Source organism: Mycobacterium sp. 4858 (genome assembly GCF_900240975.1).
Taxonomy (GTDB): domain Bacteria; phylum Actinomycetota; class Actinomycetes; order Mycobacteriales; family Mycobacteriaceae; genus Mycobacterium.
In genome coordinates this window covers 963,344-1,194,029 of record NZ_LT968776.1, presented here as the reverse complement: position 1 = coordinate 1,194,029, position 230,686 = coordinate 963,344, and the positions used below count along the sequence as shown (strand labels likewise).

Here is a 230,686-nt window from a genome sequence, read left to right as displayed (position 1 = left end):
GGGCCGTCGCGCACCGTATAGGTGACATCGGAGTGGTTCACGTCGACGGTCACCCGGAAATCACGCCACCGAAGGCGAAACCGCAGCCGCGAGATGCCGTCGGGCAACGCGGGATCCAGCGACAGGATGCCCTCGTCGTCGCGCAGGCCGCCGAAGCCGCCCACCAGCGCCGTCCAGGCACCGGCGAGTGAGGCCATGTGCAGGCCGTCGCGGGTGTTGTGGTGCAGATCGCGCAGGTCGATCAGCCCGGCCTCGTAGGCGTAGTCGTGCGCCAGTTCCAAGTGCCCGACCTCGGCACACATCACCGCCTGGGTGCACGCGGACAGCGAGGAGTCGCGCACCATGCGCCGCTCGTAATAGTCGACGTTGCGCGCCTTCTGCTCGGGGGTGAACACGTGGCTCTGCCACTGCATCGCCAGCACCAGGTCGGCCTGCTTGATCACCTGCGCGGGGTAGAGCCGCACGTACGGGTCGTGCAGCAGCAACGGGTAGGCGTGGTTCTCCTTGAAGTCCCACTCGGCGAGGGTGGTGAACCCCTCGCACTGCTGATGGACCCCCAAGCCGGCGTCGTAGGGAATGTTGGCCGCGTCGGCCGCGTCGCGCCACGACGCCGTCTCCTCGGTGGTGACGCCCATCGCCTCCGCCGCCTCGGGGTGGCGGTTGCAGGCCTCGGCGGCGGTGCGCAGGTTGTGCGCGGCCATCAGGTTGGTGAAGACGTTGTCGCGCACGATCGCGGTGTACTCGTCGGGGCCGGTGACGCCGTCGAGGTGCCACACCCCGTGCCGGTCGTGGTGGCCGAGGGAGACCCAGAGCCGGGCGGTCTCGACGAGTACCCCCAGGCCGCAACGCTTTTCGAGCTCTTCGTCGCCGGTGACGATGCGGTAGCGCTCGAACGCCATGGCGATGTCGGCGTTGATGTGCCAGGCCGCGGTGCCGGCGGGCCAGTAGGCCGAGCACTCCTGCCCGCGGATGGTCCGCCACGGGAAGCTGGCGCCCTGGAGGCCGAGCTCGGCCGCCCGCTCCCTGGCCAGGTCCAGGGTGGACGCCCGCCACCGCAGGGCGTCGGCCACCGCGTGCGGCGCGGTGTAGGTGAGCACCGGCAGCACGTAGCTTTCGGTGTCCCAGAAGGCGTGACCGTCGTAACCGGTCCCGGTGAGGCCCTTGGCCGGGATCGCGCGGCGCTCGGCGCGCGCGCTGGCCTGCAACAGGTGAAAAAGCCCGAACCGCACCGCTTGCTGCGATTCCGGGTCGCCCTCGACCTCGACGTCGGCGCTGTCCCAGAAGTCGTCGAGGTATTTCCGCTGCGCGTCCAGCAGGCCCTGCCATCCGCTGTAGCGGGCGCTGTGGATCGCGGCGGCGGCCTGGTCGCGCAGCGCGGGGCGCGATCGCATGCTGGACCAGCCGTACGCCAGGTACTTGACGATGCGCAGCTTCTGCCCGGCGCGCAGCCCGCAGATCACTGTGGTTCGCGCCAGGTCGTCGCGGGCATCGGTGCTGAATTCGACGCGGCCGGGCACGTCGATCTCGTGGTCCATCGCGGCCGACATCATCAGGGCGCTGCTGCGGGTGCGGTGCATGAGAAGCGCCCCGGTTTCGGTGTTTTCGTGGTCGACGGCCACCAGCGGGCTCTCCAGGATGGCCGACACCCGAGGGTCGCCCGAGGTCTGCGGCTGGTCCTCGTTGGTGACCAGTTCGGACTGCACCGTCACGCGCACGAACTCGCCGACCGCCTCCACGACGTATTCGATGGCGGCCACGCCGCGCTGGGCCAGCGACACCAGCCGGGTGGACACCAGCCTGATCTCCTTGCCAGCGGGGGAGCGCCAATGCGCGCGGCGGGTCATCGTCCCGGCGCGCAGGTCGAGAGTTCGCTCATGCGAGATCAATTCGCCGTAGCGGACGTCGAACGGCTCGTCCTCGACCAGCAGGCGGATGATCTTGCCGTTGGTGACGTCGACGATGGTCTGCCCGGCTTCCGGGTAGCCGTAGCCGGCCTCGGCGTAGGGCAGCGGCCGGATCTCGTAGAAGGAGTTCAGGTAGGTGCCGGGCAGGCCGTAAGGCTCGCCCTCGTCGAGGTTGCCGCGCAGCCCGATGTGCCCGTTGGACAGGGTGAACAGGGATTCGGACTGGGCCAGCAGGTTCAGGTCGAGCCTGGTCTCGCTGACGTGCCAGGGATCGACGGGAAAGGCGTCGTCGTCGATCATGACTGCAGCAGCTCGGCGAGGTCGGTGACCACCACGTCGGCGCCGTTGCGGCGCAGATCGTCGGCCTGGCCCACTCGATCGACGCCCACCACGTAGCCGAAGTTTCCGGCGTGACCGGCCTGCACGCCGGAGATCGCGTCCTCGAACACGGCCGCGGCGTCGGCGCCGACGCCCAGCATCTCGGCCCCGCGCAGGTAGGAGTCGGGGGCCGGCTTGCCGGCGATGTGCTCGTCGCGCAGCGTGACGCCGTCCACCCGCTTCTGGATGAACCGGTCCAGACCGGTGATCTCGAGGACGTCGCGCGTGTTGGCGCTCGAGGACACCACCGCGATGCCCAGGCCGGCCGCCGAGGCCGCCTCCAGGTATCGTCGCGACCCCTCGAAAACCTCGACGCCGTCCTTGCGCAGGACCTGTTGGAACATCTCGTTCTTGCGGTTGCCCAGGCCGTAGATCGTCTCGGCGTCTCCCGGGTCGTCGGGGCTGCCGTCGGGCAGCTCGATCCCGCGGCTCTGCAGGAACGACCGGACCCCGTCCTCGCGCTTCTTGCCGTCCACGTATTTGCGGTAGTCGGCAGCCGCGTCGAAGGGGACGAATTCTTCCCCGGTGCGCTTGGCCCGCTCCGACAGGTAGTCGTCGAACATGGCCTTCCAGGCCTTGGTGTGCACGCTGGCGGTGTCGGTGAGCACACCGTCGAGGTCGAACAGGCAGGCGTGCACCTTCTCGGGCAGACCCAGCATGGGGACTCGCTTCCTGGTCTTAGGGGACTAGTCAAGCGATACCCACTCCACCATGCCGACATGTCTGTCGCCAAGCGGTCACCCGGGCGCGGCCGTGGCGACCCCCTGGATGGCTCGCAGGCGCCGGTCCGCCAGCGCGGCGGTCAGGTTCTCGACTTTGCGGTCGAAGTCGGTGACGAAGGCGTGCAAACCCAGCGGGTTGGAGGGCTGGGTCAGCAACGCCTGCATGAACTCGGCCGCCTGGTCGGTGAGGTCGTCCCAGTGCTCGACGGCGAACCCGGCGGACTCGATGACCGCGCGTAACCCGTCGGGGGTGACCAGGTGGCTGCGCTCGGGTTGATCGGCCCACGGCAGCGGATACTCCAGCTCGCCGTGATTCCCAATCGTCAAGTCCCACAGCGCAATCCGGCCTCCGGTCACCAGTACCCGGCGGGCTTCGGAGTACAGGCGGGCCTTGTCCGCGACGTTCATCTGGACGTGCTGGCTGATGGCGACGTCAAAAGTGCCGGCAGCAAAGGGGAGTTCAGTGACGTCCGCCTGCCGGACGGATATCCGGTCGCCGAGTCCGACCAGGCGGTTGAGCCAACGGCTTGTCTCGCAGTACTCGTCGGTGAGGTCCACGGCCGTCACCGTGCAACCGCACCGGTCGGCGACGTAGCGGGCGGTGCCACCGATCCCGCTGCCCGCGTCGAGCACCCGGCTTTCCCGGGTGATGCCCGCCAGATCCACCAGCCGGCTGGTGGCGAAGCGGCCCATGGTGTGGAAGTCCTCCACCAGAACCAGGTCGGCGGGCGCCAGGCGGTCGAGGTCTTTGCCCGCGGACCTCAACGCCCGTTCGATGTTGGGTCGGGACAAGCCGGTCGAGTACTGGTTTTCGATGGTGTCGTTCATGCGCTGACTCCCTGCATGTGCTCGGTCTGCCACAGGGCGGACCGCCCGGATAGCCGCGGATGCGCGGGCACCGGATGCTGTTGCAGGCGGTCGAAGCGGTCCAGTCGGTGCATCGGCACCAGCCCGGTCAACGTGAAGTCCCAGACCTGGCGCAGGAGATTCCCCGCCGTGCGCCGGGTTTCCGGGCCGGAGACGTATCGGCGCGCGATGGTCAGGAAATCCTCGGGCTCGACGCCCGCCACGTCTCGGACGTGGGTGGTCGGCCCGCCCGCCTCCCAGGTTCCCAGGGCGTGCTCGGGCAGGTAGTAGCGCAGGCTGGACTCGAAGTACCGGTCGGCGCGGAGCCGCTTGGCGTTGACGCGCACGGCGCGCATGAACATCCACGGCGGAATGTCGATGTGCCGCACGCGCCGACCCAACGCCTCACCGACGGCCTCCGCGATCTCGGCCGCCGACAGCAGCGTCGGTCCGGTCGGGCGGTACGCGCGCCCGTCGTGGCGATGCGGCTCGAGCAGCGCACCCACCGCGACCCGGGCGATATCTTCGTTGGAGGGAGGTGCGTTGCGGCCCTTACCGGTTGGGACCGGCAGGATTCCCAGCGCCGCGGCCAGCGGCAGTACCTGGAGATAGTTGTCGGCGAAGTAGCCGGGATCGACCGCGACATGGGCGGTGTCCGGCAGCAGGCCGAACAGTTTGTCCGTGAGCCAGGCGTGCCGGGTCATCAGTGACGGGTGCTCCGGGCTGGCCAGCCACTGCCCGAGCGCCACCACCGCTTCTACACCGGTGCGCCGGGCGCCGACGGCGAAGGCGACCGCGCTGTCGAGCGCATGGGGATGGTAAGGAGGATTGAAGAACAGCCGGTCCACTCCGTCCAGGGCGGCCGTAACCTGTTGAAAGTCGAACATATTCGCGACGACGACCTCGGCGCCCAGTTCTCGCAATCGGGCGCTGCGCGCGTCCTCACGATGCACGATGGCCCGTGTCGTGACGCCGTGTTCAAGAAGTTGCGCGGCGACCGCGCCGCCGATCCTGCCGGTGGCTGCGGTGACCAATACTCGGGTACTCATGCGATTTCCCTTTCCAGTTGACGGGCGGGTTCCATTTGACGGGCCGGCAACAACCAGCCGACGACGATCGCGGCGCCGAGCGCAATCCCGGCGCACACCAGTGAGCTGACCTGCAAGCCGTCCAAGAAGGCGCGGTCGACGGCGCCGCGGACGTAGGCGGCCTGTTGTACCGGTAACTGCTGGATCACCCTGTGCGCCAACGCCATCGAGTGGCGCATCGCGTCGGCGGGCAGCCCCGCCAGGGCGGGGGTGCGGAGGTGGCCCGCGTACACCGACGCGAAGATGCTGCCGGAGACGGCGACGCCGAGCGTGCCCCCGAGCTCCCGTGTGGTGTCGTTGACCGCGGAGCCGACGCCGGCCTTGTCGATGGGCAGCGACCCCATGATCGCCTCGGTGGCCGGTGAGAAGGTCATGCCGAGGCCGCCACCGAGGAGCAGCATCTGCGCGGCGATCTGGCCGTAGGGGGTGGCCGAGTCGGCCGTCGATGCCCAGGCCAGCCCCGCGGCGAACACGGTGAGTCCGGAGGCGACGACGGCGGTGGTGCCGACTCGTGCGACGAGCCGGGGGCCCGCGATGCTGGCCAGCGCGATCGAGGCGGCAACCGGCAGCAGCCGCACCCCGCTTTGAAAAGCGGTGTAGTCCTTGATGAATTGGAAGTACTGGGTGATGACGAAGATGAAGCCGAACAAGGTGAGGAAGCCGGCCGTCACGGCCAGGCTGCCGCCGGAGAACCGGCGGTTGGTGAACACCGAGACGTCCAGCATCGGATGGGGGCTGCGCCGCTCCCAGAGCGCGAAGGCGACGAGAATGGTTGTGGCCAGGGCGAAGCCGCCCGCGCTTCGCGCGTTGGTCCATCCCCAGCTGGGCGCCTCGATGACGGTGTAGACCAGCGCCGTGATGCCGGCCGCGGAAAGCAGCAGGCCCGGCAGGTCGACGCGCGGCGCCGCCGGGTCACGGGAGGTAGGCACGAACAGGACGCCGCCGGCGATGGCCAGCGCGGCGATCGGGATGTTCACCATGAAAATCGCGCCCCACCAGAAGTGCTCGAGCAGCCAGCCGCCGGTGATGGGTCCGACGGCCACCCCGACGCCGACCATGGCCGCCCACAGGCCGATCGCCTTGGCGCGTGCGGCCGGGTCGGTGAAGATGTTGGTGATCAAACCCAGCGTGGTCGGGAAGATCACCGCCGCGCCAACCCCCATGGCCGCGCGGGCCGCGATCAGCTGCTCAGCCGAATGGGTATGCGCCGCAACGGCGGAAGTGATCGCGAAGACGGCGAGGCCGCAGTTCAGCCAGCCGCGCCTGCCGAATCGGTCGGACAGGCTGCCGACCGACAGCAGCAGGCCGGACATGACCAGGGTGTACGCGTCGACGATCCATTGCAGCTGCGCGGTGTCGGCGTCCAGGTCTCGCGACAGGGTGGGCAGGGCGACGTTGACGATGGTGGCGTCGACGCTGATGACGAAGACCCCGAGGCAGATGACTGCGAGTGCGGGGATCGGGCGGTTCACGAAGAGGGGCTCGGTGCGCATGGACAAGACGCTAAAGCTACTAGACAAACAAATCAAGTATATGGTTGAAAAACATGTCTGGCGTGGTAGCTTGGCATCGTGGCACCCCGCAGGACGTACAACCAGAATTGCCCGATCGCGCTCGGTCTCGATGTCCTGGGCGAGCGCTGGACGCTGCTCATCCTGCGTGAGCTGGTCGGGGGGCCCCGCCGCTACGGTGACCTTCGTGCCGAGTTGCCCGGCATTGCAACCAATCTGCTGGCCGAGCGGCTGAAGGAGTTGCAGGACGCGGGACTCGTGGACCGCGCCGAACTGCCGGCACCGATCGGGCGCACCGTCTACAGCCTCAGCGACCTGGGGTGGCAGAAGTGCCTGCCGGTGCTGCGGAGTGTCGCCTGGCTCGGTCTGGACCGGCTGGAGCCGGTCGGCAGTGGCCCCGTTTCACCGCTGAACGGGTTTCTCGCCGGCATCCTGTTGCCATTCGACCCGGCCGGTGCCGCCGACCTGGAGTTGACCTGCCACGCCGACATCGACGGACGGGTATTCGAATTCGCCCTTCGGGGCGGTTATTTCGCAGCCCCCAAAGGCGAGCCTTCGGTGACGATCACCGCACGCGCCGCGGATCTTCTGACCGCGCGCCTCGGGGATAACGAGGCCAGGAGGAAGGCCGCGCTACGGCGCATCGACTTCACCGGCGACCCCGACGTCGTCGACGCGGTGCGGACGGCGTTTGCGCTGGACGAGGACCCGCGCTCATGGGGCAGCGCCGGCCACTAAGCTGGCTGCCGTGGAAACACCCTCGCCCCGGCCCGTGTTGGTGGTCGACTTCGGCGCCCAATATGCGCAGCTGATCGCCCGGCGCGTCCGGGAGGCGCGGGTGTTCTCCGAGGTCATCCCGCACACCGCCTCGATCGACGAGATCAAGGCCCGCGAGCCGGCGGCGCTGGTGCTGTCCGGGGGACCGTCCAGTGTGTACGAACCGGGCGCCCCGCAGCTCGATCCGGCGGTGTTCGACCTCGGTGTGCCCGTGTTCGGCATCTGCTACGGGTTCCAGGCCATGGCGCAGGCCCTGGGCGGGACCGTCGCCCACACCGGAACCAGCGAGTACGGCCGTACCGAGCTGAAAGTGGTTGGCGGCGAACTACATTCGGGGATGCCGAGCGTCCAGCCGGTGTGGATGAGCCACGGTGACGCGGTCACGGTCGCGCCGGACGGGTTCGACGTGGTCGCCAGCACCTCGGGTGCGACGGTGGCCGCCTTCGAGAACCGGGCCCGTCGCCTGGCCGGGGTGCAGTATCACCCCGAGGTCATGCACACCCCGCACGGGCAGCAGGTGCTCAGCCGCTTCCTGCACGACTTCGCCGGGCTCGGCGGGGAGTGGACACCGGCCAACATCGCCAGCGCGCTCGTCGAGCAAGTGCGCGAACAGATCGGTGACGGCCACGCCATCTGCGGGCTGTCCGGCGGCGTGGACTCGGCGGTGGCCGCCGCGCTGGTGCAGCGCGCCATCGGCGACAGGCTGACCTGTGTCTTCGTCGACCACGGGCTGCTGCGCGCCGGCGAGCGTGATCAGGTGCAGCGCGACTTCGTGGCGGCCACCGGCGCCAACCTGGTCACCGTCGACGCCGCGGACACCTTCCTGCGGGCGCTGTCGGGGGTGACCAATCCCGAGGGCAAGCGCAAGATCATCGGCCGCCAGTTCATCCGCGCGTTCGAGGGCGCGGTGCGAGACATCCTGAGTGACACCGGGTCTGAGGCCGAGTTCCTGGTGCAGGGCACGCTTTACCCGGACGTGGTGGAATCCGGCGGGGGCAGCGGGACCGCCAACATCAAGAGCCACCACAACGTCGGCGGCCTGCCCGACGACCTGAAGTTCAAGCTCGTCGAGCCGCTGCGGCTGCTGTTCAAGGACGAGGTGCGCGCGGTCGGGCGTGAGCTCGGCCTGCCGGAGGAAATCGTTGCGCGCCAGCCCTTCCCGGGCCCCGGCCTGGGCATCAGGATCGTCGGCGAGGTCACCTCGGCGCGGCTGGAGACCCTGCGTCGCGCCGACTCGATCGCGCGCGAGGAACTCACCGCCGCCGGCTTGGACAAGCTGATCTGGCAGTGCCCGGTGGTGCTGCTGGCCGACGTCCGCTCGGTCGGTGTGCAGGGCGACAACCGCACCTACGGACACCCGATCGTGCTGCGGCCGGTGTCCAGCGAGGACGCGATGACCGCCGACTGGACCCGGGTGCCCTACGAGGTGCTGGAGCGGATCTCGACCCGCATCACCAACGAGGTGGCCGAGGTCAACCGCGTGGTGCTGGACATCACCAGCAAACCACCCGGCACCATCGAGTGGGAGTAGGTTCGGCGCCCGCCGGCGAGATTGCCGCCACGGTTGTGGGGTAGCCCCGACCGCGGCCACAGCGGCAATCTCGCCGCATTTTGCGCCCCATTCACCCCATCCGTACCGATCGCATAAAGCGTCCCTTCCGTTTCTTGACGGTTGTCGGAGGGCGGGTGTTTACTCTCCCTCAGTCGAACATACTTTCGAAAATAGTCGTTGTGGGAGCGGTGCTAGGAGGCTGACATGACTGCGGCTTTCGCGCCCGATCACCGGCAGGAAACACGTGCTGAGCAGCTGGAATCGCTGCGCCGGCGGATGGCCGTGATCACCGGCAAGGCGCCTGGGCCCGCATCCGGCCCCGCCGCCCGCGCCGACGACCTGCTGCCGGAGTCGGAAGCCCAGCTGACGCTGCCGGGGTGGCTGGAGGAGTCGCTTCCCGCGCCGTTGCCCAGGGGGACGGTGGCGGTGCTCTCGGGTGCCCGGTCGCTGCTGCTGGGCATGGTGGCCGCGGTGACGGCGGCGGGCGGCAACGCGGCAATCGTCGGCCAGCCTGACCTCGGGCTGCTGGCCGCCGCGGAGATGGGTGCGGACCTCAGTCGCCTCGCCGTGATACCGGATCCCGGCAACGATCCGGTGGAGGTGGCCGCGGTGCTCGTCGACGGCATGGATCTGGTGGTCCTCGGCCTGGGCGGGCGCCGGGTGCCGCCTACCCGGGCGCGGGCGGTGGTGGCGCGGGCCCGCACCAAGGGATGCACCGTGCTGGTCACCGACGGTGACTGGCAGGGGGCGCCCACGCGACTGGAGGCCCGGGTCTGCGGCTACGAGTTCATCCCGGGAAGCCGCCCGGGATTCGGCCGGATCGGCCGGGTGCGGCTGCAGGTCAGCGGGGTGTGTGCGGGACGACGGGTGACCGCCCGGGCGCGAGCCGGGTGAATTCAAAGTGGCATCCCGGGTGTTGGCTATCTGGTGCATGGACTGGCCCGCGGTCGCGGCGGCGGCCGCCGCGGGTCTGCCCGCGACGGCTCCGGTGGCGGTCACGCTGGCCAACCGGGTGATCGCCTGCTCGGCGGCCGCCCGCGCGGCGGGGGTGCGGCGGGCCCTGCGGCGCCGGGAGGCCGCGGCCCGGTGCCCGCAGCTGCACGTCAGCGCCGCCGACGCGGACCGTGACGCCCGCTTCTTCGAAGCGGTCATCGCGGCGGTGGACGACCTGGTGCCGCGCGCCGAGGTGCTGCGGCCCGGGCTCCTGGTGCTGCCGGTGCGCGGGGCGGCCCGTTATTTCGGCTCCGAGGCCGGCGCCGCCGAGCGGCTGATCGACGCGGTGGCCGCGTCCGGCGCCGAGTGCCAGGTCGGGATCGCCGACCGGTTGTCCACCGCGGTCTTCGCCGCGCGGGCGGGCCGGGTGATCCCGCCGGGCGGTGACGCGAAGTTTCTGTCGGTGCTGTCGATCCGCCAACTCGCCACCGAGCCCAGCCTGTGCGGTCCCGGGCGCGAAGAGCTGACGGACCTGTTGTGGCGGTTGGGGATTCGCACCGTCGGTCAATTCGCCGCGTTGCCGGCCGCCGACGTGGCGTCCAGGTTCGGCGCCGACGGGGTGACCGCGCACCGGATGGCCCGCGGCGAACCCGAGCGGGGACCGTCCGGGCGGGAGCCGCCCGAGGAGCTGGAGGCCGTGCTGGACTGCGACCCGCCGATCGACCGGGTCGACGCCGCGGCCTTCGCCGGGCGCTCGCTGGCCGGCGCGCTGCATCGGACGCTGATGGCCGCCGGGGTGGGCTGCACCCGGCTGGCCATCCACGCCGTCACCGCCAACGGCGAAGAACTGGACCGGGTGTGGCGGCGCGCCGAGCCGTTGACCGAGGACGCCACCGCCGACCGGGGGCGCTGGCAATTGGACGGCTGGTTGAGCAGCCGGACCGCACGCAACCCGCGCCCGACGGCGGCCGTGACGCGGTTGCGGCTGCGGGCGGTGGAGGTGGTGTCGGCCGAGGCGCTGCAGTTGCCGCTGTGGGGTGGTTTGGGTGAAGAGGACCGGTTGCGGGCCCGCCGGGCCCTGGTGCGGGTGCAGGGCCTGCTCGGCCCGGAGGCGGTGCGGGTGCCGGTGCTGTCCGGCGGGCGCGGGCCGGCCGAACGCATCACGTTGACCCCGCTGGGCGACGAACTCCTCCCACGGGCCGACCCGGGGCTGCCGTGGCCCGGCCGGCTGCCCGAGCCATCACCGGCGGTGTTGCTCGACGACCCGGTGGAAATGCTTGATGCCCAAGGGAATCCGGTGCGGGTGACGAACCGGGGGCTGTTCTCCGCCGACCCGGTGCGGCTGACGGTGCGCGGTCGGGACGAGCGGCTGGACTGGTGGGCCGGGCCGTGGCCGGTCGACGAACGGTGGTGGGATGACCGGCCTGGGGGCGGTCAAGGGGGTGGTCGCACCGCCCGCGCGCAGGTCCTGCTGGAGGGCGAGCGGGCGTTCCTGCTGTGCTACCGCCAGCGACGCTGGTACCTCGAGGGCAGCTACGAGTAGCGGCGCTTATCCGGTGGGCCGCAACGCGTCCGGCGTCAGGTCCTTGATCGAGGGATACCCGTCGACGGCCATGATCAGGTCCGCCTCGGCCAGCAGCGAGCGCAGCACGTGCACGATGCCGTCGACCCCGCCGAGGGCCAGGCCGTAGGCGTAGGGCCGTCCGATGCCCACCGCGGTCGCCCCCATCGCCAGGGCCTTGATGATGTCGGCGCCGCTGCGCACCCCCGAGTCGAACAGCACCGGCATGCCCTCGGCCGCCTCGAGCACCCCGGGCAGGCAATCGAGGGTGGGCAGGCCGCCGTTGGCCTGCCGGCCCCCATGGTTGGAGCAGTAAATGCCATCCACGCCAATGTCTTTCGCGCGCTGAACGTCGTCGGGGTGACAGATGCCCTTGACCATCAGCGGCAGGTCGGTCTCCGACCGCAGCCACTCCAGGTCCTCCCATCGGAACGGCCCGCCGAAGATCGGCAGCTTGCGCACCGCGGCCTCGGTGGCGTCCTCGCCCCGGCTCAAGCCGGCGCGAAAGACCGGATCGCTGGTGTAATTGGCCAGGCACCCGCTGGGCACCTGCGGGTAGTTTCCTCCACTCAGGTCGCGGGGCCGCCAGCCGGTGACCCAGGTATCCAGCGTGACGGCGATGCCCTTGAAGCCGGCCGCCTCCGCGCGGTGCACCAGGCTGGTCGCCATCTTCCGGTCGGGCGGCGTGTACAGCTGGAAGAACGCCGGGGTATCGCCCAGCTCCTCGGCGAGATCCTCCATCGGGTCGGCCGTCAGGGTCCCCACGAAGAACGGGACGCCCGTGCGGACCGAGGCCCGTGCGCAGGCGATGTCCCCGTGGCCGTCCGGGTCGCACACCCCGATGACGCCGATGGGCGCCATGAAAATCGGAGACGGATACCTCATCCCGAACAACTCGATGGACATGTCGCGCTGCTCGGGGGCGATCCCCATGCGCGGATACAGGCCCCACCGCTTGAAGGCCTCGCAGTTCGCGCGCTGGGTGTGCTCGTCGCCGGCGCCGCCCGCGACATATCCGAGCACTTTCGGGGGCATCGCCGCCGCCGCCTTTTCCTCCAGCTCATCGAATCTGATCGGGTATTGCGGCTGATTGCCGTGCAGCGATTGGTCGTACAGCTCGGTTTGGTAGTCGGCGAAGGCCATGACCGTGCAGTACCCGACGCCTCGAGGGCCAAACGAATCGGTCGCCTAGGGTCGCGCCGCGCGCACCGCCTCCGCCCGGGCCATCAGCCCGGCGCCGCCGGGCAGCGCGCCCACGACTGTGCGGGCCAACCGGTCGCGCCTGCGGACGCCGTCGGACCTGGCCTTGCCGGTGCGCAGGTGGCGCCAGCCCAGGCCGGCCCACGACGCCGCAACGGCCGCGTCGGTCACCCCGCCGCGCGCCCGGCGTCGGTCGACCGCGGCCAAGCCGAGCGCGGTGGCCGAGTGCACCGCGTCGACCCAGATGCCCGCCGCCAGCACCTCCGGGCCGGGGTTGACGCCTGAGAGCAACGCCTGGCCGAGATGGCGGGCGCCCAAGATGCGGGTGACGACGAGCGCCTTGCGGTCGACTTCCACCCCGTGGATGTGATCCAGCACCTCGGACGGGGCGGCCAGCAGCACGGCGCCCCAGCCCGCGCGCAGGACTTCAATGAACCGAACCTTCATGCGATGTGGATAGCCCGCGCGCGAAGGACCCAACCCGGTCGATGAACCGGTCGAAGAAGGCCGCCGCGTCCACGTCGACGCCGATCAGCGCGTTGGGCTCCCGCCGGCCCGACCAGTCGGTGACCGTCATGGCGCGGGTCAGGGTCCCCGTCAGCTCGATGTCCACCGTCGCGGGACGGGTGGCGACGAGCCCCGGGTCGAGCGCCACGGCGGCGGCCAGCGGATCGTGCAGATGCGCCTGGTATCCGTGGCCGATCTCGTGGTAGGCCTCCAGGTAGAACCGCATCGCGTCCTCGATCACCCGGATCAACCGGTTGGACGCCGTCGAGCGGGTGCCGGGCTGGTCGTCCGCGCTCATCGGCGTCGCGCTCGATCCGGCGGCGGCCGCCAGCCTGGCCAGGTGGTCCGGCGTCATCGCCACCTTGCGGGTCAGATCCAGGCCGCACAGCACCGGAAGGCGCTCTTGCCCAACGACTTCGGGGGCCCAGGCGGCCAGCACCTCGGCCGCGGCCTCGGGGTCCACGCTGATGTTCCATTCGGCCACCGCGGTGGTGTTGCCCCGGTGATCGTAGGAACCGCCCATGACGACCAGCCGGCGCAGCAGCGTCGGCAGCGCCGGCTCGGCGCGCAGCGCCAGCGCCAGATTGGTCAGCGGGCCGGTCGCCACGCCGACGAGCTCGCCGGGGAAGGCATGGGCGGCGCGCACCCAGGCGGTTGCCGAGTCGTGACTCGTGAGCCGCCCATCGGTGGGCGGCAGGTCGGCGTAGCCCAAACCCCTGGGGCCGTGCACCTTCGACGGTAGGCGCATCGGACCGGTCAGGGTCTCGCCGGAGCCCTTGGAGACCGGGACGCCGGTGACGCCGCACAGCTGCAGCAGGCCCAGGTTGTTCTCGCAAACCTGTTGCACCGCAACGTTTCCCCCGGTGGAGGCGATGCCGACCACATCCGCGTCCGGGCTGGCGAACAGATACATCAGCGCCAGCGCATCATCGACGCCGGTGTCGACGTCGACGAAGACGGGAGCGTTCATTGGGTCCAACATACTCATTTCGGCGACTAGGCTGACACGATGCCAACGACGTCGGAGCCCCCCGAGGGGAATGATCTAATGCCGCACTTCGACGATGTGCAGGCGCACTACGACTTGTCGGACGACTTCTTCCGGCTATTCCTCGACCCGACGCAGACCTACAGCTGCGCCTACTTCGAGCGCGACGACATGACGCTGGAAGAAGCGCAGATCGCCAAGATCGATCTCGCCCTGGGCAAACTTGGGCTGCAGCCGGGCATGACGTTGCTCGACGTCGGCTGCGGTTGGGGCGCCACCATGATGCGCGCGCTGGAAAAGTACGACGTGAGCGTCATCGGCCTCACCCTGAGCCGCAACCAGGCCGAGCACGTCGAGCGACTGATCGCCCAGTCCGAGAGCCCGCGTTCGGCCCGTGTCCTGCTGCAGGGCTGGGAGCAGTTCGACGAGCCCGTCGACCGGATCGTCAGCATCGGCGCCTTCGAGCACTTCGGGCACGAGCGCTACGACGCGTTCTTCACCCTGGCGCACGATCTGTTGCCTGTCGACGGGGTCATGCTGCTGCACACCATCACCGGGCTGCACCCGACGGAGATGGCGGAACGCGGCATGCCCATCTCGTTCACGTTCGCCCGATTCATCAAATTCATTGTGACCGAGATCTTTCCGGGTGGGCGGCTACCGTCGATCCAGATGGTCCAGGAGCGCGCGACCGCGAACGGCTTCACGGTGACCCGCGTGCAGTCGCTGCAGCCGCACTACGCGAAGACCCTCGACCTCTGGGCCGCCGCGCTGCAAGCCCACAAGGACGAGGCGATCGCGGTGCAGTCCGAGGAAGTCTACGAGCGGTACATGAAGTACCTGACCGGTTGCGCCGACGCATTTCGGGTCGGATACATCGACGTCAATCAGTTCACCTTGCAGAAGTGACTACCAGCGCACCCGACCCTTACGGCCACGCCGAGGCGAACGTGATGACCAGGACGTCGCGCTGCGCGGGGCCCGAGCCGTCGATCGGCCGGATCGGGGAGACTCCGTGCAGGGTGCGGCGGTCGTCGCCCAGCATCAGCGGGCCCGGCTCGACCAGCGGCGTCGCCAGCAACTGACGCCCGTCCAGGTCGCACACCGTGCTCTCGCCGCCGATGGCGTTGCGCCGCCCGACCAGCAGCGAGCTGACCAGGGTGACGCCGTCGCGGTGCATGCCCTCGGGCGTGGGCTGGGCGCCCTCGTCGGTCGACGACCGGATCCGGAACGGATGCACCTTGACGTTCCAGTCCGCCACGTCGTCGAGCACCGCCGCCACCCGGGCCAACAACCCGATCAGCTTGTGCAGCAACCGATCCCGGGCGAACGCGTCGGTCAGCGGCTCAAAGTCGCGGTCCCTGCCGATGTAGAGGGGATTGGAGTCCTCCGGCTGCGCGAACGTGGTCCTGGGCATCGGGCGCAGCAGCCCGTCCTGAAAGGAGTACTGGCCGTATCGGCGCAGCCGCTGCACACCCAGCTCCGCCGCGTAGGGATCGGGGCCGAGCTGCTGCCAGTGCCGGGCGAACCGGGTCCACTCCTCGCGGCCGGCGCCCAGGCTCCGCGTCACGTCGAACGCGCTCATCACCGCCGCGCCCGTCGTGGCGACCAGCCGGGTCGCCGCGGCCACCGGGTCGGCGTCCGCCCGCGTCTGGGAAAGAATCCGGGTCATCGCGCCGGAATACCGCAATCGGGTGGGCCCGAAACGTTGTGCTGCCGTGTCAGTCTCGGCCGGGCAGCCGCGTCGTGACCTCTTGGACCAGCCACGCGTTGCCGTCGGGATCGGCGAAGGAGAAGTACGACTGGTAACTGGTGTGCTCGGGATCGGGCCCGGGCAGCCGCGCTTCGGCCGGGAACGGCACGCCGTGCCACATGTCGCTCGCGCCGACGCCGCGGCGGAGGAGGTCGTCGTGGGCCGCTTCGATGTCGGAGACGGTCAGCACCGCCTGGGCCGAGCCGGGCGCCGACGGGGTGATTCCGTCGCCGAACGTGACCGAGCAGGACGAGCCCGGCGGCGTGAACTGGACGACGCGGACGCCATGTCCTGGCGTGGTGTCGCCGTCAAAGCGCCACCCCAGGCTGTCGTAGAACTGTCTCGCGCGGTCAACGTCCGATACGGGGACGACGTGGACCTCGAGGTGCATGCCGACCATTGTCCCCGCGCCCGGGGGCGGGACTCAAGCGCGGTCCCGCCTACCAATGCACGCCGGGCACCAACCGCACCAGCCGCTTGACTCCCCGCGGTGTCCGGATGCCGCCGGTGACCGCGCGGACCGGCCGCCTCGGCTTGCGCGGCGCCGGGGTGGCCGCGGGTGGTTCGGTGGGCAGGCCGCGTGCGGCGGCCGAGTCGGGGTATCCCAGGTAGAGCTGGTGCAGGATGCGCCGCGACGTCCGCGGCGCGAAGTAGTGACCGACCTCGGCGAGCGTGCCCAGCGGGGTGTCGATGCGCGCGGGCTTCTCGACCAGGCCGCGGACCACCATCGCGGCCGCGTGCTCCGGGCTGATCGCGGGCACCGGGTTGAGCCGGTGCGACGGCGCGATCATCGGCGTGCGGACCAGCGGCATATGGATGTTGGTGAACGTGACGTGGTCGGACAGCGTCTCGGACCCGACCACGTCGGCGAACGCGTCCAGCGCCGCCTTGGTGGGCAGGTACGAGCTGTACTTCGGGTTGCGGGCCTGCACGCCGGCGCTCGAGACGTTGACCACGTGGCCGAAACGGCGTTCGCGCCAGTGCGGCAGCAGCGCCAGCACCATCCGCACCGCGCCGAAGTAGTTGACCGCCATCACCCGTTCGTAGTCGTGCAACCGATCGGTCGAGTTGACCACCGAGCGGCGGATGGACCGCCCGGCGTTGTTCACCAGGTAGTCGACGTGGTCGAAGCGGCCCAGGATGTCCTTGATGGTGTGCTCGACCGAGGTGGAATCGGTGACGTCACAGGTGAACGCGTGCGCGTCGCCGCCGCCCGCGCGGATGTCGGCGACCAGTTGATCCAGCGCGTCGGCGCTGCGGGCCAGCGCGAAGACCGTCGCGCCGCGCTCCGCGACCGCGATCGCCGCCGCCCGGCCGATCCCGCTGGATGCGCCGGTGATGATCACGTGCCGGCCGCGCAGCGGATCGTTACGGCGGGCGCGGTCGGGGTCGAGGTGCTCGGCCCAGTACCGCCACAGCTGTGGCGCGTAGCCGGCGAACTCCGGAACCTCGATCCCGGTGCCCGCCAGGGCTTCCCGGGTTTTGTCGCTGACGAAGGTGGGCTTGAGGTCGACGAGGTCGAAGACCTCGGCCGGGATCCCCAGCTGGGTGGCCGCCATGTTGCGCAGCACCCGGGCGCGCCCGCGCGCCTTCAGGAGCGGGGCGGCCACCGAGCCGGGCAGCGACCCGCGGGCCGGGGGCAGGCCGGCCGCCTTGGCGACGCCGCGGTAAATCCCGCGCAGCCCAACGGTTTTGGGCGCGGTCAGGTGGAACGCCTGACCGTCGCGCCCCTCGGTGTGCATGAGCGCGACGAGCGCGTCGGCGACGTAATCGACCGGCACGATGTTGGTGCGGCCGGTGTCGGGCAGCAGGATGGGCGTCAGCTTCGGCAGGACGGCCAGCGCCGACAAGACGCCGAAGAAGTAGTACGGCCCGTCGACCTTGTCCATCTCGCCGGTGCGCGAGTCGCCCACCACCACCGCCGGGCGGTAGATCCGGTAACGCAGCCCGGGCGTCGAGCGCACCAGCTGTTCGGCCTCGAACTTGGTCCGGTGGTACGGGGTCGGCAGCTGCTGGCCGACGTCGAAGTCGTCCTCGGTGTACTCGCCGGGGAAGTCGCCCGCCACCGCGATCGAGGACACGTGATGCAGCGTCGCGCCCAGGCGCCGCGCCAGCTCGATGACGGCGCGGGTCCCTTCGCCGTTGACGGCCTTCTGCTCGGCCTCGCCGGCGGTGATGTCGTAGACGGCGGCGCAGTGCACGACGTGGTCGACCGGGCCCAGCTCGGCGAGGGTCTCGTCGGTCAGGTCCAGCTCCGGTAGCCCGGCGACCAGCGGTTTGGCCCGCTCGCCCCATTCGGCCGCCAGCCGCTCGAAGCGGCCCAGCGACTGCCGGCGCACCAGCACCCACACCTGCGCGTCGGCCCGGGTCTCCAGCAGACGATCCACGACGCGGCGACCAATAAACCCGGTACCGCCGGTAACGACATACCGCATGGAGCCATCGTGGCGGGTGGTCGGGGGCCCCGTCAACCCAGTGGCGATCGCAAGCGCGGCGTGAGCCGGGCGCGGCGGGTCGCCACCGTCAACCCAGTGGCGATCGCAAGCGCGGCGTGAGCCGGGCGCGGCGGGTCGCCACCGTCAACTAGCTGTGGAAGTCGCGGATGCCGTCCCAGTCCACCAGAGTCCAGCCGGTCATCGGGTTACCCGTGATCACCACGCGCCCGATGTTGGGCAGCGGGTGACTGGTCAGCAGGGTGTCCTTGGCGTTCCTCGCGTTCATCAGCGTCCAGTACTCGATGGCGAACTTGTGCGAGAACACCACCGGATTGTGCTGGCCGCTGTTGTAGACCTTTTGGATGGCCGCGGTGAATCCGTCGTTGAACTGCTTGCCGTTGATCGACCCGGGGATGCTGTCCTGGACGTCGCCCCTGAGCCAGTCCGCCGGGGCCAGCAGGTACGTCGCGTTCTCCTGGGCAACCGGCTTGCCCTCGAACCAGCCGGCGTTGATCTCCTGGATGCCTTGCAATACCTCGATCTGCTTGCCCAGTTCGGCGGCCAACGGCGCGGCGGTCTGCTGGGTTCGGGCCATGGTCGAGGCGTAGATGCCGTCGTAGTCCTTGTGGCCCGCCTGGTGGGCGACCTGCTGGGCCTGCCCCTTGCCCTCCGGGCTCAGGCCGGGCCCCGGCACCGAGGTGTCGATGATCCCGCTGGCGTTGGCTTCGGACTCGGCGTGCCGGATGAACGTCACCGTGATGCTGCGTGCCTGCGGCGATCCGCCACAGGCGCCGACGATTACGGCCGCGGTGAGCGCCGCGACCGCCTTCGACACATTCCGGACCAACCCGCGCTTCGGCATGTCGATAGCCTGCCCTGCCGACGGCTTCGGTGGGAAGGGTTTGCGATGGTTAGGTGGAGAAAATACGTCAGAAGGAGACTCAGATGGCGATTGACCCGAGTGCCGTCGGCGCGGTGACCGAACCCATGCTGTTCGAATGGACCGACCGCGACACCATGCTCTATGCGCTCGGTGTCGGCGCCGGCATCGACGACCTGTCGTTCACCACCGAGAACAGCCACGACATCGACCAGCAGGTGCTGCCCACCTACGCGGTGATCTGCTCCCCGGCCTTCGCCGCGGCGGGCAAGATCGGGACGTTCAACCACGCCCTCCTGCTGCACGGCTCGCAGGGCATCCGGCTGCACGCGCCGCTGCCGCCCGCCGGGAAGCTGTCGGTGGTCTCGGAGGTCGCGGACATTCAGGACAAGGGCGAGGGCAAGAACGCCATCATCGTGCTGCGCGGCCGGGGTACCGACCCCGACTCGGGCGAGCTGATCGCCGAGACGTTGACCACGCTGGTCATCCGCCAGGCGGGCGGTTTCGGCGGATCGCCGGGCCAGCGCCCCATCGCCCCCGAGTTCCCGGACCGCGAGCCGGACGCCCGCGTCGCCCTGCCCACCCGCGAGGATCAGGCCCTGATCTACCGGCTGTCCGGTGACCGCAACCCGCTGCACAGCGATCCCTGGTTCGCCAAGGAGCTGGCCGGATTCCCCAAGCCGATCCTGCACGGGCTGTGCAGCTACGGGGTGGCCGGTCGCGCGCTGGTCGCCGAGCTCGGCGGCGGCGTCGCGGCCAACGTCACGTCGATCGACGCGCGGTTCACCTCACCGGTGTTCCCCGGCGAGACGCTGACCACGCTGATCTGGCGCACCGAACCGGGCAAGGCGGTCTTTCGCACCGAGGCCTCGGGCGCCGAGGGTTCCGGCCCTCGCGTGGCGCTCGACGACGGCGCGGTGGAATACGTCCAGGCCTAGCCCGACAGCCGGCCCGCCAGGCGGGCGGTGAACTCGCCGGCCTTCGCCGGGCTGTCCAGGGCGAACCGCGCCGCGGTGGCGCGGTCACCGTCGTCGTAGTGCCGCACCAGGATCGGCACCCCGCCGTCGCGGACCGCGTCGAACGCGTCCTCATCGGTGATGTCGTCGCCGAGATAGACCGGCGTCAGGGCGCCGGACTCGGCCTCGGTCAGGTGAGAGAGCACCCAGCGCAACGTCTTTCCCTTGTCCCAGTCCAGGTCCGGGCGCAGCTCGATGACCTCGCGTCCGGTGGTCACCCGGAGGCCGTCGCGACGGCCCGCCGCGCGCACGGCGGCCGCCACCTCGCCGACGCGGTCCCGCGCGGCGTTGCGGTAGTGCACGGCGACGCCAAAACGCTTGTGCTCCACCACCACACCGGGGATGGAGCCCAGCCGCTCCCGCAGCTGGGCGGCCGCGTGTTCCAGCACTGGGACGGCCGTCGCCGCCTCGTCGTTCTGGTGGTGCGCGCCGTCGGGCGCGGTCAACTCGAAACCATGGCTGCCGGCATACCAAATCCCGGGAACGCCAACACGTTTCGTCACATCGGCCAGATCGCGGCCCGACAGCACCGCGACCGGGCACCGCGCCGCCAGCTGCCGCAGCGCCTCGGTGGCCCCGGCGACCGGGACGGCGGCGTCGGGGTCGTTGACGATGTCGGAGAGTGTGCCGTCGAAGTCGAAGAACACCGCCGGCCTGCGCTCGGCCAGGTCGTCGAGCACCGTCAGCGCGTCGGGCAGCTGCGACATCCGGAGGTCCCCGGTGCGCACCGTGACCCCGCGAGCGTCGGCGACGACCGCATCCGCGCCGGCGTCTGCCAGCGCGTCACCGTGCCCGACGCCGATGACCAACGCGAACCCGCCGGCGCGCGCGGCCTTGACGACCGCTTCGTGGGTCGTGACGACCACGCCCCGCCCGGGGAGCGCGCCGACGTCGTCGGCAGCCCTCGACAGGTCCTCGGCCGAGGAGAAAACGGCGGTGGCCACGCCGATCTCATGCAACCGGCCGTCCAGCGCGGGCTCTGGCGCGTCGAACAGCACCGCGTCGTGGCGACGCGGATCGATGACGACCGACCCCGACTGTGGCATGACCCAACCTTCTCACGAGGATCGGTCCGGCCGGGAGTGGGTCAGTGCCGCGCTTGTCCCGGGAAAGGCGGGCGCGGCCCCGGTGTGCGGCCGGGGAAGGCGCGGTGGGAACGCTTGCGGCGACGATCGCCGAACAGCAGGACCGAGTCCTGGCTGAGCGCGACGAGGCGTGCCATGCCGAGCTCGATGCCGGCGGCCAATTGTTTGACGTCGAACGCGGCGCCGCGCTCGGCGGTGATACCGAACACGAGTTCGTCGCCGTAGCTGAGCACCGCGACCCCGGTGCTCAACTCGACGGCGGTCGGCGGGATGGGCAGCACGCGCTCCATCGTCTGACCCATCAGCCGCAGCCGGTGCCGCGGCCCAGGCGCGTTCGTGGTCAACGTCACGATGGGACGCTGCGGCAGTCGCGACAGCAGTTGGATCACGCCGTCGCGCACCATGTTCGGCAGGCAGTTGAGCGCCGCCTCGACGATGCCGCCGGACGGTGTGGGGTCGGTTCCCCCGGCGCCCCAGCGGGTCTGCACGGTGCGCAACCGCTGGACCGGGTCGTCGTGTTCGACGGGCAGGTACGGTGACCGGACCGGCGTCGGCACCAGGGCGCGCAGCGAGTCCGCCCGCGGTTCCTCGCCGCGGCCGAGCAGGACCGTGCGGAAGCCCTCGGCGGTGGCGGCGAGCGCGACGTCGTTGACGGTGGCACCGAACCTGCGGCAGACCCGGTCGACGTCGGCGATCGGGACGCGCACCGTGGCGTAGCGCCGCAGGACGGCGGCCCGGTCGTGTGTCCGCAAGGCGGGCCAGACCGCGCCGAGGACGGCGCCGGTCGCGGTCCAGGACATCCGCCACAGCGCGTCGGGCCAGTCGTTTCGGCGCCGTGGCGCGCGCGAAACGGGTTCGGCGGCAGGGGTGTTGGCGAAGGCGGCGGCGTCGGCGTCGTCGCACAGCCGGGTGAGCAGCTGCGCGGGCGAGTTGCCGTCCGTCAGGCGGTGATGGGTCTTCATCAGGATCGCCCAGCGGTTGCCCTTCAGGCCTTCTATCACCCAGCATTCCCACGGCGGACGGTCCGGGCGTAGGGGTCGCTCGAGGGCGTGGGCGATGGCCGCGGCCAGCTCGGCCTCGTCACCCGGCCGGGGGATCGCCACCCGGCGCACGTGGCGGCCGAGGTCGAATCCCGGGCAGTCGACCCACTCGTGGTGCGCCGGGTGGGGCCGCAGCAATTGCGTGCAGCGGGGTATCGACCGAATGCGTTCGGCCAGAAGGCATTCGAGGCGGCGGTAATCGGGTGCGCCGCCATCGACGATGGCCACCGCGCCGATCGCCAGGCCGGCGTGCTGGTCGGGATCCTGAGCCTTCAGGAGTGCCGTATCCAATACCCTCACCTGCGCCATGCTCGCCCCCGCCGGAAATTTCGCCCGGTTACCAGTGTCTGCCCTGCCCCGCTTCCGCGGTAGGCACGCGGCGTTAAGACCTTGTTTAGGAGTTGAAGATCGGTTTAACAACGGTTGGCGCAGGCGGGAGGCAATTCGAACATATTTTCGATAGACTGCGAACCGTGGGTTGGTTTAATGGCCCGCCGAGCTGGGCGGAGATGGAGCGGGTGCTCAACGGCAAGCCGCGCCATGCCGGCGTGCCGGTGGCGCCAGGGGAGGATGCCCCCCTGTCGCCCAAGCGCGGAACGTACCGGCCGCCGGACGGTACCCGGGCGGCCCGCTCGTCCGTCACTCATTCCGTTCCGTATGCCGAGCTGCACGCGCATTCGGCGTTCAGCTTTCTCGACGGGGCCGGTACGCCGGAGGAGCTGGTGGAGGAGGCCGCCCGGCTGGGGTTGCGCGCCCTGGCGCTGACCGACCACGACGGCCTGTACGGGGCGGTGCGGTTCGCCGAGGCGGCCGCCGAACTCGAGCTGCGCACCGTGTTCGGCGCGGAACTGTCGTTGGGGCCCTCGCAAAGATCCACAGCCCGCACCGAGGCCCCTGACCCGCCTGGCCCGCACCTGCTGGTGCTGGCCCGCGGCCCGGAAGGCTACCGGCGGCTGTCCCGTCAGCTGGCCGCGGCGCACCTGGCCGGCGGGGAGAAGGGCAAGCCGCGCTACGGGATCGACGCGCTGACCGAGGCCGCCGGCGGGCACTGGCACATCCTGACCGGATGCCGCAAAGGCCATGTCCGCCAAGCCCTTTCCGACGGCGGCCCGGACGCGGCGGCCCGCGCGCTGGCCGACCTGGTGGACCGGTTCGGCTCGCAAAGGGTCAGCATCGAGCTGACCCACCACGGTCAACCCCTCGACGACGAGCGCAACGCGGCGCTGGCCGGGATCGCGCCGCGCTTCGGTGTCGGCGTCGTCGCCACCACCGGTGCGCATTTCGCGGGCCCGTCGCGGCGCCGGCTGGCCATGGCGATGGGCGCCATCCGGGCGCGGCAGTCCCTGGACGCCGCCGCCGGGTGGCTGGCCCCGCTGGGGGGCTCGCACCTGCGGTCCGGCGAGGAGATGGCCCGGCTGTTCGCCTGGTGCCCCGACGCGGTGAGCGCCGCCGCCGAGCTCGGCGAACAGTGCGCGTTCGGGCTGGCGTTGATCGCCCCGCAGCTGCCGCCCTTCGACGTGCCCGGCGGGCACACCGAGGACAGCTGGCTGCGGCAGCTGACCATGACGGGCGCGCGTGACCGCTACGGGCTGCCCGACGCCGCGCCGCGCGCGTACGCCCAGATCGAACACGAGCTTAAAGTGATTGCGCAGCTGCGGTTTCCGGGCTACTTTCTGGTGGTCCACGACATCGCCCGGTTTTGCCGGGAAAACAACATCCTGTGTCAGGGCAGGGGATCGGCGGCCAACTCCTCGGTCTGTTACGCCCTGGGTGTCACCGCGGTGGACCCGGTGGCCAACGAGCTGCTGTTCGAGCGCTTCCTGTCGCCCGCCCGCGACGGGCCGCCCGACATCGACATGGACATCGAGTCCGACCAGCGCGAAAAGGTCATCCAGTACGTCTACGACAAATACGGCCGCGACTACGCCGCCCAGGTCGCCAACGTCATCACCTACCGGGGCCGGATCGCGGTGCGCGACATGGCCCGCGCCCTGGGCTTCTCGCAGGGGCAGCAGGACGCCTGGAGCAAGCAGCTCGGCCACTGGGACGGGCTGGACCCTGCCTCGCCCGACTCGGATGTTCTAGAGGGCATCCCGCCGGCGGTGGTCGAGCTGGCCAACCAGATCCGGAACCTGCCTCGGCACATGGGCATTCACTCCGGTGGCATGGTGATCTGCGACCGCCCGATCGCCGACGTGTGCCCGGTGGAGTGGGCGCGCATGGAGAACCGCAGCGTGTTGCAGTGGGACAAGGACGACTGTGCGGCAATCGGTTTGGTGAAATTCGACCTGCTCGGGCTGGGCATGCTGTCCGCGCTGCACTACGCGATCGACCTGGTGGCCGAGCACAAGGGGATCGAGGTCGACCTGGCCCGGCTCGACCTCTCCGAACCCGCGGTGTACGAGATGCTGGCCCGCGCCGATTCCGTCGGCGTGTTCCAGGTCGAGTCACGCGCGCAGATGGCCACCCTGCCGCGGCTGAAGCCGCGGATCTTCTACGACCTGGTGGTCGAGGTCGCGCTGATCCGTCCCGGGCCCATCCAGGGCGGGTCTGTGCACCCCTACATCCGGCGGCGCAACGGGCTGGACCCGGTGGTCTACGACCACCCGTCCATGGAGCCGGCACTGCGAAAGACGCTGGGGGTGCCGCTCTTTCAGGAGCAGCTGATGCAACTCGCGGTCGACTGCGCCGGGTTTTCCGCCGCCGAGGCCGACCAGCTGCGCCGCGCCATGGGCTCCAAGCGTTCGACCGAACGCATGCGGCGGCTGCGCGGGCGGTTCTACGACGGCATGCGCGCGCTGCACGGCGCGCCCGATGAGGTGATCGACCGGACCTACGAAAAGCTGGAAGCCTTCGCCAATTTCGGCTTCCCGGAAAGTCACGCGCTGAGTTTCGCGTCGCTGGTGTTCTACTCGTCGTGGTTCAAGCTGCACCACCCGGCGGCGTTCTGCGCGGCGCTGCTGCGCGCGCAGCCGATGGGTTTCTATTCGCCGCAGTCGCTGGTGGCCGACGCGCGCCGGCACGGAGTGACGGTGCACGGCCCGGACGTCAACGCCAGCCTGGCCCACGCCACGCTCGAGAACGCGGGCACCGAGGTCCGGCTCGGTCTGGGCGCCGTGCGCTACATCGGCGACGACCTCGCCGAGCGGTTGGTGCAGGAGCGAAAGGCCAACGGCCCGTTCGCTTCCCTGCTGGACCTGACGGCCCGGCTGCAACTGAGCGTGCCGCAGACCGAGGCGCTGGCGACGGCCGGCGCGCTGGGCTGCTTCGGCATGTCGCGGCGCGAGGCGCTGTGGGCGGCCGGGGCCGCGGCCACCCAACGGCCGGACCGGTTGCCCGGCGTGGGCTCGTCCTCGCACGTCCCTGCGCTGCCCGGGATGAGCGAGCTGGAGCTGGCCGCCGCCGACGTGTGGGCCACCGGCGTCTCCCCGGACAGCTACCCGACGCAGTTCCTGCGGGCCGACCTGGACGCGATGGGTGTGGTGCCCGCCGAGAGGCTGCTGGACGTGCCCGACGGTGACCGCGTGCTGATCGCCGGCGCGGTGACCCACCGGCAGCGGCCCGGGACGGCCCAGGGGGTGACGTTTCTCAACCTCGAGGATGAGACGGGAATGGTCAACGTGCTCTGCACGCCTGCGGTGTGGGCGCGGCACCGCAAGCTGGCCAACAGCGCGCCGGCGATGCTGGTGCGCGGCCAGGTCCAAAACGCCAGCGGCGCTGTCACCGTCGTCGCCGAGCGGCTGGGCCGCATCACCCTGGCCGTCGGGTCGAAGTCCCGCGACTTTCGCTAGAAATCGACATCGCCCATCCGCATGCGCCGTAAACTATCGCCTCATCGCTGCGGCTTATCCAGATTAGGGAGTCGAAATGACATTCAACCGTAGTCGCCTTGGCGCTGCGATGCTGGGTTGTGCTGCGGCGCTTGTTCTTCCAATCGCGGTTGCCAGCGCCGATCCGCCCGACCCGCACCAGCCCGACATGACGAAGGGCTACTGCCCGGGCGGTCGATGGGGTTACGGCAATTTGGCCGTGTGCGACGGCGAGAAGTACCCCGACGGGTCGTTTTGGCACCAGTGGATGAAGACCTGGATCGTCGGCCCCCAGTTCTACTACGACTGCGTCGGTGGCGACGAACCCCTCCCGGGTCCGCCACCGCCCGGTGGCTGCGGCGGGGCGATTCCGCCCGACCAGCCAACCCCGCCGCCCCCGCCCTGACCCGACCGAGCGCGACGAGACGACGGCGCTTCCGCGTCGAACGTGCACTGACTGCGCAATTTTGGCCGAATTTTCACCGAGGATGCACGCTCGGTGCCTGAGACGCCGTAGGGGCGGCCATCAACCGCCTCGGTAGTCTCCAAGCATGACCCTCAACTTGTCCGTCGACGAAGTCCTCACCACCACCCGCTCGGTCCGCAAACGCCTGGACTTCGACAAGCCGGTCGGACGCGAGGTGTTGATGGAATGCCTCGAACTCGCGCTGCAGGCGCCCACGGGCTCCAATTCGCAAGGCTGGCAATGGGTGTTCGTCGAGGACGCCGAGAAGAAGAAGGCGATCGCCGACGTGTACCTGGCCAACGCCCGCGACTACCTGAGCGCGCCGGCGCCGCAATACGGCGAGGGGGACACCCGCGGCGAGCGGATGGGCAAGGTGCGCGACTCCGCGACCTACCTCGCCGAGCACATGCACGAGGCGCCGGTGCTGTTGATCCCCTGCATCGAAGGCCGCGACGACCAGAGCCCCGTGGGTGGGGTGTCGTTCTGGGCCTCGCTGTTCCCGGCGGTCTGGAGTTTCTGCCTGGCGCTGCGCTCCCGCGGGCTGGGCTCGTGCTGGACGACGCTGCACCTGCTCCGCGACGGCGAGCAGCAGGTGGCCGACGTGCTGGGCATCCCCTACGACAAGTACAGCCAGGGCGGGTTGTTCCCGATCGCCTACACCAAGGGCACCGACTTCCGCCCCGCCAAGCGGCTGCCCGCCGAGCAGGTCACGCACTGGAACGCCTGGTAACTAGACCGCGCCCGAATAGCCGTGCTGCCGCCAGGCCTCGTAGACCGCGACGGCCGCGGCGTTCGACAGGTTCAACGAGCGGCGGCCCGCCAGCATCGGTATGCGCACCCGCTCGGTGACGTGCGGGTCGGCCAGCGTCGCGTCGTCCAGCCCGTCGGGCTCGGGCCCGAACATCAACACGTCGCCGGGGCGGTAGCCGATGTCGGAGAACCGCGTGGTCGATTGCGCGGTGAACGCGAACACCCGCGCCGGCATCAGCGCGTCCCACGCGGCCGGTAACGACGGGTGGACCGTGACCGACGCCAGGTCGTGGTAGTCCAGCCCGGCCCGCCGGAGCTGGGGCTCGGACAGGTCGAACCCCAGCGGCTCGACCAGATGCAGTTCGCAGCCAGTGGCCGCCGCCGTCCGGATGGCGTTGCCCGTGTTCGGGGGAATGCGCGGGGAGTAAAACATCAGCTTGAACACAACGCGATAATGGTCGCATGGTCGAGCAGAGCCTCTGGATGCAGAAAGTCGCTGCCGATCCAGGACATTCGCATTGGTACATCGAGCGGTTCCGGGCGATGGCCCGCGCGGGTGACGACCTGGCCGGCGAGGCCCGCTTCGTGGACGCGATGGCGCCCCGCGGCGCCCACATTCTCGACGCCGGCTGCGGCCCCGGCCGCCTGGGCGGGCACCTGGCCGCCGCCGGACACCACGTCGTCGGCGTCGACGTCGACCCGGCGCTGATCGAGGCGGCCGAGCACGACCATCCCGGCCCGCGCTGGCTGGTCGGCGACCTCGCCGAGCTCGACCTGCCCGCCCGCGGCATCCCCGAACCGTTCGACGTGATCGTGTCGGCCGGTAACGTCATGGCGTTCCTGGCCCCGAGCACGCGGGGCCGGGTGCTGAGCCGGCTGCGCGCGCACCTCGCCGACGGCGGTCGGGCGGCGATCGGCTTCGGCGCCGGCCGCGACTACGCGTTCGCCACGTTCCTCGACGACGCGGCTTCGGCCGGGTTCGCGCCCGATCTGCTGCTGTCCACCTGGGACCTGCGACCGTTCACCGATGACTCCGATTTCCTCGTCGCCGTCCTGCGGCCGGCCTGAAACCTTGACGGGCGCGTTTGCCAGAGTCGTGCGTCCGCGCGCCGGTCCACCTTGGAGAGGCCTGTCTGCTCAGTACGGATTCTGGTGGCCCGGGCCGCGGGCTGTCATACTCGTCGGATTGCCACGTTGACGCGCTCGCGCCCATCTGGCGTGGCACGGGTGGATTAAGCAGGAAGTCTCATGAGCCTCTCGTTTTCTCGAGCGCTGACCATTAGCGCAGCGGCCGGTCACGCGGCCGTGGCGACGTGACCATGTTCGCCCGCCCGGCCAACCCGGCCGAGGCGGCCGCCCCCGAATCCGCACCGCCCCGCGCCGCCGACGCGGCGCCGGGCAAACGCCCCCGGACCTGGTCGCTGAGCAACTGGCCGGTCGGGTGGAAGGTCCTGGCGATCGTGCTCGTCCCGCTGCTGCTGGCAACGGTGTTCGGGGCGCTGCGCATCGAGGCCGCGATGGCGAACTCGAGTGCCCTGCGGCTGGCTGCGGCCCGCGCCGACGTGGTGCCGGTGATCACCAAGTACATGTCGGCCCTCGATGTCGCCCTGGTGGCGGGCAGCACCGGGCGCGACGTCGAGGGGGCCAAGAAGAACTTCGAGGCCCGCAAGTACGAACTGGACACGCGGCTGCGCGACACCGACGTGAGCCCCGAAGTCCGATCGGGAGTGAACAACCTGCTCGACGGCGGCCAGATGCTGGTCACCAAGGCGACCGACAACGGCCTCGGTTTGCGCGAACGCGTGACCCTGTACGCCCCGATCCTGCTGACCGCGGAGGACGTCATCAACGCGTCGGTACGGGTCGACGACGAGAAGATCCGCGCCCAAACCCAGGGGCTGAGCCGGGCGGTCGGGGCCCGCGGGCAGATGACGATGCAGAATGTCCTCGTCACCCGCGGCGCCGACCTGCCCGAACCGCAGCTGCGGACGTCGATGATCACCCTGGCCGGAACCGAGCCGTCGACGCTGTTCGGGATGAGCGAAGTCCTCGGCGCCGGTTCGCCCGAAGCCAAGACGCTGCAGCAGCAGCTGGTGACCCGGCTGGCGATCATGTCCGACCCGGCCAGCGTGCTCGTCGACAACGCCGACCTGCTGCGCTCGATCCAGACCACCGACGAGATCGCCGACCAGGTCATCAAGGACGCCACCGCGTCGGTGACCAAGTCCGTGCACGCCCAGGCCGCCGACAAGCGCAACTCCGCCATCGTCGACACCGTCGTGGTGCTGACCGCCATCGTCATCGCGCTGGGTGTCGTGCTGCTGGTGGCGCGCGCCCTGGTGCGGCCGCTGCGCGTCCTGCGTGACGGCGCCCTCAAGGTCGCTCACACCGACCTCGAGGAGGAGATCGCGCGGGTCAAGGCGGGCGGGGCCGAGCCGACGCCGGAACCGCTGCCCGTGTACACCACCGAGGAGATCGGCCAGGTCGCCCACGCCGTCGACGAACTGCACACCCAGGCCCTGCTGCTGGCCGGCGACGAGGCGCGGCTGCGGCTGCTGGTCAACGACATGTTCGAGACCATGTCGCGGCGCAGCCGCTCGCTGGTCGACCAGCAGCTGTCGCTCATCGACCGGCTCGAGCGCAACGAGGAGGACCCCGAACGCCTGGACAGCCTGTTCCGGCTGGACCACCTCGCGGCCCGGCTGCGCCGCAACAGCGCCAACCTGCTGGTGCTGGCCGGCGCGCAGCTCGCCCGCGACCAGCGTGACCCGGTGCCGCTGGCGACGGTGCTCAACGCGGCGGTGTCCGAGGTCGAGGACTACCGCCGCGTCGAGATCGCGGGACTGCCCGACAACAGCACGCTGATCGGCGCGGCCGCGGGTGGCGCGATCCACCTGTTCGCCGAGCTGATCGACAACGCCCTGCGCTATTCGCCGCCCTCGACGCCCGTGCGGGTCTCGGCGGCCCGCGGCGGGGACGGGGGGGTCGTGGTGCGGATCGCCGACTCCGGCCTGGGCATGAACGACACCGATCGGCGCATCGCCAACATGCGGCTGCAGGCCGGGGGCGAGGTCAGCCCCGACAACGCCCGCCACATGGGCCTGTTCGTGGTCGGCCGGATCGCGGCCCGCCACGGCATCCGGGTCGGGCTGCGCGGCCCGGCGGCCAACGAGGCGGGCCCCGGCACCACCGCCGAGATCTACCTGCCGCCCGCCATCCTCGAGGGCCCCGGCCAGCCGGTCCGCGTCGCGCGGATCAGGGCCGTCTCGGCACCCAGCGCCCCGGACGTCGCCGAGGAACGGGCGCCCGAGCCGGCGGTCCGCACCGCCGCCGACGACAGCTCCGTGCCGCCGGTCACGCTCTTGCCGCGCCGCAACCCCGGTTCCAGCGGCATCACCGACGTGCCGGCCCAACCCGCCGAGCAGCAGCCCGCGCGGCCCCGGCGCGAGCTGCCCACCCCGTGGTGGGAGAGCGGGACCCCGGCCAAGCCGGCTACCCCGGTGGCCCCCGCGGAGCCGGAGCCCAAACCCGCGCGGACGGCGTCGGACACGTCGGCGTTCTTCGCCGCGCGGTCCCGGGAGGCCGACAAGCCGGCCGCGCCGGTCCCGAGCGGACCCGATCCGTCGATTCCGGCCGCCCCGCACAGCGCGGCCACCCCGGCCGACGACGACGTGATCTACCGGCGGATGCTGTCGGAGATGCTGGGCGATCCGCACGACCTGGTCAACAGTCCCGACCTGGACTGGCAGTCGGTGTGGGACCGCGGCTGGACCCTGGCCGCCGCGGCCGAGGACAAGCCCGTCGAGTCGCGCACCGCCGAGCACGGCCTGCCGGTCCGCACTCCCGGCGCCCGGCTGGTGCCCGGCGCGGCCAACGGCAACGACGCGCCCCAGCAGGACCAGCCGTCCGCCGTGCGGGAGCCCCAGCACGCGGCCGCGGGGCGCGATCCCGAGGCGGTTCGCGCGTCGTTCAGCAGCCACTTCGGCGGGGTGCGCACCGGCCGGTCGCACGCCCGTGAACAAAGATCCGATCAAGAATGACGTCACCCGGCAATTCACTGGATTGGCTGGTGACGCGGTTCGCCCGCGAGGTCCCCGGCGTGGCGCACGCCCTGCTGGTCTCCGTCGACGGGCTGCCCATCGCGGCCAGCGAGCATCTTCCGCGCGAGCGCGCCGACCAGCTGGCCGCCGTCGCCTCCGGCCTGGCCAGCCTCGCGACCGGCGCCGCGCAGCTGTTCGAGGGCGGACAGGTGCTGCAGTCGGTGGTCGAGATGCAGCACGGCTACCTGCTGCTGATGCGCGTGGGCGACGGCTCGCATCTGGCCACCCTGGCCGCGACGTCGTGCGACATCGGTCAAATCGGCTACGAGATGGCCATCCTGGTAGAACGGGTCGGGGGCGTGGTGCAGTCCACCCGCCGGTCCGGCGTCTCGTGAGCCGCGATGGAACCCGAGCCCCGGCCGACCGCGCGTAGAGGGAATCTGGTCCGCCCGTACACCCTGACGGCCGGGCGGACCGGCACCGACGTCGACCTTCCCGTGGAAGCGCCGATCCAGACGCTGCAGGCCGGCCTGGTTCACAAGTGGCTCCCCGAGGACGCGAAAGGCAAGATCATCCAGTTGTGCGTCGGCAGCCCGTCGGTCGCGGAAATCTCTGCCCGGCTGGATCTTCCGCTCGGCGTCACGCGCGTCCTGGTCGGTGATCTCGTGTTGTCCGGCTACCTTCGGGTGCACAAGACGTTGTCCGAGCGTTCGACCAGAGATGAGCGACACGAACTGATAGGAAGGACGCTGCGTGGCCTTAAGGCACTCTGAGGCGCCCCCCGAGGTGGGACAAGACGGAGCCCACGCCTCGACCAAGATCGTCATCGCGGGCGGATTCGGCGCCGGCAAGACGACGTTCGTCGGGGCGGTGTCGGAGATCATGCCGTTGCGCACCGAGGCGATGCTCACCGACGCCTCGACCTCGGTCGACGCGCTGGAGGCCACCCCGGACAAGCGGACCACCACGGTCGCGATGGACTTCGGCCGGATCACCCTGGACGAAGACCTGGTGCTCTACCTGTTCGGCACGCCGGGCCAGCGGCGGTTCTGGTTCATGTGGGACGACCTGGTTCGCGGCGCCATCGGGGCGATCGTCCTGGTGGACTGCCGGCGGCTGGAGGACAGCTTTGCCGCGGTCGACTTCTTCGAGCACCGCAACCTGCCGTTCCTGGTCGCGGTCAACGAGTTCGACGGTTCGCCTCGCTATCCCGTCGCGGAGGTGCGCGAGGCGCTGACCTTACCCGCGCACATCCCGGTGATCACGGTCGACGCCCGCGATCGCCGGTCGGCGACCGACGCGCTGATCGCGGTCAGCGAATACGCCCTGGCCAGCCTGACGGCCAATTGACGGAGTTGCGAAGCGGGTCGATCGCCACCGATTGCCACTTCCAAGGCCACGACTTCACCGACGAGGACCTCAGCGGGCTGCACACCGAACGGGTGGTGTTCGACGAGTGCAACTTCGGCGGCGTCAACCTGGCCGAGTCGCAACACCGCGGGTCGGCGTTCCGCAATTGCAGGTTTCACCGGACTTCGTTGTGGCACAGCGTGTTCACGCAGTGCAGCATGCTGGGCTCGGTCTTCCTCGAGTGCCGGATGCGGCCGATCACCTTCGACGAGGTCGACTTCACGCTGGCGGTGCTGGGCGGCAACGACCTGCGCGGCGTCGACTTGAGCGGCAGCCGGCTGCGGGAGGCCAGCCTGGTCGAGGCCGACCTGCGTAAGGCGGTGTTGCGCGGCGCCGACCTGTCCGGGGCCCGGACGACGGGCACCCGGCTGGACGACGCCGACCTGCGCGGGGCGGCCGTGGATGCCTCGTTGTGGAGAACCGCGTCGCTGGCCGGCGCCCGCGTCGACGTCGGCCAGGCGGTGGCCTTCGCGGCGGCCCACGGCCTGCGCCTGGGGGAGACCCTCGACGGCTGAGGTCAGTGCTTGAGCCGGATGCGCCACCGCACCAGGCCGGCGTAGGCGATCGACAGCGCCGCGAGCATGCCCATGTCGAACAGCCAGGCGGACGGCGTGTGCTGGAAATGGCTGTCCCGCGGATTCTGCGGGCCGGGCGCCACGGTCCACAGGTCGACCGTCGACGCCTGCGCCGCGTACCCCCACCGCGACGGCACCACCCAGGACAGCTGGTCGAGGAAGATCCGGTTGGTGACCGGCACCATCCCGCCGGACAGCACCATCTGGCCCATCAGCGACACCACCAGCAGCGGCATGATCTGCTCGTTGGAGCGCGCCAACGCCGACAGCAGCAGCCCCAGCATCGCCGCGGCCACACAGGTCGCCGCGACGGCGACGAACAGCTCGAGCGTCGCGTTACCCAGCAGCACGGCCGGGCGCGTCGGCGTGCCCTTGCCGACCACCACGATGGCCGTGGCGATCGCCGCCTGGACGACGGCGAACACGCAGAACACCGCGATCTTGGCCAGCAGGTAGGCCGTGGTGGACAGCCCGACCGCCTGCTCGCGCCGGAAGATCGGGCGCTCGCCGATGAGGTCGCGGATCGTCAGCGCGGTGCCCATGAAGGCCGCGGCCATGGTGAGCAGCGTCAGGATCGTCCCGGCCTCGCCGGCCGAGTCGCTCGTCGGGTCGGCGTACCCGAAACCGGTGTGGCCGGGAACGGTCAGCGACAGCGCGCCCATCACGAACGGCAGCAGCGCCAGGAACACGAAGTAGGCGCGGTCGGCGACCACCAGGCGCACCTGGCGGCGGGCGACTGTGGAGAACTGGTGCCGCATGCTGGTGCGCGGCGGGGCGCCGAGGTCGGCCGGCGTCTCCTTCGGCGGGGGCGGCGGTTCGTTCCGGGCCAGAAACCGGCGGTTGGCCTCGTCGGGGTCGGCGCCCACCCTGGCGAAGATCTGCGCCCAGGTGGGGGTGCCCATGGCGCCGCCGATCTCACCCGGCGCACCCCGGAACGCCGTCTTGCCGCCCGGGGCCCTCAGCAGCACCTGGTCGCACACGTCGAGGTAGGTCAGCGCGTGGGTGACCACCAACACCACCCGGCCGGCGTCGGCCAGCTGCCGCAGCATGGTCATCACCTGCAGGTCGAGCGCGGGGTCCAGGCCCGAGGTCGGCTCGTCGAGGATCAGCAGCGACGGCCCGGTGAGTAACTCGAGCGCTACCGACGCGCGCTTGCGCTGCCCGCCGGACAGCTTGTCCACCCGGGTGTCCGCGTGCTGGGTCAGCCCGAGTTCGTCGAGCACCTGCGCGACGACCTCTTCGCGGTCGGCCTTGGTGGTGTCCGGCGGCAGCCGCAGCTCGGCCGCGTAGCCGAGGGCCTGGTTGACCGTGAGCTGACGGTGCACGACGTCGTCCTGCGGGACCATCCCGATCCGGGTCCGCAGCGAGGCGTACTCGGTGTGGATGTTGTGGCCCTCGAACGTGACCAACCCGGAGGTCGGGGTGGCGTACCCGGCGATCAGCCGCGAGAGCGTGGTCTTGCCCGCACCCGACCCGCCGATCAGGGCGGTCAGCGTGCCCGGGCGGGCGGTCAACGAGATCCTCTCGAGCAGATTCTTGCCGTTGACGCTGAAGTCGACGCCGCGCACCTCCAGGCCGCCGGTGCGCGCCGCCGCCTCCTGACGGCGGACCAGGATCCCGCCGGAGAACACCAGGTCGACGTTCCCGATGGTCACCACGTCGCCCTCGGACAGCACCGCCGACGCCGCTTTGACCCCGTTGACGAAGGTTCCGTTGCTGCTGTTGGCGTCGCGGATCTCGGGGCCCGCCGGCGTCGGCGTCAGAAACGCGTGATGGCGCGAGGCCAGCACGTCGTGAATGACGATGTCGTTGTCGAGCGCGCGGCCGATCCACGCGGCGCGGCCCGGCCGGTCGGTTACCCGCTCGGATTCGGGCCCCAGGTTCTTCACCCGCGTGGTCGGGAACTCCGCCACCTGGCCGCTCACGCCGATCTGGGTGGGCTGGTTCAGCTCGGGCGGCCCAGCGGACTGCGGCACCGACCGCGTCGCCGCGTCGGGTCGCACGATCGGCACGGCGGTGGTGCGGTTCGGGCCTTGCCAGGGGCGCGGCTGCGGCGGGGCCGGTGGCCGCTGGCCGGCCGGCGGCGCGCGGTGGGCATCGACGGGCGGTGTGATGACGGGGATCGACTCCGTGGTCGGCGGGAGCATGCCCACTGTCCCGGTGTGGTGGCCGATTTCGAACGTGATCCGCGGGCCGTCGGGCTTGCCGATGTTGAGGGTCTGGCCGTCCACGATGTCGACCAGCGGGACCCGCTGGCCGTTGAGATAGATCCCGTTCAGCGAACGATTGTCCAGCGCAACCCACTTGCCGTGATCGAAGCGCAGCAGCAGGTGCGCGCGCGCGATCAGGGGGTGCGCCACCCGCAGGTCCGCGCGCAGGTCGCTGCCGACCACCACGTCGCGGCCGGCCGCGAAGCTGCCCTTCGATCGGTCGGATCGAACGGTCAGCACGGGCTCGGCGGCTTGCGTCATCGGACCGGCCGCGGGCTCAGCGTTTCAGCCTGATGTGCCACCGGACGAACCCGGTGTAGGCGACGGACAGGAATGCCAGCATGGCCATGTCGAACACGAAGATGTGTTTCGAGTGCTGCCAGATCGGGTCGTTGGTCGGGATCTGTTTGACCTTCACCAGCGACGGAAAGTCGATCGACGAGGCGCCCGCCGCGTAACCCCAGCGCGCGGGCGTCAGCCAGGCGAGCTCCTCGAGGCCGAACCGCTGGTAGACGGGAATCATGCCGCTGGAGAACACCAGCTGCGACATGATCGACACCACGAGCAGCGGCATGATCTGTTCGTTGGACTGCGCCACGGCCGACAACAACAGGCCCAGCATCGCCGACGCCACACAGGTGCCGGCGACGGTGACGAACAGTGAGAACGTGGAGTTGCCGAAGAAGGGCGGGTGCGCGGTCGGCGCCCCCTTGCCCAGCCGGACGATGATGGTCGCGATCGCCGCCTGCAGCGTCGCGAAGACGCAGAACACCGCGATCTTGGCCAGCAGGTAGGCGGAGGTGGACAGGCCGACGGCCTGCTCCCGCCGGAAGATCGGGCGCTCGCCGATCAGATCGCGGATGGTCAGCGCGGTCCCCATGAACACGGCGCCGATGTTCAACAGCACCATGATGTACTGCGGCTGCGTGGGCGCGGGGCCGAGCGGGTCGGCCGGGCATGATGTACTGCGGCTGCGTGGGCGCGGGGCCGAGCGGGTCGGCCGGGCCGAGGCCGGGGTGGGGGCCCTTCACCGTCAGCGACAACGCCCCGATGAGGAACGGCAGGACCGCCAGGAAGATCGTGTAGCCCCGGTCGGATATGACGAGTCGAACCTGGCGGCGGGCGATCGTCGACAGCTGACGCCACAGGTCGGTCTTCGGCGGCTCGCCCAGGTCGGCCGGGCTTTGCGGGGAGGGTGGCCGGGAAGACTGCTGGTTGCGCTCCTTGAACCGGCGGTTGGCCTCGTCGGGGTCGGCGCCCACCTTGGCGAAGATGTCGGCCCAGTTGCGGGTGCCCATGGCCGCCTCGACCTGGTCGGGTGGGCCGCAGAAGGCGGTCTTGCCGCCGGGCGCGATCAGCAGGATCTGGTCGCACACTTCCAGGTATGACACCGAGTGGGTCACCACCAGCACCGTGCGACCGGCGTCGGCGAGCTGGCGCAGCATCAGCATGACCTGACGGTCCAGCGCCGGGTCCAGGCCGGACGTCGGCTCGTCGAGCAGCAGCAGTGACGGCTGGGTGAGCAGTTCGAGGGCCACCGAGGCCCGCTTGCGCTGGCCGCCGGACAGCTTGTCCACCCGGGTCTCGGCGTGCTTGGTCATGTCCAGTTCCTCGAGGACCTGGGCGACGACCTGGGCCCGCTCGGCCTTGCTGGTGTCCGGCGGCAGTCGCAGCTCGGCGGCGTAGTTCAGCGCCTGGTTCACGGTCAGCTGGCGATGCACGACGTCGTCCTGCGGGACCATCCCGATCCTGCTGCGCATGGTCGCGTACTCGGCGTGGATGTCGTGGCCCTCGAAGGTCACCGAGCCCGACGTGGGGCTGGTGTAGCCCACGATCACCCGCGACAGCGTGGTCTTGCCGGCACCCGAACCGCCGATGATGGCCGTCAGCGTTCCGGGCCGGGCGGTCAGCGAGATGTGGTCGAGCAGTTGCTTGTTCTGGTCGACGGTGTAGCAGACGGAGCTGACCTCTAGGCCGCCGGTGCGGGTCGCGGCCTCGGTGCGGCGGAGCAGCTCGCCGCGGGTGAACACCAGGTCGACGTTGCCGATGGTGACCACGTCGCCCTCGGTCAGCACCGCGGACCCCACCCGCACGCCGTTGACGAAGGTCCCGTTGACGCTGTGGGCGTCGCGGATCTCGGTGCCCAGCGGCGTCTGGGTCAAGAACGCGTGATGCCGGGACGCGAGGACGTCCTGGATGACGACGTCGTTGTCAGTGGCACGTCCGATCGTCAGCGCGCCGGAAGGCTTCTGCAGCGACCCGGTTCGGGAAGGCCTCAGCGCCTGGAACATCTTGGTCGCCAGGTTCGCCACTTCGGGCGGCTTGGCGGCGCTGCGCGACATCTCGGTGTGCGGGGACACCTGAGGATGCGGCGGGAAATTCGGCGGCGGTGGCGGCGGGGGGGGCTCTTTTGGCGCCCACCGCAAACCGAATCGATGGGCATACCGGTCGCGGCGCATCCGGCCGGGGCGGCGGACCACGCCGTCCCACCCGGATGCGCCGCGACCGGTATGCCCATCGATTCGGTTTGCGGTGGGCGCCCGGCCATTCCCTGGTGGCGCCCGACCTCGAACGTCAGCTGCGGCCCGTCCGGATTCCCGATGTTGAGGCACTGGCCGTCGTGAATCTCGACCACCGGCACCCGCCGCCCGTTGACGAAAGTGCCGTTGAGGGAACCATTGTCGATCGCCAGCCAGCGGCCCTGGTCGAAGCGCAGCAACAGATGCGCGCGCGAGATCAGCGGGTGCGTGATGCGCATGTCGGCGCGCAGATCGCGCCCCACCACCACGTCGTGACCGGCGGCAAACGTGCGTTCTGACCCGTCAAAACGAACCGTCAACACGGGTGGGGCTGGTGCACTCATCGGACCAACTGTATCTCGTGAAGCCAAGGCAACCCTGAGGCCCGAATGTGCGTTGTGGGACGCCCGATCGTCCGCTCGCTAGGCCCGATCGCCCGCCAACACGTCCGGGGCGCCCGTGACGACGCAGCGCGTCCGGGTGTAGATCGTGGCCATGCACTTGTTGCAGTGGGTGCATGCCGAATGCACGCTGTGCGCGGCGCCGTCGGCCGCGATCCGGTTGATCAGGTCCGGCTCGGCCAGCAGCGCCCGGCCCATCGCGACGAAGTCGAAGCCCTCGGCCATCGCGAGGTCCATCGTGTCCCGGTTCGTGATGCCGCCGAGCAGGATCAGGGGCATCGTCAGCTCGGCGCGGAACAGCTTGGCGTGGCGCAACAAATAGGCCTCGCGGTAGGGGTACTCGCGCAGGAACTTCTTGCCCGTCATGCGCATGCCCCAACTCAGCGGCGGCTTGAACGCGGCGGCGAACTCCTTGAGCGGCGCGTCGCCGTGGAACAGGTACATCGGGTTGACCAGCGAGCTGCCCGCGGTGAGCTCGATCGCGTCCAGGCCGCCGTCGTCCTGCAGCCACTTGGCGGTGGTCAGCGATTCCTCGGTGCTGATGCCCCCGCGCACGCCGTCGGTCATGTTGAGCTTCGCGGTGACCGCGATCGGCGTCCCTTCCTTTTCCACCGCGTGGCGGACGGCCATGACGATGCCGCGGGCCACTTTCGCCCGGTTCTCCAGTGACCCGCCGAACTCGTCGTCGCGGCGGTTGATCAGCGGGGACAGGAACGAGCTCGCCAAGTAGTTGTGGCCCAAATGGATTTCCACCGCGTCGAAGCCGGCTTCGATGGCCAGGCGGACGGCATTGGCGTGTGCCTCGATGACGTCGTTGATGTCGTCGCGGGTCGCCTTCTTGGCGAACCGCATCCCGATCGGGTTGAAGAACCGCACCGGCGCCAGCGCCCTGGCCTTGTTGGTTTTTGCGTTGGCGACCGGGCCGGCGTGGCCGATCTGCGCGCAGACCGCCGCGCCCTCGGCGTGGATCGCGTCGGTGAGCCGGCGGAACCCGGGCACCGCCTCCGGGCGCATCCATATCCCGTTGCCCTCGGTGCGGCCGCCGGGGGAGACGGCGCAATAGGCGACCGTCGTCATGCCGACGCCGCCCGCGGCCGGCAGCCGGTGGTATTCGATGAGGTCGTCGGTCACCAGGGTGTCGGGCGTGCGGGCTTCGAAAGTGGCCGACTTGATGGTGCGATTGCGCAGCGTGATCGGGCCGAGCTTGGCCGGGCTGAACACGTCCGGAGGGGTAGACATATCGGGAGCCTAATGGCGATCGCAAGCGCGGCGTAGCCGGGCGTGGCGGGTCGCCATGATCGGGCACCGTGGCGATCGCAAGCGCGGCGTAGCCGGGCGTGGCGGGTCGCCATCATCGATATCTGCCAGACTGTCAGGCGTGGGCGCAATCACACTGGACGGCAAGGCCACCCGTGACGAGATCTTCGTCGACCTCAAACAACGGGTGGCCGCCCTGACCGCGTCGGGTCGCACCCCCGGGCTGGGCACCATCCTGGTCGGCGACGATCCCGGGTCGCAGGCCTACGTCCGGGGCAAGCACGCGGACTGCGCGAAGGTCGGCATCACCTCGATCCGCCGCGACCTGCCCGCCGACATCGGCACCGCGACGCTGGAAGACACGATCGACGAGCTGAACGCCAATCCCGACTGCACCGGTTACATCGTGCAGCTGCCGCTGCCCAGGCACCTGGACGAGAACGCCGCGCTCGAACGCGTCGACCCGAACAAGGACGCCGACGGGCTGCACCCGACGAACCTGGGCCGCCTGGTGCTCAGCGTTCCCGCGCCGCTGCCGTGCACCGCGCGCGGGATCGTGCACCTGCTGCGGCGCTACGACGTCGAGATCGCGGGGGCGCACGTGGTCATCATCGGCCGCGGAGTCACGGTCGGCCGCCCGCTGGGGCTGCTGTTGACCCGCCGTTCCGAGAACGCCACCGTGACGTTGTGCCACACCGGAACTCGTGATCTGCCGGCCTACACCAGGCAGGCGGACATCGTCGTGGCCGCGGTCGGCGTGCCGCACATGCTGACCGCCGACATGGTGCGTCCCGGTGCCGCGGTCGTCGACGTGGGTGTCAGCCGGACCGAGAACGGGTTGGTCGGTGACGTGCATCCCGACGTGTGGGAGGTGGCCGGCCACGTGTCGCCGAATCCCGGTGGGGTCGGCCCCTTGACGCGCGCGTTCCTGCTGAGCAACGTCGTCGAGCTGGCCGAGCGGGAATGAGCGCGCGGTCCGTCGTCAGGGCCCAGTGGCCAATCCTGTTGGTCGGGTTGACGTTCGCCACGGCGCTCGCGTTGGTGGGGGCGAACTTCTGGCGGCGCGGTTCGCTGCTGATCGGTATCGGTGTCGGCCTGGCGGCGGTGTTGCGGCTGGTGTTGTCCGACGAGCGGTCCGGCCTTCTGGTGGTGCGCAGCAAGGGAATCGATTTCATCACCACCGCGGCGGTCGCGACGGCGATGGTCTACATCGCGTGGACCATCGACCCTCTGGGTACCGGTTAGATACCGGGCGCCGCGGGGATCCGCCCCGCCATGGCGGGTATCTGGCCCGCCATCCCGGGAATCTGCCCCGCCATCCCGGGGATCTGGCCCGCCATGCCCGGCATCTGCCCTGCCATTCCCGGCAGTTGCGGCACCGCGCCGGACAGATTGCCGCTGGCCAGGTTTGCCATCTGCTCGGGGCAGTAGGTCTGTATCGCGATCGTGGTGAACATGCGCGCCATCATGGGCGACATGCCCCGCCCCGAGACGCTGGAGGCGGCCGCGGCGAAGTTGCCGCCCGGCTGGGCGAGCATCGGGCAGATGGACTGGCCCACCGACATCGCGTTTCCGGGTTCGCCGAAGTCGATGCCGGCGTGGTTGAGCGCGTCGATGAAGTTGTCGTCGGGGTTGTCCGCCCGCACCGGCGCCGCGAGCGCCGACGCCGCGGTGATCAGGCCGGCGGCCACGGCCAGCAGGCGAACGGTCAGGGGCTGATTCCGAAACGCCCAGATCCAGTTATGCGTTCGTGTCAGCGCCTTCATGCGGCCTCCCCCTCGATCGTGGAGTGCGCGCGGGGCACTCGAATCACGTTAGGAACTCTGATCTATCACTGTCACGTTTGCGACACGGTGGGATAAAGGTTCGCACAATAAGCGTTTTGCGGGTTCGCCGCGTCGCGATCCTCGATTATCGGGGCGCGCGCGACGCGGCGTCGCGCTGGGGATCGAAGCCACACTGTGATCTGACACGAGCGCTCATGCCGGGCTTTTGCGCCGGAAATGTTCGAGAATCTCCGCACATGACGACGAATCGCAGCCGTCCGCTGAGCCCCTCCGTGCAGGGGGGCATCTCGCGCCAGGCATTCCTTCGCGGCGCCGTCGGGATGTTGGCCACGGGCGCGGTTTTGGGCACCGCGCGGGCGGCCGCCGACCCCGCCGTCGGCTGGGGTGGGCTGGCGTCCGCCATCGGCGGAAGGGTTGTGCTTCCCGCCAACAGCGCTCAATTCTCCACCAGCAAAAAGGTTTTCAACTCGTTCTACGACAGCTCCAGTCCCGCAGCGGTGGTGACGGTTTCCTCCCAGGCCGACGTGCAGAAGGCGGTCGCTTTCGCGACGGCCAACAACCTCAAGATCGCCCCGCGCGGGGGTGGGCATTCCTACGTCGGTGCGTCCAGCGCGAACGGCACACTGGTGCTGGACCTGCGCGGTCTCCCGGGCGGTGCCAACTTCGACGGCAACAACGTCACCGTGAGCCCGGCGACCACCCTGTATGCGATCCATCAGGCGTTGACCGGCGCCGGCCGGGCGATACCCAGCGGCACCTGTCCGACCGTCGGCGTCGCGGGACTGGCGCTGGGCGGCGGGATAGGCCCCGACAGCCGCCGCGCCGGCCTGACCTGTGACGCGCTGCAGTCGGCGACCGTGGTCTTGCCCAGCGGCGACGTGGTGACCGCGTCCGCCAACGACAATCCGGACCTGTTCTGGGCGCTTCGCGGCGGTGGCGGCGGCAACTTCGGGGTGACGACGTCGATGACGTTCTCCACCTTCGCTACGGCCGACACCGACGTGGTGCGGCTCGACTTCCCGCCGGCGTCGTCCACGCAGGTGCTCGTCGGCTGGCAGTCCTGGCTCAGCGCGGCCGACCGGAACACTTGGGGCATCGTCGATCTCATGGTCGGCTCGGCGCCGAACTGCCACGTGCTGGCGACCTGCCCGGCGGGGGCGGGGTCGGGGGTGGCCGATGCGATCAAGTCCGCGGTCGGGGTGGCACCGACGTCGGTCTCGAACAAGACGATGAGCCGGACCGACTTGATGATGTTTCTGGCCGGCGGTAGTTCGACGCCGCCGGCGCGATCGTTCGTCGCCGGGTCGGACGTCATCGGCCCGGTCGATTCCACTGCGGCGCACGCCATCGCCACCGCGATAGGGCAGTGGCCCTCGGGCGCCGGGCAAGCATCGGTCCTCGTCGATCCGCTCGGTGGCGCCGTCGCGGACGTGGCGGCGGGCGACACCGCGTTCCCCTGGCGCAACCAGGCCGCCGTCTTGCAGTGGTACGTCGAGCCGGCCGGCAACCAGGTCAACGCCGCGAACACCTGGCTGACCTCCGCACACCAAGCGGTGCAACAGATTTCGGTCGGCGGATACGTCAACTATCTGGAGGCCAACGGCGCGCCCGCGCGGTACTTCGGCCCCAATCTGTCGCGGCTGACGACCGTGCGGCAGAAGTACGACCCGAATCGGATCATGTTCTCCGGGTTGAACTTCTGAAGCACTAGCGACCGAGCAGACGATTCCTCTGCTCGGTGTACTCCTCGTCGGAGATCAGCCCCTCGTCGCGCAGCCTGGCGAACTCGCGTATTTCGGCGGCGATCCCCGTCACCACGGTGCGCGGCTCGGCCTGCGGCGTTCCGTCTTCACCCGGGGCTGCAGCGTCCTCGGTGTTTGGCTGCCTGGCAACGGGAGTCGCGCCCAGCGGCGCGCGAGCGCGGGTGCCGACCGCGTCGCGGATGGCACGTCCGGCCGTGCCCGCCAGGGCCATCTCACCGAACGTGCTCTCGAAGCCCGGTGCCGCCGCCGGGACGGCGGCACCGGCGGGCGCGGCCGGCAACGTCAGCGCGATCGGGCGCACCGCCGGGGTGCCCGCCGCCCAGGTGGGCGGCACCGAAAGCCCACCGATCGAATCGGATTCGCCGAGCCCGGCCGACACCCTCGACACGATGCTCGGCGTCGTCATCGGAGCTGGCGGCGTCTCGGTCCGCACCACCGATAGGGGTGCGCCATTGGCATCCCAGTCGCTGACGATGTCATCGGTGTGCAAACCGGTCTGCGCGCCGATCAGGTCGATAGGCAGGGAAACCACACCCAGCGGGGACATGGGGGCGTCCACCCCGTACGCGATCGCGTCGGCGCCCACGTTGATCAGGTCCAGCGGCGTGTTCAATCCGAGCGCGGACGCTGCGGCGCCCGCCGCTCCGGACCCCGCGCTGCCCGCCCCGGTGGCGGTCGACACCGCGCTCTGGGCGGACCCGGCGGGCAGCGCGGCGGCTTGGCTCACCTGGGCCGCCTGCAGGGCCGATCCGCCGGGGCTGGTGTTCTGGTGCGGCGGGGTGAACGATGCCAGCTGCGTGGCCGCCGCCGCGGAACCCGCATAGCCGTACATCGCGGCCGCGTCCTGGGCCCACATCTCGCCGTACTCGGCTTCGGTGGCGGCGATCGCGGGGGTGTTCTGGCCCAATAGGTTTGTGGCGACCAGCATGGCCAGCCGGCTACGGTTGGCGGCCACCGCCGGCGGCGGCACCGTCGACGCAAACGCCGCCTCATAGGCCGCGGCGGCAGCCCTGGCCTGGCCGGCGGTCTGTTCGGCTTGCGCCGCCGTAGCGCTCAACCAGGCCACATACGACGTCGCGGCAGCCGTCATCGCCACCGACGAAGCGCCGAGCCACGGGCCGGAGGTGAGCCCGCTGACCACCGATTCGTAGGAGCCCGCGGCCGAATGCAGCTCGGCGGCCAGCGAATCCCACGCCTCGGCGGCGGCCAGCATCGGGCCCGCTCCCGGACCGGCGTACATCAGGCCCGAGTTGACCTCCGGCGGTAGCGTCGCGAAATCCATTACCGCCGTCCCTATTCACCCGAGCGCAGAACGCTCGGGCCGGCGGCGGGTCTGCGAACGATGGACGACAAGAGCCTCCCCCTCAATGACGTGCTGGCAAGGCGCGGCCGGGGCTGCGCCGGAGTGTTGCCGAGGGACATCCGGTCCCGGTCGGTCAACGAAAGTTGCTGCGGTGGTCAATGACTGGCTATACCGCGTGCTCCTCTGATCGGTTCCAGGTGCCGGACGTTGTCTTCATCCGGCTCCGTTCCTGCTTCCTCGCAACCACAGTCACGTTCGGTGCCCGGGCCGTCGGCGACCGGCCGCGGGGAGGGCTGCCCCTTGCGCAGCGTGGCGATGAGTTCCCGGTACGGACCGACGAGGTAGACGGTGTCCCCGGCGCTGAGCCGCGAGTCGCGGCGCGGGTGCAGCCGAACCGGGGCATCCTCCCGAGTCACCGCGATGACCCGGGTCTGCGTCGACACCTCGAACATCTGCAACCCGTCGAGTTCGCTGCCCGCCTGCACATACATCCCGCCGATCAAAAACGATCGGTTGCCGACCGAGAACGTACCCAGCACCTGCAAGCCCATAGCCGCGCCGATGAACCATGGTGCGGCCAGTTCGACTGTGGAGCGGACGTTTTCGAAGCCGAAACGCTGGGCTACCGCGGATCCCAGGTCATGGTCGTATACGCGGAGGACGAGCGGCACCTTGCCCCACCGATTGCCGGCGAATGCCGGTTGGGGGCCAAGCATCTCGCGGACCACGATGCCCGTTTCGATGTTGACCATGTCGTCGCGCGTCAGCACCGCGACCGCGCGGGCGGTGTCGACCCGGGCCGCTTCCAGTGTCGGGCGTAACGTCGCGTCCCCGAAGATGACCGGTACGTCGAGATCGGCCGCCGTCGAAAGGAACTGATTGTTCGGGTCGCGCTCGATCACCGCCACGTCGTAGCCGGCTTCGGTGAGATCGGCGACCACCCGGACCCCGAGGGCGCTCAACCCGACGACGATGATGTGGTTGCGCAGGTGGCGTGCCCGGGGGCGTGCGGACAGCGTGAGGAATCGCCGGGACAGCAGCACATCGGCGATGAAGGCGACCAGCAGGGCGGTGGTGGTCACGCCCGCCAACATCAACACCGCCGCGTAGAGCCGCAGCCACGTCGGCTGTTTGGCGAAGCTGAAGTCGCCGTACCCCGTCGTGGTGATCGTCTCGTTGGTGAAGTAGAACGCGTCGGTCCAGGACATCCCCGGGTGGGTGTAGGAGAAGTGCAGCAGGGTCGTCGAACCGATGACCAAGAGGACCAGGGCGACGATCAAGGGGTAGAACGCGGGGTTGACCTCGGCGGGCAGGGCCCGTACCGCATAGAGGACGCGGCGCAATCGCGACTGGCGCGACCGCATCCGGTCGTGGCGCGGAAGCTTGACCCCGCAGGCGGCGACCTCCTCGGTGGTGCCGATCATCGCCGTCCAGTCGCCGGCGCTGACCCGCAGATCCCGCCCCGGACACACCACGACCTCGCCCGCGTTGGCGGCGCTGTCGTTGTGCACCATCGCCACCGGCGCCAGGTCGCCGTAGATCTCTCTCAGCGACGCATCGAACGGCGCCTCGGCGCCGAAGCACACGAACTCGATCCCCGCCACCTCGAAGGGATGGGTGGTGCGCGCGAGACAGGCCTCGACGACCGCGGCGCCGGCGAGATCGGCGACGCCGAGGATCGAGTTGGGCCCTTCGTCGGCGGCGACCGCTTCACGGAGGACGTCATTGGCCACCCGGGCCACGACTCGAATCTTCGGGTTGGCCTTCCGCGCGAGCAGGGCGATCTCCAGGTTCGTCGCGTCGTCGTCTCCCGCGCACACGACGGCCGACGCTGCGGTGACCCCAGCCCGGGCGAGCTCGGTCTTGACTCGGGTGCCCGCGAGGTCGGAGTCGAGGAGCCGGGCCACGCGCGCTCCGGCTCTTTTCAGCTCATCGACGATGGTCGACGCCAGCGCGTCATCACCGCTGACGATGATGCATTGGTTCATGACGTTCCATTCCTCCGCGAACCACAGTTACCCCTCCGCTTAACCGATCTGGATGATCTGCTACTCCACGCATCCGGTGACGCAGATGCGGGAAACCCTGTGGCGCAAGAACCTTTGCCCCGCCCCGGGCATCGCGCGCCACTCCAAGGAAATGGAGATCGAACTCGATGCTAACAGACAGATTCCGGATACGACGAGCAAGAACGGCCCCGCCTGCACTGAAAGGGCGAACTCGACGGCCGGAAGCTCGTGTCTGAATCAACTGGAGCACAACAAAATCCAATTTATACAAGTCGAACTTGTGTCAATGTGTTATAAAGGTGAGAGACAAAGGGCTTCAGAACCGTTGCTGTACAACGCCGTTGAAATACCTGTGGATTCGCTGGCGAGATAGCGGATCGCCCGACGGGCCGCTGTGAGGCAAAGCACGTTATTCCACAACGGGTTTCGACAAGGGGCTCACGGGTGCTCAATCCCGCGGATTTCGCTCCATTTATTACCAATTGAAGTCGCCGTGTTAAATCCGGGTCACCCTACTGAGAGTGTCCTGGCAATTCTTCTGACAATTCGCTGTGGTTATCCCCACTGGCCAAAGAAGACGTGGCGACAAAAGCGATTGCGGCATATACGCTTTCGGCGGCTGCACGGCCCGGGGGGCGTCATCTGCACGTCAGCCTCACGTAGGGGGAAAGGGATACATTCTGTGGCAACATCTTTGGCTGAACGGCGGACCGCCCATCACAGACCGTGGTCGTCGTTCTCCGATGTCTTCAAACGCGGCCTACTCGGCAAGCCTTTGATCAACTCTCAGCTCGAGCACGAGAAGTTGTCGAACCCCGTCGCGCTCGGTGTCTTGTCGCCCGACGCGATCTCCTCCACCGCCTACGGCTCCGAGCAGATCATGATCGAGCTGTTGCCGGCGGCCGGGATGGCCGCGTTCGCCCTGTTGCTTCCCATCACCGGGGTCATTCTCTTGATCCTGGTGTTGGTCGCGGCGTCGTATCGCCAGGTCGTGATGGTCTATACGCGCTCCGGCGGATCGTACGTGGTCGCCCGCGAGAACTTCGGGCCACGAGTGGCGCAGGTGGCCGCCGCGGCGCTGTTGATCGACTACGTGGTCACGGTCGCGGTGCAGTGCGCGGCGGGGACGGTGGCGGTGGCGTCGGCGATACCGGTGCTGGGGCCCTACAGCCTGGAGATCACCGTCGGCATGGTGCTGTTGATGTGCTTTGCGAACCTGCGCGGACTGCGGGAAGCCGGAGCGCCGTTCGCGGTGCCCACTTACGCCTTCGTGGCGATGGTCTCGCTGACCATCGTTGTCGGGGTCATCCGTGAGCTGTGCGGCAACCTGCCGACGTACGATCCGCAGCACATCGCCGGAGCGGTGCCCGTCCACCAGGGCAGCGGACTGGTGATGGGGGCGACGCTGCTGGTGGTGTTGCGCGCGTTCGCCAACGGTGGTTCGTCGCTGACCGGGGTGGAAGCCATCTCCAACACCGTCACCACCTTTCGCAAGCCAGAAGGTGTCAACGCCCGCCGGGTGATGACGATCATGGCCTGCATCCTCGCGTTCCTGCTTGCGGGAGTGGCCTGGCTGACGCACGTGACGCACGCCGTCCCGTACACCGACGGATACCCCTCGATGTTGTCGGAGATCGCCCGGGCGGTCTTCGGCCACGGCCCGGCCGGAAACGTCCTGTACATCCTGGTGCAGGCGTCGACCGCGGCGATCCTCTACACCGGCGGCAACACCAGCTTCAACGGCTTCCCCGCCTTGGCCAGTTTCGTTGCGGGAGACCGCTTTCTGCCGCGTCCGTTGATGAAGCGCGGCCATCGCCTGGTCTTCTCGAATGGCATCATCGCCCTGACCGCGCTGTCGATCGCGCTGCTCGTCATCACCGGCGGCTCGGTCGATGCATTGGTGCCGTTCTACGCCATCGGCGTGTTCACCGGATTCTCGATGGCCGGGTACGGCATGACCAAACACTATCTGCGCCAGCGCGGCCCGGGCTGGCGGCGCAAGGCGGTGGTCAACATGTCCGCGGGGATCCTGTCGACGGTCGTGGTGGGGATCTTCGCGGTGGCCAAGTTCACCGAGGGCGCCTGGCTGATCGTGGTCGTCTTCCCGTTGCTCGTGCTGGCGTTGATGCGACTCAACCGGCAGTACCGTGCGGAGGCTTCCGTGCTGGAGATGTCCCGCACCGAGAGGCCGATCCTGTCCAGATACGCCCGGCACCGGGTCTTCGTCTTCGTGGATGCCGTCGACCTCGCGGAGGTCGAAGCGCTGCGATACGGAAACGGCCTGCACGCCGACGAGCTGACCGTGGTGCATTTCGTGATCGACTCTGACCATGCCGCTCGGCTGCAAAAGCGCTGGGAGGTCTTCGAACACGACACCCCGCTCCGGCTGGTCGACTGTCCCGATCGCCACCTGGGCCGAGCCGCCCATGAGCTCGTCCTGCGGGTGCTCAACGAGCATCCGGATACCAAGGCGACCGTGCTGCTGCCGCGCCGGACCTACTCGCCGCTCGTCGGCCGGCTGCTGCACGATCGCACCGCGGACAAGATCGCCCGGGCGGTCAGCCGGATTCCGGGCGCGGCCGCGCAGATCGTGCCTTATGACATCGAGTCCCGCATCGCCGAGGTCACCCGCGCGGGATGAGGCAATCCGGTCTCGAGAAAGGGATGTTGTGACGCAAACGAGTGGCGAAATACCGCTCTCCTTCACCGACAAGTGCAAGCGGCTTTTCCTCGGGCAGCCGTTGACCACCGACCAGCTGGACGGCGAGAGGCTGCCGAATCACATTGCCCTCGGGGCGCTCTCGCCGGACGCAATCTCATCGACGGCGTACGGCACCGAGCAGATCATGATCGAGCTGCTCCCGGCGGCCGGCATGGCGGCGTACGCGTTGGTGCTCCCGATCACCGGCGTCATCCTGGTGATCCTGGCCCTGGTGTGCGCCTCATACCGGGAGGTCGTAATGGCCTACACGCGGGCCGGTGGGTCCTACACTGTCGCGCGGGAGAACTTCGGTCCGCGGGTGGCACAGGTTGCTGCCGCGGCGCTGCTGATCGACTACGTGGTGACCGTGGCGGTGCAACCGGCGGCGGCGACGGTGGCGGTGGTGTCGGCGATTCCCCAGCTGCGGCCGTATCACCTGGAGATCACGTTGGCGGCGGTGGTGCTGATCTGTCTGGCCAACCTGCGCGGGTTACGACGGTCGGGGCGCACGTTCGCGATGACGACGTATGCGTTCGTCGCCATGATCACGTTGACGATAGTGACCGGCTTCGTTCGCGAAATGTTCTGGGGCTTACCGAAATACGATCCGCAGCACATCGCGGGCGCAGTGCCGGTGCATCAGGGCGGCGGCCTGGTGATGGGTGCGACGATCCTGATCGTGTTGCGCGCGTTCGCCAACGGTGGCACCTCACTGACCGGGGTGGAGGCGGTGTCGAACACCGTCAACGTCTTCCGAAAGCCACAGGGCCCCAACGCGCGTCGTGTGCTGACGTGGATGGCCTGCATCCTCGGGTTCTTGCTCGCGGGCGTGGGCTGGCTGACCCACGTCACCCACGCCGTGGCCTATCTCGACGAATACCCGTCGATGCTGTCGGAGATAGCCCGGGCGGTCTTCGGCCACGGCGTGATCGGCAACATCCTCTACTTCGGTGTGCAGGCGTCGACGGCGGCGATCCTGTTCACGGGTTGCAACACCAGCTTCAATGGCTTTCCCGCGTTGGCGAGTTTCGTTGCCGAGGACCGTTTTCTGCCCCGCCCGCTGACGAAACGCGGGCATCGCCTGGTGTTCTCCAACGGTATCTTCGTGCTGACCGCGCTGGCCATGGTGTTGCTCGTCATCACCGAGGCGAAGGTGAGTGCGCTGGTGCCATTCTTCGCGATCGGTGTCTTCACCGCCTTCGCGATGGCCGGCTACGGCATGGCCAAGCATCATCTGACCCGCCGCGAGCCGGGCTGGCGTGCCAAGCTGGCGGTCAACCTGGCGGCGGGGATCCTGTCGACGGTCGTGGTGGGGATCTTCGTGGTGGCCAAGTTCACCGAGGGTGCCTGGCTGATCGTCGTCATCTTCCCGTTGCTGGTGCTGGCCTTGATGCGGCTCAACCGGAAATACCGTGACGAGGCCTCCGTGCTGGAGATGACGCGCGCCGAGGATCTCGACCTGGCGCGGCATCCGCGCCTGCAGGTGCTGGTGTTCGTGGACACCATCGATCTGGCCGAGATCGAGGCGGTGCGGCTCGGGCATGGGCTGCACGCCGACGAGCTGACCGCGGTGCACTTCGTGATCGACGTCGATCACGCGGTGCGGCTTCGCGAGCGGTGGGATCGCTTCGAGCACGACACCCCACTGTGGTTGATCAACTGCCCCGATCGGCATTTGAGCCGGGCCGCCCACGAATTGGTGCTGCGGGTCCTCAAGGACCATCCGGACACCAGGGTGACGGTGCTGTTGCCGCGCCGGACCTATTCACCCCTGTTGGGTCGGCTGCTGCACGACCGCACCGCGGACAAGATGGCCCGGACCGTCAGCCGCGTCCGGGGGGCGACCGCGATCATCGTCCCCTACGACATCGAGTCGCGCATCGCGCGGATGGCCCCCCACGGCCTCGAGGCTCCCGCCGCGGAAGTGGTCGGCCCCGTCGGGGCGCCGGTCTCGACCCTGGTGGGCGACTGAGCGGGTCCTTTGGCCCACGGGACGGGCCCGAAGGCCCTACCGAACATGACGCCGCGGTGCGGAGACTTTGCCTAACACGGGCTCCACACCTAAGGCAGGTCAGTCATGTTCATGCAGGTGCTCAAGCGCTGGGGCGGTGCCGCCGTCGCCACCACGAGTCTGCTCACCGTGGGGACGACCGGGACGGCCGGCGCCGACTACGCCGGCGTCCCGCAGTGGTACTCACAGGCCCAAGAGCATTTGGCCAACACGGCGAATCAGATGCAGGCGGTGGTCGACGCGATCAAGGCCAACGACCTCGGCGCTCTGCACTCGGCATGTTCGGCCGTCCACGACGAACAAACGGTCGGCCTGCAGGCCCACCTGCCCACGCCGGATCCGGCGCTGACCAGGGCGCTTCAAGCCGAGATCAACGACTTCCACACGGCGACCCACATCTGCATGTCCCTGGGGCCGAACAGCACGCCGGCCGACCTGGACCGGGCGGACGCGTTCACCCAGCGGGCGATTGACGACCTCAAGACGGTCAACGACATCCTCGTCGAAGACCTCAGTTGAGCCTGCGCTTCAGTTCGTCGCGGGCGCGTTTCTCCGCCAGCAGCGTGACGAAGTCGCGGATCCGGCTGTCGCGGAACCGGGCGTGCTCCTGCCGCAGGAGGTCGCCGACGTCGTCGGTGGAGATGCGGGGAAACTCGTCGACCAGTCGTCGCTCGACATCGGCCAACAGCCTTTCTTCGCTCACCTGAACCATTTCACCCATGGTCTACAGGGTTGCCATCCGTGTCGTTTCGTAAAACGGCCCGGCTACCCGGCGAGCGTCGCCCTGATGCAGACGGTGACATAGGGCAATGCCAGCCCCGTCGAATTCGCCAGCGCCGGGTGGGTGGCCAGCAACTCACGCACCTGGTCCAGGGTTTGGGTGCGGACCTCGGTCGGCGAGGTGATGCAATAGCTGCGCGAGGCGACCAGGTCGATCAGGGCTTGCGGCGTCAGGTAGTTCGTCCACTCGACCTGGTGGCGCTCCGGCGCGGTGAACGACTCGGTCAAGTCCACGTCGAAGCGGCCCCGGTCGCCGTCGGAGCCGATGATGTCGCCCAGCTCCCGCACCCAGCCCAGCCGTTCGTCGCGGGTGTTCCACACCAGACCCAGCCGCCCGCCCGGCCGCAGCACCCGGGCCACCTCGGGAATCGCGCGCTCGGGATCCACCCAGTGCCACGCCTGCGCGACCAGCACAACGTCAACGCTGTTGTCCGGCAACGGAATGTCTTCCGCCGTGCCCAGCAGCGCCCGGGTCTCCGGCAGGGAGGTGCGCAACACCTCCAGCATGTCGGGAATCGGGTCGACCGCCACCACGTCCAGGCCGCGTTCCACCAGCCGCGTGGTCAGCTTGCCGGTGCCTGCACCCAGGTCCAGCACCTGGCGCGCGCCGCGGGGCAACAGCCAGTCGATGGCCTCCGGGGGATAGGACGGACGCCCCCGCTCGTAGGCCGCGGCCGCCGAACCGAACGACAGCGAGCGATCGTGGCGAGAGCGGGTCACCGCCGACACGTGCCTTCGGTAGCGGCCAACTCCAACGTCTCGCGGATCAGGGCGCCGACCGCCTCCGATTCCACCAGGAAGCCGTCATGACCGCAGATGGACTCGACAACGTGCAGGCCGCCGCAGCCCGGCAGCACGTCGGCGAGTTCCTGCTGCAGCCGCAGCGGGTAGAGCCGGTCGGAGGTGATGCCGCCGACCACGGCAGGCACCGGGCAACCGCGCAGGGCCTTGCGCACGCCACCGCGACCGCGGCCGACGTCGTGGCTGTTCAGCGCCTCGGTCAGGGTCACGTAGCTGCCCGCGTCGAAACGGGCCAGCAGCTTGTCGCCCTGGTGTTCCAGGTAGCTCTGCACCGCGTAGCGGCCGCCTCCGAATGGGGGGCCGGGGTCCTCGCCGGCCTGTACGTCGTTGCCGAACCGGGTGTCCAGCTCCGCTTCCCCGCGGTAAGTCAGATGGGCGAAGCGGCGGGCGATCATCAGGCCGGTATCCGGTGTGCGGCCGGTGTCGTGGTAATCGCCGCCCTGCCAGTTCGGGTCGGCCTTGATGGCCGCGATCTGCGTGGTCTGGGTGCCGATCTGGTCCGCGGTCGCGCGTGCGCCGACCGCCAGCAGCAGCCCGGCCCGCACCCGGCCAGGATGGCCGACCATCCACTCCAAAGCCCGTGCGCCGCCCATAGATCCACCAACAACCGCGGCGACCTCGTTGATTCCCAGCGCGGCCAGCGCGGCGATGTCGGCCTCCACCTGGTCGCGCACCGAAATCTTCGGAAACCTTGAGCCCCAGGGCTTTCCGTCGCGAGCCAGCGAGCTGGGCCCGGTGGAGCCGCGGCATCCGCCCAGCACGTTGGTCGCTATCGCGCACCAGCGGTCGGTGTCGATCGGCGCGCCCGGCCCGGCCACCCCGTCCCACCAGCCGCCGGTGGGATGCCCCGGGCCGGCGGGCCCGGTGATGTGCGAGTCGCCGGTCAGCGCGTGCAGCACCACCACCACGTTGTCGCGGGTCGGCGACAGCTCGCCCCAGCGCTGAACGGCGATGCAGACGTCGTCGATCACGGCGCCGCTCTCGGTGGTCAGCGAGCCGATGTGCACCAGGCCGATCTCGCCTTCGGCCGGCAGCGTCTGGGTTCCGACGTCGGAGATCGTCATCGCCGGCCCCTTAGAACGCCGCCACTGCTTGCGGGTCGGCGCCCGGGGCCTGCGCGCCCGCACCGTACTTGCGCGCGGCGGCGAAGCCGAGCTCCAGGTCGGCCAGGATGTCGTCGATGCCCTCGATCCCGACGGCCAGCCGCACCAGGCCCGGGCTGACACCGGTGCTCAGCTGCTCGGCCGGGCTGAGCTGGGCGTGGGTGGTCGAAGCCGGGTGGATCACCAGGGAGCGCACGTCGCCGATGTTGGCGACGTGGCTGTGCAGCTTCAGCGCGTTGACGAACGCCTTGCCGGCCTCGACGCCGCCGGCCAGCTCGAACGAGAGCACCGCGCCGGTTCCCTTGGGCGCCAGCTTCTTTGCCCGCTCATGCCAGGGCGAGCTGGGCAGCCCGGCGTAGTTGACCGCCAGCACGCCCTCGTGTCCCTCGAGGAATTCGGCGACCCGCTGCGCGTTGGTGACGTGGCGCTCGACGCGCAGACTCAGCGTCTCGATCCCCTGGGCCACCAGGAACGCGTTGAACGGCGACGCGGCGGAGCCGAGGTCGCGCAGCAGCTGCACCCGCGCCTTGAGCGCGTACGCCGGCGGGCCGAGCTCGGCGAACACCACGCCGTGGTAGCTCGGGTCTGGCGTGGTGAATCCGGGGAAACGGCCCTGCGTCCAGTCGAAGGTGCCGCCGTCGACGATGACCCCGGCGATCGCGGAGCCGTGCCCGCCGAGGTACTTGGTCGCGGAGTGCACCACGATGTCGGCGCCGTGGGAGAACGGCTGGATCAGGTAGGGAGTGGCGATGGTGTTGTCGACGATCAGCGGTATCCCGTTGGCGTGGGCGACACCGGCCACCCCCGGGATGTCCAGCAGATCGATCTGCGGGTTGGAGATGGTCTCGCCGAAGAACGCTTTGGTGTTCGGCCGCACGGCGGCCTGCCAGGAATCCAGGTCGTCGGGATCGTCGACGAAGCTCACCTCGATGCCCAGCTTGGCCAGCGAGTAGTGGAACAGGTTGTAGGTACCGCCGTAGAGGCGCGGGCTGGAGACGATGTGATCCCCGGCACACGCGAGGTTCAATATGGCGAATGTCTCAGCGGCCTGGCCCGAGCTCAAGAACAGCGCGGCCACGCCGCCCTCGAGGGCGGCCACGCGCTGCTCGACGACATCGGTGGTCGGGTTGCCGATCCGGGTGTAGATGTTGCCCGGAACCTCCAGCCCGAACAGCGCCGCGGCGTGCGAGGTGTCGTCGAAGACGTAGGAGGTGGTCTGGTAGATCGGCAGTGCGCGGGCGTTGGTCGCCGGGTCCGGTTGCTGACCGGCGTGTACCTGCTTGGTCTCGAAGGACCAGCGGGCGGTCGGGTCGGCGTCGTCGTTGCTGGTGGTGCTGTTGTCGGGGCTCACGTGCGGTTGCTTTCTGGCTCGAGATCTGCGAATCGGGTATCGGGGATGCCGGCGGCTGGGCGGCCGCGGGTCAACAGCGACACGCGCTACGGCACATGAGCCGATCGCAAAGAGCTAAAGATGTGCACATCACGTCTTCCCCTCTAGTCAGGGGTCCGTTATGGCGGACCCGCGCTTGCCGCGCAGCCTGTGGCTACTAGACCTGGTCATCACCCGGGGCACCCCACCGCGGTTGGAGGGTTGCCGGCCAGCAAGCCGGGGCTTGATGCTGGCGCTCATGACCAATACGGAGACTATCTTACTGTGCCGACTGGATGCCAATGGCAGGTCGACACCTGCCCAAACGCCCTTGATAACGTGGCAGCAAGAACGCTGAGCCCCCCACAGATCTGACCGATATTCGAGGTTTTCCACGCCGGGAGAGGGACCGTGAGCGCCGAACAGCCGACCGTCATCTACACACTGACCGACGAGGCGCCGTTGCTGGCGACCTACGCGTTCCTTCCGATCGTGCGCGCCTTCGCCGAGCCGGCGGGCATCGAGATCAAGACCAGTGACATCTCCGTGGCCGCACGGATCCTCGCCGAGTTCGGCGACTACCTGACCGAAGAGCAGCGGGTCGACGACAACCTGGGGGAGCTGGGCCGGCTGACGAAGCTGGCCGACACCAACATCATCAAGCTGCCCAACATCAGCGCCTCGGTGCCCCAGCTGATCGCCGCTGTCAAGGAACTGCAGGGCAAGGGCTTCAAGGTTCCGGACTTCCCACAGAGCCCGAAGACCGACGAGGAGAAGGAAATCCGCGTCCGCTACGGCAAATGCCTGGGCAGCGCGGTCAACCCGGTACTGCGGGAAGGCAATTCGGACCGTCGTGCGCCCAAGGCCGTCAAGGAATTCGCGCGCAGGCACCCGCACAGCATGGGCAAGTGGTCGCCGGCCTCGCGCACCCACGTCGCGACCATGCGGCACGGCGACTTCTACCACGGCGAGAAGTCGATGACGCTGGACCGCGCGCGCAACGTGAAGATGGTGCTCAACACCAAGAGCGGGAAGACCCTCGAGCTCAAGCCCAAGGTCGAGCTGCGCGACGGCGACGTCATCGACAGCATGTTCATGAGCAAGAAGGCCCTGGTCGAGTTCTACGAGGAACAGATGCAGGACGCCTACGAGACCGGCGTGATGTTCTCCCTGCACGTCAAGGCCACCATGATGAAGGTCTCCCACCCCATCGTCTTCGGCCACGCCGTCAAGGTCTTCTACAAGGACGCCTTCGCCAAGCACCAGGAGCTCTTCGACGAGCTCGGCGTCGACGTCAACAACGGATTGGTCGACCTGTACAGCAAGATCGAGTCGCTGCCGGCGTCGTTGCACGAGGAGATCATCCGCGACCTGCACGCCTGCCACGAGCACCGCCCCGAGCTGGCGATGGTCGATTCGGCCAAGGGCATCACCAACTTTCACTCGCCCAGCGACGTGATCGTGGACGCGTCGATGCCGGCGATGATCCGCGCCGGCGGCAAGATGTGGGGCGCCGACGGGCGGCAGAAGGACACCAAGGCCGTCAACCCCGAGTCGACGTTCTCCCGCATCTATCAAGAGATCATCAACTTCTGCAAAACCAACGGGCAGTTCGACCCGACCACGATGGGCACCGTGCCCAACGTCGGCCTGATGGCCCAGCAGGCCGAGGAGTACGGCTCGCACGACAAGACATTCGAGATTCCCGAGGACGGCGTCGCCGACATCGTCGACCTCGACACCGGCGAAGTCCTGCTGACCCAGAACGTGGAGGAGGGCGACATCTGGCGGATGCCGATCGTCACCGACGAAGCGATCCGCGACTGGGTCAAGCTGGCCGTCACGCGAGCGCGAAACTCGGGCATGACGGTGGTGTTCTGGCTGGACACCGAGCGGCCGCACGAGGTCGAGCTGCGCAACAAGGTGAAGCGGTACCTCAAGGAGCACGACACCGAGGGCCTGGAGATCCAGATCATGCCCCAGGTGTGGGCGATGAGGTACACGATCGAGCGCGCGGTGCGCGGGCAGGACACCATCGCCGCCACCGGAAACATCCTGCGCGACTACCTCACCGATCTGTTCCCCATCCTGGAGCTGGGCACCAGCGCCAAGATGCTGTCCATCGTTCCGCTGATGTCCGGTGGCGGAATGTACGAAACCGGGGCGGGCGGATCGGCGCCCAAGCACGTGCACCAACTCCTCGAGGAGAACCATCTGCGCTGGGATTCCCTCGGTGAATTCCTGGCCCTGGGCGCGTGTTTCGAAGACATCGGGATCAAGACCGGCAACGAGCGCGCCAAGCTCCTGGGCAAGACGCTGGACGCGGCGATCGGCAAGCTGCTGGAGAACAACAAGAGCCCGTCGCGCAAGGCCGGCGAACTCGACAACCGCGGCAGCCAGTTCTACCTGGCGCTGTACTGGGCGCAGGAACTCGCCGGGCAGTCCGACGACGAGGAGCTGCGCAAGCACTTCGCCGCCCTCGCCGAGTCGCTGGGCCAGAACGAGGACACCATCGTGGCCGAGCTAGCCGAGGCGCAGGGCGAGCCGGTCGACATCGGCGGCTACTACTACCCGGACAACGAGAAGACGACTGCTGTCATGCGGCCGAGCAAGACGTTCAATGAAGCGCTAGCCGCTTCGCAAAGCTCGTAAAATCAAGGGCCGCGAAGGGAAAGTCGAACTCGATATGGCAGGCGAACAGAAGATCAAGGTCAAAGGGCCGGTCGTCGAGCTCGACGGTGACGAGATGACCCGCGTCATCTGGAAGTTCATCAAGGACCTGCTGATCCTGCCGCATCTGGACATCAACCTCGAGTACTACGACCTCGGCATCGAAAACCGCGACCGCACCAACGACCAGGTGACCATCGACGCCGCGTACGCCATCAAGAAGCACGGCGTCGGGGTCAAGTGCGCCACCATCACCCCCGACGAGGCGCGCGTCTCCGAATTCAACCTGAAGAAGATGTGGCTGTCGCCCAACGGGACAATCCGGAACATCTTGGGTGGCACCATCTTTCGCGAGCCGATCGTCATCTCGAACGTGCCGCGGCTGGTGCCGGGCTGGACCAAGCCGATCGTCATCGGCCGCCACGCCTTCGGCGACCAGTACCGGGCGACCAACTTCAAGGTCGACAAGCCGGGCACCGTCTCGATCACGTTCACGCCCTCGGACGGCAGCGAGCCGATGGTCCACGAGGTGGTGTCCATTCCCGACGACGGCGGCGTCGTGATGGGGATGTACAACTTCAAGGAATCCGTCCGCGACTTCGCGCGCGCCTCGCTGGCGTACGGTCTCAACGCCAAGTGGCCGGTGTACCTGTCCACCAAGAACACCATCCTCAAGGCCTACGACGGCATGTTCAAAGACGAGTTCCAGCGCATCTACGACGAGGAGTTCAAAGACAAGTTCGAGGCCGAGGGGCTGACTTACGAGCACCGGCTGATCGACGACATGGTCGCCGCCTGCCTGAAGTGGGAGGGCGGCTACGTGTGGGCCTGCAAGAACTACGACGGCGACGTCCAGTCCGACCTGGTCGCCCAGGGCTACGGCTCGCTGGGGCTGATGACGTCGGTGCTGATGACCGCCGACGGCAAGACGGTCGAGGCCGAGGCCGCGCACGGCACCGTCACCCGGCACTTCCGCCAATACCAGGCCGGCAAGCCGACCTCGACGAACCCGATCGCCTCGATCTTCGCCTGGACGCGGGGGCTGCAGCACCGCGGCAAGCTCGACGACACCCCGGAGGTGATCGAGTTCGCGCAGACGCTGGAGGACGTGGTGGTCGCGACGGTCGAGAGCGGGAAGATGACCAAGGACCTGGCCATCCTCATCGGGCCCGAGCAGGAATGGCAGCAGAGCGAGGAGTTCCTCAACTCGATCGCCGAGAACCTGGAAAAGAAGCTGGTCAGCTAGCCGATGGGTTGGCGCCCCGGGTCGCCGAGCTGCACTCGTCGAGGAACTCGGTGATCAGTTCGGCGACGCGCTCCGGCGCCTCGAACATCGGGATGTGCCCTACGCCGTCGAGCTCGGTGACCTGGTGGTCGTCGGGCAGGTGGGTGGTGAAATGCCTGCTGAACCTGGGTGCGGGCACGATCCGGTCTTTCTCGCAGATCACCAGGTGCGCCGGGACGGCGTTCTCGGCCAGCTCCCGCAGGCCGTGCAGCAGCAGCGACTTGACCAGCAGCTGGAAATACGCAGGGCAGTGGGCGACGTCGTCGATGCAGCCGAGCAGCTGCTCCTCGGTGACCCCGTCGGGCCGCGCGCTGATCGCGTAGGTGGCCAGCTGCCGGCTGAACGGCAGGCGCATCACCTTCGGGCCGAACAGCCAGGCCAGCACCAGCAGCGGAATGCCCAGGATGAACTTGGCGATCACCTCGAACTTGGCCGGGCTCCAGCGCGTCCAACCCCCGGCCGGGGCGATGCCCATGACGCTGCGCGCCCGCCCGCGCCGCTCGAGTTCGAACGCCACCCAGCCGCCCAGCGAGTTGCCCACAATGTGGGCGGTGTCCCAGCCCAGCTCGTCCATCTGCTGTTCCACGTGGTCTGCCAGGACCGCCGAGGACAGGAACCAGGTGCCCGCGGAGGGGCCGCCGTTGTGGCCGGCCATCGTCGGGGCGAACACCTCGTAGCGCCCGGTGCCGGCCAACCGCTGGGCGACGTCCTCCCACACCGCCTGTGACAGCAGGAACGGATGCAGCAACAGCACCGGCTCCCCCGAGCCGAGGCGGATCGGTGGCCGGGTCCCCGTGTTGCTGTTGATCCTCTTGCTCCCCATACCGCCGACATTAAAGGCGGTACCGCCGGTACCGCAAGCGAGGCGCAGCGCGAGCGCCCGGCGGGCCGGGAACTCGAAGGCGAGCGCCCGGCTGGCCGGGGACTCGGCGCCAGCGGGCCGCGTGAAAAGATCGGTGCATCATGAGCACCGCTACCGGATCCCGCCGGATATTCTCCGGCGTGCAGCCCACTTCCGACTCGCTCCACCTGGGGAACGCGTTGGGTGCCATCACCCAGTGGGTGGCGCTGCAGGACGATCACGACCCCTTCTTCTGCGTGGTCGACCTGCACGCCATCACCATCCCGCAGGACCCCGAGGCGCTGCGCCGCCGGACCCTGGTGACGGCCGCCCAATACCTGGCGCTGGGCATCGACCCCGCCCGCAGCACGATCTTCGTACAGAGCCACGTGCCCGCCCACTCCCAGCTCGCCTGGGTGCTGGGCTGCTTCACCGGCTTCGGGCAGGCCTCGCGGATGACGCAGTTCAAGGACAAGTCGGCCCGCCAGGGCGGCGACTCGACCACCGTGGGCCTGTTCACCTATCCGGTGTTGCAGGCCGCCGACGTCCTGGCCTACGACGCCGAGCTGGTGCCGGTGGGCGAGGACCAGCGTCAGCATCTCGAGCTGGCGCGCGACGTGGCGCAGCGGTTCAACAGCCGGTTCCCCGACACGTTCGTGGTGCCGGACCTGCTCATCCCGAAGGTCACCGCCAAGATCTACGACCTGCAGGACCCGACGTCGAAGATGAGCAAATCCGCGGCCACCGATACCGGACTGATCAACCTGCTCGACGAGCCCGCCGTGTCGGCCAAGAAGATCCGCTCGGCCGTCACCGACAGCGAGCGCGAGATCCGCTTCGACGCCGACGCCAAGCCGGGGGTGTCGAATCTGCTGACCATCCAGTCCGCGGTCACCGGCGTCGGCATCGACAAGCTGGTGGAGGGTTACGCCGGACGGGGTTACGGCGACCTGAAGAAGGACACCGCCGATGCGGTCGTCGCGTTCGTCGGCCCGATCAAGACCCGCGTCGACGAATTGCTGGCCGACCCGGCCGAATTGGAGGCGGTACTGGCGTTCGGCGCGCAGCGGGCCGAGGACGTCGCCGGCAAGACCGTCCGGCGGGTCTACGATCGCCTCGGGTTTCTTCCGCAACGGGGATGAGTTCACCATGAGCGAGCCGGCGAAGGCGGGCGTCCTCGATCGGCTACGGGACCGGCACGCGTGGCTCGACCATGTCATCCGCGCCTACCAGCGTTTCGACGACCGCAACGGCGGGTTCTTCGCCGCCGGGCTCACCTATTACACGATCTTCGCGCTATTCCCTTTGCTGATGGTCGGTTTCGCGGCCTTCGGGTTCATCCTGGTCCGACGGCCGGAACTGTTGAGAACGATCGACGACCACATCCGGTCCCAGGTGACCGGCGCCCTGGGAGATCAGCTGCTGGACCTGATGAACTCGGCGATCCACGCGCGGGCATCGGTGGGTGTCATCGGCCTGGCCACGGCCCTCTGGGCCGGTCTGGGCTGGATGTCACATCTGCGCCAGGCGTTGACCGAGATGTGGTGGGACGACCGCATCGAGTCGCCGGGCTTCGTGCACAACAAGTTCTCCGACCTGTTGGCCATGGTGGGCACCTTCGCGGTGACCATGGCGACCATCGGCCTGACCACCCTGGGCCATGAGGCACCGATGTCGGCCTTGCTGAAATGGCTTGGCATACCGCAGCTTCTGGTGTTCGACTGGTTGTTCACAGCGCTGTCGATCGTGATCTCGACGGCGGTGTCCTGGCTGCTGTTCGCCTGGATGATCGCCCGGCTGCCCCGCGAGAAAGTCAGCGTGGCCGATTCGGCGCGCGGCGCGCTGTTGGCGGCGATCGGCTTCGAAGTGTTCAAACAGGTGGCCTCGATCTATCTGCGGGTGGTCCTGCGCAGCCCCGCGGGCGCCACCTTCGGCCCGGTGCTGGGTCTGATGGTGTTCGCTTACATCACCGCGTATCTCGTGCTCTTCTGCACGGCATGGGCGGCGACGGCATCCGGTCACCCGCGCTTCCGTCATGTCGCCCCGCCCGCGCCGGCGATCATCGCCCCGCGCGTGCAACTGGACGAGGGCATCAGCACGCGTCAGACGCTGACCGCGATGGCGTTGGGAGCCGTTGGGGCGCTGGCCCTCTCCCGCGTCACGCGATGGCTGCGCTAGCCGCCCACCCGCCAGCGGCCGGCCACCATGACCGCGGCCACCCGCAGATCACCGTCCAGCACAACAAGATCGGCGGCGTAGCCGGCGCACAGACTGCCCACCCGTTCGAGCCCGAGGGCCCGCGCAGGTGTCGCCGACGTCATCTGCGCCGCGATGGCCGGCCCCGCAGCGGCATTCACGGCGCGAAAGATTTGGTCCATGGTGGCGGTGCTGCCGGCGATCGTCGACGCCCCGCGCACCCGCGCCACGCCGGACACGATGTCGACGGTCACCGCGCCGAGGCGACACGTGCCATCGCCGCACCCGGCCGCGGCGATGGCGTCGGTGATCAGCGCGACCCGGCCGGGCCCCGCGGCCTCGATCACCGCGCGCACGACGGCCGGGTGCACGTGCACGCCGTCGGCGATCAGCTCGACGGTGACCCCCGGGTGGCGCAGCAGGGCGAGCGCCGGCCCGGGCTCGCGGTGATGCAGCGGCGGCATCGCGTTGAACAGGTGGGTGCCGACCGTCGCGCCCAGTGCGATGGCGTGTTCGGCCTGCTCAAAAGTGGCGTCCGTATGCCCCACCGCCACAACGACTCCGGCGTCGAGGAAGCGCCGGATCGCCTCGTCGGCCCCGGGCAGCTCGGGAGCCAGCGTGACCATCCGGATCGCGCCGCCGCCGGCGTCGAGCACGGCGTCGATCTCGGCGGGGTCCGGGTCGCGCAGTAGGGCGGGGTCGTGCGCCCCGCAGTGGGCCCGGCTCAGCCACGGCCCCTCCAGGTGGATGCCCGCGACGGTGCCGCGCCGGCTGGCGTCGGCGAGCGCGCGCACCCCGGAGAGCAACTCCGCGGGCGAGGCGGTCACCAGGCTGCCGAGCGTCGTGGTGGTGCCGTGCCGCAGGTGGAAATCCGCCGCACCGGCAATCCCGTCACGGTCGGTGTAGGAGTCCCCGCCGCCGCCGTGCACGTGCATGTCGACAAAGCCGGGCACCACGGTGCCGCCGGGAAATTCGGCGTCGGCCGGGCCGGGCGGGGTGCCCGCGCCGCAGGCCAGGATCCGCCCGTCGCCCGTCTCCAGCCAGCCCGGCCGGGCGACCTGCTCGTCGAGCACCATGGTGCCCGCGGCGATGACTACCATCGGCCGCCGTTCTCCCAGAAGTGCCGGATCTCCTCCAGCTGGCGCCCCTTGGTCTCCGGCGCATACCGGTATACGACGACGAACGCGATCACCGCCAGGGCGGCGAACACCGCGAAAGTGCCTGCGCCGCCCAGGGAATGCAGCATGGTGAGAAACACGGCGGCGACGATCGCGTTGGCCACCAGGTTCGAGGTGAGCATGGTGCTCGACCCGATGGACCGCAGCCGGGACGGGAAGCTCTCGCTGGCGTACACCCAGCCCAGGGAGCCGAAACCCATGGTGTAGCCGACGATGAACAACAGTATCCCGGCGAAGCCGAGTGCCGCGCCCCCAAGGCCCCGCCCGAACACCGCCATCAACACGGCGTCGGCGGCGACCATCATCGCGATGCCGGACAACAGAATTGGGCGCCGGCCCACCCGGTCGACGAGCAGCAGCGACGCGCCCACGGCGGCCAACCCGGCGACCTGGACCAGGGCCGGCAGCGCAAGCAGCGCGAAGTTGCCCGTGAAGCCCATCGCCTGGAAAATCCGTGGGCTGTAATAGATGATCGCGTTGATCCCGGTGATCTGGATCAGGAAGCCGAGCGTGATCACGAAGGCGGTGGCCCGCGAATACGGTGGGCGCAGCATCTCCGACCAGCCGCCGCTCCCTTCGCTCAGCGCGCGGCCGATCTCGGCGAGCTCCTCGTCGACCCGGGCGTCCGGCTCCACGCGAAGCAACGCCTGGCGGGCCTCGTCGGGCCGGCCCTTGAGCACGTACCACCGCGCCGTGTCGGGCGCGCGAATCAGCAACGGCAACAACAGTATTGCGGGCACGATGGCCAGTCCCAGCATCCACCGCCAGCTGTGGGTGCCGGCCAGCAGGTACCCGGTCAGGTAGCCCACGATGAGTCCGCTGACGATGGCCAGTTGATAGGCCGTCAGCAGCGAGCCGCGCACCGCCGTCGGGGCCGACTCCGCCACGTACACCGGGACCACCACCACCGCCACGCCGAGGGTCAGGCCCAGCAGGAGCCGGGCCGCCAACAGCATCGGCAGCGACACCGAGAGCGCGCCCAGCAGGGCGAACGCCGCGTACGCGACCAGCAACAGCACCACCGACTTCTTGCGCCCGATCGCGTTGGCCAGCACGCCCGCACCGAGCGCCCCGGCGATCTGGCCGAGCACCACCATCGTCGTCAGCAGTTCCTGTTGCCGCGTCGACAGGCCGAAGTCCTCGGTGACGTAGAGCTGCGCGCCGGCGATGATGGACAGGTCGTAGCCGTAGATGACGCCGATGCTGGCGGCGGTCAATCCGACCCGCAATCCCCGCCGGGCATCAGTCATCTCGGTGAGTCTAGTGTCGCGGCCCCGCGCCTATTCGGCAGAAACCCGGACCCGCCCGCGTCCCCCGGCGCCGGTGCTATCTTGGGCCGCGTGCGCCTTGGACCGCGGGATCTCTAGATCGTGCGGCTGAATCGACTTCGAGGACTGCGCTGGGCGGCAGTCGCGGCTATCGCCCTTCTGGCGCCGCTTGCTCTCACGCACTGCCCGCGCACGCTCGGAGCTTTGACCACCGTCGCTGCGATGCATCATGAATCCGCACGGGCGGCGATCCCCGTCGGTGAGCAGCTCATTGAGCACACGCGCGCCGCGTCGACGCAGCACAAGGCCACCCCCGGCGAGCTGTGCCGCGGCGGCGATTTCACCCTCGTTGCGAGTGGTTCGGCGTCCGGAACCGATGACTCACGGAGCACGCCCGCGGTCGGCGTTACCCAGGGGATCGATGTCTCCGGGAGGACCGCCAGAGCACCTCCGCCACAATCTACGCACGGTCCCCGTGTTTTCGGCGGACGTGCTCGCCTTCATCTGCTCTGCTTGCTCCGGCGCTGAGGAAGACCTCGTCGCCGGAGGGAAATGCTGCTCTCGCCACCGCGGACAGAGCTCGCCAATTCCTTCGGCCATCCATTTCCATGATCATGTTCGTTGTTTTAAAGGATGGCACATTCAATGCAAAATCAAGGCCTCGCTGTTTCGCCCACCACCCAAAGCTCGTCAGCCGCGCTCATTCTCCTTCCGCTTCGGCTTGTTGTCGGCTGGACATATTTCTCGGCATTTTGGCGCCGGGCAATTCTCGCCGACAAGCTGGACCCCAGCGCCGCCGGCTATGTCGGAGAGAAGTTCAACAATTTCCTCCCCAACGCGCTGGGCATCAAGCCGGTCATAAATTACGTTGTGCTGCACCCGGATATTTTGAAATGGTCCATGATTGCGTTCACGATGGTGGAAGCGCTCGTCGGATTGTGCCTCATGCTCGGGATATTCACCCGGGCAATGGGTGCGAGCGCCATGCTGCTGGCTTTCGGCATTCTGCTGAGCGCGGGGTGGCTGGGCACCACCTGTCTCGATGAATGGCAGATCGGAATTCTGGGTATCGCGTCCGGCGTCGCGTTCTTGCTCGGCGGTGGCGGCGAGTACTCGGTCGATGCCCTGCTGAGGCGCAAGGGCTTGAGCTTCACCCGGAGCAAGCGGTTTACCTGGCTCGCTTCGGGTGAATCGACGGTCAGCAAGCGGGCCGTCGTCATCGGGGCGGCTGCGGTGCTCGCAGTAACGCTGGTGACCAACCAGTATTTCCATGGCGGTGTCTATGGACCGCTGCACAACAAATCGATCAAACCGGTGGTCGAGATATCCGACACCAGTATCACGGACGGTGGTTTGCGGTTTACCGTCTATCGGACCGAAGGCGTGGACGTGTACGGCTCATTCCTGGTCAGTGTCGCTCTAGTCGATGACGGTAAGACGATCTTGAAAATTGCCGGGCCACAGCTGAGCCAGCTGCCCAAGAGCGACATCGTCAATTACCATGTGGCGGCGGTGAAACCGGGGACGTGCGGCCTGGTCATACCGTTGGGAGCCAAAGCCCGGATCTCGCTCAACACCGGGGCCGTCGCAATTGACAAGAATCGGAGTTACGCCCTTATCCTCACCGACGTGAGCGGCGTCCGCTGGCAAATACCGGTCACCGGAGGGTGACCTTCCGCCGGCCCCGACTCAGTGTTGGGGCCGGCGGTTCATCGAGCGTGCGACCATGATCAAACTGAACACGACGATGGCTCCGATGACGGCGACGCCCACCCGGATGGGCAACGCGTCCGCCGAGGGGAGGAGCCCCGCGGCCTGGGCGCCGCTGGCTTGCCGGTCGGCGGCGCTGTCGCGTTTGGCGGGCGCCAGCGAGGGATCGGGCTCGATCAGGTTGCCGACCTGGGTGCCCTGCGGCGTGCTGAATCCGTAGTCCAGCAGGTGGGCCGCCTGCTCCCACGGGGCGATCGGCTGCCGCGTCCCGTGCAGCAGCACCGCCATGAGCCGCCGGCCGTTGTGGTTGGCCGCACCGACGAACGTCTGGCCGGCGTCGTCGGTGTAGCCGGTCTTTCCGCCCAGCGCGCCCGGGTACTTGTAGAGCAGCTGGTTGTCGTTTTCCAACTCGTAGCCGGGGTGGTCGCCGTGGCCGGGGAAATCGAACGTCCGCGTGGCGACGATGTCGGCGAAAGTCGGGTTCTGCCAGGCGTACCGATAGAACAGGCTGATGTCGTAGGCCGAGGTGCTCATGCCCGGCCCGTCCAGGCCGGACGGCGTCGCCACCCGGGTGTCCTTGCCGCCGAGCTTGGCGGCGAGCACGTTGATCTTCTCCACCGCCTGCTGCATGCCGCCGAGTTGCATGGCCAGCGCGTGCGCGGCGTCGTTGCCGGAGTGCATCAGCAGGCCGTGCAGCAGCTGGTTGACGGTGAACACGCCGCCCTCTTCGACGCCGACCTTGGTGCCCTCGGCGGCCGCGTCCTCGGCGGTGCCGGGAACCGACTTGTTCAGGTTGAGCGCGTTGATGGACGCCATCGCGACCAAGACCTTGATGATGCTGGCGGGGCGGTGACGGCCGTGCGGGTCCTTGGCGGCGATCACGGCGCCGCTGTCCAGGTCCGCCACCAACCATGCGTCGGCGGAGACATCGGTGGGCAGCGGCGGCGTATCGGGGGCGGCGACGATCCCGCAGCTGCCCAGCGCCTCGCCGCCGACCGGCTTGGGGGGCACCGCCAGCGGGATCGGCGGGTCGCCGGCCTGGGGCACCTCCGACGAGTCCACCGCGGGCGGGGTGTTCACCTTGAACGGGCAGTTCGCGGGCGCGGCGTTGGGCTCGGCGCCGGGCTCGGCCCTTCCGACCGGCAGCGCGGCGGGGGCGGCCAGCGTCACCGGAGCGGCGATCAGGAAAACGGCCACTGCCAGGCACGATGCGGGGCGTAGGAAGTTCATTGCTTGTGCAGACTAGGCGATCGACGGGCCGATTCGGGGGAGCCGCGCTGTGACTGGTGAGACGGAAGTTGCGACATCGCCGGGCGGCGGGAACGCGGGCGAGCCACTACGCTGGGCATGCCGTCGCCGCGACGGCGCCGAATCTTCCCGCCGAACCGCGAGGGCCCCGCTATTCCCAACGATCGATTCTGGTTCCGCCGGCGGCGGGACCGCGACGCACCGCGAGCGCTGCCACAGCTGCTCAAGGAGGTCGAGAAGGCGACGCAGGTCCGCCGCTCCGGCCTCGAGGGCGTGCTCGCCGAGTTGCGGCAGCACCGTGACGCGGCGTCCGACGCCGGCCTGCGGGAGGCGCTCACCTGGCTGTGCAACTCGGTATCGCGGATGGCCGCCAGCCCGACGGCGGCGCATTCCCGGGAGGTTTTGATCGCCGCCGACGCGGTGAAGCGCGCCTAAAGCCGCCGAGAAGCCTCCCCGAGCACGTCCCGCAAAACAGATTCGATGGTGTCGAACTCCGCCTGACCGCTGATCAGCGGGGGCGCCACCTGCACGACGGGATCGCCGCGGTCGTCGGCGCGGCAGTACAGGCCCGCCTCGAACAGTGCGGGCGAGACGTAGCCGTGCAACAGCCGTTCGCACTCGGCATCGCTGAACGTTTCCTTGGTCGCCTTGTCCTTGACCAGTTCGATGCCGTAGAAATAGCCCTCGCCGCGGACGTCGCCGACGATGGGCAGGTCGTAGAGCTTCTCCAGCGTGGCGCGGAAGGCGGGCGCGTGTTGGCTGACCCGGTCGTTGAGGCCCTCGCGCTCGAAGATGTCGAGGTTGGCCAGCGCCACGGCCGTCGAAACCGGGTGTCCGCCAAAGGTATAGCCGTGCGGAAAGACGGTGGCGCCGTCGTTGAACGGCTCGAAGAGCCTCTCGCTGGCGATCATCGCGCCCAGCGGTGAATATCCCGACGTCAGGCCCTTGGCGCAGGTGATCATGTCGGGCACGTAGCCGAAGTCATCACAGGCGAACATCGATCCGATCCGGCCGAACGCGCAGATCACCTCGTCGGAGACCAGTAGCACGTCGTAGGAGTCGCAGATCTGGCGCACCCGTTCGAAATAGCCGGGGGGAGGCGGGATGGCCCCGCCCGCATTCTGCACCGGCTCCAGGAACACCGCGGCGACCGTCGCCGGGCCTTCGAACTCGATCGCCTCGGCGATCCGGTCGGCGGCCCATTGCCCGAACGCTTTCGGGTCGTCCGCGAACGGCTCCGGTGCGCGGTAGAAGTTCGTGTTGGGCACCCGGAAGCCGCCCGGGGTCACCGGTTCGAACGGTGCCTTGTATGACGGCAGGCCGGTGATCGCCAGGGCGCCCTGGGTGGTGCCGTGGTAGGCGATCGACCGCGAAATCACTTTGTGCTTACCGGGTTTGCCGGTCAGCTTGAAGTACTGCTTGGCCAGCTTCCATGCGGTCTCGACGGCCTCGGTCCCGCCGGTGGTGAAGAACACCCGGTTCAGGTCCCCCGGGGCGTAATGCGCGAGGCGCTCGGCCAGCTCGACCGCGGAGGGGTGCGCGTACCCCCACAGCGGGAAGTACGCCAGCGTGCTCGCCTGCCGCGCGGCGACCTCGGCGAGCTCGGCGCGGCCGTGGCCGACCTGCACCGTGAACAACCCGGACAGCGCGTCGAGGTAGCTCTTGCCGCGGTCGTCGAAGATGGTCACGCCGTCGCCGCGGACGATGACCGGCGGCGTGATGCCGGCGCCGTGCCGGGCGAAGTGCAGCCACAGGTGTTCTGTCATGTCGACCGTTAGCCTAACGCTCGCCGTCACCGCGCTAGGCTCGCGATATGACCGGGACCGAACAGGTCTCACAATTCGAAGCCCTGCGGCCGCACCTCATGGCGGTCGCGTACCGGCTCGTCGGCACGGTGGCCGACGCCGAGGACATCGTGCAGGACGCCTGGCTGCGCTGGGACGGACAGGACGCCGACATCACCGACCTGCGGGCCTGGCTGACCACCGTGGTGAGCCGGCTGGCGCTGGACAAGTTGCGCTCGGCCGCACACCGGCGCGAGACCTACACCGGCAACTGGCTGCCCGAGCCGGTGGTCACCGGCCTCGGCGGCGCCGATCCGTTGTCGGCCGTGGTTTCCCGCGAGGACGCCCGGTTCGCGGCGATGGTGGTGCTGGAACGCCTGTCGCCGGATCAGCGGGTCGCGTTCGTCCTGCACGACGGGTTCGCGGTGCCCTTCGCCGAGGTGGCGGGCGTGCTCGGCACCACCGAGGCCGGCGCCCGTCAGCTGGCCTCGCGGGCCCGCAAGGCGGTTGCGGCCCAGCCGCCACCCAAGCCCGACCCGTCGCACGACGAGGTGGTCGGCCGGCTGATGGCCGCCATGGCCGCCGGCGACCTGGACACCGTGGTCTCGCTGCTCCATCCCGATGTCACGTTCACCGGCGATTCGAATGGCAAGGCGCCCACGGCCGTTCAGGTCATCCACGGTCCGGACAAGGTGGTCCGGTTCATGCTGGGCCTGGCGCAGCGCTACGGACCGGCGATGTTCACCTCGTATCAGCTGGGGCTGGTCAACGGCGAACTCGGCATCTACACCGCGGGCTGTCCGGCGTCCGGCGGATACCGGGAAATGCTGCCGCGGATCACGGCGCTGACCGTGCGCGACGGAAAGGTCTGTGCGCTATGGGATATCGCCAACCCGGACAAGTTCACCGGCTCTCCGCTGCGGCCTCGCTAGCCCACGGCACGCGGCAGGCGTCGCCGGAGTTGAAGCCCTGTTCGGTGATGCCCAGCGCCGTGTTCATCCGGGCCCGCATGTTCTCCACGCCGATCTGGTACGTCAGCTCGATCACCCCGGCGTCGCCGAATCGGGCCCGCAGGTCGGCGACCTGCTCGTCGGTGACGGTGTGCGGATCGGTGGTCATCGCGTCGGCGTAACGGATGGCGGCGCGTTCGTCTTCGGTGAATGCCGTTGAGGTGGCGTAGTTGTCGATCTCTTCGAGTCGCTCGACGTCGAGGCCGTCCAGGCGCTGCAACATGGACCCGAAGTCGACGCACCAGGAGCAGCCGATGCTGCGCGCGGTCCACAGCACCGCGAGCTCGCGCACGCCGACCGGCAGCTGCGTGGACGCCCGGTCGATCATCGTCTCGTGCACGGCACCGGCGACCATCAGCTTGCGATGGTGGGCAGTCACGGTGAAGGGTTCCGGGACCTGGCCGTAGCGCCGCTTGGCGATCCGGTACATCACACGGGTCAACAGCCCGGCGCGCTCGGGGGACAGGGGTTCGATTCGGGTCTTCCGTGTCATACCCCTTAGACGAGACGGGCCGGACAACTGTGACGGCGGAATGCGCCTCGTCGGCCGCGGGAGAGCCGTAGCATGCGCCTAGCCACTCGACATCGATGATCAGTGGTTCGCGATGGGGAGCCGACGATGACCGCGCTGTTCAGCCCATGGTGGCGGGCCGATCAGTATGACTGGCTCTCGGGTTACCTCGCCTCGCGGCGCCTCAGCGGCGCCACCCGGGCCGTGATGGCATCCATTGCCGCGTCGATGGTGCTGTGCCTTCTGGCGCTGCTCGCCGGTTCCGATGGTCCGCGCGGACCGGTCCCGGTGGCGATGATGTGGCTTGCCGTCGCCGGCGGGGTGGCGGGCGTTTTGCTGTGGGTATGGCGCTGGCCCACGCGCCGGCAGTCGGTCGCCTTCGCCATGACGTGCAACACCGCCACCGCCCTGGCGTGCCTGGCGCACCCGAATCCGCTGGCCGCCCTGATCGGCTGCATCGCGTTCGCGACGTTCGGCGCCTACATGGCGTTCTTCCACACCACGGGGTTCGTGCTGTACAACTTCGCGGTCGCCGCCGCGGTCGGGTCCTGGGAGGCGTTGTCGCTGGCCCGGACCGGCCACCCCAGCCTGGCGGGGGTGGACCTGTGGCTGGTGATCGAGGTGAACATCGCCCTACCGCTGGCGATCCGGATCTTGGTGCGCGCCCTGTCGGGGGACCTGCTGACCGCGGACCGCGATCCGTTGACCGGCCTGCTCAACAGGCGCGCATTCCAGCACGAGGCGCTGGGGATGATCGTGGCGCGCCGGGGCATCGACTCCCACCTGGTGGTCATGCTGATCGACCTCGACAACTTCAAAGGCCTCAACGACAGGTGTGGTCACGCCGCCGGCGACCACGCGCTGGTCCAGGTCGCCCAGGCGCTGTTGGCCGCGGCGGACGACCAGGCGGTGGTGGCGCGAAGCGGTGGCGAGGAATTTCTCTTGGCGGGCACGTCCGCGGGCTGCAACGCCGAGTCGTTGGCCGCGCGGATGTGCCGGGCGATCGCGGCCTCGACCGCGGGGGTCACCGCCAGCATCGGCACCGCGTGCGCCCGCCTGGACGACACCGCCGTCGAACCGCAGATCCTTCTGGCCGAGTTGATCACCGCCGCCGACGCGGCGATGTACCAGGCCAAACGGTTGGGCGGCAACCGGTGTAGCCATCACGAGCTCTGTTGACCCGTGCGCATGGTCAGCGCGTGAACATCAGCGCGCGCTTGACCTCCTGGATCGCCTTGGTGATCTGGATGCCGCGCGGGCAGCACTCGGTGCAGTTGAACGTGGTGCGGCAGCGCCACACGCCGTCCACCTCGTTGAGGATGTCGAGGCGCTCGGCGGCGGCCTCGTCGCGGCTGTCGAAGATGAACCGGTGCGCGTTGACGATCGCCGCCGGGCCGTAGTAGCTGCCCTCGTGCCAGAAAACCGGGCAGCTGGTGGTGCAGGCCGCGCACAGGATGCACTTGGTGGTGTCGTCGTAGCGGGCGCGGTCGGTGGGGCTCTGAATGCGTTCCCGCGTGGGCGGATTGCCGCTGGTGACCAGGTACGGCTTGACCGCGCGGTAGGCGTCGAAGAACGGCTCCATGTCGACGATCAAATCCTTCTCCACCGGCAGGCCGCGGATCGGCTCGACCGTGATCGTGAGCTGCTTACCCGGCTTCTCGGGCAGCAGGTCGCGCATCAGCACCTTGCAGGCCAGCCGGTTGACGCCGTTGATGCGCATGGCGTCCGAACCACACACCCCGTGGGCGCAGGATCGCCGGAAGGTCAGCGTCCCGTCCAGGTAGCTCTTGATGTAGATCAGCAGGTTGAGGAGCCGGTCGCTGGGCAGGCATGGAACCCGAAAGCTTTGCCAGCCACCGGTTTTCGCGAAGGCGTCCGGGTCGTCGGGGTTGAACCGGGCGATCTTGAGGGTGACCATCACCGCCCCGTCGGGGATGGGCGGGAGCGGCGGCTCGACACGGGGTGCCTCTTCTTGCTCCAAGGCCTCGCCTGCGGTCATCAGTACTTCCGTTCCTTGGGCTCGTAGCGGGTCTGCACGACGGGCTTGAAGTCCAGCGCGATGTCGCTGAGCAGGTCGGTGCCCTGTTTGTAGGCCATGGTGTGGCGCATGTAGTTGACGTCGTCGCGGTTCGGGTAGTCCTCACGGGCGTGCCCGCCGCGGGATTCCTTGCGGTTCAGCGCGCCCACCACCGTGACCTCGGCCAGTTCCAGCAGGAAGCCCAGCTCGATGGCTTCCAGCAGGTCGCTGTTGTAGCGTTTCCCCTTGTCGTGCACGGTGATTCGGGAGTACCGCTCCTTGAGCGCGTGGATGTCGGTCAGCGCCTGCTTCAGCGTCTCCTCGGTGCGGAACACCGCGGCGTTGTTGTCCATCGACTGCTGCAGCGCGCCGCGGATGTCGGCCACCCGCTCGTTGCCGTGCTCGCTCAGGATGTCGCCCACCCAGCCGACCACCATCGCTTCCGGATTCGGTGGCATGTCGACGAAGTCGTGCCCGCGCGCGTAGTTGACCGCGGCGATGCCGGCGCGGCGGCCGAAGACGTTGATGTCCAGCAGCGAGTTGGTGCCCAGCCGGTTGGCGCCGTGCACCGACACGCACGCGCACTCGCCGGCGGCGTAGAGGCCCGGCACCGTGGAGGTGTTGTCCCGCAACACCTGCCCGGTGACGGTGGTAGGGATGCCGCCCATCACGTAGTGGCACGTCGGGTAGACCGGAACCAGCTCGTGCACCGGGTCGACGCCCAGGTAGGTGCGGGCGAACTCGGTGATGTCGGGCAGCTTGGCCTCGAGCACGTCCTCGCCGAGGTGGCGCACGTCGATGTAGACGTAGTCCTTGTGCGGGCCGGCGCCGCGGCCCTCCAAGACTTCCAGCACCATCGAGCGGGCCACGATGTCGCGCGGTGCCAGGTCGACGATGGTCGGGGCGTAACGCTCCATGAAACGCTCACCCTCGCCGTTGAGCAGGCGGCCGCCCTCGCCGCGCACGGCCTCGGAGATCAGGATGCCCAGCCCGGCCAGGCCGGTCGGGTGGAACTGATGAAACTCCATGTCCTCCAACGGAAGTCCCTTGCGGAACACGATGCCGATGCCGTCTCCGGTCAGCGTGTGCGCGTTGGAGGTGGTCTTGTACATCCGGCCCGAACCGCCGGTGGCGATCACCACGGCCTTGGCGTGGAAGACGTGGATCTGGCCGGTGGCCAGCTCGTAGGCCACCACCCCGGTGGCCACCGGCCCGCTCGGCGTCTCGGTGAGCACCAGGTCCAGCGCGTAGAACTCGTTGAAGAACTGCACGTCGTGCTTGACGCAGTTCTGGTACAGCGTCTGCAGGATCATGTGCCCGGTGCGGTCGGCGGCGTAGCACGCCCGGCGCACCGGGGCCTTGCCGTGCTCGCGGGTGTGCCCGCCGAAGCGGCGCTGGTCGATGCGGCCCTCGGGGGTGCGGTTGAACGGCATCCCCATCTTCTCCAGGTCGAGCACCGCGTCGATGGCTTCCTTGCACATGATCTCCACCGCGTCCTGGTCGGCGAGGTAGTCGCCGCCCTTGACGGTGTCAAAGGTGTGCCATTCCCAGTTGTCGTCCTCGACGTTGGCCAGCGCCGCGCACATCCCGCCCTGGGCGGCCCCGGTGTGGCTGCGGGTCGGGTACAGCTTGGTCAACACCGCGGTCCGGACCCGCGGGCCGGCTTCCACCGCCGCGCGCATGCCGGCGCCGCCGGCGCCGACGATCACGACGTCGTATCGGTGTTGCTGGATCAACCGGTCAGCCCCCTAAAATCACGAGATATTCGGGTCGAATGTCACCAGCACGTAGGTGCCCAGCACCAACGTGAACCCCATCGACAACAGCAGCAGGCTGTTGAGCCAGAACCGGGTGCTGTCCTTGCGGCTGTAGTCGTCGATGATCACCCGCAGGCCGTTGCCGCCGTGCAGCTGCGCCAGCCACAGCAGCGCCAGATCCCAGAACTGCCAGAACGGCGAGGCCCAGCGCTGCGCCACGTAGTTGAAGTCGATGCGGTAAACGCCGTCGTCCCACATCAGCATGATGAACAGGTGCCCGACGGCCAAGACGATGAGCGCGACGCCGGAGAACCGCATGAACAGCCACGCGAACTTCTCGAAATTGGGGATGCCGGCCCGGCGCCGCGGCGAGCGCGGGTTGTCCAGGCTGGCCGGCCGGTCGTGGCTGCGCTGCCGCACCGGGGCCACCTCGCCCCGGCCGAGCTGCAGGTCCGGGGAGCTCATCGCAGGTGCTCGGTGATGTGGATCCCGGTCACCACGCCGGCCGGCACCATGAGTAGCAGAAAGACGACGCCGACGATCCAGAACATCAGCTTCTGGTAGCGGGTGCCCTCGGACCAGAAGTCGATGAGGATGACCCGGATCCCGTTCAGCCCGTGGAATACCACCGCGGCCACCAGCCCGTACTCCATCAGTCCGACGACCGGGGTCTGATAGTCGTGGATCACCGCGTTGTAGGTCTGCGGGCTCACCCGCAGCATCGCGGCATCCAGCACGTGGACGAACAGGAAGAAGAAGATCGTCGCGCCGCTGATGCGGTGCAGCACCCAGGACCACATGCCCGGGTCGCCCCGATACAGCGTCCGGGGCGGTCGGCGCCTGCGCGCGGGCGCAGATTCTTTTGCCGGATCCGCGGTTGTCGCCTGTGTGGTCACCGGAGTCCTCACCGCCTTCTGACATTGGAGGGCAGTTCAGCCTAACCCGGCCGAAGGACGCCCAGCGCCAAGCAGTCCGCCAAGCGAAGCGTCGTGCCAGAGTTAGGGTGGCAGTCGCACGGGCCCGTCGGTGAGCGGGGTTTTGAACGAGGTTGGGTATGCCTGATGTCGATTGGAATACGCTGCGCCGCAAGGCAATCGGTGCCGCGGCGGGGGCCTATGCGCCGTACTCCCGATTCCCGGTGGGAGCGGCCGCGCTGGTCGACGACGGGCGCGTGGTCACCGGCTGCAATGTGGAGAACGTCTCATATGGCCTTGGTCTCTGTGCCGAATGCGGTGTGGTGTGCGCCCTGCACACCAGCGGCGGCGGCCGGCTGATCGCGCTGGCCTGTGTCGACGGGCGGGGATCCCCGCTGATGCCGTGCGGGCGGTGCCGCCAGCTGCTGCTGGAGCACGGCGGCCCCGAGCTGCTGGTCGACCATCCGGACGGTCCCCGCCGCCTCGGCGAGCTGCTGCCCGACGCGTTCACCGCCGACCTGCCGCGGGAACCCCGTTGACCGACTTGAACTTCGACGCCCCGACGGTGATCCGCACCAAGCGCGACGGCGGCCGGCTGTCCGACACCGCCATCGAGTGGGTGGTCGACGCGTACACCCATGGCCGGGTCGCCGAGGAACAGATGTCGGCGCTGCTGATGGCGATCTTCCTGCGCGGTATGGACCACGGCGAGACCGCCAGCTGGACCGCGGCGATGCTGGCGTCCGGGGAACGGCTCGACTTCAGCGACCTGGGCAAGCCCACCGTGGACAAGCACTCCACCGGGGGAGTGGGGGACAAGATCACCCTGCCGCTGGTTGCCGTGGTCGCGGCCTGCGGCGCGGCGGTGCCGCAGGCGTCGGGGCGAGGGCTCGGGCACACGGGCGGCACGCTGGACAAGCTCGAGTCCATCGCCGGGTTCACCGCCACGCTGTCCAACCGTCGGGTGCGCGACCAGCTCCGCGATGTCGGCGCGGCCATCTTCGCCGCCGGGGAATTGGCGCCGGCCGACGCCAAGCTGTACGCGCTGCGCGACGTCACCGCCACGGTCGAGTCGCTGCCGCTGATCGCCAGCTCGGTGATGAGCAAGAAGCTGGCTGAGGGCGCCGGAGCGCTGGTGCTCGACGTGAAGGTCGGCTCCGGGGCGCTGCTGAGCTCCCCGCAGCGCTGCCGCGAGCTGGCCCACACCATGGTGGAACTGGGCGCCGCGCACGGCGTGCCCACGCATGCGCTGCTGACCGACATGAACGCCCCCCTCGGCGCGACGGTCGGCAACGCCGTGGAGGTCGCCGAGTCGCTGGAGGTGCTGGCCGGCGGCGGCCCGCCCGACGTGGTGGCGCTGACGCTGCGGTTGGCCGCCGAGATGCTCGAGCTGGCCGGGCTCGACGCCCGCGACCCCGCCGACACGCTGCGCGACGGCACCGCGATGGACCGATTCCGCCGGCTGATCGGCGCCCAGGGCGGCGATTTGTCGGTTCCGTTGCCGATCGGTGCGCATTCCGACACCGTGACCGCCGCCCGGGGCGGCACAATGGGCGATATCGACGCGATGGCAGTGGGGCTGGCGGCATGGCGGCTCGGCGCGGGCAGGTCCCGTCCGGGCGAACGGGTGCAGGCCGGCGCCGGCGTCCGGATCCACCGCCGTCCCGGGGAGCCGGTTTCGGCCGGCGCGCCGCTGTTCCCCCTCTACACCGACCCCCCGGAACGCTTCGGCGCCGCGCTGGCCGAGCTGGAAGGCGGCTACAGCGTCGGCGACACACCGCCGGCTCCGCGGCCGCTGATCATCGATCGGATCGTCACGTGACCACGCCACTGGGCCTCGAGCAGATCAAGAAGGCGCCCAAGGCGCTGCTGCACGATCATCTCGACGGGGGGCTGCGCCCGTCGACCGTGGTGGAGATCGCCGAACAAACCGGCTACGACGGGTTGCCCACCACCGACGTCGACGAGCTGGCCACCTGGTTTCGCACGCAGTCGCACAGCGGCTCGCTGGAGCGCTACCTGGAGCCGTTCTCGCACACCGTGGCGGTGATGCAGACACCCGACGCGCTGCACCGCGTCGCCTACGAGTGCGTCGAGGACCTGGCCGCCGATTCGGTCGTCTACGCCGAGGTCCGGTTCGCGCCCGAGTTGCACATCGACCGGGGGCTGTCCTTCGACGCGATCGTCGACTCCGTGCTGGCCGGCTTCGCCGACGGCGAGAAGGCCTGCGCCGCCGCGGGCCGGCCGATCGTGGTGCGGCTGCTGGTCACCGCCATGCGCCACGCCGCCGTGTCCCGGGAGATCGCCGCGCTGGCTATCCGGTTCCGGGACAAGGGAGTTGTCGGTTTCGACATCGCCGGCGCCGAGGCGGGAAACCCGCCGACGCGGCACCTGGACGCCTTCGAGTACATGCGAGACCACAACGCGCGCTTCACCATTCACGCGGGCGAGGCGTTCGGCCTGCCCTCCATCCACGAGGCGATCGCGTTCTGCGGCGCCGACCGCCTGGGCCACGGGGTGCGCATCGTCGACGACATCGACGTCCTGGGTGGCGGCGAAGTGAGATTGGGAAGGCTGGCGGCCATCTTGCGGGACAAGCGAATTCCGCTCGAGCTGTGTCCCAGTTCCAACGTGCAGACCGGTGCGGTGAAAAGCATCGCCGACCATCCGTTCGACCTGCTGGCCCGCACGCGATTCCGGGTCACCGTCAACACGGACAACCGGCTGATGAGCGATACCTCGATGAGCCGCGAAATGCACCGGTTGGTACAGGCTTTCGGCTACGGGTGGAGCGACCTGGAGCGGTTCACCATCAACGCGATGAAGTCGGCATTCCTTCCGTTCGACGAGCGGTTGGCGATCATCGACGACGTCATCAAGCCGCGCTACGCCGTGTTGATCGCGGGCTGACGCCGCTCGCCCGAAAAGCGGACGAGCGGCGTAGCTTTCGGTTCAGCGGGTGAGCCGGGTGCCGGTGCGGCGACCCGTCAGCGCCTCGTAGAGGGCGATGAGGACGACGGCGGCGCCGACTCCGATGAAGAACGGAATCCACGCGATGCCACCGTTGGCGTTGTGGTATCCGAACTGGCTGGCGACCGCCGAACCGATCAGGCCGCCTACGGCGCCGATCACGACGGTCATGATCATGCCGACGTTCTGCTTGCCCGGCATCACCAGGCGGGCGACGACACCGATGATCGCCCCCACGATGATGGCGAGGATGATGGATCCGACCATTTCAGCTCCTGTCATAACGGCTCCCGGGGTGGGCGCCATCTCGACGAGGATTTCCCCGAAAAGACGGACTTCTAACACAATTGGGCCGGGGTCAGAGCAGGTCGGCGGCGAGCCCGATGGCGCGCACCGTGCCGGCCAGGTGCGTCTGCACCGCGCGCAGCGCTCGGGGGGCGTCGCCGTCACGCAGCGCCTCGGCGATCTCGCGGTGCTCGTCCAGGATCGTCCTCACCCGGTCGGGGTCGCGCAGCGCCGACTCGCCGATCATCCGCATCTGCCGATCCCGCAGCGACGCGTAGAAACCCGCCAGGATGACGTTCCCCGACTCGGCCAGCGTCACGGCGTGGAAGGCGCGGTCGGCGTCGAGGAATTCGGGCCAATCGGCGTGGTCGACGGCGGCGCGCTGCCGCTCGAGCTCGGCCGACATCCGCTCGAAAACCGCGGCGCACACGGCCGGGCCGCGGCCCACCACCTTCGTCGCGGCGAACTGCTCGAGCACCAGTCGCGCCTCCATCACCGATCGGACCTCGTCGGGTGACACGGGGACAACCAGCGCGCCGCGTTGGGGGTACAGCCGCAGCAGGCCCTCGGCCTCCAGCCGCAGGAACGCCTCGCGCACCGGCGTGCGGGACATCCCCAGCGCCGTGGCGACGTCGCCCTCGCTGATCAGCTCCCCGCCGGGGAACGCGCCGGTCAGCACCCGCGTCTTGACGTAGTCCAGCGCGCGGTCCTTGGCCGTGCCCGGCCGCGGGTCGATCGTTGCCACTGCTACCTTCCCCGTAGCTAAGTCGTATCTCAGGCAGTCGACCGTACACCAAGCGATTCCGGTCGCAGCTGGTCTTGACGCTTAGATACAAGATAGATACATTACAGATGTAAGACGTACCCGAGCTTAAGGACCCTTCGCCATGTCCACTCTGGAAACGAACCAGTCGCTGGTCCCCAACCTGGATCCGACGATTCCCGCACCGATGATCAACGTCGCCGAGTACGGCTTCGAGGGCCGCTTCGAAGACTGGGCCGACGACGCGTGCTACTTCGAATACTCCAAAGCCGCCAATCCCATCGGGTCCGGGCTCGCGCCGCAGGTTCCGATTTCCCGCTTTGACCCGGAGATCTACGTCGATCAGCCGACCGGAATCTTCCCCCTCGACCTGTCGAAAGAACTTGGCATCAACACCGGTGCGGCGACCAGCCCCGCGCTGTTGGCCAACTTCGTGCGCATTCGCAGCGGCGAGCAGATCGACGCCAGCCCCAACGCCACCTCCCAGCTGTACTACGTCCTCTACGGGCGTGGCTTCGCGGCGGTCAACGGCCACCTCGTCGGGTTCGAGAAGGGCGACTTCCTGACGCTGCCCGCCGGCACCCACACCGTGTTCTACGCCGCCGCCGAAACGGCGATGTACTGGGTGCACGACGAGCCGCTGCTGCGTTACCTCGGGGCCGAAGCGACCCAGCCGCGCTTCCGTGCGACGAAGTTCTGCCGTGCGGATGCGGTGGCCAAGCTGGAAGAGATCGCGTCGCAGCCCGGCGCCAACGAGAAGAGCCGGGTCAGCGTCCTGCTCGCCAACGCCAACCAGGAGCAGACGCTGACCATCACCCACGTGCTGTGGGCGATGTTCGGCGTGCTTCCGGCCAATCAGGTGCAGCGCCCGCACCGGCATCAATCGGTCGCCCTCGACCTGATCCTCGACGCGCCGAAAAGCGGCTGCTACACCCTGCTGGGGACCCGCCTCGACGAGCACGGCGACATAGTCAACCCCATCCGGGTCGAGTGGCAGGCGGGCGGCGCCTTCACCACGCCGCCCGGAATGTGGCACGCCCACTACAACGAGACCGATCGGCCCGCCCACCTGATTCCCATTCAGGACGCCGGTTTGCAGACCCATCTGCGCAGCCTGGACATCAAGTTCACGCAGCGCCGCGACCTCGTCGTGGGGTGACCGCCCGGTAGGCGCGGTGCAGCGCCGACGTTCGGCGCATAGTGTGGCTGGACATGAAGTTGCCCCTGCTGGGCCCCGTGTCGGTCACCGGCTTCCAGAACGCGTGGTTCTTCCTGTTCCTGCTCGCCGTTCTGCTGGTCCTGGGCATCTACGTCGTGCTGCAGTTCGCCCGCCGCCGGCGCGTGCTGCGCTTTGCCAACATGGAGGTGCTGGAGCGCGTCGCGCCTGCGCACCCCAGCCGGTGGCGGCACGTGCCGACGATCCTGCTGGCGACCTCACTGGTACTGCTGACCACCGCGATGGCCGGGCCAACCTCCGACGTGCGGATCCCGCTGAACCGGGCGGTCGTCATGCTGGTCATCGACGTGTCGGAGTCCATGGCCTCCACCGACGTCGCGCCCGACCGGCTGACCGCCGCGAAGGTGGCCGGCAAGCAATTCGCCGACGAGCTCACCCCCGCCATCAACCTGGGGCTGGTGGAGTTCGCGGCCAACGCCTCGCTGCTGGTCTCGCCGACGACCAACCGTGCGGCGGTGAAGGCGGCGATCGACAGCCTGAAGCCGGCCCCCAAGACCGCGACGGGCGAAGGGCTCTTCACCGCGCTGCAGGCCATCGCGACGGTGGGCTCGGTGATGGGCGGCGGCGAGGGCCCGCCGCCGGCCCGCATCGTGCTGGAGTCCGACGGCGCCGAGAACGTGCCGCTGGACCCCAACGCCCCGCAGGGCGCCTTCACCGCGGCCCGGGCCGCCAAGGCCGAGGGCGTGCAGATCTCCACGATCTCGTTCGGGACGCCGTACGGCACCGTCGAGTACGAGGGCGCCACCATCCCGGTGCCCGTCGACGATCAGACGCTGCAGAAGATCTGCGAGATCACCGACGGCCAGTCGTTCCACGCCGACAGCCTGGAGTCGCTGAAGAACGTCTACTCGACCCTGCAGCGCCAGATCGGCTACGAGACCGTGAAGGGCGACGCCAGCCTGGCCTGGATGCTGCTGGGCGCCGTCGCGATGGCGGGCGCCGTCCTGGCCGGCCTGTTCCTCAACCGCCGGCTGCCCTCCTGACCGGTCAGACCGGCAGCCGCCGATTGATCAGCAGCGCCAGCGCCGTCGCGATCAGCGCGGTGATGACGCCCAGCCGCAACCAGCCGGCGCTGCCCGGCCCGGGCACGGTGCGGTAGCCGATGTCCTTCTCGATGGCGTTGTAGCTCTTGGAGAGCTCGGCGAGGTTGCCGGCGGTGTAGGACTGCCCGCCGGAGAGTTTGGCGATCATCTTCATCTGGTCCGTCGCAACCGGGACGGCGACCCGCTGCCCGTCCATCTCGATCTCGCCGGTCTTGGTGCCGAACGAGATCGTCGAGATGGGCACGCCCTCGTCGCGGGCCAGCCGCGCCGCGGTGTAGGCCCCGTCATGCGGGTCGCTGGGGTTGGACGGCTTGTTCTCCTTGCCGTCGGAGAGCAGCACGATGCGGGCCGGCGGCGGGGTGTCGCCGCCCGTGATGGCGGTGGCGCTGACCGCGTGCAGGGCGGTGAAGATGGCCTCGCCGGTGGCGGTGCTGTCGGCGAAATCGAGCTTCTTGAGCGCATCGATGGTCGCCTGGTGCTGCGGGGTGGGCGGCACCAGCAGGTACGGCGTGCCCGCGAAGCCCACCAGTCCGAGGTTGATGCCCGGGGTCAGCTGGGTGGCGAACTGGGCGGCCGCCTCCTCGGCGGCCTTGAGCCGGTTGGGGGGGACGTCGGTGGCCCGCATGGACTGCGACATGTCGATGACCAGCACGACCACCGCGCGGTTGCGCGGGATGCGCATGTCGTGGGTGGGTGTGGCCAGCGCGACGGTCAGCAGGATCAGGCTGAGCAGCGACACGGCGATCGGGATGTGCCGCGTCGGCGACTGCGGCACGCTCGCCTCGGTGAACCGGCGCAGCCGGCGCCGGCGGCGGGACTGGACCAGGACGTACACCGCGAGCAAAGCCAGCGGGAGCAAACCGAACAGCAGCATGCCGGGGCGTTGAAAGCCGTACAGCGGTAACGGGCCTATCCCGGGAAGCGACACCCGCCAGTAAAGATGAGACTCACCGGCCCGTCAAACGGGGGCTACTCGCGCCTGAGCCGCCCGTCGACGAATTGCTCCAGGTTCTCCCACTCCCGCACCGCCGGGGCGTACGGCGCGGCGGGCTTGCCGACCGAGCCGGGCTCGAGCACGTAGGCCACCAGCTTGCCCAGCGGGCGGCCCGGCTCGAGCGCCTTGTCGACCGTGCCCTCCTCCGAGTAGTCGCCGATGTCGCGGAGCAGCTCGACGGCCAGCTCCAGCTGGTCGCGGTCCACGGCGTCGGGACCGTCGGCGATGTCGTCGGCAAGCCCGCTGAGCACGTAGATGTTGTCCTCGGTGACCTTGACTTCCAGCGAACCGTCGGTGGCGGCGGTGCGGATGTCGTCGTAGGTGCTCAGGTCGGCCAGGTCGTGGTCGTGCTCGTCGGCGAGGTAGCGGGCCAGCGCGCGCTCGGAGGTGAACACGCTGATGCGCCCGTTGCGGCCCAGGAAGATCGGGCGGTCGTCGAGGTAGCACCGCAGCGTGTAGAAGGTCCCCGAACTCGTCATGATCCGAATCGGGTCGATGCCCACTTGCTGCCAGAAATCCTCGTCGCTGCCCAGGATCACCGTGTCGCCGGCCGCGCGCGGTTCCTCGTCCTCCTCGTCGCCGCCCTCCGCGGATTCGTCCGCCTCCGCGTCGGCTTCCTCGTCGGCCTCGGCGGCCGCCTCGGTGTCCTCGACGTCTTCGGTGTCGGGCTCCTCGGGCTCCTCGTCGAGTTCGTCGGCGGCCTTGGCCGACAGCTTCTCGTCGACCTCGGGCGTGCTGACGATGCCCTCGACGGCGCCGAGCACGTCGTCCCAGCCGCGCCCGATGATCTCGCCGATCGCGTTCCAGCGCTTGAGGCCCGCCTTGCCGGTGAAGTGGTCGATCCCGCCCGACACCGTGCCCAGCGTCGGATTGCCGTTGAAGAACTTCAGCACCGCCGCGAGCTCGCACACCGAGCCGATGGACGAGACGAGCGCCAGCGTGCGGGCCAGCGAGGTCACCGACTCCTCGGTCGGCTTCTCCGACACCAACTCCTCGACCGTGACCAGGTCGAACTGCCTGTCCTCGGCTGGTGAGAACTTGTGCGCGTGGGCGGTGGTCAGGTCCTTCCACGCCGGGTGGTCGACCAGGTCGTTGTCGGTATCGGAGCGCACGAACGCGACCAGGTCGGCGACCGAGGAGAACACGTACAGGTCCTCGTCCTTGCCCAGGAACGCCTCCCACTCGTCGCCGGCGTCGCGCCAGCGGGGTGCCCACACGGTGTAGCGGTCACCGTCGGACAGGCTCAGGCGGATGGGCACGAGGTCAGCAGCCATGCGGCACACAATAGCGACGGCCGCCGAGGGCGCCCGGCGCGGCTAGCCCCGACCTAGCCCCAGATATCCGTGATCGGCGGTGCGCCGGCGGCGTAGCCGGTTTTGGGCAGCCCGTACATCTGCTCGATCGTGGAAAGCACGGTGTAGTGGTTGATCTGCTCGCTGTAGCTGCCGGGGCGCACGTGGGCGCCGTAGAAGATCGTCGGGATCTGGTTGCGCCTTCCGCCGTCGTCCTCGTCCCACGTCACGATCAGCAGGCTGTTGTTGGCCGCCGCCCAGTTGGCGTAGCCCGACAGCTCGCGGTTCAGCCAGGCGTCGGCCTGCGCGATGGAGCCGTCGTGCATGTTGTCGTCGTTGTTGGGGATGACGAACGACACGGTGGGCAGGCCGGCGTAGTTGCCCATCGGGAAGGCCGAGAACGGCAGGGAGTTCGCCGGCGGGACGTTGGTGAAGTTGGCCCACGGCACGTGCTTGCGCGCGTATTTCCCGGCGGTGCACGCCGGCGAGCCCACTGCGGGCAGGCCTTCGGCGAAGCCGGCGAACGTGTACCCCGCCGCCAGCAATTCGGAACCCAGGTTGGGTGCGGCGCCGGCGTTGACCGGGCACGTGTCGCTGGTCACGCCGAAGGTGTTGCCGGCGAACAGCGCCAGGTAATTCGGTTCGCTCGGGTGTGTTTCGGCGTAGGACTGGGTCATGTTGGCGCCGGCCGCGGCCAGGGCGGTGATGAAGGGCGCCGACTTGTTGCCGATGATGTTGGCCTCGGAGCGGTTCTCCTCCACCACGATCACGATGTGCGCCGGCTGCGGAAGGGCCGCTGCCGCGAGGCCTATCCGCGGAGCCGGTGGGCCGGGCGCCGGCTGCAGCAGGGCCACCGCGGCGAGGAGTCCGAGAACTCGTAATGCCCTGTCCGTCAGGCGGGTTGCAGCCGGGATTCCGCTGGGCACCACGGGAGCATAGTGGCGGTCAGGGCGCCCCGACGGCTTCGACGCGGGCCGTTTCGGCGGGGCGTTAACGAAATGCGGCCGGATCGTTATATAGGGTCGAACACCGTGGAGGTGCGCATTGTCGATCACCCGCTGGCGGTCGCCCGGCTGACGACGATGCGCGACAAACGCACCGACAGCGACGGATTCCGGGCGGCGTTGCGTGACTTGACCGCGATGTTGATCTACGAGGCCACCCGGGACGCGCCCCGCGAGACCTTCCCGGTCCACACCCCGCTGGCCGAGGCGCTGGGGGAACGGCTGGCCGAGCCGCCCCTGCTGGTGGCGGTGCTGCGGGCCGGGCTCGGCATGGTCGACCAGGCGCTTGCGCTCCTGCCCCAGGCGCGGGTCGGATTCGTCGGCGTCGCCCGCAACGAGGAAACCCACCAGGCGAGTGGGTATTTCGAGTCGCTGCCCGACCGGCTCGCCGGCGTGCCGGTGCTGGTGCTGGATCCGATGCTGGCCACCGGAGGGTCGCTGAAGTACACCGTGGGGCTGCTGCTGGAGCGCGGCGCGACCGACATCACGGTCTTGTGTGCGCTGGCCGCCCCCGAAGGCGTTGCGGCGCTTGAGAAGACGGTGCCCGACGCGCGGCTGTTCACCGTGGCGGTCGACGACGGGCTCAACGAGAACGCCTATATCGTGCCGGGTCTCGGCGACGCGGGCGACCGCCAGTACGGGCCGCGCTAGCTCACAGGTTCGCGGCCGCCGACACCACCTCGTCGCGCAACGCGCGGGCGCGCCGCCGCGCATCCTGCAGGCCGCCGCTGACCGCGCAGCGAACTTCGATGTAGCACTTCAGCTTCGGCTCGGTCCCGGAAGGCCGCACCACCAGCCTGACAGTCGTGTCACCGGCGCCCCCGGTGAAGATCAGCGCGTCGGTGATATCGGTGACGGTCGCGTCGAACCCGGCGAGCGTCGCCGGTGGCGCCGACCGCAGCCGCCGCATCAGGTCGGCGGCCTCGGCGGCGTCGGCGACGCGGCGCGACACCGCGGCGACGTCGTGCACGCCGTGCCGCCGGGCGAGGTCGTCGAGCGCGTCGGTCACCGAACGGCCCCCGTCCTTCAGCGCCGCCACCAGATCGCACACCAGCACCGCGGCGCTGATGCCGTCCTTGTCGCGCACGGCGTCCGGGTCGACGCAGTGCCCGATCGCCTCCTCGTAGGCGTACACCAGGGTGTCGCCGGGCGCGTTCGCGTCGGCGCGCGCCAGCCACTTGAACCCGGTGAGCGTCTCGACGTGGGTGGCGCCGTGGTGGTGGGCGATCGCGGCCAGCATCCGCGACGACACCACGGTGCTGGCCACCACCGCCGTTCGCGGATCGGGGATGTGCGACAGAATGTAATCGCCGAGCAGCCAACCGGTTTCGTCGCCGGACAGCATTCGCCATCCCGATTCGGTGGGGACGGCAACCGCGCAGCGGTCGGCGTCGGGATCGAGCGCGATCGCGACGTCGGCGGTGACGTCGGCCGCGAGGGCGAGCAGCGCGTCGGTGGCGCCGGGCTCCTCCGGGTTGGGGAAGGCGACGGTGGGGAAGTCCGGGTCGGGAGCGAACTGGGCTCCCACGGTGTGCACCTGCGGGAAGCCGGCGCGCTGCAGCGCCTCCACCGCCACGACGCCGCCCACCCCGTGCAGCGGGGTCAGGGCCACCCGCACCGGGCCGGTGCCGCGCCGCACGCCGGCCGCGCGCTCGACGTACTGCTCGACGACATCGGTGACGGCGGGTTGCACCGGCGCCCTGTCGATTTCGTCCGCCGGGGGAGCCGCGGCCATCGCCACCTCGATCTCGCGGTCCGTGGGGGAGACGATCTGGATGCCGCCGTCGGTGTAGACCTTGTAGCCGTTGTCGGTCGGCGGGTTGTGTGACGCGGTGATCTGTATCCCGGCGGCGGCCCCGGCGCGGCGCACGGCGAACGCAACCACCGGCGTGGGGACCGGCCCGGGCAGCAGCGTCACCGAGAATCCGTGGGCGGCAAGCACTTCGGCGGCTACCGTGGCGAAGACGGCGGAGCCGTGCCGGGAGTCGCGCCCGACGATGACCTGCGAGCCGGCCAGGCCGCGGGCGTCCAGCACCCGCGCCACCGCCCAGGTGGCCCGCGACACCACCGCCACGTTCATGGCGTCGGGGCCGCCGCGCACCGGGCCGCGCAGGCCCGCGGTGCCGAACTTCAGTGGGTGGGCGAAGCGTGCGGCGAGTTCGTCGGGCCCGCAGGCGGCGAGCTCGGCGGCCGTCGCCGGGTCGGGATCGTGCGCGACCCACTCCGCCGCGGCGATCGCGAGCCCGGCGTCGCCGGGGGCCGCGGGTCGCCGCCGTTCCTCGGGCGTCATCGCTAGAACCGGGCCACGACGTCGGCCAGCAGGGCGCCCATCCGGCTCGCCGACGCGGCGCCGGCGGCGAGCACCTCGGCGTGGCTCAGCGGCTGGCCGCCGATCCCCGCGGCCAGGTTGGTCACCAGCGACACCCCCAGCACCTCGGCGCCGGCCGCCCGGGCCGCGATGGTCTCGTGCACAGTCGACATGCCGACCAGGTCGGCGCCCAGCGTGCGCAGCATCCGCACCTCGGCGGGCGTCTCGTAGTGCGGCCCCGGCAGCCCGGCGTAGACGCCCTCGGCCAGCCCCGGGTCGACCTGGCGGGCGAGGTCGCGCAGCCGCGGCGCGTAGGCGTCGGTCAGGTCCACGAACTGCGGGCCGACCAGCGGCGAACGCGCGGTCAGGTTGAGGTGATCGCTGATCAGCACCGGCTGGCCGACCGCCATGTCGGTCCGCAGACCGCCGGCCGCGTTGGTCAGCACGACGATGCGCGCGCCGGCCGCGCAGGCCGCCCGCACCGGGTGAACGACGTGACACAGGTCGTGGCCCTCGTAGGCGTGCACGCGGCCGACCAGCACCAGCACCCGGCGCTCGCCCACACGCGTCGACATCAGCTCGCCGGTGTGCCCCACGGCCGTGGGGGGCGCGAAGCCCGGCACGTCGGCCTGGGGCAGCACGGCGGTCGGAGTGCCAAGGGCGTCCGCCGCGGGCCGCCACCCCGATCCGAGGACGACGGCGACGTCGTGCTCGGCCACGCCGGTGCGCTCCCCGATGAATTGCGCCGCCCGCCGCGCGAGGCCGGCGGGATCGGATGCGACGTCGCTCACAGTCGGGGAGCCTAGTGCGGGCCGCCGGATCGAGCGCCGCGATGGTGCCCGCCGGGATATGTGAAAATCTGCCGCATGGATCTTCGTAGGTGGCCGGTCGTCGGCCTGGCCGTCGCCGTTGCGGTGTCGGTGTTTTCGATCACGAGCGGCGCGGCGGCAACGGCGCGGGCCGACGGGTGCCCCGATGTGCAACTGATCTTCGCCCGGGGCACCGCCGAGCCGCCCGGCCTGGGGGTGGCCGGGGACGCGCTGCTGGCCGCGCTGCAGCCCGCGCTGGGCTCGCGCAGCGTCGACGCGTACGCGGTGAACTATCCGGCCAGCTACAACTTCCTGCAGACCGCCGACGCCGCGAACGACGCGCGCGACCACATCGCGCAGATGGTCGACCAGTGCCCGGGGACGAAGCTGGTGCTCGGCGGCTTCTCCCAGGGCGCCGCCGCGGTCTCGATGCTGGCCGGGGTGCCGCCGCTGGGCAACACCATCGGCAACTTCGGCTCGGCGCCCGAGCTGGATCCCGGCCTGGCCGGCAAGGTCAGGGCGGTTGCGGTGTTCGGCAATCCCGGCAATCGCTTCAACACACCGCTTTCGACGACCGGTCTGTTCGCCGGCCGCGCCATCGACATCTGCAGCCCCGGTGATCCGGTGTGCGTCGTCGGCGGCCGGGACCGGGAGGCCCACCACGACTACGGCGTGGCGCCGTACCCCGGACAGGCGGCGGGATTCATCGCCGGACTGGTGTAGCCCCGGCGCTCTTCGTCGCGGTGGGATACTGCGAGGATGCCCACCTCCGCATTGGACCACCCCTCAGGCAGGGTCGAGGATGTCGTGCGGCGACGTGGCCCCGACCTGGTTGAGCTGTCCCACGCCATCCACGCCGAGCCCGAGCTGGCGTTCGCCGAGCATCGCAGCTGCGCCAAGGCCCAGGCGCTGGTCGCCGAGCGCGGTTTCGAGATCACCGCGTCCGCCGGTGGCCTGGAGACTGCGTTTCGCGCCGACTTCGGCAGCGGCCCACTGACCGTCGGGGTCTGCGCCGAATACGACGCGCTGCCCGAGATCGGGCACGCCTGTGGCCACAACATCATCGCGGCGTCCGCGGTGGGCACCGCGCTGGCGCTGGCCGAGGTGGCCGACGAGCTGGGCCTGCGGGTGGCGCTGATCGGTACCCCCGCCGAGGAGATGGGCGGCGGCAAGGCGCTGCTGCTGGCCGCCGGGGTGTTCGACGACATCGCGGCGGCGGTGATGCTGCATCCGGGGCCCGCCGACATCGCGGCGGCCCGCTCGCTGGCACTGTCGGAGGCGACGGTGCACTACCGTGGCAAGGAATCCCACGCTGCCGTCGCGCCGCATCAGGGGATCAATGCCGCCGACGCCGTGACCGTCGCGCAGGTGGCCGTCGGGCTGTTGCGGCAGCAACTGGCCCCGGGTCAACTGGTGCACGGGATCGTCACCGACGGCGGGCAGGCGGTCAACGTCATCCCCGGGCACGCGACGCTGGAGTATGCGATGCGGGCCGTCGAATCGGATTCGCTGAGACAGCTGGAGGGCAGGATGTACGCGTGCTTCGCCGCGGGTGCGCTGGCCACCGGCTGCGAATACGAAATCGACAACCCGGCCCCCGCCTACGACGAGCTCACGCCCGACGCATGGCTGGCTGACGTCTTCCGTGAGGAGATGCGCCGGCTGGGGCGCGAGCCGGTGGCCCGCGAGTTCGAGGCGGCGCTGCCCATGGGCAGCACCGACATGGGCAACGTGACCCAGGTGCTGCCGGGGATCCACCCGGTGGTCGGGGTCGACGCCGGTGGCGCCACGGTGCACCAGCGCGCCTTCGCCACCGCCGCGGCCGGCCCCAGCGCCGACCGCGCCGTCGTCGACGGAGCGATCATGTTGGCCCGCACGGTGGTTCAGCTGGCCCAGACGCCCGCCGAGCGCGACCGCGTCATGGCCGCGCAGGAACGGCGGGCGCCCGCATGAGCCTCGCCGATGCCGCCACCTCCTGGCTGGCCGCACACCACGACAACCTGGTCGAGTGGCGCCGGCACATCCACCGCTACCCCGAGCTCGGCCGGCAGGAGTACGCCACCACCCAGTTCGTCGCCGAGCGGTTGGCCGACGCGGGGCTCAACCCCAAGGTGCTGCCCGGTGGCACCGGGCTGGTCTGCGACCTGGGCCCCGAACACGAGCCCAGGATCGCGCTGCGGGCGGACATGGACGCGCTGCCCATGGCGGAACGGACCGGCGCGCCCTACACCTCCACCATGCCCAACGTCGCGCACGCCTGCGGCCACGACGCCCACACCGCGATCCTGCTCGGCACCGCGCTCACCCTGGCGTCGGTGCCGGAGCTGCCGGTCGGGGTGCGGCTGATCTTCCAGGCCGCCGAGGAGTTGATGCCCGGCGGCGCGATCGACGCCATCGCGGCCGGCGCCATTTCCGGGGTGTCGCGGATCTTCGCCCTGCACTGCGACCCGCGGCTGGAGGTCGGCCAGATCGCGGTGCGCCACGGCCCCATCACCTCGGCGGCCGACCAGATCGAGATCACCCTGCACTCCCCGGGCGGGCACACGTCGCGCCCCCACCTGACCGCCGACCTGGTCTACGGCCTCGGCACGCTGATCACCGGGTTGCCCGGGGTGCTGTCGCGCCGCATCGACCCGCGCAACGGCACGGTGCTGGTGTGGGGCGCAGTCAACGCGGGGGTCGCCGCCAACGCCATCCCGCAGACCGGGGTGCTGGGTGGCACGGTGCGCACCGCCAGCCGGCAGACCTGGGTAGGGCTCGAGGAGATCATCCGGGAGACGGTGTCCTCGCTGCTCGCGCCGCTGGGCATCGACCACACGCTGCAGTATCGGCGCGGCGTGCCGCCGGTGGTCAACGAGGACGTCTCGACACGCATCCTCACCCACGCGATCGAGGCCATCGGCCCCGACGCGCTGGCCGACACCCGCCAGTCCGGCGGGGGCGAGGACTTCTCCTGGTACCTCGAGGAGATTCCCGGCGCGATGGCGCGCCTGGGCGTGTGGCCGGGTCAGGGGCCGCAGCTGGACCTGCACCAGCCGACGTTCGACCTCGACGAGCGCGCCCTGGCGATCGGGCTGCGCGTGATGGTCAACATCGTCGAGCAGGCCGCCGCGTTCTAGCTTTTCCACAGCGCGAGCGACCGTGTCTGTACGGCGACACGCCGCTGTGAGCGGCAATTTGCGGTCGCTCGGCAGGGTGAGTTGTCGGCGTGGCGGAGCCTGCCCACCATGGCCCGCATGCATCCAGAGCTCAGCCGGCTGCTCGACGCCCAGGGCGGCGTCGTCACGTCCGCGCAGGCTCTGACGTACCTGCCGCGTCGGGCGTTGGACCTTGAGATGCAGAAGGTTTGGCATGGCATCTACGGCCGGGGCGAACTGACCACCGCGCTGCAACTCCGTGGCCTGGATTTGGCAACCGGCACCAGCGTCGCCGCATGCATGGGTACAGCCGCCGCCGCGTACGGCTTCGACACCGAGTCGACGCCCGCGCTGCACGTGCTCGAGCCGGATGGCCGCCGACTGCGATCGTCCGACGGACTGATAGTGCACCGGCGTGACGGCGCCCCATTGACCATGGTCGGTGGACGCCCTGTCACCGCCCCCGCGTGGACGGCGATCGAGGTCGCCCGCAGTCTTCGCCGGTCCAGAGGGCTCGCAACGCTGGACGCAGCCTTGCGCAGCGGCGCCTGCATGCCTAGCGAGCTGGCGCGGGCCATCGCTGGACAGTCCGGCCGTCGCGGGATTGTGACCGTCCGCCAACTGCTGGGTCTGGCCAGCCCATTGGCGGAGTCGCCAATGGAGAGCGAGGCACGGCTGGTAATGATCGACGGCGGTTTGCCGACGCCGGTCCTTCAATACGAGGTCGTGGACCTGCCGGGCCGCGTCTGGCGGCTCGACTTCGCCTGGCCAGATCTGCGTGTCGCCGCCGAATACGACGGCGTGGATTGGCATAGCGGGCCCGATGCCTTCATCCGTGACCGCCGACGTTCCTCGGCGCTCCAGGAGATGGGCTGGGCGGTGGTCGCCATCGTGGCCGAAGACGTCAGGCGCCGGCCGTGGGAACTCATCCGCCGGCTCGAGGCACAGTTGGAGCGAGCCCGCGCCGCGTGACGTCTCGCGAGCGACCGCAAATTTCCGCTCACAACGGCGTGTCGCCGTACAGACACGGTCGCTCGCGGGAAGGGATTAGCCGGTGCCCGGGCCGACGTTGTGGGCTGGCCGTGTTCGCAGGTTGTGCACGTAATCGCTTGGGGCTCCGGCGATTTCGGCTGCATCGGCCATCACGCCCAGATACCGCGCCGACGGCAGGCCACCCTCCCAGGCGTCGAGCACATACAACCAGGCCAGCACCGGGTCGGTGCTGGTGTCCGACGAGATGCGCTCGACCCGGCACCGGATCTTCTTGTGCACGCCGAACTCCGAGCCCTCCCACCGATCGAGGTTGTTCTCGTCCGCCGGGGTCATGTCGTAGAGCACGACGAACACCTTGGAATCCGGGTCCTCGACCACGGTGGCCAGCGCGCCCTCCCAGCCGATGTCCTCGCCCCCGAACGTCAGGCGCCAGCCGTGCAGCCAGCCCGTTCCGGCCATCGGCGAATGGGGTGCGCGCTTGAGCATCTGCTCAGGATCCATGTTCGACCCGTAGGCGGCGTAGAGCGGCACGGGGAAAGCTTAGACGTCGGATGCGGGCGCGGTCTTCTCCCGAGGGCCCTCGCCGGGCTGCAGGGTCACCGGGGGCCCCGCTAGGTTGGGGCTGTGGCGACCCGCATCGTGATCCTCGGTGGAGGCCCGGCCGGTTACGAAGCGGCCCTGGTGGCCGCCACCTCCCACCCGGACACCACTCACGTCACCGTCATCGACTCCGACGGCATCGGCGGCGCGGCCGTGCTCGACGACTGCGTCCCCTCCAAGACCTTCATCGCCTCCACCTGGCTGCGCACCGAGCTGCGCCGGGCGCCGCGGCTGGGGTTCGACATCGACATCGACGACGCCAAGATCTCCCTGCCGCAGATACACGCCCGGGTCAAGCAGCTCGCCACCGAGCAGTCGGCCGACATCACCGAACAGCTGCTCGCCGTGGGCGTGCACGTGGTCGCCGGCCGCGGCGAGCTGATCGACCCCACGCCCGGGCTGGCCTGCCACCGCGTCAGGGCGACCGCCGGCGACGGCACCACCAGCGAGTTCGAGGCCGACGTCGTGCTGATCGCGACCGGCGCCAGCCCTCGGGTCCTGCCGTCGGCCCAGCCCGACGGCGAGCGGATCCTGACCTGGCGGCAGCTCTACAACCTCGAGGCGCTGCCCGAGCACCTCGTCGTCGTCGGGTCCGGCGTCACCGGCGCCGAGTTCGTGCACGCCTACACCGAGCTGGGCGTTCCGGTGACGGTGGTCGCCAGCCGCGACCGCGTGCTGCCCTACGAGGACGCCGACGCCGCGCTGGTCCTGGAGGAGGCGTTCTCCGAGCGCGGCGTTCAGTTGGTCAAGAACGCCCGGGCCCAGTCAGTCACCCGCGCGGGAGACGGCGTGCTGGTCACCCTGGCCGACGGGCGCACCGTGGAGGGCAGCCACGCCCTGATGACCATCGGATCGGTGCCCAACACCGGCGGCCTGGGCCTGGACCGCGTCGGCATCGAGCTGGGCCGCGGCGGTTACCTGACCGTGGACCGGGTGTCGCGGACCTCGGTGGCCGGCATCTACGCCGCCGGCGACTGCACCGGCCTGCTGCCGCTGGCGTCGGTCGCCGCCATGCAGGGCCGGATCGCGATGTATCACGCGCTGGGCGAGGGCGTCAGCCCCATCCGGCTGCGCACCGTGGCGGCGACGGTGTTCACCCGGCCCGAGATCGCGGCCGTCGGCGTGCCGCAAACGATGATCGACGACGGCTCGGTGTCGGCCCGCACGATCATGCTCCCGCTGCGCACCAATGCCCGGGCCAAGATGTCGGGTCTGCAGCAGGGCTTCGTGAAGATGTTCTGCCGCAAATCCACCGGCGTGGTGATCGGCGGCGTGGTGGTGGCCCCGATCGCCTCCGAACTGATCCTGCCGATCGCGGTGGCCGTCCAGAACCGCATCACCGTCAACGAGCTGGCGCAGACGCTCGCCGTTTACCCGTCGTTGTCCGGGTCGATCACCGAGGCCGCTCGTCGGCTGATGGCGCACGACGATCTGGACTAGCCTTGGTTCGACACCGTCCTACTGGCGAGTAACCGACAGGAGTTTCCCGGTGACCGATCCGATCCACGCGCCCAGCGAGCTCGGCTCGCCGGCATCCGTGCTGGGACCGCAGCACCGCGAGGTGGCCTGGGAGCGGCTCGGCACCGAGCAGTTCGACGTCGTCGTCATCGGCGGCGGCGTGGTGGGCTCCGGCTGCGCGCTGGACGCCGCCACCCGCGGGCTCAAGGTGGCGCTGGTCGAGGCGCGCGATTTCGCGTCGGGCACCTCGAGCCGCTCGTCGAAGATGTTCCACGGCGGGCTGCGCTATCTCGAACAGCTCGAGTTCGGCCTGGTGCGCGAGGCGCTCTACGAACGGGAGCTGTCGCTGACTACGCTGGCGCCCCATCTGGTCAAGCCGATGCCGTTCCTGTTCCCGCTGACCAACCGCGTGTGGGAACGGCCCTACATCGCGGCGGGCATCTTCCTCTACGACCGGATGGGCGGCGCGAAATCCGTTCCGGCGCAGAAGCATTTGACTCGTGCCGGCGCGTTGCGGTTGAGCCCCGGCTTGAAGCGGACGTCGTTGATCGGCGGAATCCGCTACTACGACACCGTCGTCGACGACGCACGGCACACCCTGACCGTCGCGCGCACGGCCGCCCACTACGGCGCGGTGGTGCGTACCTCCACCCAGGTGGTGGCGATGCTGCGCGAGGGCGACCGGGTCACCGGCGTGCGGGTCCGCGACTCCGAGGACGGGTCGATCACCGAAGTGCGCGGCCACGTCGTGGTCAATGCGACCGGCGTGTGGACCGACGAGATTCAGGCATTGTCCAAGCAGCGCGGGCGATTTCAGGTGCGCGCCTCCAAGGGCGTGCACGTGGTGGTCCCGCGCGACCGCATCGTCAGCGACGTCGCCATCATCCTGCGCACCGAGAAGTCGGTGATGTTCGTCATCCCGTGGGGCAGCCACTGGATCATCGGCACCACCGACACCGACTGGAACCTGGACCTGGCCCACCCCGCGGCCACCAAGGCCGACATCGACTACATCCTGCGGACCGTCAACACGGTGCTCGCCATCCCGCTGACCCATGCCGACATCGACGGCGTGTACGCCGGGCTGCGGCCGCTGCTGGCCGGGGAGAGCGAGGAGACCTCCAAGCTGTCCCGCGAACACGCCGTGGCGGTGCCCGCGCCGGGCCTGGTGGCCATCGCCGGCGGCAAGTACACCACCTACCGGGTGATGGCGGCCGACGCGATCGACGCCGCGGCGCAGTTCGTCCCGGCCCGGGTGGCGCCCTCGATCACCGAGAAGGTCAGCCTGCTGGGCGCCGACGGTTACTTCGCACTGGTCAATCAGGCCGAACACGTTGCGGCGCTGCAGGGTTTGCATCCGTACCGGGTGCGCCACCTGTTGGACCGCTACGGCTCGATGATCGGCGACGTGCTGGGGCTGGCGTCCGGAAACGCCGACCTGCTCACCCCGATCAAGGAGGCGCCCGGCTATCTCAAGGTGGAGGCGCTCTACGCCGTCACCGCCGAGGGGGCGCTGCACCTCGAGGACATCCTGGCCCGCCGGATGCGCATCTCCATCGAATACTCGCACCGCGGCGTCGACTGTGCGCGCGAGGTCGCCGACGTGGTCGCCCCGGTGCTCGGCTGGAGCGCGGCCGACGTGGAGCGTGAGGTGTCGAACTACTCGGCGCGGGTGGAGGCCGAGATCCTCTCGCAGGCCCAGCCCGATGACGTGTCGGCCGACGAACTGCGCGCGAGCGCCCCGGAGGCCCGCGCCGAGATCCTCGAGCCGGTGCCGCTCAATTGAGGCCCGCGCCACTGCCGGTGCGGGACGGCCTGGGCCCGGCGCGGGTGCGGCTGCGCGGGGGACCGGTGATGGCCGAGCTGACCGACCGGTTCGGCGCGCCCGCGCGGTCGAAGGTGCTGGCCGGGGAGGTCGTCGATGCGGGCGGCGCGGTGGTCGACGAGGCCACGGTGCTGCCCGCCGGATCGCACGTATTTCTGTACCGAGAGCTGCCCGATGAGGTTCCGGTGCCGTTCGACATCCCGGTGCTGCATCGCGACGCGGACATCGTCGTGGTCGACAAGCCCCACTTCCTGGCCACCATGCCCCGCGGGCGACACGTGGCGCAGACGGCGCTGGTGCGGCTGCGGCGGGAACTGGGCCTGCCGGAGCTGAGCCCCGCCCATCGGCTCGACCGGTTGACCGCCGGCGTGCTGCTGTTCACGGCGCGCCGCGAGGTACGCGGCGCATACCAGACGCTGTTTTCCCGTGGGCTGGTGCGCAAGACGTATCTGGCGCGCGCCGCCGTGGATCCGGCCGTGGCGTTGCCCCGCGTGGTGCAAAGCCGGATCATCAAGCGGCGCGGCGTTTTACAGGCCGTCTGCGAACCCGGTGCGCCCAACGCGGAGACGTTCGTCGAACTCGTTTCACCGGACGGCCTGTACCGGCTGACCCCGCGCACCGGGCGCACCCACCAGTTGCGCGTGCACATGGCCTCCCTCGGCCTGCCGATCGACGGGGATCCGTTGTACCCCAACATCATCGACGTGCCGCCCGACGACTTCAGCACGCCGCTGCGGCTGTTGGCGCAGCGCATCGAGTTCGACGACCCGGTGACCGGCGCCCGTCGCGAATTCGTCAGCCGCCGAACTCGGCCCTAGATGGTGATTCTGGCTTCGGTCGTCGCGCATGAGGCCACCGCCCTGTGGAATGTCAGCGGGGAGAATTCACTGCCCGGCGGCTACCTCGCGCCGTTCGGGGGCGGCGTCCTCGCCGCGATCGTCTTGTTGCCTACGGGGAGGAGCGCTCCGGCTGCATCAGGAAGGCGGACCGAACGCTCGGCTGAATTCTTGCCGTCAGTCTTCGGGGTTGCTGGAGCGGGTGTCGTCGGCGGAGGTGATCGCCGCGTTGATGAGCGTTTCGAGCGGCGGTATCCCACCATGTGTTTCTCTTAGCTCTGGAAAGTATCCATCTATTTCGGCCGACAGAGGCGTACGCTCCCACACGGAAGTGCCTTAATGAGCGGGGTTTGGACCCGACGATCACGCGGAGGTGGAGCGTGTCATGATGCGGTCAGATGAAGGTCCTGAAGCCAACGACGAAGAAGTTGTGTATGAGTTCGGCGGAGGTTGGGGGACAAACGAGTCCACCGACAGCCCAGTCGAAGACGAAGCCTGAAGCTTTAGCGCCCGAGGGCGCAAAACCTTCAGCCGCCGGCCAGGTGTACGAAAAGCTCGTAGGTATCCTGCTCGCAGGCGAGGAGGACCGCCGTAGGCGCGTTGAGGGACGCGGCGCCACCATCTTGACCACCAGCACGGCGATGTTGACGCTTATCTTCGGACTGACCATCTTCGTTTCCGGCAAAGACTACACATTCAAAAATCATTTTGCCGTGTGGTTTCTAACACTCGCGCTGGCAGCCTTTCTCGTCTCCGCAGTGATTGCCATATTCATCCAGGCGTATCGCTTCTCGTACTCAGTACTGAGCACTGCCACGCTTGAAAGTCTGGTCAAGGACACTAATTGGGGCAGAACCGAGGACGACGCCAGGCAGATGTGGATCGAAAGTCAAGTCGAGACAATAAAGACTCTGCGCCGGAGCAACAAAGCAAAATCTGACCTCGCCGTATGGAGCTTAGGGTTCGAAGTTCTAGCTATTACTCTGCTTGCCTTCTCTGTGGGACTCGAACTTCATACGAGACTGTGACCTGCACCAGGTTCGCTGCCGACCGGCCCTATTTGGCCTGAAGTGTATTTCGCACAGGGGGCTGCATTATTTGCTCAAGACCTTCTGGGGCTGGCAGGAGAAGCAGCTGCCCGACGCGACGTTGATCCTGACTTCCCCGGCTGGGCGCACCTATGTCACCCACCCCGGGCAGCGAGCTGTTGTTCCCGAGCCTGTGCTGGGCCACCGGGGCGCTCGCGGCCCCAGAAGTCGACCCGCTCCAGGATTACTGCGCCGAGCGCACGGCGATGATGCCGACCCGACGACGCACCCGCGCCCGGGACCGCGCCGCGCGCGTGGCCACCGAACGTCGACAGAATCGAATGGCCCGCACCGCGGTCCGGCAACCAAGCGACACCGCGCATTACCGGCCCCGCGACGCCACCACCGACGACGACCCGCCACCGTTTTGAATTGGCTCCCGCACCCCACGCTCCCGGGAGGGTTCCGGCCTCAGCCGTCGATGTGCGTCGGTGGGTCGGCGAAGGTGAAATCCGAAGGGGGATGGTCGGGGCCCATCACATCGCAGTGCCCGTCGGGCACGAGGTACGAACTGGCGCCGTTGGGAATCAACCGGGCGACTGCCACGCAACGCTGCCAGGTGCCGTCGGGCTGCACTGGTCCGTCGCACTTGCTGAGGACGGGTCCTCCGTACAGGCAGCCGGCGCTGGCCGGCGGCGACGAGACGATCGGCCCCGCGGCCATCAGCAGGACAGCGAATCCTCCGACGATGCCGCGCTTCATGATTGCCTCCCGACACCTGACGCTACCGCTTTCATAGCGGCTTTTGGGATCGGTAGCGAACCATTCGCTGTCTGCTGATTCGCGTAGTCCACATCGGAAAGGCGCGAGCCAATGTCGCACAATCGCAAAGTCGGGAAGATCATCGCCGGCGCGCTGCTGTCAGGCGGCGTGGCGGCAATAGGCCTGGGGCTGTCCGGGGGCACCGCGCAGGCGGGCCCCACAATGACGCCCCAATTCAATCGTCCACTGCCCGTGGACAACTTCACGGTTCCGCACGAATGGTGCCCGGGGCAACCGTTGCCGATGCCGGACGTCCGTTGGGACATGGGCGTCTGCCACCACTGGTACTGGGTCCCGGTCGGGGGCATGGGCAACGTCGGCCAATTCGTCTGGGAGGGGGATGCTCCGCGGCGCCCCCTTGGCCCGCCGCCGTGCTACGGAGCGCCCATCTGCCTGCCCGGCCTGTAGTGGGCATCGCGCCCGCGTGGGCGGCCCGCGATCGGGTAGCCCGCGGCGCCACGGTGACCGTCTGCGAAATCCATTCCAAGGCAGATCGGCCGCCGGAAAGGGCCCGGTCGTTTAATGCTTTGGTTACCCTAAGGTCAGGGGTATATCGTTCGTCCCAGCCGGGACTCGACGGGGAAGGATCTGGGGGGCACCCTGGGGGGTGAGTGCTCAATGTTTCCGGCGTGTTTGCAACCTGGTAAACGCAATTTTCCGGCCGCGTACTCGGCATAGACAATGTGAGGTGTGATGGACTTGTTCGCGCCCCCCGAGATCACCTCGACGCTTATCCACTCCGGGCCTGGAGCGGGTTCGCTGATCGAGGCCGCGGGCGCGTGGCAAAGTCTGGGCGTCGAGCTGGAGAACTCGGTCGCCGTGTATGCCTCGGTGTTGTCGTCGTTGATCGAGTCGTGGGACGGCTCATCCTCGATGGCGATGCTGCAGGCCGTGCAGCCCTACCTCATCTGGCTGCGCACCACCGCGCAGCAGGCCCAGCAAATGGCCACCTCGGCGGAGTCTGCCGCGGCGGCCTTCAGCGACGTTCAGTCCGCGGTGGTGCAGCCCGCAGTGGTGGCCGCCAACCGGACGCGGCTGGCGCAGCTGCTCGCCACCAACACGTTCGGGCAGAACACGGCCGCGATCGCCCAGACGGAAAACGCGTACCAGACCATGTGGGCGAACAACTCGGCGGCGATGACGCGCTATCAGGCGACCACCAGCCAGGCCACGAGCCAGCTGTCCCAGTTCAATTCGCCGCTGTCCATCACCAGCCCGAGCGGGACGGCCAGCCAGCAGTCAGCGGTGTCTAATGCAGCCCTGTTGAGCTCCGGCTCCACGAGTTCGACGGTGAGTAATGCGGCCTCGTCGCTCACTTCGACTATCAGCAGCTTCGACCCGAACTCCGGTTGGTTCAACTACTGGAGCACCTGGGGCAACCAGTTCATCTCGTCCGGCTTTCCCATCAACCTGCTCAGCTACCTGGCTCAGAACACCTCGGCCCAGGCGCTGCAGGGCGTGGGCAGCGACATCGGCCTGGGGCTCTCCGAGGGCGAGGGGGCGCTGGCGGCGTCGGTGACCAGGCTGGCCGGCGCGATCTCGGCGGCCCCGGGGGGCGCGCCAGCGGCCGCGATGGGGGTCGGGGTCTCGCTGGGCAAGCTGACGGCGCCGCCCGCGGTGGTGGGGCTGCTGCCGGCGACGCAAACGCCGGTGCAGCTGGCCTCGTCGGTGTCGCCCCTGCCGGCCGACGCCGGGCTGACCGGAATGCCGGTGATGCCGATGATGGCCCCCGCGACGAACTCGGCCGGCAGCGGGTGGCGCAAGCGCAAACAGCAGAAGTTCGAGGATCTCGAATACGGGGCGGAACTCCCGAAGAAGGTGATCCAGCGACCGCCCAGCGGCGGATGAGGGGCGACCATGGTTCCTCACGACTCCGGAAGCCGCTTTTCGCCGCCGGATAGGTCGATGGCGGCGCGAGCCCTGTATCGCGCACGCGCGACGGCACTCGTGCGCCCCGTGCCGGCGGGTGACCCGTGATCGATTTCGGCCTGCTGCCCCCCGAGATCACCTCGGCGCTGATCCATGCCGGGCCCGGCGCCTGGTCGATGATCGACGCGGCAGGCGCATGGCAAGAGCTCGGCGCCGCGTTGGAGGCGGCCGCCAGCAGCTACGCCTCGGAGTTGGCGTCGACGATGGCGACCTGGCAGGGTCCGTCCGCGCTGTCCATGGCCCAGGCGTTCGAGCCCTACCTCGCCTGGCTGCACACCACCGCGGCGCAATGCCAGGAAATCGCCGCTTCGGTGGAAATCGTCACGGCCGCATTCGAATTGACCCACTGGACGGTGGTGCACCCCTCCGTCGTGGCGGCCAACCGGGCGCGGTTGGCAACGTTGCTGGCCACCAACTTCTTCGGCATCAACGCTCCGGCCATCGCCGAGACCGAGGCCGAGTACAACGCCATGTGGGTGAACAACTCCACCGCGATGTACCGGTACGGCGCGACGTCGCTGAACGCCGTCAAGCTGTCTCAGTTCTCGCCACCGCCACAGGTCGCCAATCCCTCGGCGGTGACCACCCAGGCCACGGTCGCGCCCACAGCGAACGCGCTGACCAGCTCGTCGACCACCGGGTCCGTCATCGACGCGCTCGGCGTCACCCCCTTCAACCCCAACAAGGGCTGGTTCGGGTATTTCAGCACCTGGGGCAACCAGTTCATCGCGGGCGGGTTTCCCGTCAACCTGCTCAGCTACATCGCGCAGGTCAACGCGGCCCAGGCGCTCCAAGGCGTGGGCGCCGACATCAGCCAGGGCCTGGCCGAAGGTGGGGCCGCCCTGGCGTCGGCGGATGCCAGCTTGATGAACGCGATCGGTTCCGGGACGCTGGCCCCCCGCGGCGCGCTGGGGGTCTCCGTCCTGGTGGGCAAGCTGAGCATGCCGCCCGCGACGGTGGGGATGCTGCCCGGCGTCCAGCCGCCGGTGCAGCTGGCCTCGGCGGTGTCCCCGCTTCCGCCGGGCGCGGCGCAGCCGCCCGGCCTCCCGTTAGCTCCGATGCGGCCGCCGATGGGTGGCAAGGGTGGTCGCGGCGATGGTCGGGACTACGACGACATCGAGATCGGCGCGGAGCTTCCCGGCACCGTCATGAAGCGACCGCCGTCAGCGGGATAGCTTGGGCCCCAACGCCTGACGGCGCTCCGGCCGTGACGGGCCGGGCTCGTCCTCGGCCAGGGTGAAATAGCTCTCCTCCTCCTGCAGGAAATGCAGGCGCAGCAGGGCGTGCAGCCCGTAGAGGCACGCCAGCAGGTCGTCGACCTGGTCGGGGCCGATCGCTCCGCTGCTCTGGGCCAACGCCAGGTGCGCGCCGATCCGGTCGGAGAGTCGCTGGATCTCGGCATGGGTCCGGCTCATCGGTGCGGTCGCTTCGCTGGTGCCCAGCGGGTGGGCCAGCGCCGGATAGAGCTCCGACTCCTCGGCCCGTTCGTGCGGGATGATCCGCTCGGTGAGCACGGTGTGGGCGTGGCGCACGGCCTCCATAGCCGGCTCGTCGGCCCCGTCGGCGAGCCGGTCGGCGGCGTCGCGCAACAGGTCCACGGCGTCGCGCAGCTCGTCGTGTTCGGCGTCGAAGCGCCGCAGCAGCTGTTCGGTCGTAGCCGGCAGGTCGACCTCGATGTCGGGGTTGCCGCGCAGGGCGCGCAGCGCGTTGAGGATCACGGCGACGTCGATGCCCTCCTGCACCAGTGCGCCGACGGCCGGCGGCAGCCACCCCGCGGCGGCGACGGTCATCGCGGCCAGTGACAGGGCCATGCCGACGACCGCGCTCTGCACGGCGATGCGTCGTGACCACCGGGCGATGTCCATCGCGTCGGCGAGCCGCTCCAGTCGATCGGTGGTCAAGACGATACTGGCCGCCTCCGAGGACGCGGTGGCGCCGCGGGCACCCATCGCGACGCCGACGCTGGCCGCGGCCAACGCGGGTGCGTCGTTGACCCCGTCGCCGACCATCACGGTCACCGCGCGGTCCTTCTCGGCGCGGACGGCGGCCACCTTGTCCGCCGGGCTTTGTTCGGCGTACACCTCGTCCAGGCCCAGCACGGCCGCGACCTCGCGGGCAGGCTCGGTGCGGTCACCGGTGAGCATGACCAATCGGTTCAGCCCCGCCTCGCGCAGCCGCCGCAGGGTGCGCGGGGCGTGACGACGCAGCGGGTCGCGCAGCAGCACCGCGCCCGTGGGCCGCCCGTCGACGCAGACCCAGGCGATGGCGGCGCCGTCCAGCAGGGCGCGATTCACCACCGCGCGGGCCCATTCGGTGTTGGCGGTGTCGTGCCAGAGTTTGCCGACGTGCACCCGGTGACCGTCCAGGGTGGCGGTGACGCCGCGGCCGGGTTCCTCGACGACCTCGGTCGGAAGGGACAGCTGCAGGCCGCGGGCCCGCGCGGCGGTGACGATCGCCTCGGCCAGGACATGCGGGGACATCTGATCCACCGACGCCGCCACCCGCAGGATCTCGATCGCGTCGCGCCCGGGGGCGGCGGCCACGTCGATGACGACCGGGCACCCCATGGTCAGGGTGCCCGTCTTGTCCATCACCAAAGTGGTTGCGTGGCCGAGGTTTTCCAGAGCGCCGCCACCGCGGATCACCACACCGCGGCGCGAGGCCCGCGACAGCCCGGACACGATGGCGACCGGTGCCGCGAGCAACAGTGGGCACGGGGTCGCCACCACCAGCACCGCCACCGCCCGCACAGCGGACCCACTGGCCAGCCACGCCGCGCCGGCCACCAGCAGCGTCAACGGCAGGAACCATGCCGCGTACCGGTCGGCCAGCCGCACCACCGGCGCGTTCTCCGCGCCGGCCTCCGCGGCCAGGCGGACGATGTGGGCGTAGGTGCTGTCGGCGGCGGTGGCCGTGGCCTCCATTTCAAACGCGCTGCCCGCGTTGACCACCCCGCTGCGCACGGGTTCGCCGGCGGTTCGCTCCACCTGCAGCGGTTCGCCGGTCAGGACCGATTCGTCCAGCACCGCGACCGCACTGGAAATGCGCCCGTCGACGGGCACCACTTCTCCCGGGCCGACGAGCAGCAGATCGTCGATTGCCACGTCATCCAGCGCGATGACGTCCACTGCCGAGCCGACGCGGCGGCGGGCGAACCGTGGCGCGTGCTCCAGCAGCGCCCGCAGGTCGTGGGACGCGCGGCGTTCGGCCGCGGCCTCCAGGGCCCGCCCGTCGGCGAGCATCACCGCGATCAGCGCCCCCGCGAGATATTCGCCCACCAGCAGGGTGCCGACCAGCGACAACACCGCGATCAGGTCCACCCCGAACCGGCCCCGGCGCAGCGCGGCGATGACCCACACCACCGCGGGGATCACCGCCACCACCGTGCCCGCGATCCAACAGCCGTCGGCGATCCGCCGGGCACCGGCCAGCCAGGCGATCCCCCCGGCCGCCAGCGCGGCGGCGGTCACCGCGGCCAGGGCCGGCTCGACCCACCGGGTGGGCAGGGTCCGCCGCCCGCGTGCCCCGACGTCCATGCCAGTCAGCCTTCCCTGACATCGCGGCGATGGCTAGGGCCGGATGGACGGGGATTGAGGACTCAGGTCACTAGCAGGTGGCGGCGCGTCCCGGTCAGCATTGGTGACGTGACTGCAAGTCCTTCCGCCGGTTCCATGCCGATCCACACCATCACCGGCGACCCCGTCGCCCGCGTCCCCGCCGACGCCACGATCGCCGACGCCGCCCGGGCCATGGTGACCTGCGACGTGGGTGCGATCGCGGTCGGCGACGACCCGCGGCCCGCCGCGCTGGTGAGCGAGCGCGACATCGTGCGGGCGGTGGCGGCCGGGCGGAATCTCGCGACCGCCCCGGTCTCCGACGTGGCCAGCACCAAACTGGTGTGGTGTGACGCCGAAGCCTCGGTGGACCAGGTCGCCGCCCGGATGATGGACCGCTACATCCGCCACGTGCTGGTGGAGCGCGACGGCGCGCTGGTCGGCATCGTCTCGGCCCGCGACCTGCTGGGCGTCTACGCGGACTTCGATTCTTGAGGCCGCGAGCGGTGGCCGCGCTTCTCGGCGGCGGCCTGGCCGGGCTGACGGGCTGGGACCTGCTGCAGCGCCGCCACACCATCCTGCGCAACTTCCCGGTCATCGGACACCTGCGGTTCCTGCTGGAAGCGGTGGGCCCCGAGCTGCGCCAGTACATCGTCACCGACAACGACGCGGAACGGCCGTTCAGCCGTGACCAGCGCCGCTGGGTGTACACGTCGTCGAAGCTGGCCAACCGATACTTCGGCTTCGGCACCGACAACGACCTGGAGCGGGTGCACAACTATCCCATCGTCAAGCACGCCGCGTTCCCCGTCGCGGCGCCGGCCGGTGAGCCCGACCACCCGGACCCGGCGGTGCCACTGCCGGCGGCGAAGGTGCTCGGCGCCGCGCGCGGCCGCGCCAAGGCCTTTCGCCCGTCGTCGCTGGTCAACATCTCCGGGATGAGCTTCGGTGCCCTCGGCGGCGCGGCCGTCACCGCCCTGAACAAGGGCGCGGCGATCGCCTGCGCCCTGCACACCACCGGCGAGGGTGGGGTGTCGCCGTATCACCTCCACGGCGGCGACCTGGTCTGGCAGATCGGCACCGGCTACTTCGGCTGCCGCGACGAAGAGGGCCGGTTCAGCCTGCCCCGGCTGGTCGACCGGGTGGCGGCCACGCCGTCCATCCGCGCCATCGAGATCAAGCTCAGCCAAGGCGCCAAGCCCGGCCTGGGCGGCGTGCTGCCGGGCGCCAAGGTCACCCCCGAGATCGCCGCCATCCGCGGCGTGCCGGCCGGGGTGGACTGCCGGAGCCCGGCGGGCCACTCCGCGTTCCATGACGTCGACGGGCTGCTGGAGCTGGTGGAGACGATCGCCGCCGAGACGGGCCTGCCGGTCGGCATCAAGTCGGCGGTCGGGGAGGGGCGGTTCTGGTGCGACCTGGCGGGGCGGATGGCCCGCACCGGCACCGGTGTTGACTTCGTGACGGTCGACGGCGGCGAGGGCGGCACCGGCGCGGCCCCGCTGGTCTTCACCGACCACGTCGCCCTGCCCTTCAAGTGGGCTCTGCCGCGGGTGTACCGGGCCTTCGCCGAGCACGGGTTGCACCGCGACGTGGTCTTCATCGGGTCGGGCAAGCTGGGCATCCCGGAGAACGCGCTGCTGGCCCTGGCCACCGGCTGCGACATGGTCAATGTCGGCCGGACCGCCATGTTCTCGATCGGCTGCATCCAGGCGCAGCGCTGCCACACCGGCCGCTGCCCGTCGGGCGTGGCGACCCAGTCGCCGTGGCTGCAGCACGGCCTCGACCCGGACCTGAAATCGGTGCGCTGCGCCAACTACCTGGCCACCCTGCGGTTCGAACTGCTGCAGTTGGCCCGCACCTGCGGCTACGTCCATCCGGCGCTGGTGCCGCTGGAGGCCATCGAGCTTCTCGACGTCGACATGAAGACCGTCCGAGTCGATCAGTTGCTGGATTACCAGCCCGACTGGGGCCTGCCCGGCCCGGCCGACGCCGAGGCGATCACGGCCGTGATGTCCAGCGGCGCAGGATGAATTTGCGGATCTCGCTGACCCACAGGACCGTGCTGGCCACGGAGATGCAGACCAGCCACTGACTCAGCGAGAGCGGCGTGGTGGTGAAGGCCGTGTTGAGGACGGGCAGCTGAACGACGGCGACCTGCAGCAGCGCCGACAGCCCGATCGCCGCCCACAACCACCGGTTGGCGAAGAACCGGTGGAACGCCGACCGCGTCTCCGAGCGGGCGTTGACGGCGTTGATCAGCTGGGCGATCACCAGCACGGTGAATCCCGCGGTGCGGGCGGTGTCCAGCGACGACGGCAGGGGGCCGCCGGGGGCGTAGATGCGGATGGTGAGCAGCGTGGCCGCCGCCACCGCCGCGCCGATCACGATGATGTTGTTCCACATCCGCGCGTCGATCACCCGGTCCGAGGCCGAGCGGGGCGGCCGGCTCATGACCTCTTCGGTTTGCGGGTCGACGCCCAACGCCAGCGCCGGTGCGCCGTCGGTCAGCAGGTTGATCCACAGAATCTGCGTGGCCAGCAGCGGCAGCGCGACGGTATCGCCCTGCGCCAGGCCGACCGCCCCGGCCAGCACGACCCCGAAGAAAACCGTGAAGATTTCGCCCATGTTCGACGACAGCAGGTAGCGCAGCGACTTCTTGATGTTCGAGAAGATGCCGCGGCCCTCGCGGATGGCCTGGACGATGGTCGCGAAGTTGTCGTCGGCGAGGATCATGTTCGCCGCTTCCCTGGCGACTTCGGTGCCGGAGCGTCCCATCGCGATGCCGATGTCGGCTGACTTCAGCGCGGGCGCGTCGTTGATGCCCTCCCCGGTGACGGCCACGATTTCATGGTCGGCGTGCAGCGCGTCGATGATGCGCTGTTTGTCCGCCGGATCGACCTGCGTGTACTGCGAGTGCTGGCGCACCGTTTCCCGCAGCTGCTCGTCATCCAGCGTCGCGAGTTCTGCACCGGACACGGCCGACTCGCCGCCTTCGATACCCAGCTTCCGGGCGATGCGCGCGGCGACCCGCGGATGGTCGCCGGTGATCATCACGACCCGGACGCCGGCGCGGCGCGCCTCGGCGATCGCGGCCGCCACCTCCGGCCGGGGTGGATCGGTGATCCCCACCATGCCCAGGTACACCAGGTGCCCGTCGGACCGGCAGGCGACCGCCACGGTGTGCAGGGCGTCGAGCGCCAGCCGCTCCGCGTCGCTTCGGATCGCGGCCCGTGCCGAGTCGTCGAGTGGCGCAAGCCGATCGCCGGCCCGCAGGTGCGTGCACCGGCCGAGCACCTCGCCGGGATCGCCCGTCGTCACGTCAGTCGGCGTCGTGCGGGGCCCGTCGCCGAGCTTCTTGCGGGCGACCAGGAAGGCCGCGTCGACGGGATCGCCCCGGATCGTCCACTGGCCGTCGTGCATGTCGAGCGCGGTAGCACCGTTGGCGGCGGCGCCCCCGTCGAGCACCAGGGCGGCCTGCCGCCACAGGTCGTCGCCCTCACCCAGCGGCGCGCCGCCGTGCTCGAGGCGACCCTCGGGCCGGTACCCGGCGCCGGTGACTCTCACCTCCCCAAGCGGAGTGACGACCCGGACGATGGTCATCTCTCCGGTCGTGAGGGTGCCGGTCTTGCCCGAGCACACCACCGACGCCGAGCCCAGGGTCTCGGCGGAGGACAGCTCCTTGACGACGGCGTTCAGACCTGCCATCCGCCGCATCCCCAGGGCGAGCACCACCGACATGATGGCGGGCAGGCCCTCCGGCACGGCCGCCACGGCCAGCGAGACGCCCAGGAGCACCGCCGTCACCACGTCGTGGGCGGTGTGGATGCCGAAGACCACGAAGATCGTCGCGATCACTACCACCGCGATCACCAGCACGGCGATCCCCAGCAGCCGGCTGGCCCGGGCCACCTCACGCTGCAGCGGCGTCGGCTCGTGGTCGACCGTGCGGACCAGGCCGGCGATCTGACCGGTCTGGGTCGCCATCCCCGTCGCGGTCACCACCGCCCGCCCGGTGCCCCGGGTGACCGCGGTGCCCTTGAACACCATGTCCGCCCTGTCGCCCAGCGCCGCCGGCCCAGGCAGCGTCCGGGCATCTTTGAGCACGGGTTCGCTCAGACCGGTCAGCGCGGCCTCGGACAGCTCCAGCCCCACGGACGAGAGCAGCCTGGCGTCGGCCGCCACGGCATCGCCCTCGGCCAGCAGCAACACGTCGCCGGGCACCACGTCGCCGGCGGGAACCGTGCGCCGCGCACCGTCCCGGATGACCGTCGCCGACGTCGCGGCCATCCGGGCCAACGCGCTCACCGCCTTCTCGGCGCGGGATTCCTGCGCGTACCCCAGGAGCGCGTTCAGGACGAGGATGACCGCGATCACCACCGCGTCGACCGGCCAGCCGCCGGCTCCCTCGACCACCCAGACCGCCAGCGAGGCGACCAACGCGGCGAGCAGCAGGTAGATCAGCGGGCTGCGGAACTGCGCCAGCAGCCTTCGGTAGGCCGGCGGCGGCGGGACGCTCTCGATGTCGTTGGCGCCCACCGCGGCGAGCCGGCGGGCGGCCTCTGCCGCGGGCAACCCCGCTTCGCGATCGGTGCGCAGCCGGTCGACGACGGCGGCGGCGTCGAGGAGCGCGGGGTCGGGGTCGAGCAGTGCGGCGTCCACCGGGCGCGCTCAACCGGTCAGTGCTGGCTCGCCGGCTGCGGCGAGGCGGCTTCCCTGCGGGACTCCAGCATCCGGTTGCGGACGATGTGCTCGACGAGGATCGGTACGAAGGTCTGGACGGGGGCGTCGACGAACTGCTCGGCGGCCTCCTCGGACCAGCGCTTGATCTGGGCGGTCCGTTGCTCGTCGCCGAGCCCCTCGTGGCGGGCCAGCTTGTCGGCGACATCGGCCACGGATCGCGCCACCGTCGAATGGCTGTGTTGCGGCACCGCGTCGTCGGCGGGCATCCGGGCCTGCTCCAGCGCTTGACGGGCGACCTCCTCGCCGGCGTCGGGGCGGATGACGTGCAGCGTGAGGTGGTGGCCGTCCTCGCCGATCAGGATGACGCTGGCCGGCTCGTCGCTGGTGAACGCCAGCAGTTCGACCGTCTGGCCGCCGATCTCGGCCAGCGGCGGCGTCTCCTGCCAGCCGTTGCGGCGATAGCCCACCATCACGACCGGGCCCAGCCGCTCGGCCACCGACGCCAGCAGGCCAGGCAACTCGTCGACCAGGTTCGTGGTCCGCGGCCACCAGGCACCGTCGATGTGCTCCGACACGGACCGGTACGGCTTGAGCTGTAAGCGATTTTCCATATGCACGCCTCAATCGTCGGCGGGGCGGTCGGAACCCGACAGGGCCGGCCGCACCGAAGTGGTGGGACTTTGTGCCCTTTCGGGACCGGTCGCCGGCTCGACGCCGAGCCAGCGCCGCTGCACGCTGTGTGACGCGCGCAACATCAGGTCGGGCGCGACCGCGGACAAGGAGCTGGCCGTCGCCGCCGCCAGCAGGCCCTGACCCCAGGCCAGCGGGTCCAGCGGCGTGCAACCGAACAGCTGGCTCAGGCCCGGGGTGCTGATCACCACCGCGAGCACGCCCAACGAGCCGACCGACGTCAGCACCACCAGCGGGGCGCGCGAGTCGACCAGGGTCTGGGTGAGTTGCGCGCCGACCAGCGCGACCAGGGCGACCGTCGCCGCGCGGCCCGGCGGGCCGGTCACGCGGGCCATCGTCCAGCCCGCCGTGGCGCCGATGGTGGTCGCCGCCCCACGGATGCCGATCGCCCGCCACATCGCCGCCTCGTCGCGGTCGACGTCGGCCGTGCCGGTCTGGGGGCTGACGGCCAGGGCGGCGGCGGGCAGCGCGTCGGTCAGCATGTTGACCAACAGCATCTGGCGGGCGTTGAGCACCGAACGCCCGGTCAGGATGGTGGTCAACAGGGCGAAGCACACCTCACCGAGGTTGCCGCCCAGCAGCATCGACACCGCCGACTGCACGCGCCGCCACAGCTGCTCGCCTTCGTCGAGCGCGTCGAGCAAGGCCTCGATCCGTTCGTCGAGCAGCACCACGTCGGCGGCCGTGCGGGCCGCGTCGCTGCCCCGCGCCGCCACGCCGATGCCCACGCTGGCCGCCCGGATCGCGGCGGCGTCGTTGACGCCGTCGCCGACCATGGCGGTCACCAGCCCGGCCCGCTCGAGGGTCTGCACGACGTCGATCTTGTGTTCCGGCGTCATCCGCGCGAAGACCACCCGCGACGCCGCCGCGGCGGCCCGCCCGTCGGCGGAGAGTGCCTCCCAGTCTGCGCCGGTGATCACCTGGTCGGCGGTGACATCGAGGCCCAGTTCCTGGGCGATCACCGCCGCGGTCGCCGGGTGATCACCGGTGATCAGCCGGACGCCGATGTCGCGCGCGGCGAGTTCCTTCAACAGCCCGGGGGCAGCGGCCCGCGGGGTGTCGGCGAGCCCGAGCAGCCCGATCGGGGTGAGCCCGGAGGAGCACAGGGCCTCCAGCCGGTCGGGATCGGCCGCCGCGGCCGCCGCCTCGTCCGCGCTGAGTTGGCGCTCGGCCACCGCCAGCACCCGCAACCCCTTGGCCGCCATCTCGTCGACCTGCTGCGTCAACGGGTGGTCGTCGTGCAGCAGCGCCGACGCGAGCACCTCGGGTGAACCCTTGATGGTCAGCCGGGTGCCGACCAATGCGGCCGCGAACGGGCGGCCGGACTGGAACGGCAGGAACGCGTCCCGGGTCAGCCGCTGCGGCTCGGAGCCGTCGCCGCGCAGGGCGGGATCGCCGGCGGCCCGCTGTATCGCGTCGTCGGTGGCGTGGTCGACACGGTGGGTATGCCTGGCGTAGCTGGTGCTCAACGCCGCGTCCAGCACCGCACCGGGGGTCTGCCCCTTCATCGGGTGCACCGCCTTGACCTTCAGCCGGTTCTCGCTCAGGGTCCCGGTCTTGTCGAAGCACACCACGTCCAGCCGGGCCAGCGCCTCCACCGAGTGCGGGTTGCGGATCAGCACCGACTCGCCGGTGAGCCGGCGCGCGGCCGCCAGCTGGGCCAGCGTCGCGACCAGCGGCAACCCCTCCGGGATGGCCGCGACGATCAGCGTGACCGCGCTGGACACCGCCTCGCGCAACCCGGTGCCCCGTGCCACGCTGAGCAGGCCGACCAGGCCGCCGCTCGCCACGCTGAACGGCAGGGCCCGGCGGGTGATGTGCCGCAACTGCCGCTGCAGGCCGATCTCCTGCAGTTTCCTGGGCGCCATCGCCAGCGCCCGGCGCATCTCCGACCGCGACCCCACGGCCGTCACCACGGCCACCGCCGTGCCCGCGACCACCGTCGTGCCGGCGTAGAGCATGCAGGTCCGTTCGGCCAGCGGTGCCCCCGGCGTGGGTTCGGTCTGCTTGGCCACCGGCAGCGATTCGCCGGTCAGCGTCGACTCGTCGACCTCCACGTTCGAGGCGTGCAGCAGCCGGGCGTCGGCGGGCACCACCTCGTCGGCGTGGACCTCGATGATGTCGCCAAGCCGCAGCCGCTTGGTCGGCACCTTCTCGCGGCGCTCTTTGTCCAGCGGGCCCACCCGTCGTCGCGCCGGCGGATCCTGCACGGCCAGCAGGCGATTCAGGGTGCGTTCGGCGTGCAGCTGCTGCTCGGCCGACAAGGCGGCGTTGACCAGCAGCACGCTGCCCACCAGCACCGCGTCCAGCAGGGAGCCGAGCAGCGCGCTGGCCGCCGCGCCGGTGGCCAGCAGCGGGGTGATCGGGTCCGCCAGGTCGCCGCGCATCTCGTCGGCGAAGTCGTGGATGGTCCCCCACGACGCCGCGCTCGCGTCGTGCAGCGCGCGAAGGGGCGGCACCTGCCGCCACCACGCGGCCGCCTCCTCGCGGTCCTCCTCGGTGGGGCGGGGCAACAGCCGCTGCACCTCGGCGACCGGCAAGGCGTGCCAGTCGTGGCTGGTTTCGGGCTCCGGCAGCGGATCCCGGAGGGTCTTGACGGCCGCCCGGTACCCGAACCACAGGCTGGCCACCATGCCGACGTTGACCGAGGCCGAACTGCGCCCGGGCACACCGGGAATGAGCATCAACGCGCCCAGCGTCGACGCCGACGCGGACAACCGGACTGCCCCGTCGGTGGCCGCGCGCGCGGCGGGCAACGCGTGCAACAGGCGCCAGGCCCCCGTCAGGTCGTTCGCGATCACGTCGGCGGCCCAGGGCGGGGAATGTCGGGGCCGCAGCAGGCCGATCGTCACGTCGGACCGGTGCGCGGCGCGCATCTCCGATGTGGTCAGCAGGGCCACGGTGTTCCCCGCGGCCTTCAGCTCGGCCACGGCCGCCGCTACCGCGTGGTCGATCGACCCGCCCGGCTCGGCCGCGGGATACAACTCGTCGAAACCCTGTGCCAGGGAGCGCAATCCGTCGTCGTCGAGGGAATAGACGCGCGGTTGTGACCGCCGCGCCTCGGTGAGCACCGCCGCCGCGAGCGGGTCGCGGACGGGGCTGATGAGCGCCTCGCCGACGCTGCCGGCCCCGGCAATGTCGGCCAGCTGGTGCCAGCCGGGCTGCAGGCCGTCGTTGTCGAGCGCGGCGCGGACCGCTTCCCAGGCGTGGGCGCGGTCCGAATTCTCCACCCCGAGCACGCGACTCACCGTCAGTTCGTCGGTGTACAGCGCCCGAGGGTCGACCATGATCGCGTCGATCCGGTCGAGCGTCCGCAATACCCGGGGCCGCAGCACCAGCGCGTCGTGGCGGCCGGAGAGGCCGCGGTTCATCGTGCAGCCGAACGCTTCCCGCACGGACCGCAGGGGCTTGGGGACGGCGGCCAGCGCGGCCGCGCCGGCGGCGTCCGGGTTGCGGGTGAGCAGGCCGACCGCGGCGGCGGCGCCGATGCCGGCCAGGCCGGCGCGGTTGGCGTAGCGCTCCGCGGGCCCGTCCGGCGGGGCCGGGTTGCCGACGGGGGCCGAGACCCCGTCGTCGGCCACCGGCCGCTCGGCCAAGCCGGGCTCGTGCCGGATCCAGGCCAGCCTGCCGTTCCACGCCTCGGCGGCCAGCATGGTGCGGGTGGCGGCCTCGGCGGCCGCCGCCGTGGGTGACAGCGTCAGGGCCGCGGAGGTGGCGTTGACGATGCCGAACAACACATCGGTGCCCTCGGGCCCGAGGCGTCGCTCCAGCTCGCGGCGCAGCCGCGGCAGGTGGTCGGCCACGGTCGGGGGCACGGCCACCAAGTCGGGGAGCCGGGGCAGTCGCAGCAGGCTGCCGGTCAGCGAAAGGCCAAGGCCCACGGAGGCGGCCGTGGCCGCCACCATCCGGCCCATCAGCAGCGCGTCGTCGCCGGGCAGGCTGGCCGGCAGGGCCCTGCCCGCCCGCCGTCCGCCGCGTCGTTCCGCGGCCGCGACGCTCCGGCACAGGGCGGCCGCCGACGGCCCGTCGTCGGCCACGGTCACCACCACGCGCGCCAGCGTGCGGTTGAGGTAGGCCTGCTGCACCCCGGGCATCGCCCGGACGGCCGCCAACACATCGGTGGCGATCGCCGGGCCGTGTTCGCCGTCGAGGCCGCGCACCTCGATCCACCGCCTGGGTCCGTTGTCGCTGACGCGCCGGGCCGGGGGGCCACCCACCGCCTCGAGGACCGCGCCCGCCGCCGCGCGGGTCAGGGCGGGAACGTCGGGCGTGGCGTGCACCAGTGACCTGCCCACGCTGGCCGCGACGTGCCCGCCCAGCAGGGCGGTGCCGGCCGCGAGCTCGGTGCCGACCGCGGCGACGCGCAACGGAGCCGTCAGCAAGCCCAGGCCGGGCAGGCCGCGTCGTGTGCTCACCGTGTTCTCCGGGCTCGGGTCGATTGTCTACAGTGCCCCCGGTTCCGCAAGGGTTACAGCGGCAGCTTAACGGGCGGTAACGTGCGCGGGAAAAAGTCATTGAGGCCCTTTTCGAGGGGCTTTTGTCCCTTGTCAAAACCGCTCGCGTTGGCCACCGTTGCGCTATGCGAAGCGCTTACCACCACCAGCTGGCCGAGTTGACGGTTCAGCTCGGCGAGATGTGCGGCCTGGCCAACGACGCCATGCGGCGCGCCACTGATGCCCTGCTGGAGGCCGACCTGGACGCCGCCGAACAGGTGATCCGTGAGCACGACCGCATGGTGGAGATGCGGGCGCAAACCGAACGGGAAGCGTTCGCCCTGCTGGCGCTGCAACAACCGGTCGCCGGTGAGTTGCGGGCGATCTTCAGCGCCATCCAGATCATCGCCGACATCGAACGCATGGGTGCCTTGGCGGTGCACATCGCCAAGATCGCCCGGCGCGAACACCCGAACCGGATACTGCCCGACGACCTCCGCGCGTGCTTCGCCGACATGGCGAAGGTGGCAATCACGTTGGGCGAAAGCGCAAAACAGGTGCTGATCTCCCACGACCCGCAGCAGGCCGCCCGGCTTCGCGAACAAGACGACGCGATGGACGAGCTGTACCGCAACCTGTTCAGCGCGCTGCTGGACGAAGGCTGGCGGGACAACATTCCCGTCGCCGTGGACTGCGCCTTGCTGGGCCGTTTCTACGAGCGCTTCGCCGACCATGCCGTGGAGGTCGGCCGCCGCGTGGTCTTCATCGTCAGCGGCGATCTGCCCACGCCGGACGAGATCTCGACCTACTGAGCGGCACCGGTGGGGGCGGGCTTGGGAAGATAACGCCGTGCAGGGCACACCGGACATCCAGGGCCGTGTCTGGCGCCACGGTAAGCCGCAGGAAGACTTCACGTTCGACGACATCTCGGGATATCTGGGCGAGCCCGACACCCTGGTGTGGGTGGATTTGTGCGCCCCGGACCACGACGCGTTGTGCGGCCTGGCGGCCGAGCTCGGCCTCAACACGTGGGCGGTGGAAGACGCCGTGGCGGCGGCCGAGCGGGTGAAGGCCACCGCGTACGAGACGCACACCTTCTTCACCGTCTACGCCGTTGGGGTCGCGGAGGAGGTGACCGACGAGCCGCGGCGCATGCTGTCCATGCAGCGGATCTCGGCGTTCGTGCTGCCGCGCGGCCTGATCACGGTACGGCTGACGCAGGACTTCGACGTCAGCCAGCTCACCCGGCGCTGGGATGAGATCGGCGCCCAGCAGTACGGCGTGGGCGCGCTGGTGCACGGCTTGCTCGACGTCGTGGTCGACAGCCACTTCGCCGCGGTGGAGGCCCTGGACGACTGTGTCGAGGCCATCGAAGACGAGCTGTTCGACGGCACGCCGCGCCAGGCGAGCTTCCAGCGCAGGACATTTCAGATGCGCCGGGACCTGGTGGCGCTGCGGCGGGTGGCGCTGCCGATGCGCGAGGTCGTCAACTCGATCCAGCACCACCGCCGCGAGGTCGGCACCGCTCCGGAACTGGACCCGCTGTACGCCGACCTGTATGACCACGTGCTGCGCGTGTCGGAGTGGACGGAGTCGTTGCGGGACATGGTCACAACCATTTTCGAGACCAACCTTTCCCTGCAGGACGCCCGGCTGAACACCATCATGAAGAAGCTGACCGGATGGGCGGCCATCATCGCCGTCCCCACCGCGATCACGGGCTTCTACGGGCAGAACGTTCCCTACCCCGGCTTCGGCCATCTCGCCGGCTTCCTTGCGAGTACCACCCTGATTTCCGTGCTGATGGTGGTGATCTACGTGATGTTCAAGCGGAGGGACTGGCTATGACCGCTGACCTGCTGACCGGCTCGGAGGCCCCGAAGGCGATGCTGGTCGCCGCCGCCCCCCTCGACGAGGTGCTGCGAAGCCTGGACAGCTCGGCCGCCGGGTTGTCCAGCGCGGAGGCCGCCGCCCGGCTGACGCGTTACGGACCCAACGCGGTGCGGACCCATCGCGTCAACGCCCTTGCGGTGCTGGGTCGTCAACTGCGCAACGCGGTGCTCATCCTGCTGGCCGGCACCGCGGTCGTCTCGTACTTCCTGGGCGACAGCATGCAGGCCGTCATCATCGGCATCATCCTGGCGGCCAGCATCGGCCTGGGCTTCATCAACGAGTACCGCGCCGAGCGGGCCGCCGCCGAACTGCACGCCAGCGTGCACCACAACGCGCTGGTGCGCCGCGACGGAGAGTTCGTTTCGGTCGCCGTCAGCGAGCTGGTACCGGGCGACGTGATCCGGCTGTCGCTGGGGGAGGCGGTCCCGGCCGACGTCCGGCTGATCGACGTCACAGGCCTGGAATGCAACGAAAGCATCCTGACCGGGGAATCGACCGGATCGGAGAAGGCACCGCATCCGGTGCCGCCCGGAACCGACCTGGCCGACGCGAGCGACCTGGCCTTCATGGGCACGATCGTCAGCGCCGGTGAGGGCACCGGGGTGGTGTACGCCACCGGAAAGAACGCCGAATTCGGCCGGATCGCTTCGGGTTTGGACGAGCATCCGCCCGAAACCGGTTTCCAGGTCGGGCTGCGCCGGTTCTCCTACCTGCTGCTGCAGGTCGCCGTCGCGCTGATGGTGATCATCTTGGCCAGCAACCTGCTGCTGGCCAAGCCGATCATCGACTCGGTGCTGTTCTCGCTGGCGATCGCGGTCGGCATCACGCCGCAGCTGTTGCCGGCCGTCGTGAGCACCAGTCTGGCCACCGGCTCACGCCAGCTGGCCAAGGCGAAGGTGCTCGTCAAGCGGTTGGTCTGCATCGAGGACCTCGGCGACATCGACATCCTGATCACCGACAAGACCGGAACCTTGACGGAGGGACGGATCCGGCTGGTGGACGCCGTCGACGCCTGCGGTGCGCACAGCGACCCGGTCCGCCGGCTCGGCCTGCTGGCCACCGATGTGGACCCGGAAACCGCCGGTGCCAGCGCGAATTCGCTCGACGCCGCACTCTGGGAATCCCCCCAGGCGCAGCAATTGGTGGGCGGGGCCACGCGCCGGGTCGCGCTGCTGCCGTTCGACCACGAACGCCGCGCGACCTCGGCGCTGGTCGACGACGACGGGAACCGGGTGCTGGTGGTCAAGGGGGCGCCCGAGCAGGTGCTGGCCCAGTGCCTGGCCGTCCCGGCGGCGGTGGAGGAGACCCTGGCTGCGTTGTTCGCCGCCGGGCGCCGGGTGGTGGCCGTGGCCACCAAATCGGCGCCGGGGATGACGACGCTGTCCCGGGCGGACGAATGCGAGCTCTCGCTCGCGGGGTTCCTGGTCTTCGCCGACGAGCCCAAATCCGCCGCACGCCAATCGCTGTTGGAGCTGGCCGAGCTGGGCATCGAGCTGAAGATCGCCACCGGGGACAACCCGCGAGTGGCCGAAAAGGTCTGTGAAGAACTGGGTTTGGCCTCGAAGGGCACGATCACCGGCGCGCAGCTCGAACCCCTGGACGACGCCGCGTTCGCGTACGCCGCGCAACACCACACCATCTTCGCGCGCATCTCCCCCGAGCAGAAGGCGCGGCTGATCACCGCGCTGCGGCGCGAGGGGCGAGCCGTCGGCTTCCTGGGCGACGGGGTCAACGACGCGCTGGCGTTGCACGCCGCCGACGTGGGGATCTCGGTGGACAGCGCCACCGACGTGGCCAAGGACGCCGCCGACGTGGTGCTGCTGGAGAAGGACCTCGGTGTGTTGGCCACCGGCGTCGCCGAGGGCCGGCGCATCTTCGCCAACACCATCAAGTACGTGCTGATGGGCACGTCGAGCAACTTCGGGAACATGTTCAGCGCCGCCGCCGCATCGGCCCTGCTGCCGTTCCTGCCGATGCTGCCCAGCCAGATCCTGCTGAACAACCTGTTATACGACTCCTCGCAGCTGGCGATCCCCACAGACAGGGTCGACGCCGAGCAGCTGCACGCGCCGTCGCACTGGAACGTCGCGTTCATCCGCCGGTTCATGCTGATCTTCGGACCGATCAGCTCGCTGTTCGACTTCCTGACGTTCGGGTTGATGCTGGGCGTGCTGCACGCCGGCGCGATCGAGTTCCGCACCGGGTGGTTCGTGGAATCGCTTGCGACGCAGACGCTGATCATCTTCGCGATCCGCACCCGCAAGGTGCCGTTCTTCCGCAGCCGGCCCAGCGCGTTGCTCGCCGTCACCAGCCTCACCGTGGTCGCCGTCGGCGCCGGGCTGACGATCTCGCCGCTGGCCCGCACCCTGGGCTTCACCCCGCTGCCGTGGCAGTTCTTCGCCGTGCTGGGCGCGTTCGTCGCCAGCTACCTGGTGCTGGTGGAGCTGGCCAAGCTGCTCTTCTACAGCGAGCCGATGCACCTCGCCGGGCAGCCGCATCGCGCCCGCGGAAACGCGTTCCGCATTCGCCGCCGGGCCGCCCGCTACCACTACATCGAGCGGCGGATGCGCGGGCGGGACGGGGCTTAGTGCTCGACCTGGAGGGTCGGCAGATCCGAAAGACCCTGCTGGATTCCCCGGTCGAGCTTGTCGATCAGTGTCGTGCTGCCGGCCGGGGCCGTCTCCTGGCAGGCACAGCTGAGGGTGGTGAAGGGGCTTGGGTCGGCGTTCGCCGATGCTGCCGACCAACTTGCAGCGCCGAGAGTGAGTGCAACGCCGACCAAAAGTTTAGGAATCATTTGGCCTTCGAGTTCTCGAAATTGAATTCAGGCCAAATTTTACCGGCGCACGTGTCACGAGCCTGTCAACTAGCTGTTAACTTTCAGGCCTGGGTGCCGTACTTCGGGCAGTACGCCCGGATGCTCACCCCCACGAAGTAGCCGGCGTGGTAGCCATCGAGGTGGCTGTTGGTCATGACGTCGTTTGCCACCTGTTGCGGGGACTCACCGGATTCGAGTTCCTGGCACACCAAATGACCGGACCGGATGGCCGTTTCGGGCGATTCGTAGTTGATGCCCTTGGCGGTCAGCGCCGCGAGGAAGGCGTCGTCGGCGGCGCTGGCGTTGGCGGTCGGGGTCGCCGCCGGCACGCCCAACAGCCCCGCCGCCGGGACAACGCCGACAGCCACCAGCAACCCCAGCAGGCCGGGGTTGCGGATCTGGGTCCTCGTCATTTCTGATACTCCCGTGACATCGAAGTGCCGTTGCTCGCTGACAGCGGGGGCTGCCCGAATAGTTGCACGTTGCGGTGTCGCACGGTGCAGGATCAATCATATTGCGACCACCGCCACACCCGGCTTTGCTCCGGCCTCGGTCCCCTCGGTGCGCTGACGGGATGCCATACGTGCGTTGGTTGGCGCTGGCCGTCGTGGCAGTGTGCTTGGCGGCCTGTGGTGTGCGGCATGTGTCGGCGGCCAGCGCGCGGGATGCTTCCGGGACATTCCGTTCCGGCGGCATGGACCGAACTTACCTGCTGCATGTGCCGCCGGATAGCCCGGTCGGCCTGGTGCTGAGCCTGCACGGCGGCGGCGGGACCGGCAACGGCCAGCGCGGCCTGACCGGGTTCGACACGGTCGCCGACGCCCACGACCTGTTGGTGGTCTATCCCGACGGTTACGACAAGAGCTGGGCCGACGGGCGGGGGGCGTCGCCGGCGGATCGCCGGCACGTGGACGATGTCGGCTTCCTGGTGGGCTTGGTGGGCAAGCTGCAGAACGACTACGGCATCGCCCCGGGACACGTCTTCGTCACCGGAATGTCCAACGGCGGCTTCATGGCCAACCGGCTGGCGTGCGACCGCGCCGACGTGTTCGCCGCGGTCGCGCCCGTGGCGGGCACCCTCGGCGTGGGCGTGGCGTGCAATCCGTCGCGGCCGGTCTCGGTGTGGGAGGCGCACGGCACCGCCGACCCGCTGGTGCCGTTCAACGGCGGTGTCGTGCGCGGCCGCGGCGGGGTGAGCCACTCCATCTCCGCCGACAGCATGGTGAACAAGTGGCGCGCCGCCGACGGGTGCCAGGGCGATCCGTCGGTGCAGGCGCTGCCGGACGTCGGCGACGGCACCGTCGTGCACCGCTTCGACTCCGCGGCGTGTGCGGCGTCGACCGAGGTGATCTTTTACCGGATCGACAGCGGCGGGCACACCTGGCCGGGCGGCAGGCAATACCTGCCGAAGGCGATCATCGGGCCCACCACCCGGGCGCTCGACGGGTCGGAAGCCATCGCGGAGTTCTTCCTGGCGCACGCGCGGGACTAGTGGCGATCGCGAGCGCGGCGTAGCCGGGCGCTGCGGGTCGCCACCATCGGGCCAGCCGCGTCAGCGCTGGCAGGACGGGCACCAGTAGGTGACCCGTTCCCCCGTGCCGTCGTAGCTGATCGGGGTGCCGCAGCGCCGGCAAGCCTGCCCGGCCCGCCCGTAGACCCACAGCTGCCGGCCGGTTCGGGTGTCGCCCGTGGTGCAGCGGTTCCAGCGGAACCTGTTGAGCCACAACATGTCTCGCGCGCGGGAGACCAACCTCAGCGGGTCGGAGACCGCGCTCACCGGAGCGGTGGGCAGGTGTCCGCTGACGAAACAGAGCTCGTTGCAGTAGACATTGCCGATGCCGGCCAGCGCCCGCTGGTCGAGCAGCGCCTGGCCCAGCGGCCGGTCCGGGTCGGCCGACAGGTTGGCGGCGGCGAGCGCGGGGTCCCAGTCCTCGCCCAGCAGGTCGGGCCCCAGGTGCGCGACGGCGTCGCCGTCGCGGTCACGGTCGAGGATCTCCAGGACGCCCAGGTCCACGCCGACGGCGCGGACGGGGCCGGCTTCCAGGACGATGCGGGCGCGGTGGTCGACCCGGACCGGGCGGTCGCCGACCCGCCAGCTGCCGTCCATCTTCAGGTGCGAGTGGATGCTGGCCGGGCCCACCCGGATGAACAGGTGCTTCCCCCGGCTGAGCACCTCGTCGACCGCCTGCCCGGTGAGGTCGACGGTCGCGTAGCGCGGGACGCGGACGTCGCAGCGCGTCAGGGTGCGGCCGGCCAGGTGCTGGCGTAGCAGGGCCGCGGTGTGCCAGACGGTGTCTCCTTCGGGCATGGTGACCGCAGCCTTACCGCAGCCGCAGTCCGCGCGGTGTGCGGGCGAACCCGGCCTCGGCCAGCGCATCGGCGACCGGATTCGATCCCCCGGCGGGGGTCTGCAGCGCAGGCACCCCGTCGATGCGTTCCACCAGGATCGACGCGACGCGCCGGGAGGCGACCAGGTCTGCCAGCGCCGCGGCCGCCGCGTGGTGCGCGCCCGGGTCGTCGCTGAAGGTGAGCAGTGACCGGCCGCCGCGCTCGAGGAACCAGGCCAGGTGACCGTCCACCAGGACGACGAGCGCGCCGGCCTTGCGGCCCGGCCGGGCCCCGGCCCCGTCCGCGCCGGAGGGCGGCCACGGCAGCGCGGCGCCGTACGGGTTGGCCGGGTCGGCGGCGGCCAGCACGACGGCCCGGTATTCCGGGCGCTCGGGATCGATGCCGTCGCTGTAGCTGCGCAACCGGTCGACGGTCGACGCGACGGCGAACTGGGCGCCGCCCAGCGACTCGACGAAGTACCCGCGTTGGCACCGGCCGGCTTCCTCGAAGGTGCTCAGCACCTTGTAGAGCGTGGCGAACCCGCCGGTGACGCCCTCGGCCGCCACCGCGCCCCGGGTCAGCACGCCGTGGCGGCCCAACAGCAACTCCGCCTGGTAGTGGGCGCGCACCGTGGAGTCGGGCTCGGGGACCGGCAGGGCCGACCAACGGCCCGCCACCGTCGGGTCGGCGGGGCGGGAATGCGCGTGGGCGACGCTGTAGCGGCTCAGGCGCGGCGGCCGATGCGATCGGTGCGCCGGCGCGGATCGTTTGCGGCCGCCCGCGCCGCCGAGCACGGCGCGCACCGGCGCGAACGTGTCACCGGTGACCCGGCCGGCCCAGATCAGTTCCCACAGCGCGGCTTTCAGGTCCCCCTCGGGGATCCCGTTCTGGGCGAGCTGACGGAAGAAGTACGCGCCCCCGCCGGCCAGCGTGTCGAGGATCGCGCGGTGGGCGTCGGTGAGGTCGATGTCGGCGGGTGCGGCCAACGTCAAAGGCGCAGAAACGCCGACGTGCAGCGCGACCCCGCCGTCGCCGGCCGACATCGACCCCGCGCCCGACCAGGCCACCTCGCCGGCGGCGAGCAGCTCGTCGAGCAGGGCGGGGGAGTAGTCCCGGACCCGGGGCCCCAGGATCAGCGGTTCGATCGCCGACGCCGGCAGCCGGACACCGGCCAGCTGGTCGATCACCGACATCAGCCCGTCCAGCCCGGAGTGGGCGGACGAACCGGGGGAGACCATCCCGTGCCAGGCCGGCAGGAACCGCCCGTACGCGGCGGTGCTCACCGGCTCGACCTGCGCGCGCAGCGCGGCCAGCGAGCGGCGCCGCAAGACGCGCAACACGTCGGCGTCGCACCACTGCTCGCCGCCGGTCGCGCCGGAGATCACGGATGCCTCCACGGCGACGAAATCGCCGCGTACCAGCCGGCCTTTCGAACTGGAGGGGTCGGCCAGCCGGCCCAGCACGTCGGCCGTCACCCGCAGCCCCAGCCCGAACCGGGCGGCGGCCTCGGCCGTGGTGAACGGCGTGTGGGTGCGCGCGTAGCGGCCCAGCAGCTCGCCCAGCGGGTCGGCCACCGCCCCGGTGAAGGCGGCCGGCACGCCCAGCGGAACCGGCGCCCCCACCCCGTCGCGCAGCCGCCCGATGTCCTCGACGGCCACCCACCAGCTGCGGCCGGCGAACGACACGGTCAGCACCCGGCGTGCCGCGAGCAGGCCTTCGAGCCAGCCGCCCACCTCGGAGCCGCCGGCCCGGGCGGCGATCTCCTCCTCGGTCATCGGACCCAGCAGCCGCAGCAGGTCCGCGACCCCTTCGGCGTCGCGCGCGGCCCGGTCCTGCGTCAGGTGCTGCAGCTGGCGGCCGGTCGCGGCGATGACGTCCGGGTCGAGCAGCTCACGCAGCTCGACCCGGCCCAGCAGCTCGGCCAGTAGCGTGGTGTCCAGCGACAACGCGGCGGCGCGGCGCTCGGCCAGCGGCGCGTCGCCCTCGTACATGAACGCGCCGACGTAACCGAACAGCAGCGACGCCGCGAACGGCGACGGCCGCGGCGTCTCGACCTCGAGCACCCGCACCTTGCGCTGGGCGATGCCGGCCATCAGCGCGGTGAGGGCCGGCACGTCGTAGACGTCCTGCAGGCATTCGCGGACGGTTTCCAGCACCACCGGAAAGTCGGGATATTTGCGCGCCACCTCCAGCAGCTGCGCGGCCCGCTGGCGCTGCTGCCACAGCGGCGAGCGACGCCCGGGGTGCCGGCGCGGCAACAGCAGCGCGCGGGCCGCGCACTCGCGGAACCGCGAGGCGAACAGCGCCGAGCCGCCCACCTCGGCGGTGACGATCGGGTCGATCTCCTCGGCGTCGAAGACGAAAAGGTCGGCGCCGGGCGGGTTCTCGGTGGTGTCGGACGCGAAATCGGAGAAGGTGTCCGGCAGGCGCACCACGATGCCGTCGTCGGATGCGGTGGGCTTCTCGTCCAGCCCGTAGCGCTCCCGCAGCCGCCGGCCCACCGCCAGGGCCAGCGGCCCGTTCACCCGCAGCCCGTACGGCGAATGCAGGATCACCCGCCAGTCGCCCAGCTCGTCGCGGAACCGTTCCACCAGCAGGGTGGTGTCGGTGGGGACCACCCCGGCCGCGGTGCGCTGCTCGTCCAGCAGCGCCCACATGTTGTCGGTCGCGTAGGCGTCGAAGCCCAGGCCGGCGCACCGGGCGTCGAACGCCTCGCGGTCCAGCCCGGCCATCTCGCCGGTGAACGCGCCGAGCGCGGCGCCCAGCTCGGCCGGCCGCCCCACGCCGTCGCCGCGCCAGAACGGCAGCCGGGCCGGCTGCCCGGGCGCGGGGATCACCAGCACCCGGTCGTGGGTGATCTCGGTGATCCGCCAGCTGGTGGCGCCCAGCGAGATCACGTCCCCGGGCCGGGACTCGTACACCATCTCCTCTTCGAGTTCGCCTACCCGCGTGGGCTTTTCGGCATCCGACGCGAGGTACACGGTGAACAGCCCGCGGTCGGGGATGGCGCCTCCGGAGGTCACGGCCAGCCGCTGCGCGCCGGGCCGCGCGGTCAGCGTGCCGGTGTCGCGGTCGTAGACCAGCCGCGGACGCAACTCGGCGAACTCGGTGGACGGGTACTTGCCCGAAAGCAGGTCAAGGGTGGCCTCGTACACGCTGCGCGGCAGCGTCGCGAAGGGGGCGCTGCGGCGCACCGTGTCGAACCAGCGGTCGGCGTCCAACGGCTCGAGCGCGGCGGCCGCCACCGTCTGCTGCGCCAGGATGTCCAGCGGGTTGGCGGGCACCCGCATCGTCTCGATCTCGCCGGCGAGCATCCGCTGCACGGTCACCGCGCAGCCGATCAGGTCGGTGCGGTGCTTGGGGACCAGCACGCCCTGTGACACCTCGCCGACCTGGTGGCCGGCTCGCCCGATGCGCTGCAGGCCACTGGCCACTGACGGCGGTGCCTCCACCTGGATCACCAGATCGACCGCTCCCATGTCGATGCCCAGCTCCAGGCTCGACGTCGCCACCACCGCCTTGAGCAGCCCGCGCTTGAGGTCCTCCTCGACCAGGGCGCGCTGCTCCTTGCTGACCGAACCGTGGTGGGCGCGCGCCAGCAGCGGCTCGGCGCCGTAGGTCTGGCCGCTGCCCATGATGTGCGCGGGCGCCCCGCCGGGCACCCCGCGGTTGGCGTCCGACGCCAGTTCGATCCCGCGGCGTTCGGCGTGGATCTCGTTGAGCCGCGCGGTGAGCCGCTCGGCCAGCCGCCGCGAATTGGCGAACACGATGGTCGACCGGTGCGCCTCGATCAGGTCGACCAGCCGCGCCTCGACGTCGGGCCAGATGCTGGGGGTACCACCCGCTTGCGGGGGAGTGTGGGCCAGGTTGGCCATGTCGGGCACCGGCACCTGCACCGTCAGCTCGACGCTCTTGGGCGCCCGCGGGGCAACGATGGTCGTCGGGTGCTGCCCGGAGAGGAACCGGGCGAGCTCTTCGGGTGGGCGCACCGTCGCCGACAGGCCGATGCGCTGCGCGGGCGGGCCCTCCCGCAGATCTTGTGACAAGTCCTGGAGCCGCTCCAGCGACAGCGCCAGGTGCGCCCCGCGCTTGCCCGCGGCGATGGCGTGGATCTCGTCGACGATCACCGTCTGCACGCCGGCCAGGGTCTCGCGCGCGGCCGACGTCAGCATCAAAAACAGCGACTCCGGCGTGGTGATCAGCACGTCGGGCGGCCGCGCGATGAGCTGGCGGCGTTCGGCGGGCGGCGTGTCGCCGGAGCGGACGCCGACGCTGATGTCGGGCGGCGGCAGGCCGTGGCGCTCGGCGATGCGGGTGAGGCCCGCCAGCGGGGTGCGCAGGTTGCGCTCGACGTCGACGGCCAGGGCCTTGAGCGGTGACACGTAGAGCACGCGGGTGCCCGCCGGTCTTTCCGCCGAACCGCTGAGACCGGCCAGGGAATCCAGGGCCCACAGGAACGCGGCCAGCGTCTTGCCGGATCCGGTCGGCGCGATCACCAGCGTGTTGTCGCCGTCGGCGATGGCGTCCCAGGCCTGGGCCTGCGCGGTGGTGGGACCGGCGAACGTGCTGGTGAACCATTCGCGGGTGGTCGCGCTGAACCGGCCTAGCGGGTCACGAGTGGTCACCTGACCATGGTGCCAAGGCGCACCGACAAGCGTGCGGGCTAGCGCGGTTCGATTCGAGCCGTGGCCATCGCGTGGGACAGCTCGTCGGGAATCTCGGGCACCCGGCCGATGGCGTCGAACAGCGAGTGCGCGCATGCGTCGGCGAGGCGGTCGGCGTTGATCGTCGGATCGATGATGCGCTGGCGGCACACCTCGAAGGTGAACGCCAGCCAGCCGTGGCAGATCACCCGCAGGTCGCGCTCGACGTCCGCCTCCAGCTTGGCGCCCGAGATCTTGGCCACGAGGTCGTGGATGCGGCTCATGATGTGTTCGAGCTGGCGGTTCTTGGCTTCGTCGTCGACGCCCAGCAGGACCGGGTCGGACCGGCCCAGGCCGACGTAGGCGGCCCACGCGGCCTCCGGGTTCTGCTCGTGGTAGGCCATGTAGGCCATGACCCCCACGCGCACCTCTTCGTACATGGTCAGGCCGGTGGCGTCGTCCATGTTGGTGGTCTCGTACAGCCGGTCGGCCTCGTCCTTGACCACCGCGGCGAAGAAGGCACGCTTGTCGGGGAAGTAGTGATACATCAGCGCCCGGGACACTCCGGCGCGCTCGGCGATCTCGTCGATCCGCACCTCGTCGTAGGGTCGCTTTCCGAAGACTTCTGCCCCCAAAGCGAGCAGCTCAGCGCGTCGATCCTCGGGGGATAACCGCCTTCGGGCTGTCGGCATGTGAGAGATAGTACTCATCAGTGCTGAGACACCAATTAGTTTGTGTCTATCCGGGCTCCACGCCCCGGGCCAGCGGTGATTCACGGTTGTAATTGACGGTGTTGTCAGCGGCGCCGCGGGTCAGCGCCTCCCGCGGGTTCGGACCTTCGCCCGCCGCCGGCCGGGATCCGGTCGTTTTACCCCTTTCTCCGATGGGTATTTGTCCCCATGCGCATACCGCTGGTGCCAGCGCGATCGGGCCCCGAACTCCGTCGGACCATTCGTCGTCGCGCGGTAACTATTGCGACACAGCAAACGATGAACACAGCAATGACGCTGGGTACAACGACGTGGGGGACCTGAGGGGTACGGATGCACAAAGCGGATGAGCGGTCGGGTGGTGATCGCTTGGGACAGGAAGACGGCGAGGTCCGCGCCGCCATCCGGTTCGCGGTCCTGGCCGCGGCCGCGGCGGTCGGCTTCCTGGTCTTGGCCGCGCTGTGGGTGAGCACCTGCCCGGGCAACGCCGTGGACACGGTGGCCTGCGGCACTCCGCAGCGGACTTTGCTGGCGCTGGGTGGACCGCTGATCCTGCTGGCGGCCGGGCTGTGGGCGTTCCTGCGCACGTACCAAGTGTGGAAGGCGCAGGGCACCTGGTGGGGATGGCACGGCGCGGGCTGGTTCTTGTTCACGCTGATGGTGCTGATGGTCGCCCTCGGCGTGGCTCCGATCGCCGGTCAGGCGCTGGCCCTCTGAGGAGGGTCTCGCCAAAAGCCTTCCGGGAGATCTACCGTTGAAGGTGCAACCCGTATTGAGCTGCGCACAAGTCACGAATTTCCACTAGGAGCAGCCATGGGAGACACCTTTCATGACCCCGTCGACCATCTGAGGACCACGCGGCCGCTTGCCGGGGAATCATTGATCGACGTGTTGCACTGGCCCGGTTACCTGCTGGTGATGGGGGGCGTGGTCGGGGCAAGCGGAAGCCTCGCGGCCTTCGGCACCGGACACCATCACGAGGGCGTGACCGCCGGCGTGCTCGCCGTCATCGCCGCCGTCCTGGGACTGGTGTGGGTGGCGATAGAACACTGGCGAATCCGCCGGCTCGCGGATCGCTGGTATGCCGAACACCCCGAGGCGCACCGGCAGCGGCCCGCCAGCTAGCGGCACGCGCACCGCGCTCCGGGTGAGTGGCGAGCCATTTTTCGGGGAAGCCGATCCGGGGGGTTACCGGCACCGTCGAGTGGGTATCAGGTGTGCACCATGATGAGTGCCGGAAGGGTTGCGTCTGCGTGGTCACCCCATGGGGGACAGGATCACAAAGACACCGACATAGATGCTTACCGCCAGAACCACCAATACGGCCAGCGCGATCCCGGCTGCTACCGCCATGCGTTTGAGCCGTCGCGCCCGAACCGCTTCGGTGACCCCCGGCCCTTCCATATCGCGCCGAATACCCGGCGGCAAACGTGACTAATCGGCTCGAACGTACGGTCCACGGCGGTCTGCGGGGCGGTAGTAATGTCAGTCAAACGTTGCCGGGAGACCAGATGAACGATGCGGGATTGCGCACCACCAAACGTCAGCGCGGCCACCGCGCCGTCGAACTGCACGTCGCGGCACGCCTGGAAAACCTTGCGATGCTGCGGACACTGGTCGGTGCGATCGGCACCTTCGAGGACCTGGACTTCGACGCCGTCGCGGATCTGCGGCTCGCGGTCGACGAAGTGTGCACCCGGTTGATCCGCTGCGCCACCCCCGACGCCGTCCTGGTCGTGGTGGTGGACCCGCAGGACGACCAACTGGTGGTGGAGGCGTCCGCGGCGTGCGACACCCATGACGTGGTGGCGCCCGGCAGCTTCAGCTGGCACGTGCTGACGTCGCTGGCCGACGACGTCCAGACCTTCCATGATGGTCGTGAACCCAACCAAACCGGCAGTGTCTTCGGTATCACGCTGACGGCGCGACGGGCGGCCTCCAGCAGGTGACACCACCAGCTGCCGGCGGTTCGGTCTCGCGCCCGAACGAGTACGCCGATGTCCCGGACATGTTCCGCGAGTTGGCGACCGTGCCCGCCGACTCGATGGAATTCCAGCGTCAACGGGACAAGATCGTCGAGCGTTGCCTGCCTTTGGCCGACCACATCGCCCGCCGGTTCGAGGGACGCGGCGAACCGCGCGACGACCTCGTCCAGGTGGCGCGGGTGGGACTGGTCAACGCGGTGGTCCGGTTCGACGTGGAGACCGGCTCCGACTTCGTGTCATTCGCGGTGCCCACGATCATGGGCGAGGTTCGCCGGCACTTCCGCGACAACAGCTGGTCGGTCAAGGTGCCGCGGCGCCTGAAGGAATTGCACCTGCGCCTCGGCACCGCCACCGCCGATCTGTCGCAGCGGCTCGGCCGGGCGCCCACGGCAACCGAGCTCGCCGCCGAACTCGGCATGGACCGCGAGGAGGTCGTCGAGGGCCTGGTGGCGGGCAGCTCCTACAACACCCTGTCCATCGACAGCGGGGGTGGCAGCGACGAGGACGAAGCCCGCGCCATCGCCGACACCCTGGGCGACGTGGACACCGGCCTGGACCGCATCGAGGACCAGGAGTCGCTGCGCCCGCTGCTCGAGGCGCTACCGGAACGGGAACGAACGGTGTTGGTGCTCAGGTTCTTCGAGTCGATGACGCAGACCCAGATCGCCGAACGGGTCGGCATCTCCCAGATGCACGTCTCCCGGCTGCTGGCGAAGTCGCTAACGCGGCTGCGCGACCAATTGCAGTAGGGACAGGGGCTCTTCGCCTTCCGCCCGCAGCGGTTCGAGAAGCGGCTCGGCCATGGGCGTCGTCACGGGCAGGGTGCCGTCGGGGTCGCAGATGCGCAGCAGCCGGGACACCGCCTGGCTCGGCGCCATGGCCCAGTCCACCTGGGCGCCCGAGCACACGACGTTGATCCGGTGCAATGCCGAAAAGCCTGCCGTGCCAATGAATTTCAATCCGCGAAGGTCCAGGATCACGCGCCGTGAACGGCCCGTGCTCTGGCGGACGTAAGCCGCAAGTTGGTCGGCGTTGGCGGCGTCGAGCTCACCGTCGACCGTGATCAGGGTCCCCGACGGGTCCCAGCGCGCGGTGAACTGCGCCGCGCGGCTGTGTTGCCAAGATTGGGCCACAACCATTACTGACTCCATCCATAGAGGAGGATGTGCTGCGGACCGCGTCAAGCGTCGGCTGAAGCGAAAAGTGCAGAGAGTTCATCTTCCCCGCGCCCCGTTGACCTGATCCGCACGGCTGTGAACTCAACCTGCCCCGAACGCTACCCGGGCCGGACCGGGTCGACAACTGTTTCCCACGAATAGGGTCCGGCGGCCCTATTTGATCTCGGCGAGCACCGTGCCCTGGGTGATGGCGACGCCGGCCTCGACCGCGAGTCCGGTGATCACGCCGTCCTTGTGCGCGGTGACCGGGTTCTCCATCTTCATCGCCTCCAGGACCACCACCAGCTCGCCGACGACGACTTCCTGCCCCTCCTCGACCGCGACCTTGACCACGGTGCCCTGCATGGGCGCGGTCACCGCGTCACCGGAGGCGGCGGCGCCGCCGTGCGCCCCGCGCTTGCGCGGCTTGGGCTTCTTGCGGACGACACCGGCCTCGCCGGCGGAACCGTTCGACAGCGCCAGGTCACCGGGCAGTGAGACCTCCAGGCGGCGGCCGCCGACCTCCACAACCACCTTCTGACGCGGCCGGGCGTCCTCCTCGTCCAGGGGCTCGCCACCGGTGAAGGGCTCGATCGTGTTGTTCCACTCGGTCTCGATCCAGCGCGTGTGCACCGAGAACCTCTCGCCGTCGCCGATGAAGGCGGGGTCGGACACCACGGCGCGGTGGAACGGGATGACGGTGGCCAGCCCTTCGACGTGGAATTCAGAAAGGGCGCGCCGCGCGCGGGCCAGGGCCTCTTCGCGGGTGGCGCCGTGGACGATGAGCTTGGCCAGCATCGAGTCGAACTGGCCGCCGATCACCGAGCCGGCCTCGACGCCGGAGTCCAGCCGTACGCCGGGCCCGCTGGGGGTGTCGTAGCGGGTGACCGGGCCGGGCGCGGGCAGGAAGCCGCGGCCGGCGTCCTCTCCGTTGATCCGGAACTCGATGGCGTGACCGCGCGGCGTGGGGTCCTCGGTGAGGTCCAGCTTTTCCCCGTTGGCGATCTTGAACTGCTGCAACACCAGGTCGATGCCTGCGGTCTCCTCGGTGACCGGGTGCTCGACCTGCAGGCGGGTGTTGACCTCCAGGAACGAGATCAAGCCGTCCTGGCCGACCAGGTACTCGACCGTCCCGGCGCCGTAGTAGTGCGCCTCCTTGCAGATGCGCTTGGCCGACTCGTGGATCTCCTTGCGCTGTGCGTCGGTGAGGAACGGCGCGGGCGCCTCCTCGACCAGCTTCTGGAAGCGGCGCTGCAGCGAGCAGTCACGGGTGCCGGCCACGATGACGTTGCCGTGCTGGTCGGCGATCACCTGCGCCTCGACGTGGCGCGGCTTGTCCAGGTAACGCTCCACGAAGCACTCGCCGCGGCCGAAGGCGGCGACGGCTTCGCGGACCGCCGACTCGTACAGGTGCGGGATCTCTTCGATGGTGCGCGCGACCTTCATGCCGCGGCCGCCGCCGCCGAAGGCCGCCTTGATGGCGATCGGCACGCCGTACTCCTCGGCGAAGGCGACCACCTCGTCGGCGTCCTTGACGGGGTCGGGGGTGCCGGGCACCAGGGGAGCCTGGGCGCGGGCGGCGATGTGGCGGGCGGTGACCTTGTCACCGAGGTCGCGGATCGACTGCGGGCTGGGACCGATCCAGATCAGCCCGGCGTCGATGACCGCCTGCGCGAAATCGGCGTTCTCCGAGAGGAAGCCGTAGCCGGGGTGCACGGCGTTGGCGCCCGACTTGGCCGCCGCGTCGAGCAGCTTGCCGAAGTCGAGGTAGGACTCCGCGGAGGTCTGGCCGCCCAGGGCGAACGCCTCGTCGGCGAGGCGCACGTGCGGCGCGTCGGCGTCGGGCTCGGCGTACACCGCCACGCTGGACAGGCCCGCGTCGCGGGCCGCCCGGATCACCCGGACAGCGATCTCGCCGCGGTTGGCGACAAGCACTTTGGAGATCCTCGAGCTGGCGTGACTAGCCACTGCGCCTCCTGTTTGGCATATCTCAAGCGGACGTGTTTTCCGCCGTGGGCTTCTTTAAGAGAGTTTCTTACAACTCCCGGGAAGTCTAAGCGCCGCGCCGTCAGGCCGATCAGGCGGTGCCGGTATTTTGACCGGACTCGCGCAGCCGCCGCTTGATGCGGGCGAGCATCGCCGACATGCCGCGCAACCGCAACGGGCTGATCAGAGCGGCCAACCCGAGGTCGGTGTAGAAGTCCTCGGGGACCGCCAGAATGTCGGCCGCGGGCTGCTCGTCGAGACCGGCGGCCAGGATCGCGGCGAACCCTCGGGTGGTCGGCGCCTCGGCGGGCGCGCTGAAATGCAACCGCACCCGGTTCGGGTCGCGGGCGTCGACGTGGAGGAACAGCGGCGTCTGGCACTCGGGCACCGGCTCCATGGCCCGCTCCTCCAATTCGGCGGGCAGGGCGGGCAGTTCGTTCGCGAATTCCAGCAGCAGCGCCAGCTTGTCCTGGCCCTCGACCTCGGCGAAGTCGGACACCACCTCAGCCAGCGGGGCGGGCAGGGTCATCGGGCGGGAACATCCCCCGGCGCCTGTCCCGGCTCTTCGCCCCCGACGATCGGCGTGCGCACGGTGTTGCCCCACTCCGTCCACGATCCGTCGTAGTTGCGCACCCCGGGCTTGCCCAGCAGGTAGGTGAGCACGAACCAGGTGTGGCTGGACCGCTCACCGATGCGGCAGTACACGACGGTCTTGTCGTCGGGGGTGATGAAGTCGTAGAGCTCCTCGAGCTCCTCGCGGCTGCGGAATCGCCCGCTCTCGTCGACGGCCTTGGCCCACGGGATGGACCGGGCCGTGGGGATGTGACCGCCGCGCAGCACGCCTTCCTCGGGGTAGTCGGGCATGTGGGTGCGCTTGCCGGTGTACTCGTCGGGCGAGCGCACGTCGATCAGCGGTTGGGTGCCCAGGATGGCCAGCACGTCGTCCTTGAAGGCCCGGATGGGTTCGTCGTTGCGGGCGACGACGGGGTAGCCGGTGGAGGTTTTGGTCGGCACGTCCAGCGTCACGTCCCGGCCTTCCCGGAGCCACAGGTCGCGACCGCCGTTGAGCAGGCGCACGTCCGGGTGGCCGAACAACGTGAACACCCACAGCGCGTAGGCGGCCCACCAGTTGCTCTTGTCGCCGTAGATCACCACGGTGTCGTCGCGCGAGATGCCCTTGCGGTCCATCAACTCCGCGAACTGCTCGCCGTTGATGTAGTCGCGGACCCTGGGGTCGTTGAGGTCGGTGTGCCAGTCGATCTTGACGGCGCCCGGGACATGGCCGACGTCGTAGAGCAAGACGTCCTCGTCGGATTCGACGATCACCAGGCCGGGGGCGCCCAGGTGGGCGGAGACCCAGTCGGCCGTGACCAGCCGTTCGGGGTGTGCGTAGTCGCTCAGCGTCGGGCTCGGATCGGGGGGTAATGCCACGCAACCGAGCCTACCGTCAGGGGTGTGAGGCCACTCACGGCCGCTGCCTACCGCGACACTTAAGTCATGGCGACGACACGCCGCGGCGGGTCGCCATGATTCAAGTCTCGAGATCAGTTGGTGGTGCCCACAGCGCGCTCACCGAGAGCCCCGCCCGCTGCAACATCGACCGCAGCAGCGGCAGGCTCACGCCGATCACGTTCGACGGGTCGCCGTCGATCCCGTCGACGAACCAGCCGCCCAGCCCGTCGAGCGTGAACCCGCCGGCCACCTGCAGCGGTTCGCCGCTGGCGACGTAGGCCCGCAGGTCCGCGTCGGAGAGATCGGCGAAACGCACTGTGGTGCAGGCTGATTGCGCTTCGCGGCCGATGACGGCCCCGTCGCTCAGCCGCAGCAGGCAGTGCCCGGTGTGCAGCCGGCCGGCCCGGCCGGCCATGCCGCGCCACTGGGCCATCGCGGCGTCGGCCGAGCCGGGCTTGCCGCACAGCTCACCGTCCAGGTGCAGCATCGAATCACAGCCCAGGACAACGCAATCCGCCGCGACGGCCCCGTCCAGCTCGCCCGCCACGCGTTCGGCCTTGGCGGCCGCCAGCGCGCACACCACCTCGCCCGGCGCGGCGCCGGGCCCCAGCCCGGCGATGAGGGCGTCCTCGTCCACACCGGAAACCACGACCAGCGGATCGACGCCGGCCTGCCGCAGCACCTTCAGGCGGCCCGGCGAGGCCGACCCGAGGACCAGGCGGGTCAACGCTTCATGTGCGTCATCTGCTGCATGGTGAGCCGCTGGTAGTTCGACATCGCAAACCGCAGCCGGTCCACCGGCAGCCCCCAGCGGGTGGGCTCGGGCTCGGTGGGCGCGGGGGCACCGCCGCCCACCAGGCCGAGCGCGGTGACCAGCGCGGCCAGCTCCTCGTCGGTGGGGTGTCCCTTGACGATGTGGATGTGCGGCTCGTGCGGCTGTGCGGCCTCGTCGCTCACGGCTTCCTCGCTCACGGCTTCCTCGCTCACAGCGGGATGTTCCCGTGCTTCTTGGGGGGCAGGTGTGAGATCTTGCGTTCCAGCAGCCGCAGCGCCGTGCCGATGTAGCCGCGGGTGTGCGAGGGCGGGATCACCGCGTCGACGTAGCCCCGCTCGGCGGCGACGTACGGGTTGACCAGCGTGTCCTCGTACTCCTGCTGCAGCTCGAGCCGCAGCGCGTCGACGTCCTTGCCCTCCTTGGCCGCCTCGGCCAGCTGCTTGCGGTAGACGAAGCCGACGGCCCCGGAGGCGCCCATCACCGCGATCTGCGCGGTCGGCCAGGCGATGTTGACGTCGCAGCCCATGTCCTTGGAGCCCATGACGCAGTACGCGCCGCCGTAGGCCTTGCGGGTGATGACGGTGATCTTCGGAACCGTGGCCTCGCCGTAGGCGAACAGCAGCTTGGCGCCGCGCCGGATGATGCCGTTGTATTCCTGGCCCGTGCCCGGCAGGAAGCCCGGGACGTCCACCAGCATGATGATCGGGATGTTGAAGCAGTCGCAGGTCCGCACGAACCGCGCCGCCTTCTCCGAGGCGTTGATGTCCAGGCAGCCGGCGAACTGGGTGGGCTGGTTGGCCACGATGCCCACCGGCCGGCCCTCGATGCGGCCGAACCCGACGATGATGTTGGTGGCGTAGCCGTTCTGGATTTCCAGGAACTCGTCGTCGTCGAGGATGCGGGTGATCACCTCGTGCATGTCGTAGGGCTGGTTGGCCGAGTCCGGGATCAGCGTGTCCAGCTCGAGGTCCTCCTCGGTGAGGTTGTCCTCGATCGCGCCCTCGGGGACGGGCTCGGCGTAGCGCGGCGCGTCGGTGGCGTTGTTGGGCGGCAGGTAGCTCAGCAGGTCGCGCACCCAGTCGAAGGCGTCCTGCTCGCCGGAGGCGACGTAGTGCAGGGTGCCCGACTTGGCCATGTGGGTGTGCGCGCCGCCGAGCTCCTCCATCGTGACGTCCTCACCGGTGACGGTCTTGATGACGTCGGGCCCGGTGATGAACATCTGGCTGGTCTGGTCGACCATCACCACGAAGTCGGTCAGGGCGGGGGAGTAGACGTGCCCACCGGCCGCGGCGCCCATGATCAGCGAGATCTGCGGGATCACGCCGGAGGCCAGGATGTTGTTGCGGAAGATCTTGCTGTACAGGCCGAGCGAGACGACGCCCTCCTGGATCCGCGCCCCGGCGCCGTCGTTGATGCCGATCAGCGGGCGGCCGGTCTTGAGCGCCAGCTCCTGGACCTTGACGATCTTTTCGCCGTAGACCTCGCCGAGGCTGCCGCCGAACACCGTGGCGTCCTGGCTGAAGATGCACACGTCGCGGCCGTCGATGGTGCCGTAACCGGTGATCACACCGTCGCCGAGCGGGCGGTTGTTCTCCATGCCGAAGTTCTTGCTGCGGTGCCGCGCCAGCGCGTCGAGCTCGACGAACGAGTCCTCGTCAAGCAGCGCCAGGATACGCTCGCGGGCGGTCAGCTTGCCCTTGGCGTGCACCTTGTCGACGGCCTCTTCGCCCACCGGGTGCAGCGACTCTTCCCGGCGCTTGTGCAGCTCGGCGAGCTTGCCTGCCGTGGTGTGGATGTCGATGGTGTGCTCGGCTGCGGGCTCCGCGGTGTGGTCGGTAACGCTTGTCATGGGAGTCGAGCTTAGCGGCGCGGTAGTCTCCGCTGATGGACGCCCGCCCGGTGGGAACTGCGGACTGGGCGGCCGAATGCGATGTGCTGGTCGCGGGATCGGGCGGTGGCGGGGTCACCGGTGCCTACACCGCGGCGCGCGAGGGTCTGGACGTGTTGCTGGTGGAGGCGACGTCGAAATTCGGCGGGACCACCGCCTACTCGGGTGGGGGCGGCGTCTGGTTCCCGTGCAACCCGGTGCTCGTGCGGGCCGGTGTTGACGACACCATCGAGGACGCGCTCACCTATTACCACGCCGTGGTCGGTGACCGCACCCCCCGCGAACTGCAGGACACCTACGTCCGCGGCGGCGCCGGGCTGATCGAGTACCTGGAGGCCGACCCCCTGCTGAAGTTCGTGCCGTTGCCCTGGCCGGACTACTACGGCAAGGCGCCGAAGGCGCGGCTGGACGGCCAGCGCCACATCGCCGCGAAGCCCTGGAAGGTGGCCGCCGCCCCCGAACTGCGCGAGGCGATCCGCGGGCCGCTGGACACCGACTGGCTCGGCGCGGCACCGCCCTCCGACTACTACCTCGGGGGACGCGCGCTGATCGCGCGGTTCCTCAAGGCGATTGCGCAGTACCCGACGGCGTCGCTGCGGCGCGACACCGCCCTGGTCGAGTTGGTGATGTCCGACGGGCCAGAAGGGCGGGTGACGGGCGCGATCGTCGAGAGTCACGGTGAGCGCCGCGCGATCCGGAGCCGGCTCGGGGTGCTGCTGGCCGCCGGCGGTTTCGAGAACAACGAGGAGTTGCGGCGCAGATACGGGGTGCCGGGCGACGCACGAGACACCATGGGTGGCCCGGGAAGTCGCGGCCTGGCGCTGCAGGCCGGCATCGCCGCGGGCGCCGACACCGACCTGCTGGACCAGGCGTGGTGGTCGCCCGGCATGACGCATCCCGACGGCCGCTCGGCATTCGCGCTGTGGTTCACCGGCGGCATCTTCGTCAACCAGGACGGCAACCGGTTCGTCAACGAGTCCCGGGCCTACGACCGGGTCGGCCGCGAGATCATCGAGCAACTGCGGGACGGGTCAATCACGTTGCCGTACTGGATGATCTACGACGATAGGGAGGGCGAGGTGCCGCCGGTGAAGGCGGCCAACGTCTCCATCGTCGAGACGGAGCGCTACGTCGCGGCCGGCCTGTGGCACTCCGCGGACACCCTGGACGAGCTGGCCGACAAGATCGGTGTCCCCGGTCGGCAGCTGGCGGTAACGGTGGCCCGGTTCAACGGCTTCGCCGCGTCCGGCGTCGACGAGGACTTCGGCAGGGGCGACGAGGCTTTCGAACGCGCGTTCTCGGGGGGCGCCTCGCCCCTGGTGCCCATCGATCGCCCGCCGTATCACGCCGCGGCTTTCGGCATTTCGGACCTGGGCACCAAGGGCGGCCTGCGCACCGACACCGCCGCCCGGGTGCTCGACACGTCCGGCAACCCCATCCCCGGTTTGTACGCCGCCGGCAACACGATGGCCGCGCCCAGCGGCACCGCCTATCCCGGCGGCGGCAACCCGATCGGAACCAGCATGCTGTTCAGTCACCTGGCCGTCCTGGACATGCTCGACGCCACGAGCCGCCGGGGCCGCTGAGTTCTAGGCTGGGTCCAGTGACAGACCGAGACCAGCTCCCAGCACCGTTGGACGAGACCGCATTACGAGCCGAGCTGATCGGCACCGGGCTCGGCTGGCGCCGGCTCGACGTCGTCGAGCAGACCGGCTCCACCAACGCCGACCTGCTCGCGCAGGCGACGTCGGGGACCGACGTGGCGGGCGCCGTGCTGATCGCCGAGCACCAGACCGCCGGCCGCGGGCGGCACGGCCGCGGCTGGTCGGCCACCCCGCGGACGCAGATCACGATGTCGGTGGGCGTCAGCATCGTCGACGTGCCGACCGCCGGGTGGGGCTGGCTGCCCCTGGCCACCGGGGTGGCGGTGGTCGACACGCTCGCCCCGCTGCTCGACGGGGTTCGGGTGGGGCTCAAGTGGCCCAACGACGTCCTGGCCGGACCCCCCGATGCGCCGGGCAAGCTGGCCGGCATCCTGGCCGAGGTGGCGAAGCCGGTGGTGGTGATCGGCCTGGGGCTCAACGTCTTCGAGGCTCCGGGCGGCATCGACGGGGCCACCTCGCTGCTCGACCTGGGCGTGCCGGCGCCCGACCGCACGCGGCTGGTGTGCGGGCTGCTGAGAGAGCTCGGACGGCGGATCGTCGCCTGGCGCGCCGCGCGCGGGGCGGACTGGGCGCTGGCGGCCGACTACCGGGCGCGCAGCCTGACCATCGGCAACCGCGTGCGCGCGCAGGTGCCCGGCGGCAAGGAAATCGTCGGGATGGCGAGCGCCGTCGACGACCAGGGCAGGCTGTGCATCGAGACCGGGGGACAGACCGTCGTCGTTTCGGCCGGTGACGTGGTGCATTTGCGGTAACTTTCGCCAGGTGAGCTACCCGGATAACGTCCTGGCCGCCGGCGAACAGGTGATCATCCATCGCCACCCGCACTGGAAGCGGCTGATCTGGCCCGTCCTGGCCCTCCTGCTGGCGACCGCGCTGGCGTCGTTCGGGTCCGGCTACCTGAACTCGACGCATTGGGGCCAGCCGGCCAAGAACGTCATCTACGCCGTCATCTGGGGCATCTGGCTGGTGATCGTCGGCTGGCTGACGCTGTGGCCGTTCCTGAGCTGGCTGACCACACATTTCGTGGTCACGAATCGACGGGTGATGTTTCGGCACGGGGTGCTGACCCGCACCGGGATCGATATCCCGCTGGCGCGGATCAACAGCGTGGAATTCCGTGACCGCATTACCGAGCGGATGTTTCGGACCGGGACGCTGATTATCGAATCGGCGTCACAAGATCCGTTGGAGTTCTACGACATTCCGCGGCTGCGCGAGGTGCACGCGCTGCTGTATCACGAGGTTTTCGACACCCTCGGTTCGGAGGAGTCGCCCAGCTGAGTCAGCCGGCTGGCCCGGTTGCGCCAGGCCCGCAGCAGCGTGACGTTCCCGCCCTCGATCTCGTCCTCGAGCATCTCGGCGATGCCGCCGGCGGTCAGCGCGGACTCCAGCGCCTTGTCGGGGTTGCGCGCGTACTCGTCGGGGAACACCCAGCGCCGGAACGCCCAGAAGCGGAACGCCATCTGCAGCAGGTTGCCGATGATGTAGGCGGAGATGAAGTCGGCAATGTTCTCCACGGTCAGCGACACCATCGGCTCCCGCAGCTGCAGGATGTAGCTGGAGAACCACAGCGGCGCCATGGACAGCAGCACGCCCACGCCGCTGAACGCGAAGAACAGCAGCGCCTCGTGGTGACGTTCGCGGCCGCCGCGATCGCGGAAGCTCCATTCGCGGTTCAACACGTAGGACGCGATGACCGCAACGATGCCGGCGATGACCTTCGCGGTGACCGGCTTGTAGTCCAGAATTGTCAGCTTGAGGGTATAGAAAATCGCCGAGTCGATCACGAAGGTCGTTCCGCCGACGATGGCGAATTTGATCAGTTCGTGGTGGCGCAGCAAATAGGGCTGAATAAATCCGGGCAGACGCTCGATTGCGGCTTCGGCGAAGGGCACAAGTCGTCAGTCTACGGACGCACACAAAATCGACGCAAAATCGTACATAACATTTCGGCGTCACCGCCGGTCAACACGCCGCCGGCGCCGTGACACCATGATGGCCGTGCCGAGTACACACCCGCCCGGAGCCGTCCCCGCAGTCTCGCCGTTGGTCGCCATGGTCGGCGGCGGTCAACTGGCCCGGATGACCCACCAGGCCGCGATCGCCCTGGGGCAGACGCTGCGGGTGCTGGCCACCGCCGCCGACGAGCCGGCCGCGCAGGTCACCCCGGACGTCGTGATCGGCTCGCACACCGATCTGGAGGACCTGCGCCGGGTGGCGGCCGGGGCCCACGTGCTGACGTTCGACCACGAGCACGTGCCGGCCGAACTGCTGGAGAAGCTGGTCGCCGAGGGCGTCAACGTGGCGCCGCCGCCGCAGGCGCTGGTCCACGCCCAGGACAAGCTGGTGATGCGCCGGCGGCTGGAGGCCCTGGGTGTCCCGGTGCCCCGCTATGCCGAGATCGCAACCATCGACGAACTCGACGCCTTCGCGCGGCGGATTGCCGGCCCCGTGGTCGTGAAAGCGGTCCGCGGGGGTTACGACGGGCGAGGGGTGCGGATGGCCCGCGACCCCTCGCATGCCCGCGAAATCGCGACCGCCTTCCTGGCCGATGGGGTGCCGGTGATGGCCGAGGAACAGGTGAACCTGCGCCGCGAACTGTCGGCGCTCGTCGCGCGCTCCCCGTTCGGCCAGGGCGCGGCGTGGCCCGTCGTGGAGACCGTGCAACGCGACGGCATCTGCGTCCAGGTGATCGCCCCCGCGCCCGAGCTGCGCGGCGACGTGGCCGCCGCCGCCCAGCAGCTGGCGTTGCGGCTGGCCGCCGAGCTCGGCGTCGTCGGGGTGTTCGCCGTCGAGCTGTTCGAGACGGTCGACGGGGAGCTGCTGGTCAACGAGCTCGCGATGCGACCGCACAACTCCGGGCACTGGACCATGGACGGCGCGCGGACCGGCCAGTTCGAGCAGCACGTGCGGGCCGTGCTGGACTATCCGCTGGGCGACACCGACGCCGTGGCGCCGGTGACGGTGATGGCCAACGTGCTCGGCGCGCCGCAGCGGCCCGCCATGACGGTCGACGAGCGGCTGCACCACCTGTTCGCGCGGATGCCCGACGCCCGGGTGCACCTCTACGGCAAGGAGGAACGGCCCGGCCGCAAGGTCGGCCACGTCAACTTCCTCGGGGCCGACATGGCCGAGGTGGCCGCGCTGCGGGAACGCGCCGAGCGGGCGGCACACTGGTTGTCGCACGCGCAGTGGACGGACGGATGGGACCCACATGACTAGAAACCCCAGGGTCGGGGTGATCATGGGCAGCGACAGCGACTGGTCGGTGATGTCCGACGCGGCGGCCGCGCTGGCCGAGTTCGACATTCCGGCCGAGGTCCGGGTGGTCTCGGCGCATCGCACGCCCCAGGTGATGTTCGACTACGCGCGCGGGGCGGCCGACCGCGGCATCGAGGTGATCATCGCCGGCGCCGGCGGGGCCGCCCACCTGCCCGGGATGGTGGCCTCGGCGACGCCGCTGCCGGTGATCGGGGTGCCGGTGCCGTTGGCGCGGCTGGACGGCCTGGATTCGTTGCTGTCCATCGTGCAGATGCCGGCGGGCGTCCCGGTCGCCACGGTGTCGATCGGGGGCGCCCGCAACGCGGGACTGCTCGCGGTGCGCATGCTCGGCTCGTCGGACCCGGCGCTGCGCGCGCGGATCGTCGAGTTCTCCGACCAGTTGGCCGAGAGCGTGCGGGCCAAGGATGAAGCGCTGCAACAGCGTCAGGGTAAAGTTACCGGCGAGTAGCTAGAGGAGGCTCGTGATGGCTGGTTGGGCCGGAGACCCCACGTTCGATCTGTTCCAGTTGCCCGAGGAACACCAGGAATTGCGGGCCGCGATCCGCGCGCTGGCGGAGAAGGAGATCGCCCCGCACGCCGCCGACGTCGATGAGAACTCGCGGTTCCCGGACGAGGCGCTGGCGGCGCTGACCGCGTCGGGCTTCAACGCGGTGCACGTGCCCGAGGAGTACGGCGGGCAGGGTGCGGACTCGGTGGCGGCGTGCATCGTGATCGAGGAGGTCGCCCGGGTTGATGCGTCGGCGTCACTGATTCCCGCGGTGAACAAGCTGGGCACCATGGGGCTGATCCTGCGGGGGTCGGACGAGCTGAAGAAGCAGGTGCTGCCCTCGATCGCCGACGGTTCGGCGATGGCGTCCTACGCGCTGAGCGAGCGGGAGGCCGGCAGTGATGCGGCGTCGATGCGTACCCGGGCCAAGGCCGACGGGGACGACTGGATCCTCAACGGCGCCAAGTGCTGGATCACCAACGGCGGCAAGTCGAGTTGGTACACGGTGATGGCGGTGACCGACCCGGACAAGGGCTCAGGCGGCATCTCGTCGTTCATGGTGCACGCCGAAGACGAGGGTTTCACCGTCGGTCCCAAGGAACGCAAGCTGGGCATCAAGGGCTCACCGACCACCGAACTGTATTTCGAGAACTGCCGCATCCCCGGCGACCGGATCATCGGCGAGCCGGGCACCGGCTTCAAGACCGCGCTGGCGACGCTGGACCACACCCGGCCCACGATCGGCGCCCAGGCGGTGGGGATCGCCCAGGGCGCGCTGGACGCCGCGATCGCCTACACCAAGGATCGCAAGCAGTTCGGCCGCCCGATCAGTGATAACCAGGGCGTGCAGTTCATGCTCGCCGACATGGCGATGAAGCTGGAATCCGCCCGGCTGATGGTCTATCACGCGGCCGCGCGCGCCGAGCGCGGCGAATCCAACCTGGGCTTCATCTCCGCGGCGTCCAAGTGCTGGGCCTCTGACGTCGCGATGGAGGTGACCACCGACGCGGTCCAGCTCTTCGGCGGCGCCGGCTACACCGTGGACTTCCCGGTCGAGCGAATGATGCGCGACGCCAAGATCACCCAGATCTACGAGGGCACCAATCAGATTCAGCGCGTGGTCATGTCACGGGCGTTGCTGCGCTGACCGATAGGATCTCCGGCGGTTCACCATCCGGGGTGGTAGGGCCGGACGTAGAGTCGTGCGATGAGTCGTGCCCGCGGCAGGGGGTCTGAAGTGAACAGCGTGGCGTCCTCTGCGCATCCCCGGATGACCGGGACTTGATGCCGGTGCGCGCTCCAGTGACCCCGGCGGCGAATTGGCAGTCCTTGTCTTTGCTGTTGGTGGAGGACGACCGCGCCGACGCGGTGCTGGTGGAGGACCTCATCGCCGACGCGGTCGCCGACATCCGGGTGGTGTGGGCGCAGTCGATGGCCCACGCCGAGCGTGAACTGGCCTCGGCCCGGCCCGACTGCGTGCTGCTGGACCTGCACCTGCCCGACGCCAACGGCATCGACGCGCTGGACCGCATCGCCAAGCGCGACGCCACGGTGCCGATCGTCGTGCTGACCGGGCTCAACGACGAGTACTTCGGGGCTTCCGCGGTCGCCGCCGGCGCCCAGGACTACCTGGTCAAGGGTCGCGTCGAACCCGAGATGCTGCGGCGCGCGCTGCTGTACGCGATCGAGCGCAAGCGCGCCGAGCTGATCGCCGCCGACCTGCACGCCACCCGGCTGCGGGCCCGGGAGAACGCGCTGCTGGAACGCGGGCTGCTGCCGTCCCCGCTGCTGCTGGACAACCCGGGCGTCGACATCGTCGCCCGGTACCGGCCGAGCCGCGAGGACGCGCTGCTGTGCGGCGACTTCTACGACGTGGTGCAGACGCCCGACCGGGTGGTCCACGTCCTGATCGGCGACGTCGCCGGGCACGGGCCGCACGAGGCCGCCCTGGGCGCGGCGCTGCGGATCGCCTTCCGCGCGCTCACCTTCGCCGGCGTGCAGGGCGTGGAGCTGATGCGGCAGCTCGAGCGGGTGCTGCACTCCGAACGAACGGGCACAGGGGTTTTCGCGACCGTCCTGAGCCTGGAGATCCCGCCCGACAGCTCGCGCATCACCGCGATCCGGGCCGGCCATCCCGGGATGCTGTTGCAGCGCGACGGCACCGTCGAATGGCTGGAGCCGCCGGGTGGCCCCGCGCTGGGTCTGCGCGCCGACGACGACTGGCCGCGGCACGAGATGGACTTGCCGCCGGGTCACGGCCTGCTGCTGCTCACCGACGGGCTGTTCGAGGGGTATTCGGGACCGGGCGCCCAACGCCTGGGCGAGGACGGCCTGCTCGAGCTGGCCCGGTCGCACGCCAACCGGCCGGGGCCGGAGTTCGTCGACGCGCTCATCGACGGGGCGCAGCAACTCGCCCAGCCGCGCGGCGGGCTCACCGACGACATCGCCGTCCTGCGGGTCGAAAGGACCACCAGGTGACCCCGACGTTGCGCCGCTTGCGGCTGTCGCAGCTCACCGTGCGCGGATGGCAGGCCCTCGTCCTGGTCAGCATGGGCGTCATGGTGCTGGCCGGCGCGCTGGTCGGCGCGTCGCTGCTGAACCGCACGGACGACATGACGGACCAGCTCGTCGACAGCATCCAGCCGGCGCGCGTGGCGGCCTTCCAGCTGCAGGCCGCGCTGCGCGACCAGGAGACGGGAATCCGCGGCTACCTGCTGGCCGGGGACCGGCAATTCCTCACGCCGTACTACGACGGGCAACACGCCGAACAGGCCGCGGCGGAAGAGATCCGGCGGCGCCTGGGTCAGCGCCCGGATCTCATCGTCGACCTCGCCGCCATCGAGGACGCCGCCGCCAACTGGCGGGCCAGTTACGCCGAGCCGGTCATCGCCACGGTGCTGCCCACCGGCAAGAACGTCGCGAGCAAGCCGTCGGCGGAGCGCGGAAAGACCGAATTCGACCATCTGAGAACGCTTTTCGATAGGCAGAACGCGAACCTGTCGGCGGCGCGGGTGGCCGCCGCGGCCGAGCTCAAGCACACCGACGCCTGGCGGGACCGGGTGTTCGGCGCCATGGTGTTGCTGTTCTTCATCACGGCCGGGCTGCTGGGGTTCCTGGTCCGCGACACGGTCGCCCGTCCGCTCGCCGCGCTGGCCGCGGCGTGCCGGCGGATCACCCAGGGCAGCTTCGAGGAGAGCATCGCAGCGCCGAAGCGGCCCAAGGACGTTCGCGACATGGCCATCGACGTGGAGAACATGCGCAAGCGGATGGTCGAGGAACTCGAGGTGTCGCGGTCGGCCCAGGCGCTACTGGACGAGCAGGCCGCCGAATTGCGCCGGTCCAACACCGAACTCGAGCAGTTCGCCTATGTCGCGTCGCACGACCTGCAGGAGCCGCTGCGCAAGGTCGCCTCCTTCTGCCAGCTGCTGGAGCGCCGCTACGGCGACAAGCTCGACGAGCGGGGCATCGAATACATCGGCTTCGCGGTCGACGGGGCCAAGCGGATGCAGGCGCTGATCAACGACCTGCTCACGTTCTCGCGCGTCGGCCGGCTGGGCACCACCGAGACCGATGTGGACCTCGACGCGACGCTGGATTCCGGCCTGGCCAACCTGGCCGTCGCGATCGATGAGTCGCAGGCCGAAATCGTGCGCCCCGACGCCCTTCCGCAGATCAAGGGCGACCCGACGCTGCTGACGATGCTGTGGCAGAACCTCGTCGGCAACGCGGTGAAGTTCCGGCACAAGGATCGCCCGCCCCGCGTCGTCATCGAGTGCGCTCCGGGCATCGGCAATCACGACGGCCAATGGGTGATCACCGTGTCGGACAACGGCATCGGCATCCCGGCCGAGTTCGCCGACAAGGTCTTCGTCATCTTCCAGCGCCTGCACGGCCGCGATGTGTACGCGGGGACCGGCGTCGGGCTCGCCCTGGTCAAGAAGATCGTCGAGCACCATGGCGGCACCATTCGGATCGACACGTCCCGCACCGAGGGGACGCGGTTCGAGTTCACCCTGCCCATGGCCGGGCCCGAGCCCGCCGAGCACGCAGACTCAGCCGCTTTGGAAGGAGCGCATCAGTGACATCAGAGGGCAGAGCGATCGACATCCTGCTCGTCGAGGACGACCCGGGGGACGAGCTCATCACGCGAGAAGCGTTCGAGCACAACAAACTCAAGAACCGGCTGCACGTGGCGCACGACGGGGAGGAGGGACTCGACTACCTCTACCAGCGCGGCAAGTTCGAGGACGCGCCGCGGCCCGACCTCATCCTGCTGGACCTGAACCTGCCTAAATACGACGGCCGCCAACTGCTGGAGAAGATCAAGTCCGACCCGGACCTGGCCCGCATCCCGGTCGTCGTGCTCACCACCTCCTCGGCGGAGGAGGACATCCTGCGCAGCTACAAGCTGCACGCCAACGCCTATGTGACCAAGCCGGTCGACCTGGACCAGTTCATGAAGGCGGTCCGGCAGATCGACGAGTTCTTCGTCCAGGTGGTGCGGCTGCCCAGCCTGTGACGGCCTACGGCGTGGTCTGCGGCGCGTTCAGGAACGCGTCGTTGTGCTGCCCGGGCGCGGGCGGGGGATCGGTGGCCACCGCGTCGAAGCTCGAGTAGCGCGCCGGCATGCGGACCACCGTGACCGAGTCCTCGCCGCTGCCCACCCGCAGCGCGAGCTCGTTCTCCGCGAACAGCGGGGTGTCCACCACCTGCTTCCAGGTGTAGGCCAGGCAGGCCATCAGGCCGCCTTCCTGGAGCAGCTCAACCCACTCGGCCGCGGTCCTGGCGGCCAGCGCCGCCTCGAGTTCCTCGGTCAGCTCGGCGTAATTCATTGCGCGCGAACGCTGGTCGATGAACCGCTCGTCGGTCAGCAGGTCCGGGCGGCCGATGATCTCGCACAGCTTGGCCCAGTGCTTGGGCACATACGCACTGATCACCAGGTACCCATCGGCCGCCTTGAACGCGTCCGACGGTTGCGTCGCGAAACCAACTCCCTTGCGCTTCTTGGGTTTCGGTGTGGCGTCGGGCTTGGGCGCCTCGGCCGGCTTGTTGAGGTGGATGGTGAGCTGGCCGGCCTGCAGGTTGACCGCGACGTCGTACATGGCGACACGCACCACGTCGGCCACGCCATGGCGCTCCCGGTTGAGCAGCGCGGCCAGCACCGCCTGGGTCAGCACGTGCCCGCTGGCGGCGTCGACCAGCTGGAACGGGATGATCTGCGGCTTGCCGGTCGGCGTCGGCATCCCGGTGGTCATGCCCGACTCGGCCGCGACCATCAGGTCCACGCCCGGCCTGCTGCCGTGCGGGCCGTTGCCGCCGTAGGCCGACAGCCGCGCGTAGATCAGCCGGGGGTTGCGGGCGCGCAGGTCGTCGGGGCCCAGGCCCATGCGCTCCATCACGCCGGGACGAAACCCCTCCAGCACCACGTCGGCGGTGTCGACCAGCCGCAGGATCTGCTGCTTGGCCTCCTCGTCGGTGAGGTCCACCGCCACCGACTTCTTGCCGCGGTTGTGCGGCAGGAACAGCGTGGGCAGCGGCGGGCGCCCGGGCAGCACCGCGGTGATCTGCCGGGCCGCGTCGCCGTGGGGCGCCTCGACCTTGATGACCTCGGCGCCCAGGTCGGCCAGCACCTGCCCGGCCAGCGGCCCGGCGATGTTCTGGGTGAAGTCGAGAACCCGGAATCCGTCAAGCGGCTTGGCGGGGGCGCTGTCTGCCATGGGTGGCCTTCCTGTCATCCGGCCTGCTTCAAGACCCCAGTGCAGTAGTAGTTCTGGGCGAACGGCGCACCGGGGTCGGTGCGCTGCAAAGGTAACCCGTTGTCGGCCAACAGCTGATTCAGGGGTGTGCGAACGGTGCGCCAGCCGAGCCGCTCGAGGTGGGTGGCGGCGTCGGTGCGCTCGCCCGGGAAGCCCAGGTCGCCCAGCGCGATGTCCAGGCCGTTGTCCCGCCACTTCTGGCTGGCGGCGTTCAGGGCGTCGCCGTTGGTGCCGGAGTTGATGAAGACCTCGGCGACCAGGCGGCTGCCGTCGGCGCTGAGCGCGGTGATGTCGTCGAGCAGCCGGTCCTGCGCCTCGGGCGGCAGGAAACCGAGCAGGCCCTCGGCCGCCCAGGCGGCGGGCCGCGCGGCGTCGAAGCCGGCCCGGCGCAGCGCCGACGGCCAGTCGTGGCGCAGGTCGATCGGGACGGCCCGGACCTCGGCGGTGGGCTCGGCGCCGAGCTCGGCGATGGTGGCGGTCTTGAATTCGATGACCTGCGGCTGGTCGATCTCGAACACCGCGGTGCCCGCCGCCCACGGCAGCCGGTAGGCCCGCGCGTCCAGGCCCGAGGCCAGCAGGACCACCTGGCGGATGCCGGCGTCGCCGGCCTCGGCGAAGAACGCGTCGATGTACCGGGTGCGCGCGGCCAGCATGTCGGTCATGCGCTGCATGCCCCACGGGGCGCCGGGCTCGTCGACGTCGGCGGAGCTCAACTCCCCGGCGGCCCATCGCGTCATGAAGTCGACGCCGACGGCGCGCACCAGGGGCTCGGCGAACGGGTCGTCGATCAATCCGTCGCGGGTGGCCCGGGCCCGTCCGGCCGCCACCATGGTGGCGGTGGCCCCCACGCTGGTGGCCAGGTCCCAGGTGTCATTCTCGGTGCGCGTCATCGGCATTGCCCCTTTCCGGCGAGTCGTTAACCAGAGTAACGATGGTGACCAAAGGCCCACCCGGTAGTGGCGTTGCGCCCTTATCCGAGGCCGCACAGGGCGGGAGCATCGACGTGTGCAGACGGTGCGAATTTTCGGGCGGGCGGGTTTGGAAGCCCGGTCGCTCCTGCTCTATGCCCGTTCCGGGGGCCTGCGGTTGATCGCGCCCGGACGAATCTTTCCGGTGCTGCGCGCCGTGGAGCGCTTCGGCCTGCTCGGGGCGGCCACGGCGATCGCCGCCGGGCGGGACCGCGACGGTTTGGCGCTGATCGACGAGCGCGGACCCCTGACGTTCGGTGAGCTGGACTCGCGGACCAACGCGCTGGCCAACGAGTGGCGGCGGCTCGGCCTGGGCCCGGGCCACGCCGTGGCGATCCTGGTGGGCAACCACCGGGGCTTCCTGGAATCCGTGTACGCCGCCGCCAAGTGCGGCGCCGGCGTCCTGCTGCTCAACACCGGTTTCGGCGCCCCGCAACTCGCCGAGATGCTGTCCCGGGAACGCGCCGACCTGCTGGTGTACGACGAGGAGTACGACGCCGTCATCGCCGACGTCCAGCCAAGGTTGGGCCGGATCCGGGCGTGGACCCAGGCGCCCGCCCCCGACAGCCTCGACGCGCTGATCGAGCGCGGCGATCCCGGCCCCCCGCCGCCGTCGGGTGGGCGCCCCAAGATCGTCATCTCCACCAGCGGGACGACGGGCACCCCGAAGGGCGCCGCGCGTTCGGAACCCAGCTCGCTGATACCGGTCGGCGGCCTGCTCGGCAAGGCCCCGTTCCGCGGCCGGGAAGTCACCGAATGCTGTGTGCCGCTGTTTCATTCGATGGGCTTCAGCCACGCGATGTACGCGATGGTGCTGGGCTCGACCCTGGTGCTGCGCCGCCACTTCGACGCCCGGCAGGCGCTGGCCGGCGTGGCCGCGCACCGGGCCAGCGCCATGATCGTCGTGCCGATCATGTTGCGGCGCATCCTGGACCTGGGTCCGGCGGCCCTGGCCGAGCACGACCTGTCCTCACTGCGCATCGTGTTCATCGGCGGTTCCCAGCTCGGTGCCGCGCTGGCCACCCGGGCGCTCGAGGCGCTCGGCCCCGTGGTCTACAACATGTACGGGTCCACCGAAGTCGCCTACGCCACCATCGCCACGCCCGCAGACCTGGCGGTCGCGCCGGGCTGCGTGGGCGCGGTGGTGCCCGGATCGGTCGTCAAAATCCTCGGCGACGACGGCCAGGAGGTTCCCCCCGGGACGCCGGGGCGGATCTTCGTCGGCAACGTGCTGGCCTTCGAGGGATACACCGGCGGCGGCACCAAGGAATCGATCCGGGGCCTGATGTCGACCGGCGACGTCGGCCATTTCGATTCCGACGGAAGGCTTTTCATCGACGGCCGCGACGACGAGATGATCGTCTCCGGCGGGGAGAACGTGTACCCCGGCGAGGTCGAAGACGCGCTCGCCCATCACCCCGACATCGTCGACGTCGCGGTCGTCGGCGTGGACGACGAGGAGTTCGGCCAGCGGTTGCGGGCCTACGTCGTGGTCCGGCCCGGCGCGGCACTGACCGAACGCGACGTCCAGGACTACGTCCACAACCGGTTGGCGCGGTTCAAGGTTCCCCGCGACGTGTGCTTCGTCGACGCACTGCCCCGCAACGCGGGCGGCAAGGTGCTCAAGCGGGTGCTGACCAGCCAGGCTTGACACGGTGGTGTTACACCGGTTTTCGCCGCGAAACTGTATTCGCGACGCGTTCGCCGAGTAATGCCGTCGCCAGTTGCAATTTCGCGGCGGTTAAAGGCGATACCGGATCAACCGGGAGCTGTTGGCCACCACCGCGACCGACGAGGCGTTGTGCAGGATCGCGGCGAGCACGGGGGACAGCGCCCCGCCGGCGCCGATGATCAGGCCCGCGGCGTTGACCGCGATCGACATGCCGTAGTTCTCCCGGATGACGTCGACGGCACGGGCGCCGAGATCGCGCACGTCGAGCAGGCGGCGCAGGTCGTCGTTGGCCAGCGCCACGTCGGCGGTCTCGACGGCGACGTCGGTCCCGGCCAGGCCCATGGCGATCCCGATGTCGGCCGCGGCCAGCGCCGGCGCGTCGTTGATGCCGTCGCCGACCATGCCGACCAGGTAGCCCTCGTCCTGCAGCCCGCGGACCACCTCGAGCTTGTCCTCGGGCATCACCTCGGCGCGCCACTCGTCGATGCCCAGCTCCTGGGCCACCACCTCGGCGATGTCCGGGTGGTCGCCGGTGAGCATGACGATCCGGCGAATGCCGTTGTCCCGCAGCTCCTTCAGCACATCGACGGCCTCGGGGCGCACCTCGTCGCGCAGGCTGATCAGCCCCACCAGCTTGCCGTCGACCGCGAGCAGCAGCGGGGTCTCCGCCTGGCGCCGCAGCCTGTCCACCCACTCCGACGCCTTCTTGGACACCCGCACCTTTTCGGCGCGCAGCAGCCCGGGACTGCCGAGCAGCAGGGTGCGGCCGTCGGCCCAGGTCCGCATGCCCAGACCCACCAGCACTTCGCACTCCTCGTGCGGCGGGATGGTGATGTGGCGTTCCTCGGTCGAGCGGATCACCGCCTCGGCCAGCGGGTGCCGCGAATGGATCTCCGAGCTGGCTGCATACGCCAGCACCTGCTCGGGCTCCCAATCCTTGTGCAGGGCAATGATATTGGTGACCACGGGGCGGCCGACGGTCAGCGTGCCGGTCTTGTCGAAGACGATCGCGTCCACCCTGGCCGCCTGCTCGAGGTGCGAGCCGCCCTTGATCAGGATGCCGCGGCGCGCGCCGTTGCCGATCGCGGCGCTGATCGCGGTCGGGGTGGACAGGCCCACCGCGCAGGGGCAGGCGATCAGCAGCATGGTCATCGCGCGGCGCACGTCGCCGGTGACCGCCAGGGTGAGGGCGGAGACGACGAACGAGGTGGGAACGAAACGGCGGGAGAAGTTTTCGCCGACCGTCTGGATGGGCGCCCGGTCGTGCTGGGCCTCCTCGACCCGGCTGATGATGCGCCCGATCGCGGTCTGGTTGCCGACGGCCTGGGCGCGCACCACCAGGCGTCCGCGCACCACGACCGACCCGGCGTGCACGTGCGCGCCGACCAGGGCGGAGACGGGCAGGTTCTCGCCGGTGATCGCGGACTGGTTGACAATGGCCTCGCCATCGATCACCTCGCCGTCCACCGGGATCGCGACGTGGTCGTGGATGACCACCTCGTCGCCGATCTGCACGCTGTCGATCGGCACCTGAACCTCGGCCTGGTCGGGCAGCCGGATCCACGCCGTGTCCTGGCTGCCGCGCAGCAGTTCGGAGATGGCCCGCCGGGTCCGTCGCAGGGTGAGGTCTTGCAGGTATTCGCCGATGTTGAGCAGCCACAGCACGGTGAGCGCCACCACGTTCTCGCGCAGCACCAGGCTGGCCACCGTCGCCGCCGATACCAGAGCGTCGGTGCCGGCGCGGCCCGACCGCAGCGAGCGCAGCGCGCCGCGCAGGAACGGGTAGCCGGTGAAGACGGTGACACCGGTGGCCAGGATCCGGCCGTTCGGGCCGAGCAGCGGCGGCCGGGCGAACACGTAGCGGCGCACGCCGAGCAACGCCAGCGCCACACCGCCGACCACCATCCGCAACACGTCGGTGTTGCGGATCTCCGACGAATGCGGCGCGCGTGCCGGGATCAGCTCGGCGGCGACGTGCGCGGCGGAGCCGATCGCCGCCAGCACGGCGGAGCGGTCGCAGCGCCGCGGCGAATACCAGACGACGACGGATCCGGTGCGCGGGTAGGCGTGCACCACGCGCACGCCGTCCTGCTGGGCGACGGACTCCTCGATCGCGACCGCGCGCCGGGAGTCGCAGCGCAGCCACGCGACGGAAACGCGCATGCGCCCGGCGGCATCCGAAATGATCTGCAGCGCAGGGTCTTCCGTGGTCAGGTCGGGGAGGGCGGCGGTGTCGACGGACATGCCCGCGCGATCAGTGGTCGTGCTGGTGGGCGTCGGCGATGGACGGGGTGGGGGCCTCCTCGCCGATGCGTTCGCGGGCCTCGGCCATCACGTCGGCGATCTTGAGCCGGGCCGACTCGGCGGCCTCCTCGGCCTTGCGGGTCCCGCGCAGCCCCAGCTCGGCGGCCGACACCGCGGTCTCGTGCAGGGGGGCCTTGGCCACGGCCTTGCGCACCACCTCGTAGGCCGTCACGCCGACGAGGCCGGTCACCACCGTCGATGCCGCCTTTGCCAAGAGCGCGTATCCCGCCATTGCCCGGACCTCCTCGTCGTCGCAGCGTCAGCTGATGCTCGCTCGACGTTAACATCGAAATATTGCGATATCAATATGAATCGGGGCGGGCGCGCGGGCCTACAGCACCCGGGTGACCTTTTCGGTCTCGATCCTGCGCGGCAGCGCCGACGGGTCGGGATTGGCCACCTGCACCAGCGACGCGCCGACGGCCAGGATCGCCAGCAGCCCGTCCATCAGCTCCGCGGGTCCGGACCACGCGGCGGTGGAGAGGACCCGGTCGGCGGCCGTCAAATCCCTTGCCGCGGCCGATGTCCGGCAATCGGCCAGCACCTCGTCGACCGATCGGCCGGCGAGCGCGGGGCCGGAATGGCGTTCGGCGACGATCTGGTCGCCGTGCACCCGGACGGCCGTGGCGTAGTCGGTGACGCCGATCGGCAGGTCGGGGGCCGGGCGGCCGAAGGGGTCCAGCGAGAGCACCGCCACCTCACCCCCCGATGCCGCCACGGCGGCGTCCGCCTCGTCGAGCCGTTCGGCGGTGCACAGCGCCACGTCGGAAGGCCCCGCGAACACCGCCTCCGCGCCGATCCACCACACCCCGAACAGCGCGGCCGCGGTCTGCCAGTGCGCGGGCAGCAGGATCGCGACCCGGCTGCCCGGCCCGGCGCCCAGTTCGTCGCGCAACAGGTTGCCGGTCTTGGCCGCCCAGTTGGCCAGCGTCGCTGCGGACAACTCGATCCGCTCGCCGGTCGCGTCGTCGTAGTAGGTGATGCGCGGGCCGACCGGGTCGGCCCGCAGCATCGGCTCGAGGATCGCCCCGGACAGCGTGCTCAGTTGATGCACTCGGGCTTGTCGGAACCGGCGGTCAGGATCGGCGAGGGCGCCGGGACGTTCGGGTCGGGTGCCACCGCGCCGACGTTGGACACCTTGGCGGGCATCACCGTCCCGGTGCCGGACAGCCCCGAGCCGGGGCCGCTGTAGTCGTTGCCCAGCACCACCCGCACCGAGCCCGCCGCGACGGACGGGTCGGCGACCACCGGCAACCCGCCCAGCTCCTTGGACACCTCCTGGGCGCCGAGGTCGTCGGTCTTGGCCGCCCGCACCTGGCTGCCCTTGACGTGGCCGCCGTCGTTGTTGCCGACCGTGCCCGCACCGAATCCCTTGGCGGTCAACACCTGGGATACCGCCGACGCCAGGCCGTTGATGTCGGTGTCGTTGACCACGCTGGCGGTGGTCTTCGCCGGGGTGTAGGCGATCTCCTCGGTCTTACCCTGCTCCTGGTCGTGCAGCAGCCCGTTGACCCAGTCCTGGACCTGATGCGGGTCCACCCGCACCACGCTCTGCATCCCGTCGTCGCTCCAGCCGGCCCCGTCCAGCACCGGGATGGTGGCGAACGCGACGTTGCCGCCGGCCAGTTTCTGCATCTGCTGGACGAAATCCATGACGTCCCAACCCTGCGAGATCACCACCGAGCGTTGCACGGCCGCCTCCAGCCGTTTGAGCGTCGTGGGGCTGGACAACGTCTTGCCGGAGATGACGCGGTGGGCCAGCGAGGCCATCACCACCTGCTGGCGCACCACCCGGTCGAGGTCGCCGCGCGGCAACTCGTGGCGCTGGCGGACGAAGCTGAGCGCCTCGGGCCCGTCGAGCCGCTGCGGTCCGGCCGGGAAGTCGGCACCCGAAAGCGGTTCGAACACCGGCTCTTTGAGGCAGACGTCCACGCCGCCGAGCGCGTCGGTGATCAAGGAGAAACCGAGCAGGCCGATCTCGGCATAGTGGTCGACGGTGACGCCGGTGAGGTCGGCGACGGTCTTGATCAGGGCCTCGCGCCCGGCCTCGGTGCCTTGCGCCGCCGCGTCCTCGGCGGAGTCGCCGGCCTTGACCAGGCTGGTGCGCTTGGCCTCGCGGGTCTGGCCGTAGACGCCGTTGATCTTCGTCTTGCCCAGCCCGGGGGCCGCGACGTAGGAGTCACGGGGGATCGAGATGGCGGTCGCCGACTTCCCGTTGTTGGGGATGCGGATCAGGATGATCGTGTCGGTGTTGGTCGCTTCCTCGTCGCCGGCCCGCAGGGTGGCCAGTTCCTCTTGAGACAAGGGGTTGCCGTGCGCGTCGGTGCGGCTGTCGAGGCCGACCAGCAGGATGTCGATCGCGCCGTCGTCGCCGCCCTTGCCCAGCGAAGGTGCGGACATGTGAAAGATGCCGTCCTCGAACGACCGGACGTTGCTCCACGCGAGCCCGGTGCCGAGCACGACCGCGAGCGTGAGCGCGGTCGCAATCGCACGAATCACACGATGCACTCCCATCCCATTAGATTACTTGCGACCCACACGCTTCGCGGGTAGCGAAGCACCGCGCGCCCCGGCGTTCGCCCGCGCTTTCCCGGGCATGCCAGACTCAGACCATGTCGAGCAGGATCGTGATCGCCGGTGCCGGGGGCCAGCTGGGTGGGTTTTTGCGCTCGCTGGCGGCCGGTAAGGACCGCGACGTCCTGGCGCTGACGTCGTCGCAGTGGGACATCACCGACCCCGCCGCCGCCGAGCGCGTCGTCCAGCGCGGCGACGTGGTGATCAACTGCGCGGCCTATACCGACGTCGACGGCGCCGAGAGCGACGAGGCCGGCGCCTACGCCGTCAACGCCACCGGCCCCGAGAACATCGCCCGGGCCTGCGCGCGCGCCGGCGCCCGGTTCATCCACGTCTCCACGGACTACGTCTTCGACGGTGACTTCGGCGGCGCGCCGCCGCACCCGTACGAGCCCAGCGACCAACCCGCCCCGCAGAGCGTGTACGGCCGCAGCAAGCTGGCCGGGGAGGAGGCCGTGCTGGCGGCGCTGCCGGAGGCCGTCATCGTCCGGACCGCCTGGGTCTACACCGGCGGTGACGGCAAGGACTTCGTCGCCGTGATGCGCCGGCTGGCCGCGGGGGACGGCCCGGTGCGGGTGGTCGATGACCAGGTCGGGTCGCCGACCTACGTGGGCGACCTGGCGGCCGCGCTGCTGCAGGTCGCCGACGATCACGTGCCCGGGCCCATTCTGCACGCCGCCAACGAGGGCGCGGTGTCCCGCTTCGAGCAGACCCGGGCGATCTTCTCCGAGTGCGGCGCCGACCCGGCCCGGGTGCAGCCGGTCAGCACCGCCGAGTTTCCCCGCCCCGCGCCGCGCCCCAGCTACTCCGCGCTGTCCGGGCGGGAGTCCGCCGCGGCGGGCCTGCGGCCGTTAAGGCCGTGGCGCGCCGCACTTGTCGCGGCGCTGGCCGCCGCCGATCGACCGTTACCCTCTACGCGTGACTGACGTCCTGCCGGTCGTGACGGTGACCTACTCACCGGGCCCACACCTCGAGCGATTCCTGGCCTCGTTGTCGCTGGCCACCGAGCGGCCCGTGTGCGTGGTGATGGCCGACAACGGCTCCACCGACGGGACCCCGCAGGCCGCGGTCGAGCGCTACCCCAACGTGCGGCTGTTCCACACCGGGGCCAATCTCGGCTACGGGACCGCGGTCAACCGCGCGGTCGCCCAGCTCGCCGAGACGCCGGACGTCGACGACGACTGGGTGATCGTGGCCAACCCGGACGTGCAGTGGGGGCCGGGCAGCATCGACGCGCTGCTGGACGCCGCCACCCGGTGGCCGCGCGCCGGGGCGCTGGGCCCGCTCATCCGTGATCCCGACGGTTCGGTGTACCCGTCGGCGCGCCACCTGCCGAGCCTGGTCCGCGGCAGCATGCACGCCGTCATCGGGCCCATCTGGAAGCGCAACCCGTGGACGGCGGCCTACCGCCAGGAGCGGCTGGAGCCCACCGAACGCCCGGTCGGCTGGCTGTCCGGGTCGTGCCTGCTGGTCCGCCGGTCCGCCTTCGCCCAGGTCGGCGGGTTCGACGAGCGTTACTTCATGTACATGGAAGACGTCGACCTCGGGGACCGGCTCGGCCGGGCCGGCTGGCTGAGTGTCTACGTGCCGTCGGCCGAGGTCCTGCACCACAAGGGGCACTCCACCGGGGACGACCCGGCGAGCCACCTGGCGGCCCACCACAAGAGCACCTATATGTTCCTGGCCGACCGGCATTCGGGGTGGTGGCTGGCGCCGCTGCGCTGGGCGCTGCGGGCCGCGCTGGCGCTGCGTTCCCGCCTGATGGTGCGTGGGGCGCTGCGCACTCGGAGACGGAAACTGGCGGAAGGGCGGCGCGCAGATGGCTAACCCACAAGTCGATGCCGTGATCCTCGTCGGCGGCAAGGGCACCCGGCTTCGGCCGCTGACGCTGTCGGCACCCAAGCCCATGCTGCCCACCGCCGGGTTGCCGTTCCTGACGCACTTGCTGTCGCGCGTCGCCGCAGCGGGCATCGAGCACGTCATCCTGAGCACCTCGTATCAGGCCGCCGTGTTCGAGGCCGAGTTCGGCGACGGGTCCAAGCTGGGCCTGCAGATCGAATACGTCACCGAGGACCGGCCGCTGGGGACCGGCGGGGGCATCGCCAACGTCGCCGACCACCTGCGCCACGACACCGTGATGGTGTTCAACGGCGACGTCCTGTCGGGTGCCGACCTGGGCCAGATGCTCGACTTCCATCGCAGCAACCGGGCGGACGTCACCCTGCACCTGGTCCGGGTGGGCGACCCGCGGGCCTTCGGCTGCGTGACCACCGACGAAACCGGCCGGGTCACCGCCTTCTTGGAGAAGACGCAGGATCCGCCGACCGATCAGATCAACGCCGGCACCTACGTGTTCGCGCGCGACATCATCGACCGCATCCCGCGCGGGCGCGAGGTGTCGGTCGAGCGCGAGGTGTTCCCCGCATTGCTCGCCGATCCGGACGTCAAGGTGTGCGGCTACGTCGACGCCACCTACTGGCGGGACATGGGGACACCGGAGGACTTCGTCCGGGGATCGGCGGACCTGGTGCGCGGCATCGCGCCGTCGCCAGCCCTGCACGGCCACCGCGGCGAGCAGCTGGTGCACGACGGCGCGGCGGTGTCGCCGGGCGCGGTGCTGGTCGGCGGAACCGTCGTCGGAAGGGGCGCCGAGATCGGACCCGGCGTCCGGCTGGACGGCGCCGTGATCTTCGACGGCGTCAAGGTCGAAGCGGGCAGCGTGATCGAGCGCTCCATCATCGGCTTCGGTGCGCGCATCGGTCCGCGCGCGCTGATCCGCGACGGCGTGATCGGCGACGGCGCCGACATCGGCGCGCGCTGCGAGTTGCTGCGCGGCGCCCGCGTGTGGCCGGGGGTGTCGATTCCCGACGGCGGCATCCGCTATTCGTCCGACGTCTGAGGCCCCGAGCTCATCGCGCGGCGCCGCGATACCACTCGATGGTTCGCCGGATGGCCTCCTCGTGGCGCGTCACGGGCAGGGGCCCGAAGGTGTGGTCGAAGGCGGAGTGGTCGACGACCCAGGGTCTTGTCCGCTGATGCTCGAGTTCGGAGTAACCGCGCAGTCGTCGATCGAACAGAGCCATGAGGTGGGTGGTCACGGCGGGCAGCCGGATGGGCCGGAGCGGTCGGCCGGCGACCTTGCCGGCAAGCGCCACGAAGTCCGAAACCGGCAGCGTCACATCGGCCGGCGTGTGCCAGATTCGGCCGTCGGCACGCTCGTCGTCGCCAAGCACGATCAGCGCTTTGGCGGTGTCGACGGAGTAGGCGAACGTGTGCGGCAGGTTCAGCGGCGCGAACCAGATCGGATTCCGACCCCGTGACAACGGCCCGATGATGAGTTCGTCGGGCAAGGACATCCGCGCTTCGGGGCCGTAGTAGTCACTGACCCGGCCGATCGTCACCCGCGCCCGGCCATCGGCGTGCGCCTCGAGCAGGGAGCGCCCCAACCGGGCGCGCAGTTTCTCCTTCGGGCCGACGGGCCGTTCCGGTGTCCGCTCGTCGAAGCGTCCGTCAACGGGCCCGTAGGCATACAGGTTGTCGGTGAACACCAGCTTGGCAGCGGTGTCTTGTGCTGCGGCGATGGCGTTGTCGACCATGACGGGGAACGTGCTGAGCCAGTCGGGGTAGGCCACGTTGGCAGCCAGATGAATGACCGACGCCTTCCGGCAGGCGGCAATTGCCGCGGACCGGTTCAGCAGGTCGGCACGGTGATTCTCGACTCCCTCCGGGATGCCAGTCCCGGAGCGGGTTACGCCCCGCACGGGGCGGCCTTGTGCTGCGTACTGGCGTGCGATCTCCCCGCCGAGCCCGCTGCCGGCCCCGAACACCACTGCCGTACCGCTCACCGCGCCTCCAGATAGCTCTAACGTAATATCCAATAACTATAGTTATGACCTATTACTAGAGTAGCGTGTTATCACCGTCGACGAGAAGAGAGCGATGTCGCAACCGCCAGCGAGCCGACGAGAGCGTTACCGCCGGGAAGCGACGGACGAGATCAAGCGGATCGCAATGCGTCAGCTTGCCGAGTCGGGAAGCGCCGGAATTTCGATGAGCGCCATCGCCAAGCAGATGGGAATGACCGGACCGGCGCTCTACCGATATTTCTCCAATCGGGATGCGTTGATAACCGCACTGATTCGCGATGGATACGCGGACCTGACGCGCACCGTCGAAGGGGCGGCAGGGCGCGGCGCGGGGCGGTCGGCCGCCGACCGGCTCCAGGCGGTGGCCGGCGCCGTGCGCAGCTGGGCCAGGGAAGAGCCGCAGCGTTACCTGCTGCTATTCGGCACGCCGATACCCGGTTATCGGGCGCCGATGGACACCGTCGCCGAGGCGTTCCGCCCGCTCAATGTCCTCGCCGGCATCGCCGCCGAGCTGCTCGGTGAGCCGACTCCGGACGATCGGGCCCTGCTGCTGGCGACGGTGGCGTGGGCCCGTATCCATGGCGTCGTCAGCCTGGAATTGGTCGGTCAGTTCACCCACCTGGACATGCACCCGGCCCGGCTTGTCGCCGGCGAGATGAATCATCTTGTCGCACAGATTCGTTCGGGCTCGATCGACTGGCAGTAAGCGCGGTGACGCCACTGGATCCTTGACACCCGAGGCGGGCGGTGACTATGGTCACAAACCATCAGATGGTTTTGAAAACCATACAGCGGTTCTAGCCGGGAGGTGTACGTGCCCGACGAAGGCTCGGTGCGGGTGATCGAACGGGTCTGCTTGGTGCTCGACTGCTTCACCAGGCAGCGGCCGCGGCTACAGATTGGCGACATCCGCGAGCGCACCGGTCTTCCGGCCACAACGGCGGCCCGGATCGTGAAAAACCTTGTCTCGCAGCGTTTGCTCGAGCGCGATGGCAACGAGTACCGCCTCGGACTGCGGGTCCTGGTGTGGGCCGCCCCCGCCGAGGCGGCCTCGGAGCTCATCGTCGCCGCCGCCCCGGTCATCGAGCACGTCCGCGATCTGACCGGCGAGACCACCGGGATCTACGTGCGTCAAGGGGCGGTGCGCGTCGGTGTCGCCGTCGCCCTGTCGGAACAATCGATCATCTACAACGGCTACGTCGGCCAGGTGATGCCCCTACATGCCGGCGCGGCGGGAAAGACGTTCATGGCATTCGAGCGCGAAGCGCTGAACGCGGCCCTGAGCGCCGGGCTGACGCGGTACACCGAGGCGACGACAACCGACGCCGACGCGCTGAAGCGCGAGCTCGAGGTCGTTCGCCGAGAGGGCTATTCGTACACCGCCGAGGAGCGCGAGCCAGGGCTGAGCTCCATCGCGGCACCCATTTTCGATTCCGCCGGCGACATCGCCGCGGCAATCGCGGTGGGGGGGCCGGCATTTCGCCTCACGTCGGCGGCCGCCGCCGCGTTCGGCCCGGTGATCACCACCGCCGGCGTCTCCATATCTCGGCGCCTGGGGTACGTCGGCCACCTCGGCAGTGAGCACGCGCAACCTGGACAAGTCACTACCTAAGCGTCCAAAACATAAGCCGCAGAGCATAGAAGGAGATTCGCCATGTCCGACCTCGCTGTCCCCGACGTCGCCGAAGCGAGGTCACACCTTCCCCTGTACGACGACAGCAACAAGCTCAAATTGGGGACATTCGCCACCAACGTGAGCTCCGGTGTGAGCCTGAGCCAGGCGCCCACGTCCTTCGAACTGAGTTGGGACCACACCGTCGGCCTCGCGCAGCGGTGCGATGCCATGGGTTTCGACATGCTCATTCCGCTTGGACGCTGGCGCGGCTTCGGTGGTCCGACCAACTTCAACGGTGCAAGCTTCGAGACCTACACGTGGGCGGCCGGCCTCGCCCAAGCCACCGAACGCATCATGGTTTTTGCCACGTCGCACGTCCCCGTCGTCCATCCGATCGTCGCCGCCAAACAAGCCGCGACCATCGACCACATCTCCCACGGACGCTTCGGCCTGAACCTCGTCATGGGCTGGTTCAAGCCCGAAATGGAGATGTTCGGCTCGACGCTGCGCGAGCACGACGAGCGCTACAAGGTGGGCGAGGAGTGGCTCGAGATCGTCAAACGGCTTTGGACCCAAGAGGAACCGTTCTCCTACGCGGGTGACTTCTACACCGTCAACGATGCGCAATCCTGGCCCAAGCCCGTGCAGAAGCCGCACCCGGTGATCATGAACGCCGGCGCATCGCCGGCCGGCAGCGACTTCGCCGCACGCAACGCCGACATCAGCTTCATTGCCGTCGACGACCCGGAAAGTGCGGCCGCCACGGTGGGCGACTTCAAAAACAATGCTTACCAGAAGTACGGCCGGCAACCGTTGGTCTTCTCCGGCGCCTACGTCGTATGCCGGGACTCCGAAAAAGAGGCCAAGCGGGCGCTGCAATCCATTCTCGACAACGGAGACCGCGAGGCCGCGCAGAACTTGATGCAGACCCTCGGCCTGCAAAGCGGCTCGTTCGATCACCTGATCGCCAAGGCGGCCGTGGATCGCTTCATCACTGGTTATGGCGGGGCGCCGTTCGTTGGAACACCGGAACAAATCGTGGACCGCTTCATCGAGATCGAGAAAGCGGGAATCTCGGGAATGACGTTGGGATTCCTCGACTATGCAGCGGAGCTCGCGCACTTCGACGACACCGTCATGCCGCTGCTTCGGCAAGCGGGATTGCGCGCTGACCGATGAGCGACGCGATGGGACGGCTTGACAACAAGTACGCGGTGATCACCGGCGCCACCGGCGGAGTCGGCCGCGCGGCGTGCCGCATGTTCTGCGGTGAAGGAGCGTCCGTGGTCGGCGTCGACATCAGCCGCGACGCGGGCGAAGAGCTCGAACGAGAACTGCGGGGCGGCGGTTACGACTTCCAGTTCCGCACCGTGGACGTGTCATCAGAAGAGCAGGTCAACGACCTTGCCGCGACGGTCGCTGACGGCCGCAGTGTCGACATCCTCTACAACAACGCCGGTGTCATCCTCGGAAAGCACATTCTTCAGTCCTCCGTCGAGGACTGGGATCGAGTCCACGACGTCAACTCCAGGTCCGTGTTCCTCATGATGCGGGTGTTTGCCCCCAAAATGACCAACCCCGGAGGCGCGATCGTGAACACGTCATCGGCTGGGGGAGTCGTTGCGATACCGAACATGTCGATTTACGGGGCCGCCAAAGCCGGGATCATCATGCTGTCCCGAGTCGCTGCCGTCGACCTTGCTCCCGGCATCCGGGTCAACGCCCTCGTTCCCGGGCTCATTGATACGCCGATGCCGCGAAGCTTCGTCGCCTCGCTTCCCGAAGACCAGCAAGACGCCGTCCTCGAGGGAATGAAGGCCCAGCATCTGACCGGTCGCCTGGGCCGCCCCGAGGAGGTCGCCGCGGCCGCGCTGTTCCTCGCCAGCGACGAAGCCTCCTTCGTCACGGGAACCGCGATGTTCGTCGACGGCGGGGCAACAGCGATGTGACACCCGACATGCGAGTCCGGGAGTGCGCACAACAGTCAAGGAGCGACGCCATGAGCAGGGCCTCTCAATCCGTGCAGCGGGCGGTCGCCGCCCTCGCGCGGGGGCGGATCGTCGTGGTGGCCGACGACCTCGATCGAGAAAACGAGGGCGACCTCGTCTGTGCGGCGGAGCAGGTCGGCGCCGAGCAGATGGCCTTCCTTATCCGGCACACCACCGGCATCATCTGCGCGCCGATGACTGCCGAGCGTGCCGACGCGTTGCGCTTGCCTCTCATGGTCGACGACAACCACGACCCGCACGGCACTGCTTTCACGGTCACGGTCGACCACACGTCGACCGGAACCGGAGTCTCAGCCGACGACCGCGCCCGGACCCTGCGCTCCCTGGCTGACCCGTCGACCGTAAACACGGACCTCAGGCGGCCCGGCCACGTCTTCCCGTTGCGTGCGCGAGCCGGCGGGGTTCTGGTGCGCGCGGGGCACACCGAAGCCGCCGTCGACTTGACGAGAATGGCCGGATTCTCCGGCGTTGGGGTGATCGGAGAATTGATCGACGACGACGGGTCGATGCGTCACGGCGAGTCACTGCGCAATTTCGCTGCAGAACATGATCTTCCGCTGCTGACGATCGCCGACCTGATTCGGCATCGGCGGCGGACCGAACGACTCGTCGAGTTGATCGGCGCATCACGGATGCCGACCGAGTTCGGCGAATTCCGCGCGCTGGCCTATCGCAACGTTCTCGACGGCGCGGAGCACCTCGCCCTGGTGATGGGCGACGTCGCTGCCGCCGGTCAGTCCGCGGAAGGGACCCTGGTGCGGGTGCATTCGGAGTGCCTGACCGGCGACATCGTCGGATCGCTGCGCTGTGACTGCGGCGCGCAACTCGAGAAGTCCCTCCACGCGATCGCGGCCGAAGGGGTCGGTGCGTTGGTCTACTTACGCGGACACGAGGGCCGGGGGATTGGCCTCGGGCACAAGATGCGGGCGTACGCGCTGCAAGAGGAAGGCCTCGACACCGTGGACGCCAACCTCGCCCTGGGTCTTCCGGTCGACTCCCGCAGTTACGGCGTCGGCGCACAGATACTGACCGACCTCGGTATTTTTCGACTGCGCCTCATCACCAATAACCCGGCCAAGTACGGCGGCATCGACGGATACGGGCTGCACATCACGGCTCGGGTGGCGCTGCCCGTCGCAGAAACCCCGCACAACGTGCGATACCTGCGCACCAAGAGAGAGCGCATGTGGCATGACCTCCCGGTCGCGCCCCGCTCCGAGTTAGCGCGCACGACCGATGGTGGTTAGTTGATTCCGCGGGACGCACGCCCCACCAAATACGCCAGCGCGTGGTCGGCGCCGTCGGGCAGCGCGTCGGCGGGCCACCACCGCAGGTCCTCCGACTCGTCGCTGATCGCGATCCGCGCGCCGGCCGGCGCGTGCGCGACGAACTGCAGATCCAGGTGGCGGGTGGGCACGCCCAACGAGCAGGTGACCGGGTGGACGTGGATGGCGGCCAGCGCTGGCTCGATGCGCAACCCGTCGACGCCGGACTCCTCGGTGGCCTCGCGCAGCGCCGCGGCGACGACGTCGCCGTCGTCGTCGTCGCAGTGGCCGCCCAGCTGCACCCAGCGGCCCACGCGGGGGTGCAGGGTGAGCAGCACCTGCGAACCGGTGTGGTCGACCACCAGCGCCGAGGCGGTGACATGGCCCGGCACGCACGCCCGGCGGCAGGCGTCGGGACGGGCGAGCACGAAGGCCAGGACGGCGTGCCGCAACGCATCCTGCGCCGGATCCGGGGCCTGCCAGTCGGACAGCAGCGAGATCGCCGAGTCCCGGACGCTCACCGAGAACCCCGCCGCGTCCGGCGATCCCGCAGCGAGACCCAGGCCGCGCGGCACCGCGTCACCGCTCCCGGCGCGAGCCCCAGCCCGTCGATCAGGACGTGGCGGTCGACGAGGTCGAGCGCCTTGTCGATCTCGTTGGCCTTCAACAGCAGATCGACGTCACCGGGCAGCCCGGGGCCGGCGAGCGCCGGCGGGGGGATGGGCAGCTGCTCGGCTTCCCGGGGCTCCAGCTCAAAGATGCCCCCGCCGTAACTGCGGCCGAGGATTTCGGCGAAGGCGAACGTCACGCTGTTGTGGAACACCGCGGCCAGCGCGGCCGGGTCAGTCTGGGCGTCCACCCCGGCGGCGAGCCGGACCCGGTGCACCGTGTCGGTGCTGGTCGCCGCGGCGGCGTTGACGGTCAGCCGCGGCGTCAGGTGGATCTGGCGCAGCAGGAACAGGTCGGGCATCCACAGCGAGGGCGTGGTCCACCACGGCTTGCGGATCGAGCACTTGTAACCGCGGTCCACCCCGGCGGCCGCACCGGCGTCGATGTGCGCGGCCAGGGCGGCGTCGGCCGGCTCGCACGGCGCGTTGAGCAGCCAGCCGCGGTGCCCGGCGGCGACATCGCCCGCCCGGCAATCGGTGTCGTAGAACAGGCCGGACAACTGTGCGCTGCGCGAGACGAGCGGGACGCAGTGGGGCAGCAGCCCGAGTGCGCGGGCCTGCGCGTCGGTGAACGTGAAGAAGCTGTTGCGTCCCGTCACGATGCCCACGTCGACCTCGGCGACCGACCCCAGCCGGGTCATGGCCGCCGACGCCTTGAGCGTGCGCAGCAGCCGGATCGCGGCCGGGTCCAGGAAGTAGGTGGTCCACTTCTCGTTCTCGTGCAGCAGCGCGGGCGCCGATTCGACACCGAGGTCGGCATCCGCGAGCGCATCGGCGTCGGCCAGGTCGACCGTGCGGACCCGGGCGGGCCCGCGACCGGCGATCGCGCAGAACAACACGACCTCCTGCAGGATGCGGTCGAACACCAACCGCCGGAACGTCACCAGCGTGATGTCGCTGAATCGGCTCAGCAGGAACTCGCGCAGCTGCGCGGCGTAGGTGACCTGAAGCAGCTCGGCGGGCAGCACCAGTCCCACCCGGCCGCCGTCGCGCACCAGCATCGAGCTCGCCACCACGAAGGGAACCCAGGCGTTGGTCAGCCGGGTGGGCCGCAGGCCCGCGCGCCGCATCAGCTCCAGCGCGGGGGCGCGCTGCTCGGCCGCCCAGTTGCCGAATCGGATGTAGGGCGGATTGCCCGCGACCCCGTCCCAGCCGCCGGGCTCGGTGGTGGCGAGCCAGGTGAACAGGTTCGCGGTGTCGACGGGAGCGAATTGCCGTGCCGTGGCCGCCTCTTCGGCGACGAGCTCGACGCCGTGGATCCGCCCGCCGAGGGCGGCCAGCTCGCGCAGGATGGCGCCGTCGCCGCAGGAGGGTTCCAGCACGCGCGGTCCGGCTTCGCGCACCCAGCGGGCGAGGAACCGGGCCACCGCCGCCGGCGTGTAGTAGCCGCCGCGGGCCTTCTCGGCGGAGGCCGCCGCCTTGCCCGCGAACATCTTCATTCGGCAAGTATCACTTGCGGATCAACAAATCCCCGGCGTCCGCCGGGTCGCGCGGCCCGGCGGGTTCTTCGGGGTAGCCGATCGCGACTGCGCCCAGCGGCTCCCAGTCGGCGGGCAACTCCAGCCCCGCGCGCCCCAGGTCGGCGGCGAAGATCGTCGAGCCGATCCAGCAGCTGCCCACCCCGCGCACGGCCAGCGCCACCAACAGGGCCTGCACGGCCGCCCCGACCGCCACGGTGAACATGGTGTGCTCGGCGTCGGTGCGGGCGGCGTCGGGATACGCGTGCGCGCCTTCGGGAACGAGCATCGGGATGACGACCTCGGGTGCGTCGTAGAGGATCTGGCCGCGCGCCACCCGGCGTTCCACCGAGTCGGCGGGCCTGCCGTCGCCGGCGAGGTCGGCGCGCCACTTGTCTTTCATGCGGTCCAGCAGCCGCGGCCGCACACCGTCCGTGCGCAGCCAGACGAACCGGACCGGCCGGGTGTGGTGCGGGGCGGGGGCGGTGAGGGCCTCGGCGACGGCGGCTTCGATCAGCTCGGGCGCCACCGGCTCGGCGCTGAACCGGCGCACCGATCGGCGCAACAGCTGCGCCTGCCGGCGGCCCGCGTCGAGGGCCTCGGCGGTGCCGAGCCAGAACAGGTCTTCCTCGCCGGGCCGCAGCAGTCGCCGCGCGGTCGAGCCGTCGTCGGACACGGCAAGGCCGCGCACCACCGCCACCGGCATGGCGGTCAATTTGCCCTTCACCAGATCGGCCGCCGCGGCGACCTCGTCGGCGACCGCGATCTCGGTGACCACCAGTTCGTTGCCGTGGCGGTCGACGCTCCCCGAATAGCCGTGCAGCACAGCCATACCGGCCGACCCCACCGCCGCGTCGATCTGGCCGTTGCGCCAGGCGCGGCCCATCGTGTCGGTGATGACCACCGCGACGTCGACCCCCAGTCGTTCGGCCAGGCCGGCGCGCAGCGCCGCGGCGCTGCCGTCGGGGTCGACCGGCAGCAGCGCGAGTTCGTCGCGGCCCACGTTGGATCCGTCCACGCCCGCGGCGGCCTGGATCAGGCCGATGCGGTTCTCGGTGATCAGGGTGCGGCCCTTGCGCGCCAGCACCCGCACCGCCTCCTGCTCGACCAGCTTGCGCCGGAGTTGGTCGCGCTCCTCGGCGTCCTGCGGCGCGGGCACCAGCCGGCCCTCACACTTGGACACCACCTTGCTGGTCACCACCACGACGTCGCCGTCGCGCAGCCAGGGGGCGGCCGCGGCCAGCGTCGCGCTCAGGTCGTCGCCGGGGCGGAACTCGGGAAGCCCGGCGACGGGCAGGATCTCGATCGCCGCGCCGGTGCCGTGTTCGGTCACAGGTTCACGCCCGCGAGGTCGAGCCCGGCGCGGACCATCTCGGCCGTCGCTTTCGGGTCGGTCATCAGCAGCGGCACGGCGCGCACCGCGACGCCATCGATGTCCGCGTGGTCGCCCTCGTGCACCAGCCAGCAATCCAGGATGCCGGTGCCACCGCGCGCCCCGTAATGCCGGCCGACCGCCTCCGCGGTGGAGTCCACCCCGACCACCGACAGGCACGCATCGGCCATGCCGCGCAAGGGTTTTCCACCGATGATCGGCGAGTACCCGACGACCGGGGCGGTCGTCGAGCGCAACGCCGCGCGAATGCCGGGCACGGCCAGGATGGCGCCGACGCTCACCACGGGGTTGGACGGCGCCAGCAGGATGACGTCGGCGTCGGCGATGGCGGCGACAGCTTCACTTGTGGCGGTGGCCTTTTCGGCTCCGATGGAGGCGAAGCTGTGTGTCGGCACGTCGGCGCGATAGCGCACCCACCACTCCTGGAAGTGGATCGCGCGCCGGGTGCCGTCGTCCGGATCGGTGATCACCACGTGCGTCTCGCAGCGGTCGTCACTGGCCGGCAGCAACCGGGCACCGGGTTGCCAGCGATCGCACAGCGCCGTGGTGATCTGCGACAGCGGGTAGCCGGCGCCCAGCATCTGGGTGCGCACCAGGTGGGTGGCGATGTCGCGGTCGCCGAGTCCGAACCAGTCCGGCTGCACGCCGTAGCGCGCCAATTCCTCTTTGGCGTGCCAGGTTTCGTCGCGGTGACCCCACCCGCGCTCGGGGTCTACACCTCCACCTAAGGTGTACATGCAAGTGTCCAAGTCCGGGCAGACCCGCAGTCCATGAATCCAGGCGTCGTCGCCGATGTTGACGATTGCGCTAAGTTCGTGGTTGCCGGCTCCCGCGTCTGGGTGCTGTTGCGTTGCGAACTGACCCAGCCCGAGTAACTGTTGAATCCCCAGCAGGAAGCGGGCGCCGCCAACCCCACCGACCAGAACGGTGACCTTCACGTGGACGACAGTACTGCCCGACGACTGTGTGGTGGCCGGCCCGTTACGCGGCCTTTAAGCATAGTTGCGGGCGGTGTGATCGACACGCCGAATGAGCAAAACAACGGAAACGCCGTAATTCGGTCACGAGATGGTATGGAAATGCGCCGTAATGCTTGACCCGGCAGATCAACCCGTGTCTAATCACAACAGTGTCATTTCCCGGTTGGCCGGCCGGTTCCGGTGTCGCAGACCGAGATTCGATCACTTGTTCGAATTGTCTGTACACATCAGAAAAGTGGGAACCACTCACTCCCCCAATCAAATTGAGGAGGCGGACGACCGTATGTCTTACGAACATCTTCGAGGAGTCATGGCGAGCACGCCGCACACCCCCATCGTCTCGGCGCCGGTTCGGCCGGCCCGGCCGCACCTGACCGTGGTTCCCGATGCGCCAGTCGCATTCGAGCCCGAGCCGATGCCGGCCCCCGTCGCGGACCAGTGGCAGGACCGGGCGCTGTGCGCCCAGACCGACCCCGAGGCCTTCTTCCCGGAGAAGGGCGGCTCCACCCGCGAGGCCAAGAAGATCTGCCTGGGGTGCGAGGTACGCCACGAGTGCCTGGAGTACGCCCTGGAGCACGACGAGCGCTTCGGCATTTGGGGCGGCCTCTCCGAGCGGGAGCGCCGTCGCCTCAAGCGCGGCATCATCTGACGCCGCGCACAACGTCTTTCGGCGTCATTCGTCGTCGATCGTCGGGTCGATGACCGACGGCTCGACATCGAGGTAGATGGCCACCTGGGCCACCAGTATCTCGTGCAGCAAATCACCGAGTTCGACGGTGTCCTTCGCCCGTCGCTCAATAGGCTTGCGGAACAAGACAATTCGCGCCCGCGTGGCGTTGCCGCGGACGTCGACGCCGGCCGGGATCAGTCGCGCCAGGGGGATCGGCCCGTCGGCGACGACCTCCGGCGGCCACTGCACGCTGTCGGGATCCTTGGCCGCGATGCGGGGGATCTCGTCGACCGCCACGTCGAGCTCGGCCAGGCGCGCCTGCCAATGCCGCTCGATGGGTTCGTAGGCCTCGAGCACCGCCATGTCGAACCGCTCGGCCCGGCTGCGCCACCCGGGCACCGTCGGCGGCAGCAGCGGACCGCGTACATCGCGGCCCCGCCGGGAAGCGAATCGGCCCGGGGACCGATCCCTCCGCGGGGAGCTGCGCGAATCGCCCACGCGCCGATGGTAACGGTTGAACATCGGGGGTCGGCCGGTTGCGCGTGTCCGGCGCTTCAAGGACGTTTGCGCACGATAGCCTTTCGGCGTGAACGTTCCCCGTCGCTGTTGCCGGCCCGGGTGTCCGCACTACGCCGTGGCGACCTTGACGTTCGTCTACTCGGACTCGACGGCGGTGGTGGGACCACTCGCGACCGCGCGGGAGCCCCATTCGTGGGACCTGTGCGTCGGCCATGCCGGCCGGATCACCGCGCCCCGCGGGTGGGATCTGGTGCGCCACGCCGGCCCCCTCTTTTCTGAGCCCACGCATCCCGACGAGGACGACCTGGTCGCCCTCGCCGATGCGGTGCGCGAGGGCGGCCCCGCGGCGCGCGCGGTGCCCTACGGCGGCGCGCCGATCAACGGCTTCGCCGACCCGCACATCCCCCACGCCGGGTCGCAGGCCACCGCGCCCAGCAGCAGTGTGCTCGCGCCGCCCGAGCATCGGTCCGGCCGGCGCCGCGGGCATCTGCGGGTGTTGCCCGACCCCAGTGACTAGCCGTTCCGGCGTCGACCGCGATCCGCGCGCACCGCTGCGGTCCGTGTTTGTCGCGGGCCGATAGGCTGACGGCCAAGAGGCGAAGGAACGCGAACCCGTTCAAGGCGTCAGGAGGCCCCCGCATGTCTCGGCTCGCCGCGACCGTCCACCGCGTCGTCAAGGCATACGACGTGCGAGGGCTGGTCGGCGACGAGCTCGACGAGCCGCTGGTCACCGCCCTGGGGGCGGCCTTCGCCAGGCTGATGCGCGGCGAGGGCGCGCGGCAGGTGGTGATCGGCCATGACATGCGCGACAGTTCGCCCGCGCTGGCCGCTGCCTTCGCCTCCGGGGTGATGAGCCAGGGCCTGGACGTGGTGCGGATCGGTCTGTCCTCCACCGACCAGCTCTACTTCGCCTCCGGGTCGCTGGACTGCCCCGGCGCCATGTTCACCGCGAGCCACAACCCGGCGGTCTACAACGGGATCAAGCTGTGCCGGGCGGCCGCCAAGCCGGTCGGCGCGGACAGCGGGCTGCGCACCATCAGTGAGGACGTGATCGCCGGGGTGCAGCCGTATGACGGGCAACCCGGAACCGCCACCGACCGCGACGTGCTCGACGACTACGGGACGTTCCTGCGTTCGCTGGTGAGCACGTCGGGGCTGCGGCCCCTGCGGGTGGCCGTCGACGCCGGCAACGGCATGGCCGGTCTCACCACGCCCGCGGTGCTCGGGGCGATCGACTCGATCACCTTGCTGCCGTTGTACTTCGAGCTCGACGGCTCGTTCCCCAACCACGAGGCCAACCCGCTCGACCCGGCCAACCTGGTCGACCTGCAGGCCTACGTCCGCGACACCGGCGCGGACATCGGCCTGGCCTTCGACGGGGATGCCGACCGCTGCTTCGTCGTCGACGAACGCGGCCGGCCCGTGTCGCCCTCGACGGTGACCAGCCTGGTGGCCGTGCGCGAGCTGGGCCGGGAGATCGGCGCCACCATCATCCACAACGTGATCACCTCCCGCGCGGTACCCGAGCTGGTCACCGAACGCGGCGGCACGCCGCTGCGCTCCCGCGTCGGGCACTCCTATATCAAGGCGATGATGGCCGACACCGGCGCCATCTTCGGCGGCGAACATTCGGCGCACTATTACTTCCGTGACTTCTGGGGTGCGGACTCCGGGATGCTGGCCGCGCTACACGTGCTGGCCGCCCTCGGCGAGCAGGACCGGCCGTTGTCGGAGTTGACCGCGGACTACCAGCGCTACGAATCGTCGGGCGAGATCAACTTCACGGTCGCCGACGCGTCGCTGTGCACCGAAGCCGTGCTGAAGTCCTTCGGCAGCCGGATCCACGCCATCGACCACGTGGACGGGTTGACCGTCGACCTGGGCGACGGCAGCTGGTTCAACCTGCGCAGCTCCAACACCGAGCCGTTGCTGCGGCTCAACGTGGAGGGGCGCAGCGCCGAGGACGTCGACGCGGTGGTGGCCCAGATCAGCGCGGAGATCGAGGCGCAGCCGGCGCCCGCCGAGGCCGCCCCGTGAGCGCCGTGCGGGCGATCGATCTCGAGGACACCGAGGGTCTGCTCGCCGCCGACCGTGACGGCATGCTGCGCTCGGCGTCGTCGGCCGGCGCGCAGGTGCGCGCGATCGCCGCGGCGGTCGAGGAGGGCGCGCTGGATACCCTGCGGACCGACGACCGGCCGCGCAGCCTGATCTGGGTGGCCGGCCGCGGGGCCGCCGACAGCGCCGGCGCCATGCTGGCCGCGACGGTGGGCGGTGCGGCTTCCGAGCCGATCGCGCTGACCGCCGAGGTCCCGCCGTGGATCGGCCCGCTGGACGTGCTGGTCGTGGCGGGCGACGATCCTGGCGATCCCGTGCTGGTTGCCGCGGCGGCGACCGGCGTGCGCCGCGGGGCGCGGGTCGTGGTCGTCGCGCCGTACGAGGGGCCGCTGCGGGATTACACGGCGGGCCGGGCGGCGGTGCTGGCGCCGCGGCTTGCCATCCCCGACGAGTTCGGGCTGTGCCGCTACCTGGCCGCCGGCCTGGCCGTCGTGCAGACCGTGGACCAGCGGCCGGGCATCGACCTGCGGGCCCTGGCCGACGAGCTGGACGCCGAGGCGCTGCGCAACAGCGCGGGCCGCGAGCTGTTCACCAACCCGGCCAAGACGATCGCCGCGCGGCTGGCCGACCGTCAGGTCGCGCTGGCCGGCGATTGCGCAGCGACGCTGGCGCTGGCCCGGCATGGCAGTTCGGTGCTGCTGCGGACCGCCCATCAGGTGGTCGCCGCGACCGGCCTGTCCGACGCCGTCGTCGCGCTGCGCGCCGGGGCCTCCGGCGGCTTCCCGGATCCCGCCGAGGCGCTGTTCCACGACGAGCAGATCGACGGCCCGCTGCCCCGGCGGCTGCTGGTGCTGGCGCTGACCTTGTCCGCCGAACAGCCGGTGGTGGCCGCCCGCACCGCGGGGCTGGACGACGTGTACCTGCTCGCCGCCGAGGACGTGCCCGACGGACCCGGCGGCTCGGCCGGCTCGACCGTCACGCCGGCGTTGGGGGGCGCCATCAGCGCCGAGCAGCAATTGGCAGTGTTGGCCGTCCGGCTGGAGATGGCCGCGGTTTACGCGCGACTGGTGCGGGGATAGATAGAACAGTGGAACTGCTTCGCGGAGCCTTGCGGACGTACGCCTGGGGATCACGCACCGACATCGCCGAATTCACCGGGCGGACGGTTCCGGCCGCCCACCCGGAGGCCGAGCTCTGGTTCGGCGCACACCCCGGCGACCCGGCCTGGCTGGAAACGGATCATGGCGAGATCACGCTGCTCGATGCGCTCGTCGAAGACCCGGAGGGACAGCTCGGCCCGGCGACGCGCGCCCGATTCGGAGACGTGCTGCCGTTCTTGGTCAAGGTGCTCGCGGCCGACGAGCCGCTGTCCCTGCAGGCCCACCCGAGCGCGGCGCAGGCGGCCGAAGGCTACCTCCGCGAGGAGCGGCTGGGTATCCCGCTGTCCTCCCCGGTACGCAACTACCGCGACACCTCCCACAAACCCGAGCTGCTGGTGGCGCTGCAGCCGTTCGAGGCGCTCGCCGGATTCCGTCAGGTCGCCCGCACCGTCGAGCTGCTGCGCGCCCTGGCGGTCTCGGACCTCGACCCCTTCATCGAGCTGCTCAACGACCAGTCCGACGCCGACGGCCTGCGAGCGCTGTTCACCACCTGGATCACCGCACCCCAGCCCGACATCGACGTTCTGGTGCCCGCCGTACTGGACGGCGCCATCCAGTACATCAGCTCCGGGGCAACCGAATTCGCCGGCGAGGTCAAGACGGTGCTGGAACTCGGGGAACGCTATCCCGGCGACGCCGGGGTGCTGGCGGCGCTGCTGCTGAACCGCATCACGCTGGCCCCCGGCGAGGCGATCTTCGTGTCGGCGGGCAGCCTGCACACCTACCTGCGCGGGTTCGCCCTGGAGGTGATGGCCAACTCCGACAACGTGTTACGCGGCGGCCTGACCCCCAAACACGTCGACGTCCCCGAGTTGCTGCGGGTGCTCGACTTCACCCCGACCAGCGAGGCAGAGGTGCGGTCCCACGTCCGCCGCGAGGGCTTCGGCCTGATCTATGAGACCCCGGCCGACGAGTTCGCGGTCGCGCTGCTGGAGCTCGACGGCGATTATCTGGGCCACGAGGTCGACGCCTCGTGCAGCCACGAGGGCCCGCAGATCCTGCTGTGCACCGAGGGCTGCACGACCGTGCACGGCAAGTCCGGGTCGCTGACCCTGCAGCGGGGGATGGCCGCCTGGGTGGCGGCCGACGACGCCCCGATCCGGCTGGTCGCGCGCGAGCCCACCAAGCTGTTCAGGGCGACTGTGGGGCTGTGAGGGGGGCGCGCCGGCAGTCTTATAGTGGCGACCCGCATCGCCCGGCTTCGCCGCGCTCGCGATCGCCACGGGCGGCCTGACGGCGTTCGCCCAGCCACAGCCGCAGGTTGTGCGTAATGGCCCGCCCGACGATGCGCGGCGGCGGGACCATGTACAGGCTGTCCAGCAGTGAGAACCGGCGCAAAAACCATTCCGCCAGAACGGGATCGGTCTCGGCGGCCCCCAGGAATTGGTCGAACAGCGCACCGGAGGGCCGCCACCACCACGGGATCGGTCCCTTGGCTCCGGCGTGGTGAAAGGTGACGTCGCCGATGGCGTTCATGATCCAGACGGGGAAGGTGGTCTTGGCGGTGGCCCGGCTCAGTTCCGCGGCCAGTTGCTCGTCGGGGGAGGACAGCGCGCGCCGCAGGTGACCGGCCTGCAGCGAGGTCATCGTCATGCCCTGCCCGAAGGTCGGGTTGAAGCTGGCGACCGCGTCGCCGAAGGGGATGATCCCGGCGGGGAAGCGGTCCAGCTTGTCATACCGGCGCCAGCGGCTGGCCGGAAACGCGTGGAACGCCGGCTCTCCCAGGGGTTCGGCCTGCGTCAGGGCGGTACTGAAGTGGGCCGGTAGTAGCTCGTCGGCCAGCGCCAGCATCTCGGGAAACGTCCGGGGCGGTTTGACGTTGGCCACGCCGAAGGTGGTCAGCACCCAGGTGCCGTCCTCGTAGCACAGCATGCCCAGCCCCAGCGACTTGTCGTGGGAGGCGCCCGCGACCACCACCTTCTCGGTGATCAATCCGTCCCGGATGCGGAACTGCTGGGTGGCGTAGTGGATGCCGATGTCCAGGGCGTCTTCCCGGGGCCGCTCGTACCCCCACTGCTCGAGCCACACCGGGAGCCGGGTGCCCCGCCCGGCCGCGTCGACGACGAGGTCCGTGGCCACGAATTCCGGCTCCCGGCCGTCGGTGTCTTCGGCGTCCAGCACCACCCCGGTCACCCGCCGGCGGGCCGCGTCGAACCGTGGTTCGGCCACGGAGCGGCGCACGATCACCACGTTGTCCGTATCCCGGACTCGTTTGCGCAACTGCCACTCCAGATGCGGGCGGCTGGGCACATACGCGGTGAATTCGTCGCGCAGCGTGTGTCCGGTCCCGAGCACGTGGCCGGCGGCACCGAGGTGAATGCACTCGGGCCGGTTCTCCAGCATCGGCACGCCGGCGGCCACCATGTCGTCGAGCAGCCCGGGGAACAGCGTCTCGAACTCCATTGCGCCGCGGGCCATCAGCATGTGCAGGTGCCGGTCCTGCGGGACCGCCGCCCGGTTCGACGGTGTGCTCGGCAACTCGTCGCGTTCGTAGACGGTGACCCGCGCATAGGAATCCGAGAGCACCCGCGCGGCGCACAGGCCGGCGATGCTGCCCCCGATGACCACCGCATGCTCCCTGGTGTTTGCTTTGGTGTCCGGCATCTCGGCAGAGTACCCAGTACTGTGACGGACCAATGGGTCCCAGTTGATTCCGAAGGGCGACGGATGGCCAACCGATGGCGGATGAAGTCGGTCGAGCAATCGATAGCCGACACCGACGAGCCAGACACCCGGCTACGCAAGGACCTGACCTGGCTGGACCTGGTCGTCTTCGGCGTCGCGGTGGTGATCGGCGCCGGTATCTTCACCGTCACGGCCTCGACGACCGGCGACATCACCGGCCCGGCCATCTGGATCTCGTTCGTCATCGCGGCCATCACCTGCGCGCTGGCCGCGCTGTGTTACGCCGAGTTCGCCTCCACGCTGCCCGTCGCCGGCAGCGCCTACACCTTCTCCTACGCCACCTTCGGGGAGTTCCTGGCCTGGATCATCGGGTGGAACCTGCTGCTGGAGCTGGCGATCGGCGCGGCGGTCGTGGCCAAGGGGTGGTCGAGCTATCTGGGCAACGTCTTCGGGTTTGCCGGGGGCACAACCGAGTTCGGGTCGGTCAACCTGGACTGGGGTGCGCTGCTGATCGTCGCCGGGGTGGCCACCCTGATCGCGCTGGGCACCAAACTGTCGTCCAGGTTCTCCGCGGTGATCACCGGCATCAAGGTGTCGGTGGTGCTGTTGGTGGTCGTCGTCGGCGCCTTCTACATCAAGGGCTCCAACTATTCGCCCTTCATTCCCAAGCCCGAGTCGGGGCACGAGGCCTCGGGCATCAATCAGTCGGTGCTGTCGCTGCTGACCGGGGCGCACAGCAGCCACTACGGGTGGTACGGCGTGCTGGCGGGCGCGTCGATCGTGTTCTTCGCGTTCATCGGTTTCGACATCGTCGCGACCATGGCCGAGGAGACCAAGCGGCCCCAGCGCGACGTCCCGCGGGGCATCCTCGCGTCGCTGGCCATTGTCACCGTGCTCTACGTCGCGGTCTCGGTGGTGCTGTCCGGCATGGTCTCCTACACCCAGCTCAAGACGGTCCCCGGCCACAAGCCGGCGAACCTCGCGACGGCGTTCACCGCCAACGGGATCCACTGGGCCAGCAAGATCATCGCGATCGGGGCGCTGGCCGGGTTGACCACCGTGGTGATGGTCCTGATGCTCGGGCAGTGCCGCGTCCTGTTCGCGATGGCCCGCGACGGACTGTTGCCGCGGCGGCTGGCGAAGACCGGTGCGCGCGGCACACCGGTCCGGATCACCGTGCTGGTCGCGGTGGTGGTGGCGGCGACGGCGTCGGTGTTCCCCATCGCCAAGCTCGAGGAGATGGTCAACGTCGGAACCCTGTTCGCGTTCGTGCTCGTCTCGGCCGGCGTCATGGTGCTGCGGCGCACCCGCCCGGACCTGGAGCGCGGCTTCCGGGCGCCGTGGGTGCCGGTCCTGCCGATCGCCTCGATCTGCGCCTGTGTCTGGCTGATGGTCAACCTCACCGCGCTGACCTGGGTGCGGTTCGGCGTCTGGCTGGCGGTGGGAACGGCGATCTACGTCGGCTACGGGTACCGGCACTCCGTGCAGGGCCGTCGCGAGGCCGACGGTGTCGCACCGCCCGCGCGCGCGGAACCCGACACCGTGCCGTAACGGCGCTGGTTTACAAAACCGCGTCTCGTGTCTAGACACGAGACGCAGTAGGCGATATTGTCAATCCCCAGAGTGGCGTGACTCACAAGGAGGTTTGGCATATGACCACACTCGAACGGCAGGTGCACCCGGAGGCGTCCGAGCCGCCGGTCTGGCGGGACAAGAAGCGGCACCTGTGGCTCATGGGGCTGATCGCGCCGACGGCGTTGTTCGTGGTGCTGCCGCTGGTCTGGACGATGAACTCACTCGGCTGGCAGACCGGCTCGCAGGCACTGCTGTGGATCGGGCCGATCCTGGTCTACGTCCTGCTGCCGATCCTGGACCTGCGCTTCGGGCCCGACGGGCAGAACCCGCCCGACGAGGTGATGGAGCAGCTGGAGAACGACAAGTACTACCGCTACTGCACCTACATCTTCATCCCGTTCCAGTACCTGAGCGTGGTCTTCGGCGCCTACCTGTTCACCGCCTCGAACCTGAGCTGGCTGGGCTATGACGGCGCGCTGGGCTGGGCGGGCAAGCTGGGCGTCGCCCTGTCGGTCGGCGTCCTCGGCGGCGTCGGTATCAACACCGCCCACGAGATGGGCCACAAGAAGGACGAGCTGGAGCGGTGGCTGTCCAAGATCACTCTGGCGCAAACCTGCTACGGCCACTTCTACATCGAGCACAACCGCGGCCACCACGTGCGCGTGTCCACCCCTGAGGACCCGGCGTCGGCGCGGTTCGGGGAGACGTTCTGGGAGTTCTTGCCGCGCAGCGTCTTCGGCAGCCTGCGCTCGTCGTTGCGGCTGGAGGCCCAGCGGCTGCGCCGGCAGGGGCGCAGCCCCTGGGACCCCAGGACGTATCTGTCCAACGACGTCCTCAACGCCTGGCTGCTGTCGATCGTGTTGTGGGGGGTCCTGATCGCGGTGTTCGGCCCGGCGCTGATCCCGTTCGTGGTCATCCAGGCCGTGTTCGGCTTCAGCCTGCTCGAGTCCGTCAACTACCTCGAGCACTACGGGCTGCTGCGGCAGAAGCAGGCCAACGGACGCTACGAGCGCTGCACGCCCGTGCACAGCTGGAACTCCGACCACGTGGTCACCAACCTGTTCCTGTACCACCTGCAGCGGCACAGCGATCACCACGCCAACCCGACGCGCCGGTACCAGACGCTGCGCAGCATGGAGGGCGCGCCGAACCTGCCGAGCGGGTACGCGTCGATGATCTCGCTGACCTACATCCCGCCGCTGTGGCGCAGGGTGATGGACCACCGGGTGCTCGAGCACTACGACGGCGACATCACCAAGGTCAACATCCACCCGCGGGCGCGCAAGCGGGTGCTGGCGAGGTACGGGGCATGAGTACCTACCGCTGCCCGGGCTGCGGCTACACCTACGACGAGGCGAAAGGCGCTCCGCGGGAAGGGTTTCCCGCGGGCACGCCGTTCGCCGACATCCCCGACGACTGGGGCTGCCCGGACTGTGCGGTGCGCGAGAAGGCTGATTTCGATTGCTTAGGAGTGAGCCGGTGAGCGACTACAAACTGTTCGTCTGCGTGCAGTGCGGATTCGAATACGACGAGGCCAAGGGCTGGCCGGAAGACGGCATCGCGCCCGGGACCCGCTGGGACGACATCCCCGAGGACTGGAGCTGCCCGGACTGCGGCGCGGCGAAATCCGACTTCGAGATGGTGGAGATCGCCCGCTCGTGATCGGCGCGAAAGCGGCTATTAAAGGGGCTATTGTCGCGCCTGTGAAGCGGATGCCCTACCCCGAGGCGTCGCGGGTGCTGCTGCGCGACTCGGTGCTGGACGCCATGCGGGAGTTGCTGCTGACCCGCGACTGGTCCGCCGTCACGCTATCGGACGTGGCCCGCGCCGCGGGCATCAGCCGGCAGACCATCTACAACGAGTTCGGTTCGCGGCAGGGCCTCGCGCAGGGTTATGCCCTGCGCCTGGCCGACCGGCTTGTCGACGCCGTGCAGGACGCCATCGACGCCAACGTCGGCAACATCTACGAGGCGTTCCTGCAGGGCTTCCGCGCCTTCTTCGCCGAGTCGGCGGCGGACCCGTTGGTGATCTCCCTGCTGACCGGGGTCGCCAAGCCGGACCTGTTGCAGATCATCACCACCGACAGCGGGCCCATCATCACGCGGGCATCGGACCGGCTGAGCGCGTTCTTCACCCAGAGCTGGGTGGCCACCAGCGACTCCGACGCCGGCGTGCTGGCGCGGGCCATCGTGCGGCTGGCGATGAGCTACGTCTCGATGCCGCCCGAGGCCGACCACGACGTGGCGGCGGACCTGGCGCGGCTGATGACGCCGTTCGCGGAGCGTCACGGCGTCGTCAACGTCCCCTGACGCCCGGCCGCGGCCGCCGACTACAGTGGCGCAAGAGCGCATACCTAAGCTAAGTAATCCGCTGGGAACCCAAGCCGTAGTAAGGAATGAGACTTTTATGACGACGACCGAAAGTTCGCTGACCGCCGACGTCCGCAACGGCATCGATTTCAAGGTCGCCGACCTGTCGTTGGCGGAATACGGTCGCCGGGACATCGAACTGTCCGAGCAGGAGATGCCGGGTCTGATGTCGCTGCGCCGCGAATACCACGACGTGCAGCCCCTCAAGGGGGCGCGGATCTCGGGCTCGCTGCACATGACGGTGCAGACCGCCGTGCTCATCGAGACCCTCGTCTCGCTGGGCGCGCAGGTCCGGTGGGCGTCCTGCAACATCTTCTCCACCCAGGACCACGCCGCCGCCGCCGTGGTCGTCGGCCCGCACGGCACGCCCGAGGAGCCCAAGGGTGTCCCGGTGTTCGCCTGGAAGGGCGAGACGCTGGAGGAGTACTGGTGGGCCGCCGAGCAGATGCTCACCTGGCCGGACGAGCCGGCCAACATGATCCTCGACGACGGCGGCGACGCCACCATGCTGGTGCTGCGCGGTGCGCAGTACGAGAAGGCCGGCGTGGTGCCGCCGGCGGAGGACGACGACCCCACCGAGTGGAAGGTCTTCCTGGAGCTGCTGCGCAAGCGCTTCGAGACCGATAAGGACAAGTGGACCAAGATCTCCGAGTCGGTCAAGGGCGTCACCGAGGAGACCACCACCGGCGTGCTGCGGCTGTACCAGTTCGCGGCGGCCGGTGACCTGGCCTTCCCGGCGATCAACGTCAACGACTCGGTGACCAAGTCCAAGTTCGACAACAAGTACGGCTGCCGGCACTCGCTGATCGACGGCATCAACCGCGGCACCGACGTGCTGATCGGCGGCAAGAAGGTGCTGGTCTGCGGCTACGGCGACGTCGGCAAGGGCTGCGCCGAGTCGGTCAAGGGCCAGGGGGCGCGCGTCGTCGTCACCGAGATCGACCCGATCAACGCGCTGCAGGCGCTGATGGAGGGTTACGACGTCGAGACGGTCGAGGACGCGATCGGCAGCGCGGACATCGTCATCACCGCGACCGGCAACAAGGACATCATCACCCTCGAGCACATGAAGGCGATGAAGGACTATGCGGTGCTGGGCAACATCGGGCACTTCGACAACGAGATCCAGGTCGCCGCGCTGGAGCGCTCCGGCGCCACGAAGACCAACATCCGCCCGCAGGTCGACGTGTGGACCTTCCCCGACAGCGGCAAGTCGATCATCCTGCTGTCCGAGGGGCGGCTGCTGAACCTGGGCAACGCGACCGGCCACCCGTCGTTCGTGATGAGCAACAGCTTCTCCAACCAGGTGATCGCCCAGATCGAGCTGTGGACCAAGAACGACGAGTACGACAACGAGGTGTACCGGCTGCCCAAGCACCTCGACGAGAAGGTGGCCCGCATCCACGTCGAGGCGCTCGGCGGCAAGCTGACCAAGCTCACCAAGGAGCAGGCGGAGTACATCGGCGTCGACGTCGACGGTCCCTACAAGGCCGACCACTACCGCTACTGAGTCAGGCCGCTCGCCGGACGTGAAACTAGTTTCACGTCCGGCACCGAGTGTGAAAGTAACGTCACGCTCGACGGCCCGATAGGCTCGGCGCCGTGCTGATCGCGATCGAAGGGGTGGACGGCGCGGGCAAGCGGACGCTGTCCGAGGGCCTGCGCAAGGCCTTCGAGGCGGCCGGGAAGTCCGTGGCCATCACGGCCTTCCCGCGCTACGGCAAATCGGTGACCGCCGACGTCGCGGCCGAGGCCCTGCACGGCCGGCACGGTGACCTGGCGTCTTCGGTCTACGCGATGGCGATGCTGTTCGCGCTCGACCGGGCGGGCGCCGTGGACGACATCGAGGCGCTGGTCCGCGACCACGACGTGGTGATCCTGGATCGCTACGTCGCGTCCAACGCCGCCTACAGCGCCGCGCGCCTGCACGAGGGGGCCGGCGGGGCGGCCGCCGCCTGGGTGCTCGAGCTGGAGTACCGGCGGCTGCGGCTGCCCGCGCCCGACTGGCAGGTGCTGCTCGCGGTGCCGGCGGAGCTGGCCGGGCAGCGCGCGCGCAGCCGGGCCCAGTCCGACCCGGGGCGGGCGCGTGACAGCTACGAACGCGACGACGAACTGCAGCTGCGCACCGGCGCGGTCTACGCGGAGCTGGCCGCCGCGGGCTGGGGCGGGCCCTGGCTGGTCGCCGACGCGGACGTCGATCCGGCCCGGCTGGCCGCCACCCTCATAGGTGCCAAGGACGTGCCGGCGACCGTCCGGGAGGGCACGCCGGGGGCGCCGGGCAGGGGTTTTTGACCGGATTTGGCTCCATATTTGCGGCTCGGCCCAAGAAACGCCCGTGTGGCGCGCCAATTTTGTCCCGATCTGGTGACACCATGGATGCCATGAGGCAAAGGATCTTAGTCGTCGATGACGACGCTTCGCTGGCCGAGATGCTCACCATCGTGTTGCGTGGGGAGGGTTTCGACACCGCGGTCATCGGTGACGGTACCCAGGCCCTGACTGCGGTGCGCGAACTGCGCCCCGATTTGGTACTCCTGGACCTGATGCTGCCGGGCATGAACGGCATCGACGTGTGCCGCGTGCTGCGCGCCGACTCCGGTGTGCCGATCGTGATGCTGACCGCCAAGACCGACACCGTGGATGTGGTGTTGGGTCTGGAGTCGGGCGCCGACGACTACATCATGAAGCCGTTCAAGCCCAAGGAGCTGGTGGCCCGGGTGCGGGCGCGGCTGCGGCGCAACGACGACGAGCCCGCCGAGATGCTTTCCATCGCCGACGTCGAGATCGACGTGCCGGCGCACAAGGTGACGCGCAACGGCGAGCAGATCTCCCTGACGCCGCTGGAGTTCGACCTGCTGGTCGCGTTGGCGCGCAAACCGCGCCAGGTGTTTACTCGTGATGTGCTGCTCGAACAGGTGTGGGGCTACCGGCACCCGGCGGACACCCGCCTGGTGAACGTGCACGTCCAGCGTCTGCGGGCCAAGGTTGAGAAGGACCCGGAGAACCCGACCGTGGTGCTGACCGTTCGAGGAGTGGGATACAAGGCCGGACCTCCGTGATCCGGGGGCGCCATTGATCTGGGGCTCTCGGCGACGCACTAGGAGCCGTTGGGGGCGCTCGGGCCCCATGACCCGCGGCATGGGTGCGGTGAGTCGCGCCGTCGCCGCTGCCTGGCGCCGGTCGTTGCAGCTGCGTGTCGTCGCGCTGACGCTCGGCATGTCGCTGGCGGTGATCCTCGCGCTCGGCTTCGTGCTGACCTCTCAGGTCACCAACCGTGTGCTCGACGTCAAGGTCAAGGCCGGCATCGAGCAGATCGAGCGCGCGCGCACCACCGTCGGCGGGATCGTCAGCGGCGAGGAGACGCGCTCGCTGGACAGCAGTCTGCAGCTGGCCCGCAACACGCTGACATCGAAAACCGACTCGGCGTCGGGCGCGGGGCTGGCCGGCGCGTTCGACGCGGTGCTGATCGTGCCCGGTGACGGGCCCCGCGCGGCGACCACGGCCGGCCCGGTCGACCAGGTGCCCAATGCCCTGCGCGGCTTCGTCAAGGCCGGGCAGGCGTCGTACCAGTACGCCACCGTGCACACCGACGGCTTCTCGGGCCCGGCGCTGGTCATGGGCACGCCGGCGTCGTCGCAGGTGGCCAACCTGGAGCTTTATCTGATCTTCCCGCTGAAGAACGAGCAGGCCACCATCACGCTGGTCCGCGGCACGATGATCACCGGCGGCGCGGTGCTGCTGGTGCTGCTCGCCGGGATCGCGCTGCTGGTGTCCCGCCAGGTCGTGGTGCCGGTGCGGTCGGCCTCGCGGATCGCCGAGCGGTTCGCCGAGGGGCACCTGTCCGAACGCATGCCGGTGCGCGGCGAGGACGACATGGCCCGGCTGGCGGTGTCCTTCAACGACATGGCGGAGAGCCTGTCCCGGCAGATCACCCAGCTCGAGGAGTTCGGCAACCTGCAGCGCCGGTTCACCTCGGACGTCAGCCACGAGCTGCGCACCCCGCTGACCACCGTGCGGATGGCCGCCGACCTCATCTATGACCACAGTGCCGACCTCGACCCGACGCTGGCGCGCTCCACCGAGCTGATGGTCAACGAGCTGGACCGGTTCGAGTCGCTGCTCAACGACCTGCTGGAGATCTCCCGGCACGACGCCGGTGTGGCCGAGCTGTCCGTCGAGGCGGTGGACCTGCGCACCACCGTGCAGAGCGCGCTGAGCAACGTCGGCCACCTGGCCGAAGACGCCGGCATCGAGCTGCTCGTCGACCTGCCGGAGGAAGAGGTGATCGCCGAGGTCGACACCCGGCGGGTGGAGCGGATCCTGCGCAACCTGATCGCCAACGCGATCGACCACGCCGAGCACAAGCCCGTGCAGATCCGGATGGGGGCCGACGAGGACACCGTGGCCGTCACCGTTCGCGACTACGGCGTGGGGCTGCGGCCCGGCGAGGAGAAGCTGGTGTTCAGCCGGTTCTGGCGGGCCGACCCGTCGCGAGTGCGCCGGGCCGGGGGCACCGGGCTGGGCCTGGCGATCAGCGTGGAGGATGCCCGTCTGCACCAGGGCCGGCTGGAGGCGTGGGGCGAGCCCGGTGAGGGCTCGTGCTTCCGGCTCACCCTTCCGCTGGTCCGCGGCCACAAGGTCACCACCAGCCCGCTGCCCATGAAGCCCATTCCGCCCACCGCGACGACGACGGGCCCGCAGCAGACCAAAGACCGGTCGCGGCAACGCGAACACGCCGAGAGGAGCGGGTGATGCGGCGCCTGCTCGGGCTGTTGGTCCTCGCAGTGGTGCTGGCCGGGTGCGCGGGGGTGCCCAGCTCGTCGGCTCCCCAGGCCATCGGCACCGTCGAACGGCCGGCGCCGTCGAACCTGCCCAAGCCGACGCCGGGCATGGATCCCGACGTGTTGCTGCGCGAATTCCTCAAGGCCACAGCCGATCCCGCGAACCGGCATCTGGCGGCCCGGCAGTTCCTCACCCAGTCTGCGTCCAACGCCTGGGACGACGCCGGCAGCGCCCTGCTGATCGACCACGTGGTATTCGTGGAAACCCGTGCCGCCGAACGGGTTTCGGCGAACATGCGGGCGGACATCCTGGGGTCGCTGTCGGACATGGGGGTGTTCGAGACCGCGGAGGGGGTGCTGCCCGACCCGGGCCCGATCGAGTTGGTCAAGACCTCGGGCGGGTGGCGGATCGACCGGCTGCCCAACGGGGTCTTCCTGGACTGGCAGCAGTTTCAGTCGACCTACAAGCGCAACACGCTGTACTTCGCCGACCCCACCGGCAAGACGGTGGTTCCCGATCCGCGCTATGTCGCGGTCGCCGATCACGACCAGCTCGCCACCGAGTTGGTCTCCAAGCTGATCGGCGGCCCGCGGCCGGAGATGGCGCACACCGTCCGCAACCTGCTCGCCCCGCCGCTGCGGTTGCGCGGGCCGGTGACCCGCGCCGACGGCGGCAAGAACGGGATCGGGCGCGGCTACGGCGGCGCGCGCATCGACCTGGAGAAGTTGTCCACCACCGATCCGCACAGCAGGCAATTGCTTGCCGCACAGATCATCTGGACGCTGGCCCGGGCCGACATCCGGGGCCCGTATGTGATCAACGCCGACGGCGCGCCGCTGGACGACAGGTTCGCCGAGGGCTGGACGACCTCCGACGTGGCGGCCACCGACCCCGGCGTGGCCGACGGCGCGGGCGCCGGGCTGCATGCCCTGGTGAACGGCTCGCTGGTGTCACTGGACGGGCAGCGCTTCACCAACGTTCCCGGGGCCTTCGGGCGGATGGGCGACCAGACCGGCGCGGCGCTGTCCCGCAGCGGGCGGCAGGTGGCGTCCGTCGTCACGCTGCACCGGGGCGCGCCCGACGAAGCGGCGTCGCTGTGGATCGGCGACCTCGGCGGCGAGGCGGTACAGTCCGCCGACGGGCACAGCCTGACGCGGCCCAGCTGGTCGCTGGACGACGCGGTCTGGACGGTGGTGGACGGCAACAACGTGCTGCGCGCGATCCAGGAGCCGGCCTCGGGGCAACCCGCCCGCATCCCGGTCGATTCCGTCGCCGTGGCCAGCCGCTTCCCGGGTCCGATCACCGACCTGCAGCTGTCCCGCGACAGCACGCGCGCCGCGATGGTGATCGGCGGCCAGGTGGTGCTGGCCAGCGTCGAGCAGACCCAGGCCGGACAGTTCGCCCTGACCTACCCGCGGCGGCTCGGCTTCGGGCTGGGCAATTCGGTCGTCTCGCTGTCCTGGCGCACCGGCGACGACATCGTGGTGACCCGCACCGACGCCAGCCATCCGGTGTCTTACGTCAACCTCGACGGGGTGAACTCCGACGCGCCGGCCCGCGGGCTGCAGATGCCGGTGCTGACCGTCGCGGCCAACCCGTCGACGATCTACGTCGGGGCCCCGCAAGGGGTGCTGCAGTACTCGGCGTCGGCGGCCGAAAGCCAGCAGGGCTGGTCGGAGGTGCCCGGGCTGACGGTGTTCGGGGCGGCCCCGGTGCTGCCGGGCTAGTGGCGATCGCAAGCGCGGCGGAGCCGGGCGCGGCGGGTCGCCACCATCGGGCTGACCGCCGCGGCCGGGGTTGTCACCCCCGCCCGCGACACTGGCGGTCATGCTTGACCTCATCCTGCCGCTGCAGTGCGGCGGTTGCGGGGCCCCGTCGACCCCCTGGTGTGACGCCTGCGCCAGGGAGCTGTCGGTGGCCGCCGACCAGCCGCACGTGGTGAGCCCGCGGGTGGACCCGCAGGTGCCGGTGTTCGCGATGGGACGCTACGCCGGCGCGCGCCGGCGGGCGATCCTGGGGCTCAAGGAGCACGGCCGCGGCGACCTCGTGGGACCGTTGGCGGCCGCGCTGGCCACCGGCGTGCACCGGCTGCTGTCGTGGGGGATCGTCGAGACCCCGCTGACCGTCGTGCCGGCTCCGACGCGTCGTTCGGCGGCGCGCCGGCGCGGCGGCGACCCGGTCACCCGGCTGGCGCGCACCGCCGTGTCCGGCCACCCGGCCATTGCCGTCGTCCCGGCGCTGCGGATGCGGGCGCTGGTTCGCGACTCGGTGGGTCTGGGCATCACCGCCCGCGAGCGCAACGTCGCGGGCCGGGTGCTGCTGCGGGGACGGCGACCGGTCACCGAGGTATTGATCGTCGACGACATCGTCACCACCGGGGCGACGGCGCGCGAGTCGGTGCGGGTCTTGGGCGCCGCCGGCGTGCGGGTCGCCGCCGTGCTCACGGTCGCTGTCGCGTGAGGCTGTGCGGTCGCCAAGAGTATGTGAAGAACTCGCAACAGCTCCGCGAAATCAGTGGCATGGCGAGGCGAACAAGAGCTAACGTCGAGAACAACATCAATCGACTCACTGGTCTGACTCACTGGTCGCGACATTCCCAGGTTGAGACCCCACTCGCGGGAAGGGGTGAGTATTCGACACCTTGCATCGGCGAGCAGCCTGCGGCGGTGACTTGTTGAAAGGACCGCTCTCCCACCTCGTCGGCGCGTCGTAGTAAGCCGGGCACGCAGGGCGCGTGCGACGTGAGAGAGAAACGAGTTGTCACGTATGTCAAGGCTATCCGTGGATTCCGGTCAGATTCTCGACCAACCGCCGACGCACACCGACGGCCAAGCCCAATCGACGACCGATGCCGAAGTCGTCATCAAGGGTCGCAATGTAGAAATCCCTGACCACTACCGCGTCTACGTCTCCCAGAAACTCTCCCGCCTCGAGCGGTTCGATCGCTCCATCTACCTCTTCGATGTCGAGCTCAAACACGCGCCCAACCGGCGCCAGCGCAAATCGTGTCAACGCGTGGAGATCACCGCCCGCGGCCGTGGGCCGGTAAGCCGGGCCGAGGCCTGTGCCGACAGTTTCTACGCGGCGTTCGAGTCCGCGGTCGACAAGCTGGAGAACCGGCTGCGCCGCGCCAAGGACCGCCGCAAGGTCCACTACGGCGACAAGACGCCGGTCTCGCTGGCCGCCGCCACCGCGGTGGTGCCGGCGCCGCCGCGCGAACCCGGGCCGGAGCCGCCCGTCGACCATGATGGCGCCGAGACCGACCACGAGCCCGGGCGCATCGTGCGGACCAAGGAGCACCCGGCCACGCCGATGACGGTCGACGACGCGCTCTACGAGATGGAGCTCGTCGGGCACGACTTCTTCCTCTTCCACGACAAGCAGACCGAACGGCCATGCGTGGTCTACCGCCGCCACGGCTACGACTACGGGCTGATCAGGCTCGCCTGAGCAGGCGATCCTGAGGTTGGGCGGCCCTCGCGGGGTTGTCACCTACCATGGGAGTCGCCTTATAGAGACTCCTACCAACAGGGGACAACACCGTGCTGTCGAAGTTGCTGCGCCTCGGCGAAGGTCGCATGCTCAAGCGTCTCAAGCGGGTGTCTGACTACGTCAACACCTTGTCCGACGAGGTCGAAAAGCTCACCGACGCGGAGCTGCGCGCCAAGACCGACGAGTTCAAAAAGCGGCACGCCGACGGCGAGAGCCTCGACGACCTGCTCCCCGAGGCGTTCGCGGTGGCCCGCGAGGCGGCCTGGCGGGTGCTCGACCAGCGCCCCTTCGACGTCCAGGTGATGGGCGCGGCGGCGCTGCACTTCGGCAACGTCGCCGAGATGAAGACCGGTGAGGGCAAGACCCTGACCTCGGTGTTGCCCGCCTACCTCAACGGCATCGGCGGCAAGGGCGTGCACGTCGTCACGGTCAACGACTACCTGGCCAAACGCGACAGCGAGTGGATGGGCCGCGTGCACCGCTTCCTCGGCCTGGACGTGGGCGTGATCCTGGCCCAGATGACGCCCGACGAGCGGCGGGTGGCCTACAACGCCGACATCACCTACGGCACCAACAACGAGTTCGGCTTCGACTACCTGCGCGACAACATGGCGCATTCGCTGGACGACCTAGTCCAGCGCGGGCACAACTTCGCGATCGTCGACGAGGTCGACTCCATCCTGATCGACGAGGCCCGCACCCCGCTGATCATCTCCGGGCCCGCCGACGGCGCCTCGAACTGGTACCTCGAGTTCGCCCGGCTGGCGCCGCTGATGGAGAAGGACGTCCACTACGAGGTCGACCTGCGCAAGCGCACCGTCGGCGTGCACGAACTCGGCGTCGAATTCGTCGAAGACCAGCTCGGCATCGACAACCTCTACGAGGCCGCCAACTCGCCGCTGGTCAGCTACCTCAACAACGCGCTGAAGGCCAAAGAGCTGTTCAACCGCGACAAGGACTACATCGTCCGCGACGGCGAGGTCCTCATCGTCGACGAGTTCACCGGCCGCGTGCTCTACGGCCGCCGCTACAACGAGGGCATGCACCAGGCCATCGAGGCCAAGGAACACGTCGAGATCAAGGCCGAGAACCAGACGCTGGCCACCATCACGCTGCAGAACTACTTCCGGCTCTACGACAAGCTCGCCGGCATGACCGGTACCGCCCAGACCGAGGCCGCCGAGCTGCACGAGATCTACAAGCTGGGCGTGGTGCCGATCCCGACCAACAAGCCGATGGTCCGCACCGACTGCTCCGACCTCATCTACAAGACCGAGGAGGCCAAGTACATCGCGGTCGTCGACGACGTCGCCGAGCGCTACGAGAAGGGCCAGCCGGTCCTGATCGGTACCACCAGCGTGGAGCGCTCGGAGTACCTGTCGCGGCAGTTCCAGAAGCGCCGCATCCCGCACAACGTGCTCAACGCCAAGTACCACGAGCAGGAGGCGGGCATCGTCGCGGTGGCCGGCCGCCGGGGCGGCGTCACGGTGGCCACCAACATGGCCGGCCGCGGTACCGACATCGTGCTGGGCGGCAACGTCGATTTCCTCACCGACCTGCGGCTGCGCGAGCGCGGCCTCGACCCGGTGGAGACGCCCGACGAGTACGAGGCGGCCTGGCACGAGGAGCTGCCCAAGGTCAAGGAGGAGGCCGGCAAGGAGGCCGCCGAGGTGATCGAGGCCGGCGGCCTGTACGTGCTGGGCACCGAGCGGCACGAGTCGCGTCGCATCGACAACCAGCTGCGCGGCCGCTCCGGCCGGCAGGGTGACCCGGGCGAGTCCCGTTTCTACCTGTCGCTGGGCGACGAGCTCATGCGCCGGTTCAACGGCGCCGCGCTGGAGGCGATGCTCAACCGGCTGAACCTGCCCGACGACGTGCCGATCGAGGCCAAGATGGTCACCCGCGCGATCAAGAGCGCCCAGACCCAGGTCGAGCAGCAGAACTTCGAGGTCAGAAAGAACGTCCTCAAGTACGACGAGGTGATGAACCAGCAGCGCAAGGTGATCTACGCCGAGCGCCGCCGCATCTTGGAGGGCGAGAACCTCAAGGAGCAGGCGCTGGACATGGTCCGCGACGTGGTCACCGCCTACGTCAACGGTGCGACCGCCGACGGCTATGCCGAGGACTGGGACCTTGAGGCGTTGTGGACCGCGCTCAAGACGCTGTACCCGGTCGGCATCGACCACGAGACCCTGATGCGCCTGGACGGTGACTCCGAGCGCGACGACCTCACCCGCGAGGAGCTGCTCGACGAGCTGCTCAAGGACGCCGAACGCGCTTATGCGGCAAGGGAAGCCGAGCTCGAGGAGATCGCGGGCGAGGGCGCGATGCGGCAGCTGGAGCGCAACGTGCTGCTCAACGTCATCGACCGCAAGTGGCGCGAACACCTCTACGAGATGGACTACCTCAAGGAGGGCATCGGGCTGCGCGCCATGGCGCAGCGCGATCCGCTGGTGGAGTACCAGCGCGAGGGCTACGACATGTTCATGGCGATGCTCGACGGCATGAAGGAGGAGTCGGTCGGGTTCCTGTTCAACGTCACCGTCGAGGCGGTGCCGTCGCCGCAGGTCGCGCCGATGGAAGCGCCGGAGGGGCTCAAGGACCTCGGAACCGCGGCAGACCAGGGCGACATCGCCCCCTCGGTGCGCGAAGAGCCTCCAGCCCAGTTGCGCGCCAAGGGAATCGACGACCAGCAACCGGCCCTGACCTATTCCGGCCCGTCCGAGGACGGCTCGGCGCAGGTGCAGCGCAACGGCGGCGACGGCCAGAAGACGCCGGCGGGCGTCGCGGGTGGAGGCTCCCGGCGTGAGCGCCGTGCGGCCGCAAGGCAGCAGGGTCACGGGGCCAAGCCGCCCAAGTCGGTCAAGCGCCGCTAAGGCTTCGCTTCTGAACGCCGAGCGTGAAGTTGGTTTCACACTCGGCGCCGAGCGTGAAACCAACTTCACACTCGGCGTGCGGCAGGCGGCCGGCTTCACACCCCGACTGGTCAAAAATGCCTAGGGTCCCCTTGCGCCAAGATGAGGCAATCGACCTATAGGCGGGCGCGGGCGCGCGGCGGACACTTAGCCCATGAGGCGATATCTGACGCTTGGCTACGGCGCCGCGGCGTACCTGCTCTTTCTCGCGGCCTTCCTGTATCTCATCGGTTTCGTGGGCAACCTGGCGGTGCCACGAAGCGTCGACCGCGGACTCCCCGCATCCATCGCCGAGGCGGTGCCGGTCAACACGGCGCTGATCGCCGCGTTCGGGGTCCAGCACAGCGTGATGGCCCGGCCCGCGTTCAAGCGCTGGTGGGTCCGCGTCGTGCCGTCGCCGATCGAGCGCAGCACCTACGTGCTGCTGTCCAGCGCGGTGTTGGCCCTGTTGTACTGGCAATGGCGAACGATGCCGACCGTCTTCTGGGACGTGCGGGTGCCCGCCCTTCGCGCGGTGCTGTGGGCGCTGTTCTGGCTCGGCTGGGCGATAGCGCTGCTGGCGACGTTCCTGATTAACCATTTCGACCTGTTCGGGCTCCGGCAGGTGTATTTGGCGTCGCGCCAAAAGCCCTACACCAGCGTCGAATTCCGCGTCCGCCTGCTCTACCGCGTGGTGCGCCACCCCCTGATGCTCGGGATGGTCATCGCGTTCTGGGCCGCGCCCGTCATGACGGCCGGGCATTTGCTGTTCTCGATCGGCATGACGTGCTACATCCTGATCGCCACGCAGCTGGAGGAGCGTGACCTGGTCGCATCGCTGGGCCCCCAATACCGCGATTACCGGCGCGAGGTGTCGATGCTGCTGCCGATACCGCGCCGCCAGCCCGCGGGGGTGGCCCGGCAGGGCTGACTCTTCAGGAGTTCTCTAGGAGCCCCGCGATCCGGAGACCGCGCCACCGGCCGACCTGTCAGGATTGACGGTATGGATGTCAAGGAGGTGCTGCTACCGGGGGTCGGCCTTCGCTACGAGTTCACCGATCACAAGGGCGACCGCATCGGCATCATCGCGCGGCGAAGCGGCGACTTCGAGGTTGTCGTGTATGCCCGCGACGATCCGGACGAGGCGCGGCCGCTCCTGCAACTCAGTGACGAGGAGGCCGAGGCGGTGGCCCAGATCCTGGGGGCGCCCCGGATCGCCGAGCGGTTCACCGAGCTGGCCCGCGAAATACCCGGACTCGAGACCGGTCAGGTCCACATCCTGGCCAGCAGCCCGTTCGTCGGGCACCCCTTGGGCGACACCCACGCCCGCACTCGAACCGGCGCCTCCATTGTCGCGATCGTGCGCAACGAGGAAGTGCTCGCCTCGCCCGGGCCGGCCGAAATGCTTTACGCCCGAGACGTTTTGATCGTGATCGGCACTCAGGACGGAATCGCCGGCGTCGAGCAGATAATCGACAAGGGCTGAGCCGGTGCAGGTTTCGTGGGCGCTGTTGCTACAACTCGGCGCCCTCCTGGCCACGCTGGCCGTGTTGGGCGCCGTCGCACGCCGATTCGCGTTGTCCCCGATCCCGGTGTACCTGCTCGCCGGCCTGTCGCTGGGCAAGGGCGGGATCCTGCCGCTGGAGGCCGGCGGCCAGTTCATTACGACGAGCGCGCCCATCGGCGTCGTGCTGCTGCTGCTGACCCTGGGCCTGGAGTTCTCGGCGGCCGAATTCGCCGCCAGCCTGCGCCACCACCTGCCGTCCGCGGGCGTCGACGTCGTCCTCAACGCGGCGCCCGGCGCGGTCGCCGGCTGGCTGCTGAGGCTGGACGGCGTGGCGATCCTGTGTCTGGCCGGGGTCACCTACATCTCCTCCTCGGGCGTCATCGCCCGCCTGCTGGAGGACCTGCACCGGCTCGGTAACCGGGAGACGCCGGCCGTGCTTTCCGTGCTGGTCCTCGAAGACTTCGCGATGGCGGCCTACCTGCCGCTGTTCGCCGTGCTGGCCGCCGGCGGCGGCTGGCTGCACGCCGTCGTCGGCATGGTGGCGGCGGTGGCCGCACTGCTGGCCGCCTTCGCCGCGTCCTATCGCTGGGGCCATCACGTCGGCCGGCTGGTCGAACACCCCGACTCCGAACAGCTGCTGCTCCGGGTGCTGGGCATCACCCTGATCGTGGCGGCCATCGCCGAATCCCTGCACGCGTCGGCCGCGGTGGGCGCCTTCCTGGTGGGCCTGACGCTGACCGGGGAGACCGCCGATCGGGCGCGTCGCGTGCTCGGCCCGCTGCGGGATCTGTTCGCCGCCATCTTCTTCCTGGCGATCGGCTTTTCGGTCGACCCGCACGCGCTGGTCCCGATGCTGCCCGCGGCGCTGATCCTGGCCGCGGTGACGGCGGCCACCAAGGTCGCCACCGGGGTGTTCGCCGCCCGGCGCGACGGGGTGGCGCGGCGCGGGCAGCTGCGCGCGGGCACCGCGCTCATCGCCAGGGGCGAGTTCTCGCTGATCATCATCGGCTTGGCGGGCACGTCGATCCCGGCGGTCTCCGCGCTGGCGACGTCGTACGTCTTCGTCATGGCGATCGCGGGGCCGGTGCTCACCCGCTACACGGGCGGTCCGCTGGCGCCCAGCGCCGGTCCGGTGCGCTGACCCGTCGGGTCAACCGATGTGCAGGGCCACCACCAGCCACCGGCCGCCGCCACCGGGCGCCCGCTCGACGCGGCAGGCGATCGCGTGGATCCGGTCGCCGCGGCTGTAGGAGCCGGAGACCTCGGCCGCGGCCTGGGGGTCCCCATGACCGGCCGGCTGCAGACGCATCCGCCGCAGCACCGCGGCGCCCTCGTGGCCGGCGGTCGTGTGGCCCACCGCGACCACGGAATCCACCAGGCTGGGTGTCAGCAACGGGCGCAGCTGGGCGGCCGGGCGGCGCCGGTCGATGACTTCGAGCACCCGCCGCAACGCGGCGTCGGCAAAGGCCGCGGCCTGCCGCATCTGCGGCGACGCGGCGGCGCGGGGCTCCGTCGCCGGCCTTCCCGGCGGGTGGGGCCGGCGCGGCGCGTGGGAGCTGCGCCGTAGCGACGGCGCGCGGGACGACCGCCGGCAGGCCGCGGCATTCGGCGGTACCTCCTGTGCCGGAGGCTCGTAGTCGACGACGGGCAGGACGGCGAAGGCGTCGGGCTGACCCACGACAGGACCGGTGTTCAACGCGCACTCTCCAACTCATCGGCCGGGACCGGAAGCCCGCTGGAGAGTGGCAGGCAGTGGTCATCATGGCACAACTCGGGCGCGCGCGTACCCGCGCTCGGCCCGGCCCCGCCCAGCCGATTACCGTGGGCGGGAAATCTCGTGTAGCGACGCCGGCGATGATTCGACGAGGAGGACGGCTCGCATGGTGACCCGGTTGTCCCCGGCGGACGCGGCGTTTTTCCGGCTGGAGAACACGGCCACCCCGATGTACGTCGGATCGCTGTCGATCCTGCGCCGCCCGCGCGCGGGATTGAGCTACGAGACGCTGCTGTCCACGGTCGAACGGCGGTTGCCGCAGATCCCGCGCTACCGGCAGAAGGTCCGTGAGGTGCGGGTGGGCTCGGCCCGGCCCGTGTGGATCGACGACGCCGACTTCGACATCACCTACCACGTGCGGCGCTCCGCGCTGCCCTCCCCGGGCAGCGACGAACAGCTGCAGGAGCTGGTCGCCCGCCTGGCCGCCCGGCCGCTGGACAAGTCGCGGCCGCTGTGGGAGATGTATCTGGTCGAGGGCCTGTCCAAGAACCGGGTCGCCCTCTACACCAAGTCGCATCAAGCCTTGATCAACGGCATGGCGGCGCTGGAGATCAACCACGTCATCGCCGATCGCACCAAACGCCCCCCGGCCCTGCCTGAGGACATCTGGGTCCCGGAACGCGACCCGGGCAACGCGCGGCTGATCTTCGGGGCCGTCGGCGACTGGTTCGTGGGGCCGACCACCCAGCTGCAGGCCGTCGGGTCGACCATCGGCGGGTTGGTGACCAACCCTGGTGAACTGCTGGCCGCGGGTCGCCGGGTCGTCGATTTCGCGCGGACCGTGGCGCGCGGCACCGCGCCGAGCAGCCCGCTGAACGCCAACGTGTCGCGCCACCGGCGGTTCACGGTCGCGAGCTGCAACCTGGAGGACTACCGCACCGTGCGCGCGCGCTACGACTGCGACGTCAACGATGTGGTGCTCGCGGTGATCGCCGGCGCCCTGGGCAACTGGCTGATGTCACGGGGGGTGGCGGTGTCGGCGACCGCCACCGTGCGCGCGATGGCGCCCCTGTCCATCTACGCCGAAGGCCAGCTCGATGCGAGCGGACCCGGCCAGGCTATCGGCCAGGTGATGCCGTTCCTGGTGGACCTGCCGGTGGGGGAGCCCAACCCGGTGGTGCGGCTGTCGCAGATCGCGCACGCCACCGAGTCGAACCCGACGGCCGCGCGCCTGGTGGACGCCAGGACCATCGTCACCCTGTCGGGATTCGCGCCGCCCACGCTGCACGCCATGGGCATCCGGGTCGCCACCAGTTTCCCGAGCTTCTCCAGGCGGACGTTCAACCTGCTGATCACCAATGCGCCCGGGGCCCAGTCGCAGATGTACATCGCGGGCACCAAGCTGCTGGAGACCTACGCCGTCCCGCCCCTGCTGCACAACCAGGCGCTGGCCATCAGCGTGACGTCCTACAACGGCATGCTGTATTTCGGCATCAACGCCGACCGCGAGGCGATGAGCGACGTCGAGCTGCTGCCCGGCCTGCTGAGCCAGTCGCTCGAGGAATTGCTGGAGGCTTCCCGGTAATTGGTCACAGTGAAAAGCGATGGCCGGTTCTATCATTCGTTGATGTGAGCACCGCGACGAAGAGCGCCAAGGCGAAGGCGGCGAAATCAACTGCGCCGAACGCGCCCAGGATTTCCGACGAGGTATACCAAGCCGAATTATTCCGGTTGCAAACCGAATTCGTGAGGCTGCAAGAGTGGGTGCGCCATACCGGCCAGCGCCTGGTGGTCGTTTTCGAAGGCCGCGACGGGGCGGGCAAGGGCGGCACCATCAAACGAATCACCGAATACCTCAATCCGCGCGTCGCCCGCATCGCGGCGCTGCCCTCGCCGACGGACCGGGAACGCGGCCAGTGGTATTACCAGCGCTACATCGCCCACCTTCCCGCCAAAGGGGAGATCGTGTTGTTCGATCGGTCGTGGTACAACCGCGCCGGCGTGGAGAAGGTCATGGGATTCTGCACGCCCCAAGAGCATGCGCTGTTTTTGCGGCAGACCCCGATCTTCGAGCAGATGCTCATCGACGACGGGATTCTGCTGCGCAAATACTGGTTTTCGGTTTCGGAGGGCGAGCAGCTCCGGCGGTTCAAGGCCCGGCTGAACGACCCTGTGCGGCAATGGAAACTGAGCCCGATGGACACCGAATCGCTGTACAAGCGGGAGGATTATTCACGCGCCAAGGATGAGATGATGGTGCACACCGATACCCCGGTCAGCCCTTGGTATGTGGTGGAATCGGACATCAAAAAGCACGCGCGCCTGAATATGATGGCGCACCTGCTGTCTACGATCCCGTATCACGACGTCGAGCGGCCGCGCGTCAAACTGCCAAAGACGCCGGTGGTGAGCGGCAACTACCGGCGCCCGCCGCGCGAGCTGTCCAAATACGTCGACGACTACGCGGCCACACTGATTGGGGATTCGTGACGATCGCGAGAGCGGCGGGGCCGGTCGAAGCGGGTCGGCAGATGTCACTATGACGCTCGTCTACATTCCGGCCACGCTGGCGATGTTGCAGCGGCTCGTCGCCGACGGCTCGGTACGGCCCGTCAACGGCACCGCATTCGCGCTGACACCGGCCCTGCGTGAGGCGTACGCCGAGGGCGACGACGACGAGCTCGCCGAGGTCGCGCTGCGTGAGGCGGCGCTGGCTTCGCTGCGCCTGTTGGCCGATGACGCGGGCGCCAGCGGGTCCCTGCCGCCGCGGCGCGCGGTGCTGGCCGCCGAGGTCGGCGACGTCAGCTACCGGCCGGACCTCGACGACGCGGTGGTGCGGCTCGGCGGGCCGGTCGCGCTTGCAGACGTGATCGCCGCGTACGTCGACAACGCGGGCGCCGAGCCGGCGGTGACGAAGGCGATCGAGGCGATCGACGCCGCCGACCTGGGTGACGAGGATGCCGAGTTGATCGTCGGCGACGCGCAGGACCACGACTTGGCGTGGTACGCCAACCAGGAGCTGCCGTTCCTGCTCGAGCTGCTGTAGGGCCGCGCATGCGGACCCGGCGGCGTCGCGTCTCTGGGCCTAACATGCAGCCATGAACCAGGGGTCATTGCCGCGACATGCCCGGCGTCCCAACTCGTGCGACGCCGCATCGCCTCGATGACGCAGCCACCAGCGCGACAGGTCGGCCTGTCCATCGACCGCGTCGAGGGTCGTGCCAAGGTCCCCGGGCGTGCCCGCTACACCGCCGATACGGTCGTCGATTCCGTCGCGCACGCGGCCCTCGTGCAGTCGCAGATCCCGCGGGGGGCGGTCACCGTCGAGTCACTGCTCGCCGGCGCCGACCGCGCCGCGGCGGCACCGGGTGTCCTGTACGTGCTGACGCCACTGAATTGCCCTCCACTGCACACGCTTCCACAGGACCTCACGTTCGACGTGCCCATCGAGCGGCGGCCCCCGCTGTCGGACCTGACGGTTCACCACGTCGGGCAGCACATGGCGCTCGTGGTTGCGGACTCGCCGGAGCGCGCGACGTATGCGGCGTCACTTTTCGATCTGCACTACGAGCACCGCCCGGCGACGCTGAGCGCCGCCGAGACGCTGACCCGGCCGCAGCCACCCGACGAACAGGACGGCCGGATTCGGTACGGGAGTTACCTGCCCGACCACTTCGTGAAGCTGGAGGAGGAGAAGCTGCAGGACCGCCGCGGTGCACCTGATGAGCCGCCCCTGCCGCACCGGATCGACTCCCACTACGCGACACCGCGTAACGCGCACTATCCCATCGAATTGTCCTCGACCATCGCCGCCTGGGAGGGTGACCGGCTCACCGTCCACGACACCACCCGCTGGATCACCGGGGAGCGGTCCGTGCTCGCCGGGTACCTGGGCATACCCGAGGCGAATGTCCGGGTGATCGCACCGCTGGTCGGTGGGGCGTTCGGGTCGAAGAGCTTTCTGTGGATGCACGTGGTGCTGGTCGCCGTCGCGGCCCGCGCGGTCGGTAGGCCGGTCAAGCTCGTCCTGAGCCGCAACCAGATGTTCTCCTCGACCGGGCACCGGCCGCGCACCGAGCAGCGGGTGACGCTCGTTGCCGCGGACAGCGGACTGCTGGGCAGCACCGAACATCACACCGTCACCGAGACATCCACCGTGGCCCACTTCTGCGAGCCGACGGGGCTGTCGAGCAGGTTCTTGTATCACTCGCCCCGGCTGGTCGTCTCGCACCGGGTCGCGCGCATCAACGCGCCCACGCCGTGCTTCATGCGCGGGCCGGGGGAGGCGCCCGGCTTGTTCGCCCTGGAGTCGGCCATGGACGAACTGGCCTACGAGCTGGGGGTGGACCCGCTGTCGCTCCGCATCCGCAACCACGTGGACTTCGACCAGCCCAGCGGGAAGCGCTGGTCCGGTGAGCACCTACGGGACTGCTACACCCTGGGCGCCGAGCGATTCGGTTGGGACAAAAGGCCATTGGCGCCCCGCTCGTTGTCGGATCGGGGAATACAGATCGGCTGGGGAATGGCCACCGCGACCTACCCTGGTCGGCGGATGCCGGCCTCCTGCAGCGTGGCCACCACAGCGGACGGGCTGGTGCGCTTCGCCTCGGCGACCCACGAGCTCGGCACCGGGGTGCGCACGGCGATGAGCCAGGTTGCCGCCGACGCGTGCGGACTGCCGTTGTCGCAGTTGAGGTTTGCCTCCGGAGACTCGGATTATCCCGATGCGCCGTATAGCGGCGCCTCCCAGACCACCGCAACGGTCGGCTCGGCGGTGTTCGCGGCGGCGGCGGAATGGAAGCGACGGCTGCTCAGGCTGGTCAGCGACGACGAAGGGACCCCTTTCCACGGCTTGGCGCCGGACCGGCTCACCGTCGCCGACGGCGACGTGGTGGGCCCCGGCGGCAACCCGCGGATCCCGGTGACGGGGTTGCTCGACCGCGGGGCCGAGCGCTACCGAACAGAGCTGAGCTTCAACATGTCCGCCGACGCGGGCGATCAACGCGACGCGATCTCGCAGTCCTTCGGTGCGCATTTCTGTGAAGTCGAAGTCGACGAGCAGATCGGCCGCGCGACCGTGACACGCTGGGTCGCCGTGCTGGACTGCGGCCGCGTCCTCAACCCGAAACTCGCGCGCAGTCAGGTGATGGGCGGCATCACGTTCGGCTTGGGCATGGCGCTGATGGAGCAGGTCCCGTACGACGCGGCCACCGCACAGTTGATCGGGGAGTATTACGTGCCCACCCATGCCGACCGTCCCGACTTCGACGTCTCCTTCGTGGACACCCCCGATTTCGGGTTGGATCCACTCGGCGTTCGCGGGATCGGGGAGATCGGGGTGTGCGGTGTCCCGGCGGCCATCGCCAACGCCATCTTTCACGCCACCGGCCGCAGGTTGCGCGAGCTGCCGATCACCGTCGAACATCTCATGACACCGTTTGCGACGCCGGAGGGGAACGGCTGATGGAGGCAGCTGCCGAATGCGAGATCGCGCTGGGCGTCAACGGTACGACGCATCGGGTACTCGTGGACGTCCGCACCACACTGCTCGACCTGCTGCGAGAGCGCTTGGGATTGACCGGCACCAAGAAGGGTTGCGATCACGGGCTGTGTGGCGCTTGCACGGTGACCGTGCGCGGGGAGCGGGTGCTCAGTTGCCTGTCGCTGGCCGTGTCGATCGATGGCGCGGAAGTCCTGACCATCGAGGGCGTCGCCGACGGCGACGATCTGGATCCGCTTCAGGAAGCGTTCCTCGAGCACGACGGTTTTCAGTGCGGCTACTGCACCGCGGGCCAGATTTCGTCGGCGCGTGCGATGCTGCGCGAACACGCTCGCGGCGATCTGTCCATGGCTTCCTTCGAAGGTGACCGCCAGGCGGCGCTGAACGGTTCGATCCCGCTGACGGAGAACGAGATCAAGGAACGCATGGCCGGAAACATCTGCCGGTGCGGGGCATACGCCAACATCGTCGACGCGATCGCGGCGGTTGCCGAGGCGAGGCCACAGTGAAGACGTTCGCCTATCAGCGCGCCACCTCGGTGGCCGACGCGATCACCGCGGCGGTCCAGACGGGGGGCGTGTATCTCGCGGGCGGTACCAATCTCGTTGACCTGATGAAATATGGCGTCGTCCAGCCGTCGGCGCTGATCGATATCGGCCGACTCGGCCTGACCTCGGTGACGGCGACCGAGTCGGATGGGGTGTACATCGAGGCGGGCGTCACCAACAGCGCGCTCGCCAACCACACGCTGATCCGAACCCGCTATCCCGTTCTCTCCCACGCGATTCTGAGCGGCGCGACCACCCAGCTACGCAACATGGCGACCGCGGGCGGCAACCTGCTGCAGCGCACCCGCTGCCCTTACTTCATGGACACCGACTTCGCGAAGTGCAACAAGCGCGCACCCGGTTCGGGCTGCGCAGCACTGGACGGCTTCAACCGGGAGCACGCCGTTCTCGGCGCGGGGCCGCGGTGCGTGGCCACAAACCCCTCCGACATGGCGGTGGCCTTGGCGGTGCTCGACGCCGTTGTGCACGTGGCGGGCCCCGGGGGCGTGCGCCGTGTGCCGATCGGCGAGTTCTTCCGCCTGCCCGGCGATACACCGGAGATCGACAACGCCCTCGAGCCCGCCGAATTGATCGTCGGCGTCGAATTGCCGCCGTCGCCCTACGCGGCGAAATCCTGGTACCTCAAGGTGCGGGACCGGCACAGTTATGCGTTCGCGTTGGTATCGGTGGCGGTCGGCCTCGCGCTGTCCGACGGCGTCATCACGTCGGCGGCCATCGCACTGGGCGGCGTAGCGCCCAAGCCGTGGCGGTTGATCGAATCGGAGGCCACGCTGGTCGGGAACGCGCCGGGTCCGCAGGCGTTCCGTGCCGCCGCCGAAGCCGCCATGTCCGGTGCGCAACCGTTGAGCCAGAACGCATTCAAGATCGACCTTGCCCGCCAAGCCGTGGTCCGGGCGTTGAAGCTCGCCACCAGTGCGGCCGGCTAGGTTGCTCCACCGCGAGGGCGGGCGATCGGCAGGGCCCGGCCCGAGGGTGTGATGTGATCGCGCCCACCGAACGCTGGCTACGCAACCGTAGGTTACGGTACCGTAGGTTTCGTGAGGCCCACAGAGTCGACCACAATGGTGAGTGCAAGCAAGACGCAGCATCGTGAGCAGGAGCTTCCCCTGGGCAGACGTAACCCATCGATCGCGGGCAACGTCGTCGACACCAAGCGGCCGGTGGTCGCGGGTGCCGAGCGACACCCCGGCTGGCACGCGCTGCGCAAGCTGGCCGCGCGCATCACCACGCCGCTGTTGCCCGACGACTATCTGCACCTGGCCAACCCGCTGTGGTCGGCACGCGAGCTGCGGGGCCGCATCCTCGAAGTGCGCCGCGAGACAGAGGATTCGGCGACCCTGGTGATCAAGCCGGGATGGGGCTTCAACTTCGACTACCAGCCGGGCCAGTACATCGGGATCGGCCTGCTGATGGACGGGCGCTGGCGCTGGCGGTCGTATTCGCTGACCTCCAGCCCGGCCGAGACGTCCGGATCGGGCTCCGCGCGCACCGTGACCATCACCGTCAAGGCGATGCCCGAAGGATTCCTGTCCACCCACCTGGTGGCGGGCGTCGAGCGGGGAACCATCGTCCGGCTGGCCGCCCCGCAGGGCAACTTCGTGCTGCCCGACCCGGCGCCGCCGTCCATCCTGTTCCTCACTGCCGGATCGGGGATCACGCCGGTGATGTCTATGCTGCGAACCTTGGTGCGCCGCAACCAGATTGGTGACATCGCGCACGTGCACTCCGCGCCCACCGAGTCCGACGTCCTGTTTCGCGCCGAGCTGGCGGCGCTGGCCGTCGAACATCCGGGCTATCGCCTCACGCTTCGGGAGACCCGCTCGCAGGGCCGTCTCGACCTTGCGCTGCTGGACCGCGAGGTGCCGGACTGGCGCGACCGCCACACCTGGGCCTGCGGGCCGGAGGGCATGTTGGCCCAGGCGGAGAAGCTCTGGTCGGCGGCGGGCATCGGCGACCGGCTGCACCTGGAACGCTTCGCCGTGTCCAAGGCCGCGCCCGCGGGCGCCGGCGGCACGGTCACCTTCGCCCGGAGCGGTCGCGCCGTCGCCGCCGACGCCGCGACGTCGTTGATGGACGCCGGCGAGGGCGCCGGCGTGCAGATGCCCTTCGGCTGCCGGATGGGTATATGTCAGTCGTGCGTGGTCGGCCTCGTGGAGGGCCACGTGCGTGATTTGCGCACCGGCGCGGAGCACGACCCGGGGACGCGGATTCAGACGTGCGTGTCTGCCGCCTCGGGCGATTGTGTGCTCGACATCTAAGTGCTACTCACAGGTAACCTACGGATTCGTAGGTTACGATAGCGTAGGTCTGGATCTGGTTTTCGACCCGAAACATCGACCGTAGGGAAGGAAGACGATGGCGATCACCGACGTCGACGTATTCGCCCATCTGACGGACGCCGACATCGAGAGCCTGGCCGTTGAGCTGGACGCCATCCGCCAGGACATCGAAGACTCTCGCGGCGAGCGGGACGCCCGCTACATTCGCCGCACCATCGCAGCGCAGCGCGCGCTGGAGGTATCGGGCCGGCTGATGCTGGCCGCGAGTTCCCGCCGCTCGGCGTGGTGGGCGGGGGCCGTCACCTTGGGCGTGGCCAAGATCATCGAGAACATGGAGATCGGCCACAACGTCATGCACGGCCAGTGGGACTGGATGAACGACCCCGAGATCCACTCCTCGACCTGGGAGTGGGACATGAGCGGGTCGTCCAAGCACTGGCGATTCACTCACAACTACGTGCACCACAAGTACACGAACATCCTCGGGATGGACGACGACGTCGGCTACGGCCTGCTGCGCGTCACCCGGGACCAGCGCTGGAAGCGCTTCAACCTGTTCAACCTGGTCTACAACACCATGCTCATGCTCCTGTTCGAGTGGGGCGTCGGCCTGCAGCACGTGGAGCTCGGCAAGATCGCCAAGAGGCGGATGGACCAGGACGACGCCCGGCAGCGGGTCGACGAGTTCCTGGCCAAGGCGGGCCGGCAGGTGCTCAAGGACTACGTCGCGTTCCCGGCGCTGACCGCGCTGTCACCCGGGGCCACGTACACCTCGACGCTGAAGGCCAACGCGGTGGCCAACGTGATCCGCAACGTGTGGGCCAACGCCGTCATCTTCTGCGGCCATTTCCCCGACGGCGCGGAGAAATTCACCAAGACCGACATGGTCGGCGAGACCAGGGGTCAGTGGTACCTGCGCCAGATGCTGGGCAGCGCCAACTTCGAGGCCGGGCCGGTGCTGCGGTTCATGAGCGGCAACCTGTCCCACCAGATCGAGCACCACCTGTTCCCGGATCTGCCCAGCAACCGGTACGAGGAGATAGCGGTGCGGGTGCGTGAGGTGTGCGACAAGTACGACCTGCCCTACACCACGGGCTCCTTCCTGGTGCAGTACGCCAAGACGTGGCGCACGCTGGCCAAGCTGTCGCTGCCGAACTCCTACCTGCGTGACAGCGCCGACGACGCGCCGGAGACCCGCAGCGAGCGCATGTTCGCCGAGCTGGAGCCCGGCTTCGCGGGCACCGACCCGGAGACCGGCCGGCGCCGCGGGCTGAAGACCGCCATCGAGACCGTGCGTGGGTGGCGGCGCGCCAAGCGCGCGCAGCGGGATGCGCGGCGGGCCAACGGCGGTGCCGACGGCCTGGCGGCCTAACCCTTTTCGCCGAACGTGTACTGAGGGCGAGATTTCGGGCCGATTCTCGCAGTGAGTGCACGTTCGGCGCACCGCCGTTCGCCATACTGGGATACGTGCAGGTCTTCGTCGGGTCCCAGGTTTCCCACTGGGACTTCCCGAGGAGCACGACCAGCGTCGCGTTGATGGCCGAGTTCGGTTCCCGCAACGGGCTTGCCGTAGCGGACGTCCTCGAAGGGACCGGTCTGTCGGAGGCCGACCTGCGCGACCACGAGCGGATGATCGTCGGGCGCCAAGAGCTGACGGTCGCGACGAACCTGGTGAACCTGCTGGGTGACGCTGCCGACCTGGGGGTGCGGGTGGGCGACAGCTATCACGTCGGGTCGCTGGGCATCTTCGGCTTCGCCTGCCTCACCAGTTCGACGCTGGGTGATGCCGTCCGGTTCGCGGCCCGGTTTTACGAGCTCAGCTACGGCTTCGGCCTACCGACGGTCACGGTGGACGGGCCGGTGGCCGCGATGCGGCTCGACCTGCCCGGCCTGACCGGTCCGGTCGCGGAGTTCCTGGTGCGGCGCGACCTGGTCGCGATCGCCCGGGTCATGGCGGAAATGCTGGGCCGCCCCGTCCCGTTCACCTCGATCGAGTTCGCGGGCCCCGCGCCGTCGTCGGGTGATGCGTTGGCGTGCAAGGCATTCGGCGTGGCGCCGAGTTACGATGCGCCGGCCAATGTGGCACGTTGGCCGGCCGCGCTGCTGGACGACCCGCTCCCGCGCGCTAGCGCGAGCAGCGTCGCCGTGTGCGAGCAGCAGTGCCGCGCCCTGCTGGAGCGCCGCAGGCAGCGGACCGGCGTCGCCCGGCGGGTGCGTGAGCGACTGGCGTCGATCGACGGCGAACCCCACACCATCGGGGCCGTCGCGCGGCAGTTGGCGATGAGCGAGCGGACGCTGCGCCGGCGGCTGGCCGAGGAGAACACCACGTTCCGGGACCTGGCCGAGGAGGTGCACCGGGTCCTCGCCGAGGAACTGCTGGCGACGGGCGCGTTGTCGGTGGAGGACGTCGCGCTGCGGCTGGGCTACGCCGAGGCGACGAGTTTCATCGCCGCGTTCAAACGGTGGACGGGCACAACCCCGGCGCGTTATCAGCGTTCGGTCGCGCCGCGGGCCCGCCTGGCCGCCGGCTGAATCGTGGCCGGAATCATGGATTTGCCGACCGCAATCGGCTGCCGGCGACCTGCCGCCCACCCCTAACCTGTGCTTCATGACTTCGACCATCCGCAAGCCTCGCGTGCTGGTGATCGGCGCCGGCTTCGGTGGCCTCGCCGCCGCCTACGAGCTCTCCCGCGACGGCCTGGCCGATGTGACGGTGCTGGAGAAGGCCGACGACATCGGCGGCGTCTGGCGGGAGAACACCTACCCCGGCGCGGCCTGCGACGTGCCGTCGAACCTGTACTCCTACTCCTTTGCCCGCAAGACCGACTGGGGACGCCGGTACGCCGAGCAGCCCGACATCCTCGGCTACATCCACGCCGCCGCCGACCGGTTCGGCCTGCGCGACCTGGTGCGCACCGGGATCGAGGTCACCGCGGCCCGCTACGACGACGGCACCGCCACGTGGCGGGTGGAGACCGCGTCCGGTGAAGTGTTCGAGGCCGACGTGCTGGTGCCCGCCGTCGGCCAGCTGTCGCGGCCGGCGTTGCCGAACATTCCGGGGCTGGACACCTTCGCGGGCCCCTCGTTCCATTCGGCGCAATGGCGCCACGACGTCGACCTGGCCGGCAAGCGCGTCGCCGTGCTCGGCACCGGTGCGTCCGCGATCCAGTTCGTCCCGCGTATCCGCGAAACCGCCGCGCGTGTCACCGTCTTCCAGCGCTCCGCGCCGTACGTCATCCCCAAGCCCGACCGCGCCTACACCGACGCCCACCACGCCGCGTTCCGGAACGTGCCCGGGTTCGCCGCCGCCATGCGCGGGCTGATCTGGGAGATCTCGGAGTTCTTCGGCCTCGCGCTGACCAAGGTCGCCCCGCTCGCCTGGTTGATCGGCGTGGTCGCATCGGCGAACCTCAAGCACCACGTCAAGGATCCGGTGCTGCGGGCCAAGCTCACGCCCGACTACCCGGTCGGCTGCAAGCGCCTCCTGTTCAGCAACGACTGGTATCCGGCGCTGGCCAGCCCCAACGTCGACGTCGAGACCGAGGCGATCACCGAGGTGACGCCCACCGGGGTGCGGACCGCCGACGGCCGGCTGCATGAGGTGGACGTCGTCATCTACGGCACCGGGTTCAAGGCCACCGAATTCCTGGCCCCGATGACGATCACCGGCCGCGACGGGCGGGACCTGCACGCCGAGTGGTCCGACGGGGCCCGCGCCCATCTGGGCATGGCCGTGCCGGGCTTCCCGAACATGTTCCTGATCTACGGGCCGAACACCAACCTCGGCAGCAGCTCGATCATCCTGATGATGGAGCAGCAGGCCCGCTACATCCGCCAGCTCACCGAGGAGCTTGCCCGCGGAGGTGTGGCCCGCGCGTTCGAGGTCCGGCGCGCCGTGGAGCAGGCCTACGACGCCGAGGTCCAGTCCCGCCTGGACGCCGGCGTGTGGACCACCTGCGACTCCTGGTACCGCACCGCCTCCGGCCGCGTCACCACCAACTGGCCCGGCCTGGTGCACGAATACCAGCGCCGCACCCGCACCGCAGTGCTCGCGGACTACGAGGTGGTCCTGCCCGAGCGCGCGGCCAAGAAGGTCGGCGCCTAACGCCGCGGCCGGGGACTACGCTCGGAAACATGCTCGCAGCGTTTGGATTCGAAACCATGGGTGTGGTCGTCGGGGACATGTTCTTCGTCGACCCGCGCCCGCTCGAAGGCCAGGAGACCCCGGAGCGGGGAGTCAGATTGGAACTGCGCCTCGTCGACCGGGACGAGCCGCAGGGATCGATCTATGCCGGCGTCCCGATCGGCTTCAACCGGCCGGTGTGGCGGGTGGACCTGTTCGGCTCCACCGAGAGCCCGCCCGGGACGCTGGACCGGGCCCATCACCACCCCCGGTTCGACGGGTGGGAGCCCGGCCGCCGGCATTTCGTCCCCGAGCTGTCGGCCGACCCGGTGGGCTGGCTGGCCGGGCAGCTGGCCGACCCGGCCGCCGTGTTGGCCCGGGCGGGCGTCGACCCCGACCAGGTCAGCGAGGCCGACAAGGCCGGGCTCGCCGCCGCGGCCCCGGAGATCGTCGCCGCGGTCAAGCGGATGCTCGACGGCGTGCGCGACGGGGAGTTGGCCCCGTCGCCGGCCGAGCCGGTCGCCGCCGCCCGCACCGGCTGGCTTTAGTTCACGAGCTGCTCTAGCGCCGACTTGCTCTCGGCGTTCGCGGCGCGGCAGATCATCAACCGCTGGTCCGTATCTTCAAGCGGCATGAGCACTTCGAAGTGCACTGCGATCACGCCGACTTCGGGGTGTCGCATCACCTTTTCTCCGCGGCCGTTCACCTTCACGTCTCGCTCGGCCCACAAGCGGGCGAATTCGTCGTCACCGGAGATGAATTCGGCGATGAGATCGGTCAGCGTCCGATCGTCCGGGTGGGCGGCCCACGCGGCGCGGAGGTGGGCGACCCCCTCCCGCACGACGCGTCGACGGTCGACATATAGCTCGCGTATTTCCGGATGCATCAGGCATAGCCACATCGAATTGCGCTGCGGCGGCGGTAGGGCATCGAAATCCGTGATCAGCTTCGCCATTTCGCCGTTCCAGGTCAGGATGTCGAAGCGGTGGTTCATCAGCATGGCCGGCATTGGCGACAGGTCGCTGACCAGCTCTGCCAGTGGCGGCGCCGCAGCGGTCGCCGGGCTGTCGGCCTTGCGTGGGCGCTGCTGGGTCAGGTCGAAAAGGTAGGCGCGTTCGTCTGGAGCTAGGCGCAGCGCCCGGGCCAGCGCCTCCACGACATCCGCTGAGGGCCGCAGCCCGCGGGCCTGTTCCAGCCGCACGATGTAGTCGACACTGACCCCGGCCAGTTCGGCGACCTCTTCGCGCCGCAATCCCGACGTGCGCCGCGATTGCCGGCGCGACGGCAGGTCGAAATCATGCGGGTCCAGGCGTTCGCGTCGACTCCGCAGGAACGCGGCCAGCTCCTGTGTCCTATCCACCGTCTGGGTCATCACATGGGCGTGCAACAGCCAAGGTGGGACTGGTGTTCCCAGGAAGTTCTCTCCCTTACCCATCGTGCGCCCCGGCCGCAGGCTTGTTGTCGACGACGCAAACAAGCGCAGGAGGACGTGAATGACGCTCAACCTTGACACCTATCGGCTGCTGGGCCGCTCCGGGCTGCGGATCTCACCGCTGGCGCTGGGGACGGCGACCTTCGGCACCGAATGGGGTTGGGGCGCCGACCGAGAAGAGGCACGCAAGCTCTTCGACCTGTACGTCGGGCACGGCGGCAACTTCATCGACACCGCCAACACCTATACCGACGGCAGCTCCGAACGTCTGCTGGGTGAGTTCACCCGCGAGAACCGCGAAAGCTTGGTGTTGGCAACGAAATACACCACGCTCCGCCGCCCCGCCGACGCGAATTCCGGGGGCGCTCACCGCAAAAGCATGTTCGCATCGGTGGAAACCAGCCTGCGGCAGCTGAATACGGACTACATCGATCTGCTTTACCTGCACGTGTGGGACTTCAGGACGCCGGTCGAGGAGATCCTGCGCGGCCTGGACGATCTGGTCCGGCAGGGCAAGGTCTTGTATGTGGCGATCTCCAACGCCCCGGCCTGGCAGGTGTCCCGCATGCAGGCGATCGCCGACCTGCGTGGCTGGTCACCGCTGGTCGCGCTGCAGATCGAATACAACCTGATCGAGCGCACCGGGGAGCGGGACCTGATCCCGATGGCACGCGAGATGGGTTTGGGTGTGATCCCGTATTCGCCGCTGGCCGGCGGCGTGCTCAGCGGCAAGTACAACCACGGCGACCTGACCGGGCCGAACGGCGCTTCTGGCGACGGCACCCGCAAAAGCTTCAACTTCGCCCTGGGCGCACTCACCGAGCGCAACCTTGCCATTGCCGATGTCGTGAAGGAGGTCGCGACCGAGCTCGACCGCACACCGGCCCAGGTCGGACTCGCCTGGACCCTGCAGAACCCGGGCGTGACGGCACCGATCGTCGGTGCCCGCACCGCCGCTCAGCTCGATGACAATCTGGGCGCCCTCGAAGTCGACTTCACGACCGACCAGCTTGGCCGCCTCGACCAGGCCAGCGGGATCGAACTCGGGTTCCCGCACGACGTACTCGCCAGCGATCACATCCGTACCGTGACAGCTGGCGACCTGAAGATTGAAACGCGCCGCTGATGCCGGAGCCGCCGCCCCGCTGAGCAACTTGGGGCTGGGCTGGGAAATATAACCGGACTGAAGTCCGGTTATATTGGTATGCGGCCCCGTGGCCCATGGGCGCCCGCCCCGAAACCCTGCAGCTGAGGAGGTGCGGTCCGTGATGTCGCCGGTACCGTCGGCGGAAGCACCACAAGCATTCCCCGACAACGACTTTCAGGTGTCGCGGGTGATCGCCGTCGAGGAACACGCCTGGACCGCCGAGCTTCGGGAGGCCCTGGTCGAATTCGGCGGGGATGACACCGTCACCTGGCTCAGTAGTCCCGACATCGTCAGTCATCGGCTGCTCGACCTCGGCGACGAACGGCTGGACCGCATGGACGCCGCGGGCGTTGATGTCCAGGTGCTGTCAATCACCACTCCCGGCACGCAACCGCTGCCCGCGGAGTTGGCCGTGTCCCTGGCCCGCGACGCCAACGACGTGCTCGCCGACGCGGTCCGGCGCCGGCCAGACCGCTTCGCGGCGTTCGCCACCCTGCCCACCCCGGATCCCGATGCCGCCGCCGACGAACTGCGCCGCTGCATCCTCGAACTGGGCTTCGTGGGTGCGATGGTGTTTCCCCGCACCGGGCCAACCCTGCTCGACCACAGCAGTTTCCGGCCGATCTTCGAGGCCGCCGCCGAGCTCGGGGTACCGATCTACATCCATCCCGGGATACCGCCCGCCGCCGTACGCGAAGCCTGTTACGGCGGCTTCGGCTTCGGGACAAACCTCATGCTCTCCACCGGCGGGTGGGGCTGGCACGCCGAGGCCGGGCTTGCCGCGTTGCGGCTCATCCTCGCGGGAACCTTCGACCGCCACCCCGACCTGCAGATCATCCTCGGCCACTGGGGCGAGATGATCGTCTCCTTCGCCGATCGCGCCGATGCGCTCAGCAATACCGACAACGGCCTGGACCGACACGTCCTCGACTACATCACCGACAATGTGTACGTCACGGCCGGTGGCGTGTTCAGCCACCGCATGCTGCGACAAACCCTCGACGTGTTGGGGCCGGATCGCCTCATGTTCGCCCAGGATGACCCGTACAGCAGCGCGCTCGGACAACGACGTCCGGACCTCCTCGGGGCGGCCGCCGGCTACCGCGACGCTCGCGCCTTCATCGACTCCGCACCGCTGAGCGCCGAGGATAAGTCCAAACTGGCCCACCGCAACGCCGAGCACCTACTGCTGGGCCGCGGGGAACCGCCGAAATCCTGAATGCTCACAACGCAGGGACAGGTCGGGCGGCGTTGGCGGGTCACCAACCGCCGGTCACCTTTTCGGCCAGCGCCGCCAGTTTGGCGTCGAGTTCTTGTGCGGCGCCGAGCAATTCAGGATTGGGTTCGACGACCATCAGCGACGACGGCTTGACGTAGGTCAGGCTGCTGCCGGCCGGCTCGTCGGTGATCAGCAGCTCGACCGGGGCGAACAGGCCGGCGGTCAGGTCGTGGCGCAGCATCGTGATCGCGATCAGCGGGTTGCCGAGGATGACGCGGACCACCCTGCGATCGATGCCGGCCTTGGTGATCCACGCGCCGTGGTCGAAGACGCCGAACAGCATGAATCCGCTTGGGCCCGCGTGGGGTTCGATGCGCTCCCGATAGGAGTCCCAGTCGCCGGTGCTCGTCGCGATGTCGTTGACGGGCACCGGCCGCTCGCCGATGTCGGCCAGCAGCGCGGCGAGCAGCTCGTCGTAGCCCTTGGTGCTGTCGTAGCGCACCCGCACGCCCTCGAAAACAGTCTCGGTCATAATTTCCCCGTCCTTCGATCCTCACCAATCTTGAGGATCGGAGTCCGGTTCTCCGGTTGAACCCGCTCCCACAGGCCGCCTTTCCCCAGCGCCCTTCCCAACCGGTCTTCTCTGCGGAACCATTCCTCGGCACTCCGGATCCGGTTCGGGTGGATTTGATCGAGTAGGTCGTAATCGCGTTTGACGACTCCGTATTTCCACAGATTCCAAAATCCCGTGAAGTTGTCCCGGACGGTCATGGTGCTCTTGTCGCTGGGGTCCGCGTTGTACCCGGCAGGCGCATCCGCCCTCCTGCTGAGGGGGCCGTTCTGCCAATACTCGTCTAGATCGGTGTCGATGTACCGCGCCGGGTGTCCGGTGACCTTCTCGAACGCCGCAGCAAGGTCCGCATAGGTGATGTGGTCCACAGCGACTTCGAGATCGAGGCCCTTCGCGCGCTCGGGATGGTCGAAAAGCCAACGGACATAATATCCGCAATCTTCGAGAGCCACATGGGGCACCGCGCCCTCGCCAAGCGGGACCCGCCACGTCAAGACACCGTCCTCGACGGTAGGCGTCATCGGCGTCCCGGGCGAGATCACCATCTCGATGTAGGGACCCGTCGTGAAGACCGCCGCCCCCATCCGGTCACCATTCACCCGATTCTGGAAGAGGATCCATTCGCCCACCCGGCCCTTGCCGTCATAGTGGCCGGTACGGAAGCGGGAGTCGTATCCCGACTTCTTGAGCCCGTAATCGAGGTTTCCATAGACGAAGAATTTCACTCCCTCTTCGATGGCTATCTCGTAACTGCGGATCGCCCAATACATCTCGGTCTTCTCACCGGTGTTGAATCCGTCGATGTTGACGAATGCCGCATCACAACCGCGGAAACCCTGCCGCAGATTCGCTTCGTCGGCGAATGAGCCTTCCAATACGGACACGTTGTCGAGCCCGAGCAGCTCCTTCGCTCGGCGGGAGTCGGGGTCGCGGCTGAGGAATCGAACGGAGTACCTCTTGTCGGCGACCAGGGCACGGATGATGGGCATGCCCTGAGCGCCGGTGCCGCCGATGACAAAGACGCTCGAGATGCTGGGCGACGACATCGCCGTCAGCCCAGCCGCTCGATGATCGTCGCGTTGGCCATGCCGCCGCCCTCGCACATCGTCTGCAGGCCGTAGCGGCCGCCGCGCTGCTCGAGCGCGTTGACCAGCGTGGTCATGATGCGCGCGCCGCTGGCACCCAGCGGGTGGCCGATCGCGATGGCGCCGCCGTTGACGTTGGTCTTGGCCAGGTCGGCGCCGGTGTCGTGCGCCCAGGCGAGCACGACGGGCGCGAAGGCCTCGTTCACCTCGAACACGTCGATGTCGTCCAGCGTCAAACCGGCCCGCCGCAGCACCTTTTCGGTGGCCGGGATGACCCCGGTCAGCATGTACAGCGGGTCCGAGCCCACTACGGTGGTGGTGTGGATGCGGGCCAGCGGGCGCAGGCCGAGCTTCTCGGCGACCTCGCTGGTGGTGATCAAGACCGCGGCGCTGCCGTCCGAGAGCGGCGAGGAGTTGCCGGCGGTGATCTCCCACTTGATCTGCGGGAAGCGGGCCGCCATCGCCTCGCTGTAGAACGCGGGCCGCAGCCCGGCCAGCGTCTCGACCGTCGTGCCGGGCCGGATGAATTCGTCGGCGGCAAGGCCGGCGATCGGAATCAGCTCGTTGTCGAACAGGCCGTCCTTGGTGGCGCGCGCGGCCTTGTCGTGGCTGCCCGCGGAGAACTCGTCGAGCTGGGTGCGCGAGAAGCCCCACTTCGCCGCGATCAGTTCGGCGCTGATGCCCTGGGGCACCAGGCCGTCGGGGTAGCGCCGCGTCATGTCGTCACCGAACGGGTTGCTGCCCGGCAGCACCGAGGTGCCCATGGGGACGCGGCCCATCGACTCCACGCCGGCGGCGACGACCAGGTCGTAGGCGCCGGAAATCACGCCCTGCGCGGCGAAGCTGATGGCCTGCTGGCTGCTGCCGCACTGCCGGTCGATCGTGACCCCGGGGACCGTCTCCGGGAATCCGGCGCCCAGCAGCGCGTTGCGGGCGATGTTGACCGCCTGGTCGCCGACCTGCGCGACCGCGCCGGCGATGACGTCGTCGATCTGGACCGGGTCCACACCGGTGCGCGCCACCACTTCCCGCAGGCTGTGGGCAAGCAGGTCGGCCGGCAGCACGTCGTGCAGGGCGCCGGTGGGTTTGCCCTTGCCGATGGGCGTGCGGACGGCTCCGACGATGACGGCGTCGCGGGTCATGGCTCCTCCTCGAGTCCTGCAGCCTAGGTATAGACCGCTGTACCCAGATAAACATCTAGGTACACTAAACGCAACCCAGATCGGGAGGTGATCTATGACACTGCTGCAGGGGCCGCTGGCCGATCGCAATGCCTGGTCCGCCGTGGGCGAATGCGCGATCGAGAAGACGATGGCGGTGGTGGGCACCAAGTCCGCGATGCTGATCATGCGCGAGGCCTATTACGGCACCACGCGTTTCGACGACTTCGCCCGCCGGGTGGGCATCACCAAGGCCGCCACGTCGGCGCGGCTGTCCGAACTGGTCGAGCTGGGGCTGCTGAAACGCCAGCCGTATCACGAGCCCGGCCAGCGCCGCCGCGAGGAATACGTGCTCACCCCGGCCGGCACGGACTTCATGCCGGTGGTGTGGGCGATGTTCGAGTGGGGCCGACGCCACCTGCCGGGACGCAACCGCCTGCGGCTCACTCATCTCGGGTGTGGCGCCGAGGCGAGCGTCGAAATCCGTTGCGCGGAAGGCCATAAGGTGCCGCCCGACGAGCTCGGCATGCGGCTGGCTAAGTCTGGTTGAGCGCGCCCAGCAGCCGGCGCGCGGCGGCCACCCGGCGGGCGGCGGGGCCGGACAGCGCGTCGAGCGCGCACTCCGGGTCGGCCGGAGGCCCCATGTGTCCGCAGCCGCGGGGACAGTCCTCGATCGCCTCGGCGAGATCCGAGAAGGCCATCAGCACGTCGTTCGGCGCGATGTGCGCCAGCCCGAACGAGCGGATGCCCGGGGTGTCGATCACCCAACCCGACGTGGCCAGCGGTAGCGCGACCGATTGGGTGGAGGTGTGCCTGCCCCGGCCGATGTCGGTGACCTCGCCGACGGCCCGTTCCGCCTCGGGCACAAGGCGATTCACCAACGTGGACTTGCCCACGCCGGAATGCCCGAGCAGCACGGTGATCTTGCCGGCGAGCAGGTCGGCGACCGCGAGCAGCGGATCGTCGCGGCCCGCGGCGACCACCGTCAGGTCCAGGTCCACGAACTGCCCGGCGAACGGCTCCGGGGGGGCGAGGTCGGTCTTGGTCAGGCACAGGATCGGCGTCAGCCCGCCGGCGTAGGCGGCGATCAGCGCCCGGTCGACCAGCCCGGTGCGCGGCGGCGGGTCGGCCAGCGCGACCACGATCAGCAACTGGTCGGCATTGGCGACCACCACGCGTTCGGTGGGATCGGTGTCATCGGCCGTGCGCCGCAGCACCGTTCGCCGTTCCCCGCGCCGCACGATGCGGGCCAGGGTGTCGGTGCGCCCGGACACATCGCCGACGACGTCGACATCGTCACCGACCACGATCCGGGTCCGGCCCAGTTCCCGGGCCCGCATCGCCGTGACCCGCCGAGCGGGGTCCCCGCCGAGGACGCACCCCCAACGTCCGCGGTCGACGCTGACCACCATCGCGGCCTCGGCGTTGGCGTGCCCGGGACGAGTCTTGGTGCGCGGTCGCGAGCCCCTGCCGGAGCGGACCTTGACGTCGGACTCGTCGTAATCGCCGGGCTTCAAATATCGGACCCCAACATTCGCGCCCACAGCTGCGGAAACTCGGGCAGCGTCTTGGAGGTGGAGCCGATGTCGTCCACCTGGACCCCGGCCACCCGTAGCCCGACGATCGCGCCCGCCATCGCCATCCGGTGGTCGGCGTAGGCCCGCCAGGGGCCGGGCCGCAGCGGCGTCGCGGTGATCACCAGGCCGTCGGGTGTTTCGGTGCAGTCACCGCCCAGGCGGTTGATCTCGGCGCTGAGCGCGGCGAGCCGGTCGGTCTCGTGGCCCCGCAGGTGGCCGATGCCGGTGAGGCGCGACACCGATCCCGGCTTTGCCAGCGCGGCCAGCGCCGCCACCGCCGGGGTCAGTTCGCCGACGGCGCGCAGGTCGACATCGAAACCGGGGTAGCCGTCGTTGTCGGCGCAACCCTGCACCTCGAGAAACGAGTCATCCTGCGAGACAACGGCATTCAGCTTAGCCAGCACGGTCAGGATGTGGTCGGCGGGTTGCACGCTGGCCGCGGGCCAGCCGTTGATGCGCACCGTTCCGCCGGTGACCACGGCCGCCGCCAGGAACGGCACGGCGTTCGTCAGGTCGGGCTCGACCTCCCAGTGCCGGGCCGCCACCGGGCCGGGGCGCACCCGCCAGCGGTTGGGCACGGAATCGTCGACGTCGACCCCGGCCTGCCGCAGCATCTGCACGGTCATCGCGATGTGCGGCGCCGACGGCAGTGTCGCGCCGGTGTGCTGCACGGTCAGGCCCTCGGCGAACGACGGCGCGCACAACAGCAGCCCCGACACGAACTGTGACGACGCCGAGGCGTCGATGGCCACGGTGCCCCCGGCGACCGCTCCGCTGCCGTGCACCCGGAAGGGCAGGCCCGCACCCTCGATCGGCACGCCCAGACCGCGCAGGGCGTCGAGCAGCGGCGCGATGGGCCGCACGCGGGCTTGCTCGTCGCCGTCGAACTCCACCACCGCCTCGGCCAGCGCGGCCAGCGGCGGGACGAAGCGCAGGACCGTGCCGGCCAGGCCGCAGTCCACCCGTGCGCCGGGTCCCGGCGCGATGCGGCCACTGACCGTCAGCTCGGACCCGCTGCCGTCGACGCGCAGGCCCAGGGCGAGCAGGGCGCCGATCATCAGGTCGGTGTCGCGGCTGCGCAGCGCCCCGCTGATGGTCGGGGTGCCGTTTCCCTGCGCGGCGGCCAGGGCGGCCAGCACCAGCGCGCGGTTGGTCTGCGACTTCGAGCCCGGAACGGTCACGGTCGCGTGCACCGGTTTCGGCGCGCTGGGGGCCGTCCACATACTCACGCGTCCATCATGGCGTGTCACCGACTTCTGCCACCATGGAAGGTATGTGTGGACGGTTCGCGGTCACCACCGATCCGGCGCTGCTGGCCCAGAAGATCAAGGCGATCGACGAGGCCACCGGCACCTCCGAGGGCGCCGGGGCGCCCAACTACAACGTGGCCCCCACCTCGACCATCGCGACCGTCGTCAGCCGGCACACCGACCCCGACGACGAGCCCACCCGCCGGGTGCGGCTGATGCGCTGGGGCCTGGTGCCCCCGTGGGCGAAGGCCACCGCCGAGGGGGCGCCCGAGACCAAGGGGCCCATGCTGATCAACGCGCGCGCGGACAAGGTCACCACCTCGCCCGCGTTCCGGTCGAGCGCCAAGTCGAAACGGTGCCTGATCCCGATGGACGGCTACTACGAATGGCGCGTCAACGACGCGGTCGCGGGCAAGAAGTCCCGCAAGACGCCGTTCTTCATGTACCGCGAGGACGGCGAGCCGCTGTTCATGGCCGGGCTGTGGTCGGTGTGGAAGCCTGCCAAGGACGCGTCGCCGCTGCTGAGTTGCACCATCATCACCACCGACGCGCCCGGCGAGCTGGCCGAGATCCACGACCGGATGCCGCTGGTGGTGCCCGAGCGGGAGTGGGATCGCTGGCTGGACCCCGACGCCCCGATCGACGAAAAGCTGCTCAGCCGTCCGCCCGACGTACGCGGCATTCGCATGCGGGAGATCTCCACGCTGGTCAACAACGTGCGCAACAATGGGCCCGAGCTACTCGAGCCGGCCGGCCCGGAACCCGAGCAGGCCCGCCTTCTTTAGGCTGCTCTAGTTGCTGAGGACCAGCTTCCAGTTGCCGTTGACGTTGCGGTCCGGAATGCACCAGAAGTTGTTCCAGTTGCCCGGTGTCGAGGCCTTCACGCCCGGCCCGGCGTCCTGGCAGGCCTGACGGGTCGGGTAGTTGCCCTCGGTCTGAATCGTGTCGGCGTTGGCGCTGCCCACACCGGCGGTCATCAACCCGGAAAAGGCCAGCACACCGGCGGCGACAATCGTCGCACCGCGGGATCGCTTCGTCGTCATGGCGGGAGCGTAACGCCACGGCGAGAAATCGGCCCGGTTTTCACCATGGCGTTACGCCCGCGGCTACGCCTGGATGCCCGCGGTAATCGCATTCGTCAACCGGATCAGGTCCTGCGGTGACACCCCGACGTCCCAGCCGCGGCGCCCGGCGCTGCAGTACACCCGATCCCAGGCCTGCGCGCCCGCATCCACGACGGTCGGCAGGGCCTTGCGCTGCCCGAATGGCGACACGGCGCCCAGCACGTAGCCGGTGGCCCGCTCGGCGGCGGCGGGCTCGGCCATGCTCGCCCTGGCCGCCCCGAGCGCCGCGGCGGCCGCCTTCAGCGAAAGGCGGGCCGGCACCGGCAGAATCGCGACCGCCAGGTCGCCGGGGATCGCGATGACCAGGGTCTTGTAGATCTGCTCGGGCGCGATGCCACGCTCTTTTGTCAGCGCGTGCACCGCCTCGTCGCCGAACGAGCGTGCCCGCGGATCGTGATCGAACCTGACAACCTGGTGCGGCACACCGGCTTTCGTCAGCGCCGCCAGCGCCGGCGTGGCGGCGCGGGCCACCGCTGAGCCCCCGCTAGGGACCGGTGTATCCCGGCGGGTTCACGCCGTCGACCCAGAAGTCGACGCCGAGCTCGCCGCCGGGCACGCAGTTGTACACCGACAGGTCGGTGACGCCGGACTCCACCAGCACGTCCTCGCACAGCAAGGTGTTGCCGGTGTACTCGCGGGCGGGCTTGTTGAGGATGACGTAGGCCGCGTCGGAGTACACCTCCGGCTTGCGGGCGCGTCCCATCGCCTCGTCGCCGCCGAGCAGGTTCTGCACCGCGGCGGTGGCCACCAGCGTCCGGGGCCACAGCGTGTTGGACGCGATGCCCGCCTCGCGCATCTCCTCGGCGATCCCCAGCGCGCACAGGGTCATGCCGAACTTGGCCATCATGTACGCGGTCGGCTTGAGCCACTCCTTGCCGAGCAGCACCGGCGGGGACAGCGTCAGGATGTGCGGGTTCTGCGCGGCCTTCAGGTGCGGGATGCAGGCCTGCGACACCGCGTAGGTGCCGCGCACCTGGATCCCGTTCATCAGGTCGAACCGCTTCATCGGCACCTCGGTGATGGACCCCAGGTTGATCGCCGAGGCGTTGTTGACGCAGATGTCGATGCCGCCGAACTGCTCGACGGTCTTGGCCACCGCGGATTCGACGGATTCCGGATCGCGGACGTCCCCGACGATCGGCAGGGCCTGCCCGCCCGCCTCCTCGAGCTCCTTGGCGGCGGTGTAGACCGTGCCCGGCAGCTTGGGGTGCGGTTCTGCGGTCTTGGCGATCAGGGCGACGTTGGCACCGTCTTGTGCGGCGCGTTTGGCGATCGCCAGGCCGATACCGCGGCTGGCACCGGAGATGAACATGGTCTTGCCATTCAGGGACATGGCGTCACATTAACGTCCGGCCGCGCGCGCCCGGACCGGGGGACGGGCGGCCCCGGATTCGGTGGGAATGAGCACGTCGGCCGCCGCTGTTGAAGCAAGCGGTCTCTGATGTTATGGGGCGCACCCGGGCAGACACTGTCGGTGCCAGCCTCTAGATTGGGAGGAGCGGTTTGGTGTCAGCGGCGACGAGCCTGTTGGACCGTCCAATGGGTGGTGCCGAGCAGTTGGCTTGCTTTCCTGCAAGCCCGGTGGCGCTTTCAGTGCCGCCCGGCGACACCGCAGCAGAAGGGACCGGGGTTATCGAGATGGCCGACACAGACGGCGCGACAGCACGCGAGCTTCCCGATCCCGCCCCGCAGGAGACGGACGCGGAGCTGATGGCGCGTTTCGAGCGCGACGCGATCCCCCTGCTGGACCAGCTCTACGGCGGCGCGCTGCGCATGACGCGCAATCCGGCCGACGCGGAAGACCTGCTGCAAGAGACGATGGTGAAGGCGTACGCGGGGTTTCGTTCCTTCCGGGCGGGCACCAACCTCAAGGCCTGGTTGTACCGCATCCTGACCAACACCTACATCAACAGCTACCGCAAGAGGCAGCGCCAGCCGGCCGAGTACCCGACCGAGGAGATCACCGACTGGCAACTGGCGTCCAACGCCGAGCACTCGTCCACCGGGCTGCGCTCGGCCGAGGTCGAGGCGCTCGAGGCGCTGCCCGACACCGAGATCAAGGAGGCGCTGCAGGCGCTGCCGGAAGAGTTCCGGATGGCCGTCTACTACGCCGATGTCGAGGGCTTCCCCTACAAGGAAATCGCCGAGATCATGGACACACCCATCGGGACGGTAATGTCACGGCTGCACCGCGGCCGCCGTCAACTGCGTGGGTTGCTGGCTGACGTGGCCAAGGAGCGGGGCTTCAACCGCGGCCACCAGGCGCACGAGGAGGTGTCGTCATGAGCGAGTTTTCCAGCCCGAGCGACACGTGCCCCAACGACGACGCTCATGGCGCCGTCGGCTGCGCCGAGGTGATCCGGCAGGTCTGGCTCCTGCTCGACGGGGAATGCACGCCCGAATCGCGGGACCAGCTGCGCCGCCACCTCGAAGCGTGCCCCGGCTGCTTCAAGCACTACGGCCTCGAGGAACGGATCAAGGCGTTGATCGCCACCAAATGCCGGGGTGAGAAGGCGCCGGAAGGCCTGCGCGAGCGGCTACGGCTGGAGATCCGGCGGACCACCATCATCCGCGAGAGGCAGTAACGGTCCTCAGGCGTTGGGCCGCTTGCCGTGGTTGGCTTTGCTGTGCTTGCGGTCGCGCTTCTTACGGCCTCGTTTGGCCATGGTCGAATCCTCCGTTGATTGGTCTTTGATCCGGGCGCCCGGCGCCCGTGAGCCTGCCGCACAGTCTCTCACGGAAGTCGACGGCGGCGACAACGGCCCGTGCGCCGCGGCCGGAAGCGCGGTCCTGTGGTTCGATATACACCGAGCCTGACGGAAGCTTGATGACCAGCAGCCGGCCTCGCAATGGCCGAAACGAGTGGGGTGAAGATGGCCGAGGATGTCCGCGCCGAGATCGTGGCCAGCGTGCTCGAAGTCGTGGTGAGCGAGGGTGACCAGATCGGCAAAGGCGACGTCGTGGTCTTGCTGGAGTCGATGAAGATGGAGATTCCCGTCTTGGCCGAGGTCGACGGCACCATCAGCAAGGTGAGCGTCTCGGTGGGCGATGTCATCCAGGCGGGCGACCTGATTGCCGTGATCAGCTAGCCCCCGAAACAGTTGGACCCGTCCGTTGCCGGGGATGCCCGGGGAGTGAGTGATGTCGACGCTCGGTGATCTGCTTGCCGAACACACCGTGCTGCCCGGTAACGCCGTGGACCACCTGCACGCGGTGGTGGGGGAGTGGCAGCTGCTGGCGGACCTGTCGTTCGCCGACTACCTGATGTGGGTTCGCCGCGACGACGGCATGTTGGTGTGCGTGGCGCAGTGCCGGCCCAACACCGCGCCCACGGTGCTGCTCACCGACTCGGTGGGCAGTGTCGTCGCCGCCGACCGGCTGGCGCTGGTGGCCGGGGCTTTCGAGTTCGGCGCGCCACAGCGCAATTACGATGCGGGCCAAGAGGATTCGCTGCTGCCCGGCCCACACGTCGAGGCCTCGCCGGTGCGGTACGGCGGCAGCGTGGTGGCCGTGCTCACCCGGCATCAAACCGCGGGCGCGGCCGACCGCACGTCCGGCCAACTCGAGACCGCCTACCGGGAGTGTGCGAGCGACCTCGTCCACATGCTCGCCGACGGCACCTTTCCCGACGTGGGGGATGTCGTCATGTCCCGCTCCACGCCCCGGGCGGGCGACGGTTTCATCCGGCTGGACGTCAACGGCGTCGTCGCGTACGCCAGCCCCAATGCCGTGTCGGCCTACCACCGGATGGGCCTGACGAGCGAGCTGGAGGGCCGCAACCTGGTCAAGGTGACGCGGCCGCTGATCTCCGACCCCTTCGAGGCCCAGGAGCTGGCCGAGCACGTGCTCGACCTGCTGGCCGGCGGGAAGAGCATGCGGATGGAGGTCGACGCCGGCGGCGCCACGGTGCTGCTGCGGACGCTGCCGCTGGTGGTCAACGGTGGTGGCGCCGGGGCGGCGGTGCTGATCCGCGACGTCACCGAGGTGAAGCGCCGCGACCGGGCGCTGATCTCCAAGGACGCCACGATCCGCGAGATCCACCACCGGGTGAAGAACAACCTGCAGACGGTGGCGGCGCTGCTGCGGCTGCAGGCCCGCCGGACGGTCAACGCCGAAGGGCGTGAAGCCCTGATCGAGTCGGTGCGGCGGGTCTCGTCGATCGCCCTGGTGCACGACGCGCTGTCGATGTCGGTCGACGAACAGGTGAACCTCGACGAGGTGATCGACCGGATCTTGCCGATCATGAACGACGTGGCGTCGGTGGACCGGCCGATCCGGATCAACCGGGTCGGTGACCTGGGTGTGCTGGACTCCGACCGCGCGACGGCCCTGATCATGGTGATCACCGAGCTGGTTCAGAACGCGATCGAGCACGCGTTCGACCCGGCGGCCGAAGCCGGGTCGGTGACCATCCGCGCCGAGCGGTCGGCCCGCTGGCTCGACGTCGTCGTCCACGACGACGGCCGCGGGTTGCCGGAGGGCTTCAGCCTGGAGACGTCCGACAGCCTCGGCCTGCAGATCGTGCGGACGTTGGTGTCGGCGGAACTCGACGGCACACTGGGCATGCGCCAGGCCCCGTCCCGCGGCACCGACGTGGTGCTGCGGGTGCCGATCGGTCGGCGGACGCGCCTGGCGTTGTAGGCGCCGCGCGACCCACACAATAGTGCGGCCCCGACTTTCGTCGAGGCCGCACTATTTGCTCTGACTGGGTCAGACTCCGCTACGGGCCTTCGTCCGGGCATTGCGACGCTTGAGTGCGCGCCGCTCGTCTTCGCTCATGCCGCCCCAGACGCCCGAGTCCTGGCCGGTGTTCAGGGCCCAGGACAGGCAATCCGTGGTCACCGGGCACCGATTGCAGACCAGTTTCGCGTCAGCGATCTGCGCGAGCGCCGGGCCGCTGTTCCCTACCGGGAAAAACAGCTCCGGGTCCTCGTCACGACAGACCGCCTTGTGGCGCCAATCCATACGTTCTTACTCCTCACTGAGTGCGCAGCAAGGCGCACGGCCAATTTTCTTCGGCTGTTAACGCGTGCACAAGAAAAGGGTCCGTACCCCTATCTAAATTTCTGCATGCAACCTTTTGATCGTTTCACAGGCTCAACAGAAGTCAATAGCACCGAGTTAGCTCGTGGGCTATCTCACTTTGATCATTCCGTAGCCGAGCCCTTACACAGTTGTACTACACTGACTGGCCACTCTTGCGGAAAAGCTTCGTCTGTTGGCCCGCGGCGGCTTCGTCGCCGCAGCTCAGAGCGGATTTTTTCGAGGCGGCGCGACGACGGCCAGCGCGTCCGGCACCGCCCGGTACGTCATGGTTTCGCGCACCCCGAGGTAATCCCCGTCGAACTGGCAGGCGACCGGGCCGCCGGTCGACGTGACACGCACGCAGGGGACGTCGTCCGCGGTGATGAGGTGGTCGAACTCGAACTTGGGCCGCTTGGCGAACATCTGCCGCACGATCCGCAGGGTGGGGATGGTTTTCATGGTGGTGGGCGCGAAAACCCCCAGGCCCGTCTCGAAGGTGCAGCCGGGATTGGTCCAAACCGGCCGGTCGTTGGCGAACGTCCAGGGGCTGGAATTGGACACGAACGCGAAGCTGACCCCGGTGACGGGTTCGCGGCCGGGCAGTTCAAGGGTGAGCATCGGTTCACGGCGGGTGTAAGCCCACACGGCGGGTATCGCCGCGCGGATGTAGCGCCACGCGGTCACCTTCCCGCCCTTGTCGCGTTCGGCCTCGACCGCGGCGACCACTTCCGCGTCGACACCCATCCCGGTGTTGAACACGGCCCACCGCTCGCCGCAGTCGATCAGGCCGATGCGGCGCCACGTGTGGTGGCGGTGGTAGTCGTCGAGCAGCTGGATGAGCTGGTTGGTGGCGGCCACCGGATCCCGGGAGATGCCCAGCGACCGCGCCAGCACGTTCGCCGAACCGCCGGGGACCACCGCGACCGCCGGCACCGGACCGATCGGTCCAGAAGCGGCGCCGGGACGGCCGAGCAGGCCGTTGACGACCCCGCTGACGGTGCCGTCGCCGCCGTGCACCACGACCAGGTCGACGCCGTCCGCGACCGCCTTCTCCGCGAGTTCGGTGCCGTGACCGCGGTGATTGGTGTGTTCGACGGTGAGCTGCAGGCGGCTTTTGAGCGCGTGCGCCAGCAGGTCGCGACCGGCCGGGGTGGTGGACGTGGCTGTGGGGTTCACGATCAGCACGGCGCGCATGAGGCACGAGCTTATGCGGGAGCCTTAAGGCGACGCTGTGGGGAACGCCCCGGCGCCGCGGGTGACTACGCTGACGCGGGTGACAGGTTTGCGCCGCTACCCGGGGGGCGTCCCATCCGCTGTGCGCGGCGCCGGCCTTCTGGTGGCGGTGCAGGGGGTGGCCGCGCTGGTCATGGCGGTCGTGCTGGTGGTGCGCGGCATCGCCGGGGCCGACCAGCGCGTGGTCAACGGGCTCGGCACCGCCCTGTTCTTCCTGGTGGTCGGGGCGGTGGTGCTGGCCGCCGGGCGCGCGCTGACGCTCGGCAAGCGCTGGGGCCGAGGGCTTGCCGTGATCACCCAGCTGCTGCTCCTGCCGGTGGCGTGGTACCTCACGGTCGACTCGCACCGGCCCGCCTTCGGGATTCCCGCGGGCCTCGTGGCGCTGGCCGTGTTGGGGCTGCTCTTCAGCCCGCAGGGGGTGCGTTGGGCCGCCGGCGGCGATCAGCGCGATTCGGCCAGCTCGGCCAACCCGGGGCCCGACAGCCGGTAGGTGGTCCACTCGCGCTGCGGTTCGCCGCCGACCCCGTCGTACAGCGTGATGGCGTCGGCGTTCCAGTTCAGCACCGCCCAGGACAACCGCGTGTAGCCCCGGTCGAGGCATTCGGCCGCCAGGGTCGCCAACAGCGCGCGGGCCAGGCCGCGACGGCGAAACCCCGGCCGCACGAACAGGTCTTCGAGGTAGATGCCCGCCACGCCGTCCCAGGTGGAGAAGTTGAGAAACCACAGCGCCATCGCGGCGATCTCGCCGTCGACCTCCGCAAGGTGCCCATACACCGTCGGGGTGGCGCCGAAAAGCGCTGCGGCAATTTGTTTTTCCGTGACCGTGCACTGATCCGCGGCGTGTTCGAATTCGGCCAGCGCGTGAATCATTTCGGTGATCGCACCCGCGTCTTCGGGCGTGGCGCGGCGAATGGTCATTGCTTGACGTCCAACGCGTTGAGGATGGTGGCGAATTTCGTTGTGGTTTCCGCGACTTCCTGATCGGGGTCGGATTCGGCGACGATCCCGCCACCGGAGCGGGCGATCGCGCTGCGGCGGTCCGCCGACAGTTGCGCGCAGCGGATGGACACCACCCAGCGGCCGTCGCCGCGCGCGTCACACCAGCCCACCGCCCCCGCGTAGAACCCGCGGTCGCCCTCCAGCTCGGCGATGAGTTCGACCGCGGCCTTGGTCGGCACCCCGCCGACCGCCGGTGTGGGGTGCAGAGCAAGGGCCAAATCGATTGCTGTGGTGGATGTTTCGCGCAGACGTCCGCTGATCGGCGTGCACAGGTGCCACACCGCCGCGGTGCGGCTCAGCTCGGGCTCGGCGGCGATCGTCAGCTCTTCGCACAGCGGCTCCAGCGCGGTGCGGATGGTCTCGATGACCAACTGATGCTCGTGCCGGTCCTTGGCCGAACCGGCCAGCGCGGCGCCGTGGGCGGCGTCGACGTCGGGATCGGCGGCGCGGGGTGCCGAACCGGCGAACGGCCGGCACGTGACGCGGTCCCCGGAGCGCGCCACCAGTAGCTCCGGGCTGGCGCCCACCAGCGCCGCGCCGGCGTAGTCGTCGCCGGCGCCGGTCAGGTCGACGAGGTACCCGTATGCTGCCGGGTCCGCGGTGATGAGCCGGCGCAGGATGACGCGGGCGTCCAAGGGGCCCTCGGCGACCAGTCGCAGCGCTCGGGACAGCACCACCTTGCTGAGCGGGCTGTCGGGCGCGGTGAGTTCGTCGCGCGCGCGGGCGACGCGGCGGCGGTAGTCGTCCGGCGACGGGTCTGCGGCGGCGACACGCACCGCCGGCAGCGGGTCGCTCGGCCAGTCCGGCGGCGCGTCGCTGCGGCGCACCGCCTGGGGCGTCAGCAGCGCCGCGGGCCGGCCCACGTCGAAGGGCAACGCGCCCAACACAATTGGCACAGAGCCCGAACGCAGCGCGTCCTGCGCGGCCGCCGCGTCGTGGTAGCGCTCCCGCACCCCGTCGGCAACCAGGGTCTGCGTCGGTCCGCACAGCGCGAACGGCGGCTGGGTGCTCACCCGGGCTTGATCGCCTGCGGCTGGGCGGTCAGGCCGAGCGCGGCGAGCTGTCGCACGCCGTGCTCGAAACCGCACACGGCGAGGGAGCCCGCCAGCATCCAGAAGCGGCTGCCCTCGACGAGCGGCAGCTCCACCCAGCGCGTGATGACCGAGCGGGAGAAGTGGCTGTGCCCCACGAACACCACGTCGCGCGACTCCATGTGCTCCAACGCGAACGCGACGGCCCGGTCGGCGCGTTCGCTGACTTGGGCCACGCTCTCGCCGCCGGGGCATCCGTGCGTCCAGACCAGCCAATCGGGGACCGATTCGTGGATCTGGGGTGTCGTCAGGCCCTCGTAGGAGCCGTAATCCCATTCGGCGAGCAGGGGAGAGACCTCGTCGACGGCCAGCCCGGCCAGCTTGGCGGTGGTCAGCGCGCGGATGCGCGGGCTGCTGACCACCAACGGGTCGGTGAGGTTCAGTTCGCGCAGGACGCGGCCGGCGAGCTCGGCCTGGACGCGGCCGGTGTCGGTGAGCTCGAGGTCGGTCCGCCCCGTGTGCTGGCCGGATTTCGACCATTCGGTCTCCCCGTGGCGGAGGAGGACCAGTCGATGGTTGTGCAAGCCCATATCGACCGATTCTGCCGGACGACATGCCGGGCCCGTCGGCCGCAGCGTTGGACGATCGAACATGTCAGGATGGGCACTGTGACCGTGGCAACAGGAGGGGCGGGCGCTGGTGAGTAAGACCCGGGTGTTGGCGGTGGCCAACCAGAAGGGCGGCGTCGCCAAAACGACGACGGTTGCCTCGCTGGGCGCGGCGATGGTCGACGAGGGTAAGCGGGTGCTGCTGGTCGACCTGGATCCGCAGGGCTGCCTGACGTTCTCGCTCGGCCAGGATCCCGACAAGCTCCCGGTGTCCGTGCACGAGGTGCTGCTCGGCGAGGTCGAGCCCAACGCCGCGCTGGTCACGACGATGGAGGGCATGACGCTGCTGCCGGCCAACATCGACCTGGCGGGAGCCGAGGCGATGCTGCTGATGCGCGCCGGCCGCGAGTACGCGCTCAAACGCGCGCTGGCGAAGCTGGCCGACGACTTCGACGTGGTCATCATCGACTGCCCGCCGTCGCTGGGTGTGCTCACGCTCAACGGCCTGACCGCCGCCGACGAGGTGATAGTGCCGCTGCAGTGCGAGACGCTCGCGCACCGCGGCGTCGGCCAGTTCCTGCGCACGGTCGCCGACGTCCAGCAGATCACCAACCCGGATCTTCGGTTGCTCGGCGCGTTGCCGACGCTGTACGACTCGCGGACCACCCATACCCGCGACGTGTTGCTGGACGTCGCCGACCGCTACAACCTGCCGGTGCTGGCCCCGCCGATCCCGCGGACGGTGCGTTTCGCCGAGGCCAGCGCCTCGGGCTCCTCGGTGATGTCGGGGCGCAAGAACAAGGGCTCGTCGGCCTACGCCGACCTGGCGAAGGCGTTGCTCAAGCACTGGAAGACCGGCAAGCCGCTGCCGACGTTCGCCGTCGAGGTCTAGCGGGCGCGGTTGTGCGCCTGCGGCTTTGATTGTGCGCCGACGGCGCGGCACGTCGGCGTGCCGCCGCGGCGAGCGCACCCGCGATATCAGCCCAGGGCCACCACGGCGTCGCCCCGCTGCTCGAACACCTGGGATCCCGCGACGGCCGGGACGACCGCGCGTCCGGGCTGGCCCGGCGCCCTGTTCACCGGGATGTAGCGCTCGTTGGCGCCACTGACGGGGTCGTAGACCCCGATCCCGCCGGTGACGGGCACCAGCAGCCGGCCCGCCATCATCGCGCCCGGCCCCAACGGCGCGGTCGTCGCGCCGGCGGCGATGGTGTAGCGCAGCGTCAGGTTGCCCGTCTCGAAAGCCATCACCGAATCGCCCGTCCACCAGGTGATCAGGCTGCCCGCGTGCGAAACCGCCCCCGGGCCGGACGGCGGCTTGGGCAGCAGGGTGCTCGACACGGTGGTGCCCGTTTCGTCGACCACGTCCACCCGCGGCTGCGGGGCGGGCAGATACACCGCCGTGTTGCTCTCCCAGACGGCCAGCACCCGGGCGCCCGAGTCCGCCGTGATCCCGGGTTCGGCGACGACGCGCTGCTGGGGTTCGTCGTCGTCCTTGCCGGGCCGCAGCAGCACCAGCCGCAGGTCGGCCTGGTTCACGCAGCTCTCCAGCACCGACACGGCCGACGAGCTGGCCGCCGCCGAGACCAGCCTGCAGCCGGAGTGCAGCCCGCGCGTCGGGGGCTTCACCCGCGCGTCGGTCTCGCCGTAGGCCACCATCCGGACCATGTCCGAGCGCCACAGTTCCACCCGAGTGTCGCCGGCCGACAGCACGGTGGTGCCGTCGGAGGACAGCCGCACGCGCGGGTCGGCGTAGCCGCTGCGGGCGGGCCCGCGGCGGCCCGTGGAACCGTCGAGCGTGCTCACCTGGCCGCATCCACGGTCGTCGCGGTAGACGGCGACGGCGAAGTGGTAGACCCAGGAGACCCCGCACACGTCGCTGTCGCGCTGGTAGCTCCAGCGAGACAGCCCGGACCGGGGGTCGCGCCCGTCGACCCGGTGGCCGTCGCCGGTGATCACCGTGCCGCCGACCGCCACCGGTGCGGTGGTGGCCGGACTGGGCGCGGTCCACAGCTCCTTGAGCGTGGCCGGCACCTGCCGGGCGGGATTCTGGTTGGCCGCGGCGACAGCGGCCGGGCGGCTGATGGTGGCCCGGGCGTCGCTGATCCACCAGATCAGCGAGGCGACGGCGGCGACCACGACCGCGATCGCCGCGGCGGCCAAGATGTCGCCCTTGGTGCGGCGTTCGGGTCTGACCATCCGTGGGCGCGCGGCCTAGTTGGCGTGCGCGCCGGCTTCGGCGGGCTTGCGGCGCCGACGCCGACGCCGGCTGGTCCCGGTGTTGCCGGACCCCTCGGCGGCGGCTTCGCCGCTGGTGGCGTCGGCAGCGGCGTTCCCGCCGGGGTGCCCGGTGACGGGCTGGCCGCCGCGGGTGCGCCGCCGCGGCGCGCCGGAACGGGCGCGCCCGGACCGCTCGGCCTTCTGGCCGTCACGCTCGGTGTTGCGCCGTGGGCCCTGCGGCTTCTTGGGCGCGCCGACGGTGCCGGTCGTCTCGGCGGGGATACCCAGTTCTTCGTAGAGGTGCGGGGAGCTCGAGTAGGTCTCGGCGGGTTCGGGGCAGTTCAGCCCCAGGGCCTTGTCGATCGTCGACCAGCGGGGCAGCTCGTCCCAGTCCACCAGGGTGACCGCGACGCCGGTCTTGCCGGCGCGGCCGGTACGGCCGATCCGGTGCACGTAGGCCTGCTCGTCCTCGGGGATCTGGTAGTTGATGACGTGCGTGACGTCGTCGATGTCGATACCGCGCGCGGCCACGTCGGTGGCGACCAGCACGTCGATATCTCCGGACCGGAATGCCTTGAGCGCCTTCTCCCGGGCGACCTGGTTCAGGTCGCCGTGCACGGCGCCGACCTTGAAGCCCCGCTCGGCCAGCTCGTCGGCGACCTTCTGGGCGGTGCGCTTGGTGCGGGTGAAGATCATGGTGGCGCCGCGGCCCTCGGCCTGCAGCACGCGGCTGACCAGCTCGATCTTGTCCAGGGCGTGGGCGCGGTAGACGAACTGCTCGGTCTTGTCGTGCACCGCCGACGAATGCGGTGCCTCCGCCCGGATGTGGGTGGGCTGCTTCATGAACGTGCGGGCCAGCGTGATGATGGGCCCCGGCATGGTCGCCGAGAACAGCATCGACTGCCGGTCGGAGGGGATCTGGCGCAGGATGCGCTCGATGTCGGGCAGGAAGCCCAGGTCGAGCATCTCGTCGGCCTCGTCGAGCACCAGCACCGAGAGCCCGCCGAGCTGCAGGTGGCCCTGCTGGGCCAGGTCGAGCAGTCGGCCGGGGGTGCCCACCACGACGTCGGCGCCGGCGCGCAGCGCGTCGATCTGGGGCTCGTAGGCACGCCCGCCGTAGATGGAGATGACCGCCAGCCGTCGGCCGTCCTCGGCGGTCAGGTACTTGGCCGCGGTGGCCAGGTCCTCGGTGACCTGCACGCAGAGCTCGCGCGTCGGCACCACGATCAGGGCGCGTGGCGTCCCATTGAGCGGGCGCGTCGCGGCCTGGGCGGTGATGCGCTGCAGCAGCGGGACGCCGAAGCCGAACGTCTTGCCCATGCCGGTGCGCGCCTGGCCGATAAGGTCGTCGCCGGCGAGCGCCAGCGGCAGGGTCAACTCCTGGATCGCGAAGGGCCGCTCGATGCCCTTTTCCGCGAGGGCGCGCACGATTTCGTCGCGGACGCCGAGGTTGGCAAAGGTCAATTCAGTTGTGCTGGTCAGTGTGCTCATACGTGGGTAGTACGCCTTTCGGTGACATATCGGTTTGTGTCGGTGTTTCTCTGTCGCGGTCACGCGCGCACGAGTTCCGACTCCGAATACGTCGCCGAGTCGCCGGCCCTGCTCGGGGCGGGCCAGCTGTGCACGCACATTTCGCCGATAGCGGCTCTTATCGCGGAAACACAGCCGCTATCTCCATACATGATAGCCGGTCGACAGCTGGCCCCATTTTGCGCCAGGTCCGCCGACTACAGTGTTGCCATGACCCGGCCCTCTTGGCAGCCCTCCGAAGCCGACCTGGAAGCCGACCGAGGGGACGGTCCGCCCGCCCCTCGCCTGCCGGCCGACCACCCGGGCGTCAACGAGTTGTTCGCGGTCCTGGCGTACGGCGAGATCGCTGCGTTCTATCGGCTGACCGACGAGGCTCGGATGGCCCCCAACCTGCGCGGACGGATCTCGATGGCGAGCATGGCCGCCGCCGAGATGCAGCACTACGAGCTGCTGCGCGACGCCCTGGAGGCCCGCGGGGTCGACGTGGTGTCGGCGATGTCGAAGTACGTCTCGGCGCTGGAGAACTACCACCGGCTGACGATGCCCAGCACGTGGCTGGAGGCGTTGGTCAAGACCTATGTCGGCGACGCGCTGGCCGCCGATCTGTACCTGGAGATCGCCGACGGGCTGCCCGACGAGATCGCCGGCGTGGTGCGGGCGGCGCTGTCGGAGACCGGGCATTCGCAGTTCGTCGTCGCCGAGGTGCGCGCCGCGGTGACCGCCAGCGGCAAGCAGCGCAGCCGGCTGGCGCTGTGGTCGCGTCGCCTGTTCGGTGAGGCGATCACGCAGGCGCAGTACCTGCTGGCCGACCATGACGAGCTGGTCGACCTGGTCGTGACGGGCACCGGCAGCCTGGGCCAGCTCAGCGCCTTCTTCGACCGGCTGCAGCACACGCACGACCGGCGGATGCGTGAACTGGGTCTGAGCTGACGCTCAGCCGTGATCGCAAGCGCGGCGCAGCCGGGCGCAGCGGGTCACGGCCATCGGACTGAGCCGTGATCGCAAGCGCGGTGCAAGCGGGGCGCAGCGGGTCACGGCGATCGGACTGGGCCGTGATCGCAAGCGCGGTGCAAGCGGGGCGCAGCGGGTCACGGCCATCGGACTCAGCGCGCGCAGGTCGCCAGGCTCGAGTTGTTGGCCGACGCGGCCACCAGTTGCCCCGAGGCGTTGACGATCGAGCAGTTGAGCCGCCCGTAGAAGCTGGTCGCGACCACCGACGGGTTCTGCACGCCGGGATTCAGGATCACCGCCTTGGTCCACGGCAGCGACACGTTGAACTCGGTCTGGGAGTAGCCCTGCCCATCGGTGTAGACGATGTTGACCAGGTCCAGCAGCTGCTTGGTGCCGGTGACGCTGTAGACGACGGTGCGCGGGTTCAGCGCGGCCGACGGCGGGGGCGTCAGCGTCAGGGGCGGCGTGGCGGTCGGCGTTCCGGTGGGCGCGAGGCTGGGTGATGCGCTGGGCGGCGGGGTCACCGTGGTGAACGTTTCGGGCGGCAACTGGGCCGTGCGCGAGGGGCTGGGCTGCGCGCTGGGCGCGGCCGAGCTCTTCGTGGTCGCCGGCGCGGACGTCACCGGCTGGGGCGCCGGCGCCAGGGTGGCCTTGGTCGAGGCGCTGTCGCCGCTGTTGATGATGACGGCGGTCGCGATCGCGCCGACGGCCACCACGGCGCCCAGGATCGCCGTGGCCGGGCGCCAGCGCAACTCGGCCGGCCAGCCGGTCCAGGTG

The 230,686-nt window shown here is 69.6% G+C and carries 206 protein-coding genes, 5 pseudogenes and 1 riboswitch (2 of these 212 cut by a window edge); of the genes and pseudogenes, 119 read left to right on the top strand and 92 right to left on the bottom strand.

Features of this window, described 5'->3' with window-relative positions:
- The 5 genes from C1737_RS14050 to C1737_RS14030 form a co-directional block, all read right to left on the bottom strand.
- A protein-coding gene (locus tag C1737_RS14050; RefSeq protein ID WP_102418693.1) for a glycoside hydrolase family 65 protein crosses the window boundary here: on the bottom strand, window positions 1-2,204 show its 5' portion. Its footprint begins 163 nt before the window's first position; only the first 2,204 of its 2,367 coding nucleotides appear in the window; its start codon is at window positions 2,202-2,204; the stop codon falls past the left edge of the window.
- Complete coding sequence (locus C1737_RS14045; protein WP_068098424.1) at window positions 2,201-2,941, bottom strand: beta-phosphoglucomutase family hydrolase; 741 nt, start codon at window positions 2,939-2,941, stop codon at window positions 2,201-2,203. Before C1737_RS14045 ends, C1737_RS14050 begins: the two co-directional genes overlap by 4 nt.
- Before the next feature lie 78 nt (window positions 2,942-3,019).
- Window positions 3,020-3,832, bottom strand: coding sequence for a class I SAM-dependent methyltransferase (locus tag C1737_RS14040; protein ID WP_102418692.1), 813 nt, complete (start codon window positions 3,830-3,832; stop codon window positions 3,020-3,022).
- A complete protein-coding gene (locus tag C1737_RS14035) occupies window positions 3,829-4,899 on the bottom strand; it encodes an NmrA family NAD(P)-binding protein (RefSeq protein ID WP_067928076.1) in 1,071 nt (356 codons plus the stop codon). Before C1737_RS14035 ends, C1737_RS14040 begins: the two co-directional genes overlap by 4 nt.
- On the bottom strand, window positions 4,896-6,431 hold the full coding sequence (locus C1737_RS14030; RefSeq protein WP_102418691.1) for an MFS transporter: 1,536 nt from the start codon (window positions 6,429-6,431) through the stop codon (window positions 4,896-4,898). Before C1737_RS14030 ends, C1737_RS14035 begins: the two co-directional genes overlap by 4 nt.
- A gap of 78 nt (window positions 6,432-6,509) precedes the next feature.
- On the opposite strand from C1737_RS14030, the gene C1737_RS14025 reads away from it, so the two are divergent.
- The 4 genes from C1737_RS14025 to C1737_RS14010 all read left to right on the top strand — a co-directional run bounded on the left by C1737_RS14025 (window position 6,510) and on the right by C1737_RS14010 (window position 11,254).
- Window positions 6,510-7,187 (top strand): helix-turn-helix domain-containing protein, encoded by a 678-nt coding sequence (locus tag C1737_RS14025; RefSeq protein ID WP_067928070.1) that lies wholly within the window; start codon window positions 6,510-6,512, stop codon window positions 7,185-7,187.
- A 10-nt stretch (window positions 7,188-7,197) separates the two neighbouring features.
- Window positions 7,198-8,757: a glutamine-hydrolyzing GMP synthase gene (guaA, locus tag C1737_RS14020; protein WP_233214751.1), complete on the top strand. Its 1,560-nt coding sequence runs from the start codon at window positions 7,198-7,200 to the stop codon at window positions 8,755-8,757.
- 225 nt (window positions 8,758-8,982) lie between these two features.
- Entirely contained in the window at window positions 8,983-9,672 is a 690-nt protein-coding gene (locus C1737_RS14015; protein ID WP_102418690.1) for a hypothetical protein, read from the top strand.
- A gap of 37 nt (window positions 9,673-9,709) precedes the next feature.
- Window positions 9,710-11,254: a DNA polymerase Y family protein gene (locus C1737_RS14010; protein WP_102418689.1), complete on the top strand. Its 1,545-nt coding sequence runs from the start codon at window positions 9,710-9,712 to the stop codon at window positions 11,252-11,254.
- A gap of 6 nt (window positions 11,255-11,260) precedes the next feature.
- Here the strand turns inward: C1737_RS14010 and C1737_RS14005 are convergent, their stop codons facing one another.
- Genes C1737_RS14005 through C1737_RS13995 form a run of 3 tightly spaced genes read right to left on the bottom strand, consistent with a single transcriptional unit; the run spans window position 11,261 to window position 13,949 of the window.
- Window positions 11,261-12,415 (bottom strand): alpha-hydroxy-acid oxidizing protein, encoded by a 1,155-nt coding sequence (locus C1737_RS14005; RefSeq protein WP_102418688.1) that lies wholly within the window; start codon window positions 12,413-12,415, stop codon window positions 11,261-11,263.
- Window positions 12,416-12,460: 45 nt separating this feature from the next.
- Window positions 12,461-12,919, bottom strand: a complete 459-nt coding sequence (locus tag C1737_RS14000; RefSeq protein ID WP_102418687.1) for a hypothetical protein — start codon at window positions 12,917-12,919, stop codon at window positions 12,461-12,463.
- On the bottom strand, window positions 12,900-13,949 hold the full coding sequence (locus C1737_RS13995; protein WP_102418686.1) for a nucleoside hydrolase: 1,050 nt from the start codon (window positions 13,947-13,949) through the stop codon (window positions 12,900-12,902). The genes C1737_RS14000 and C1737_RS13995 overlap by 20 nt, the downstream gene beginning before the upstream one ends.
- 39 nt (window positions 13,950-13,988) lie before the next feature.
- Between C1737_RS13995 and cmaA1 the strand changes: the two genes are divergently transcribed.
- Window positions 13,989-14,876: a cyclopropane mycolic acid synthase CmaA1 gene (cmaA1, locus tag C1737_RS13990; RefSeq protein ID WP_102418685.1), complete on the top strand. Its 888-nt coding sequence runs from the start codon at window positions 13,989-13,991 to the stop codon at window positions 14,874-14,876.
- 19 nt (window positions 14,877-14,895) lie between these two features.
- Here the strand turns inward: cmaA1 and C1737_RS13985 are convergent, their stop codons facing one another.
- The 4 genes from C1737_RS13985 to C1737_RS13970 all read right to left on the bottom strand — a co-directional run bounded on the left by C1737_RS13985 (window position 14,896) and on the right by C1737_RS13970 (window position 19,017).
- Window positions 14,896-15,639 carry a 2OG-Fe dioxygenase family protein gene (locus C1737_RS13985; RefSeq protein WP_102419947.1) on the bottom strand — a complete coding sequence of 248 codons (744 nt, stop codon included), beginning with the start codon at window positions 15,637-15,639 and terminating at the stop codon, window positions 14,896-14,898.
- 49 nt (window positions 15,640-15,688) lie between these two features.
- Window positions 15,689-16,111 (bottom strand): VOC family protein, encoded by a 423-nt coding sequence (locus C1737_RS13980; RefSeq protein ID WP_199182838.1) that lies wholly within the window; start codon window positions 16,109-16,111, stop codon window positions 15,689-15,691.
- A gap of 49 nt (window positions 16,112-16,160) precedes the next feature.
- Window positions 16,161-18,155, bottom strand: coding sequence for an SDR family oxidoreductase (locus tag C1737_RS13975; RefSeq protein WP_102418683.1), 1,995 nt, complete (start codon window positions 18,153-18,155; stop codon window positions 16,161-16,163).
- 148 nt (window positions 18,156-18,303) lie between these two features.
- A complete protein-coding gene (locus tag C1737_RS13970) occupies window positions 18,304-19,017 on the bottom strand; it encodes a histidine phosphatase family protein (RefSeq protein ID WP_102418682.1) in 714 nt (237 codons plus the stop codon).
- 83 nt (window positions 19,018-19,100) lie between these two features.
- Between C1737_RS13970 and C1737_RS13965 the strand changes: the two genes are divergently transcribed.
- Window positions 19,101-19,973 (top strand): MaoC/PaaZ C-terminal domain-containing protein, encoded by an 873-nt coding sequence (locus tag C1737_RS13965; RefSeq protein ID WP_102418681.1) that lies wholly within the window; start codon window positions 19,101-19,103, stop codon window positions 19,971-19,973.
- Here the strand turns inward: C1737_RS13965 and otsB are convergent.
- The gene (gene otsB, locus C1737_RS13960; protein WP_102418680.1) at window positions 19,970-21,097 is read right to left on the bottom strand and encodes a trehalose-phosphatase; all 1,128 of its coding nucleotides are present in this window, start codon (window positions 21,095-21,097) and stop codon (window positions 19,970-19,972) included. The two genes, C1737_RS13965 and otsB, sit on opposite strands and share 4 nt — an antisense overlap.
- A gap of 41 nt (window positions 21,098-21,138) precedes the next feature.
- The gene (locus C1737_RS13955; protein WP_102418679.1) at window positions 21,139-22,485 is read right to left on the bottom strand and encodes a wax ester/triacylglycerol synthase domain-containing protein; all 1,347 of its coding nucleotides are present in this window, start codon (window positions 22,483-22,485) and stop codon (window positions 21,139-21,141) included.
- A 164-nt stretch (window positions 22,486-22,649) separates the two neighbouring features.
- On the opposite strand from C1737_RS13955, the gene C1737_RS13950 reads away from it, so the two are divergent.
- The 3 genes from C1737_RS13950 (at window position 22,650) to C1737_RS13940 (ending at window position 27,181) form a co-directional block, all read left to right on the top strand.
- Entirely contained in the window at window positions 22,650-25,967 is a 3,318-nt protein-coding gene (locus C1737_RS13950) for an error-prone DNA polymerase (RefSeq protein ID WP_102418678.1), read from the top strand.
- 76 nt (window positions 25,968-26,043) lie between these two features.
- Complete coding sequence (locus C1737_RS13945; protein WP_067919056.1) at window positions 26,044-26,391, top strand: hypothetical protein; 348 nt, start codon at window positions 26,044-26,046, stop codon at window positions 26,389-26,391.
- Between the two features lie 145 nt (window positions 26,392-26,536).
- Entirely contained in the window at window positions 26,537-27,181 is a 645-nt protein-coding gene (locus C1737_RS13940) for a nitroreductase family protein (protein ID WP_102418677.1), read from the top strand.
- Here the strand turns inward: C1737_RS13940 and C1737_RS13935 are convergent, their stop codons facing one another.
- Window positions 27,182-27,646, bottom strand: a complete 465-nt coding sequence (locus tag C1737_RS13935) for a tRNA (cytidine(34)-2'-O)-methyltransferase (protein WP_067922156.1) — start codon at window positions 27,644-27,646, stop codon at window positions 27,182-27,184.
- A 17-nt stretch (window positions 27,647-27,663) separates the two neighbouring features.
- On the opposite strand from C1737_RS13935, the gene C1737_RS13930 reads away from it, so the two are divergent.
- From C1737_RS13930 to C1737_RS13905, 6 genes are all read left to right on the top strand, one after another.
- Entirely contained in the window at window positions 27,664-28,269 is a 606-nt protein-coding gene (locus C1737_RS13930) for a bifunctional 2-polyprenyl-6-hydroxyphenol methylase/3-demethylubiquinol 3-O-methyltransferase UbiG (protein ID WP_068099050.1), read from the top strand.
- A 251-nt stretch (window positions 28,270-28,520) separates the two neighbouring features.
- Entirely contained in the window at window positions 28,521-31,241 is a 2,721-nt protein-coding gene (locus C1737_RS13925; protein ID WP_199182970.1) for a sensor histidine kinase, read from the top strand.
- Entirely contained in the window at window positions 31,238-31,636 is a 399-nt protein-coding gene (locus tag C1737_RS13920) for a serine protease inhibitor (RefSeq protein WP_067922147.1), read from the top strand. Before C1737_RS13925 ends, C1737_RS13920 begins: the two co-directional genes overlap by 4 nt.
- 6 nt (window positions 31,637-31,642) lie before the next feature.
- A complete protein-coding gene (locus C1737_RS13915) occupies window positions 31,643-32,014 on the top strand; it encodes a DUF742 domain-containing protein (RefSeq protein ID WP_067922144.1) in 372 nt (123 codons plus the stop codon).
- Window positions 31,995-32,591, top strand: coding sequence for an ATP/GTP-binding protein (locus C1737_RS13910; protein ID WP_369807527.1), 597 nt, complete (start codon window positions 31,995-31,997; stop codon window positions 32,589-32,591). Before C1737_RS13915 ends, C1737_RS13910 begins: the two co-directional genes overlap by 20 nt.
- 20 nt (window positions 32,592-32,611) lie before the next feature.
- Complete coding sequence (locus C1737_RS13905) at window positions 32,612-33,166, top strand: pentapeptide repeat-containing protein (RefSeq protein WP_102419946.1); 555 nt, start codon at window positions 32,612-32,614, stop codon at window positions 33,164-33,166.
- Between the two features lie 2 nt (window positions 33,167-33,168).
- On the opposite strand, the gene C1737_RS13900 is transcribed toward C1737_RS13905, so the two are convergent.
- From C1737_RS13900 to C1737_RS13885, 3 genes and pseudogenes are all read right to left on the bottom strand, one after another.
- Window positions 33,169-35,697 carry an ATP-binding cassette domain-containing protein gene (locus tag C1737_RS13900; RefSeq protein WP_102418673.1) on the bottom strand — a complete coding sequence of 843 codons (2,529 nt, stop codon included), beginning with the start codon at window positions 35,695-35,697 and terminating at the stop codon, window positions 33,169-33,171.
- Window positions 35,698-35,713: 16 nt separating this feature from the next.
- Window positions 35,714-38,299 (bottom strand): annotated as a pseudogene (locus C1737_RS13895) (FHA domain-containing protein).
- 78 nt (window positions 38,300-38,377) lie between these two features.
- The gene (locus C1737_RS13885) at window positions 38,378-39,595 is read right to left on the bottom strand and encodes an NADH:flavin oxidoreductase (protein ID WP_102418671.1); all 1,218 of its coding nucleotides are present in this window, start codon (window positions 39,593-39,595) and stop codon (window positions 38,378-38,380) included.
- Between the two features lie 139 nt (window positions 39,596-39,734).
- Here C1737_RS13885 and C1737_RS13880 point away from each other — a divergent pair, with 139 nt between their 5' ends.
- Together C1737_RS13880 and C1737_RS13875 are read left to right on the top strand one after the other, a co-directional pair.
- Window positions 39,735-40,580: a bifunctional methylenetetrahydrofolate dehydrogenase/methenyltetrahydrofolate cyclohydrolase gene (locus C1737_RS13880; RefSeq protein WP_102418670.1), complete on the top strand. Its 846-nt coding sequence runs from the start codon at window positions 39,735-39,737 to the stop codon at window positions 40,578-40,580.
- Window positions 40,577-40,858 (top strand): DUF3017 domain-containing protein, encoded by a 282-nt coding sequence (locus C1737_RS13875; RefSeq protein WP_067918191.1) that lies wholly within the window; start codon window positions 40,577-40,579, stop codon window positions 40,856-40,858. The genes C1737_RS13880 and C1737_RS13875 overlap by 4 nt, the downstream gene beginning before the upstream one ends.
- Here the strand turns inward: C1737_RS13875 and C1737_RS13870 are convergent.
- Window positions 40,855-41,379 (bottom strand): DUF732 domain-containing protein, encoded by a 525-nt coding sequence (locus C1737_RS13870; protein ID WP_102418669.1) that lies wholly within the window; start codon window positions 41,377-41,379, stop codon window positions 40,855-40,857. The two genes, C1737_RS13875 and C1737_RS13870, sit on opposite strands and share 4 nt — an antisense overlap.
- Before the next feature lie 293 nt (window positions 41,380-41,672).
- On the opposite strand from C1737_RS13870, the gene C1737_RS13865 reads away from it, so the two are divergent.
- Complete coding sequence (locus tag C1737_RS13865; protein WP_231980222.1) at window positions 41,673-43,103, top strand: FAD-binding oxidoreductase; 1,431 nt, start codon at window positions 41,673-41,675, stop codon at window positions 43,101-43,103.
- Between the two features lie 4 nt (window positions 43,104-43,107).
- Here C1737_RS13865 and C1737_RS13860 read toward each other — a convergent pair whose 3' ends face one another.
- Together C1737_RS13860 and C1737_RS13855 are read right to left on the bottom strand one after the other, a co-directional pair.
- Window positions 43,108-44,445: a PPE domain-containing protein gene (locus tag C1737_RS13860; RefSeq protein ID WP_102418668.1), complete on the bottom strand. Its 1,338-nt coding sequence runs from the start codon at window positions 44,443-44,445 to the stop codon at window positions 43,108-43,110.
- Window positions 44,446-44,621: 176 nt separating this feature from the next.
- Entirely contained in the window at window positions 44,622-46,454 is a 1,833-nt protein-coding gene (locus C1737_RS13855) for an NAD-binding protein (RefSeq protein WP_102418667.1), read from the bottom strand.
- Between the two features lie 52 nt (window positions 46,455-46,506).
- Here C1737_RS13855 and C1737_RS27155 point away from each other — a divergent pair, with 52 nt between their 5' ends.
- The 4 genes and pseudogenes from C1737_RS27155 to C1737_RS13840 all read left to right on the top strand — a co-directional run bounded on the left by C1737_RS27155 (window position 46,507) and on the right by C1737_RS13840 (window position 51,706).
- Window positions 46,507-46,848, top strand: coding sequence for a hypothetical protein (locus C1737_RS27155; protein ID WP_142393459.1), 342 nt, complete (start codon window positions 46,507-46,509; stop codon window positions 46,846-46,848).
- A 321-nt stretch (window positions 46,849-47,169) separates the two neighbouring features.
- Window positions 47,170-49,098: pseudogene (locus tag C1737_RS13850) on the top strand (APC family permease); the annotation flags it as partial.
- A gap of 46 nt (window positions 49,099-49,144) precedes the next feature.
- Window positions 49,145-51,130, top strand: a pseudogene (locus tag C1737_RS13845) (APC family permease); the annotation flags it as partial.
- Window positions 51,131-51,253: 123 nt separating this feature from the next.
- On the top strand, window positions 51,254-51,706 hold the full coding sequence (locus C1737_RS13840; RefSeq protein ID WP_102418665.1) for a hypothetical protein: 453 nt from the start codon (window positions 51,254-51,256) through the stop codon (window positions 51,704-51,706).
- Here C1737_RS13840 and C1737_RS13835 read toward each other — a convergent pair.
- From C1737_RS13835 to C1737_RS13820, 4 genes are read right to left on the bottom strand one after another with little or no spacing between them, the layout of a single operon-like run.
- Entirely contained in the window at window positions 51,699-51,908 is a 210-nt protein-coding gene (locus C1737_RS13835) for a three-helix bundle dimerization domain-containing protein (protein WP_082972741.1), read from the bottom strand. The genes C1737_RS13840 and C1737_RS13835 overlap by 8 nt on opposite strands.
- Window positions 51,909-51,952: 44 nt before the next feature.
- Window positions 51,953-52,687, bottom strand: coding sequence for a class I SAM-dependent methyltransferase (locus C1737_RS13830; protein WP_102419945.1), 735 nt, complete (start codon window positions 52,685-52,687; stop codon window positions 51,953-51,955).
- Window positions 52,684-53,832: a homoserine O-acetyltransferase gene (locus C1737_RS13825; RefSeq protein ID WP_102418664.1), complete on the bottom strand. Its 1,149-nt coding sequence runs from the start codon at window positions 53,830-53,832 to the stop codon at window positions 52,684-52,686. Before C1737_RS13825 ends, C1737_RS13830 begins: the two co-directional genes overlap by 4 nt.
- Before the next feature lie 10 nt (window positions 53,833-53,842).
- Window positions 53,843-55,222 carry a bifunctional o-acetylhomoserine/o-acetylserine sulfhydrylase gene (locus tag C1737_RS13820; RefSeq protein WP_067918204.1) on the bottom strand — a complete coding sequence of 460 codons (1,380 nt, stop codon included), beginning with the start codon at window positions 55,220-55,222 and terminating at the stop codon, window positions 53,843-53,845.
- 166 nt (window positions 55,223-55,388) lie between these two features.
- Window positions 55,389-55,505: riboswitch (SAM riboswitch) on the bottom strand.
- Window positions 55,506-55,651: 146 nt separating this feature from the next.
- Here C1737_RS13820 and C1737_RS13815 point away from each other — a divergent pair.
- Both C1737_RS13815 and C1737_RS13810 read left to right on the top strand, forming a co-directional pair.
- Complete coding sequence (locus tag C1737_RS13815; protein ID WP_067918208.1) at window positions 55,652-57,892, top strand: NADP-dependent isocitrate dehydrogenase; 2,241 nt, start codon at window positions 55,652-55,654, stop codon at window positions 57,890-57,892.
- 34 nt (window positions 57,893-57,926) lie between these two features.
- Window positions 57,927-59,156 (top strand): NADP-dependent isocitrate dehydrogenase, encoded by a 1,230-nt coding sequence (locus tag C1737_RS13810; protein ID WP_067918209.1) that lies wholly within the window; start codon window positions 57,927-57,929, stop codon window positions 59,154-59,156.
- On the opposite strand, the gene C1737_RS13805 is transcribed toward C1737_RS13810, so the two are convergent.
- Entirely contained in the window at window positions 59,149-59,946 is a 798-nt protein-coding gene (locus C1737_RS13805; protein WP_199182968.1) for an alpha/beta fold hydrolase, read from the bottom strand. The genes C1737_RS13810 and C1737_RS13805 overlap by 8 nt on opposite strands.
- 212 nt (window positions 59,947-60,158) lie before the next feature.
- On the opposite strand from C1737_RS13805, the gene trpS reads away from it, so the two are divergent.
- A complete protein-coding gene (trpS, locus tag C1737_RS13800; protein ID WP_102418663.1) occupies window positions 60,159-61,178 on the top strand; it encodes a tryptophan--tRNA ligase in 1,020 nt (339 codons plus the stop codon).
- 7 nt (window positions 61,179-61,185) lie between these two features.
- Entirely contained in the window at window positions 61,186-62,214 is a 1,029-nt protein-coding gene (yhjD, locus tag C1737_RS13795; protein ID WP_067918212.1) for an inner membrane protein YhjD, read from the top strand.
- On the opposite strand, the gene nagA is transcribed toward yhjD, so the two are convergent.
- Window positions 62,211-63,332 (bottom strand): N-acetylglucosamine-6-phosphate deacetylase, encoded by a 1,122-nt coding sequence (nagA, locus tag C1737_RS13790; protein ID WP_102418662.1) that lies wholly within the window; start codon window positions 63,330-63,332, stop codon window positions 62,211-62,213. The genes yhjD and nagA overlap by 4 nt on opposite strands.
- On the bottom strand, window positions 63,326-64,660 hold the full coding sequence (locus C1737_RS13785; RefSeq protein WP_102418661.1) for a sugar porter family MFS transporter: 1,335 nt from the start codon (window positions 64,658-64,660) through the stop codon (window positions 63,326-63,328). The genes nagA and C1737_RS13785 overlap by 7 nt, the downstream gene beginning before the upstream one ends.
- Window positions 64,661-65,323: 663 nt before the next feature.
- On the opposite strand from C1737_RS13785, the gene C1737_RS13780 reads away from it, so the two are divergent.
- Window positions 65,324-66,349, top strand: coding sequence for a TQO small subunit DoxD (locus C1737_RS13780; RefSeq protein ID WP_102418660.1), 1,026 nt, complete (start codon window positions 65,324-65,326; stop codon window positions 66,347-66,349).
- An 18-nt stretch (window positions 66,350-66,367) separates the two neighbouring features.
- On the opposite strand, the gene C1737_RS13775 is transcribed toward C1737_RS13780, so the two are convergent.
- Window positions 66,368-67,618 carry a D-alanyl-D-alanine carboxypeptidase family protein gene (locus C1737_RS13775; protein WP_102418659.1) on the bottom strand — a complete coding sequence of 417 codons (1,251 nt, stop codon included), beginning with the start codon at window positions 67,616-67,618 and terminating at the stop codon, window positions 66,368-66,370.
- Window positions 67,619-67,846: 228 nt separating this feature from the next.
- On the opposite strand from C1737_RS13775, the gene C1737_RS13770 reads away from it, so the two are divergent.
- On the top strand, window positions 67,847-68,071 hold the full coding sequence (locus C1737_RS13770; RefSeq protein ID WP_067918236.1) for a hypothetical protein: 225 nt from the start codon (window positions 67,847-67,849) through the stop codon (window positions 68,069-68,071).
- Here C1737_RS13770 and C1737_RS13765 read toward each other — a convergent pair.
- Window positions 68,068-69,432, bottom strand: coding sequence for an aspartate aminotransferase family protein (locus C1737_RS13765; RefSeq protein ID WP_255413402.1), 1,365 nt, complete (start codon window positions 69,430-69,432; stop codon window positions 68,068-68,070). The genes C1737_RS13770 and C1737_RS13765 overlap by 4 nt on opposite strands.
- A 17-nt stretch (window positions 69,433-69,449) precedes the next feature.
- Between C1737_RS13765 and C1737_RS13760 the strand changes: the two genes are divergently transcribed.
- Complete coding sequence (locus C1737_RS13760) at window positions 69,450-70,352, top strand: sigma-70 family RNA polymerase sigma factor (RefSeq protein ID WP_067918226.1); 903 nt, start codon at window positions 69,450-69,452, stop codon at window positions 70,350-70,352.
- Here C1737_RS13760 and C1737_RS13755 read toward each other — a convergent pair.
- Window positions 70,324-70,956: pseudogene (locus tag C1737_RS13755) on the bottom strand (carboxymuconolactone decarboxylase family protein); the annotation flags it as partial. The gene C1737_RS13760 and the pseudogene C1737_RS13755 sit on opposite strands and share 29 nt — an antisense overlap.
- A 93-nt stretch (window positions 70,957-71,049) precedes the next feature.
- Between C1737_RS13755 and C1737_RS13750 the strand changes: the two are divergent.
- Complete coding sequence (locus tag C1737_RS13750; RefSeq protein WP_102418657.1) at window positions 71,050-72,120, top strand: diguanylate cyclase; 1,071 nt, start codon at window positions 71,050-71,052, stop codon at window positions 72,118-72,120.
- Between the two features lie 13 nt (window positions 72,121-72,133).
- Here the strand turns inward: C1737_RS13750 and C1737_RS13745 are convergent, their stop codons facing one another.
- From C1737_RS13745 to sdhC, 4 genes are read right to left on the bottom strand one after another with little or no spacing between them, the layout of a single operon-like run.
- Window positions 72,134-72,940 carry a succinate dehydrogenase iron-sulfur subunit gene (locus C1737_RS13745; RefSeq protein ID WP_067918231.1) on the bottom strand — a complete coding sequence of 269 codons (807 nt, stop codon included), beginning with the start codon at window positions 72,938-72,940 and terminating at the stop codon, window positions 72,134-72,136.
- The gene (sdhA, locus tag C1737_RS13740) at window positions 72,940-74,694 is read right to left on the bottom strand and encodes a succinate dehydrogenase flavoprotein subunit (protein ID WP_068095949.1); all 1,755 of its coding nucleotides are present in this window, start codon (window positions 74,692-74,694) and stop codon (window positions 72,940-72,942) included. The genes C1737_RS13745 and sdhA overlap by 1 nt, the downstream gene beginning before the upstream one ends.
- A gap of 18 nt (window positions 74,695-74,712) precedes the next feature.
- Window positions 74,713-75,180: a succinate dehydrogenase hydrophobic membrane anchor subunit gene (locus C1737_RS13735; protein ID WP_067924494.1), complete on the bottom strand. Its 468-nt coding sequence runs from the start codon at window positions 75,178-75,180 to the stop codon at window positions 74,713-74,715.
- A complete protein-coding gene (sdhC, locus tag C1737_RS13730; RefSeq protein ID WP_068095947.1) occupies window positions 75,177-75,515 on the bottom strand; it encodes a succinate dehydrogenase, cytochrome b556 subunit in 339 nt (112 codons plus the stop codon). The genes C1737_RS13735 and sdhC overlap by 4 nt, the downstream gene beginning before the upstream one ends.
- A 254-nt stretch (window positions 75,516-75,769) precedes the next feature.
- On the opposite strand from sdhC, the gene C1737_RS13725 reads away from it, so the two are divergent.
- From C1737_RS13725 to C1737_RS13715, 3 genes are read left to right on the top strand one after another with little or no spacing between them, the layout of a single operon-like run.
- Complete coding sequence (locus tag C1737_RS13725; RefSeq protein ID WP_068095945.1) at window positions 75,770-76,168, top strand: cytidine deaminase; 399 nt, start codon at window positions 75,770-75,772, stop codon at window positions 76,166-76,168.
- Window positions 76,165-77,451 carry a thymidine phosphorylase gene (locus C1737_RS13720; RefSeq protein WP_102418656.1) on the top strand — a complete coding sequence of 429 codons (1,287 nt, stop codon included), beginning with the start codon at window positions 76,165-76,167 and terminating at the stop codon, window positions 77,449-77,451. The genes C1737_RS13725 and C1737_RS13720 overlap by 4 nt, the downstream gene beginning before the upstream one ends.
- Window positions 77,448-78,539: an adenosine deaminase gene (locus C1737_RS13715; protein WP_067920715.1), complete on the top strand. Its 1,092-nt coding sequence runs from the start codon at window positions 77,448-77,450 to the stop codon at window positions 78,537-78,539. The genes C1737_RS13720 and C1737_RS13715 overlap by 4 nt, the downstream gene beginning before the upstream one ends.
- Before the next feature lie 42 nt (window positions 78,540-78,581).
- Here C1737_RS13715 and C1737_RS13710 read toward each other — a convergent pair whose 3' ends face one another.
- The gene (locus C1737_RS13710; RefSeq protein ID WP_067920713.1) at window positions 78,582-78,866 is read right to left on the bottom strand and encodes a GlsB/YeaQ/YmgE family stress response membrane protein; all 285 of its coding nucleotides are present in this window, start codon (window positions 78,864-78,866) and stop codon (window positions 78,582-78,584) included.
- Window positions 78,867-78,957: 91 nt separating this feature from the next.
- Window positions 78,958-79,629 carry a GntR family transcriptional regulator gene (locus C1737_RS13705; RefSeq protein ID WP_102418655.1) on the bottom strand — a complete coding sequence of 224 codons (672 nt, stop codon included), beginning with the start codon at window positions 79,627-79,629 and terminating at the stop codon, window positions 78,958-78,960.
- A gap of 142 nt (window positions 79,630-79,771) precedes the next feature.
- On the opposite strand from C1737_RS13705, the gene C1737_RS13700 reads away from it, so the two are divergent.
- Both C1737_RS13700 and C1737_RS13695 read left to right on the top strand, forming a co-directional pair.
- Window positions 79,772-80,806 carry a cupin gene (locus C1737_RS13700; protein ID WP_102418654.1) on the top strand — a complete coding sequence of 345 codons (1,035 nt, stop codon included), beginning with the start codon at window positions 79,772-79,774 and terminating at the stop codon, window positions 80,804-80,806.
- Window positions 80,807-80,859: 53 nt separating this feature from the next.
- On the top strand, window positions 80,860-81,867 hold the full coding sequence (locus C1737_RS13695) for a VWA domain-containing protein (protein ID WP_102419943.1): 1,008 nt from the start codon (window positions 80,860-80,862) through the stop codon (window positions 81,865-81,867).
- A gap of 4 nt (window positions 81,868-81,871) precedes the next feature.
- Here C1737_RS13695 and C1737_RS13690 read toward each other — a convergent pair whose 3' ends face one another.
- The 3 genes from C1737_RS13690 to C1737_RS13680 are packed head-to-tail and all read right to left on the bottom strand — an operon-like array spanning window position 81,872 to window position 85,139.
- Complete coding sequence (locus C1737_RS13690) at window positions 81,872-82,855, bottom strand: VWA domain-containing protein (protein ID WP_102418653.1); 984 nt, start codon at window positions 82,853-82,855, stop codon at window positions 81,872-81,874.
- A 41-nt stretch (window positions 82,856-82,896) separates the two neighbouring features.
- Window positions 82,897-84,195, bottom strand: a complete 1,299-nt coding sequence (locus C1737_RS13685) for a primosomal protein (RefSeq protein ID WP_102418652.1) — start codon at window positions 84,193-84,195, stop codon at window positions 82,897-82,899.
- Between the two features lie 53 nt (window positions 84,196-84,248).
- Window positions 84,249-85,139 (bottom strand): alkaline phosphatase family protein, encoded by an 891-nt coding sequence (locus C1737_RS13680; RefSeq protein WP_102419942.1) that lies wholly within the window; start codon window positions 85,137-85,139, stop codon window positions 84,249-84,251.
- Between the two features lie 105 nt (window positions 85,140-85,244).
- On the opposite strand from C1737_RS13680, the gene upp reads away from it, so the two are divergent.
- Window positions 85,245-85,868, top strand: coding sequence for a uracil phosphoribosyltransferase (gene upp / locus C1737_RS13675; RefSeq protein WP_102418651.1), 624 nt, complete (start codon window positions 85,245-85,247; stop codon window positions 85,866-85,868).
- Between the two features lies 1 nt (window position 85,869).
- Here the strand turns inward: upp and C1737_RS13670 are convergent, their stop codons facing one another.
- On the bottom strand, window positions 85,870-87,453 hold the full coding sequence (locus C1737_RS13670) for a phospho-sugar mutase (RefSeq protein ID WP_233214833.1): 1,584 nt from the start codon (window positions 87,451-87,453) through the stop codon (window positions 85,870-85,872).
- Between the two features lie 56 nt (window positions 87,454-87,509).
- Window positions 87,510-88,316, bottom strand: a complete 807-nt coding sequence (locus C1737_RS13665) for a purine-nucleoside phosphorylase (protein WP_102418649.1) — start codon at window positions 88,314-88,316, stop codon at window positions 87,510-87,512.
- Between the two features lie 123 nt (window positions 88,317-88,439).
- On the opposite strand from C1737_RS13665, the gene C1737_RS13660 reads away from it, so the two are divergent.
- From C1737_RS13660 to C1737_RS13645, 4 genes are all read left to right on the top strand, one after another.
- Window positions 88,440-89,057 carry a cutinase family protein gene (locus C1737_RS13660; RefSeq protein WP_197509252.1) on the top strand — a complete coding sequence of 206 codons (618 nt, stop codon included), beginning with the start codon at window positions 88,440-88,442 and terminating at the stop codon, window positions 89,055-89,057.
- 36 nt (window positions 89,058-89,093) lie between these two features.
- The gene (locus C1737_RS13655; protein WP_102418648.1) at window positions 89,094-90,287 is read left to right on the top strand and encodes a M20 family metallopeptidase; all 1,194 of its coding nucleotides are present in this window, start codon (window positions 89,094-89,096) and stop codon (window positions 90,285-90,287) included.
- Window positions 90,284-91,453 carry an amidohydrolase gene (locus tag C1737_RS13650; protein ID WP_102418647.1) on the top strand — a complete coding sequence of 390 codons (1,170 nt, stop codon included), beginning with the start codon at window positions 90,284-90,286 and terminating at the stop codon, window positions 91,451-91,453. Before C1737_RS13655 ends, C1737_RS13650 begins: the two co-directional genes overlap by 4 nt.
- Window positions 91,454-91,570: 117 nt before the next feature.
- The gene (locus C1737_RS13645) at window positions 91,571-92,443 is read left to right on the top strand and encodes an endonuclease domain-containing protein (protein ID WP_102419941.1); all 873 of its coding nucleotides are present in this window, start codon (window positions 91,571-91,573) and stop codon (window positions 92,441-92,443) included.
- A gap of 75 nt (window positions 92,444-92,518) precedes the next feature.
- Here C1737_RS13645 and C1737_RS13640 read toward each other — a convergent pair whose 3' ends face one another.
- A complete protein-coding gene (locus C1737_RS13640) occupies window positions 92,519-92,995 on the bottom strand; it encodes a gamma-glutamylcyclotransferase (protein ID WP_067924254.1) in 477 nt (158 codons plus the stop codon).
- A 93-nt stretch (window positions 92,996-93,088) separates the two neighbouring features.
- Here C1737_RS13640 and C1737_RS13635 point away from each other — a divergent pair, with 93 nt between their 5' ends.
- The 5 genes and pseudogenes from C1737_RS13635 to C1737_RS13615 form a co-directional block, all read left to right on the top strand.
- Complete coding sequence (locus C1737_RS13635; protein ID WP_067924255.1) at window positions 93,089-94,504, top strand: NAD(P)H-quinone dehydrogenase; 1,416 nt, start codon at window positions 93,089-93,091, stop codon at window positions 94,502-94,504.
- Between the two features lie 49 nt (window positions 94,505-94,553).
- Window positions 94,554-96,308, top strand: a complete 1,755-nt coding sequence (locus C1737_RS13630) for a glycerol-3-phosphate dehydrogenase/oxidase (RefSeq protein ID WP_068091535.1) — start codon at window positions 94,554-94,556, stop codon at window positions 96,306-96,308.
- 68 nt (window positions 96,309-96,376) lie between these two features.
- On the top strand, window positions 96,377-97,165 hold the full coding sequence (locus C1737_RS13625) for a pseudouridine synthase (RefSeq protein WP_231980509.1): 789 nt from the start codon (window positions 96,377-96,379) through the stop codon (window positions 97,163-97,165).
- Window positions 97,166-97,581: 416 nt separating this feature from the next.
- Window positions 97,582-98,211 carry a hypothetical protein gene (locus C1737_RS13620; RefSeq protein ID WP_142393458.1) on the top strand — a complete coding sequence of 210 codons (630 nt, stop codon included), beginning with the start codon at window positions 97,582-97,584 and terminating at the stop codon, window positions 98,209-98,211.
- A gap of 37 nt (window positions 98,212-98,248) precedes the next feature.
- Window positions 98,249-98,642, top strand: a pseudogene (locus C1737_RS13615) (hypothetical protein); the annotation flags it as partial.
- Between the two features lie 40 nt (window positions 98,643-98,682).
- Here C1737_RS13615 and C1737_RS13610 read toward each other — a convergent pair.
- Entirely contained in the window at window positions 98,683-98,973 is a 291-nt protein-coding gene (locus tag C1737_RS13610) for a hypothetical protein (RefSeq protein WP_102418644.1), read from the bottom strand.
- Between the two features lie 111 nt (window positions 98,974-99,084).
- Here C1737_RS13610 and C1737_RS13605 point away from each other — a divergent pair, with 111 nt between their 5' ends.
- From C1737_RS13605 to C1737_RS13595, 3 genes are all read left to right on the top strand, one after another.
- Window positions 99,085-99,441, top strand: coding sequence for a hypothetical protein (locus tag C1737_RS13605; RefSeq protein WP_102418643.1), 357 nt, complete (start codon window positions 99,085-99,087; stop codon window positions 99,439-99,441).
- 285 nt (window positions 99,442-99,726) lie between these two features.
- A complete protein-coding gene (locus C1737_RS13600; RefSeq protein ID WP_102418642.1) occupies window positions 99,727-100,881 on the top strand; it encodes a PPE family protein in 1,155 nt (384 codons plus the stop codon).
- 128 nt (window positions 100,882-101,009) lie between these two features.
- Window positions 101,010-102,137 (top strand): PPE family protein, encoded by a 1,128-nt coding sequence (locus C1737_RS13595; protein WP_102419940.1) that lies wholly within the window; start codon window positions 101,010-101,012, stop codon window positions 102,135-102,137.
- Here C1737_RS13595 and C1737_RS13590 read toward each other — a convergent pair.
- Complete coding sequence (locus C1737_RS13590; protein WP_102418641.1) at window positions 102,126-104,498, bottom strand: heavy metal translocating P-type ATPase; 2,373 nt, start codon at window positions 104,496-104,498, stop codon at window positions 102,126-102,128. The two genes, C1737_RS13595 and C1737_RS13590, sit on opposite strands and share 12 nt — an antisense overlap.
- 108 nt (window positions 104,499-104,606) lie before the next feature.
- Here C1737_RS13590 and C1737_RS13585 point away from each other — a divergent pair, with 108 nt between their 5' ends.
- Both C1737_RS13585 and C1737_RS13580 read left to right on the top strand, forming a co-directional pair.
- Window positions 104,607-105,011 (top strand): CBS domain-containing protein, encoded by a 405-nt coding sequence (locus tag C1737_RS13585; RefSeq protein ID WP_067924262.1) that lies wholly within the window; start codon window positions 104,607-104,609, stop codon window positions 105,009-105,011.
- Complete coding sequence (locus C1737_RS13580) at window positions 105,008-106,546, top strand: FMN-binding glutamate synthase family protein (protein ID WP_102418640.1); 1,539 nt, start codon at window positions 105,008-105,010, stop codon at window positions 106,544-106,546. The genes C1737_RS13585 and C1737_RS13580 overlap by 4 nt, the downstream gene beginning before the upstream one ends.
- Here C1737_RS13580 and C1737_RS13575 read toward each other — a convergent pair.
- Genes C1737_RS13575 through C1737_RS13565 form a run of 3 tightly spaced genes read right to left on the bottom strand, consistent with a single transcriptional unit; the run spans window position 106,515 to window position 114,301 of the window.
- Window positions 106,515-109,175, bottom strand: coding sequence for a cation-transporting P-type ATPase (locus C1737_RS13575; protein WP_102418639.1), 2,661 nt, complete (start codon window positions 109,173-109,175; stop codon window positions 106,515-106,517). The genes C1737_RS13580 and C1737_RS13575 overlap by 32 nt on opposite strands.
- A gap of 17 nt (window positions 109,176-109,192) precedes the next feature.
- Complete coding sequence (locus tag C1737_RS13570) at window positions 109,193-109,813, bottom strand: DUF5994 family protein (RefSeq protein WP_102418638.1); 621 nt, start codon at window positions 109,811-109,813, stop codon at window positions 109,193-109,195.
- Window positions 109,814-109,816: 3 nt separating this feature from the next.
- On the bottom strand, window positions 109,817-114,301 hold the full coding sequence (locus C1737_RS13565) for a cation-translocating P-type ATPase (protein ID WP_102418637.1): 4,485 nt from the start codon (window positions 114,299-114,301) through the stop codon (window positions 109,817-109,819).
- Window positions 114,302-114,465: 164 nt separating this feature from the next.
- Between C1737_RS13565 and phoU the strand changes: the two genes are divergently transcribed.
- Genes phoU through mgtA form a run of 3 tightly spaced genes read left to right on the top strand, consistent with a single transcriptional unit; the run spans window position 114,466 to window position 118,800 of the window.
- The gene (gene phoU / locus C1737_RS13560) at window positions 114,466-115,131 is read left to right on the top strand and encodes a phosphate signaling complex protein PhoU (RefSeq protein ID WP_067919678.1); all 666 of its coding nucleotides are present in this window, start codon (window positions 114,466-114,468) and stop codon (window positions 115,129-115,131) included.
- A 37-nt stretch (window positions 115,132-115,168) separates the two neighbouring features.
- The gene (locus C1737_RS13555; RefSeq protein ID WP_102418636.1) at window positions 115,169-116,167 is read left to right on the top strand and encodes a magnesium transporter CorA family protein; all 999 of its coding nucleotides are present in this window, start codon (window positions 115,169-115,171) and stop codon (window positions 116,165-116,167) included.
- A complete protein-coding gene (mgtA, locus tag C1737_RS13550) occupies window positions 116,164-118,800 on the top strand; it encodes a magnesium-translocating P-type ATPase (protein ID WP_102418635.1) in 2,637 nt (878 codons plus the stop codon). Before C1737_RS13555 ends, mgtA begins: the two co-directional genes overlap by 4 nt.
- A 292-nt stretch (window positions 118,801-119,092) precedes the next feature.
- Here the strand turns inward: mgtA and C1737_RS13540 are convergent, their stop codons facing one another.
- The gene (locus tag C1737_RS13540) at window positions 119,093-119,443 is read right to left on the bottom strand and encodes a DUF732 domain-containing protein (RefSeq protein WP_067918180.1); all 351 of its coding nucleotides are present in this window, start codon (window positions 119,441-119,443) and stop codon (window positions 119,093-119,095) included.
- 161 nt (window positions 119,444-119,604) lie between these two features.
- Between C1737_RS13540 and C1737_RS13535 the strand changes: the two genes are divergently transcribed.
- Complete coding sequence (locus tag C1737_RS13535; protein ID WP_102418634.1) at window positions 119,605-120,522, top strand: PHB depolymerase family esterase; 918 nt, start codon at window positions 119,605-119,607, stop codon at window positions 120,520-120,522.
- Window positions 120,523-120,582: 60 nt separating this feature from the next.
- Here the strand turns inward: C1737_RS13535 and nei2 are convergent, their stop codons facing one another.
- From nei2 to C1737_RS13520, 3 genes are read right to left on the bottom strand one after another with little or no spacing between them, the layout of a single operon-like run.
- Window positions 120,583-121,338, bottom strand: a complete 756-nt coding sequence (gene nei2 / locus C1737_RS13530) for an endonuclease VIII Nei2 (protein WP_102419939.1) — start codon at window positions 121,336-121,338, stop codon at window positions 120,583-120,585.
- Window positions 121,339-121,351: 13 nt separating this feature from the next.
- The gene (locus tag C1737_RS13525; RefSeq protein WP_102418633.1) at window positions 121,352-125,983 is read right to left on the bottom strand and encodes an ATP-dependent helicase; all 4,632 of its coding nucleotides are present in this window, start codon (window positions 125,981-125,983) and stop codon (window positions 121,352-121,354) included.
- Between the two features lie 38 nt (window positions 125,984-126,021).
- Window positions 126,022-126,693: a TetR/AcrR family transcriptional regulator gene (locus C1737_RS13520; protein ID WP_067918174.1), complete on the bottom strand. Its 672-nt coding sequence runs from the start codon at window positions 126,691-126,693 to the stop codon at window positions 126,022-126,024.
- Between the two features lie 351 nt (window positions 126,694-127,044).
- Between C1737_RS13520 and C1737_RS13515 the strand changes: the two genes are divergently transcribed.
- From C1737_RS13515 to C1737_RS13500, 4 genes are all read left to right on the top strand, one after another.
- Window positions 127,045-127,428 carry a hypothetical protein gene (locus C1737_RS13515; RefSeq protein ID WP_067918169.1) on the top strand — a complete coding sequence of 128 codons (384 nt, stop codon included), beginning with the start codon at window positions 127,045-127,047 and terminating at the stop codon, window positions 127,426-127,428.
- A gap of 96 nt (window positions 127,429-127,524) precedes the next feature.
- Complete coding sequence (usfY, locus tag C1737_RS13510; protein ID WP_067918167.1) at window positions 127,525-127,836, top strand: protein UsfY; 312 nt, start codon at window positions 127,525-127,527, stop codon at window positions 127,834-127,836.
- Window positions 127,837-128,222: 386 nt separating this feature from the next.
- Window positions 128,223-128,660, top strand: a complete 438-nt coding sequence (locus C1737_RS13505; protein ID WP_067918165.1) for an ATP-binding protein — start codon at window positions 128,223-128,225, stop codon at window positions 128,658-128,660.
- Window positions 128,657-129,445, top strand: coding sequence for an RNA polymerase sigma factor SigF (locus tag C1737_RS13500; protein ID WP_067918163.1), 789 nt, complete (start codon window positions 128,657-128,659; stop codon window positions 129,443-129,445). The genes C1737_RS13505 and C1737_RS13500 overlap by 4 nt, the downstream gene beginning before the upstream one ends.
- Here C1737_RS13500 and C1737_RS13495 read toward each other — a convergent pair.
- The 7 genes from C1737_RS13495 to C1737_RS13465 all read right to left on the bottom strand — a co-directional run bounded on the left by C1737_RS13495 (window position 129,416) and on the right by C1737_RS13465 (window position 135,915).
- Window positions 129,416-129,847 (bottom strand): STAS domain-containing protein, encoded by a 432-nt coding sequence (locus C1737_RS13495; RefSeq protein WP_102418632.1) that lies wholly within the window; start codon window positions 129,845-129,847, stop codon window positions 129,416-129,418. The two genes, C1737_RS13500 and C1737_RS13495, sit on opposite strands and share 30 nt — an antisense overlap.
- A gap of 180 nt (window positions 129,848-130,027) precedes the next feature.
- Entirely contained in the window at window positions 130,028-131,821 is a 1,794-nt protein-coding gene (locus C1737_RS13490; protein ID WP_102418631.1) for an acetyl/propionyl/methylcrotonyl-CoA carboxylase subunit alpha, read from the bottom strand.
- 109 nt (window positions 131,822-131,930) lie between these two features.
- Window positions 131,931-132,368: a SufE family protein gene (locus C1737_RS13485; protein WP_102418630.1), complete on the bottom strand. Its 438-nt coding sequence runs from the start codon at window positions 132,366-132,368 to the stop codon at window positions 131,931-131,933.
- Entirely contained in the window at window positions 132,365-133,270 is a 906-nt protein-coding gene (locus C1737_RS13480) for a sulfurtransferase (RefSeq protein ID WP_068091309.1), read from the bottom strand. Before C1737_RS13480 ends, C1737_RS13485 begins: the two co-directional genes overlap by 4 nt.
- Window positions 133,271-133,370: 100 nt before the next feature.
- Window positions 133,371-134,018 carry a nucleoside triphosphate pyrophosphatase gene (locus C1737_RS13475; protein WP_102418629.1) on the bottom strand — a complete coding sequence of 216 codons (648 nt, stop codon included), beginning with the start codon at window positions 134,016-134,018 and terminating at the stop codon, window positions 133,371-133,373.
- Window positions 134,015-134,278 (bottom strand): acyl-CoA carboxylase subunit epsilon, encoded by a 264-nt coding sequence (locus C1737_RS13470; RefSeq protein WP_102418628.1) that lies wholly within the window; start codon window positions 134,276-134,278, stop codon window positions 134,015-134,017. The genes C1737_RS13475 and C1737_RS13470 overlap by 4 nt, the downstream gene beginning before the upstream one ends.
- Window positions 134,275-135,915 (bottom strand): acyl-CoA carboxylase subunit beta, encoded by a 1,641-nt coding sequence (locus C1737_RS13465; protein ID WP_068091300.1) that lies wholly within the window; start codon window positions 135,913-135,915, stop codon window positions 134,275-134,277. Before C1737_RS13465 ends, C1737_RS13470 begins: the two co-directional genes overlap by 4 nt.
- Before the next feature lie 35 nt (window positions 135,916-135,950).
- Between C1737_RS13465 and C1737_RS13460 the strand changes: the two genes are divergently transcribed.
- From C1737_RS13460 to C1737_RS13450, 3 genes are read left to right on the top strand one after another with little or no spacing between them, the layout of a single operon-like run.
- Complete coding sequence (locus tag C1737_RS13460; RefSeq protein WP_102418627.1) at window positions 135,951-137,540, top strand: FAD-binding protein; 1,590 nt, start codon at window positions 135,951-135,953, stop codon at window positions 137,538-137,540.
- Between the two features lie 17 nt (window positions 137,541-137,557).
- Window positions 137,558-138,370 (top strand): biotin--[acetyl-CoA-carboxylase] ligase, encoded by an 813-nt coding sequence (locus tag C1737_RS13455; protein WP_102418626.1) that lies wholly within the window; start codon window positions 137,558-137,560, stop codon window positions 138,368-138,370.
- Between the two features lie 10 nt (window positions 138,371-138,380).
- Entirely contained in the window at window positions 138,381-138,899 is a 519-nt protein-coding gene (locus tag C1737_RS13450) for a PH domain-containing protein (protein WP_102418625.1), read from the top strand.
- Here the strand turns inward: C1737_RS13450 and C1737_RS13445 are convergent.
- Window positions 138,854-139,513: a GtrA family protein gene (locus C1737_RS13445; protein ID WP_102418624.1), complete on the bottom strand. Its 660-nt coding sequence runs from the start codon at window positions 139,511-139,513 to the stop codon at window positions 138,854-138,856. The two genes, C1737_RS13450 and C1737_RS13445, sit on opposite strands and share 46 nt — an antisense overlap.
- 97 nt (window positions 139,514-139,610) lie before the next feature.
- On the opposite strand from C1737_RS13445, the gene C1737_RS13440 reads away from it, so the two are divergent.
- The 6 genes from C1737_RS13440 (at window position 139,611) to C1737_RS13415 (ending at window position 145,906) form a co-directional block, all read left to right on the top strand.
- A complete protein-coding gene (locus C1737_RS13440) occupies window positions 139,611-140,840 on the top strand; it encodes a 5-(carboxyamino)imidazole ribonucleotide synthase (protein ID WP_082972692.1) in 1,230 nt (409 codons plus the stop codon).
- Window positions 140,833-141,348: a 5-(carboxyamino)imidazole ribonucleotide mutase gene (gene purE, locus C1737_RS13435; protein WP_102418623.1), complete on the top strand. Its 516-nt coding sequence runs from the start codon at window positions 140,833-140,835 to the stop codon at window positions 141,346-141,348. The genes C1737_RS13440 and purE overlap by 8 nt, the downstream gene beginning before the upstream one ends.
- A 16-nt stretch (window positions 141,349-141,364) precedes the next feature.
- The gene (locus tag C1737_RS13430) at window positions 141,365-142,534 is read left to right on the top strand and encodes an acyl-CoA dehydrogenase (RefSeq protein ID WP_102418622.1); all 1,170 of its coding nucleotides are present in this window, start codon (window positions 141,365-141,367) and stop codon (window positions 142,532-142,534) included.
- A 137-nt stretch (window positions 142,535-142,671) separates the two neighbouring features.
- The gene (locus C1737_RS13425) at window positions 142,672-143,865 is read left to right on the top strand and encodes a PP2C family protein-serine/threonine phosphatase (protein WP_067924943.1); all 1,194 of its coding nucleotides are present in this window, start codon (window positions 142,672-142,674) and stop codon (window positions 143,863-143,865) included.
- 71 nt (window positions 143,866-143,936) lie between these two features.
- Entirely contained in the window at window positions 143,937-145,469 is a 1,533-nt protein-coding gene (locus tag C1737_RS13420) for a CHASE3 domain-containing protein (protein ID WP_102419936.1), read from the top strand.
- Window positions 145,466-145,906, top strand: coding sequence for a response regulator (locus C1737_RS13415; protein WP_067205287.1), 441 nt, complete (start codon window positions 145,466-145,468; stop codon window positions 145,904-145,906). Before C1737_RS13420 ends, C1737_RS13415 begins: the two co-directional genes overlap by 4 nt.
- Before the next feature lie 4 nt (window positions 145,907-145,910).
- Here C1737_RS13415 and C1737_RS13410 read toward each other — a convergent pair whose 3' ends face one another.
- Together C1737_RS13410 and C1737_RS13405 are read right to left on the bottom strand one after the other, a co-directional pair.
- Entirely contained in the window at window positions 145,911-147,104 is a 1,194-nt protein-coding gene (locus C1737_RS13410) for a CoA transferase (protein WP_102418621.1), read from the bottom strand.
- Between the two features lie 14 nt (window positions 147,105-147,118).
- The gene (locus C1737_RS13405) at window positions 147,119-148,033 is read right to left on the bottom strand and encodes a class I SAM-dependent methyltransferase (protein WP_102419935.1); all 915 of its coding nucleotides are present in this window, start codon (window positions 148,031-148,033) and stop codon (window positions 147,119-147,121) included.
- Between the two features lie 115 nt (window positions 148,034-148,148).
- Between C1737_RS13405 and C1737_RS13400 the strand changes: the two genes are divergently transcribed.
- Window positions 148,149-149,762: an AMP-binding protein gene (locus C1737_RS13400; protein ID WP_082975178.1), complete on the top strand. Its 1,614-nt coding sequence runs from the start codon at window positions 148,149-148,151 to the stop codon at window positions 149,760-149,762.
- Window positions 149,763-149,852: 90 nt separating this feature from the next.
- On the opposite strand, the gene ctpC is transcribed toward C1737_RS13400, so the two are convergent.
- From ctpC to C1737_RS13380, 4 genes are all read right to left on the bottom strand, one after another.
- Complete coding sequence (gene ctpC / locus C1737_RS13395) at window positions 149,853-152,027, bottom strand: manganese-exporting P-type ATPase CtpC (protein ID WP_102418620.1); 2,175 nt, start codon at window positions 152,025-152,027, stop codon at window positions 149,853-149,855.
- A 10-nt stretch (window positions 152,028-152,037) separates the two neighbouring features.
- On the bottom strand, window positions 152,038-152,319 hold the full coding sequence (locus C1737_RS13390) for a DUF1490 family protein (protein ID WP_067924953.1): 282 nt from the start codon (window positions 152,317-152,319) through the stop codon (window positions 152,038-152,040).
- Between the two features lie 99 nt (window positions 152,320-152,418).
- Complete coding sequence (locus tag C1737_RS13385) at window positions 152,419-153,141, bottom strand: TIGR03089 family protein (protein WP_199182837.1); 723 nt, start codon at window positions 153,139-153,141, stop codon at window positions 152,419-152,421.
- Entirely contained in the window at window positions 153,129-154,601 is a 1,473-nt protein-coding gene (locus C1737_RS13380) for an LCP family protein (RefSeq protein ID WP_102418619.1), read from the bottom strand. Before C1737_RS13380 ends, C1737_RS13385 begins: the two co-directional genes overlap by 13 nt.
- Before the next feature lie 98 nt (window positions 154,602-154,699).
- Here C1737_RS13380 and rfbD point away from each other — a divergent pair, with 98 nt between their 5' ends.
- Genes rfbD through C1737_RS13365 form a run of 3 tightly spaced genes read left to right on the top strand, consistent with a single transcriptional unit; the run spans window position 154,700 to window position 157,560 of the window.
- Window positions 154,700-155,587 carry a dTDP-4-dehydrorhamnose reductase gene (rfbD, locus tag C1737_RS13375; RefSeq protein ID WP_068093650.1) on the top strand — a complete coding sequence of 296 codons (888 nt, stop codon included), beginning with the start codon at window positions 154,700-154,702 and terminating at the stop codon, window positions 155,585-155,587.
- Window positions 155,580-156,488: a glycosyltransferase family 2 protein gene (locus C1737_RS13370; RefSeq protein WP_102418618.1), complete on the top strand. Its 909-nt coding sequence runs from the start codon at window positions 155,580-155,582 to the stop codon at window positions 156,486-156,488. Before rfbD ends, C1737_RS13370 begins: the two co-directional genes overlap by 8 nt.
- On the top strand, window positions 156,481-157,560 hold the full coding sequence (locus C1737_RS13365; protein WP_067918267.1) for a sugar phosphate nucleotidyltransferase: 1,080 nt from the start codon (window positions 156,481-156,483) through the stop codon (window positions 157,558-157,560). The genes C1737_RS13370 and C1737_RS13365 overlap by 8 nt, the downstream gene beginning before the upstream one ends.
- A 10-nt stretch (window positions 157,561-157,570) precedes the next feature.
- On the opposite strand, the gene C1737_RS13360 is transcribed toward C1737_RS13365, so the two are convergent.
- Entirely contained in the window at window positions 157,571-158,506 is a 936-nt protein-coding gene (locus C1737_RS13360; protein WP_158243969.1) for an NAD-dependent epimerase/dehydratase family protein, read from the bottom strand.
- A gap of 94 nt (window positions 158,507-158,600) precedes the next feature.
- Here C1737_RS13360 and C1737_RS13355 point away from each other — a divergent pair, with 94 nt between their 5' ends.
- From C1737_RS13355 to C1737_RS13335, 5 genes are all read left to right on the top strand, one after another.
- Entirely contained in the window at window positions 158,601-159,233 is a 633-nt protein-coding gene (locus C1737_RS13355; RefSeq protein WP_068093647.1) for a TetR/AcrR family transcriptional regulator, read from the top strand.
- A gap of 108 nt (window positions 159,234-159,341) precedes the next feature.
- Complete coding sequence (locus C1737_RS13350) at window positions 159,342-160,139, top strand: IclR family transcriptional regulator (protein WP_068093670.1); 798 nt, start codon at window positions 159,342-159,344, stop codon at window positions 160,137-160,139.
- Between the two features lie 42 nt (window positions 160,140-160,181).
- On the top strand, window positions 160,182-161,321 hold the full coding sequence (locus tag C1737_RS13345) for an LLM class flavin-dependent oxidoreductase (RefSeq protein ID WP_068093644.1): 1,140 nt from the start codon (window positions 160,182-160,184) through the stop codon (window positions 161,319-161,321).
- A gap of 8 nt (window positions 161,322-161,329) precedes the next feature.
- A complete protein-coding gene (locus C1737_RS13340; protein ID WP_068093668.1) occupies window positions 161,330-162,091 on the top strand; it encodes an SDR family NAD(P)-dependent oxidoreductase in 762 nt (253 codons plus the stop codon).
- A gap of 50 nt (window positions 162,092-162,141) precedes the next feature.
- Complete coding sequence (locus C1737_RS13335; protein WP_068093643.1) at window positions 162,142-163,398, top strand: bifunctional 3,4-dihydroxy-2-butanone-4-phosphate synthase/GTP cyclohydrolase II; 1,257 nt, start codon at window positions 162,142-162,144, stop codon at window positions 163,396-163,398.
- Here C1737_RS13335 and C1737_RS13330 read toward each other — a convergent pair.
- The 4 genes from C1737_RS13330 to cofD are packed head-to-tail and all read right to left on the bottom strand — an operon-like array spanning window position 163,395 to window position 167,872.
- Window positions 163,395-163,937 (bottom strand): NUDIX hydrolase, encoded by a 543-nt coding sequence (locus C1737_RS13330; protein ID WP_068093663.1) that lies wholly within the window; start codon window positions 163,935-163,937, stop codon window positions 163,395-163,397. The two genes, C1737_RS13335 and C1737_RS13330, sit on opposite strands and share 4 nt — an antisense overlap.
- Window positions 163,934-165,523, bottom strand: coding sequence for a class I SAM-dependent methyltransferase (locus C1737_RS13325; protein WP_102418617.1), 1,590 nt, complete (start codon window positions 165,521-165,523; stop codon window positions 163,934-163,936). The genes C1737_RS13330 and C1737_RS13325 overlap by 4 nt, the downstream gene beginning before the upstream one ends.
- A 10-nt stretch (window positions 165,524-165,533) precedes the next feature.
- Window positions 165,534-166,874 (bottom strand): coenzyme F420-0:L-glutamate ligase, encoded by a 1,341-nt coding sequence (locus C1737_RS13320; protein WP_102418616.1) that lies wholly within the window; start codon window positions 166,872-166,874, stop codon window positions 165,534-165,536.
- Complete coding sequence (cofD, locus tag C1737_RS13315) at window positions 166,871-167,872, bottom strand: 2-phospho-L-lactate transferase (RefSeq protein ID WP_068093637.1); 1,002 nt, start codon at window positions 167,870-167,872, stop codon at window positions 166,871-166,873. Before cofD ends, C1737_RS13320 begins: the two co-directional genes overlap by 4 nt.
- A 352-nt stretch (window positions 167,873-168,224) precedes the next feature.
- On the opposite strand from cofD, the gene C1737_RS13305 reads away from it, so the two are divergent.
- Window positions 168,225-168,563 (top strand): WhiB family transcriptional regulator, encoded by a 339-nt coding sequence (locus C1737_RS13305; protein WP_007168083.1) that lies wholly within the window; start codon window positions 168,225-168,227, stop codon window positions 168,561-168,563.
- Window positions 168,564-168,587: 24 nt separating this feature from the next.
- On the opposite strand, the gene C1737_RS13300 is transcribed toward C1737_RS13305, so the two are convergent.
- The gene (locus tag C1737_RS13300; protein ID WP_067918280.1) at window positions 168,588-168,998 is read right to left on the bottom strand and encodes a metallopeptidase family protein; all 411 of its coding nucleotides are present in this window, start codon (window positions 168,996-168,998) and stop codon (window positions 168,588-168,590) included.
- A gap of 172 nt (window positions 168,999-169,170) precedes the next feature.
- On the opposite strand from C1737_RS13300, the gene C1737_RS13295 reads away from it, so the two are divergent.
- From C1737_RS13295 to manA, 4 genes are all read left to right on the top strand, one after another.
- Complete coding sequence (locus C1737_RS13295; protein WP_082972806.1) at window positions 169,171-169,620, top strand: DUF3499 domain-containing protein; 450 nt, start codon at window positions 169,171-169,173, stop codon at window positions 169,618-169,620.
- A 122-nt stretch (window positions 169,621-169,742) separates the two neighbouring features.
- Window positions 169,743-171,140, top strand: coding sequence for a phosphomannomutase/phosphoglucomutase (locus C1737_RS13290; RefSeq protein ID WP_102418615.1), 1,398 nt, complete (start codon window positions 169,743-169,745; stop codon window positions 171,138-171,140).
- A complete protein-coding gene (locus C1737_RS13285; protein WP_068093631.1) occupies window positions 171,137-172,237 on the top strand; it encodes a TobH protein in 1,101 nt (366 codons plus the stop codon). The genes C1737_RS13290 and C1737_RS13285 overlap by 4 nt, the downstream gene beginning before the upstream one ends.
- 8 nt (window positions 172,238-172,245) lie before the next feature.
- Entirely contained in the window at window positions 172,246-173,472 is a 1,227-nt protein-coding gene (gene manA, locus C1737_RS13280) for a mannose-6-phosphate isomerase, class I (protein WP_067928592.1), read from the top strand.
- Window positions 173,473-173,491: 19 nt separating this feature from the next.
- On the opposite strand, the gene C1737_RS13275 is transcribed toward manA, so the two are convergent.
- Entirely contained in the window at window positions 173,492-174,886 is a 1,395-nt protein-coding gene (locus C1737_RS13275) for an NAD(P)/FAD-dependent oxidoreductase (protein WP_102419933.1), read from the bottom strand.
- 99 nt (window positions 174,887-174,985) lie between these two features.
- Between C1737_RS13275 and C1737_RS13270 the strand changes: the two genes are divergently transcribed.
- The 16 genes from C1737_RS13270 to C1737_RS13195 all read left to right on the top strand — a co-directional run bounded on the left by C1737_RS13270 (window position 174,986) and on the right by C1737_RS13195 (window position 192,703).
- Complete coding sequence (locus tag C1737_RS13270; protein WP_068093626.1) at window positions 174,986-176,494, top strand: APC family permease; 1,509 nt, start codon at window positions 174,986-174,988, stop codon at window positions 176,492-176,494.
- 101 nt (window positions 176,495-176,595) lie between these two features.
- Window positions 176,596-177,831 carry an alkane 1-monooxygenase gene (locus C1737_RS13265; RefSeq protein ID WP_102418614.1) on the top strand — a complete coding sequence of 412 codons (1,236 nt, stop codon included), beginning with the start codon at window positions 176,596-176,598 and terminating at the stop codon, window positions 177,829-177,831.
- Window positions 177,828-178,001, top strand: a complete 174-nt coding sequence (locus C1737_RS13260; RefSeq protein ID WP_082972805.1) for a rubredoxin — start codon at window positions 177,828-177,830, stop codon at window positions 177,999-178,001. The genes C1737_RS13265 and C1737_RS13260 overlap by 4 nt, the downstream gene beginning before the upstream one ends.
- A complete protein-coding gene (locus C1737_RS13255; RefSeq protein ID WP_007168093.1) occupies window positions 177,998-178,180 on the top strand; it encodes a rubredoxin in 183 nt (60 codons plus the stop codon). The genes C1737_RS13260 and C1737_RS13255 overlap by 4 nt, the downstream gene beginning before the upstream one ends.
- Before the next feature lie 50 nt (window positions 178,181-178,230).
- Complete coding sequence (locus tag C1737_RS13250; protein WP_102419932.1) at window positions 178,231-178,827, top strand: TetR family transcriptional regulator; 597 nt, start codon at window positions 178,231-178,233, stop codon at window positions 178,825-178,827.
- Window positions 178,828-178,924: 97 nt separating this feature from the next.
- A complete protein-coding gene (ahcY, locus tag C1737_RS13245; RefSeq protein ID WP_067925371.1) occupies window positions 178,925-180,397 on the top strand; it encodes an adenosylhomocysteinase in 1,473 nt (490 codons plus the stop codon).
- A gap of 92 nt (window positions 180,398-180,489) precedes the next feature.
- Window positions 180,490-181,179 carry a dTMP kinase gene (locus tag C1737_RS13240; RefSeq protein WP_067925374.1) on the top strand — a complete coding sequence of 230 codons (690 nt, stop codon included), beginning with the start codon at window positions 180,490-180,492 and terminating at the stop codon, window positions 181,177-181,179.
- A gap of 80 nt (window positions 181,180-181,259) precedes the next feature.
- Window positions 181,260-181,946, top strand: a complete 687-nt coding sequence (gene mtrA / locus C1737_RS13235; protein ID WP_067925378.1) for a two-component system response regulator MtrA — start codon at window positions 181,260-181,262, stop codon at window positions 181,944-181,946.
- A gap of 13 nt (window positions 181,947-181,959) precedes the next feature.
- Entirely contained in the window at window positions 181,960-183,639 is a 1,680-nt protein-coding gene (mtrB, locus tag C1737_RS13230) for an MtrAB system histidine kinase MtrB (protein WP_102418613.1), read from the top strand.
- Entirely contained in the window at window positions 183,639-185,396 is a 1,758-nt protein-coding gene (lpqB, locus tag C1737_RS13225) for an MtrAB system accessory lipoprotein LpqB (RefSeq protein WP_197509090.1), read from the top strand. Before mtrB ends, lpqB begins: the two co-directional genes overlap by 1 nt.
- A 100-nt stretch (window positions 185,397-185,496) precedes the next feature.
- Entirely contained in the window at window positions 185,497-186,129 is a 633-nt protein-coding gene (locus tag C1737_RS13220; RefSeq protein ID WP_102418612.1) for a ComF family protein, read from the top strand.
- Window positions 186,130-186,450: 321 nt separating this feature from the next.
- The gene (gene hpf, locus C1737_RS13215; protein WP_067919064.1) at window positions 186,451-187,119 is read left to right on the top strand and encodes a ribosome hibernation-promoting factor, HPF/YfiA family; all 669 of its coding nucleotides are present in this window, start codon (window positions 186,451-186,453) and stop codon (window positions 187,117-187,119) included.
- Window positions 187,120-187,211: 92 nt separating this feature from the next.
- Window positions 187,212-190,037 carry a preprotein translocase subunit SecA gene (gene secA, locus C1737_RS13210; protein WP_102418611.1) on the top strand — a complete coding sequence of 942 codons (2,826 nt, stop codon included), beginning with the start codon at window positions 187,212-187,214 and terminating at the stop codon, window positions 190,035-190,037.
- A 193-nt stretch (window positions 190,038-190,230) separates the two neighbouring features.
- Window positions 190,231-190,986, top strand: a complete 756-nt coding sequence (gene mddA / locus C1737_RS13205; protein WP_102418610.1) for a methanethiol S-methyltransferase — start codon at window positions 190,231-190,233, stop codon at window positions 190,984-190,986.
- 72 nt (window positions 190,987-191,058) lie between these two features.
- The gene (locus tag C1737_RS13200) at window positions 191,059-191,541 is read left to right on the top strand and encodes a cation:proton antiporter regulatory subunit (protein WP_067919067.1); all 483 of its coding nucleotides are present in this window, start codon (window positions 191,059-191,061) and stop codon (window positions 191,539-191,541) included.
- Between the two features lie 4 nt (window positions 191,542-191,545).
- On the top strand, window positions 191,546-192,703 hold the full coding sequence (locus C1737_RS13195) for a cation:proton antiporter (protein WP_102418609.1): 1,158 nt from the start codon (window positions 191,546-191,548) through the stop codon (window positions 192,701-192,703).
- Between the two features lie 9 nt (window positions 192,704-192,712).
- On the opposite strand, the gene C1737_RS13190 is transcribed toward C1737_RS13195, so the two are convergent.
- Window positions 192,713-193,258, bottom strand: a complete 546-nt coding sequence (locus C1737_RS13190) for an Rv3235 family protein (RefSeq protein ID WP_102418608.1) — start codon at window positions 193,256-193,258, stop codon at window positions 192,713-192,715.
- A 184-nt stretch (window positions 193,259-193,442) separates the two neighbouring features.
- Between C1737_RS13190 and C1737_RS13185 the strand changes: the two genes are divergently transcribed.
- The 11 genes from C1737_RS13185 (at window position 193,443) to C1737_RS13135 (ending at window position 206,295) form a co-directional block, all read left to right on the top strand.
- Window positions 193,443-194,861, top strand: a complete 1,419-nt coding sequence (locus C1737_RS13185; protein WP_067919070.1) for a wax ester/triacylglycerol synthase family O-acyltransferase — start codon at window positions 193,443-193,445, stop codon at window positions 194,859-194,861.
- Between the two features lie 44 nt (window positions 194,862-194,905).
- A complete protein-coding gene (ppk2, locus tag C1737_RS13180) occupies window positions 194,906-195,766 on the top strand; it encodes a polyphosphate kinase 2 (RefSeq protein ID WP_068057281.1) in 861 nt (286 codons plus the stop codon).
- A 49-nt stretch (window positions 195,767-195,815) separates the two neighbouring features.
- The gene (locus C1737_RS13175; protein WP_067919073.1) at window positions 195,816-196,322 is read left to right on the top strand and encodes a hypothetical protein; all 507 of its coding nucleotides are present in this window, start codon (window positions 195,816-195,818) and stop codon (window positions 196,320-196,322) included.
- A 117-nt stretch (window positions 196,323-196,439) separates the two neighbouring features.
- Window positions 196,440-198,740, top strand: coding sequence for a xanthine dehydrogenase family protein molybdopterin-binding subunit (locus C1737_RS13170; protein ID WP_102418606.1), 2,301 nt, complete (start codon window positions 196,440-196,442; stop codon window positions 198,738-198,740).
- A complete protein-coding gene (locus tag C1737_RS13165) occupies window positions 198,740-199,285 on the top strand; it encodes a (2Fe-2S)-binding protein (protein WP_102418605.1) in 546 nt (181 codons plus the stop codon). Before C1737_RS13170 ends, C1737_RS13165 begins: the two co-directional genes overlap by 1 nt.
- The gene (locus tag C1737_RS13160; RefSeq protein ID WP_102418604.1) at window positions 199,282-200,271 is read left to right on the top strand and encodes a xanthine dehydrogenase family protein subunit M; all 990 of its coding nucleotides are present in this window, start codon (window positions 199,282-199,284) and stop codon (window positions 200,269-200,271) included. The genes C1737_RS13165 and C1737_RS13160 overlap by 4 nt, the downstream gene beginning before the upstream one ends.
- Window positions 200,272-200,409: 138 nt before the next feature.
- Window positions 200,410-201,603, top strand: a complete 1,194-nt coding sequence (locus tag C1737_RS13155) for a ferredoxin reductase (protein ID WP_369807562.1) — start codon at window positions 200,410-200,412, stop codon at window positions 201,601-201,603.
- 97 nt (window positions 201,604-201,700) lie between these two features.
- On the top strand, window positions 201,701-202,996 hold the full coding sequence (locus tag C1737_RS13150) for a fatty acid desaturase (RefSeq protein WP_068098009.1): 1,296 nt from the start codon (window positions 201,701-201,703) through the stop codon (window positions 202,994-202,996).
- Between the two features lie 95 nt (window positions 202,997-203,091).
- Window positions 203,092-204,156, top strand: a complete 1,065-nt coding sequence (locus tag C1737_RS13145; RefSeq protein WP_102418603.1) for an AraC family transcriptional regulator — start codon at window positions 203,092-203,094, stop codon at window positions 204,154-204,156.
- Between the two features lie 76 nt (window positions 204,157-204,232).
- A complete protein-coding gene (locus C1737_RS13140; protein ID WP_102418602.1) occupies window positions 204,233-205,729 on the top strand; it encodes an NAD(P)/FAD-dependent oxidoreductase in 1,497 nt (498 codons plus the stop codon).
- A gap of 29 nt (window positions 205,730-205,758) precedes the next feature.
- Entirely contained in the window at window positions 205,759-206,295 is a 537-nt protein-coding gene (locus C1737_RS13135; protein WP_068098010.1) for a hypothetical protein, read from the top strand.
- On the opposite strand, the gene C1737_RS13130 is transcribed toward C1737_RS13135, so the two are convergent.
- Window positions 206,292-207,251 (bottom strand): helix-turn-helix transcriptional regulator, encoded by a 960-nt coding sequence (locus tag C1737_RS13130; RefSeq protein WP_369807526.1) that lies wholly within the window; start codon window positions 207,249-207,251, stop codon window positions 206,292-206,294. The two genes, C1737_RS13135 and C1737_RS13130, sit on opposite strands and share 4 nt — an antisense overlap.
- On the opposite strand from C1737_RS13130, the gene C1737_RS13125 reads away from it, so the two are divergent.
- Entirely contained in the window at window positions 207,241-208,305 is a 1,065-nt protein-coding gene (locus tag C1737_RS13125; protein WP_102418601.1) for an aldo/keto reductase, read from the top strand. The two genes, C1737_RS13130 and C1737_RS13125, sit on opposite strands and share 11 nt — an antisense overlap.
- Before the next feature lie 142 nt (window positions 208,306-208,447).
- On the top strand, window positions 208,448-209,545 hold the full coding sequence (locus C1737_RS13120) for an amidohydrolase family protein (RefSeq protein ID WP_102419931.1): 1,098 nt from the start codon (window positions 208,448-208,450) through the stop codon (window positions 209,543-209,545).
- Window positions 209,546-209,585: 40 nt separating this feature from the next.
- Here the strand turns inward: C1737_RS13120 and C1737_RS13115 are convergent, their stop codons facing one another.
- Genes C1737_RS13115 through C1737_RS13105 form a run of 3 tightly spaced genes read right to left on the bottom strand, consistent with a single transcriptional unit; the run spans window position 209,586 to window position 212,343 of the window.
- The gene (locus tag C1737_RS13115; RefSeq protein WP_068098012.1) at window positions 209,586-210,077 is read right to left on the bottom strand and encodes a DUF302 domain-containing protein; all 492 of its coding nucleotides are present in this window, start codon (window positions 210,075-210,077) and stop codon (window positions 209,586-209,588) included.
- The gene (locus C1737_RS13110) at window positions 210,074-211,162 is read right to left on the bottom strand and encodes an NmrA family NAD(P)-binding protein (protein WP_102418600.1); all 1,089 of its coding nucleotides are present in this window, start codon (window positions 211,160-211,162) and stop codon (window positions 210,074-210,076) included. The genes C1737_RS13115 and C1737_RS13110 overlap by 4 nt, the downstream gene beginning before the upstream one ends.
- Window positions 211,163-211,167: 5 nt before the next feature.
- Window positions 211,168-212,343, bottom strand: a complete 1,176-nt coding sequence (locus C1737_RS13105) for an acetyl-CoA C-acyltransferase (RefSeq protein ID WP_068098014.1) — start codon at window positions 212,341-212,343, stop codon at window positions 211,168-211,170.
- 94 nt (window positions 212,344-212,437) lie between these two features.
- Between C1737_RS13105 and C1737_RS13100 the strand changes: the two genes are divergently transcribed.
- Complete coding sequence (locus C1737_RS13100) at window positions 212,438-212,911, top strand: helix-turn-helix domain-containing protein (RefSeq protein ID WP_102418599.1); 474 nt, start codon at window positions 212,438-212,440, stop codon at window positions 212,909-212,911.
- On the opposite strand, the gene rsgA is transcribed toward C1737_RS13100, so the two are convergent.
- Both rsgA and aroA read right to left on the bottom strand, forming a co-directional pair.
- Window positions 212,898-213,878 (bottom strand): ribosome small subunit-dependent GTPase A, encoded by a 981-nt coding sequence (gene rsgA, locus C1737_RS13095; RefSeq protein WP_102418598.1) that lies wholly within the window; start codon window positions 213,876-213,878, stop codon window positions 212,898-212,900. The genes C1737_RS13100 and rsgA overlap by 14 nt on opposite strands.
- A complete protein-coding gene (aroA, locus tag C1737_RS13090) occupies window positions 213,875-215,167 on the bottom strand; it encodes a 3-phosphoshikimate 1-carboxyvinyltransferase (protein WP_102418597.1) in 1,293 nt (430 codons plus the stop codon). The genes rsgA and aroA overlap by 4 nt, the downstream gene beginning before the upstream one ends.
- A gap of 44 nt (window positions 215,168-215,211) precedes the next feature.
- On the opposite strand from aroA, the gene C1737_RS13085 reads away from it, so the two are divergent.
- A complete protein-coding gene (locus C1737_RS13085; RefSeq protein WP_102418596.1) occupies window positions 215,212-215,973 on the top strand; it encodes an SOS response-associated peptidase in 762 nt (253 codons plus the stop codon).
- 6 nt (window positions 215,974-215,979) lie between these two features.
- Here the strand turns inward: C1737_RS13085 and C1737_RS13080 are convergent, their stop codons facing one another.
- The 3 genes from C1737_RS13080 to C1737_RS13070 form a co-directional block, all read right to left on the bottom strand.
- Window positions 215,980-216,231, bottom strand: coding sequence for a hypothetical protein (locus tag C1737_RS13080; protein ID WP_067918912.1), 252 nt, complete (start codon window positions 216,229-216,231; stop codon window positions 215,980-215,982).
- Between the two features lie 63 nt (window positions 216,232-216,294).
- Window positions 216,295-216,783 (bottom strand): YbaK/EbsC family protein, encoded by a 489-nt coding sequence (locus C1737_RS13075; protein ID WP_102418595.1) that lies wholly within the window; start codon window positions 216,781-216,783, stop codon window positions 216,295-216,297.
- A 13-nt stretch (window positions 216,784-216,796) separates the two neighbouring features.
- Window positions 216,797-217,645 carry an NAD(P)-dependent oxidoreductase gene (locus C1737_RS13070; protein WP_102418594.1) on the bottom strand — a complete coding sequence of 283 codons (849 nt, stop codon included), beginning with the start codon at window positions 217,643-217,645 and terminating at the stop codon, window positions 216,797-216,799.
- A 305-nt stretch (window positions 217,646-217,950) separates the two neighbouring features.
- Between C1737_RS13070 and C1737_RS13065 the strand changes: the two genes are divergently transcribed.
- Both C1737_RS13065 and rsrA read left to right on the top strand, forming a co-directional pair.
- A complete protein-coding gene (locus tag C1737_RS13065) occupies window positions 217,951-218,598 on the top strand; it encodes a sigma-70 family RNA polymerase sigma factor (RefSeq protein ID WP_068098025.1) in 648 nt (215 codons plus the stop codon).
- Window positions 218,595-218,897, top strand: coding sequence for a mycothiol system anti-sigma-R factor (rsrA, locus tag C1737_RS13060; protein ID WP_067926816.1), 303 nt, complete (start codon window positions 218,595-218,597; stop codon window positions 218,895-218,897). Before C1737_RS13065 ends, rsrA begins: the two co-directional genes overlap by 4 nt.
- Before the next feature lie 6 nt (window positions 218,898-218,903).
- On the opposite strand, the gene C1737_RS27510 is transcribed toward rsrA, so the two are convergent.
- Complete coding sequence (locus C1737_RS27510; RefSeq protein WP_011728008.1) at window positions 218,904-218,978, bottom strand: 50S ribosomal protein bL37; 75 nt, start codon at window positions 218,976-218,978, stop codon at window positions 218,904-218,906.
- Window positions 218,979-219,185: 207 nt separating this feature from the next.
- Here C1737_RS27510 and C1737_RS13050 point away from each other — a divergent pair, with 207 nt between their 5' ends.
- The gene (locus C1737_RS13050; protein ID WP_067926821.1) at window positions 219,186-219,401 is read left to right on the top strand and encodes a biotin/lipoyl-binding carrier protein; all 216 of its coding nucleotides are present in this window, start codon (window positions 219,186-219,188) and stop codon (window positions 219,399-219,401) included.
- 52 nt (window positions 219,402-219,453) lie between these two features.
- Window positions 219,454-220,953 (top strand): sensor histidine kinase, encoded by a 1,500-nt coding sequence (locus C1737_RS13045; RefSeq protein WP_067926813.1) that lies wholly within the window; start codon window positions 219,454-219,456, stop codon window positions 220,951-220,953.
- A 69-nt stretch (window positions 220,954-221,022) separates the two neighbouring features.
- On the opposite strand, the gene whiB1 is transcribed toward C1737_RS13045, so the two are convergent.
- Window positions 221,023-221,277, bottom strand: coding sequence for a transcriptional regulator WhiB1 (gene whiB1 / locus C1737_RS13040; protein WP_007168139.1), 255 nt, complete (start codon window positions 221,275-221,277; stop codon window positions 221,023-221,025).
- Window positions 221,278-221,559: 282 nt separating this feature from the next.
- Window positions 221,560-222,531 carry a diacylglycerol kinase family protein gene (locus tag C1737_RS13035; protein WP_102418593.1) on the bottom strand — a complete coding sequence of 324 codons (972 nt, stop codon included), beginning with the start codon at window positions 222,529-222,531 and terminating at the stop codon, window positions 221,560-221,562.
- Window positions 222,532-222,619: 88 nt separating this feature from the next.
- Between C1737_RS13035 and C1737_RS13030 the strand changes: the two genes are divergently transcribed.
- The gene (locus C1737_RS13030; RefSeq protein WP_102418592.1) at window positions 222,620-223,060 is read left to right on the top strand and encodes a hypothetical protein; all 441 of its coding nucleotides are present in this window, start codon (window positions 222,620-222,622) and stop codon (window positions 223,058-223,060) included.
- Here C1737_RS13030 and C1737_RS13025 read toward each other — a convergent pair.
- Genes C1737_RS13025 through C1737_RS13015 form a run of 3 tightly spaced genes read right to left on the bottom strand, consistent with a single transcriptional unit; the run spans window position 223,012 to window position 225,190 of the window.
- The gene (locus tag C1737_RS13025; RefSeq protein ID WP_067926805.1) at window positions 223,012-223,488 is read right to left on the bottom strand and encodes a GNAT family N-acetyltransferase; all 477 of its coding nucleotides are present in this window, start codon (window positions 223,486-223,488) and stop codon (window positions 223,012-223,014) included. The two genes, C1737_RS13030 and C1737_RS13025, sit on opposite strands and share 49 nt — an antisense overlap.
- The gene (locus tag C1737_RS13020; protein ID WP_102418591.1) at window positions 223,485-224,582 is read right to left on the bottom strand and encodes an isochorismate synthase MenF; all 1,098 of its coding nucleotides are present in this window, start codon (window positions 224,580-224,582) and stop codon (window positions 223,485-223,487) included. Before C1737_RS13020 ends, C1737_RS13025 begins: the two co-directional genes overlap by 4 nt.
- Window positions 224,579-225,190: an acid phosphatase gene (locus tag C1737_RS13015; protein ID WP_067926801.1), complete on the bottom strand. Its 612-nt coding sequence runs from the start codon at window positions 225,188-225,190 to the stop codon at window positions 224,579-224,581. The genes C1737_RS13020 and C1737_RS13015 overlap by 4 nt, the downstream gene beginning before the upstream one ends.
- Window positions 225,191-225,299: 109 nt before the next feature.
- On the opposite strand from C1737_RS13015, the gene C1737_RS13010 reads away from it, so the two are divergent.
- Window positions 225,300-226,100 (top strand): ParA family protein, encoded by an 801-nt coding sequence (locus tag C1737_RS13010; RefSeq protein ID WP_102418590.1) that lies wholly within the window; start codon window positions 225,300-225,302, stop codon window positions 226,098-226,100.
- 86 nt (window positions 226,101-226,186) lie between these two features.
- Here C1737_RS13010 and C1737_RS13005 read toward each other — a convergent pair whose 3' ends face one another.
- Both C1737_RS13005 and C1737_RS13000 read right to left on the bottom strand, forming a co-directional pair.
- On the bottom strand, window positions 226,187-227,407 hold the full coding sequence (locus C1737_RS13005) for a hypothetical protein (protein WP_102418589.1): 1,221 nt from the start codon (window positions 227,405-227,407) through the stop codon (window positions 226,187-226,189).
- A gap of 15 nt (window positions 227,408-227,422) precedes the next feature.
- Window positions 227,423-228,919 carry a DEAD/DEAH box helicase gene (locus C1737_RS13000; RefSeq protein ID WP_067921332.1) on the bottom strand — a complete coding sequence of 499 codons (1,497 nt, stop codon included), beginning with the start codon at window positions 228,917-228,919 and terminating at the stop codon, window positions 227,423-227,425.
- 249 nt (window positions 228,920-229,168) lie between these two features.
- Here C1737_RS13000 and C1737_RS12995 point away from each other — a divergent pair, with 249 nt between their 5' ends.
- Window positions 229,169-229,888: a ferritin-like fold-containing protein gene (locus tag C1737_RS12995; protein ID WP_233214749.1), complete on the top strand. Its 720-nt coding sequence runs from the start codon at window positions 229,169-229,171 to the stop codon at window positions 229,886-229,888.
- A gap of 173 nt (window positions 229,889-230,061) precedes the next feature.
- Here C1737_RS12995 and C1737_RS12990 read toward each other — a convergent pair whose 3' ends face one another.
- On the bottom strand, window positions 230,062-230,686 hold the 3' portion of the coding sequence (locus tag C1737_RS12990) for an MmpS family transport accessory protein (RefSeq protein ID WP_102418588.1). 98 nt of this gene lie beyond the right edge of the window; only the last 625 of its 723 coding nucleotides appear in the window; the start codon falls outside the window, past its right edge — the gene reads right to left on this strand; it ends in the stop codon at window positions 230,062-230,064.

Coding starts and splice junctions, on each gene's coding strand:
- C1737_RS13265 (WP_102418614.1), top strand. CDS start 176,596: ATGACCACACTCGAACGGCAGGTGCACCCGGAGGCGTCCGAGCCGCCG.
- C1737_RS13875 (WP_067918191.1), top strand. CDS start 40,577: ATGAGCGCGCGGTCCGTCGTCAGGGCCCAGTGGCCAATCCTGTTGGTC.
- C1737_RS13980 (WP_199182838.1), bottom strand. CDS start 16,111: ATGCACCTCGAGGTCCACGTCGTCCCCGTATCGGACGTTGACCGCGCG.
- C1737_RS13305 (WP_007168083.1), top strand. CDS start 168,225: ATGGCGAGCACGCCGCACACCCCCATCGTCTCGGCGCCGGTTCGGCCG.
- C1737_RS13855 (WP_102418667.1), bottom strand. CDS start 46,454: ATGAACCAATGCATCATCGTCAGCGGTGATGACGCGCTGGCGTCGACC.
- C1737_RS13825 (WP_102418664.1), bottom strand. CDS start 53,832: ATGACGATCTCCGACGTCGGAACCCAGACGCTGCCGGCCGAAGGCGAG.
- C1737_RS14040 (WP_102418692.1), bottom strand. CDS start 3,832: ATGAACGACACCATCGAAAACCAGTACTCGACCGGCTTGTCCCGACCC.
- C1737_RS13065 (WP_068098025.1), top strand. CDS start 217,951: ATGGCCGACACAGACGGCGCGACAGCACGCGAGCTTCCCGATCCCGCC.
- C1737_RS14045 (WP_068098424.1), bottom strand. CDS start 2,941: ATGCTGGGTCTGCCCGAGAAGGTGCACGCCTGCCTGTTCGACCTCGAC.
- C1737_RS14010 (WP_102418689.1), top strand. CDS start 9,710: ATGGACTGGCCCGCGGTCGCGGCGGCGGCCGCCGCGGGTCTGCCCGCG.
- C1737_RS13735 (WP_067924494.1), bottom strand. CDS start 75,180: ATGAGCTCCCCGGACCTGCAGCTCGGCCGGGGCGAGGTGGCCCCGGTG.
- C1737_RS13775 (WP_102418659.1), bottom strand. CDS start 67,618: ATGAACTTCCTACGCCCCGCATCGTGCCTGGCAGTGGCCGTTTTCCTG.
- C1737_RS13485 (WP_102418630.1), bottom strand. CDS start 132,368: ATGACCCTGCCCGCCCCGCTGGCTGAGGTGGTGTCCGACTTCGCCGAG.
- C1737_RS13115 (WP_068098012.1), bottom strand. CDS start 210,077: ATGACCGAGACTGTTTTCGAGGGCGTGCGGGTGCGCTACGACAGCACC.
- C1737_RS13345 (WP_068093644.1), top strand. CDS start 160,182: ATGTCCGACCTCGCTGTCCCCGACGTCGCCGAAGCGAGGTCACACCTT.
- trpS (WP_102418663.1), top strand. CDS start 60,159: ATGAGCACCGCTACCGGATCCCGCCGGATATTCTCCGGCGTGCAGCCC.
- mtrA (WP_067925378.1), top strand. CDS start 181,260: ATGGATGCCATGAGGCAAAGGATCTTAGTCGTCGATGACGACGCTTCG.
- C1737_RS13110 (WP_102418600.1), bottom strand. CDS start 211,162: ATGTCGTCGCCCAGCATCTCGAGCGTCTTTGTCATCGGCGGCACCGGC.
- C1737_RS13540 (WP_067918180.1), bottom strand. CDS start 119,443: ATGACGAGGACCCAGATCCGCAACCCCGGCCTGCTGGGGTTGCTGGTG.
- C1737_RS13270 (WP_068093626.1), top strand. CDS start 174,986: ATGGCCAACCGATGGCGGATGAAGTCGGTCGAGCAATCGATAGCCGAC.
- C1737_RS13915 (WP_067922144.1), top strand. CDS start 31,643: ATGGAACCCGAGCCCCGGCCGACCGCGCGTAGAGGGAATCTGGTCCGC.
- C1737_RS13945 (WP_067919056.1), top strand. CDS start 26,044: ATGACATTCAACCGTAGTCGCCTTGGCGCTGCGATGCTGGGTTGTGCT.
- C1737_RS13150 (WP_068098009.1), top strand. CDS start 201,701: ATGGCGATCACCGACGTCGACGTATTCGCCCATCTGACGGACGCCGAC.
- C1737_RS13045 (WP_067926813.1), top strand. CDS start 219,454: ATGTCGACGCTCGGTGATCTGCTTGCCGAACACACCGTGCTGCCCGGT.
- C1737_RS13925 (WP_199182970.1), top strand. CDS start 28,521: ATGTTCGCCCGCCCGGCCAACCCGGCCGAGGCGGCCGCCCCCGAATCC.
- cmaA1 (WP_102418685.1), top strand. CDS start 13,989: ATGCCAACGACGTCGGAGCCCCCCGAGGGGAATGATCTAATGCCGCAC.
- C1737_RS13625 (WP_231980509.1), top strand. CDS start 96,377: ATGGCCGAGCTGACCGACCGGTTCGGCGCGCCCGCGCGGTCGAAGGTG.
- C1737_RS13975 (WP_102418683.1), bottom strand. CDS start 18,155: ATGCGGTATGTCGTTACCGGCGGTACCGGGTTTATTGGTCGCCGCGTC.
- C1737_RS13965 (WP_102418681.1), top strand. CDS start 19,101: ATGGCGATTGACCCGAGTGCCGTCGGCGCGGTGACCGAACCCATGCTG.
- C1737_RS13335 (WP_068093643.1), top strand. CDS start 162,142: ATGAGCAGGGCCTCTCAATCCGTGCAGCGGGCGGTCGCCGCCCTCGCG.
- C1737_RS13995 (WP_102418686.1), bottom strand. CDS start 13,949: ATGAACGCTCCCGTCTTCGTCGACGTCGACACCGGCGTCGATGATGCG.
- C1737_RS13520 (WP_067918174.1), bottom strand. CDS start 126,693: ATGCCGACAGCCCGAAGGCGGTTATCCCCCGAGGATCGACGCGCTGAG.
- usfY (WP_067918167.1), top strand. CDS start 127,525: ATGGGAGACACCTTTCATGACCCCGTCGACCATCTGAGGACCACGCGG.
- C1737_RS13425 (WP_067924943.1), top strand. CDS start 142,672: ATGCCGGTGCGCGCTCCAGTGACCCCGGCGGCGAATTGGCAGTCCTTG.
- C1737_RS13220 (WP_102418612.1), top strand. CDS start 185,497: ATGCTTGACCTCATCCTGCCGCTGCAGTGCGGCGGTTGCGGGGCCCCG.
- yhjD (WP_067918212.1), top strand. CDS start 61,186: ATGAGCGAGCCGGCGAAGGCGGGCGTCCTCGATCGGCTACGGGACCGG.
- C1737_RS14030 (WP_102418691.1), bottom strand. CDS start 6,431: ATGCGCACCGAGCCCCTCTTCGTGAACCGCCCGATCCCCGCACTCGCA.
- C1737_RS13655 (WP_102418648.1), top strand. CDS start 89,094: ATGCCCACCTCCGCATTGGACCACCCCTCAGGCAGGGTCGAGGATGTC.
- C1737_RS13505 (WP_067918165.1), top strand. CDS start 128,223: ATGAACGATGCGGGATTGCGCACCACCAAACGTCAGCGCGGCCACCGC.
- C1737_RS13955 (WP_102418679.1), bottom strand. CDS start 22,485: ATGGCGCAGGTGAGGGTATTGGATACGGCACTCCTGAAGGCTCAGGAT.
- C1737_RS13600 (WP_102418642.1), top strand. CDS start 99,727: ATGGACTTGTTCGCGCCCCCCGAGATCACCTCGACGCTTATCCACTCC.
- C1737_RS13290 (WP_102418615.1), top strand. CDS start 169,743: ATGTCTCGGCTCGCCGCGACCGTCCACCGCGTCGTCAAGGCATACGAC.
- C1737_RS13410 (WP_102418621.1), bottom strand. CDS start 147,104: ATGGCAGACAGCGCCCCCGCCAAGCCGCTTGACGGATTCCGGGTTCTC.
- C1737_RS13390 (WP_067924953.1), bottom strand. CDS start 152,319: ATGGCGGGATACGCGCTCTTGGCAAAGGCGGCATCGACGGTGGTGACC.
- C1737_RS13185 (WP_067919070.1), top strand. CDS start 193,443: ATGGTGACCCGGTTGTCCCCGGCGGACGCGGCGTTTTTCCGGCTGGAG.
- C1737_RS13780 (WP_102418660.1), top strand. CDS start 65,324: ATGCAAAATCAAGGCCTCGCTGTTTCGCCCACCACCCAAAGCTCGTCA.
- C1737_RS13535 (WP_102418634.1), top strand. CDS start 119,605: ATGCCATACGTGCGTTGGTTGGCGCTGGCCGTCGTGGCAGTGTGCTTG.
- C1737_RS13440 (WP_082972692.1), top strand. CDS start 139,611: ATGATGGCCGTGCCGAGTACACACCCGCCCGGAGCCGTCCCCGCAGTC.
- ctpC (WP_102418620.1), bottom strand. CDS start 152,027: ATGTCCGTCGACACCGCCGCCCTCCCCGACCTGACCACGGAAGACCCT.
- C1737_RS13920 (WP_067922147.1), top strand. CDS start 31,238: ATGACGTCACCCGGCAATTCACTGGATTGGCTGGTGACGCGGTTCGCC.
- C1737_RS13465 (WP_068091300.1), bottom strand. CDS start 135,915: ATGACAAGCGTTACCGACCACACCGCGGAGCCCGCAGCCGAGCACACC.
- C1737_RS13710 (WP_067920713.1), bottom strand. CDS start 78,866: ATGGTCGGATCCATCATCCTCGCCATCATCGTGGGGGCGATCATCGGT.
- rsrA (WP_067926816.1), top strand. CDS start 218,595: ATGAGCGAGTTTTCCAGCCCGAGCGACACGTGCCCCAACGACGACGCT.
- C1737_RS13100 (WP_102418599.1), top strand. CDS start 212,438: ATGACACTGCTGCAGGGGCCGCTGGCCGATCGCAATGCCTGGTCCGCC.
- C1737_RS13430 (WP_102418622.1), top strand. CDS start 141,365: ATGGCTGGTTGGGCCGGAGACCCCACGTTCGATCTGTTCCAGTTGCCC.
- C1737_RS13175 (WP_067919073.1), top strand. CDS start 195,816: ATGACGCTCGTCTACATTCCGGCCACGCTGGCGATGTTGCAGCGGCTC.
- C1737_RS13620 (WP_142393458.1), top strand. CDS start 97,582: ATGAAGGTCCTGAAGCCAACGACGAAGAAGTTGTGTATGAGTTCGGCG.
- C1737_RS13870 (WP_102418669.1), bottom strand. CDS start 41,379: ATGAAGGCGCTGACACGAACGCATAACTGGATCTGGGCGTTTCGGAAT.
- C1737_RS13725 (WP_068095945.1), top strand. CDS start 75,770: ATGCCTGATGTCGATTGGAATACGCTGCGCCGCAAGGCAATCGGTGCC.
- C1737_RS13105 (WP_068098014.1), bottom strand. CDS start 212,343: ATGACCCGCGACGCCGTCATCGTCGGAGCCGTCCGCACGCCCATCGGC.
- lpqB (WP_197509090.1), top strand. CDS start 183,639: ATGCGGCGCCTGCTCGGGCTGTTGGTCCTCGCAGTGGTGCTGGCCGGG.
- C1737_RS13900 (WP_102418673.1), bottom strand. CDS start 35,697: ATGACGCAAGCCGCCGAGCCCGTGCTGACCGTTCGATCCGACCGATCG.
- C1737_RS13605 (WP_102418643.1), top strand. CDS start 99,085: ATGTCGCACAATCGCAAAGTCGGGAAGATCATCGCCGGCGCGCTGCTG.
- C1737_RS13260 (WP_082972805.1), top strand. CDS start 177,828: ATGAGTACCTACCGCTGCCCGGGCTGCGGCTACACCTACGACGAGGCG.
- C1737_RS13695 (WP_102419943.1), top strand. CDS start 80,860: ATGAAGTTGCCCCTGCTGGGCCCCGTGTCGGTCACCGGCTTCCAGAAC.
- C1737_RS13340 (WP_068093668.1), top strand. CDS start 161,330: ATGGGACGGCTTGACAACAAGTACGCGGTGATCACCGGCGCCACCGGC.
- C1737_RS13420 (WP_102419936.1), top strand. CDS start 143,937: ATGGGCGTCATGGTGCTGGCCGGCGCGCTGGTCGGCGCGTCGCTGCTG.
- C1737_RS13835 (WP_082972741.1), bottom strand. CDS start 51,908: ATGGGTGAAATGGTTCAGGTGAGCGAAGAAAGGCTGTTGGCCGATGTC.
- C1737_RS13810 (WP_067918209.1), top strand. CDS start 57,927: ATGGCAGGCGAACAGAAGATCAAGGTCAAAGGGCCGGTCGTCGAGCTC.
- C1737_RS13070 (WP_102418594.1), bottom strand. CDS start 217,645: ATGTCCCTGAATGGCAAGACCATGTTCATCTCCGGTGCCAGCCGCGGT.
- C1737_RS13165 (WP_102418605.1), top strand. CDS start 198,740: ATGGAGGCAGCTGCCGAATGCGAGATCGCGCTGGGCGTCAACGGTACG.
- C1737_RS13035 (WP_102418593.1), bottom strand. CDS start 222,531: ATGCGCGCCGTGCTGATCGTGAACCCCACAGCCACGTCCACCACCCCG.
- C1737_RS13745 (WP_067918231.1), bottom strand. CDS start 72,940: ATGACCGCAGGCGAGGCCTTGGAGCAAGAAGAGGCACCCCGTGTCGAG.
- C1737_RS13000 (WP_067921332.1), bottom strand. CDS start 228,919: ATGAGCACACTGACCAGCACAACTGAATTGACCTTTGCCAACCTCGGC.
- C1737_RS13050 (WP_067926821.1), top strand. CDS start 219,186: ATGGCCGAGGATGTCCGCGCCGAGATCGTGGCCAGCGTGCTCGAAGTC.
- C1737_RS13970 (WP_102418682.1), bottom strand. CDS start 19,017: ATGCCGAAGCGCGGGTTGGTCCGGAATGTGTCGAAGGCGGTCGCGGCG.
- C1737_RS13080 (WP_067918912.1), bottom strand. CDS start 216,231: ATGACGACGAAGCGATCCCGCGGTGCGACGATTGTCGCCGCCGGTGTG.
- C1737_RS13590 (WP_102418641.1), bottom strand. CDS start 104,498: ATGGACGTCGGGGCACGCGGGCGGCGGACCCTGCCCACCCGGTGGGTC.
- C1737_RS13515 (WP_067918169.1), top strand. CDS start 127,045: ATGCACAAAGCGGATGAGCGGTCGGGTGGTGATCGCTTGGGACAGGAA.
- C1737_RS13365 (WP_067918267.1), top strand. CDS start 156,481: ATGGCTAACCCACAAGTCGATGCCGTGATCCTCGTCGGCGGCAAGGGC.
- C1737_RS13860 (WP_102418668.1), bottom strand. CDS start 44,445: ATGGATTTCGCGACGCTACCGCCGGAGGTCAACTCGGGCCTGATGTAC.
- C1737_RS13930 (WP_068099050.1), top strand. CDS start 27,664: ATGGTCGAGCAGAGCCTCTGGATGCAGAAAGTCGCTGCCGATCCAGGA.
- otsB (WP_102418680.1), bottom strand. CDS start 21,097: ATGCCACAGTCGGGGTCGGTCGTCATCGATCCGCGTCGCCACGACGCG.
- C1737_RS13005 (WP_102418589.1), bottom strand. CDS start 227,407: ATGGTCAGACCCGAACGCCGCACCAAGGGCGACATCTTGGCCGCCGCG.
- sdhC (WP_068095947.1), bottom strand. CDS start 75,515: ATGTGGTCCTGGGTGCTGCACCGCATCAGCGGCGCGACGATCTTCTTC.
- C1737_RS14015 (WP_102418690.1), top strand. CDS start 8,983: ATGACTGCGGCTTTCGCGCCCGATCACCGGCAGGAAACACGTGCTGAG.
- C1737_RS13380 (WP_102418619.1), bottom strand. CDS start 154,601: ATGGGAGTGCATCGTGTGATTCGTGCGATTGCGACCGCGCTCACGCTC.
- C1737_RS13985 (WP_102419947.1), bottom strand. CDS start 15,639: ATGACCCGGATTCTTTCCCAGACGCGGGCGGACGCCGACCCGGTGGCC.
- C1737_RS13645 (WP_102419941.1), top strand. CDS start 91,571: ATGCATCCAGAGCTCAGCCGGCTGCTCGACGCCCAGGGCGGCGTCGTC.
- C1737_RS13015 (WP_067926801.1), bottom strand. CDS start 225,190: ATGGGCTTGCACAACCATCGACTGGTCCTCCTCCGCCACGGGGAGACC.
- C1737_RS14000 (WP_102418687.1), bottom strand. CDS start 12,919: ATGAAGGTTCGGTTCATTGAAGTCCTGCGCGCGGGCTGGGGCGCCGTG.
- C1737_RS13940 (WP_102418677.1), top strand. CDS start 26,537: ATGACCCTCAACTTGTCCGTCGACGAAGTCCTCACCACCACCCGCTCG.
- C1737_RS13885 (WP_102418671.1), bottom strand. CDS start 39,595: ATGTCTACCCCTCCGGACGTGTTCAGCCCGGCCAAGCTCGGCCCGATC.
- C1737_RS13840 (WP_102418665.1), top strand. CDS start 51,254: ATGTTCATGCAGGTGCTCAAGCGCTGGGGCGGTGCCGCCGTCGCCACC.
- C1737_RS13495 (WP_102418632.1), bottom strand. CDS start 129,847: ATGGAGTCAGTAATGGTTGTGGCCCAATCTTGGCAACACAGCCGCGCG.
- C1737_RS13200 (WP_067919067.1), top strand. CDS start 191,059: ATGGATGTCAAGGAGGTGCTGCTACCGGGGGTCGGCCTTCGCTACGAG.
- rfbD (WP_068093650.1), top strand. CDS start 154,700: ATGTCGAGCAGGATCGTGATCGCCGGTGCCGGGGGCCAGCTGGGTGGG.
- purE (WP_102418623.1), top strand. CDS start 140,833: ATGACTAGAAACCCCAGGGTCGGGGTGATCATGGGCAGCGACAGCGAC.
- nei2 (WP_102419939.1), bottom strand. CDS start 121,338: ATGCCCGAAGGAGACACCGTCTGGCACACCGCGGCCCTGCTACGCCAG.
- C1737_RS14035 (WP_067928076.1), bottom strand. CDS start 4,899: ATGAGTACCCGAGTATTGGTCACCGCAGCCACCGGCAGGATCGGCGGC.
- C1737_RS13125 (WP_102418601.1), top strand. CDS start 207,241: ATGACGCTCAACCTTGACACCTATCGGCTGCTGGGCCGCTCCGGGCTG.
- nagA (WP_102418662.1), bottom strand. CDS start 63,332: ATGGTAGTCATCGCCGCGGGCACCATGGTGCTCGACGAGCAGGTCGCC.
- C1737_RS13355 (WP_068093647.1), top strand. CDS start 158,601: ATGTCGCAACCGCCAGCGAGCCGACGAGAGCGTTACCGCCGGGAAGCG.
- C1737_RS13025 (WP_067926805.1), bottom strand. CDS start 223,488: ATGACCATTCGCCGCGCCACGCCCGAAGACGCGGGTGCGATCACCGAA.
- C1737_RS13700 (WP_102418654.1), top strand. CDS start 79,772: ATGTCCACTCTGGAAACGAACCAGTCGCTGGTCCCCAACCTGGATCCG.
- C1737_RS13120 (WP_102419931.1), top strand. CDS start 208,448: ATGTCGCCGGTACCGTCGGCGGAAGCACCACAAGCATTCCCCGACAAC.
- C1737_RS13135 (WP_068098010.1), top strand. CDS start 205,759: ATGCTCGCAGCGTTTGGATTCGAAACCATGGGTGTGGTCGTCGGGGAC.
- whiB1 (WP_007168139.1), bottom strand. CDS start 221,277: ATGGATTGGCGCCACAAGGCGGTCTGTCGTGACGAGGACCCGGAGCTG.
- C1737_RS13650 (WP_102418647.1), top strand. CDS start 90,284: ATGAGCCTCGCCGATGCCGCCACCTCCTGGCTGGCCGCACACCACGAC.
- C1737_RS27155 (WP_142393459.1), top strand. CDS start 46,507: ATGATCTGCTACTCCACGCATCCGGTGACGCAGATGCGGGAAACCCTG.
- C1737_RS14005 (WP_102418688.1), bottom strand. CDS start 12,415: ATGGCCTTCGCCGACTACCAAACCGAGCTGTACGACCAATCGCTGCAC.
- ahcY (WP_067925371.1), top strand. CDS start 178,925: ATGACGACGACCGAAAGTTCGCTGACCGCCGACGTCCGCAACGGCATC.
- C1737_RS12995 (WP_233214749.1), top strand. CDS start 229,169: ATGACCCGGCCCTCTTGGCAGCCCTCCGAAGCCGACCTGGAAGCCGAC.
- mddA (WP_102418610.1), top strand. CDS start 190,231: ATGAGGCGATATCTGACGCTTGGCTACGGCGCCGCGGCGTACCTGCTC.
- C1737_RS13140 (WP_102418602.1), top strand. CDS start 204,233: ATGACTTCGACCATCCGCAAGCCTCGCGTGCTGGTGATCGGCGCCGGC.
- C1737_RS13460 (WP_102418627.1), top strand. CDS start 135,951: ATGGACGCCCGCCCGGTGGGAACTGCGGACTGGGCGGCCGAATGCGAT.
- mgtA (WP_102418635.1), top strand. CDS start 116,164: ATGACCGCTGACCTGCTGACCGGCTCGGAGGCCCCGAAGGCGATGCTG.
- C1737_RS13760 (WP_067918226.1), top strand. CDS start 69,450: ATGACCGGGACCGAACAGGTCTCACAATTCGAAGCCCTGCGGCCGCAC.
- C1737_RS13085 (WP_102418596.1), top strand. CDS start 215,212: ATGTGTGGACGGTTCGCGGTCACCACCGATCCGGCGCTGCTGGCCCAG.
- C1737_RS13610 (WP_102418644.1), bottom strand. CDS start 98,973: ATGAAGCGCGGCATCGTCGGAGGATTCGCTGTCCTGCTGATGGCCGCG.
- C1737_RS13250 (WP_102419932.1), top strand. CDS start 178,231: ATGCCCTACCCCGAGGCGTCGCGGGTGCTGCTGCGCGACTCGGTGCTG.
- C1737_RS13785 (WP_102418661.1), bottom strand. CDS start 64,660: ATGACTGATGCCCGGCGGGGATTGCGGGTCGGATTGACCGCCGCCAGC.
- phoU (WP_067919678.1), top strand. CDS start 114,466: ATGCGAAGCGCTTACCACCACCAGCTGGCCGAGTTGACGGTTCAGCTC.
- C1737_RS13325 (WP_102418617.1), bottom strand. CDS start 165,523: ATGAAGATGTTCGCGGGCAAGGCGGCGGCCTCCGCCGAGAAGGCCCGC.
- C1737_RS13405 (WP_102419935.1), bottom strand. CDS start 148,033: ATGACGCGCACCGAGAATGACACCTGGGACCTGGCCACCAGCGTGGGG.
- C1737_RS13685 (WP_102418652.1), bottom strand. CDS start 84,195: ATGGCTGCTGACCTCGTGCCCATCCGCCTGAGCCTGTCCGACGGTGAC.
- C1737_RS13750 (WP_102418657.1), top strand. CDS start 71,050: ATGACCGCGCTGTTCAGCCCATGGTGGCGGGCCGATCAGTATGACTGG.
- C1737_RS13170 (WP_102418606.1), top strand. CDS start 196,440: ATGACGCAGCCACCAGCGCGACAGGTCGGCCTGTCCATCGACCGCGTC.